This window comes from Rhodococcus sp. HNM0569 (genome assembly GCF_012726205.1).
GTDB lineage: Bacteria > Actinomycetota > Actinomycetes > Mycobacteriales > Mycobacteriaceae > Rhodococcus_F.
Window position 1 is genome coordinate 1 of sequence record NZ_JAASAE010000005.1, and the last position, 229,970, is coordinate 229,970.

Annotated in this window: 214 protein-coding genes, 3 tRNA genes, 1 other RNA gene, 1 pseudogene and 1 riboswitch (1 of these 220 running past the window's edge); of the genes and pseudogenes, 140 read left to right on the forward strand and 79 right to left on the reverse strand. The window is 69.5% G+C overall.

Annotation, left to right across the window (positions count from 1 at the left end):
- The coding region (locus tag HCA44_RS20965; protein WP_240945396.1) for a hypothetical protein at positions 1-193 on the reverse strand (193 nt) is incomplete at its 3' end.
- Between the two features lie 417 nt (positions 194-610).
- On the opposite strand from HCA44_RS20965, the gene HCA44_RS20970 reads away from it, so the two are divergent.
- Positions 611-1,138 carry a cytochrome P450 gene (locus HCA44_RS20970; RefSeq protein ID WP_240945397.1) on the forward strand — a complete coding sequence of 176 codons (528 nt, stop codon included), beginning with the start codon at positions 611-613 and terminating at the stop codon, positions 1,136-1,138.
- Here the strand turns inward: HCA44_RS20970 and HCA44_RS08485 are convergent.
- The 6 genes from HCA44_RS08485 to HCA44_RS08510 all read right to left on the reverse strand — a co-directional run bounded on the left by HCA44_RS08485 (position 1,061) and on the right by HCA44_RS08510 (position 7,963).
- Complete coding sequence (locus HCA44_RS08485) at positions 1,061-1,975, reverse strand: pentapeptide repeat-containing protein (RefSeq protein ID WP_169648122.1); 915 nt, start codon at positions 1,973-1,975, stop codon at positions 1,061-1,063. The genes HCA44_RS20970 and HCA44_RS08485 overlap by 78 nt on opposite strands.
- A 57-nt stretch (positions 1,976-2,032) precedes the next feature.
- Positions 2,033-2,722 carry a signal peptidase I gene (gene lepB / locus HCA44_RS08490; RefSeq protein ID WP_169648123.1) on the reverse strand — a complete coding sequence of 230 codons (690 nt, stop codon included), beginning with the start codon at positions 2,720-2,722 and terminating at the stop codon, positions 2,033-2,035.
- 75 nt (positions 2,723-2,797) lie between these two features.
- Complete coding sequence (locus HCA44_RS08495; RefSeq protein ID WP_169648124.1) at positions 2,798-4,384, reverse strand: NAD(P)/FAD-dependent oxidoreductase; 1,587 nt, start codon at positions 4,382-4,384, stop codon at positions 2,798-2,800.
- A 1-nt stretch (position 4,385) separates the two neighbouring features.
- Entirely contained in the window at positions 4,386-5,354 is a 969-nt protein-coding gene (locus HCA44_RS08500; RefSeq protein WP_169648125.1) for an alpha/beta hydrolase, read from the reverse strand.
- A gap of 8 nt (positions 5,355-5,362) precedes the next feature.
- Positions 5,363-6,784 carry an aldehyde dehydrogenase family protein gene (locus HCA44_RS08505; RefSeq protein ID WP_169648126.1) on the reverse strand — a complete coding sequence of 474 codons (1,422 nt, stop codon included), beginning with the start codon at positions 6,782-6,784 and terminating at the stop codon, positions 5,363-5,365.
- A gap of 51 nt (positions 6,785-6,835) precedes the next feature.
- Entirely contained in the window at positions 6,836-7,963 is a 1,128-nt protein-coding gene (locus HCA44_RS08510) for an NDMA-dependent alcohol dehydrogenase (protein ID WP_169648127.1), read from the reverse strand.
- Between the two features lie 198 nt (positions 7,964-8,161).
- Here HCA44_RS08510 and HCA44_RS08515 point away from each other — a divergent pair, with 198 nt between their 5' ends.
- From HCA44_RS08515 to HCA44_RS08525, 3 genes are all read left to right on the forward strand, one after another.
- Positions 8,162-9,247 (forward strand): AraC family transcriptional regulator, encoded by a 1,086-nt coding sequence (locus HCA44_RS08515; protein WP_169648128.1) that lies wholly within the window; start codon positions 8,162-8,164, stop codon positions 9,245-9,247.
- 66 nt (positions 9,248-9,313) lie between these two features.
- A tRNA-Ile gene (locus HCA44_RS08520) sits at positions 9,314-9,387 on the forward strand.
- Positions 9,388-9,485: 98 nt separating this feature from the next.
- Positions 9,486-10,571, forward strand: coding sequence for a DNA polymerase IV (locus HCA44_RS08525; protein WP_169648129.1), 1,086 nt, complete (start codon positions 9,486-9,488; stop codon positions 10,569-10,571).
- On the opposite strand, the gene HCA44_RS08530 is transcribed toward HCA44_RS08525, so the two are convergent.
- Complete coding sequence (locus tag HCA44_RS08530; RefSeq protein WP_169648130.1) at positions 10,498-11,739, reverse strand: cupin domain-containing protein; 1,242 nt, start codon at positions 11,737-11,739, stop codon at positions 10,498-10,500. The genes HCA44_RS08525 and HCA44_RS08530 overlap by 74 nt on opposite strands.
- Positions 11,740-11,744: 5 nt before the next feature.
- On the reverse strand, positions 11,745-12,002 hold the full coding sequence (locus HCA44_RS08535; RefSeq protein WP_169648131.1) for a BatC protein: 258 nt from the start codon (positions 12,000-12,002) through the stop codon (positions 11,745-11,747).
- A gap of 172 nt (positions 12,003-12,174) precedes the next feature.
- Between HCA44_RS08535 and HCA44_RS08540 the strand changes: the two genes are divergently transcribed.
- Positions 12,175-12,714: a DinB family protein gene (locus tag HCA44_RS08540; protein ID WP_169648132.1), complete on the forward strand. Its 540-nt coding sequence runs from the start codon at positions 12,175-12,177 to the stop codon at positions 12,712-12,714.
- Positions 12,715-12,727: 13 nt separating this feature from the next.
- On the opposite strand, the gene HCA44_RS08545 is transcribed toward HCA44_RS08540, so the two are convergent.
- On the reverse strand, positions 12,728-13,141 hold the full coding sequence (locus HCA44_RS08545; protein WP_169648133.1) for a CoA-binding protein: 414 nt from the start codon (positions 13,139-13,141) through the stop codon (positions 12,728-12,730).
- 154 nt (positions 13,142-13,295) lie between these two features.
- Here HCA44_RS08545 and HCA44_RS08550 point away from each other — a divergent pair, with 154 nt between their 5' ends.
- From HCA44_RS08550 to HCA44_RS08560, 3 genes are all read left to right on the forward strand, one after another.
- Positions 13,296-14,423, forward strand: a complete 1,128-nt coding sequence (locus HCA44_RS08550) for an NDMA-dependent alcohol dehydrogenase (RefSeq protein ID WP_169648134.1) — start codon at positions 13,296-13,298, stop codon at positions 14,421-14,423.
- A gap of 36 nt (positions 14,424-14,459) precedes the next feature.
- Positions 14,460-15,311: a serine hydrolase domain-containing protein gene (locus HCA44_RS08555; RefSeq protein ID WP_346764645.1), complete on the forward strand. Its 852-nt coding sequence runs from the start codon at positions 14,460-14,462 to the stop codon at positions 15,309-15,311.
- A gap of 130 nt (positions 15,312-15,441) precedes the next feature.
- On the forward strand, positions 15,442-15,954 hold the full coding sequence (locus HCA44_RS08560; RefSeq protein WP_169648135.1) for a DUF3145 domain-containing protein: 513 nt from the start codon (positions 15,442-15,444) through the stop codon (positions 15,952-15,954).
- Between the two features lie 24 nt (positions 15,955-15,978).
- Here HCA44_RS08560 and HCA44_RS08565 read toward each other — a convergent pair whose 3' ends face one another.
- The 6 genes from HCA44_RS08565 to aceE form a co-directional block, all read right to left on the reverse strand.
- Positions 15,979-17,412 carry a carboxyl transferase domain-containing protein gene (locus HCA44_RS08565; protein ID WP_169648136.1) on the reverse strand — a complete coding sequence of 478 codons (1,434 nt, stop codon included), beginning with the start codon at positions 17,410-17,412 and terminating at the stop codon, positions 15,979-15,981.
- A gap of 157 nt (positions 17,413-17,569) precedes the next feature.
- The gene (locus tag HCA44_RS08570) at positions 17,570-18,817 is read right to left on the reverse strand and encodes a KasA/KasB family beta-ketoacyl-ACP synthase (RefSeq protein ID WP_169648137.1); all 1,248 of its coding nucleotides are present in this window, start codon (positions 18,815-18,817) and stop codon (positions 17,570-17,572) included.
- 7 nt (positions 18,818-18,824) lie between these two features.
- Positions 18,825-19,136 carry a meromycolate extension acyl carrier protein AcpM gene (gene acpM / locus HCA44_RS08575; protein WP_169648138.1) on the reverse strand — a complete coding sequence of 104 codons (312 nt, stop codon included), beginning with the start codon at positions 19,134-19,136 and terminating at the stop codon, positions 18,825-18,827.
- A gap of 156 nt (positions 19,137-19,292) precedes the next feature.
- Positions 19,293-20,210, reverse strand: coding sequence for an ACP S-malonyltransferase (locus tag HCA44_RS08580; protein ID WP_169648139.1), 918 nt, complete (start codon positions 20,208-20,210; stop codon positions 19,293-19,295).
- A gap of 127 nt (positions 20,211-20,337) precedes the next feature.
- On the reverse strand, positions 20,338-21,618 hold the full coding sequence (locus HCA44_RS08585; RefSeq protein ID WP_169648140.1) for a helix-turn-helix domain-containing protein: 1,281 nt from the start codon (positions 21,616-21,618) through the stop codon (positions 20,338-20,340).
- Positions 21,619-21,681: 63 nt separating this feature from the next.
- Positions 21,682-24,546 (reverse strand): pyruvate dehydrogenase (acetyl-transferring), homodimeric type, encoded by a 2,865-nt coding sequence (gene aceE / locus HCA44_RS08590; RefSeq protein ID WP_169648141.1) that lies wholly within the window; start codon positions 24,544-24,546, stop codon positions 21,682-21,684.
- 504 nt (positions 24,547-25,050) lie between these two features.
- Between aceE and HCA44_RS08595 the strand changes: the two genes are divergently transcribed.
- The 4 genes from HCA44_RS08595 to HCA44_RS08610 all read left to right on the forward strand — a co-directional run bounded on the left by HCA44_RS08595 (position 25,051) and on the right by HCA44_RS08610 (position 27,203).
- On the forward strand, positions 25,051-25,476 hold the full coding sequence (locus HCA44_RS08595; protein WP_169648142.1) for a DUF3052 domain-containing protein: 426 nt from the start codon (positions 25,051-25,053) through the stop codon (positions 25,474-25,476).
- Between the two features lie 80 nt (positions 25,477-25,556).
- A complete protein-coding gene (locus HCA44_RS08600; RefSeq protein WP_169648143.1) occupies positions 25,557-26,021 on the forward strand; it encodes a peroxiredoxin in 465 nt (154 codons plus the stop codon).
- A gap of 34 nt (positions 26,022-26,055) precedes the next feature.
- A tRNA-Val gene (locus HCA44_RS08605) sits at positions 26,056-26,130 on the forward strand.
- A gap of 71 nt (positions 26,131-26,201) precedes the next feature.
- On the forward strand, positions 26,202-27,203 hold the full coding sequence (locus HCA44_RS08610; RefSeq protein WP_169648144.1) for a cobalamin biosynthesis protein: 1,002 nt from the start codon (positions 26,202-26,204) through the stop codon (positions 27,201-27,203).
- Here HCA44_RS08610 and HCA44_RS08615 read toward each other — a convergent pair.
- From HCA44_RS08615 to HCA44_RS08625, 3 genes are read right to left on the reverse strand one after another with little or no spacing between them, the layout of a single operon-like run.
- Positions 27,147-28,088, reverse strand: coding sequence for an SURF1 family protein (locus tag HCA44_RS08615; RefSeq protein ID WP_169648145.1), 942 nt, complete (start codon positions 28,086-28,088; stop codon positions 27,147-27,149). The genes HCA44_RS08610 and HCA44_RS08615 overlap by 57 nt on opposite strands.
- A gap of 28 nt (positions 28,089-28,116) precedes the next feature.
- Entirely contained in the window at positions 28,117-28,656 is a 540-nt protein-coding gene (locus tag HCA44_RS08620) for a low molecular weight protein-tyrosine-phosphatase (RefSeq protein WP_169648146.1), read from the reverse strand.
- Positions 28,640-29,314 (reverse strand): HAD hydrolase-like protein, encoded by a 675-nt coding sequence (locus HCA44_RS08625; protein WP_346764646.1) that lies wholly within the window; start codon positions 29,312-29,314, stop codon positions 28,640-28,642. Before HCA44_RS08625 ends, HCA44_RS08620 begins: the two co-directional genes overlap by 17 nt.
- Positions 29,315-29,392: 78 nt before the next feature.
- Here HCA44_RS08625 and cobC point away from each other — a divergent pair, with 78 nt between their 5' ends.
- From cobC to HCA44_RS08645, 4 genes are all read left to right on the forward strand, one after another.
- Complete coding sequence (cobC, locus tag HCA44_RS08630; protein WP_169648148.1) at positions 29,393-30,427, forward strand: Rv2231c family pyridoxal phosphate-dependent protein CobC; 1,035 nt, start codon at positions 29,393-29,395, stop codon at positions 30,425-30,427.
- A gap of 30 nt (positions 30,428-30,457) precedes the next feature.
- Entirely contained in the window at positions 30,458-31,612 is a 1,155-nt protein-coding gene (locus HCA44_RS08635; protein WP_169648149.1) for a Nif3-like dinuclear metal center hexameric protein, read from the forward strand.
- Positions 31,613-31,691: 79 nt separating this feature from the next.
- Positions 31,692-32,447 (forward strand): C4-type zinc ribbon domain-containing protein, encoded by a 756-nt coding sequence (locus HCA44_RS08640; protein WP_169648150.1) that lies wholly within the window; start codon positions 31,692-31,694, stop codon positions 32,445-32,447.
- Complete coding sequence (locus HCA44_RS08645; protein WP_169648151.1) at positions 32,444-33,538, forward strand: bifunctional RNase H/acid phosphatase; 1,095 nt, start codon at positions 32,444-32,446, stop codon at positions 33,536-33,538. Before HCA44_RS08640 ends, HCA44_RS08645 begins: the two co-directional genes overlap by 4 nt.
- 10 nt (positions 33,539-33,548) lie before the next feature.
- Here the strand turns inward: HCA44_RS08645 and HCA44_RS08650 are convergent, their stop codons facing one another.
- The gene (locus HCA44_RS08650) at positions 33,549-34,802 is read right to left on the reverse strand and encodes an SLC13 family permease (RefSeq protein WP_169648152.1); all 1,254 of its coding nucleotides are present in this window, start codon (positions 34,800-34,802) and stop codon (positions 33,549-33,551) included.
- The gene (locus HCA44_RS08655; protein ID WP_169648153.1) at positions 34,799-35,332 is read right to left on the reverse strand and encodes a DUF1697 domain-containing protein; all 534 of its coding nucleotides are present in this window, start codon (positions 35,330-35,332) and stop codon (positions 34,799-34,801) included. Before HCA44_RS08655 ends, HCA44_RS08650 begins: the two co-directional genes overlap by 4 nt.
- Before the next feature lie 66 nt (positions 35,333-35,398).
- Here HCA44_RS08655 and rnpB point away from each other — a divergent pair.
- Together rnpB and HCA44_RS08665 are read left to right on the forward strand one after the other, a co-directional pair.
- An RNA gene (gene rnpB / locus HCA44_RS08660) (RNase P RNA component class A) lies at positions 35,399-35,802 on the forward strand.
- 349 nt (positions 35,803-36,151) lie between these two features.
- Positions 36,152-36,334 (forward strand): hypothetical protein, encoded by a 183-nt coding sequence (locus HCA44_RS08665; RefSeq protein ID WP_169648154.1) that lies wholly within the window; start codon positions 36,152-36,154, stop codon positions 36,332-36,334.
- A gap of 15 nt (positions 36,335-36,349) precedes the next feature.
- On the opposite strand, the gene HCA44_RS08670 is transcribed toward HCA44_RS08665, so the two are convergent.
- The 4 genes from HCA44_RS08670 to panB are packed head-to-tail and all read right to left on the reverse strand — an operon-like array spanning position 36,350 to position 39,368.
- Positions 36,350-37,012, reverse strand: coding sequence for a DUF1345 domain-containing protein (locus HCA44_RS08670; protein ID WP_169648155.1), 663 nt, complete (start codon positions 37,010-37,012; stop codon positions 36,350-36,352).
- Positions 37,009-37,971 carry a prolyl aminopeptidase gene (pip, locus tag HCA44_RS08675; protein WP_169648156.1) on the reverse strand — a complete coding sequence of 321 codons (963 nt, stop codon included), beginning with the start codon at positions 37,969-37,971 and terminating at the stop codon, positions 37,009-37,011. Before pip ends, HCA44_RS08670 begins: the two co-directional genes overlap by 4 nt.
- Before the next feature lie 24 nt (positions 37,972-37,995).
- Positions 37,996-38,472: a hypothetical protein gene (locus HCA44_RS08680; protein ID WP_169648157.1), complete on the reverse strand. Its 477-nt coding sequence runs from the start codon at positions 38,470-38,472 to the stop codon at positions 37,996-37,998.
- Between the two features lie 29 nt (positions 38,473-38,501).
- On the reverse strand, positions 38,502-39,368 hold the full coding sequence (gene panB, locus HCA44_RS08685) for a 3-methyl-2-oxobutanoate hydroxymethyltransferase (RefSeq protein WP_169648158.1): 867 nt from the start codon (positions 39,366-39,368) through the stop codon (positions 38,502-38,504).
- A gap of 162 nt (positions 39,369-39,530) precedes the next feature.
- On the opposite strand from panB, the gene HCA44_RS08690 reads away from it, so the two are divergent.
- The 4 genes from HCA44_RS08690 (at position 39,531) to HCA44_RS08705 (ending at position 45,928) form a co-directional block, all read left to right on the forward strand.
- Positions 39,531-41,090, forward strand: coding sequence for an alpha/beta hydrolase (locus HCA44_RS08690; protein ID WP_169648159.1), 1,560 nt, complete (start codon positions 39,531-39,533; stop codon positions 41,088-41,090).
- A gap of 53 nt (positions 41,091-41,143) precedes the next feature.
- Positions 41,144-42,484 (forward strand): type I glutamate--ammonia ligase, encoded by a 1,341-nt coding sequence (gene glnA, locus HCA44_RS08695; RefSeq protein ID WP_169648160.1) that lies wholly within the window; start codon positions 41,144-41,146, stop codon positions 42,482-42,484.
- A gap of 23 nt (positions 42,485-42,507) precedes the next feature.
- A complete protein-coding gene (locus HCA44_RS08700; RefSeq protein ID WP_169648161.1) occupies positions 42,508-45,525 on the forward strand; it encodes a bifunctional [glutamine synthetase] adenylyltransferase/[glutamine synthetase]-adenylyl-L-tyrosine phosphorylase in 3,018 nt (1,005 codons plus the stop codon).
- A 124-nt stretch (positions 45,526-45,649) separates the two neighbouring features.
- A complete protein-coding gene (locus HCA44_RS08705; protein WP_169648162.1) occupies positions 45,650-45,928 on the forward strand; it encodes a hypothetical protein in 279 nt (92 codons plus the stop codon).
- Here HCA44_RS08705 and HCA44_RS08710 read toward each other — a convergent pair.
- The 6 genes from HCA44_RS08710 to glnA (HCA44_RS08735) form a co-directional block, all read right to left on the reverse strand.
- A complete protein-coding gene (locus tag HCA44_RS08710) occupies positions 45,847-46,848 on the reverse strand; it encodes a glycine betaine ABC transporter substrate-binding protein (protein WP_169648163.1) in 1,002 nt (333 codons plus the stop codon). The genes HCA44_RS08705 and HCA44_RS08710 overlap by 82 nt on opposite strands.
- Positions 46,845-47,576: an ABC transporter permease gene (locus HCA44_RS08715; protein WP_169648164.1), complete on the reverse strand. Its 732-nt coding sequence runs from the start codon at positions 47,574-47,576 to the stop codon at positions 46,845-46,847. Before HCA44_RS08715 ends, HCA44_RS08710 begins: the two co-directional genes overlap by 4 nt.
- On the reverse strand, positions 47,573-48,811 hold the full coding sequence (locus tag HCA44_RS08720; protein WP_169648165.1) for an ATP-binding cassette domain-containing protein: 1,239 nt from the start codon (positions 48,809-48,811) through the stop codon (positions 47,573-47,575). The genes HCA44_RS08715 and HCA44_RS08720 overlap by 4 nt, the downstream gene beginning before the upstream one ends.
- On the reverse strand, positions 48,804-49,460 hold the full coding sequence (locus HCA44_RS08725) for an ABC transporter permease (protein WP_169648166.1): 657 nt from the start codon (positions 49,458-49,460) through the stop codon (positions 48,804-48,806). The genes HCA44_RS08720 and HCA44_RS08725 overlap by 8 nt, the downstream gene beginning before the upstream one ends.
- 122 nt (positions 49,461-49,582) lie before the next feature.
- The gene (locus tag HCA44_RS08730) at positions 49,583-51,712 is read right to left on the reverse strand and encodes an FAD-dependent oxidoreductase (RefSeq protein WP_169648167.1); all 2,130 of its coding nucleotides are present in this window, start codon (positions 51,710-51,712) and stop codon (positions 49,583-49,585) included.
- Between the two features lie 170 nt (positions 51,713-51,882).
- Positions 51,883-53,319 carry a type I glutamate--ammonia ligase gene (gene glnA / locus HCA44_RS08735; protein ID WP_169648168.1) on the reverse strand — a complete coding sequence of 479 codons (1,437 nt, stop codon included), beginning with the start codon at positions 53,317-53,319 and terminating at the stop codon, positions 51,883-51,885.
- Between the two features lie 210 nt (positions 53,320-53,529).
- On the opposite strand from glnA (HCA44_RS08735), the gene HCA44_RS08740 reads away from it, so the two are divergent.
- Positions 53,530-54,009 carry an RDD family protein gene (locus HCA44_RS08740; RefSeq protein ID WP_169648169.1) on the forward strand — a complete coding sequence of 160 codons (480 nt, stop codon included), beginning with the start codon at positions 53,530-53,532 and terminating at the stop codon, positions 54,007-54,009.
- Positions 54,010-54,031: 22 nt separating this feature from the next.
- Here HCA44_RS08740 and HCA44_RS08745 read toward each other — a convergent pair whose 3' ends face one another.
- The 4 genes from HCA44_RS08745 to sucB form a co-directional block, all read right to left on the reverse strand.
- A complete protein-coding gene (locus HCA44_RS08745; RefSeq protein ID WP_169648170.1) occupies positions 54,032-54,802 on the reverse strand; it encodes a DUF4191 domain-containing protein in 771 nt (256 codons plus the stop codon).
- 64 nt (positions 54,803-54,866) lie between these two features.
- A complete protein-coding gene (gene lipA / locus HCA44_RS08750; RefSeq protein WP_169648171.1) occupies positions 54,867-55,877 on the reverse strand; it encodes a lipoyl synthase in 1,011 nt (336 codons plus the stop codon).
- Between the two features lie 88 nt (positions 55,878-55,965).
- The gene (lipB, locus tag HCA44_RS08755; RefSeq protein ID WP_169648172.1) at positions 55,966-56,733 is read right to left on the reverse strand and encodes a lipoyl(octanoyl) transferase LipB; all 768 of its coding nucleotides are present in this window, start codon (positions 56,731-56,733) and stop codon (positions 55,966-55,968) included.
- Between the two features lie 134 nt (positions 56,734-56,867).
- On the reverse strand, positions 56,868-58,673 hold the full coding sequence (gene sucB, locus HCA44_RS08760; RefSeq protein ID WP_169648173.1) for a 2-oxoglutarate dehydrogenase, E2 component, dihydrolipoamide succinyltransferase: 1,806 nt from the start codon (positions 58,671-58,673) through the stop codon (positions 56,868-56,870).
- Positions 58,674-58,983: 310 nt separating this feature from the next.
- Between sucB and HCA44_RS08765 the strand changes: the two genes are divergently transcribed.
- Positions 58,984-59,331 (forward strand): oxidoreductase, encoded by a 348-nt coding sequence (locus HCA44_RS08765; RefSeq protein ID WP_169648174.1) that lies wholly within the window; start codon positions 58,984-58,986, stop codon positions 59,329-59,331.
- 30 nt (positions 59,332-59,361) lie between these two features.
- On the opposite strand, the gene HCA44_RS08770 is transcribed toward HCA44_RS08765, so the two are convergent.
- The gene (locus HCA44_RS08770; RefSeq protein WP_169648175.1) at positions 59,362-60,879 is read right to left on the reverse strand and encodes a leucyl aminopeptidase; all 1,518 of its coding nucleotides are present in this window, start codon (positions 60,877-60,879) and stop codon (positions 59,362-59,364) included.
- A 66-nt stretch (positions 60,880-60,945) separates the two neighbouring features.
- Between HCA44_RS08770 and gcvT the strand changes: the two genes are divergently transcribed.
- Positions 60,946-62,061: a glycine cleavage system aminomethyltransferase GcvT gene (gcvT, locus tag HCA44_RS08775; RefSeq protein ID WP_169648176.1), complete on the forward strand. Its 1,116-nt coding sequence runs from the start codon at positions 60,946-60,948 to the stop codon at positions 62,059-62,061.
- Between the two features lie 31 nt (positions 62,062-62,092).
- The gene (locus tag HCA44_RS08780) at positions 62,093-63,214 is read left to right on the forward strand and encodes a branched-chain amino acid aminotransferase (protein ID WP_169648177.1); all 1,122 of its coding nucleotides are present in this window, start codon (positions 62,093-62,095) and stop codon (positions 63,212-63,214) included.
- 28 nt (positions 63,215-63,242) lie between these two features.
- Here HCA44_RS08780 and HCA44_RS08785 read toward each other — a convergent pair whose 3' ends face one another.
- The 3 genes from HCA44_RS08785 to HCA44_RS08795 all read right to left on the reverse strand — a co-directional run bounded on the left by HCA44_RS08785 (position 63,243) and on the right by HCA44_RS08795 (position 66,170).
- Positions 63,243-64,019: an adenosylcobinamide-GDP ribazoletransferase gene (locus HCA44_RS08785; RefSeq protein WP_169648178.1), complete on the reverse strand. Its 777-nt coding sequence runs from the start codon at positions 64,017-64,019 to the stop codon at positions 63,243-63,245.
- Between the two features lies 1 nt (position 64,020).
- Positions 64,021-65,148 carry a nicotinate-nucleotide--dimethylbenzimidazole phosphoribosyltransferase gene (gene cobT / locus HCA44_RS08790; RefSeq protein WP_169648179.1) on the reverse strand — a complete coding sequence of 376 codons (1,128 nt, stop codon included), beginning with the start codon at positions 65,146-65,148 and terminating at the stop codon, positions 64,021-64,023.
- Positions 65,149-65,504: 356 nt separating this feature from the next.
- Complete coding sequence (locus HCA44_RS08795) at positions 65,505-66,170, reverse strand: DUF3043 domain-containing protein (protein WP_169648180.1); 666 nt, start codon at positions 66,168-66,170, stop codon at positions 65,505-65,507.
- Positions 66,171-66,269: 99 nt separating this feature from the next.
- On the opposite strand from HCA44_RS08795, the gene HCA44_RS08800 reads away from it, so the two are divergent.
- The 3 genes from HCA44_RS08800 to HCA44_RS08810 all read left to right on the forward strand — a co-directional run bounded on the left by HCA44_RS08800 (position 66,270) and on the right by HCA44_RS08810 (position 68,986).
- Positions 66,270-67,340 carry a glycerate kinase gene (locus HCA44_RS08800; protein WP_169648181.1) on the forward strand — a complete coding sequence of 357 codons (1,071 nt, stop codon included), beginning with the start codon at positions 66,270-66,272 and terminating at the stop codon, positions 67,338-67,340.
- A 157-nt stretch (positions 67,341-67,497) separates the two neighbouring features.
- The gene (locus HCA44_RS08805) at positions 67,498-67,848 is read left to right on the forward strand and encodes an iron-sulfur cluster assembly accessory protein (RefSeq protein WP_169648182.1); all 351 of its coding nucleotides are present in this window, start codon (positions 67,498-67,500) and stop codon (positions 67,846-67,848) included.
- 166 nt (positions 67,849-68,014) lie between these two features.
- On the forward strand, positions 68,015-68,986 hold the full coding sequence (locus HCA44_RS08810; RefSeq protein WP_169648183.1) for a carbohydrate kinase family protein: 972 nt from the start codon (positions 68,015-68,017) through the stop codon (positions 68,984-68,986).
- Positions 68,987-69,055: 69 nt separating this feature from the next.
- Here HCA44_RS08810 and asnB read toward each other — a convergent pair whose 3' ends face one another.
- Positions 69,056-70,981 (reverse strand): asparagine synthase (glutamine-hydrolyzing), encoded by a 1,926-nt coding sequence (gene asnB / locus HCA44_RS08815; protein WP_169648184.1) that lies wholly within the window; start codon positions 70,979-70,981, stop codon positions 69,056-69,058.
- 230 nt (positions 70,982-71,211) lie between these two features.
- On the opposite strand from asnB, the gene HCA44_RS08820 reads away from it, so the two are divergent.
- The 3 genes and pseudogenes from HCA44_RS08820 (at position 71,212) to HCA44_RS08830 (ending at position 74,109) form a co-directional block, all read left to right on the forward strand.
- Positions 71,212-72,276, forward strand: coding sequence for a cytochrome c oxidase subunit II (locus HCA44_RS08820; RefSeq protein WP_169648185.1), 1,065 nt, complete (start codon positions 71,212-71,214; stop codon positions 72,274-72,276).
- Between the two features lie 34 nt (positions 72,277-72,310).
- The gene (locus tag HCA44_RS08825; RefSeq protein WP_169648186.1) at positions 72,311-72,727 is read left to right on the forward strand and encodes a cytochrome c oxidase subunit 4; all 417 of its coding nucleotides are present in this window, start codon (positions 72,311-72,313) and stop codon (positions 72,725-72,727) included.
- A 344-nt stretch (positions 72,728-73,071) separates the two neighbouring features.
- Positions 73,072-74,109: pseudogene (locus HCA44_RS08830) on the forward strand (IS481 family transposase).
- A 199-nt stretch (positions 74,110-74,308) separates the two neighbouring features.
- Here HCA44_RS08830 and HCA44_RS08835 read toward each other — a convergent pair.
- The 4 genes from HCA44_RS08835 to HCA44_RS08850 form a co-directional block, all read right to left on the reverse strand.
- Positions 74,309-75,916, reverse strand: a complete 1,608-nt coding sequence (locus tag HCA44_RS08835) for a cytochrome bc complex cytochrome b subunit (protein ID WP_169648365.1) — start codon at positions 75,914-75,916, stop codon at positions 74,309-74,311.
- 41 nt (positions 75,917-75,957) lie between these two features.
- A complete protein-coding gene (locus tag HCA44_RS08840) occupies positions 75,958-77,100 on the reverse strand; it encodes a ubiquinol-cytochrome c reductase iron-sulfur subunit (RefSeq protein ID WP_169648187.1) in 1,143 nt (380 codons plus the stop codon).
- Positions 77,097-77,948, reverse strand: coding sequence for a cytochrome c (locus HCA44_RS08845; protein WP_169648188.1), 852 nt, complete (start codon positions 77,946-77,948; stop codon positions 77,097-77,099). The genes HCA44_RS08840 and HCA44_RS08845 overlap by 4 nt, the downstream gene beginning before the upstream one ends.
- 63 nt (positions 77,949-78,011) lie before the next feature.
- Entirely contained in the window at positions 78,012-78,623 is a 612-nt protein-coding gene (locus tag HCA44_RS08850; RefSeq protein WP_169648189.1) for a heme-copper oxidase subunit III, read from the reverse strand.
- A 132-nt stretch (positions 78,624-78,755) separates the two neighbouring features.
- On the opposite strand from HCA44_RS08850, the gene HCA44_RS08855 reads away from it, so the two are divergent.
- A complete protein-coding gene (locus HCA44_RS08855) occupies positions 78,756-79,289 on the forward strand; it encodes a hypothetical protein (RefSeq protein ID WP_169648190.1) in 534 nt (177 codons plus the stop codon).
- 81 nt (positions 79,290-79,370) lie between these two features.
- A complete protein-coding gene (gene trpD, locus HCA44_RS08860) occupies positions 79,371-80,480 on the forward strand; it encodes an anthranilate phosphoribosyltransferase (protein ID WP_169648191.1) in 1,110 nt (369 codons plus the stop codon).
- Between the two features lie 36 nt (positions 80,481-80,516).
- On the opposite strand, the gene HCA44_RS08865 is transcribed toward trpD, so the two are convergent.
- Positions 80,517-80,792 carry an Lrp/AsnC ligand binding domain-containing protein gene (locus HCA44_RS08865; RefSeq protein ID WP_169648192.1) on the reverse strand — a complete coding sequence of 92 codons (276 nt, stop codon included), beginning with the start codon at positions 80,790-80,792 and terminating at the stop codon, positions 80,517-80,519.
- A gap of 88 nt (positions 80,793-80,880) precedes the next feature.
- Positions 80,881-82,599 carry a DEDD exonuclease domain-containing protein gene (locus HCA44_RS08870; protein ID WP_169648193.1) on the reverse strand — a complete coding sequence of 573 codons (1,719 nt, stop codon included), beginning with the start codon at positions 82,597-82,599 and terminating at the stop codon, positions 80,881-80,883.
- 419 nt (positions 82,600-83,018) lie between these two features.
- Positions 83,019-83,181, forward strand: a riboswitch (cyclic di-AMP (ydaO/yuaA leader).
- 17 nt (positions 83,182-83,198) lie between these two features.
- Here HCA44_RS08870 and HCA44_RS08875 point away from each other — a divergent pair.
- The 4 genes from HCA44_RS08875 (at position 83,199) to HCA44_RS08890 (ending at position 87,665) form a co-directional block, all read left to right on the forward strand.
- A complete protein-coding gene (locus tag HCA44_RS08875; RefSeq protein ID WP_169648194.1) occupies positions 83,199-83,747 on the forward strand; it encodes a C40 family peptidase in 549 nt (182 codons plus the stop codon).
- 332 nt (positions 83,748-84,079) lie between these two features.
- Positions 84,080-85,084 carry a C40 family peptidase gene (locus tag HCA44_RS08880; RefSeq protein ID WP_169648366.1) on the forward strand — a complete coding sequence of 335 codons (1,005 nt, stop codon included), beginning with the start codon at positions 84,080-84,082 and terminating at the stop codon, positions 85,082-85,084.
- 78 nt (positions 85,085-85,162) lie between these two features.
- Positions 85,163-86,491 (forward strand): hypothetical protein, encoded by a 1,329-nt coding sequence (locus HCA44_RS08885; RefSeq protein ID WP_346764647.1) that lies wholly within the window; start codon positions 85,163-85,165, stop codon positions 86,489-86,491.
- A gap of 43 nt (positions 86,492-86,534) precedes the next feature.
- Positions 86,535-87,665 carry a glycosyltransferase family 4 protein gene (locus tag HCA44_RS08890; protein ID WP_169648195.1) on the forward strand — a complete coding sequence of 377 codons (1,131 nt, stop codon included), beginning with the start codon at positions 86,535-86,537 and terminating at the stop codon, positions 87,663-87,665.
- 112 nt (positions 87,666-87,777) lie between these two features.
- Here HCA44_RS08890 and HCA44_RS08895 read toward each other — a convergent pair whose 3' ends face one another.
- On the reverse strand, positions 87,778-89,589 hold the full coding sequence (locus HCA44_RS08895) for a long-chain fatty acid--CoA ligase (RefSeq protein WP_169648196.1): 1,812 nt from the start codon (positions 89,587-89,589) through the stop codon (positions 87,778-87,780).
- Positions 89,590-89,796: 207 nt separating this feature from the next.
- Here HCA44_RS08895 and HCA44_RS08900 point away from each other — a divergent pair, with 207 nt between their 5' ends.
- From HCA44_RS08900 to HCA44_RS08925, 6 genes are all read left to right on the forward strand, one after another.
- Complete coding sequence (locus HCA44_RS08900) at positions 89,797-90,177, forward strand: polyketide cyclase / dehydrase and lipid transport (RefSeq protein ID WP_169648197.1); 381 nt, start codon at positions 89,797-89,799, stop codon at positions 90,175-90,177.
- A gap of 48 nt (positions 90,178-90,225) precedes the next feature.
- The gene (locus HCA44_RS08905) at positions 90,226-90,660 is read left to right on the forward strand and encodes an SRPBCC family protein (RefSeq protein ID WP_169648198.1); all 435 of its coding nucleotides are present in this window, start codon (positions 90,226-90,228) and stop codon (positions 90,658-90,660) included.
- A 29-nt stretch (positions 90,661-90,689) separates the two neighbouring features.
- Positions 90,690-91,868, forward strand: coding sequence for an ArsA-related P-loop ATPase (locus tag HCA44_RS08910; RefSeq protein ID WP_346764660.1), 1,179 nt, complete (start codon positions 90,690-90,692; stop codon positions 91,866-91,868).
- A complete protein-coding gene (locus HCA44_RS08915) occupies positions 91,865-92,308 on the forward strand; it encodes a hypothetical protein (RefSeq protein WP_169648199.1) in 444 nt (147 codons plus the stop codon). Before HCA44_RS08910 ends, HCA44_RS08915 begins: the two co-directional genes overlap by 4 nt.
- Positions 92,309-92,318: 10 nt before the next feature.
- A complete protein-coding gene (locus HCA44_RS08920) occupies positions 92,319-93,317 on the forward strand; it encodes an ROK family protein (RefSeq protein WP_169648200.1) in 999 nt (332 codons plus the stop codon).
- A gap of 101 nt (positions 93,318-93,418) precedes the next feature.
- Positions 93,419-94,192 (forward strand): lysophospholipid acyltransferase family protein, encoded by a 774-nt coding sequence (locus HCA44_RS08925; protein WP_169648201.1) that lies wholly within the window; start codon positions 93,419-93,421, stop codon positions 94,190-94,192.
- A gap of 6 nt (positions 94,193-94,198) precedes the next feature.
- On the opposite strand, the gene HCA44_RS08930 is transcribed toward HCA44_RS08925, so the two are convergent.
- On the reverse strand, positions 94,199-95,497 hold the full coding sequence (locus HCA44_RS08930) for a glycosyltransferase 87 family protein (RefSeq protein WP_169648202.1): 1,299 nt from the start codon (positions 95,495-95,497) through the stop codon (positions 94,199-94,201).
- A gap of 164 nt (positions 95,498-95,661) precedes the next feature.
- Between HCA44_RS08930 and HCA44_RS08935 the strand changes: the two genes are divergently transcribed.
- The gene (locus HCA44_RS08935) at positions 95,662-96,153 is read left to right on the forward strand and encodes a polyadenylate-specific 3'-exoribonuclease AS (RefSeq protein ID WP_169648203.1); all 492 of its coding nucleotides are present in this window, start codon (positions 95,662-95,664) and stop codon (positions 96,151-96,153) included.
- A gap of 78 nt (positions 96,154-96,231) precedes the next feature.
- A complete protein-coding gene (locus HCA44_RS08940) occupies positions 96,232-97,617 on the forward strand; it encodes a 3-deoxy-7-phosphoheptulonate synthase class II (RefSeq protein ID WP_169648204.1) in 1,386 nt (461 codons plus the stop codon).
- A 3-nt stretch (positions 97,618-97,620) separates the two neighbouring features.
- On the opposite strand, the gene pknB is transcribed toward HCA44_RS08940, so the two are convergent.
- Positions 97,621-99,663, reverse strand: coding sequence for a Stk1 family PASTA domain-containing Ser/Thr kinase (pknB, locus tag HCA44_RS08945; RefSeq protein ID WP_169648205.1), 2,043 nt, complete (start codon positions 99,661-99,663; stop codon positions 97,621-97,623).
- 124 nt (positions 99,664-99,787) lie between these two features.
- On the opposite strand from pknB, the gene HCA44_RS08950 reads away from it, so the two are divergent.
- On the forward strand, positions 99,788-100,156 hold the full coding sequence (locus HCA44_RS08950) for an Rv2175c family DNA-binding protein (protein ID WP_169648206.1): 369 nt from the start codon (positions 99,788-99,790) through the stop codon (positions 100,154-100,156).
- Here the strand turns inward: HCA44_RS08950 and HCA44_RS08955 are convergent.
- From HCA44_RS08955 to HCA44_RS08970, 4 genes are all read right to left on the reverse strand, one after another.
- Positions 100,128-101,090 carry a phytoene/squalene synthase family protein gene (locus HCA44_RS08955; protein ID WP_169648207.1) on the reverse strand — a complete coding sequence of 321 codons (963 nt, stop codon included), beginning with the start codon at positions 101,088-101,090 and terminating at the stop codon, positions 100,128-100,130. The genes HCA44_RS08950 and HCA44_RS08955 overlap by 29 nt on opposite strands.
- A complete protein-coding gene (locus HCA44_RS08960) occupies positions 101,087-102,772 on the reverse strand; it encodes an alpha-(1->6)-mannopyranosyltransferase A (RefSeq protein ID WP_169648208.1) in 1,686 nt (561 codons plus the stop codon). Before HCA44_RS08960 ends, HCA44_RS08955 begins: the two co-directional genes overlap by 4 nt.
- A gap of 86 nt (positions 102,773-102,858) precedes the next feature.
- Positions 102,859-104,475 (reverse strand): phytoene desaturase family protein, encoded by a 1,617-nt coding sequence (crtI, locus tag HCA44_RS08965; protein WP_169648209.1) that lies wholly within the window; start codon positions 104,473-104,475, stop codon positions 102,859-102,861.
- A gap of 1 nt (position 104,476) precedes the next feature.
- Positions 104,477-105,535, reverse strand: coding sequence for a polyprenyl synthetase family protein (locus tag HCA44_RS08970; RefSeq protein WP_169648210.1), 1,059 nt, complete (start codon positions 105,533-105,535; stop codon positions 104,477-104,479).
- A gap of 206 nt (positions 105,536-105,741) precedes the next feature.
- On the opposite strand from HCA44_RS08970, the gene metF reads away from it, so the two are divergent.
- On the forward strand, positions 105,742-106,740 hold the full coding sequence (gene metF / locus HCA44_RS08975; protein WP_169648211.1) for a methylenetetrahydrofolate reductase [NAD(P)H]: 999 nt from the start codon (positions 105,742-105,744) through the stop codon (positions 106,738-106,740).
- 97 nt (positions 106,741-106,837) lie between these two features.
- Here metF and HCA44_RS08980 read toward each other — a convergent pair whose 3' ends face one another.
- From HCA44_RS08980 to HCA44_RS08990, 3 genes are read right to left on the reverse strand one after another with little or no spacing between them, the layout of a single operon-like run.
- Positions 106,838-107,548: a DUF3153 domain-containing protein gene (locus HCA44_RS08980; RefSeq protein ID WP_169648212.1), complete on the reverse strand. Its 711-nt coding sequence runs from the start codon at positions 107,546-107,548 to the stop codon at positions 106,838-106,840.
- Positions 107,549-107,604: 56 nt separating this feature from the next.
- Positions 107,605-109,194 carry an NAD(P)/FAD-dependent oxidoreductase gene (locus HCA44_RS08985; protein ID WP_169648213.1) on the reverse strand — a complete coding sequence of 530 codons (1,590 nt, stop codon included), beginning with the start codon at positions 109,192-109,194 and terminating at the stop codon, positions 107,605-107,607.
- 4 nt (positions 109,195-109,198) lie between these two features.
- Positions 109,199-109,780 carry a GNAT family N-acetyltransferase gene (locus tag HCA44_RS08990; protein ID WP_346764648.1) on the reverse strand — a complete coding sequence of 194 codons (582 nt, stop codon included), beginning with the start codon at positions 109,778-109,780 and terminating at the stop codon, positions 109,199-109,201.
- A gap of 253 nt (positions 109,781-110,033) precedes the next feature.
- Between HCA44_RS08990 and HCA44_RS08995 the strand changes: the two genes are divergently transcribed.
- The 24 genes from HCA44_RS08995 to HCA44_RS09110 all read left to right on the forward strand — a co-directional run bounded on the left by HCA44_RS08995 (position 110,034) and on the right by HCA44_RS09110 (position 137,547).
- Positions 110,034-110,561, forward strand: coding sequence for an SAV_6107 family HEPN domain-containing protein (locus tag HCA44_RS08995; protein WP_169648214.1), 528 nt, complete (start codon positions 110,034-110,036; stop codon positions 110,559-110,561).
- 278 nt (positions 110,562-110,839) lie between these two features.
- Positions 110,840-111,268: a DUF3040 domain-containing protein gene (locus tag HCA44_RS09000; protein ID WP_169648215.1), complete on the forward strand. Its 429-nt coding sequence runs from the start codon at positions 110,840-110,842 to the stop codon at positions 111,266-111,268.
- 369 nt (positions 111,269-111,637) lie between these two features.
- Complete coding sequence (mraZ, locus tag HCA44_RS09005; protein ID WP_169648216.1) at positions 111,638-112,069, forward strand: division/cell wall cluster transcriptional repressor MraZ; 432 nt, start codon at positions 111,638-111,640, stop codon at positions 112,067-112,069.
- Positions 112,070-112,222: 153 nt separating this feature from the next.
- Complete coding sequence (rsmH, locus tag HCA44_RS09010; protein ID WP_169648217.1) at positions 112,223-113,272, forward strand: 16S rRNA (cytosine(1402)-N(4))-methyltransferase RsmH; 1,050 nt, start codon at positions 112,223-112,225, stop codon at positions 113,270-113,272.
- Positions 113,269-114,030 carry a hypothetical protein gene (locus tag HCA44_RS09015; RefSeq protein ID WP_169648218.1) on the forward strand — a complete coding sequence of 254 codons (762 nt, stop codon included), beginning with the start codon at positions 113,269-113,271 and terminating at the stop codon, positions 114,028-114,030. Before rsmH ends, HCA44_RS09015 begins: the two co-directional genes overlap by 4 nt.
- Before the next feature lie 4 nt (positions 114,031-114,034).
- Positions 114,035-115,954, forward strand: a complete 1,920-nt coding sequence (locus tag HCA44_RS09020; RefSeq protein WP_240945400.1) for a penicillin-binding protein 2 — start codon at positions 114,035-114,037, stop codon at positions 115,952-115,954.
- A 165-nt stretch (positions 115,955-116,119) separates the two neighbouring features.
- Positions 116,120-117,733 carry a UDP-N-acetylmuramoyl-L-alanyl-D-glutamate--2,6-diaminopimelate ligase gene (locus HCA44_RS09025; protein WP_169648219.1) on the forward strand — a complete coding sequence of 538 codons (1,614 nt, stop codon included), beginning with the start codon at positions 116,120-116,122 and terminating at the stop codon, positions 117,731-117,733.
- Positions 117,730-119,244 carry a UDP-N-acetylmuramoyl-tripeptide--D-alanyl-D-alanine ligase gene (gene murF, locus HCA44_RS09030; protein WP_169648220.1) on the forward strand — a complete coding sequence of 505 codons (1,515 nt, stop codon included), beginning with the start codon at positions 117,730-117,732 and terminating at the stop codon, positions 119,242-119,244. Before HCA44_RS09025 ends, murF begins: the two co-directional genes overlap by 4 nt.
- Positions 119,241-120,320, forward strand: a complete 1,080-nt coding sequence (gene mraY, locus HCA44_RS09035) for a phospho-N-acetylmuramoyl-pentapeptide-transferase (protein ID WP_169648221.1) — start codon at positions 119,241-119,243, stop codon at positions 120,318-120,320. The genes murF and mraY overlap by 4 nt, the downstream gene beginning before the upstream one ends.
- Before the next feature lie 3 nt (positions 120,321-120,323).
- Complete coding sequence (murD, locus tag HCA44_RS09040; protein WP_169648222.1) at positions 120,324-121,820, forward strand: UDP-N-acetylmuramoyl-L-alanine--D-glutamate ligase; 1,497 nt, start codon at positions 120,324-120,326, stop codon at positions 121,818-121,820.
- The gene (gene ftsW, locus HCA44_RS09045) at positions 121,820-123,394 is read left to right on the forward strand and encodes a putative lipid II flippase FtsW (protein ID WP_169648223.1); all 1,575 of its coding nucleotides are present in this window, start codon (positions 121,820-121,822) and stop codon (positions 123,392-123,394) included. The genes murD and ftsW overlap by 1 nt, the downstream gene beginning before the upstream one ends.
- Positions 123,391-124,524, forward strand: coding sequence for an undecaprenyldiphospho-muramoylpentapeptide beta-N-acetylglucosaminyltransferase (murG, locus tag HCA44_RS09050; RefSeq protein WP_169648224.1), 1,134 nt, complete (start codon positions 123,391-123,393; stop codon positions 124,522-124,524). Before ftsW ends, murG begins: the two co-directional genes overlap by 4 nt.
- The gene (gene murC / locus HCA44_RS09055; RefSeq protein ID WP_169648225.1) at positions 124,521-126,005 is read left to right on the forward strand and encodes a UDP-N-acetylmuramate--L-alanine ligase; all 1,485 of its coding nucleotides are present in this window, start codon (positions 124,521-124,523) and stop codon (positions 126,003-126,005) included. Before murG ends, murC begins: the two co-directional genes overlap by 4 nt.
- A gap of 22 nt (positions 126,006-126,027) precedes the next feature.
- Entirely contained in the window at positions 126,028-126,795 is a 768-nt protein-coding gene (locus tag HCA44_RS09060) for an FtsQ-type POTRA domain-containing protein (protein ID WP_346764649.1), read from the forward strand.
- A gap of 229 nt (positions 126,796-127,024) precedes the next feature.
- Entirely contained in the window at positions 127,025-128,281 is a 1,257-nt protein-coding gene (ftsZ, locus tag HCA44_RS09065; protein WP_169648227.1) for a cell division protein FtsZ, read from the forward strand.
- On the forward strand, positions 128,278-129,015 hold the full coding sequence (pgeF, locus tag HCA44_RS09070; RefSeq protein WP_169648228.1) for a peptidoglycan editing factor PgeF: 738 nt from the start codon (positions 128,278-128,280) through the stop codon (positions 129,013-129,015). Before ftsZ ends, pgeF begins: the two co-directional genes overlap by 4 nt.
- Complete coding sequence (locus HCA44_RS09075; RefSeq protein ID WP_169648370.1) at positions 129,002-129,766, forward strand: YggS family pyridoxal phosphate-dependent enzyme; 765 nt, start codon at positions 129,002-129,004, stop codon at positions 129,764-129,766. Before pgeF ends, HCA44_RS09075 begins: the two co-directional genes overlap by 14 nt.
- Before the next feature lie 64 nt (positions 129,767-129,830).
- The gene (sepF, locus tag HCA44_RS09080; protein ID WP_169648229.1) at positions 129,831-130,475 is read left to right on the forward strand and encodes a cell division protein SepF; all 645 of its coding nucleotides are present in this window, start codon (positions 129,831-129,833) and stop codon (positions 130,473-130,475) included.
- A 159-nt stretch (positions 130,476-130,634) separates the two neighbouring features.
- Positions 130,635-130,937 (forward strand): YggT family protein, encoded by a 303-nt coding sequence (locus HCA44_RS09085; RefSeq protein ID WP_169648230.1) that lies wholly within the window; start codon positions 130,635-130,637, stop codon positions 130,935-130,937.
- A gap of 97 nt (positions 130,938-131,034) precedes the next feature.
- Positions 131,035-131,847 carry a DivIVA domain-containing protein gene (locus HCA44_RS09090; RefSeq protein ID WP_169648231.1) on the forward strand — a complete coding sequence of 271 codons (813 nt, stop codon included), beginning with the start codon at positions 131,035-131,037 and terminating at the stop codon, positions 131,845-131,847.
- A gap of 87 nt (positions 131,848-131,934) precedes the next feature.
- Positions 131,935-132,147 carry a hypothetical protein gene (locus tag HCA44_RS09095; RefSeq protein ID WP_169648232.1) on the forward strand — a complete coding sequence of 71 codons (213 nt, stop codon included), beginning with the start codon at positions 131,935-131,937 and terminating at the stop codon, positions 132,145-132,147.
- A gap of 260 nt (positions 132,148-132,407) precedes the next feature.
- The gene (gene ileS, locus HCA44_RS09100; RefSeq protein ID WP_169648233.1) at positions 132,408-135,566 is read left to right on the forward strand and encodes an isoleucine--tRNA ligase; all 3,159 of its coding nucleotides are present in this window, start codon (positions 132,408-132,410) and stop codon (positions 135,564-135,566) included.
- Positions 135,567-135,592: 26 nt separating this feature from the next.
- On the forward strand, positions 135,593-136,909 hold the full coding sequence (locus HCA44_RS09105; RefSeq protein WP_169648371.1) for a DNA polymerase IV: 1,317 nt from the start codon (positions 135,593-135,595) through the stop codon (positions 136,907-136,909).
- Positions 136,910-137,028: 119 nt separating this feature from the next.
- On the forward strand, positions 137,029-137,547 hold the full coding sequence (locus tag HCA44_RS09110; RefSeq protein ID WP_169648234.1) for a hypothetical protein: 519 nt from the start codon (positions 137,029-137,031) through the stop codon (positions 137,545-137,547).
- A gap of 97 nt (positions 137,548-137,644) precedes the next feature.
- Here the strand turns inward: HCA44_RS09110 and HCA44_RS09115 are convergent, their stop codons facing one another.
- Complete coding sequence (locus tag HCA44_RS09115; protein ID WP_169648235.1) at positions 137,645-138,382, reverse strand: sensor domain-containing protein; 738 nt, start codon at positions 138,380-138,382, stop codon at positions 137,645-137,647.
- 14 nt (positions 138,383-138,396) lie between these two features.
- Positions 138,397-139,356: a hypothetical protein gene (locus HCA44_RS09120; RefSeq protein ID WP_169648236.1), complete on the reverse strand. Its 960-nt coding sequence runs from the start codon at positions 139,354-139,356 to the stop codon at positions 138,397-138,399.
- A gap of 97 nt (positions 139,357-139,453) precedes the next feature.
- Here HCA44_RS09120 and lspA point away from each other — a divergent pair, with 97 nt between their 5' ends.
- The 5 genes from lspA to dnaE are packed head-to-tail and all read left to right on the forward strand — an operon-like array spanning position 139,454 to position 146,182.
- Positions 139,454-140,062: a signal peptidase II gene (gene lspA / locus HCA44_RS09125; RefSeq protein WP_169648237.1), complete on the forward strand. Its 609-nt coding sequence runs from the start codon at positions 139,454-139,456 to the stop codon at positions 140,060-140,062.
- Complete coding sequence (locus HCA44_RS09130) at positions 140,059-140,985, forward strand: RluA family pseudouridine synthase (protein ID WP_169648238.1); 927 nt, start codon at positions 140,059-140,061, stop codon at positions 140,983-140,985. Before lspA ends, HCA44_RS09130 begins: the two co-directional genes overlap by 4 nt.
- Positions 140,978-141,640, forward strand: a complete 663-nt coding sequence (locus HCA44_RS20975) for a hypothetical protein (protein ID WP_240945401.1) — start codon at positions 140,978-140,980, stop codon at positions 141,638-141,640. Before HCA44_RS09130 ends, HCA44_RS20975 begins: the two co-directional genes overlap by 8 nt.
- Positions 141,637-142,602 (forward strand): EamA family transporter RarD, encoded by a 966-nt coding sequence (gene rarD / locus HCA44_RS20980; protein ID WP_346764650.1) that lies wholly within the window; start codon positions 141,637-141,639, stop codon positions 142,600-142,602. The genes HCA44_RS20975 and rarD overlap by 4 nt, the downstream gene beginning before the upstream one ends.
- A gap of 43 nt (positions 142,603-142,645) precedes the next feature.
- Positions 142,646-146,182 carry a DNA polymerase III subunit alpha gene (gene dnaE, locus HCA44_RS09140; RefSeq protein WP_169648240.1) on the forward strand — a complete coding sequence of 1,179 codons (3,537 nt, stop codon included), beginning with the start codon at positions 142,646-142,648 and terminating at the stop codon, positions 146,180-146,182.
- On the opposite strand, the gene HCA44_RS09145 is transcribed toward dnaE, so the two are convergent.
- Positions 146,153-146,422, reverse strand: coding sequence for a hypothetical protein (locus tag HCA44_RS09145; protein ID WP_169648241.1), 270 nt, complete (start codon positions 146,420-146,422; stop codon positions 146,153-146,155). The genes dnaE and HCA44_RS09145 overlap by 30 nt on opposite strands.
- 136 nt (positions 146,423-146,558) lie before the next feature.
- Between HCA44_RS09145 and HCA44_RS09150 the strand changes: the two genes are divergently transcribed.
- From HCA44_RS09150 to ilvA, 3 genes are all read left to right on the forward strand, one after another.
- Complete coding sequence (locus tag HCA44_RS09150) at positions 146,559-146,993, forward strand: nitroreductase family deazaflavin-dependent oxidoreductase (protein WP_169648242.1); 435 nt, start codon at positions 146,559-146,561, stop codon at positions 146,991-146,993.
- A gap of 70 nt (positions 146,994-147,063) precedes the next feature.
- The gene (locus HCA44_RS09155) at positions 147,064-148,842 is read left to right on the forward strand and encodes a pyruvate dehydrogenase (RefSeq protein ID WP_169648243.1); all 1,779 of its coding nucleotides are present in this window, start codon (positions 147,064-147,066) and stop codon (positions 148,840-148,842) included.
- Positions 148,843-148,937: 95 nt separating this feature from the next.
- Positions 148,938-150,281: a threonine ammonia-lyase IlvA gene (gene ilvA, locus HCA44_RS09160; RefSeq protein ID WP_169648244.1), complete on the forward strand. Its 1,344-nt coding sequence runs from the start codon at positions 148,938-148,940 to the stop codon at positions 150,279-150,281.
- Positions 150,282-150,334: 53 nt separating this feature from the next.
- Here ilvA and HCA44_RS09165 read toward each other — a convergent pair whose 3' ends face one another.
- Positions 150,335-150,865, reverse strand: a complete 531-nt coding sequence (locus tag HCA44_RS09165) for a TetR/AcrR family transcriptional regulator (RefSeq protein WP_169648245.1) — start codon at positions 150,863-150,865, stop codon at positions 150,335-150,337.
- Positions 150,866-150,985: 120 nt separating this feature from the next.
- On the opposite strand from HCA44_RS09165, the gene HCA44_RS09170 reads away from it, so the two are divergent.
- Positions 150,986-152,530 carry an MFS transporter gene (locus tag HCA44_RS09170; protein WP_169648246.1) on the forward strand — a complete coding sequence of 515 codons (1,545 nt, stop codon included), beginning with the start codon at positions 150,986-150,988 and terminating at the stop codon, positions 152,528-152,530.
- Here the strand turns inward: HCA44_RS09170 and treZ are convergent.
- Positions 152,488-154,230, reverse strand: coding sequence for a malto-oligosyltrehalose trehalohydrolase (gene treZ, locus HCA44_RS09175; RefSeq protein ID WP_169648247.1), 1,743 nt, complete (start codon positions 154,228-154,230; stop codon positions 152,488-152,490). The genes HCA44_RS09170 and treZ overlap by 43 nt on opposite strands.
- A gap of 139 nt (positions 154,231-154,369) precedes the next feature.
- Between treZ and HCA44_RS09180 the strand changes: the two genes are divergently transcribed.
- Complete coding sequence (locus tag HCA44_RS09180) at positions 154,370-154,558, forward strand: DUF1918 domain-containing protein (RefSeq protein WP_169648248.1); 189 nt, start codon at positions 154,370-154,372, stop codon at positions 154,556-154,558.
- 71 nt (positions 154,559-154,629) lie between these two features.
- On the forward strand, positions 154,630-155,292 hold the full coding sequence (locus HCA44_RS09185; protein ID WP_169648249.1) for a TetR/AcrR family transcriptional regulator: 663 nt from the start codon (positions 154,630-154,632) through the stop codon (positions 155,290-155,292).
- An 18-nt stretch (positions 155,293-155,310) separates the two neighbouring features.
- Here HCA44_RS09185 and HCA44_RS09190 read toward each other — a convergent pair whose 3' ends face one another.
- The 4 genes from HCA44_RS09190 to HCA44_RS09205 are packed head-to-tail and all read right to left on the reverse strand — an operon-like array spanning position 155,311 to position 162,310.
- The gene (locus HCA44_RS09190) at positions 155,311-156,246 is read right to left on the reverse strand and encodes an NADP-dependent oxidoreductase (protein WP_169648250.1); all 936 of its coding nucleotides are present in this window, start codon (positions 156,244-156,246) and stop codon (positions 155,311-155,313) included.
- Between the two features lie 46 nt (positions 156,247-156,292).
- Entirely contained in the window at positions 156,293-158,731 is a 2,439-nt protein-coding gene (treY, locus tag HCA44_RS09195) for a malto-oligosyltrehalose synthase (protein WP_346764651.1), read from the reverse strand.
- The gene (gene glgX / locus HCA44_RS09200; protein WP_169648251.1) at positions 158,728-160,977 is read right to left on the reverse strand and encodes a glycogen debranching protein GlgX; all 2,250 of its coding nucleotides are present in this window, start codon (positions 160,975-160,977) and stop codon (positions 158,728-158,730) included. Before glgX ends, treY begins: the two co-directional genes overlap by 4 nt.
- A gap of 10 nt (positions 160,978-160,987) precedes the next feature.
- Complete coding sequence (locus HCA44_RS09205; RefSeq protein ID WP_169648252.1) at positions 160,988-162,310, reverse strand: adenosylmethionine--8-amino-7-oxononanoate transaminase; 1,323 nt, start codon at positions 162,308-162,310, stop codon at positions 160,988-160,990.
- Between the two features lie 49 nt (positions 162,311-162,359).
- Between HCA44_RS09205 and HCA44_RS09210 the strand changes: the two genes are divergently transcribed.
- Entirely contained in the window at positions 162,360-163,502 is a 1,143-nt protein-coding gene (locus HCA44_RS09210; RefSeq protein WP_169648253.1) for an 8-amino-7-oxononanoate synthase, read from the forward strand.
- A complete protein-coding gene (gene bioD / locus HCA44_RS09215; protein WP_169648254.1) occupies positions 163,499-164,224 on the forward strand; it encodes a dethiobiotin synthase in 726 nt (241 codons plus the stop codon). Before HCA44_RS09210 ends, bioD begins: the two co-directional genes overlap by 4 nt.
- Here bioD and HCA44_RS09220 read toward each other — a convergent pair.
- On the reverse strand, positions 164,197-164,598 hold the full coding sequence (locus HCA44_RS09220) for a VOC family protein (protein ID WP_169648255.1): 402 nt from the start codon (positions 164,596-164,598) through the stop codon (positions 164,197-164,199). The genes bioD and HCA44_RS09220 overlap by 28 nt on opposite strands.
- A 467-nt stretch (positions 164,599-165,065) precedes the next feature.
- On the opposite strand from HCA44_RS09220, the gene HCA44_RS09230 reads away from it, so the two are divergent.
- On the forward strand, positions 165,066-165,902 hold the full coding sequence (locus tag HCA44_RS09230; protein ID WP_346764652.1) for a class I SAM-dependent methyltransferase: 837 nt from the start codon (positions 165,066-165,068) through the stop codon (positions 165,900-165,902).
- 332 nt (positions 165,903-166,234) lie between these two features.
- Entirely contained in the window at positions 166,235-166,909 is a 675-nt protein-coding gene (locus HCA44_RS09235; RefSeq protein WP_169648256.1) for a class I SAM-dependent methyltransferase, read from the forward strand.
- A 19-nt stretch (positions 166,910-166,928) separates the two neighbouring features.
- Here the strand turns inward: HCA44_RS09235 and HCA44_RS09240 are convergent, their stop codons facing one another.
- A complete protein-coding gene (locus tag HCA44_RS09240; RefSeq protein WP_169648257.1) occupies positions 166,929-167,576 on the reverse strand; it encodes a TetR/AcrR family transcriptional regulator C-terminal domain-containing protein in 648 nt (215 codons plus the stop codon).
- Between the two features lie 100 nt (positions 167,577-167,676).
- Here HCA44_RS09240 and bioB point away from each other — a divergent pair, with 100 nt between their 5' ends.
- From bioB to HCA44_RS09255, 3 genes are read left to right on the forward strand one after another with little or no spacing between them, the layout of a single operon-like run.
- Positions 167,677-168,702, forward strand: a complete 1,026-nt coding sequence (gene bioB, locus HCA44_RS09245) for a biotin synthase BioB (RefSeq protein ID WP_169648258.1) — start codon at positions 167,677-167,679, stop codon at positions 168,700-168,702.
- Positions 168,703-168,761: 59 nt separating this feature from the next.
- Positions 168,762-168,956 (forward strand): hypothetical protein, encoded by a 195-nt coding sequence (locus HCA44_RS09250; protein ID WP_169648374.1) that lies wholly within the window; start codon positions 168,762-168,764, stop codon positions 168,954-168,956.
- Between the two features lie 11 nt (positions 168,957-168,967).
- The gene (locus HCA44_RS09255; protein ID WP_169648259.1) at positions 168,968-169,543 is read left to right on the forward strand and encodes a DUF2567 domain-containing protein; all 576 of its coding nucleotides are present in this window, start codon (positions 168,968-168,970) and stop codon (positions 169,541-169,543) included.
- On the opposite strand, the gene HCA44_RS09260 is transcribed toward HCA44_RS09255, so the two are convergent.
- Positions 169,526-170,254 (reverse strand): NUDIX domain-containing protein, encoded by a 729-nt coding sequence (locus HCA44_RS09260; protein ID WP_169648260.1) that lies wholly within the window; start codon positions 170,252-170,254, stop codon positions 169,526-169,528. The two genes, HCA44_RS09255 and HCA44_RS09260, sit on opposite strands and share 18 nt — an antisense overlap.
- Positions 170,255-170,359: 105 nt before the next feature.
- Between HCA44_RS09260 and nadA the strand changes: the two genes are divergently transcribed.
- From nadA to nadC, 3 genes are read left to right on the forward strand one after another with little or no spacing between them, the layout of a single operon-like run.
- Positions 170,360-171,403: a quinolinate synthase NadA gene (gene nadA, locus HCA44_RS09265; protein ID WP_169648261.1), complete on the forward strand. Its 1,044-nt coding sequence runs from the start codon at positions 170,360-170,362 to the stop codon at positions 171,401-171,403.
- The gene (locus HCA44_RS09270; protein WP_169648262.1) at positions 171,400-172,998 is read left to right on the forward strand and encodes an L-aspartate oxidase; all 1,599 of its coding nucleotides are present in this window, start codon (positions 171,400-171,402) and stop codon (positions 172,996-172,998) included. The genes nadA and HCA44_RS09270 overlap by 4 nt, the downstream gene beginning before the upstream one ends.
- On the forward strand, positions 172,998-173,876 hold the full coding sequence (nadC, locus tag HCA44_RS09275) for a carboxylating nicotinate-nucleotide diphosphorylase (RefSeq protein WP_169648263.1): 879 nt from the start codon (positions 172,998-173,000) through the stop codon (positions 173,874-173,876). Before HCA44_RS09270 ends, nadC begins: the two co-directional genes overlap by 1 nt.
- 37 nt (positions 173,877-173,913) lie before the next feature.
- On the opposite strand, the gene HCA44_RS09280 is transcribed toward nadC, so the two are convergent.
- Positions 173,914-174,057, reverse strand: a complete 144-nt coding sequence (locus tag HCA44_RS09280; RefSeq protein ID WP_169648264.1) for a hypothetical protein — start codon at positions 174,055-174,057, stop codon at positions 173,914-173,916.
- A 362-nt stretch (positions 174,058-174,419) separates the two neighbouring features.
- On the opposite strand from HCA44_RS09280, the gene HCA44_RS09285 reads away from it, so the two are divergent.
- The 13 genes from HCA44_RS09285 (at position 174,420) to HCA44_RS09345 (ending at position 183,362) form a co-directional block, all read left to right on the forward strand.
- Entirely contained in the window at positions 174,420-174,899 is a 480-nt protein-coding gene (locus HCA44_RS09285) for a GNAT family N-acetyltransferase (protein WP_169648375.1), read from the forward strand.
- A 136-nt stretch (positions 174,900-175,035) separates the two neighbouring features.
- The gene (gene hisD, locus HCA44_RS09290) at positions 175,036-176,379 is read left to right on the forward strand and encodes a histidinol dehydrogenase (protein WP_169648265.1); all 1,344 of its coding nucleotides are present in this window, start codon (positions 175,036-175,038) and stop codon (positions 176,377-176,379) included.
- Positions 176,376-177,533, forward strand: coding sequence for a histidinol-phosphate transaminase (locus HCA44_RS09295; protein ID WP_169648266.1), 1,158 nt, complete (start codon positions 176,376-176,378; stop codon positions 177,531-177,533). Before hisD ends, HCA44_RS09295 begins: the two co-directional genes overlap by 4 nt.
- Positions 177,530-178,144: an imidazoleglycerol-phosphate dehydratase HisB gene (gene hisB / locus HCA44_RS09300; protein ID WP_169648267.1), complete on the forward strand. Its 615-nt coding sequence runs from the start codon at positions 177,530-177,532 to the stop codon at positions 178,142-178,144. Before HCA44_RS09295 ends, hisB begins: the two co-directional genes overlap by 4 nt.
- A 31-nt stretch (positions 178,145-178,175) precedes the next feature.
- Positions 178,176-178,331 (forward strand): hypothetical protein, encoded by a 156-nt coding sequence (locus HCA44_RS09305; protein WP_169648268.1) that lies wholly within the window; start codon positions 178,176-178,178, stop codon positions 178,329-178,331.
- Complete coding sequence (locus HCA44_RS09310; RefSeq protein WP_169648269.1) at positions 178,331-179,542, forward strand: MFS transporter; 1,212 nt, start codon at positions 178,331-178,333, stop codon at positions 179,540-179,542. The genes HCA44_RS09305 and HCA44_RS09310 overlap by 1 nt, the downstream gene beginning before the upstream one ends.
- Positions 179,539-180,168, forward strand: coding sequence for an imidazole glycerol phosphate synthase subunit HisH (hisH, locus tag HCA44_RS09315; RefSeq protein WP_169648270.1), 630 nt, complete (start codon positions 179,539-179,541; stop codon positions 180,166-180,168). Before HCA44_RS09310 ends, hisH begins: the two co-directional genes overlap by 4 nt.
- Positions 180,165-180,374 carry a hypothetical protein gene (locus HCA44_RS09320; protein ID WP_169648271.1) on the forward strand — a complete coding sequence of 70 codons (210 nt, stop codon included), beginning with the start codon at positions 180,165-180,167 and terminating at the stop codon, positions 180,372-180,374. Before hisH ends, HCA44_RS09320 begins: the two co-directional genes overlap by 4 nt.
- An 18-nt stretch (positions 180,375-180,392) precedes the next feature.
- Entirely contained in the window at positions 180,393-181,121 is a 729-nt protein-coding gene (gene priA, locus HCA44_RS09325) for a bifunctional 1-(5-phosphoribosyl)-5-((5-phosphoribosylamino)methylideneamino)imidazole-4-carboxamide isomerase/phosphoribosylanthranilate isomerase PriA (protein WP_169648272.1), read from the forward strand.
- 5 nt (positions 181,122-181,126) lie between these two features.
- On the forward strand, positions 181,127-181,948 hold the full coding sequence (locus HCA44_RS09330; protein ID WP_169648273.1) for an inositol monophosphatase family protein: 822 nt from the start codon (positions 181,127-181,129) through the stop codon (positions 181,946-181,948).
- Positions 181,949-182,010: 62 nt separating this feature from the next.
- Entirely contained in the window at positions 182,011-182,784 is a 774-nt protein-coding gene (hisF, locus tag HCA44_RS09335; RefSeq protein WP_169648274.1) for an imidazole glycerol phosphate synthase subunit HisF, read from the forward strand.
- Positions 182,781-183,128 carry a phosphoribosyl-AMP cyclohydrolase gene (gene hisI, locus HCA44_RS09340; protein WP_169648275.1) on the forward strand — a complete coding sequence of 116 codons (348 nt, stop codon included), beginning with the start codon at positions 182,781-182,783 and terminating at the stop codon, positions 183,126-183,128. The genes hisF and hisI overlap by 4 nt, the downstream gene beginning before the upstream one ends.
- 54 nt (positions 183,129-183,182) lie before the next feature.
- Entirely contained in the window at positions 183,183-183,362 is a 180-nt protein-coding gene (locus HCA44_RS09345) for a 4-oxalocrotonate tautomerase family protein (RefSeq protein ID WP_169648276.1), read from the forward strand.
- Positions 183,363-183,457: 95 nt separating this feature from the next.
- Here the strand turns inward: HCA44_RS09345 and HCA44_RS09350 are convergent, their stop codons facing one another.
- Positions 183,458-183,955, reverse strand: a complete 498-nt coding sequence (locus tag HCA44_RS09350; RefSeq protein ID WP_169648277.1) for a MarR family transcriptional regulator — start codon at positions 183,953-183,955, stop codon at positions 183,458-183,460.
- 133 nt (positions 183,956-184,088) lie between these two features.
- Here HCA44_RS09350 and HCA44_RS09355 point away from each other — a divergent pair, with 133 nt between their 5' ends.
- From HCA44_RS09355 to HCA44_RS20760, 18 genes are all read left to right on the forward strand, one after another.
- Positions 184,089-184,883, forward strand: coding sequence for a class III extradiol ring-cleavage dioxygenase (locus tag HCA44_RS09355; RefSeq protein ID WP_169648278.1), 795 nt, complete (start codon positions 184,089-184,091; stop codon positions 184,881-184,883).
- 67 nt (positions 184,884-184,950) lie between these two features.
- Positions 184,951-186,516 (forward strand): anthranilate synthase component I, encoded by a 1,566-nt coding sequence (locus tag HCA44_RS09360; RefSeq protein ID WP_169648279.1) that lies wholly within the window; start codon positions 184,951-184,953, stop codon positions 186,514-186,516.
- The gene (locus HCA44_RS09365) at positions 186,509-187,258 is read left to right on the forward strand and encodes a TIGR02234 family membrane protein (protein WP_169648280.1); all 750 of its coding nucleotides are present in this window, start codon (positions 186,509-186,511) and stop codon (positions 187,256-187,258) included. Before HCA44_RS09360 ends, HCA44_RS09365 begins: the two co-directional genes overlap by 8 nt.
- An 87-nt stretch (positions 187,259-187,345) precedes the next feature.
- Complete coding sequence (gene trpC, locus HCA44_RS09370; protein WP_169648281.1) at positions 187,346-188,155, forward strand: indole-3-glycerol phosphate synthase TrpC; 810 nt, start codon at positions 187,346-187,348, stop codon at positions 188,153-188,155.
- A gap of 154 nt (positions 188,156-188,309) precedes the next feature.
- Positions 188,310-189,590, forward strand: coding sequence for a tryptophan synthase subunit beta (trpB, locus tag HCA44_RS09375; protein WP_206037956.1), 1,281 nt, complete (start codon positions 188,310-188,312; stop codon positions 189,588-189,590).
- Positions 189,587-190,384: a tryptophan synthase subunit alpha gene (gene trpA / locus HCA44_RS09380; RefSeq protein WP_169648283.1), complete on the forward strand. Its 798-nt coding sequence runs from the start codon at positions 189,587-189,589 to the stop codon at positions 190,382-190,384. Before trpB ends, trpA begins: the two co-directional genes overlap by 4 nt.
- A gap of 11 nt (positions 190,385-190,395) precedes the next feature.
- The gene (gene lgt, locus HCA44_RS09385) at positions 190,396-191,430 is read left to right on the forward strand and encodes a prolipoprotein diacylglyceryl transferase (protein WP_169648284.1); all 1,035 of its coding nucleotides are present in this window, start codon (positions 190,396-190,398) and stop codon (positions 191,428-191,430) included.
- On the forward strand, positions 191,427-192,278 hold the full coding sequence (locus tag HCA44_RS09390) for an NINE protein (protein WP_169648285.1): 852 nt from the start codon (positions 191,427-191,429) through the stop codon (positions 192,276-192,278). Before lgt ends, HCA44_RS09390 begins: the two co-directional genes overlap by 4 nt.
- A gap of 145 nt (positions 192,279-192,423) precedes the next feature.
- Positions 192,424-193,842: a pyruvate kinase gene (pyk, locus tag HCA44_RS09395; protein ID WP_169648286.1), complete on the forward strand. Its 1,419-nt coding sequence runs from the start codon at positions 192,424-192,426 to the stop codon at positions 193,840-193,842.
- Between the two features lies 1 nt (position 193,843).
- Positions 193,844-194,755 (forward strand): acyl-CoA thioesterase II, encoded by a 912-nt coding sequence (locus tag HCA44_RS09400; protein ID WP_169648287.1) that lies wholly within the window; start codon positions 193,844-193,846, stop codon positions 194,753-194,755.
- A gap of 161 nt (positions 194,756-194,916) precedes the next feature.
- Entirely contained in the window at positions 194,917-195,501 is a 585-nt protein-coding gene (locus tag HCA44_RS09405; protein ID WP_169648288.1) for a TetR/AcrR family transcriptional regulator, read from the forward strand.
- Positions 195,502-195,538: 37 nt separating this feature from the next.
- Positions 195,539-196,924, forward strand: a complete 1,386-nt coding sequence (locus HCA44_RS09410; RefSeq protein ID WP_169648289.1) for a cytochrome P450 — start codon at positions 195,539-195,541, stop codon at positions 196,922-196,924.
- A gap of 89 nt (positions 196,925-197,013) precedes the next feature.
- Positions 197,014-197,556 carry a nuclear transport factor 2 family protein gene (locus HCA44_RS09415; protein WP_169648290.1) on the forward strand — a complete coding sequence of 181 codons (543 nt, stop codon included), beginning with the start codon at positions 197,014-197,016 and terminating at the stop codon, positions 197,554-197,556.
- A 4-nt stretch (positions 197,557-197,560) separates the two neighbouring features.
- Positions 197,561-198,793, forward strand: coding sequence for a hypothetical protein (locus HCA44_RS09420; protein ID WP_169648291.1), 1,233 nt, complete (start codon positions 197,561-197,563; stop codon positions 198,791-198,793).
- Between the two features lie 157 nt (positions 198,794-198,950).
- Positions 198,951-200,576, forward strand: a complete 1,626-nt coding sequence (locus tag HCA44_RS09425) for an NAD(P)/FAD-dependent oxidoreductase (protein WP_169648292.1) — start codon at positions 198,951-198,953, stop codon at positions 200,574-200,576.
- Positions 200,573-201,523, forward strand: coding sequence for an alpha/beta hydrolase (locus HCA44_RS09430; protein ID WP_169648293.1), 951 nt, complete (start codon positions 200,573-200,575; stop codon positions 201,521-201,523). The genes HCA44_RS09425 and HCA44_RS09430 overlap by 4 nt, the downstream gene beginning before the upstream one ends.
- Before the next feature lie 169 nt (positions 201,524-201,692).
- Positions 201,693-203,387, forward strand: a complete 1,695-nt coding sequence (locus HCA44_RS09435) for a 3-ketosteroid-delta-1-dehydrogenase (protein WP_169648294.1) — start codon at positions 201,693-201,695, stop codon at positions 203,385-203,387.
- A 261-nt stretch (positions 203,388-203,648) separates the two neighbouring features.
- Positions 203,649-204,134: a hypothetical protein gene (locus HCA44_RS20760; protein WP_206037907.1), complete on the forward strand. Its 486-nt coding sequence runs from the start codon at positions 203,649-203,651 to the stop codon at positions 204,132-204,134.
- Positions 204,135-204,156: 22 nt separating this feature from the next.
- Here HCA44_RS20760 and HCA44_RS09445 read toward each other — a convergent pair whose 3' ends face one another.
- The 7 genes from HCA44_RS09445 to HCA44_RS09475 form a co-directional block, all read right to left on the reverse strand.
- Positions 204,157-204,705, reverse strand: a complete 549-nt coding sequence (locus HCA44_RS09445; RefSeq protein WP_169648295.1) for a hypothetical protein — start codon at positions 204,703-204,705, stop codon at positions 204,157-204,159.
- Positions 204,706-204,779: 74 nt separating this feature from the next.
- Positions 204,780-208,409 carry a hypothetical protein gene (locus HCA44_RS09450; RefSeq protein ID WP_169648296.1) on the reverse strand — a complete coding sequence of 1,210 codons (3,630 nt, stop codon included), beginning with the start codon at positions 208,407-208,409 and terminating at the stop codon, positions 204,780-204,782.
- Between the two features lie 131 nt (positions 208,410-208,540).
- Entirely contained in the window at positions 208,541-208,897 is a 357-nt protein-coding gene (locus HCA44_RS09455; protein WP_169648297.1) for a sulfate permease, read from the reverse strand.
- 146 nt (positions 208,898-209,043) lie between these two features.
- A complete protein-coding gene (locus tag HCA44_RS20765) occupies positions 209,044-210,978 on the reverse strand; it encodes an AAA family ATPase (RefSeq protein ID WP_206037908.1) in 1,935 nt (644 codons plus the stop codon).
- Positions 210,978-212,594: a MobF family relaxase gene (gene mobF / locus HCA44_RS20770; RefSeq protein ID WP_206037909.1), complete on the reverse strand. Its 1,617-nt coding sequence runs from the start codon at positions 212,592-212,594 to the stop codon at positions 210,978-210,980. The genes HCA44_RS20765 and mobF overlap by 1 nt, the downstream gene beginning before the upstream one ends.
- A 1,035-nt stretch (positions 212,595-213,629) precedes the next feature.
- Positions 213,630-214,280 (reverse strand): hypothetical protein, encoded by a 651-nt coding sequence (locus HCA44_RS09470; protein WP_169648299.1) that lies wholly within the window; start codon positions 214,278-214,280, stop codon positions 213,630-213,632.
- Positions 214,277-214,915: a TetR/AcrR family transcriptional regulator gene (locus HCA44_RS09475; protein ID WP_169648300.1), complete on the reverse strand. Its 639-nt coding sequence runs from the start codon at positions 214,913-214,915 to the stop codon at positions 214,277-214,279. Before HCA44_RS09475 ends, HCA44_RS09470 begins: the two co-directional genes overlap by 4 nt.
- A 71-nt stretch (positions 214,916-214,986) precedes the next feature.
- Here HCA44_RS09475 and HCA44_RS09480 point away from each other — a divergent pair, with 71 nt between their 5' ends.
- The 15 genes from HCA44_RS09480 (at position 214,987) to HCA44_RS09550 (ending at position 227,543) form a co-directional block, all read left to right on the forward strand.
- A complete protein-coding gene (locus tag HCA44_RS09480) occupies positions 214,987-215,661 on the forward strand; it encodes a hypothetical protein (RefSeq protein WP_169648301.1) in 675 nt (224 codons plus the stop codon).
- A 462-nt stretch (positions 215,662-216,123) separates the two neighbouring features.
- Positions 216,124-216,951, forward strand: a complete 828-nt coding sequence (locus HCA44_RS09485) for a helix-turn-helix domain-containing protein (RefSeq protein ID WP_206037910.1) — start codon at positions 216,124-216,126, stop codon at positions 216,949-216,951.
- Positions 216,952-217,187: 236 nt separating this feature from the next.
- Entirely contained in the window at positions 217,188-218,306 is a 1,119-nt protein-coding gene (locus tag HCA44_RS09490) for an ArdC-like ssDNA-binding domain-containing protein (protein WP_169648302.1), read from the forward strand.
- Positions 218,306-219,211 (forward strand): bifunctional DNA primase/polymerase, encoded by a 906-nt coding sequence (locus HCA44_RS09495; RefSeq protein ID WP_206037961.1) that lies wholly within the window; start codon positions 218,306-218,308, stop codon positions 219,209-219,211. The genes HCA44_RS09490 and HCA44_RS09495 overlap by 1 nt, the downstream gene beginning before the upstream one ends.
- On the forward strand, positions 219,208-219,993 hold the full coding sequence (locus tag HCA44_RS09500) for a DUF2637 domain-containing protein (protein ID WP_169648304.1): 786 nt from the start codon (positions 219,208-219,210) through the stop codon (positions 219,991-219,993). Before HCA44_RS09495 ends, HCA44_RS09500 begins: the two co-directional genes overlap by 4 nt.
- Positions 219,990-220,460 (forward strand): hypothetical protein, encoded by a 471-nt coding sequence (locus HCA44_RS09505; protein WP_169648305.1) that lies wholly within the window; start codon positions 219,990-219,992, stop codon positions 220,458-220,460. Before HCA44_RS09500 ends, HCA44_RS09505 begins: the two co-directional genes overlap by 4 nt.
- Positions 220,461-220,546: 86 nt before the next feature.
- Complete coding sequence (locus tag HCA44_RS09510) at positions 220,547-221,473, forward strand: hypothetical protein (protein ID WP_169648306.1); 927 nt, start codon at positions 220,547-220,549, stop codon at positions 221,471-221,473.
- Entirely contained in the window at positions 221,470-222,480 is a 1,011-nt protein-coding gene (locus HCA44_RS09515) for a ParB N-terminal domain-containing protein (protein ID WP_169648307.1), read from the forward strand. The genes HCA44_RS09510 and HCA44_RS09515 overlap by 4 nt, the downstream gene beginning before the upstream one ends.
- 63 nt (positions 222,481-222,543) lie before the next feature.
- Complete coding sequence (locus tag HCA44_RS09520; protein ID WP_169648308.1) at positions 222,544-223,239, forward strand: hypothetical protein; 696 nt, start codon at positions 222,544-222,546, stop codon at positions 223,237-223,239.
- A gap of 14 nt (positions 223,240-223,253) precedes the next feature.
- Positions 223,254-224,921, forward strand: a complete 1,668-nt coding sequence (locus HCA44_RS09525) for a M23 family metallopeptidase (protein WP_169648309.1) — start codon at positions 223,254-223,256, stop codon at positions 224,919-224,921.
- A 6-nt stretch (positions 224,922-224,927) separates the two neighbouring features.
- Positions 224,928-225,194, forward strand: coding sequence for a DUF6112 family protein (locus HCA44_RS09530; RefSeq protein WP_169648310.1), 267 nt, complete (start codon positions 224,928-224,930; stop codon positions 225,192-225,194).
- Positions 225,195-225,372: 178 nt separating this feature from the next.
- Positions 225,373-225,645 carry a DUF6112 family protein gene (locus HCA44_RS09535; RefSeq protein ID WP_206037963.1) on the forward strand — a complete coding sequence of 91 codons (273 nt, stop codon included), beginning with the start codon at positions 225,373-225,375 and terminating at the stop codon, positions 225,643-225,645.
- A gap of 41 nt (positions 225,646-225,686) precedes the next feature.
- Entirely contained in the window at positions 225,687-226,694 is a 1,008-nt protein-coding gene (locus tag HCA44_RS09540; protein ID WP_206037911.1) for a hypothetical protein, read from the forward strand.
- Between the two features lie 28 nt (positions 226,695-226,722).
- On the forward strand, positions 226,723-227,337 hold the full coding sequence (locus HCA44_RS09545) for a hypothetical protein (RefSeq protein WP_206037912.1): 615 nt from the start codon (positions 226,723-226,725) through the stop codon (positions 227,335-227,337).
- The gene (locus tag HCA44_RS09550; protein ID WP_169648312.1) at positions 227,334-227,543 is read left to right on the forward strand and encodes a hypothetical protein; all 210 of its coding nucleotides are present in this window, start codon (positions 227,334-227,336) and stop codon (positions 227,541-227,543) included. The genes HCA44_RS09545 and HCA44_RS09550 overlap by 4 nt, the downstream gene beginning before the upstream one ends.
- A gap of 1,633 nt (positions 227,544-229,176) precedes the next feature.
- Here the strand turns inward: HCA44_RS09550 and HCA44_RS20985 are convergent.
- Both HCA44_RS20985 and HCA44_RS09560 read right to left on the reverse strand, forming a co-directional pair.
- A complete protein-coding gene (locus tag HCA44_RS20985; protein ID WP_240945402.1) occupies positions 229,177-229,347 on the reverse strand; it encodes a hypothetical protein in 171 nt (56 codons plus the stop codon).
- Positions 229,348-229,381: 34 nt separating this feature from the next.
- Positions 229,382-229,458 (reverse strand) — tRNA-Leu (locus tag HCA44_RS09560).
- Between the two features lie 125 nt (positions 229,459-229,583).
- On the opposite strand from HCA44_RS09560, the gene HCA44_RS09565 reads away from it, so the two are divergent.
- On the forward strand, positions 229,584-229,970 hold the 5' portion of the coding sequence (locus HCA44_RS09565; RefSeq protein WP_169648313.1) for a response regulator. It continues 237 nt past the right edge of the window; the window shows 387 of its 624 coding nt (coding positions 1-387); the start codon lies at positions 229,584-229,586; its stop codon lies off the right edge, out of view.

Here is a 229,970-nt window from a genome sequence, read left to right on the forward strand (position 1 = left end):
CACTGGCGATGAAAGCCGGGCCACGCACACTCGCCGTCGTGCTCTCGCCAGACGACGTCGACACCGTCCTCACCGGTGCCGACGACGCGTTCACCGCGGCGAATCGCGAAAAGGTGGCAGCACTGTCGCCGTTCCAGCCGCACGGCGTGCTGATCTCACGGGGCGAACTCCGCCACGCGCGGCGCTCGTTCAACGAAGCGATTCTCGACACCGGCTCGGCGCTGCACCGGCTCGCCGAACCGTTCGTCGACGTCGTCGAACGCGAAGCCGACGCACTCGTCGACACGGCCTGGCGCACCGGCACACTCGGCGCGGCCGCCTTCACCCGGGCCTGGTGGCGCGTCGTCCGACAGCTCGTGTTCGGACCGGCCGCGCGCGACGACGACACGCTCACCGACGAGTTGTGGAGGCTGCGGTCGGACGGCAACTGGTCGTACGTGCATCCCGTCCGCCACCGGCTGCGCGATCGGTTCACCGCTCGGCTGCACCGCGCTGCACAGGACGCGCCGGCAGAGTCGCTTGCGGGAGCCGTTGCCGCGACAGCGGCCCCGGGTGCTGTCGATGCGGTGGGGCAGATTCCGCACTGGCTTTCGCGTTCGACGCCGCGGGAATGGTCACCTTACGCACGCTCGCCGTCCTGTCGACCCACGACGAGCACCGCGACGCGGCGCTCGCCGAGTACGCCGCGGAGTCTGGACCGGCCCGCCCGCTGCGGCGATTGCGTGACTGCGTCCTCGACGCGACGCGTCTGTGGCCGACGACGCCCGTCATCCTGCGGGACTCGCTCGTGCCGACCGCGTGGTCCGACGACCGAGGCAGCCACACGATTCCCGCGGGTACCGGCTTCGCGGTCGTCGCGGCGGCATTCCACCGCGACGACGGGCTGCCGTTCGCGCACACCTTCACGCCGGAGATCTGGTCGGACGGGCGAGCCGACACCCACCCGGCGCTCGTGCCGTTCAGCGCCGGCCCGGCGCGCTGTCCCGGCGAAAACCTCGTGCTGCTCGTGACCAGTTCGATGCTGGGTGCGCTGCTTTCCCGCGGTGGGTTCGACGTGACCTCACGCGTGCGGCCCACCCCACACGCGCCGATGCCCGCGACCCTCGACCACTTCGGGCTGACGTTCGCGGTGCGCTGAGCGCCCGCTCCACGTAAGCGGCCGCCGGACGTCGGGAGGGAGTGCAGTGGCGTCGTTGCCGTGCGCGGACTGCAACTGCCCCTGGGTGACGAACAGTGCGTCCGCCAGGTCGGCACCGTCGAGTCGCGCACCGCGCAGATCGGCCCCCAGCAGGTCGACGGCGGTGAGATCGCTCCCGCGCAGATCACTGCCGATCAAGCAGGCTCCGCGCAGGTCCTCGCCGACCAGGTCGAGTCGGCGGAGGTCACGGCCGGCGAGATCAGCTCCGGACCCGCCGAGTCCACCGGCCTTCCGGTCGGTCGCACGGTAGGCCGCACGCACCTGTCGGCTCGTGTCGACGAGAACCGCACGGACCTCGTCCCGCAGGCTCTCGACGTCGAGACGAGCCAGATGGTGCGGTTCACGCCGGGTCAGCGCGGACAGGCCCTCGGAGAGGTCGTGGGCGGCGTCCACGGTCGTGCCCTCGTACGCGCGTCGGGTCGCTTCCGCGAGATGCCACAGCATCTCGTGCAGTTGGCGGACCACCGTGAAGACGTCGTGCACCAGCGCGGCATCTCGTGGCGACGTGCGCGCGGCGTCGTCCCCGAACGACCGAGTGACCCGCTGCCCGGCGCCGAAGCAGTCGAATGCGATGCAGCCGCGGTAGCCGCGCGCCTCGAGACGGTCGTGGATCGTGCACGAATGGTCCTGGTCGAGGTGATGGCACGGCGTGCCCGCGGACTTGTCTTCCGGGAAGTCGGCCGAGCGTGTGAAGGCGAACGCCGCGCAGCACAGCGCGACACAGTCCTCGCAGTGCGCGTGCAGCGCAGCGCGGTCGGGTACCGGCGGGGAGGCCATCGCCCGCAGCGTACTGCGCACCGACCGTGGGGCGCCTGCGAATTGTTCGACGCCGCCTCAGTGCACCGGACCGATGCGGCTCGGCGGCCAGAACTTGAAGACCGCGCGGCCACGCACGTTGTCGACGGGCACGGTGCCCTGCAACTCGTCGGTGACATGTGCGCGCGAGTCGGCGGAATGATTGCGGTTGTCGCCCATCACCCACACATTCCCGTCGGGCACCGTGATCGGGCCGAACATGCGGCCGGCCGGATAGGCCGCGTTGCCGCCCGCCGGATTCCACGGGAAGTCCGACTCGACGTACGGCTCGTCGAGCGCGAGTCCGTCGACCGTGACCCGGCCGGTGGGATCGCAGCACTGCACGGTCTGACCGCCGACCGCGATGACCCGCTTGACGAGGTCGTTCTCGTCGGGCGGCGCGAGACCGACGACGGACGCCGCGTTCTCGATCGCCCGAATCACCGAGTTGTCCGACCGGATCGACGTGTACGCGGTGTTCCACGACGGCGGCCCGACGAAGACGACGACATCACCGTTCTCCGGCTCGCTCACCTGGTACGTCAGCTTCTCCGCGATGATCCGGTCGCCGGTGCAGCCCGGGCAGCCGTGCAGTGTCGGTTCCATCGACTCGGACGGGATGAAATACGGCCGTGCGACCCAGGTCTGGAGCGCAAACGCGGCGACGACCACCACGACCACCAGCACCACCGTGTTCCGGATCGACCGGAGTGCTCGACGTCGCGCCACTCGTCCAGGCTAGAGAATTGCCGCGAACGCCGGGCCGTCTCCGCGGGATTCGCGTGAGAAGGCCCGACGCCGGGCTCACGCGAACTCGAAGCCGTGGTAGTGGGAGACGGCGACACCGTCGCAGATCTGCTTGTACGTGCCCACGCCGGCCACGAAGGGCAGGAAGACCCGTTTCTTGCCGGGGACGTTCGCGCCCATGTACCACGACGCGGCGTTCGGGAACAGCGTCAGGTCGGCGGTGTCGTTCGTCGTGTTCACCCAGTTGTCCTCGGCATCGACGTCCGCCTCGATGCGGGCGAATCCGCGTTCGCGCACGTGGGCGAGTGCCGACGCGATCCATTCGACGTGATACTCGATCGACGTCATCATGTTCGACAGCACAGACGGGCTCTGCGGGCCGGTGACGGTGAACAGATTCGGGAAACCCGCCGACATCAGTCCGAGGTACGTGCGCGGACCGTCCGCCCACTTGGCGCGCAGCGTGCGGTCGCCGTTGCGCACGTCGATCGCCTCGAGCGCGCCGGTCATCGCATCGAAACCGGTGGCGAACACGATGACATCGACCTCGTGCTCGGTTTCGCCCGCGACGACGCCGCGTGCGGTGATCCGCCGGATCGGGTCTTCGGTGAGATCGACGAGCGCGACGTTGTCGCGGTTGTAGACCTCGTAGTAGCCGGTGTCGACGCACATCCGTTTCGCGGCGATCGGGTACGAGCGGGGCGTGAGCTTCTCCGCGACCTCGGGGTCGTGCACGGTCTCGCGGATCCGGGTACGCACGTACTCGGCGGCGAGTTCGTTGGCCACCGGATCCTGCAGCAGGTCACGGAAGGTCTGCTGGTAGCACAAGCCGCCGTCCAGCCAGCGTCTGCCGAGTTCCGCGGACGCGTCGTCTGCGGCGAGGTCGTCGAAGAAGGGCGGCTCGTCGCCCGCGCACTGCGCGCCGCCTCGTGAGAGCCGGCTGAGCTCGCGGAACTCGGGGTAGTGGGCCTTGACCGCCGCGAGTTCGTCGGTGATGGTCCGATTGCGCGCGGGTACCGCGTAGGGCGGCGTGCGCTGGAACACCGTGAGCGCTGCGACATCGGGCGCGATGGCCGTGATCGTCTGCAGGCCCGACGATCCCGTTCCGATCACGGCGACCCGCTTGCCGGTGAGATCGACGCCGTCGTGGGGCCAGTTCCACGTCCGGTAGGTGGCACCCGTGAATTCGTCCTCCCCCTCGAACCGCGGATGCAGCGGCACCGACAGGCACCCGGTGGCCGCGACGACGAAGCGGGCCGTGCGACGCGCACCGTCGTCGGTCGTGACGGTCCACTCGTTCGCCGTGTCGTCGAAGTCGAGTGCGGTGACCCGTGTGTCGAACTCGATGTCGCGCCGTAGGTCGTGACGGTCGGCGACATGCCGCACGTAGGCGAGGATCTCGGGCTGCGCGGCGTACCGCTCGCTCCAGTCCCACTCCTGCTCGAGCTCGGGGTCGAACGAGTAGGAATACTCGATCGACTCGATGTCGCACCGGGCTCCGGGATACCGATTGTGGTACCACGTGCCACCCACGTCGGGCGCCGCCTCGAGCACCTTCGTGTCGAAACCGAGCTCCCGCAGCGCATACAGTTGATAGAGGCCCGCGAAGCCGGCCCCGATGACGACGACATCGTGATCTGCCATCTCATACCACCTTTCGCTGGACGGGTCCGTCAGCTCTGCCTGCGACGAAGGCCCCGATGTAGTCGGCGACGAGTGCGATGCCGGCGGCGTAGCCGGGCAGGATGTTCGCCATCTGGAAGTACGCGTGCATCTGACCCGCCGCCTCCTCGAGCGTGACGGGCACCCCCGCGTCGGCGAGCGCCTGCGCGTACGCGACGCCTTCGTCGTGCAGCGGGTCGTACTCGGCGACGTACACGAGGGCGGGCGGCAGACCGGACAGGTCGTCGGCACGCAAGGGCGACGCATCCGGGTGCCTGCGCGCGGAGTCGTCGGGCAGGTAGTGGTTCCAGAACCAGATCATGGTCTCGCGCCCGAGCAGCAGCTGGTTCTCGGGCGCGAGATAGGACGGCCGTTCGAAGTCGCAGTCGGTCACCGGGTAGACGAGCACCTGACAGTCGACCGTCGGCCCACCGCGGTCGCGTGCCCATCGGGCCATGACGGCGGCGAGGTTGCCGCCTGCGCTGTCGCCCGCCACGATCAGCGGCACGCCCGCGGGCGCGAAGTCCGCCGCATGTGATGCCGCCCAGGTCAACCCGACCCAGCTGTCGTCGAGCGCGGTGGGGAAGGGGTGTTCGGGTGCCTTGCGGTAGTTGACCAGCACGACCGTCGACCGGGTCAGCTGGGCGAGATGCCTGCCGACGTGGTCGTACTGCAGATCGATGTCGCCGATCACCCAGCCGCCGCCGTGGAAGTACACGACGACGGCCTGGGGTTCGCCTTCGGGAACGAGGACCCGGACGCGGACGCGGCCACCGTCCGCCGCGTCGAGCTTCAGGTCGTGCACCGACGCCATCTCGGGGCCGCGTCCGCTGAGGCCGGACATGATCGGGCCGCTCATCCGGGCGATCGCCGGCGTGCTCTCGTGGATCGGCGGGTCGCGCTGTTCCGCGAGCTGCGCCAGGAAGATCTGCGTGACGGGATCGAGCGGCATGGGTTCTCCTATCCTTGGATCGACTTGACCTCGAGGAACTCTTCGAGTCCGAACACCCCGGCCTCGCGGCCGTTGCCCGACTGCTTGTAGCCACCGAACGGGGCGTTGGGGTTGAACGCCCCGTCGTTGATCTGGATCTGGCCGGCCCGTATCCGGCGTGCGATCGCCTCGGCCCGCTCGCGCGAGGCCGACCACACCGCCCCGGCCAGCCCGTAGTCGGTCGCGTTCGCGAGCCGGACCGCCTCCTCCTCGCTGTCGTAGGGCTCGATCGAGAGCACCAGGCCGAAGATCTCTTCCCGGTGAATCGTCATGTCTTCGGTAACATCCGAGAACACCGTCGGCCGCACGAACGCGCCGGGCGCGTCGATGTTCGGCTCCCCTCCGGTCACCAGCCGGGCACCCTCGTCGATGCCCTTGCGGATGTAGCCGGCCACGCGCTGCTGCTGGGCACGCGAGGACAGCGGACCGACCGCGGTGCCGTCGTCGGTGGGATCGCCGACCGGCAGGGCGTCGGCGGTCGCCTTCGCGAGCGCCTCGACCTCGGCGAGCTTGCCGCGCGGCACGAGCATCCGGGTGAGCGCGGTGCACGTCTGGCCCGAGTTGAGCATCATCGCCTGCACGGACGTGGGCACGACCGCGCCGAGGTCCGCGTCGTCGAGGACGACATTGGGGCTCTTGCCGCCGAGCTCGAGCGAGACCTTCTTGACCGTACCGGCCGCGACCTCGGACACCCGCCGACCCGCACGCGTCGAACCGGTGAAGCTCACGATGTCGACGTCGGGATGCCCGGCGATCGCCTCGCCGACGTCGGAGCCCGTGCCGAACACGACGTTGAACACGCCTGGGGGAAGGCCGATCTCGTCGACGATGTCGACGAGGGCCAGCGCGCACAGCGGCGTCACCTCGCTGGGTTTGACGACGACGGTGTTGCCCGTCGCCAAGCCGTACGCGACTTTGAGTGCGATCTGGTGCAGCGGATAGTTCCACGGGGTGATCGCGCCGAGCACGCCGAACGGTTCGCGGACGATCGTCGAACCTCGGTGTTCGGTCTCGAAATCATAGCTGCGCACGATGTTCGCGGCTTCCGCGAAGCTGTTGAGTGGCAGCGGTACCTGGATGGCGCGGGCGACCGAGATCGGGCAACCCAGCTCCGACGAGATGGTGCGGGCGATGTCCTCACTGCGTTCGGACAGCTTGCCCGCAATTGCGGCGAGGTAGTCGGCACGCTGGTCGGGCGGCGTCTGCGACCACGCAGGGAAGGCGGCGCGCGCGGCGGCCACCGCGGTGTCGACGTCGGAAGCGGTGCTCGCAGTGACCTCGGCGATCACCTCGTCCGTCGCCGGATCGGTGACGGGGATGCGTGTCGTGCCGGTCGACGGCGTCCAGGCGCCGTCGATGTAATTCTTGTCGTGGATGGTGCTGTCGCTCATACGAATACGCTCCGGAAGTCGGCAGGTGGGAAGTCGGCGGTGGGCGGTCGGTCAGTAGTCGGCGTCGGAGTACACGACGAGGCCGCGCAGGTTCTTGCCGTCGAACATGTCCTGGTAGCCCTGGTTGATGTCTTCGAGGCGGTACCGCGTGGTGACGAGTTCGTCGAGCTTGAGCTGACCGGTGCGATACAGGTCGAGCAACTTCGGAATCTGGGTGCGCGGGCCGACGCCGCCGAAGATCGCGCCCTGCACACGCTTCTGCAGCAGCGTCAGCTCGAACAGGTTCAGGTCGACCGTCGACTGCGTGAAATCGCCCATGCCCGTGACGATCACCTGACCGCCCTTCGCGGTGAGGCTCAGTGCCTGCTGGATGTGCTCGCCGTGTATCTCGCCCACGGTGATGATCGTGACCTGCGCCATCTTGCCCCACGTGAACTCGGGGATCTCGGCGGCGGCGTCCTCGACCGACGCGTACGAGTGGGTCGCGCCGAACTCGAGGGCTTTCTTGCGTTTGAAGTCGACCGGATCGATCGCGACGACGTAGCGTGCGCCCGCGAAGGCTGCGCCCTGGATCGCGTTGATGCCGACACCGCCGATGCCCATGACGACCACCGTGTCGCCGGGGCGGGTGTCGCCGATCTCGGTGGCCGAACCCCAGCCCGTCGACACACCGCAGCCGAGCAGCGCCGCGGTCTCGAGCGGAATGTCGTCCTCGATCTTGACGACCGACGCCTGGTTGACCGTCACGTACGGCGCGAACGTGCCGAGCAGGCACATCTGGATCACCGGGTCGCCGTCGCGTGTGACCCGGTAGGTCTTGTCCGAGATCGCCTGTCCGGTGAGCAGTCCGGCCCCCTCGTCGCACAGGTTCTGCAGGCCCGACGCGCACGACGGGCACGTGCCGCACGCGGGGATGAACGCGAGCACCACGTGATCGCCCTCGGCGAGGCGTGAGACGCCCGGGCCGACCTTGGTGACGATGCCCGCGCCCTCGTGGCCGCCCAGGACGGGCATGAACGGGACCGGGCTGCCGCCGGAGACGACGTGCGCATCCGAATGGCACAGGCCCGATGCGGCGAGCCGCACCTGCACCTCGCCTTCCACCGGATCGCCCAGATCGACCTCGGAGATGCGCCAGGGCGCGCCGATTTCCTCGATGACCGCAGCCTTGACCTTCATGCGACGCCTCCTCGCGTGGGTGCCCCGGCGCGTGCTGTCCCGCCCGGGTGACTGAATGTGATGTAACTCACGTCTGCACGGTAGGCCTGTCCGGCCGGGACGCGACAGGACACGCGCGGCCACACCCCGACTTTTCCGGCCACTCTCGCGCTCGTCGACACCGTTGACGCTGTCGGCGTGGTCGGCGACACTGACCGCATGGAGCCCGAACCCGGTGGTCGAGGCGAGACGACCGGGCCCGGCTCGGCGCAGGCTCTGCACGCGTCGAACCGGATCCTCGCGGCCATCACCGACCTTTGGGACCATCCGCGCAGTCCGGTGTCGGTCGCGATCATGTGCCGATGGGCCGCCGAGCACGGACGCTCCCGCGACGCACTGTTGCGCGGATCGGGCATCGAGCCGGCGTCGCTGACGGACGTCGACGCACTCGTCGAAGCGCGTCAGGAACTGGCCGTCATCCGCAATCTCGTGGCATCCGCAGGCCGACGGCCCGGGCTCGGCGTCGACCTCGGCCGTCGCTACCACCTCACCGCCTACGGATACCTCGGCTACCTGCTCGCCGCGTCGGCCACGGTGCGCGAGACCGTGCAGCGGGGCCTGCACTACGCCTTGCTCACCTTCGCGTTCGCCACCATGACGGCGCGAGTGGACGACGGAAGATACGTGCTCACGCTCGAGGCCGACGACGTCCCCGCCGACATCCGGCACTTCGTCCTCGAACGCGACATGACTGCCGTCGTCCAGATCCATCGCGGGATCTTTCCCGGTGCCGACGATCCGCTCGTCGAGATCCGGCTCCCGCTCCCCGCACCCGCCGACTCCGCGGGGGAGACGGCCTACCGGGAGTACTTCGGTGTTCCGGTCCTCTTCGGATCGCCGCGAGCCGAAATCGTCTACGAAGGCACCTATCTCGATCGGGAACCGCCCATGGCGAACGAGCACGCGGTGCAACTGATGCTGGCCCACTGCGAACGCATCCGCGCCGAGCGGCTGCACAGCACGGGTGTGGCGGCGCAGGTGCGCGCACACCTGCTGGACCTGTCCTCGCTCGACCTCACCCTCGACGACGTCGCCGCGCGTCTGCACTACGCACCGCGCACGCTGCGCCGGCACCTCGAGCACGAGGGCACCACATTCCGCGAACTCGTCGACGAGGTGCGCCGCATCGTCGCCGACAACCTGCTGCGCGAGCAGTCCGTCCCGCGGTACGAGATCGCCCACCGTCTGGGCTACTCCGACTGGTCGAGTGTGGCGCGCGCCCGGCGGCGGTGGCAGAGCCGATGACCGCCGCCCGGCGCCGCTCGGCAGTGTGGGTAGGATTCTTCCCTGCCGAGGCGTACGTCTCGGCCTGGGGCGGTAGCTCAGTCGGTTAGAGCCGTGGACTCATAATCCATTGGTCGCGGGTTCGAGCCCCGCCCGCCCCACGTCGTGAGCACTCTGCGAGTCCCCGCACGCCGGTATCACTCACGAGGGGGAGTGCGAAAGCGCCCCGCGACGGGCTGTCCACCTGCAGACTCGGAGCATGACCGGCAGGTGGGTGCTGCACGTCGACCTCGACGAGTTCATCGCGGCCGTCGAGATCCTGCGCCGCCCCGAACTGCGCGGGAGACCGGTCGTGGTGGGCGGGCGCGGGGACCCCTCGGAACGTGCCGTGGTGTCGACCGCGTCGTACGCGGCCCGTGAGTACGGAGTCGGCTCGGGCATGCCGCTCAAGATCGCGGCCCGCAAGCTGAAGGATGTTCCCGACGCGGTGTTCCTCCCCGTCGACGCCGACGAGTATTCGGCGGCGTCGGCCGTCGTGATGGACACCCTGCGCGGGTTCGACGCCGTCGTCGAGGTGCTCGGGTGGGACGAGGCATTCCTCGGCGTCGTGACCGACGATCCGGAGGCGCTCGCCGAGCGGATCCGGGCCGCGATCCTCGACGCGACGGGATTGCACGCGTCGGTCGGCATCGGCGACAACAAGCTGCGCGCGAAGATCGCCACCGGATTCGGCAAGCCGCGTGGGGTCTTCCGGCTCACCGCGGCAACGTGGTTCGACGTGATGGGGGAGCGGCCGACGGACGCCTTGTGGGGCATCGGTAGCCGGACGGCGAAACGACTCGCCCGGCACGGCATCACGACGGTGCGCGAGCTTGCCGCAGCCGACGACCGGGTGCTGGCAGCGGAGTTCGGTCCGAAGATGGGGCCGTGGATCGGGACGATCGGCAGGGGATCCGACACCTCGCCGGTGACCGCTGATCCGTGGATCGCGCGTTCGCACAGCCGCGAGACCACCTTTCCCGAGGATCTCACCGACTGGTCGGAGGTCGCGGAGCACGCGCGACGGCTCGCGGCCGTCGTCACCGCCGACATCGTGGCCGAGGACCGCCCGGGCGTGCGAGTCGGCCTCAAGGTGCGGTACGCGCCCTTCGAAACCCACACGGTCAGTGCGCCGCTCGCCGATCCGACCCTCGACCCCTCGGTGGTCGCCGACGCGGCGGTGGCGCTCACCGACCGCCTCGACCACGCACGGGCCGTGCGGCTGCTCGGCGTCAGGGTCGAGATGGCACCACCACGCCCTCACGCAGCAGGCGGCGAAGTACCACCATCGCGTCGTCGGTTGTGAGGCCCGGCAACGTCTCCGCGGTCACCGGGCGGCCCGTCGCGATCTCGCGCAGCGCGGCGACGCACTGCGACGGAAACCGGATCGTCTTGTCCGGCAACCGTAGTGTGGTCCGCGACATGTGGCCCTCGTGATCGTCGCCGCCCGTGCGCTCCTCCTCGAGTGACACGACCAGTGCGTGCCTCAGGGCCACCGTGCTCGTCGCATCGAAACCGCCGAGCGCGGAGAGGGTTTCGAGCGGCCGGACGGGTGTGGGCCGCGTTCGCTGCAGGAACCGGTCGCGGACCGCGCCTGCGGTCTGCCCCGCCGCTTCGTCGGCATGACGTGTCAGCACCTCGACCACGGCGGCGAGTGCCTTACGCACCTCGGGTTCGACGGCGGACCGGTCCGTGAGGTCGAGGCCGAAGGGCAGGGGCCGCCGCAGGTCTTCGTCGCGTGCAAGCGCCGCGAGCGCGTCGCGCGCGAGATCGTAGCCGGTGAACGCCTCGACACCCACGGTCAGATGGATCGACGTCTCGCCGAGCGCGACTGCCGAATGGATCCAGCCGCGCGGCAGGTACAGCGCGTCGCCGGGTCCGAGTTCGACGTCGAGCACCGGTTCGTCCCGGGCACGCGCCGCGACTGCCTCGCGATGATCGGTCCACGGCTGGAAGGACAACGGATGCGCGAAGACCGGTGCATGTACGCGCCAATGCTTGTGCCCGTCGACCTGCAGCACGAACACGTCGTGCACGTCGTGATGCGGGTCGAAGCCGCGGCTGCCCGGCGGGGTGATGTAGGCGTTGACCTGTGTGGGATATCCGATGTCGTCGACGATCCCGCGGGCGAAGTGCACGAGCGGCGGCCACAGCCGGTGCAGTCCCTGCAGCACGATGCTCGCGCCCTGCGCGTACTCGGCCAGCACACCCGCCGAGTCGATCTGGTCCGGCATCTCGGCGCCGAATCCGCCCGAGCGAGTGAAGCACGCACGGTCGAGGACGGTGCCGTCGCGTGCCATCCGCAGGAAGGGCGTGCGGACGCCACGTTCGGCGATCAACTCGTCGACCGCATCCGCGGACAACAGGTCGGTGAACGGGCCGGGCAATTCCTGCGCGCGGCTCAACAGCGGGCCGCGGCCCCAGAAGTCGCGGCCGAACACCGAGGGTTCGACCGCGACACACCGTTCGAGCACGGGCGTCAGGCGCGTCCGTCGGCGCCGCCGTCGTGGCCCTCCGGATTGGAGCCGCCGTCCGCGGGGCCTTCGCCGGGGTCCGCCGGTCCGTCGGCGCCGCCGTCGTGGCCCTCCGGATTGGAGCCGCCGTCCGCGGGGCCTTCGCCGGGATCGGCCGGTCCGTCGGCGCCGCCGTCGTGGCCGCCGGGATTGGAGCCGCCGTCCGCGGGACCCTCGTCGGGGTTGGCGCCGGAGGTGGTGATGTCGTCGTCTTCGAGTGCCATGGGGGTCCTCTCTGGTCCTTCCACACGTCACCGCCGCCCGCGGTCGGGCGCGGTCGCCGACGGGGTGCCTCGCCGGGGGGTTCGTCAAACATCGGGCCGCGGCGCGCACAACGGACCTCGCCGTTGTGCCGGTCCCGCACGCCGCGGCCTTCGCGTCGCCTACGGTGCGAGCATGGCGATCACACCCGACGGCAAGGACTGGACCTGGGTACTGGATCGCCCGTGTCCCGAGTGCGGGTTCGACGCGAGCACCGTCGTGTACGACGAGGTGCCGACGTTGACGAGACGCGCGGCAGCGGTCTGGTCGGACGTGCTTCGCCGCACGGACGTCGCCACGCGGCCAGACCCGTCGGTGTGGTCGCCTCTCGAATACTCGGCCCACGTGCGTGACGTGTGCCGCATCTTCACGATCCGCCTCGCGCTCATGCTGTCCGACGACGAACCCGTGTTCGCGGACTGGGACCAGGACGCGACCGCGGTGCGGGCCCGCTACAACCACGAGGACCCCGCGGCGGTCGCGGTCGCGTTGACCGACGCCGCGGACGCGGTCGCCTCGGGATTCGCCGGCATCGACGTCGCGAGACGTGACCGGGTGGGGCTGCGTTCCGACGGGCACTCGTTCACCGTCGAGTCGCTCGCGCGGTACTTCGTGCACGACCCGATCCATCACCTGCACGACGTCGGCGTGCCGTGGCCGGGCCGGGCCGGCTGATCCGGCTGTCGGGTCAGCCCCGCTTGTCCCACTCGATCGCGGGGCACGTGTCCATCACCATGAGCACGCCCGCGTCGGTGGTGCGCGCGAACGCGTCCTCGTCGACGACACCGAGTTGGAACCACACGCCCTTCGCGCCCAGCGCGACGGCCTCGTCGGCGAACGTGCCCGCCGCCTCGGACCGGCGGAAGACGTCGACGACATCGACGGGGAAGGGGACCTCGGCCAGCGACGCGTAGCCCTGCTCGCCGAGCACGGTGGGTGCCGACGGGTGGATCGGCACGATCTTCTTGCCGCGCTGCTGCAGCAGCTTCGCTATGCGGTAGGCGGTCTTGCCCGGATCGCCGGAAAGTCCGACGACGGCCCAGGTCTGCAGCTCGTCGAGCATCGTGTCGACGGCTGTGCGGTCCTGCCACGAGGTGCTCATGCCCCCAACCTACCGCCGACGTCGACGGAAATTCATCCCTAGAACGTGTTCCAATTTTGGCCGAATGTGCCTACTGTCACATCAGCGGGTCGGCATGGGTACGAGTGCGATGCGGGCCCGACTGCAACTGGCGACAGAGAAGGGTTGAACAGACGTGAAGACCAAGGGCGCAATTCTGTGGGGCGTGAACGAACCGTGGTCGGTGGAAGAGATCGAGATCGGGGAACCTGTCGCCGGTGAGGTGTCCCTCCGCATGGAGGCGGCCGGCATGTGCCACTCCGACCACCACATGGTCACCGGTGCCACGCCGCTGCCGTCGTACCCCGCGATGGGCGGGCACGAAGGCGCGGGCGTCGTCACCAAGGTCGGTCCCGGGGTCACCGACCTCGAGGTGGGCGACCACGTCGTCCTGTCCTTCATCCCCGCCTGCGGCAAGTGTCCGTCCTGTTCCGCAGGCCACCAGAATCTGTGCGACCTGGGCGCCGGGCTGCTGAGCGGCCAGGCCATCAGCGACGGCACGTACCGCATCCAGGCACGCGGGCAGGACGTGATCCCGATGTGCCTGCTCGGCACGTTCTCGCCGTACATGACCGTGCACGAATCCTCGGTCATCAAGATCGACAAGGACATTCCGTTCGAGGTCGCGGCGCTCGTGGGGTGCGGCGTGCCCACCGGATGGGGGTCGGCCACCAACATCGCCGAGGTCAAGCCGGGTGAAGCCGTCGCGATCGTCGGTGTCGGTGGTGTCGGCATGAGCGCACTGCAGGCCGCGGTCGCGTCCGGTGCACGGCAGGTCTTCGCGATCGATCCGGTGCCGTGGAAGCGCGACCAGGCGATCAAGTTCGGTGCCACGCACGCGTTCGAGAGCATGGAAGCCGCGATCGTCCCGATCATGGAGCTCACCTACGGGCGGATGGCCGACAAGACCATCATCACGCTCGGCCACATGAAGGGCGAGTACATCGACCCGGCCCTGACGCTCACCGCGAAGTCCGGTCGTTGCGTCGTCACCGCGATGGGCGACATGGCCGACATGGACGTCAAGCTCAACCTGTTCCTCATGGCGATGCTGCAGAAGGACCTCAAGGGCAACGTCTTCGGCGGCTGCAGCTCGCGCGTCGAGGTACCCAACCTGCTCAACCTGTACAAGTCGGGCCAGCTCAACCTCGACGACATGATCACCAACTACTACTCGCTCGAAGAGATCAACCAGGGCTACCAGGACATGCTTGACGGCAAGAACATCCGCGGCGTCATCCGCTACACCGACGCCGATCGCTGATCGGGCGGTAACGGCACCGGTCGATAGGGTGGCCGGGTGAGCACTTCCGACAGCCACCTGGTCACCGTCGATCGCGTTCTGGGGCGTCTTGCCGACTGGCCCGTCGACCATGCCGCTGCCGTCGTCGTCGCCGACGACGGCAGCGTGCTGGGCCGGTACGGGGACACCACCCGGGTGTTCGACCTCGCCTCCGTCACGAAACTTCTCGCCGCGTACGGCGTCCTCGTCGCGGTCGAGGAGGGTGCCGTCGAACTCGATCAGCCTGCCGGGCCGCCCGGATCGACCGTCCGGCATCTGCTCGCACACGCGTCGGGGCTCGATTTCGCCGAGCATCGGGTGCGTGCCGAGCCCGCCACCAAGCGCATCTACTCGAGCGCGGGATACGAGGTGCTCGCGTCGTTCGTCGAGGCCGAATCGGGCATCGACTTCCCGGAGTACCTGCGCGACGGTGTCTTCGCACCGCTCGGGATGGCGTCGGCCGTGCTGGACGGGTCGGCCGGGCACGGTGCCCGAGCCTGCGTGGACGACCTCGCGGCCTTCGCGGCCGAACTGTTCGCGCCGCGACTGCTCGCCCCCGAGACACTGCGCGAGGCCACCACCCTCCAGTTCCCCGGACTGAACGGGATCCTGCCCGGCTACGGCATGCAGAAACCCAACGACTGGGGCCTCGGTTTCGAACTGCGTGCACACAAGACGCCGCACTGGACCGGCGAACACAACTCGCCCGGCACCTTCGGACACTTCGGCCAGTCCGGCACCTTCCTGTGGGTCGATCCGGACGCCCGTGTCGCGACCCTCGTGCTCACCGACCGCGCGTTCGGCGACTGGGCGAAACCGCTGTGGCGGGACGTGAGCGACGCCGTGCTCGCGACCGCACGCGACCGCTGACGCGGCGATTCTCCGATTCACTGGCGCAACATGGGCAACACAGGCACACTGTGACATCGAGCGTGTCGATCACCTGCACGTCGATCGAGGTCGTTGGGGAAGGCGTCCCTCGTCGAAGCAGGAGGTACTCGTGCGGGCATCCGAACAGTTCGCAGACACCACGACCGGAGTGGTCTACATCCACTCCGCCACGGCTGCGCTCTGCCCACATGTCGAGTGGGCGCTCGCTGCCGTACTGAACAGTCCCGCCAATCTCAAGTGGACGTCGCAACCGGCGTCCGCTGGCACCCTGCGCGCCACGACGTCGTGGGTGGGTCCGGTCGGCACCGCGGCGCGGCTCGTGAACGCACTCGAGGCGTGGCCTGTGCTGAGATTCGAGGTCACCGAGGACCCGAGCGACGGAGTCGACGGTGTGCGATACAGCTACGCCCCCGGCTTGGGACGGTGGCACGGCGTCGCGAGCGCGAGCGGCGACATAGTCCTGGGCGAATTGAGGTTGCGGGCGATCCTGGCTGCAGGCGGCGACATCGCCTCGGAGATCGACCACGCGCTCGGCACACCGTGGGACGCCGAACTCGAGCCGTTCCGCAGCGGCGGAGAGGGCGGAGCCGAAGTCACCTGGCTGCGCCGCGACGTCGGCTGACGCGCGCGGCGCAGACCTGCGCGATCAGAGCGGGATGTTCTTGTGCGCGCCCCGCCGCGCGGGTGCCGCCGCGAGCGCCGCACTGACGGTGCTGCGAGTCTTCGCGGGATCGATCTCGGCGTCGACCACACCGATCGACACCGCACGGTCGACGCCGCCCGCGATCTCGGCGTGTTCCGCTGCGAGCCGCTCGTGCAGCGCGTCGCGTTCGTCGTCGGGAGCGGCTGCGAGAGCGCGCTTGTGCAGGATGCCGACGGCCGCCTTGGCACCCATCACCGCGACCTCGGAATCGGGCCACGCGTACACCGCCGTGGCGCCGAGCGCGCGGGAGTTCATCGCGATGTAGGCCCCGCCGTAGATCTTGCGCGTGACGACGGTGACACGCGGGACGCTCGCCTCGGCGAACGCGTGCAGCAGTTTCGCGCCGCGTCGGACCACGCCCTCCCATTCCATGCTGACGCCCGGCAGGTAGCCGGGGACGTCGACGAGAACGACGAGCGGGACACCGAACGAATCGCACATCCGCACGAACTTCGCGGCCTTCTCGGCACTCTCGGAGTTGAGGCATCCGCCGAGCCGGAGCGGATTGTTCGCGATCACGCCGACCGTGCGGCCGCCGAGGCGGCCGAAACCGGTGACGATGCTGCGAGCGTACGCACCCTGCAGTTCCTCGAATGTCGACTCGCCCTCGACGTTGTCGAGGAACTCGTGCACGATCGGCCGGACGTCGTACGCGCGCCGTGCGGACGCAGGCATGAGCGCGCGTAGATCGGTGTCGCCGTGTTCGGCGGCAGCCTGGTCGAACTCGCCCTGATCGCACAGCATCGACACCAGTCGCCGGGCACGATGCAGCGCGTCGCTCTCGTCCTGGGCCGCGATGTGCGCGACACCGGATTTCTTGGTGTGCGTCTCGGGGCCGCCGAGCGACTCCATGTCGACCTGTTCGCCGGTCACGCTGCGCACGACGTCGGGCCCGGTGACGAACACGCGGCCTTCGGGAGCCATGATCACGACGTCGGTGAGGGCGGGGCCGTAGGCCGCACCGCCCGCGGCGAAGCCGAGGACCACGGAGATCTGGGGGACGACGCCGGACGCCCGGACCATCGCCGCGAACACCAAGCCCACTGCGTGCAGGGCCTCGACACCTTCGGCGAGGCGCGCACCGCCCGAGTGCCACAGCCCGACGACGGGCGCGCCTTCCTCGATCGCGGTGTCGATCGCGTGCACGATGTGCGTGCAGCCGTCGATACCCATCGCGCCGCCCATGACGGTCGCGTCGGACGCGTACGCGATGGTGCGCACGCCGTCGATGGTGCCCGACGCCGCGAGTACCCCCGACTTGTCGCGTGCGTGCAGCGGTGTCGTGGTGCCGGGGTCGAACAGACGCTCGAGCCGGGCGAGGGGATCGCGGGGATCGGTTGCTGCGGCGGATCTCGTCGCCGGTGCCAGGACTGTCATCGCGGGCCTCCTCGTGGGCTGGGCGTGCCGGTGCGCTGGGGTGACGGTCCCGCGGTGGGGGCCGATGCGGTACGCGACCGCTCGGCCCCCACCGGGACCTCGTTTGCCCTGCGCGAGGAGGACGGAACTCCCGGCAGGGTCATTCGTTCGCCTGGAATCAGGCGCGGCCGAAGGCGAGCGCGACATTGTGCCCGCCGAAACCGAACGAATTGTTGAGCGCGAAATCGAACGAGCCGGTGCGGGACGTGCCCGCCACGACATCGAGGTCGATTTCTGGATCCTGGTGCTCGAGGTTGAGCGTGGGCGGGATGATGCCGTCCCGCACCGCCAGGACCGTCAGGACCGATTCGAGGGCGCCGACGGCACCGATCGAATGGCCCAGCGCGGACTTCGGCGCGTACACCGCGGCGTGGTTGCCCACGGCCGCGTTGATCGCCTTCGCTTCCGCCGTGTCGCCGATGGGGGTGGCGGTGGCGTGGGCGTTGACGTGCTTGATGTCCTGCTTCGTGAGACCCGCGGTCTCGAGGGCGCGCGTCATGGCGCGCGCCGCACCGCTGCCCTCGGGATCGGGAGCGACGATGTGGTAGCCGTCGGACGTGATGCCTGCGCCGAGCAGCCGGGCGTGGATCGTGGCCCCGCGTGCCTTGGCGTGCTCCTCGGTCTCGAGGACCATGAGCGCACCGGCCTCGCCGAACACGAACCCGTCGCGATCGGTGTCGAACGGCCGCGACGCCCCCTTCGGGTCGTCGTTGCGGGTGCTCAGCGCCCGCATCATCGCGAAGCTCGCGATCGGCACGGGCCCGAGCTCGCCCTCGACACCGCCCGTGACGACCATGTCGGCGTCGCCGAGCGCGATCATCCGGTACGCATGCGCGATGGCCTCGGAGCCCGACGAGCACGCCGACACGGGCGTGATCACGCCTGCGCGGGCGCCGAGTTCGAGGCCGACGGTGGCCGACGGACCGTTCGGCATGACCATCTGCACCGCGAACGGCGACACCTTGCGGTAGCCGCCCGCGTTCATCTTGTCGACGGCGTCGATGAGTGCTTCGCCGCCGCCGAGACCGGTGCCGATGACGACGCCGAGACGGTCCTTGTCGACCTCGGGGCTGCCCGCGTTCGACCACACCTCACGGCCGAGCACGAGAGCGAGACGCTCGACGAAGCTCATCCGCCGGATCTCGACGCGGCTGAGCGTGTCGTCGGGCGAAACCTTGAGGTGCCCGGCGATCGTGACCGGAAGGTCGAACTCCGAGACGAAATCGTCGTGCAGAGTGTCGATTCCGCTCTCGCCGGCGAGCAGCCCCTTCCAGGTGCCATCCACATCGCCCGCGACCGACGTCGTGGCCGCGAGGCTGGTGACGACGACGTTGGGGAAAGTCCCGCTACGAGTAGTGGAAGTCACCGGTGGCTCACTCGCCGTCGTTCTTGTCGGCCTCGAGCTTCGCCTTCACGGCCTCGGCAGCGTCGCCGCCCTCGGCCTCGAGCTTCTGGATGTAGGTGACGGCGTCGCCGACGGTGCGCAGGCCCGCGAGGTCCTCGTCGGGGATCTTGACGCCGTACTTGTCCTCGGTCTGCACGGCGATCTCGACCATGGACAGGGAATCGATGTCGAGATCGTCGACGAACGACTTCTCGACGGTCACCTCGGAGGGTTCAATGCCGGTGACCTCCTCGATGATCTCGGCGAGTCCGGCGATGATGTCTTCCTGGGTGGCGGCCACGGGTGTGGCTCCCTTCTCATGTGTGGTGTTCCGATTCGATGAATCCGGCAGACAGCGCCCGCCGGACCTCCGGCACGGGCGAACCCCTGCCGGACGGACGCGCAGCGCGCGTCCGGTCCCTACGAGCCCGGGTGCGAAACCCGGGCGCGCAGCAAACTAGCCGAGACTACCGAGTTCGGCGAGTGCGGCGATGTCCGCCGGGGTCTTGAGCGCCAGCGTGGGCGTGCCACGCATCTCGCGCTTGGCGATGCCGACGAGTGTGCCGGCGGGGGGCAACTCGGCGAGTCCGTCGACGGCGGTCTCGCGGAGCGTGGCGGTGCACAGATCCCAGCGGACCGGCCTCGTGACCTGTGCGGCGAGCTTGTCGAGCGCGTCGGCGCCGGACGAGACGGGCTTGCCGTCGAAGTTCGACAGCAGGGTGCGGGTGGGCTCCTCGGGGGTGATCGCGGCGGCCGCGGCACTGACGGCGTCCTGCGCGGGCCTCATGAACCGTGTGTGGAACGCGCCTGCGACGGGCAGCGCACGGACACGGGCCTTCTCCGGCGGATTCGCGGCGAGTTCGTCCAGGGCCGACAGCAGGCCGGCCGCGACGATCTGGCCTGCGGCATTGCGGTTGGCCGGTTCGAGGCCCAGTTCGTCGAGACGCGCGAGGACGGTGGCCTCGTCGCCTCCGAGCACCGCGGACATGCCGGTGGGCTCGAGCGCGCACGCCTTGGCCATCTCGGCGCCACGCACCGCGGCGAGCGCGACAGCATCGTCGGCCGACAGCACGCCCGCGACGACGGCCGCGGCGAGTTCGCCCACCGAGTGACCCGCCGCGACGGCGTCGGCGGGGACGAGGTCGCGCGCCTGGGCGTCCTCGTACGCGAGGATGGCCGCGGCGACGACGAGTGGCTGCGTGACGGCGGTGTCGGTGATTTCCTCCGCAGTGGCGGTCGTGCCGAGCCGGACGAGGTCGAGGCCTGCGGCCTTGGACCACAGTTCGACGCGATCCTGGGCTCCGCGGACCTCGAGCCACGGAGCGAGCATGCCGGGAGTCTGGGAGCCCTGACCGGGCGCAAGCAACGCAATCACCACTCAAGGGAACACCCCGACGAGGCGCACTACTGATGTCGCGCGGGATGAACTATTTTGCGGACTTTTGTAGGAAACCTACAAAATCCCACGTGAGGACCAGCCATCGTTCGCCGCTGGAGATTCGTTACGGGCCACTTTGACCGAAAGCGATGCCTGTGACTGGTGTGGTTCCTGTGAGCTCGCTGTTACGGGACCGTGTCAAACGGCCCACCGTGACCGCGACACGCAGCACGTACGCGTCGCGTGACTGCGTCGGATCGCGGCCCGTGACGTCTGTGATCCGCTTGAGGCGATACCGCACGGTATTTGGATGAACATACAATTGCCTCGCGCACGCCTCGATCGCGCCGCCGGTGTCGAGATACGCGTCCAGCGTCTGGGTGAGTGCCGAGCCTGCCTTCTCGAGGGGTGCCACGATCGTGTCGTCGAGAGCAGTCACAGCGGCCTGATCGCCCAGCAGTGCGCGCTCGGGCAGCAACTCGGACGCGAATACCGGCCGCGGCGCGCCGTGCCAGCCCGCGACTGCCTCCATCGCGGTGAGCGCCTCGGTCGCGCTCGTATGCGCCGCGCCGAGCGTCGGCATCGTCGGACCGATCACGACCGGCTCGTCGGCGAACTCCTCGAGCAGATCCCGCATGAAGGGCGACTGCACACCCACACCGGCCGCGCGGGCCTCGAGGCTCCCGCTGACCACCATCACGAGTCGGGTGCCCTGCACGACCGCGAGCGCCGCGCGCCCGTGCTTCTGCGCGACCGAGTGCATCGTGCCGACGACACCGACGCGTTCGTCTTCCGGGGGAGTGCCCACGATCACCGTGGCGGGTGCCGTCGCGTCCCAGTTGAGCGTGGCGGCGCGTGAGAGCATGTCCGAGCCCGTGTCGCCGCGGACGACGGCATCGACGACGAGGGCCTCGAGCCGCGTGTCCCACGCACCGCGCGACTCGGCGGCACTCGCATACACCGACGCCGCCGCGAACCCGAGCTCGCGGCCGTACCGCAACACCGCCTCGGTGAGTGCGGTGAGCTGCTCGTCGTTGCGCGCGAGCGCAGGCAGCCACTGCTCGAAGAACTCCATCGCGACCCGCACCATGTCGACCGTCTGACGCAGCGTGAGCCGCCGGGCCAGGTCCTGCGGGATGACCTGGAAGGCGTCGAGGCTGTACCGGATGTCGCTGCGGGAGTCCTCGAGCCAGTCGAGGAAGTTGATGACCGCGGTCTGCACCACGAGTTGCACGTTCGCCCGCTGCGCCGCGTCCAGGTCGTCGAAGAAGGGCAGCTGGTTCTGCATCGATCCGACGGCCTCGGTCGCGAGCCGCCCCGAGTACTGCTTGACGCGGCGCAGCAGGGTGTCGGGAAGCGGAGTCCGTTCGGGGCGCCGGGGATGGCGCGGGCTCGGCTCGGGCATGAGACGAAACTACGCCCACCGGTGTGCGCTCGGTGCACACACCGGTGGGCGTGGCTCGTCAGATCACGCGACGCCGGGGTCGGACGTCTGCTCCGGCGCGGCGTCCACGTCGTCGATCGCGTAGCGTTCGGCCGCCGAGACCGCGGTGGCACGATCGATCGTGCCGTCCTTCGCGAGCGCCTGGAGCACCGCGACCGCGATCGACTCGGCGTCGACGTTGAAGTAGCGTCGCGCGGCCGGACGGGTGTCGGAGAATCCGAAACCGTCGGTGCCCAGGGTGGTCATCGGGCCGGGCACCCATTGCCGGATCTGGTCCGGCACGGCGCGCATCCAGTCGGAGGCCGCGACGAACGGTCCCGCCGCGCCCGACAGCGCGGACGTCACGTACGGCACCGGCGCGTCCTGTGCGGGATTGCGCAGTGCCGCCTTCTCGCATTCGATGCCGTCGCGGCGCAGCTCACCCCACGACGTCACCGACCACACGTCGGCCTGCACACCCCAGTCCTGCGCGAGCAGTTCCTGCGCGCGCAGCCCGTCGGGCACCGTGACCCCGGAGACCAGGATCTGCGCCTTCGGCCCGGACCCCTCGGCCTTCTTGAACAGGTGCAGGCCCTTGAGCACGCCCTCGACGTCGAGGTTCTCGGGCTCGGCCGGCTGATGGTACGGCTCGTTGTACATCGTGAGGTAGTAGATGACGTTCTCGCCGCCGAGGTCGCCGTCGGTGGCGCCCTCGCCGCCGTACATGCGGCGCAGACCGGCGAGCACGATGTGCGCGAGCTCGAACGAGAACGCCGGGTCGTACGCCGCGACCGCGGTGTTGGTCGACGCGAGCAGCAGCGAATGGCCGTCGGCGTGCTGCAGCCCCTCGCCCGTGAGTGTGGTCCGGCCCGCCGTGGCACCGAGGATGAATCCGCGCGCCATCTGGTCGGCCGCCGCCCACAGGTTGTCGCCCGTGCGCTGGAACCCGAACATCGAATAGAAGATGTAGATCGGGATCATCGGCTCGCCGTGCGTGGCATAGGACGTGCCGACCGAGATGAACGATGCGCTCGAGCCGTCCTCGTTGATGCCCTCGTGCAGGATCTGGCCCGCTTCGCTCTCCTTGTAGGCGAGCATCAGATCGGCGTCGACCGACGTGTAGAGCTGGCCGAGACGGTTGTAGATCTTGAGCGACGGGAACCACGAGTCCATGCCGAATGTGCGTGCCTCGTCCGGGATGATCGGCACGATGCGCTTGCCGAGTTCCTTGTCGCGCAGCAGCTCCTTGACGATGCGCACGAACGCCATCGTCGTGGCCACCTCCTGCTTGCCCGAGCCCTTGCGGACCACCGACAGCGCGGATTCCTCGGGAATCGCCAAGGGCTTGGCCTTGGTGCGCCTTTCCGGGACGAAACCGCCGAGCTGGCGACGACGGTCGAGCAGGTACTGGATCTCGGGCGACTCCGGCCCGGGGTGGTAGTACGGCGGCTGGTACGGATCCTTCTCGAGTTCCTCGTCCGAGATCGGGATGCGCTGCAGGTCGCGGAAGGACTTCAGGTCGTCGAGCGTGAGCTTCTTCATCTGGTGGGTCGCATTGCGGCCCTCGAAGTGTTTGCCCAGCGTGTAGCCCTTGATGGTGTGGGCGAGGATCACGGTCGGTTGACCCTTGTGCGCTGTCGCGGCCTTGTACGCGGCGTAGATCTTCCGGTAGTCGTGGCCGCCGCGCTTGAGGTTCCAGATGTCCTGGTCGCTCAGGTGCGCCACCAGCTCCTTCGTACGCGGGTCGCGTCCGAAGAAGTGCTCGCGCACGAACGCGCCGTCGTTGGCCTTGTACGTCTGGTAGTCGCCGTCCGGGGTCTCGTTCATGAGGTTGACGAGCGCGCCGTCCTTGTCGGCGTGCAGCAGCGCGTCCCACTCGCGGCCCCACACGACCTTGATGACGTTCCAGCCCGCGCCGCGGAAGAACGACTCCAGTTCCTGGATGATCTTGCCGTTGCCCCGCACGGGGCCGTCGAGGCGCTGCAGATTGCAGTTGATCACGAAGGTGAGGTTGTCGAGGCCCTCGGTAGCGGCCACGTGCAGCAGACCACGCGATTCGGGCTCGTCCATCTCGCCGTCGCCGAGGAAGGCCCATACGTGCTGGTCCGAGGTGTCCTTGAGGCCGCGGTCGTGCAGGTAGTGATTGAAGCGCGCCTGGTAGATGGCGTTCATGGGACCGAGACCCATCGACACCGTCGGGAACTCCCAGAACTCGGGGAGCAGCCGCGGGTGCGGGTAGGACGGCAGACCGCCACCCTTGCTCTTGTGGCTCTGCTCCTGCCGGAAGCCGTCGAGCTGTGCCTCGGTGAGCCGGCCCTCGAGGAAGGCGCGGGCGTAGATGCCGGGGGAGGCGTGCCCCTGGATGAAGACCTGATCGCCGCCACCCGCGTGATCCTTGCCGCGGAAGAAGTGGTTGAAACCGACCTCGTAGAGCGCAGCCGACGACGCGTACGTCGAGATGTGACCGCCGACGCCGATGCCCGGTCGCTGTGCGCGGTGCACCATCATCGCGGCGTTCCAGCGGATGTAGGCGCGGTAGCGGCGCTCGACCTCCTCGTCACCGGGGAACCACGGCTCGTTCTCGGTGGGGATGGTGTTGACGTAGTCGGTGGACGTCAGCGCGGGCAGCGCGACGTGCTTCTCCCCTGCTCGCTCGAGCATGCGCAGCATGAGATAGCGCGCGCGGGCAGGTCCGGACCGGTCGAGCAGCCCGTCGAACGACTCGAGCCATTCGTCGGTCTCGTCGGGGTCGATGTCGGGGAGGTACGACGCGACGCCCTCCCGGATGACGCGTACGCGGCCCTCGGATCGGGACGGGCCCGCGTTTCGGGAATCACCCGACTGCTGCGAGCCGGCGGCATTCGAGTTCTCTGCGGAATTCGATCCGGATCCCTGGATCAGGTCTGACAACGTTGCTCCTCGTGGTGGTGGAACGCAGTGGGTGGAACGCGGGTGTCGCGTTCTGCCTGGTGACCGGGCTTTGTCGGCCGGGTCATTCCTATTCGCGAATAGGGGCGCATCCCTCATCTTTCACCATTCGGTGGTGTGCGGGACAGTCCCCTCGGGTTACCAACGAGTAGCGTTTTCTGTTGGCACGGAACGCAACTCTTCCTTCGCGCCGGAAATCGGGGTGCCGCGTCGGGGCGACTCGACGCGCCGCATCCCGTCGCTCGGATCGGGCGACACCACGCGCCCGGTCGCGATCGGTCGTAGGCTCGTGCACACGGTGGAGACGGGCATCGACGGACAATTGGCACGCGCTTTTCGGCGTGGTCGGCTTGCGCCGACGCGTTCGAGCATGTTCGCTTTCACTACCGAGGTCGCTCCAGTGCGCTGGTAGTCGTCCTTTCCAGAGGTACGAATGATCGGAAGGGTGTTCGAAGTCGGGCACCACGACAGGAGGAGGAACGCACCGTGGTCGCCGCGGCGGACGCCCAAAGCTTTGTTCAGAAACTCGGAATCGATTCCGACATGGTGGTTCAGGAACTCGGCTGGGACGATGACACCGACGACGACCTGCGGGCTGCTGTCGAGGAGCTCATCGGCGACGAGATGTACGAGGAGGACACCGACGAGGTCGTCGACGTCGTCCTGTTGTGGTGGCGCGACGGCGACGGGGATCTCGTCGACGCGCTGATGGATGCGATCGGTCCACTCGCCGACGAAGGCTTCGTGTGGGTGCTCACCCCGAAGACCGGCACGCCCGGCCACGTCGAGCCCAGCGAGATCGCCGAATCCGCGCCCACCGCCGGTCTCACGCAGACGTCGGCGGCGAACCTCGGCGACTGGGTCGGTAGCCGCCTGGTGCAGCCCAAGTCGAAGCCGAACAGCAAGCGCTGATCTACTGGGAGGCGCCGCGCCATTGATCGGCGCCGAACCGCGCGGCATCGGTTCGCGCACGTTCGAGCAAAGGAACCCGCATGCCACTCGAGGTCGGCGCGACGGCGCCCGATTTCACCCTGAAGGACCAGAACAACCAGGAAGTCACGTTGTCCGACTTCCGCGGCAAGAAGAATGTGCTGCTGGTGTTCTTCCCGCTCGCATTCACCGGCACGTGCCAGGGCGAGCTGTGCAGGGTCCGCGACGAGCTTCCCAAGTTCGAGAACGACGACACCGCGATCCTCGCGGTGTCGGTCGGTGCATCGCCCACGCACAAGATCTGGTCCGCCGAGCAGGGCTACACGTTCCCGCTCCTGGCCGACTTCTGGCCGCACGGCGCGGTGGCACAGGCCTACGGCGTGTTCAACGACACACTGGGCTTCGCGAACCGCGGAACCTTCGTCGTCGACAAGGACGGAATCATCCGGTTCGCCGAGATGAACGGCCCCGGAGAGGCCCGTGACCAGGGCGCTTGGGAGAAGGCGCTGGCCGCGCTAGAGTCCTGATGCGCATTCCCGGCAGCACCGCTGCCGGGAGTTCGGGCGTGTAGCTCAGTGGTAGAGCTCTGGTTTTACACACCAGCGGTCGGGGGTTCGAAACCCTCCGCGCCCACCATCACTGCCGTGCGTGAAACAGGAGTACCCACACTCGCCAAGTGCTCACGGCGGGTGGGGTAGAACTTCCTGGTGTCTTCGGTCAAGGCTTTTTCCCGCGTAGCCTGCTCTCGCGCGCTCGGTCTCGCGCTCGGCTACGGTGCCGACCTCGTGTTCGCGGATCCGCGGCGAGGCCATCCCGTCGCAGGCTTCGGCACGGCGGCCGCGCGTATCGAGAGGGCCACCTACCGCGACCGCCGCGCAGCGGGAGCCGCGCACGTCGCGGTCCTCGTGGGCGGAATCGTCGCGGCCGGCGCATTCGTCGAGCGCCGCGCGGCCGCCGCGGGCCCGGTCGGCCACGTCTGCGTCACCGCGCTGGCCACGTGGGCAGTCCTCGGCGGCACGTCGCTGGCCCGGGTCGGCGAACACATGGCCGATGCGCTCGACTCCGCACCGGCCGGGCCCGACCTCGATACCGCCCGCGCCCTGCTGCCGTCGCTGTGCGGACGCGACCCGCACTCCCTCGACCCCGACGGCCTCGCGCGGGCCGCACTCGAGTCGATAGCAGAGAACACGTCCGACGCGACCGTGGGCCCACTCGTGTGGGGTGCGGTCGCGGGCGTCCCGGGCCTGCTCGGGTACCGCGCGATCAACACGCTCGACGCGATGATCGGGTACCGATCGCCGCGTCACCTGCGGTTCGGCTGGGCCGCCGCGCGGCTCGACGACCTCGTGAACCTCGTCCCCGCCCGGGTCGCGGGCGTGCTCACCGTGGCGGCCGCCCCGGTCGTCGGGGGGCGCCCGGGCGACGCGTGGCGAGTGTGGCGTCGCGACGCAGGCGCCCACCCGAGCCCCAACGCGGGCGTCGCGGAAGCCAGCGCTGCCGGGGCATTGGGCGTCACCCTCGGTGGGCGGACCGAGTACGCGTACGGCATCGAGGAACGGCCCCGGCTGGGGGACGGGCCGCCGCCGGGTACACGGGATCTGCGCCGGGCCGTGTCGCTGTCGCGTGCGGTGCAGGCCGCGGCCACAGGAGCCTCAGCGGTGGTTGCCGTAGCGGTCGGCGAGCTTGGTCGACGACGCGGGCGCCGTTGACGCCTGCTTGCGGCGCCGGAACGGTCCGCGCGGAATCTCGATGTCGTCGAACTCGTCGGTCGTGCGCTCGTCGCCCCCGTGTGTGGCCGCGGGCCGCGGTTCGTGGGTGTGTGGATCGGCGGCGTCGTCCGAGCCCGCGGCGGCCGCGCGGGTCTTGCGTCGTTCGCGTAGCTCGGCGCGGACGAAGTACGCGAGCCCGAGCGGCGCCATGATGCCGAACGCAAGCCACTGCAGCCCGTACGACAGGTAGGGGCCTGCGTCGAGCTGTGGGAGCGCGATGGTGCCGAGACCGCCCGGTTGGCCGTCGTCGAGCTGGAGGTAGCCGTCGAGCAGGTCGGTGCCCGTGAATTGCGCGATCTGGCCGGCGTCGATGGTGTAGACCTGCCGCACGCCGTTCTCGTCGAGCGGATCCTTGCCGGGCGCGACGCCCTCCGATGCACGAACACGGCCGTCCAGGCTCACATGGCCCGTGGGTGCGGGCTCGAGGGGAGGCGGCTGCGTGCCCTCGACGGGCCGCACGTAACCGCGGTTGACCAGCAGCGTGCCGCCGTCGTCGAGCGCGAACGCGGTGAGCACCTCGTAGGCGGGCTGCCCGTCGATCGAGCGCAACCGCACGAGCAGATCGCTGCCGGGCACGTAGGTGCCCTCCGCGACCACGGGATGCCACTCGGTCGACGGGTCGAGGGTGCCGCCTGCCAGCAGCTCGCCGACCGGTACCGGTTCCTGATCGATCGAATCGGCGATCTGCTGGTTGCGCCGCTCGGTGTCGGTGTTCTTGCCGAGCTGCCAGGGCGCCAGCACGTAGAAGCATGCGAAGGCGAACGCCGCCACCACGGCCGCGAGCACGAGCCACCCGGGGCGGAACAGAAACCTCAGCCTTCGCACGCTTCCACGGTAGCCGGTTCCGGCGCCGTCACCGATGCTCGGGTGTGCGGTCCTCGACACGGGCGCGGATCCATTCGACCAGGCCCGGCAGCGCTGCTTCGACTTCGCGACGCACGGTCTCGAAGTCGTCGAGGTCGCCGTAGTACGGATCGGCCACCGAATCGGTGTCGGCATCGGGGTCGAAACTGCGCAGCAGTCGGCGCCGTTCGTTCGGAACGCCGAGGTGCGCGAGCTGTCGGTCGTGCCCGATGGCGAGCGGAACCAGCAGGTCGGCGGCGAGATGTTCGGCCGCGACGCGGGCGGCGCGATGGTCGGTGGGATACCCGTGCCGCGCGAGCACGGCGGCCGCGCGCTCGTCGGCGGGTTCGCCGACATGCCATCCGTCGGTGCCCGCGCTGGTGACCCGCACCGCGTCGGCGAGACCTTCGTCACGCAGCGCGTGCGCGACGATGTTCGCCGCCATCGGCGAGCGGCAGATGTTGCCGGTGCACACGAAGCTCACGTGGATCGGCCCGTCCGGGTGGTCGTGCACGGCGATCCCGTTGTCGTCGTCAGCAGCGGTAGTCATCGAGCACCTCCCACAGTTCGGCGGGTGATGCGACCGCGCGGTACGCGCCGTCGGCTTCCTCCGGCCTGCCGTAGCCCCACTCGACGAGCACCGTCGGGATGCCCCACCGCGCTGCGCCGTCGACGTCGTGGTGGCGATCGCCGATCATGAGCGCACCGCGCGTCGCCTCCGGTGCGACCTCGACGCCCAGCGCCCGCAGCGAGTGGGCGACGACATCGGACTTCGCGCGTCGGGTGCCGTCCTCGGACGAGCCGCCGATGAACTCGAATCGCTCCGCGAGCGCGAAGTGGTCGAGGATGCGGTGCGCGAAGCGTTCCGACTTCGACGTCGCGACGGCGGCGCGGAAGCCGGCCGCGTCGACCTTGTCGAGCAGCTCGGCCATGCCGGGGAAGACCGAGTTCTCGGCCCATCCCGTGGAGTCGTAGTACGCGAGGTAGGCGTCGAGCGCGGCGTGCGCCGTGTCGTCGTCGAGCGGCAGGCCGCGCAGGGTGTCGAGCATCGGAGGCCCGACGACCGTCGCGAGCTGCTCGGCAGTGGGGCCTGCGTGCCCGACGGCAGCGAGGGCGTGGCGGAAACCGGCGTGGATGCCGGGCGCCGAGTCCGTGATCGTGCCGTCGAGATCGAACAGGAGGACGGGACGGGTGCTGGGCGAGGTCACCCCTCCAGTGTTCCATCGCATGCCACCGGGGCACTGCCGAGCCCTGACGCCCCGCGGGCCCCCGTAGGCTCGCCGCACGTGGGCATCTCACCGATCGACCGCGCCGCGCTGCGGCACCACGGCGACGTCGACGTCGCTCCGGACGTCGCCGACTTCGCGGTCAACGTGCAGGGCGCCGGCCCGCCGGGATGGTTGCGTGACCGGCTCGCCGCGGCGCTCGACTCGCTGGGGCGCTACCCGGCCACGGCGCACGACGCGGCAGCACGCGCCGCGGTCGCCCGACGGCACGGCCGCGACCCCGACGACGTGCTCCTGCTGTCGGGTGGCGCGGAAGGATTCTCGTTGCTGCCGAACCTGCGGCCGACGCTCGCCGCGGTCGTGCACCCGTCGTTCACCGAGCCCGAGTTCGCACTCCGCGAGGCGGGAGTCCCCACCGTGCGGGTCGTGCTCGACGCACCGTGGTCACTCGCCGCGGCGGACGTTCCCGAGCAGGCCGACCTCGTGGTGCTGGGCAACCCCACCAACCCGACCTCGGTACTGCATCACGTCCGCGACATCGACGCGCTGCGCAGACCGGGCCGCCTCGTCGTCGTCGACGAGGCGTTCATGGACGCGGTACCCGGCGAGCCGGAGTCGTTCGCGCACGCCCCGGCGCCCGACGTGCTCGTGCTGCGCAGCCTCACCAAGACCTGGGCGCTCGCGGGCCTACGGTGCGGCTACGCGCTCGGCGACTCCGCGGTGCTCGCGCGTCTGTCCCACGGCCGCCCGCACTGGCCACTCGGCACCCTGCAGTTGGAGGCGATCGCGGCGTGCAGCGAGCCGGACGCCGTGGCACGTGCCCGGCGCCAGGCCGACACGCTGGCCGCATCCCGGGTGTCGATGACGGCGCGACTGCGCGGTCTCGGACTCACGGTGCACGAGCCTGCTGCCGCCCCGTTCGTCCTGGTGCACGTGCCGGGCGGCGACCGCGTGCGCGGTGCCCTGGCCGGACGCGACGTCGTGGTGCGCAGGTGCGACACCTTCCCCGGGCTCGGCCCGGACTTCCTCCGGATGGCCGTGCGTCCCGCACGCGACGTCGACACACTGATCGAAGCTCTCGCGCATGTGCTCTGATCGTTCCGACACGATGTGAAGGAGAAACCGGTGAGCCCTGCATCTCCCGCCGCGCCTGCCCGTCTCGCCGACGTGATCGCGCGCCTCGACCGCAGCTATCCGCCCGCGCTCGCCGAGCCGTGGGACTCGGTCGGCCTCGTCGTGGGCGACCCGGAGGATCCGGTGTCACGCGTCGTGGTCGCGGTCGACGTGACCGCGGCCGTCGTGGACGAGGCGCTCGCGCGCGGCGCGGACCTGATCGTCGCGCATCACCCGCTGCTGTTGCGGGGTGTCGACACCGTCGCGGCGAGCACGCCGAAAGGCGCACTCGTGCACCGGCTGATCAAGGGCGGGTGTGCGCTGTTCACGGCCCACACGAATGCGGACTCCGCCGATCCCGGCGTGTCCGACGCGCTTGCCGCGGCCCTCGGCGTCGAGGTCACCGGCCCGATCGATGCGAAGGATGACGAGCCGCTCGACAAGTGGGTCGTCCCGGTCCCGGTCGAGGACGCCGACCGCGTGCGGCGCGGGTTGTTCGATGCGGGTGCCGGTGCGATCGGGAACTACCGCGACTGCAGCTGGGAGGTGACCGGCACCGGGCAGTTCCTGCCCTCCGACGGGGCGGACCCCGCAATCGGCGAGGTCGGGGCCCTCGAACGACTCGACGAGACCCGCATCGAGGTGATCGCGCCGAGACGCCTGCGCGACCACGTGCGCGCCGGGCTGCGCCACGCGCACCCCTACGAGGAGGTCGCGTACGACATCCTCGAGCTCGCCGCTGCGCCGGGACCGACCGGGCTCGGCAGGGTGGGCACGCTCGCGGCACCCACGACACTGCGGGAGTTCACCGCGGTCGTCGCGCGGGCATTGCCTGCGACGACGTGGGGCGTGCGCGCCGCGGGGGACCCCGACGTGGTCGTCTCGACGGTCGCGGTGTGCGGCGGCGCGGGCGACTCGCTGCTCGGTGCGGTCGGCAGGCGCGGCGTCGATGTCTACGTGACGGCGGATCTGCGGCACCATCCGGTCGACGAGCATCTGCGCTCGGGCGGGCCCGCGGTGGTCGACGTCGCACACTGGGCGAGCGAGTGGCCGTGGTGCGCGCAGGCGAAGGGCGTGCTCGACAGCGAGTTCGGGCACGCCGACGGGTGGGATTGCCACGTGTCGACGCTGCGCACCGACCCGTGGTCGACGAGTGCGGAGGCGTGACGGGCGTACAGGTACGGTTGCACGTACGTCGCCCGCCCGGGCCCGGCCGGGCTACAGCAGAAAGCAGGAGTGAGCACGCGTGAACGTCGAACCGCAGGTGCAGGCCAAGCTTCTCGAGCTCGCCGGCGTCGATGCCGAGCTCGCGCGCATCGCGCACAAGCGGACCACGATGCCGGAGCAGCAGGAAGTCGACCGGCTCGAGGGGGAGCGCACGGCCCGCAAGGATGCTGCCGTCGCCGTCGAGATCAAGATCGACGACCTCGACCGGGACATCCGGAAGCTCGAGGGTGAAGTCGACGCCGTCCGCAAGCGCGAGGAACGCAACCGGCAGCTGCTGCAGGGCGGCACGGTCGCCGCGAAGCAGCTCACCGAACTCGAACACGAACTCGGCAGCCTCGAACGCAGGCAGGGTCTGCTCGAGGACGAGCTGCTCGAGATCATGGAACGCCGTGAGGCGCTGCAGAGCGACCACGAGCATGCGGGTGCTCAGCTGACACGGGCAGAGGAGGAACTGGTCGACGCGAACCGGCGACGCGACGAGGCCCGTGCCGACCTCGACGGTGCCGAGCGGACGCGTGCGGCCGATCGCGACGCGCTCGCTGCCCAGTTCCCCGAGCCGTTGCTCGCGGCATACGAAAAGCAGCGTGCCGCACGTGGAATCGGTGCCGCGCTGCTGCAGGCCCGGCGCTGCGGTGCGTGCCGCATCGAACTCGACCGCGGCGAGATCGCCCGGATCACCGGCACACCCGCCGAGGAGGTCGTGCGCTGCCCCGAGTGCAATGCGATCCTCGTGCGGACCAACGAATCGGGGCTGCGCGGAAGCGCCGGCCAGTGAGCAAGGTGATCGTCGAGGCCGACGGCGGTTCGCGCGGCAATCCCGGTCCGGCAGGATACGGCGCGGTCGTGTTCGACGTCGCCCGCACCGCCGTGCTCGCCGAACGCAAGGAGTTCCTCGGTACCGCGACGAACAATGTCGCCGAGTACCGCGGGCTCGTCGCCGGACTGTCGGCCGCCGCCGAACTCGGCGCCACCGACGTCGCGGTGCGCATGGATTCCAAGCTCGTCGTCGAACAGATGAACGGGCGCTGGAAGGTCAAGCACCCCGACATGATTCCGCTCCACCGGCAGGCGGCGAAGCTCGCCGAGCAGTTCGACTCGGTCACCTACACGTGGATCGCCCGCGGGGACAACGCACATGCCGACCGGCTCGCGAACGAGGCGATGGACGGCCTCGGCGCGGGCGGCGAGGACCCCGACCCCGAGCCGCTTCCGAAGCCGCAGTCGCCGGGCTGGATGGCCACCACGGGCGATCCCACGCGGCTGCTCCTGTTGCGCCACGGGCAGACTCCGCTGTCGATCGAGCGGCGGTACTCGGGCCGGGGCAATCCCGAACTCACCGAACTCGGCAGGCGTCAGGCCGGCGAGGCCGCGCGCAGGCTCGGTGTCCGCGGCGGTATCTCGGCGGTCGTCACGTCGCCGCTCGGCCGCGCCCGCGACACCGCTCAGGCGGCTGCCGATGCACTCGGACTGCCCGTTTCGGTGCACGAGGGTCTCACCGAAACCGACTTCGGCGAGTGGGAAGGACTCACGTTCGCCGAAGCCGCGCAGCGTGATCCCGACCTGCATCGCGCGTGGCTCGGCGACACGTCGATCGCGCCGCCCGCGGGCGAGAGTTTCGACAGTGTCCGCCAACGTGTCCTGCGCGTGCGCGACGACCTGGTCGCCCGGTACGCGGGGCACAATGTGCTCGTCGTCTCGCACGTCACACCGATCAAGACGTTCCTGCAACTCGCTCTCGAATCCGGGCCCGGTCTGCTGTACCGACTGCACCTGGACCTCGCGTCGCTCAGCATCGCCGAGTTCTACGGCGACGGCGGCGCGTCCGTGCGGCTGGTCAACGACACGTCACATCTGACGGTGTCCTGACGGGGCAGCCTCACACGACGAGCCACAGCGCACCGACCGCCGCGACGAGGGCGGCGGGCGTGGTGGCGAGACCGAGTGCGGTGAATGTCCGCAGCGACGCGGGCTCGCGGGCGCGAGCAGTGACCCTGCGCCACAACATGACTGCGAGCGAGCCCACGTACGTGAGGTTCGGCCCCAGGTTCACGCCGAGGACCATCGCGAGCACCAGACCGGTCGGTGCCCCCGGACCCAGTGCCGCGAGCAGCAACAGCGTCGCGGGCAGATTGTTGAGCAGGTTCGCAGCGAGCGCTGCGAGTGTGGCGACCCACAGCAGTTCGACGAACGACGTGCCACTCGGAAGGAGCATTGCGAGCCACGTCCCGACAGGACCGTCGGCGACCGGTGCCACGACGACGCCGAGGAGCAGGACGAAGCCGCAGAACCACACGTCGATTGCATACAGAATCTTGCGCGGCGTCGTCGTGCCCCTGCGGAGCGCGACGCCGCCCAGCAGGAGGGCTGCCGCCAGCGCGACCCAGGCAGGGTCGACGCCCACGAAACCCGACACGGCGAATCCGGCGAGTGTGCACGCGAGGACTCCGAGGGCGAGCCTCGGCGTTGCGACCGAGGCCGAACTGCGCACGGCCACAGATTGTTCCGGTGAAGCGGCGTTCTCGCGCGGCGCGAGATCGCGACGAAAGAACATCCGGAACACGACGAACTCGACGACGATCGCGGCGAGCCACGGCCCGGCCGTGAGCGTGGTGAAGTGTACGAAGGACAGGCCGGTGGCCGAGAACGCCATGAGGTTGGTCAGATTCGACACCGGCAGCAGAGTGGACGCCGAATTGGCCAGGTGCGCCGTCGCATACGAGTGTGGACGCGCGTGCACGCCGAGTGAGCGCGCCGCACGGACGACGACCGGGGTGAGCAGTACGACCGTCGCGTCGAGACTCAGCACGGCCGTGACCGTCGCCGCTGCCACGAACACGAGTGCGAGCAGCCGTATCGGGCTCCCGCGCGACCCGCGTTGCAGCACCGAGGCCGTCCATCGGAACACGCCGAGTGCGTCGGCGAGGTGACCCACCGCGAGAACGGCGGCGAGGAAACCGACGGTGGGTGCCAGCGCGAGGATCTCGTCGAGTGCGCGGTCGCCGTCGACGAGGCCGAGCAGGAGCACGAGTGCGGCGGCGGGTGCGGCGGCGACGATCTCGGGCAGCCCACGCGGCCGGACGATCGCGAAGACGAGCACGGCCGCGACGAGTGCGACGGCCAGCACGCTCACACGAGCAACTTGTCGAGCGTACGCAGGTTGCGAGTGGTGACGACCGGCGCGAGCTTCCGTGCTGCCAGTGCTTTGCCGAATCGGCTCGACGTGGTGGAGCCCTTCGTGACCTCCCAGTACACGACGCCTTCGCCTGCCGCGACGCGCTCGACGGTGGGATCGAGCGAGGCCGCCGTCGCGGCGAGCGAGTCGAGTGCGTCGGCGTCGTCGACGAGCACGACGTACGGGTTGCGGTCGGCCGCCGCGGGGTCGTCGAACGGGTAGCCCGCACGGATGCGGGACAGGACGTCGTGGGGGAGCACGAACACCCGCGCGTCGTAGCCGAACTCGCGTCGCAGCGCGTCCTCGATCGCCCGTCGCAGCGCCGCCGCATCGCCTGCCTCGGCGTCGAACACGACATTGCCCGACGCGAGCACGGTGCGCACCGAGCCGAAGCCGAGGCCGGACTCGAAAACCTCGCGCAGCGGGGCCATCCTGACGGTGACGCCGCCGACGTTGACACCCCGTAGCAGCGCGACGAACCGGCTCATGGTCTCACTGTAGGACGTGGCACCGACAAGACCGGTCGGCCCGCTGACGTAGAGTGGGCGCTGCGACGAGTCGGCCGGGCGGCCGCGTCTCGCGGAACCGGCATCGGGCGATGCCAGGCCGTGGGTCGAGGAAAGTCCGGACTCCACAGAGCAGGGCGGTTGCTAACGGCAACCCGAGGTGACTCGCGGGACAGTGCCACAGAAAACAGACCGCCGGCCCAGGTCGGTAAGGGTGAAACGGTGCGGTAAGAGCGCACCAGCGTCCCGGGTGACCGGGACGGCTTGGTAAACCCCGCCCGGAGCAAGGTTGAAGGTCGCACCGCGAGGTGCGGCTGCGCAGGTGTTCGAGGGCTGCTCGCCCGAGCCTGCGGGTGAACCGCTCGAGGTACCCGGCGACGGTGTGCCCAGATGGATGGTCGCCACCCGGCTTCGGCCGGGGACAGGATCCGGCTTACACGCCGACTCGTCCGCACGGACGCCGCGGGCCCGCAAGCACAGTGCTTGCGGGCCCGCGGCGTCGGCGCAGGACGTCAGATCGGCCTGACTGCGAACAGTGTCGCCCAGTACGCCGCGGCGTCGGTGCCGAGGTAGGGGACGAGGTGGTCGAACAGGATCGTGGACATGCGTGCTCCGTTTCGTCGTTCGGTGGCGTCCGTGAGATGCATCGTCGACTTGGACGGCTGCGACCTCGCCGGATGCCCGGTCATGGGAGTCGCGCTCGGAGTTCTCGCGTGACGTGCGATTCCCGATGCGCACCGAGACTAGCAGCAACTGCCGAGACCGCCAGCGCTACGCGGAGCGGGGTGGGACACTGTCGCTATGACGGACCCGGAAGAACTCTGGTACTACAACGTCGAGGACGGCACGGTCGCGCAAGGCCTGCAGGCGCCTGCCCGCTCGCGTATGGGCCCGTACCCGGATCGCGATTCGGCGCAGCGCGCGCTCGACATCGCGAAGGAACGCAACAAGGCCGCCGATCGCGAGGACGAGGAGTGGCAGTGACGCGGGTGCGCCCGCTCAGGACGCGAGCGTGACGAACAGGTTGACCGACGCTGCGAGCACGAACGTGCCGAACAGGTAGGACAGCAGGCTCTGTCGCAGCATGGCCATGCGGATGCGGTGCGAGCCGACATTCGTGTCGGACACCTGGTACGTCATGCCGAGGACGAATGCCACGTACGCGAAGTCTCCGTACGACGGGTCCTCACGCTGGTTGAAGTCGATCCCGCCGACGGGATCGGTGTAGTAGAGCCGCGCGTAGTCCAGCGCGAACACGGTGTGCACCACGAACCACGACAGCACGATCGTCGCCAGACCGAGCACGATCGTCCAGATCTTGTCGGCGCCGTCCATCGACGCGGCGCGCACGAGCAGCAACAGCACGCTCAGCAGCGACGCGATGCTCGCCGTGGCGAGCAGCAGATCGGTCGTGTGGCGTGTCGAATCCTCCTGCGTCGCATGCCGTCGCGTCGTCTCGGAATCCATCGGCCCCACCCGCAGCCACGTGAGTGCGAGCAGGGTCGCCGCCGCGACGTCCCAGCCGAACGCCGCGGCGTAACGCCCTCCGCCTGCCGCGAGTGTCGCGCCCGCTACGACGACGCCTGCCCCGAAGGCGACGGAGACACGGACCGAGGAGTTGTGGAACTCGCGGGAGCTGGGGGACTCGCGGGGCTCGCTCACCGGAAGTGGTCCGTTGCGGCGACGAGATGGTGCACGGTGCCGGGCTCGAGCGCCGCGTGGCCCGCGTCGTCGACGATGTGCAGCTCCGATCCCGGCCACGCGCGGTGCAGTTCCCACGCGCTCGTCGCGGGACACACGATGTCGTAGCGCCCCTGCACGAGGACACCGGGGATGCCCGCGAGCAGGTGGGCGTCGCGTAGCAGTTGGCCTTCGTCGAGGAAGCCCCGGTGGCGGAAGTAGTGGTTCTCGATGCGGGCGAACGCGGTGGCGAAGCGCGGCTCCGAGGTCTCCGCGACTCGGCCGGGGGAGGGGAGCAGCGTGCTCGTCGCGCCTTCCCACGAGGACCACGCGATCGCGGCCGCCTCCGCGATCGCGGGGTCCTCGTCGTGCAGCAGTCGGTGGTAGTCGGCGACGAAGTCGCCGGAGCGGGTGTGCTCGGGGACGGCGGCCTCGAACTGTGCCCAGCGTTCCGGGAAGACGTGCCCCGCGCCGCCGTTGTAGTACCAGTCGATCTCGCTGCGTCGCAACAGGAATATCCCGCGCAGGACGAGTTCGGTGACGCGGCCGGGGTGTGTCTGCGCGTAGGCGAGGGCGAGCGTCGAGCCCCACGAGCCACCGAACACCTGCCAGCGTTCGATGCCGAGTGCCCGGCGCAGCGCCTCGAGGTCGTCGACGAGATGCCAGGTCGTGTTGACCGTGAGGTCGGCGCCGTCGGCGACGTGCGGAGTCGAACGGCCGCAGCCGCGTTGATCGAACAACACGATGCGGTATGCGGCGGGATCGAAGAAGCGGCGCTGCTCGGGATCTGTGCCTCCGCCGGGCCCGCCGTGCACGAACACGACCGGTTTGCCCTCGGGGCTACCGCTCGTCTCCCAGTACAGCGACTGGCCGTCGCCGACGTCGAGACGGCCGCTGTCGTACGGCTCGATCGGCGGATACAGCGTGCGCGGTTCGCTCATGCCGCGACGGTACCCGGCAGGAGGTCAGAACCCGACGAGGCCGGACGCGAGATCGGGGATCTCGAGCGCGGTGAGTGCGTCGGCCCGGACCTGCGGGCACGCGGCCGACGTGATGGTGTCGATGCGTCCTCGGTCGGTGGCGAAGTCGATCGCACCCAGGTTGTGGTGCGCGAGCCATGTGCCGACGACGATGTTGAGCCCGCCCTTACCGATGGTGGGCGTGTACGTGCGCCAGTTCTGCAGCTGGCCTTCGAGATCGGAACACAGGCTCTGCGCCTGTGCCGCGGTGACGTCCCCCGGGGCCGGTTCGGTACCCGGGGGAGCCGCTGCGGACGGGGAGTCGGGAGCCGACGGGGACCCGGGAGCGGAGGACGGCGCGCCTGCGGTACCACACGCGACCGCGGCGAACGCGGCGCCCACGCACAGCGCGACCGCGGTGAGTCGGCTGTGGGTACGTCCGCTGGTGATGCGGCCGCGGTCTCGACACCCACTGGGCGCCATCGTGCCTCCCTGGCTTGCCGTCGACGTGCTCAGAAGCTGTGCTCGGGTCCGGGGAAGGTGCCCCGGCGCACCTCGTCGGCGTAGGCCGCGGCTGCGGCGCGCAGCTCGTCGCCGACGGTGCCGAACCGCTTGACGAACTTCGCGGTGCGTCCGCTCGTGTATCCGGCCATGTCCTGCCATACGAGGACCTGGGCGTCGCATTCCGGGCCGGCGCCGATGCCGACGGTCGGGATCTGCAGCTTGCGCGTGACCTGGCCGGCGATGTCGGCGGGCACCATCTCCATCACGACGGAGAACGCGCCCGCCTCCTGCACCGCGATGGCGTCGGCGACCAGCCGTTCGGCGGCGTCGCCGCGGCCCTGTACGCGGAAGCCGCCGAGGCCGTTGACGCTCTGCGGTGTGAAACCGATGTGTGCCATCACGGGGATGCCTGCGGCCGTGAGCGCCGCGATCTGCGGTGCGACGCGCTCGCCGCCCTCGAGCTTGACCGCGTGCGCGAGGCCTTCCTTCATGAACCGGGTGGCGGTGGCGAGGGCCTGCTCGGGCGACGCCTCGTAGCTGCCGAAGGGCAGGTCGGCGACGACGAGTGCGTGCGGCGCGCCGCGCACGACGCCCCGGACGAGCGGGAGAAGTTCGTCGACGGTCACCGGAACCGTGGTGTCGTAGCCGTAGACGACGTTCGCGGCGGAGTCGCCGATCAGCAGGACCGGAATGCCTGCTTCTTCGAAGAGTCGTGCGCTCGAGTAGTCGTACGCGGTGAGCATCGCCCAGCGCTCGCCGTGCGACTTCATCTCCTGCAGGTGATGGATGCGCGTCTTACGCGTCGGCGCGGTGGACCCGCCGTAGAGAGGTGCCTCGCCGGGCGAGTTCGTGGCAGCCGTGTTCGTCTCGGACATGGTGTCCCTTTCGTGCCTCGAGGCCCGCGAGCGGGTCCCCGGGTGTATGGGTCATGACTTCCTCATTGTGCACCACGCTGCGACGGTCGGTCTGTGTGGTGTGTCACCGCCCCGCGAGCGGTCGTGGACCTGTCCGGTCCCGGCACCTGGCACGATCAGGGTATGCGAATCGTCGACGGCGGCCGGGCACGATCGATCGCGGTGGTCGCGGTCCTCGCCGCGTGCGGGCTGACCGCGGCCTGCGCGCCGCCCGAGCCGGGTCGGGCCGAACCCGAGCAGGGCGCGGCGTCCGAGGGGGCGCCCGCGGCGCTCGAGCGCTTCTACACGCAGACCCTCGACTGGGGGCCGTGCGACTCCTACGACACCGACGGCACGCTCGCGGGCACGTCCCTCGAGTGTGCGCGCGTCGACGTGCCGGTCGACTACGACGATCCGGCGGGTGCCTCGGCGGAGATCGCGATCTCGCGGTCGGCGGCCTCGGGTGACCGGCTCGGATCGTTGCTCGTCAATCCCGGCGGGCCGGGCGCGTCGGGGCTCTCGCTCGCGTCGGTCGCCGACGGCACCGAGATCGGCGCACGATTCGACGTCGTCGGCTTCGACCCGCGGGGCGTCGGCGCGTCGACCCCCGCGATCGAGTGCCTCACCGATCGGGAGAACGACGAACGGCGAGCCCGCAGCGAGATCGACATGTCGCCGGACGGGATCGCGGAGACCGAGAAGCACCGCCGCGAGTATGCGCAGGCCTGTGCCGAACGCACGGGCTCCGACGTCCTCGCCCACGTCGGGACACGAGACGTCGTGCAGGACATGGACGTGATCCGCGCGGTGCTCGGCGACACGCGGCTGAACTACCTCGGCTACTCGTACGGCACCCGGCTCGGCAGCGCCTATGCGGAACAGTTCCCCGACCGTGTGCGCGCGATGATCCTCGACGGCGCGGTCGACCCCGGACAGGATCCCGTCGACGAGGTCGTCGAGCAGGCCGCGGGCTTCCAGCAGGCGTTCGACGCCTTCGCCGCCGACTGCATGCGCACGAGCGCATGCCCCCTCGGGGACGATCCGGCCCAGGCGAATGCGCGCTTCCAGCAACTCGTCGAGCCGCTCGTGACGCGTCCGGCCGCGACGACCGATCCCCGTGGCCTCGGGTACGGCGACGCGATCACCGGGGTGCAGCAGGCGTTGTACTCGCCGACCCTGTGGGGCCCGCTGCGCGGTGGACTCACGAGCCTCGCTCGCGGCACCGGCGACGCGCTGCTGAGCCTCGCCGACCTGTACGAGGGCCGTGCCGACGACGGCACCTACAGCAACATCAACGACGCGTTCAACGCGGTGCGCTGCGTCGACGACCCGCCCGTCACCGACCGTGCCGTCGCGGGGGAGTCCGACATGCGGTACCGGGAGGCGGCGCCCTTCCTCGACGACGGGCGCGGAACTGGCCAGGCGCCGCTCGACGTGTGTGCCTTCTGGAGCGTGCCGCCGACGGGGGAGCCGCACGAGATCGCGGTGGACGGGCTGCCCCCCGTGATGGTCGTGTCGACGACCGGTGATCCGGCGACGCCGTACCAGGCCGGTGTCGACCTGGCGCGGCAGCTCGGTGGCACACTGCTGACGTACGACGGCACGCAGCACACGGTCGTGCTCGACGGCGTCGCATGCGTCGACGAGGCCGCGGCGCGCTATCTCGAGGACCCCGCGGCCTCGCCGCCCGAGTTGCGGTGCTGACCGTTACCAGCGAAGTAACACGGATTTAACGAACTGTGCATAGTCTCGCGCACATGGACCGGCAAAAGGAATTCGTGCTGCGCACCCTCGAAGAGCGCGACATCCGCTTCGTGCGGTTGTGGTTCACGGACGTGCTCGGATACCTCAAGTCGGTGGCCATCGCCCCGGCGGAACTCGAGGGCGCGTTCGAAGAGGGGATCGGGTTCGACGGGTCGTCGATCGAGGGCTTCTCGCGGGTGTCCGAGGCCGACACGGTCGCCAAGCCCGATGCGTCGACATTCCAGATCCTGCCGTGGGCGTCGAGCAAGGGCCACCAGCACTCGGCCCGCATGTTCTGCGACATCGCGATGCCCGACGGGTCGCCGTCGTGGGCCGATTCCCGCCACGTCCTGCGCCGCCAACTCAACAAGGCGGGCGATCTCGGGTTCAGCTGCTATGTGCACCCCGAGATCGAGTTCTTCCTGCTCAAAGACCTCCCGAACGACGGCACGCCGCCCGAGCCCGCCGACTACGGCGGATACTTCGACCAGGCAGTGCACGAAGCCGCCCCGAACTTCCGCAGGCATGCGATCGACGCGCTCGAATCGATGGGCATCTCGGTCGAGTTCAGTCACCACGAAGGCGCGCCCGGCCAGCAGGAGATCGATCTGCGCTATGCCGACGCGCTGTCGATGGCCGACAACGTCATGACCTTCCGGTACGTCGTCAAGGAGGTGGCGATCGGCGAGGGCGTGCGGGCGAGCTTCATGCCCAAGCCGTTCAGCGATCAGCCGGGCTCGGCGATGCACACGCACATGAGCCTGTTCGAGGGCGATACCAATGCCTTCCACAATCCCGACGATCCGATGCAGTTGTCGGCCACCGGCAAGGCGTTCATCGCGGGGATTCTCGAGCACGCGAGTGAGATCAGCGCGGTCACCAACCAGTGGGTCAACTCGTACAAGCGACTCGTGCACGGCGGCGAGGCGCCCACTGCGGCGTCGTGGGGCCCGTCCAACCGATCCGCGCTCGTGCGCGTGCCGATGTACACGCCCAACAAGGCGTCGTCGCGCCGGGTCGAGATCCGTAGCCCCGACTCGGCGTGCAATCCGTACCTCACGTTCGCGGTGCTCGTCGCTGCCGGACTGCGGGGCATCGAGAAGAACTACGAGCTGCCGCCCGAGGCCGAGGACGACGTGTGGTCGCTCACGCCCGCCGAGCGGCGCGCGATGGGCTACCGCGAGCTGCCGCAGAATCTCGACGACGCGCTGCGCGAGATGGAACGCTCCGAGCTCGTCGCGGAGGCGCTCGGCGAGCACGTGTTCGACTACTTCCTGCGCAACAAGCGCAAGGAGTGGGAGGACTACCGCGGCCTCGTCACGCCGTTCGAGCTGAAGTCGTACCTGGGTTTGTGAACACGAGGGTTGTGAACGCGAGAATGGTGAAGCCGCCGACAGCACGATCCGTCGTCCCGGGCCCGGGCCGGCTGGGCCTCGTCGAACCCACGGCGCCCACCGACTTGGCGGAGCTCGGGTGGCAGGGGCTCGAGAGCATCGAGCTGCTGTGGTCACTCTCGCGCGCACCCGATGCCGATCTCGCGTTGCGCTCGGTCGTGCGGCTGCGCGAGGCGCTGGGCGACGACTGGCCCGAGCTCGACGCCGCCCTGCGCACCGAGAAAGGCTTTCGGGGCCGCCTGCTCGCGTTGTTCGGCTCGTCCACCGCGCTCGCGGACCACGTCGTGGCGCACCCGTCGACGTGGCGGTTGCTGCGCGGCGACGACATCGAGCTCCCGACGCGCGACGAGCTGATCTCCTCGTTCCTCGACGTCGTCGGCGCCGAACCCGAAGAGGGCATTCCGTCGGATTCGCTGGTGTATCGGGCCGCGGTCACCGGCCCGGACGCAGTCGCCGTGCTGCGCGACGCCTACCGTGACCGCCTGGTCGTACTCGCGGCGGTCGACCTCGCCGCCACGGTCGAGGACGAGCCGGTCCTGCCGTATCCCGTCGTGGGACACCATCTGTCCGACCTCGCCGACGCCGCGCTCACCGCTGCCCTGTCGGTCGCGGTCGCCACCGTGTGTACCGACGCGCCGTGCCCGCTTCGGCTCGCCGTCATCGCGATGGGCAAGTGCGGTGCCCGCGAACTCAACTACGTCTCGGACGTCGACGTCGTGTTCGTCGCCGAGCCGGCCGACGCGCTCGCGAGCCGTGTCGCGGGCGAGATGATGCGCATCGGTTCGTCGGCCTTCTTCGACGTCGATGCGGCGCTGCGGCCGGAGGGAAAGTCGGGCGAGCTCGTCCGCACCCTCGAATCACATGTCGCGTACTACACGCGTTGGGCCAAGACGTGGGAGTTCCAGGCGCTGCTCAAGGCGCGTCCGATGACGGGCGACCTCGCGCTCGGCCGAGACTACGTCGACGCCGTCACCCCGATGGTGTGGACCGCGTCCGAACGCGAGGACTTCGTGCCCGAGGTGCAGGCGATGCGCCGACGCGTCGAGGCGACGGTGCCCACGGAGCTGCGTGAGCGCGAACTCAAACTCGGCCGCGGCAGCCTGCGCGACGTCGAGTTCGCGGTGCAGTTGCTGCAACTGGTGCACGGCCGCGCCGACGAGAACTTGCGCGTCGCGAGCACCGTCGACGCGCTCACCGCGCTCGCCGCGGGCGGCTATGTCGGTCGCGACGACGCTGCGAACCTCACCGCGTCGTACGAGTTCCTCCGCTTGCTCGAGCACCGACTGCAGCTGCAGCGGCTCAAGCGCACCCACACCCTGCCTCCCGACAACGACGAGGAGTCGCTGCGGTGGCTCGCGCGCGCGGCCCACATGCGCCCCGACGGCACGCGCGACTCGCTCGGCGTGCTGCGCGGCGAGATCAAACGCAATGCGCACCGTGTCCGCCGCTTGCACGCGAAGCTGTTCTACCGCCCCCTCCTCGAGTCGGTCGCGCGGATGGACAAGGACGCGATCGTCCTCACCCCGGATGCGGCGAAGCGTCAGCTCGCCGCCCTCGGCTACACCGCGCCCGACAACGCGCTCGGTCACCTCACCGCGCTCACGAAGGGCGCGTCACGCAAGGGCCGGATCCAGGCGTTGCTGCTGCCGAACCTGCTCGAGGCCCTCGCCGACACCCCCGACCCCGACGCCGGCCTGCTGGCCTATCGCCGGCTGTCGGAGGCGATGAACGACCAGACGTGGTTCCTGCGGCTGCTGCGCGACGAGGCGTCGGTCGCCGAGCGCCTGATGACGATTCTCGGCGCGTCGGCCTACCTGCCCGACCTGCTGATCAAGGCACCCGAGGTCATCCGTCTGCTCGGCGACTCGCCGTCGGGTCCGCGCCTGCTCGAGGCGGCGCCCGAGGACGTCGCGAAGGGCATTCTCACCGCGTCGGGGCGCTACGACGACCCCAAGCGGGCCGTTGCCGCGGCGCGCGCGTTGCGCAGGCACGAACTCGCGCGTGTGGCGTCGGCAGACGTGCTCGGCATGGTCGACGTGCCGCAGGTGTGCAAGGCACTCTCCTCGGTGTGGGCGGCAGTGCTCGGGTCGGCTCTCGCCGCCGTGGTCAACGCCGACGTCGCCCGACGCGGCGGCTCCGCGCCCGCCACATTCGCGGTCATCGGGATGGGCCGGCTCGGCGGTTTCGAGCTGGGATACGGGTCGGACGCCGACGTGCTGTTCGTGTGCGAACCGGTCGACGGCGCCGACGAGACACAGGCGGTCAAGTGGGCGAACACGATCGCCGACCGGGTGCGCACCCTGCTGGGTGCACCCAGCACCGACCCGCCGCTCGAGGTCGACACCGGGCTGCGTCCCGAGGGCCGCAACGGTCCGGTCGTGCGCACCCTCGGGTCGTACCGCGCGTACTACGAGCAGTGGGCGCAGACGTGGGAGATCCAGGCGCTCCTGCGGGCCACTGTGGTGGCGGGCAACCAGGACCTGGGGCTGCGTTTCCTGCACATGATCGACGAGTTCCGGTATCCCGAGGGCGGCGTGTCCGACAGCGCGGTCCGTGAGATCCGGCGGATCAAGGCGCGGGTCGACTCCGAACGGCTGCCCCGCGGTGCCGACCCGGCGACGCACACCAAGCTCGGCCGCGGCGGCCTCGCCGACATCGAGTGGACGGTGCAGCTGCTGCAGCTGTGTCACGCCAACGACATTCCGGCGCTGCACAACACGTCCACTCTCGAGTCGCTCGACGCGATCGAGAAGGCGGGTCTGCTCGACTCCGAGGACGTGTCGTTGCTGCGCGACAGCTGGATCACCGCCACCAAGACCCGCAACTGCCTCGTGCTGGTGCGTGGCAAGCCGACCGACCAGCTGCCCGGCTCGGGCAAGGTACTCGCGGCGGTCGCGCAGATGTCCGGCTGGAACAGTGAGGACGCGGGCGAATTCCTCGACCACTACCTGCGGGTCACGCGGCGCGCGCGCGGTGTCGTCGAACGCGTCTTCGGAGCCTGATTTCCGGACGGACCGTGCTCGTCACGCCGCGGAGGCCGGTTCGACACCTCCGCGTGACCAGTTCGTGCGCCAGGAGAAACCGGATCGCCGGTTCGTGGGCGGAGACGCGACTAGGAATGAGGGCATGGGCCTCGCACTCGTCGCAGTTCTCCTGTTCCCCGTCGCGCTGATGTTCGGCGCGCTGTTCCTCGAGGCGATCGAGACGAGCCTGTCGGGCTCGCAGGACGACTTCGCACTGCCCTACGTCGAGTCGGAAAGTCCTGGGACATACCGGGATCCGCTGCGTTACGGGGCCGACGACGGCGTCGATGCGGACATCGCTCAAGGCGTCGACACGAAGCCCTCGGCGACGAGCCAGTCGCGTGCCACCGCCGCAGGTTCCCTGCCCTCGACGTCGACCTGACGGTTGAGCTCGCTCGCGACGTCGTTGGTGAGTTTCGCGGAGATCGGCGCCATGACCTCGGCGACCTGGGGGTGCGCCTCCGCGAATTCCTGTCGCATCACGATGGCCGCGTTGTACTTCGGGAAGAACGACTTGTCGTCGTCGAGCAACACGAGATCGAGTGCGATGATGCGGCCGTCGGTGGTGAAGACCTCGCCGAATCGGCACTGTGCGCCGTCCGCCGTCGCCTGATAGATGATGCCGGTCTGCAGGATCCGCCGCTCGACGGCGTTCGCGTCGAAACCGTAGTGCGCGGCCATGCCCGGGAAGCCGTCCTGGCGCACGTTGAACTCGGTCTCGACGCAGGTCGTCGCGGCCGCGGGGTCGGTGCGCACCAGTTCGGCGTAGTCGGACAGGGTGCGCACACCGGTTTCCTCGGCGGTCCGCCGGTTCATCGCGAGTGCGTAGGTGTTGTTCATCGGTGCGGGGTCGGTCCACACCATGCCGTTGCGTTCGAGATCGGCGTCGCGCACAGCCTCGAACTGCTGCTGCGGGTCGGGGATCGGCTGCTCGTTGCCGAGGTAATTGATCCAGCCGGTGCCGGTGTACTCGTACGTGATGTCGATCTGGCCGGCGAGCTGGGCCTCGCGCGTGGAGTTCGAACCCTGGATGTTGGTGAGGTCGCGGACGTCCGCGCCTGCCGCTTCGAGCGCGAACTCGATGATGTAGCCGAGGACCACCTGCTCGGTGAAGTCCTTCGAGCCGACGGTGACGGCGACGCCGTCGAGTTCCGGGACCGGCTGGATGCTGCCGGGGCCCACCTCGAGCGGCACCGAACTGCCGGACTCGAGCCCGCACGACGCGCTCGACACGAGAGTGATCGCCGCGGCGCACGCGCACAGCGCGGTGCGCAGCCGGTGCCTCGCTGTCCTTCGGGTCATCGCAGCCCCTTCGGTCCGAGGAATTGCTCGGCGAGTGCCCCCAGCCAGTCGACGAACAGTGCCAGCGCGATCGCGAGCACAGCGCCGACGACGAGGGTGACATTGTCGCGAAGCTTGTATCCGGTGTCGATGAGGATGCCGAGACCACCCGCGCTGACCAGGAAGCTCAGCGTCGCGGTGCCGACCGCAAGCACCAGCGACGTGCGCAGGCCCGCCAGCACGTAGGGGATCGCGAGCGGGATCTCGACGGTGCGCAGCACCTTGAGTGCCGACATGCCTTGCCCGCGCCCCGCGTCGATCAGCGACGGATCGACCTGTTGCAGGCCCAGCATCGTGTTACGCAGCACAGGAAGCAACGAATAGAACGCGATGGGCAGCACACCGATCCAGAAGCCGGTGGTGCCTGTCCAGAGGAACAGCAGAACGAGCAGGCCGATCGCGGGTGCGGCCTGACCGATGTTGGCGATACCGATGAAGATCGGGGCGAGCTTGTCGAATCCTGGTCGGGTGAGCAGGATTCCGAGCGGCACCGCGATGATCACGACGAGCAGCACGATCACCACGGTGAGCAGGATGTGCTGCCACGTGAGGGTGGCGATGTTCGACGCGTTGAGGCTCGCCTTCTGCGTCGTCGTGAGATCACGCGTGAACGCCCAGATCAGGATGCCGGCCACGAGCACCACGATGACGCTGGGCTGGACGAGGAGCCGTATCCGGTCGACGGTCACGGGGCGGCCTCCCCGTTCTCGGGTGACCGGCCGGTGTCGCCCACCCTCGGCACCTCACCGGTGTCGTCCTCGTCCGCGTATTCGGCCCGCATCGCCGCGAGATGACGCACGAGCGTGTCGATCGTGACGACACCCTCGTACTCACCGCGGCGGCCGGTGACGACGGCGGTGGCGGATCCTTCTTCGAGCAGCGCCTCGAGCGCGTCCTGCAGGGTCGACTGCCGCGACACGACCTCGCCGATCGGAACGCCGACGCCGCGCAACGAGGACGCGTGCGCGAGATCGCGCGTGGACACCCAGGACACGGGGCGTCGCCGCTCGTCGAGCACGATGACCCAGGGGTTCTTGCGGCCGGCCAGCAGTGTGCGCACCGACTCGACGCTGTCGGTGATCGCGACGGTGGGGCGGGTGCCGAGTTTGACGTCGCGCACGCGGTCGAGCGTGAGCTGCTTGAGCGCGGCACCCGACCCGACGAATCCTTCGACCGTCTCGTTGGCGGGCGCGGCGAGGATCGCACTGGGCGTGTCGTACTGCATGATCGTCGACCGCGGGCCGAGTACCGCGATGCGGTCGCCGAGTTTGACGGCCTCGTTGAAGTCGTGCGTGACGAACACGATGGTCTTGCGCAGCTCCTCCTGCAGGTGCATCAGCTCGTCCTGCAGCAGGCCGCGCGTGATGGGATCGACCGCACCGAACGGCTCGTCCATCAGCAACACCGGGGGGTCGGCCGCGAGTGCGCGTGCGACGCCGACGCGCTGTTGCTCACCGCCGGACAGCTGCCGCGGGTAGCGGCCGGCGTACACGCCCGGATCGAGTCCGACGAGATCGAGCATTTCCTCGGTGCGGGCACGGATCCGTGCTTTGTCCCAGCCGAGCAGGCCCGGCACGGGCGCGATGTTCTTCGCCACCGTCATGTGCGGGAACAGTCCGGCTTGCTGGATCGAGTAGCCGATGCCTCGGCGGAGCTTGTCCGGGTCGATCGACAGCGCGTCGCGCCCGCCGATCGTGATGGTGCCCGACGTGGGCTCGATGAGCCGGTTGATCATCCGCATCGTGGTGGTCTTGCCGCCGCCGGACGGCCCGACGAGCACCACGAGCTCGCCTGCGGGGATCTCGAGCGAGACGTCGTCCACAGCAGGGGTCTTCGAACCGGGGTACGTCTTGGTGACGTTCTCGAGCACGATGTCGACGCCGGAGATCTGCGGCTTGTCGTCGGTCGTCGCGGTGTCAGTCACGGAGCCCCCTCGAGGTCGTCAGCTTTCCGATGAGCACATAGATGCCGTCCAGGACGAGCGCGAGAACGACGATGAGCACCGTGCCGGTGAGCGCTTGGGGCACCGCGGTGGGGCTGCCGACGCGGGACAGGCCCGAGAAGATCAGGTTGCCGAGGCCGGGGCCCTTCGCGTAGGCGGCGATCGCGAGGATGCCCATCAGCATCTGCGTCGCGACGCGCATGCCCGCGAGGATCGACGGCCACGCGATGGGCAGCTCGATGCGGCCGAGCACACCGAGCCTGCTCATCCCGACGCCACGCGCGGCGTCGGTGACGGCGGGGTCGACGGATGCGAGCCCGATGATCGTGTTGCGGATGATCGGCAACAACGCGTACAGCACGAGCGCGGTGACCGTCGGCCGGACACCGAGCCCGAGAATCGGGATCAGCAGACCCAGCAGTGCGAACGACGGGACGGTGAGGATCGCGCTCGCGAGCGCGGTCGCGACCGCCGACCCGGCCGGACTGCGATACACCGCGATGCCGATGGCGACCGCCACGATCGTGGCGAGGACCACGGATTGGATGACCGCGCTGACATGCAGATACGAGTCCGTCAGCAGCTGTAACTTGCGTGCGGATACGAAATCCCACAGTTGTCCGAAGTCCAAATGTCCGCCTGCCTCACCGTGTAACCTTGCCCGGCCTTCCGGTTCGAATGCCCTCCCAACTTAGCCCCGCGAAGAGGATCGGGTGGGACAACGACCGGAGTTGCCAGGCGGGGGAGGTGCCGTCACAGGGCTGTGGCGACCTTCCACGCCGAGTGCATCGCACCCTCGATGTAGTCGACCGATCCCGCGTCGCCGACCACCCGGACATCGAGATCGGCACCGGTCAGCCGGTCCGCGAGCGGCGCCGCGGCCGAGACGCCGGATGCGACGATCACCATGCGCGCGGGCGCCGACATCGACGTGCTGTCGACGGTGAATTCGACGGTGTTGCGGGTGATCCGGTCCACGGTGACATTGCGGTGCACCGTCAGTCCCAGCTCCTTGGCGTGTTTGGCGGCCGTCCACCGGCGCGGCATCGCCATCGGCACACCGAGCTGTTGCCCGTCGGCGAGCAGGGTGACGCGGCTTCCGCGCTCGGCCATGAACTCGGCGAGCTCGAGGCCGACGAGCGAGCCGCCGATCACGACGACATCCTTCGCCATCGGAAGGTAGCGCAGGAAGCGGGTGCTCAGGGCGCGGATGCGTTCGGCGCTCGAGGTCACGCCCGCCAGCTTCCCGAGCTTGCTCGCCGCGCGGAGGAGCAGCGTCTGGTCCGACACGTCGCCGGTGCCGGTCATCAGCGCCCGCATGCTGTCGCCGGTGTGCACATGCGGCAGGTCGCCGCCGGGTACCGTCGGCCGCTCACGCACAGCGCCGGTCGCGACGACCACGACGTCCGGGTTCAGCGCCCGGATCGACTCCGGGGTTGCCTCGGTGCGGAGCCGCACGTCGATGCCGAGGCGGTCCACTTCTTCGGTCAGCCAACGCAACAGGCGTCCGTTGTCCGGTGTGGTCAGCGACGAGAACCACAGGGTGCCGCCCAGTCGGTCGGCCTTGTCGAGGATCGTGACCTGGTGGCCGCGTTCGGTGGCGACGCGGGCGGTTTCCAGGCCGCCCGGCCCGGCACCCACGACCACGACGCGTTTGGGCTTGGAGCCGCGCACGAACGGAACCAGGCCCTCGTTGCCCAATGCGGGATTCACGGCGCAGATCGGTGTGCCGTCCCAGAAGTTCTCCTGCACACATACGTAACAGTTGATGCACGGCCGAACCTGTGCGGCGCGCCCCGATTTCAGCTTGCCGACCAGCTCCGGGTCGGCAAGCAGCTGGCGGCCCATCGCCACGAAATCGGTGTCGCCGTCCGCGATCATCTTCTCGCCGACCTCGGGCAGCATGCGGCCGACGGTGATGACCGGAATCGACACGGCGCGCTTGATGATCGCGGCGTTGTGGGTGTAGAAGCCGACCTTGTCGGGCAGCGGGCCGTCGGTGAAGTTCGCGAACGCGTTCAGCGCGGTGCCCGAGACGTGGATCGCGTCGGCCCCGGCGTCCTCGAACATCTTCGCCGAGGCGGCGGCCTCCTCGACGGTGATCCCGTCTGTCTCCCCGTATTCCTGGCCGGCGACACGCACGATCACGGCGAGCCCGTCGCCGACCGTGTCCTTGACGGCGCGGACGACCTCGCACGTGAGGCGGGCACGGTTCTCGAGCGTGCCGCCGTACTCGTCGGTGCGCTGGTTGGTGTAGCGGCTCAGGAAGGCGCCGAGCACGTAGTTGTGCGCGACGTGGATCTCGACGGCATCGCCGCCTGCGGCGAGTACGCGGCCCGCTGCCTCCGCGAACATGCGGATCAGCCATGCGATGTCGTCCTCGTCGGCGACGTGGAAGGTGGGCTTCTTGCCGCTGTTGACGGCGGCCATCTTCTGCAGTTCCTCCGGCGTGCAGTCGATCATCGCGCTCATGTCGCCGGGTGGTTTCGGCAGGGTCGGCACCAGCTGCGGGCGGTCCTGGAGGGTGTCGATACGTGCGACCTTGCCGTGGTGGGTCATCTGGACGCACAGCTTGCTGCCCGCGTCGTGCACGGCGTCGGCGAGCGCTGCGAGGCCGGGGATGAACCGGTCCTCGGACAGGCCCGGTTCCTTCTCGCTCGCGCAGCCCACGGGATAGGCGACGGCGCAGCATCCGGTGATGATCAGGCCGGTACCGCCCGCCGCGCGCGCGGCGAAATGGTCGATGTCGCCCTGCTCGATCTCGCCGTCCTCGCACAGGTTCATGTCCATCGCGGGCATCACGACCCGGTTGTCGAGGGACATCGGCCCGATGCGGCCGGGGGAGAGGAGGTGCGGATATGCCGTGCGCTCGTCGGTCTTCACGGGCCGCAACGGTATTGCGCGCCGCGCGCGCGGTCTGCGTCGCTCTCGGTCTGCGGGACCGGTGGGACCCGAAGACCGGTGCCTCGGGAACGCGAACGGGCCCACCCGCGGAAGCGGATGGGCCCGTTCGGAACAGCCGGTGTCCGTCGGCTGCGCCGACTCGTGCCGACTCAGACGTCGTAGTAGAGCTGGAACTCGTAGGGGTGCGGGCGCAGGTTGACCGGCGCGATCTCGTTCTCACGCTTGAAGGAGATCCAGTTCTCGATCAGGTCCTCGGTGAACACGCCACCCTCGGTGAGGTACTCGTGGTCCTGCTCGAGGCGGTCGATGACGGCGGGCAGGCTGGTGGGAGCCTGCGGGATGCCCTTGGCTTCCTCGGGCGGAAGCTCGTAGAGGTCCTTGTCGACCGGCGCCATCGGCTCGATCTTGTTCTTGATGCCGTCGAGGCCTGCGAGCATCTGCGCCGCGAACGACAGGTACGGGTTGCCCGACGAGTCGGGGGCGCGGAACTCGAGGCGCTTGGCCTTGGGGTTGTTGCCCGTGATCGGGATGCGCACGGCGGCCGAGCGGTTGCGCTGGCTGTAGACGAGGTTGATGGGGGCCTCGTAGCCGGGAACCAGGCGATGGTACGAGTTGATCGTCGGGTTGGTGAACGCGAGCAGCGACGGCGCGTGGTGCAGGATGCCGCCGATGTAGTGGCGCGCGAGATCCGACAGGCCCGCGTAGCCGGCCTCGTCGTGGAACAGCGGCTTGCCGTCCTTCCACAGCGACTGGTGCACGTGCATGCCCGAGCCGTTGTCGCCGAACAGGGGCTTCGGCATGAAGGTGACGGACTTGCCCGCCGCCCACGCCGTGTTCTTGACGATGTACTTGAACAGCTGCAGGTCGTCGGCCGCGTGGAGCAGCGTGTTGAACTTGTAGTTGATCTCGGCCTGGCCGGCGGTGCCGACCTCGTGGTGGCCACGTTCGATCTCGAAACCGGCGTTCTGCAGGTTGGTGGTGATCTCGTCGCGCAGGTCGACGTAGTGGTCGTACGGGGCGACAGGGAAGTAGCCGCCCTTCGCGCGCACCTTGTAGCCGAGGTTCGGCGAGCCGTCGGGGTTGCGGTCGGAGCCGGTGTTCCACGCGCCCGAGACCGAGTCGATCTTGTAGAAGGCGCCGTTCATCTGCGAGTCGTACGAGATCGAGTCGAAGATGTAGAACTCGGCTTCGGCACCGAAGAATGCGGTGTCGGCGATGCCGGTGCTCTTGAGGTATTCCTCCGCCTTGCGTGCGACATTGCGGGGGTCGCGGCTGTACGCCTCACGCGTGAACGGATCGTGCACGAAGAAGTCGACGTTGAGCGTCTTGGCTGCGCGGAACGGGTCGACGCGCGCCGTCGTGACATCCGGCAGCAGCATCATGTCGGACTCGTGGATCGACTGGAAACCACGCACCGACGAGCCGTCGAACGCGAGACCGTCGTCGAAGACGTCCTGGTTGAACGCCGCGGCGGGAATCGAGAAGTGCTGCTGGGTGCCCGGAAGATCGGTGAACCGGACGTCGACGTACTCGATGTTCTCGTCCGCGATGAACTTGATGACCTCTTCGGCCGTGGTGAACGCCACGCTTGTGCTCCTTAATTCGTTTCAGCCAAGTGGTGATGGCGAATCCGTCGACCGAGAGGGTATGGAGACGGTGTTGCCCGCGAGTCAACCACTTGTTTCGCCCATGTTACGCATCGCGTTGTGCTGCACGGACGCACTCGTGTGACCCTGTCCACACCGGTCGACGGTCGCCGCAGCCGCGTCCCTGGCCGGACGCCTATCCTGGTACACATGGCACGCATAACCGGCAGCTGGCTCTCCGGACCCTCGGCCGCTCTCCCGAAAGATGCCGACGGCAGCGCGCAGGCGTACCGCGGCGAACGGCTCGGTCTCCCTGCCGACGGCCCCGGTGCGCTCTCCGGCAACGGTCGCCGGTTGTGGGCACTGCTCGTCGACTGGTTGCTGTCGATGGGCGTCGCGATGCTCATCGTGCGCGGCGAGCAGGCGTTCGAAGGGCCCGTCTCGACGGTCACGCTGCTCGTGTGGTTCGTGATGGGCGTCGTGTGCGTGTCGCTGTTCTCGTTCACGCCCGGTCAACTGCTGTTCGGCATCCAGGTGGCACGCGTCGACGCACCCGCGAAGGTCGGCTTCGTGCGCGCGCTCGGCCGGCAGCTGCTGTTGTCGTTCGTGGTGCCCGCGCTCGTCGCGGACATCGACGCACGCGGTATGCAGGACCGCGCGACCGGCACGGGATTGGTCCGGTCGCGCTGACGCGGCCCGATCCGCGCGCTGGTCAGCGCCTGCGAATCGTGCGCTGGACGCCACGCATCTTGGCGCCACCGGGGATCGGCCCCTTGGGGAGTGCGGCACCGCCACCGCCTCGGCTGCTGAGCGCCGACAGCCGGCTCTCGATCGTGTCCATGCGCTTGGTGTCGATGTTGCGGGGCAGCTTCGTGAGGCGCTTCTGCAGCTGCGACAGCGGAACCTGGCCCTCGTCGTTGCCGATCACGAGGTCGTAGATCGGGGTGTCGCCCACGAGGCGCGCGATGCGCTTCTTCTCCTGCGCGACGAGCGAACGGACTCGCTGCGGACTGCCCTCCGCGACCAGGACGATTCCGGGCCGGCCGATCACACGATGCACCGCGTCGAGCTGCGTCGTGCCTGCCACCGCGGTCTTGACGCGCCATTGGCCCTGCAGATTGTCGAGTGCCCACGCGGCGGCGCCCGCCTGGCCCTCGGCCTTGGCGTAGACGGACTTCTGCACGCGGCGGCCGAACACGATGAACGCGCCGAGTAGACCCAGCAGAATGCCGATCGGCAGCAGGAACCATTCGAGATCCCACACGAGGCCGATCAGGAAGAACACGACGGCCGCCGCCACGACGATGCCGATCATGATCGGCAGCAGCGCCTTGTCTTCCTTGCGCTGCATCTGGAACGCCTGCCACAGCTGTGTCCTGCGTTCCTTGGAAGCCTGTTTGCGCGCGGCCTTGGCCGCCGCCTTCGCTTCCTTCGTGGGCTTGCCGCCCTTGCCCTTGCCGCCCTGGGTCCTGCCGTTCGCCATGCTCACCAGGATACGTGCCCGGCGCCGAGCGCTCGCCCTCCGGTGCCGGTCGGCGTGCGCGCGTTCAGCGCGAGAGGCGTGCCATCAGGGCGCCCGCCTCCTGCGAGGCGTCGCCGCCCTCGGCGAGGTGCTGCTGGCCGGCAGGCAGGGGCCGCCCGTGACGCTCCATGGCCTGTGCGTACAGCCGGCCCGCGCGGTACGACGACCGCACGAGCGGGCCCGCCATGACGCCGGCGAATCCGATCTCCTCGGCGGCCTTCGAATGCTCGACGAACTCCTCGGGCTTGACCCAGCGTTCGACGGGATGATGCCGAGGGGACGGGCGCAGGTACTGCGTGATGGTGAGGATGTCGCATCCGGCCTCGTGCAGGTCGATCATCGCCTGGTGCACCTCGTCGGGCGTCTCGCCCATGCCGAGGATCAGGTTGGACTTGGTGACCAGACCGAACTCGCGTGCCGCGGTGAGCACGCCGAGCGAGCGCTCGTAGCGGAATGCGGGCCGGATGCGCTTGAAGATGCGGGGCACCGTCTCGACATTGTGTGCGAGCACCTCGGGCCGGGATTCGAAGACCTCGGCGAGCAGATCCGGCTTGCCGTTGAAGTCGGGGATCAGGTTCTCGACGCCCGTGCCCGGGTTGAGCTGATGGATCCGGCGGACCGTCTCGGCGTAGAGCCACGCACCGCCGTCGGGGAGGTCGTCGCGCGCGACACCGGTGATCGTGGAATAACGCAGGCCCATCGCCTGCACGCTCTCGGCGACGCGGCGCGGCTCGTCGCGGTCCAACGCGGCGGGCTTGCCGGTGTCGATCTGGCAGAAGTCGCAGCGACGCGTGCACTGCTCGCCACCGATCAGGAAGGTGGCTTCGCGGTCTTCCCAGCACTCGTAGATGTTGGGGCAGCCGGCCTCTTCGCACACCGTGTGCAGGCCTTCGCGCTTGACCAAGCCCTTGAGCTCCGAGTATTCGGGACCCATCTTGGCGCGGGTCTTGATCCAACTCGGCTTGCGTTCGATGGGGGTCTCCGCATTTCGGATCTCGAGGCGGAGCAGCTTGCGTCCTTCTGGGGCCACAGTCACGGGTCCGATCGTACGCCCGGAGTGCGCGTCGTCGGGGCCGGGGTGACGATGCGGAAAGCGCTGTGAGAGCTACCGGAGAGTAGCGTCGTCAGCCGTATCGGACGGTGGTGAACTGTGGCGCCGCGGTGGGCTCGGGAAGGTCGGGCGAGACCCGCGCGATGTCGTGTTCGGTGACCGGGAGTTCACCGTCCAGAGCGGCGAGAACCGCCGCGGTGACGGCCGGGCGGATGTCGTCGATGGTGACGTCGCGGCCGAGTTCGTTCGAGAGCGTCGTGACGCCTGCGTCGCGGATTCCGCACGGCACGATTGCATCGAAACCGGTGAGCTCCGCATTGCAGTTGAGTGAGAAGCCGTGCATCGTGACGCCGCGCTGAACCCGCACGCCGATCGCCGCGACCTTGCGTTCGGGCAGCCACACCCCGTCGCGCGTCGTGGCGGCGAGCCACACACCCGACCGGCCCTCGACTCGCCCGCAGTCGATGCCGAGGCCGGTGACGACCGTGATGAGCGCTTCTTCGAGGCGGCGTACGTAACGCACGACGTCGATCGGCTCGGCGAGCTTGATGATCGGATAGCCGACGAGCTGACCGGGACCGTGCCACGTGATCTTGCCGCCGCGGTCGACGTCGACGACGGCGGTGCCGTCGGTGGGCCGGTCCTCCGGCTCGGTGCGGCGCCCCGCGGTGTACACCGCCGGATGCTCGAGCAACAGCAGCGTGTCGGTGCCGTCGCCGTCGGCCCGCTGCTCGGCCAGCGCACGCTGGCGCTCCCACGCCGCCATGTAGTCGATGAGGCCGAGGTCGAGAACGGACACCGGGCTCGCGGCCGCGCGAGCCGAGATCGGAGCTGTCGTCATGAACTGCCACGCTACGCCGCCCTGCGGACGCGGTGCGCGGCGGTGACCCGATCCGGGGGAGCGCTGCGCAGACGCGCCGCGGGGCGCTGCCGGAGATCCGGCAGCGCCCCGCGGAGAGCCGTGCAGCGAGTTCGTCAGAGGCCGAGATCGGCTTCGAACGCGCCGTCCTCGAGCCGCTGCTTGATCGTGGTGAGGAAACGACCGGCGTCGGCGCCGTCGACCAGGCGATGGTCGTAGGTGAGCGGAAGGAAGCACATCGACCGCACACCGATCGACTCGTTGCCCGCCTCGTCGGCGACCACGACCGGACGCTTGACGATCGCGCCGGTGCCGAGCATCGCCGCTTGCGGCGGCACCAGGATCGGGGTGTCGAACAGGGCGCCCTGGCTGCCGATGTTGGTGACCGTGAACGTGCCACCGGACAGTTCGTCGGGCTTGAGGCCGCCCGTGCGTGCGCGGTTCGCGATGTCGGCGATCGCGCGGGCCACGCCGCCGAGCGACAGATCGCCGGCATTGTGGACGACGGGGGAGAGCAGACCCTGCTCGGTGTCGACCGCGATGCCGAGGTTGACGGCGTCGTGGTACGTGATCTCCTTGCTGTCCGAGTCGTAGCTCGCGTTGACGTTCGGGTGCACCTTGAGTGCCTCGACCACGGCCTTCGCGAAGAACGGCAGGAACGTCAGCTTGACGCCCTCGCGTTCGAGGAAGGTGTTCTTCGCGCGGGCGCGCAGCGCCGCGATGCGCGTGACGTCGACCTCGAACACCTGCGTGAGCTGCGCGGTGGTCTGCAGCGACTCGAGCGTCTTGGCCGCCGTGATCTGGCGGATGCGGTTCGCCTTCTGCGTGGTGCCGCGCAGGTGCTGCAGTTCGGGGCGGACACCCGCGGGCGCGGACGACGCCGGAGCCGATGCGGCCGGTGCCGGCTGAGCCGGTGCGGCAGGTGCCTTCTGGGCTTCCGCGGCCGCGAGCACGTCCTGCTTGCGGATGCGGCCACCGACCCCGGTGCCGGTGACGGTCGACAGGTCGACGCCGTTGTCGGCCGCGAGCTTGCGCACGAGCGGAGTGACGTAGGGCGTGGCGTCGCCCGCGGCGGGAGCGGCGGGCTCGGCCGCAGGAGCGGGGGCAGGGGCAGTCTTCGCCGCGGGCTCCTGCGCGGGTGCGGGTGTCGGCGCGGGTGCCGCCTTCGGTGCGGGCTCGGGTTCGGGCTCCGGTTCCGGCTTCGCGGCGGGTGCGGACTGGGCGGCGGGTGCGGACTGGGCGGCGGGTGCGGACTGCGCGGCGGGTGCGGACTGCGCGGCGGGTGCGGACTGCGCGGCGGGTGCACCGGAGCCGATGACCGCGAGCTGTCCGCCGACGTCCACGGTGTCGTCTTCCTGGGCCGTGATCTCGAGGAGGGTGCCGGCCACCGGGGACGGGATCTCGGTGTCGACCTTGTCGGTGGAGACCTCGAGCAGCGGCTCGTCGACCTCGACGCTGTCGCCGACCGACTTGAGCCACCGGGTGACGGTGCCCTCGGTGACGGACTCGCCGAGCTCCGGCATCGAGACGGGGGTGCCCTCCGATGCGGAGTCCGAGCCGGTGGGGGCCGACGCGGCGGGTGCGCTCGCGGGTGCCTCGGGCTCGGCTGCCTGCTGCTCCTGCTGGGGAGCCGGTGCCGCCGCTTCCTCGGCGGCGGGTGCGGGGGCGCTCTCGGCCTGCTCGCCCGCGTCGCCGATGACGGCCAACTCGCCGCCGATCTCGACGGTGTCGTCCTCCTGCGCGACGATCTTCGTCAGCACGCCTGCCGCGGGGGACGGGATCTCGGTGTCGACCTTGTCGGTGGACACTTCGAGCAGCGGCTCGTCCACTTCGACCGTGTCCCCCTCCTGCTTGAGCCACCGCGTGACAGTTCCCTCGGTGACGCTCTCACCAAGAGCTGGCATCTGGACGGAGAAGGCCATGTCTTTTGACTCCTCGACGGTTGTGTTCGGGTTCTGAAATTCTGTCGACTTGTGGTCGTGACCATTGTGCGCGTGCCACGTGCGCGCCGCGGTCGGCTGCCTGAAATCCTTCAGCGCTCGAGTCGGTCGCGGTGTCGGCCGACACTCATCTTTCCACTCGCGCAACGAACGTGCCCACGGAGGTGCCCTTCCTGCAGCGCGTCGCGTTGCTACTGGTCAGTAGGGCTCCGGTGCCTGTTTCGGCACCGCTGGCAGAATGGAGGGCGAGCACGCGTCGGCGTGCGCGACGCCCGAACCCAGGAGGTGTGCGGTGGGTCTGTTCGACCGAATCGCCGGCCGGAAGCCACGTGCTGCGTCGCTGTCGTCGGGCGACGCCGATCACCTCGCGCGGTGGGCGCGCGAACACCGCGGCGTCGAGGCATACATCGAACCCGCGACCGTGGTCACCGAGGTGACCGCGGTCCTCGTCGCGCACGACGGCGAGTGGACGCGCCGGAAGGTCGGTGGCGAGAAGGGTGCTCGCAAACTCGGCCGCGACCTGCACATCCCGGTGTACGACGTGCGCAAGACCGGCTATCCGCAGCGGATGCGGGACTACGACGCGCGCCGCCGCATCGAACGCAAGCGCGCGCAGCTCGAACGCGACAGCGAACCCTGATCCGCGCGCGGATCAGGGTTCGCCGGTCGGTCAGCCGTTCGCGGCGATGTCCTCGAGTACCGAGATCATGGTGCGCACCGGCACTCCGGTGCCGCCCTTGCCGGTGTATCCCCACGCTCCGCCGGTGTTGTACGCGGGGCCCGCGACGTCGATGTGCGCCCACTGCACGCCGTCGGCCACGAACTCCTTCAGGAACAGTGCGGCCGCGAGCATGCCGCCCCACCGGTTGTTCGTGACGTTCGCGAGGTCGGCGACCTTCGAGGACAGGTCGCCGCGGATCTCGGCGGGCATCGGCATCGGCCAGCCGTTCTCGCCGATGCCCTGCGAGATGCGCGCGACGCGGTCGCGGAACTCGTCGGTGCCCATCACCCCCGGGGTGCGATTGCCGAGCGCGACCATCTGTGCGCCGGTGAGCGTCGCGGTGTCGATCAGGTAGTCCGGGTCGTCCTCGCACGCACGGACGATCGCGTCGGCGAGGATCAGGCGACCCTCGGCATCGGTGTTGATCACCTCGACCGTGGTGCCGCCGTACTGCGTGAGGACGTCGCCGGGGCGCTGCGCCGTGGCGGACGGCATGTTCTCCGCCATCGGCACCGTCGCGGTCACGTTCACCTTCAGATTCAGTTCCGCCGCGAGCGCGACGGTCGCGACGACCGCGGCCGCGCCGCCCATGTCGGACGTCATGTTCTCCATGCCCGCCGCGGGCTTGATCGAGATGCCGCCGGTGTCGAACGTGACGCCCTTGCCGACGAGCGCAACCGACGCCGCGCCGCGCTTGCCGCCCGAGTACGCGAGGCGCACGAGCCGCGGCGGACGGGACGAGCCCTTGCCGACACCCACGATGCCGCCGTAGCCGCTCTTCTCGAGTGCCTTCTCGTCGAGTACCTCGACCTTCAGCCCGGCATCCGAGCCGAGCTGCCGTGCGCGGTCGGCGAACTCGGCGGGGGAGAGGATGTTGGGCGGGGTGTTGACGAGTTCGCGGGCCGTTGCGACGGCGCGGGCGATCGCCGTCGAGCGGGCGACCGTCGCCTTCGTCTCGCGCGCTTTGGGGGCGGCGACCAGCAGTTCGACGGTGCGCACCGGCGCCGCGTCGTCGGCGGGTGCCGTCTTGGCCGAGCGGAACGCGGTGAACGTGTACGCGCCGAGTGCGAAGCCCTCCGCCGCCGCGCCGAGGTCGAGTGCCGACAGTGTGGTCGCGGCCGTGCCGACGCCCTTCAGCGTGCGGGCGGCCGCACCCGCGGCGCGTCGGATGCCGTCGGCGTCGAGCGACTGGGCGTCGCCCAGACCGACCGCGACGACGCTCGCGACCGACAGCCCCGACGGCGCCGGAACACGCACCGTCTCCTCCGCGGCACCCGTGGCGCCCACCGCGATCAGGTCGTCGAGCAGTTCGGCGAGGACGGCCTCGTCGACCACGCCGTCGGCGAGCGCGAGTTCGGGTCCGTCGCCGCCCGCGGTCGTCCCGACGACGAGGACCTCGGCAGCCTTGCCGGGCGCGGACGCCGGAACCAGTTCGGGAAGCTCGGGCCGGATGGAATGAGTGCTCACGTTCTCTCCTGATCGCAGGTTCGGGATGGTGCGATGCTAATCCCGCTCGCACGATAGGTTGGCCGCATGAGCGAGCAGTCCCCCGAACAGCAGCATCTCCAGCAGGGTCCCGTCCACGCACTCCACGTCGAACTCGGTGCCACCTTCGCGCCGTTCGGTGGATGGGAGATGCCGGTGTCGTACGCCGGAGTCGTCGCCGAGCACACCGCCGTGCGTGAGGCAGTCGGGTTGTTCGACGTCAGCCACCTCGGCAAGGCGCTCGTGTCCGGCCCCGGCGCCGCCGACTTCGTCGACCGCTGTCTCACCAACGACCTCGCGAAGGTCGCGCCCGGCAAAGCGCAGTACACGCTGTGCTGCACCGACAACGGCGGCGTGATCGACGACCTCATCGCGTACTGGGTGTCGCCCGACGAGGTGTTCCTCGTCCCGAACGCCGCCAACACGGCCGACGTCGTGGCCGCACTCGCCGCGGTCGCCCCCGAGGGCGTCACGGTCACCGACCGCCATCGCGACTTCGGCGTGCTCGCGGTGCAGGGCCCGCGCTCGGTCGAGGTACTCGACGAGCTCGGCCTGCCTACCGATCTCGAATACATGTCGTTCGTGGACGCCGACTGGAACGGCGTCCCCGTCCGGGTGTGCCGCTCCGGCTACACCGGCGAGATCGGCTTCGAGCTCGTCCCGCGCTGGGAGGACAGCGAGGCACTGTTCCGGGCTCTGCTCGATCCCGTCCGCAGCCGCGGCGGTCAGGTCGCCGGTCTCGGTGCCCGCGACACGCTGCGCACCGAGATGGGCTACCCGCTGCACGGACACGAACTGAGCCGCGACATCTCGCCCCTCGAGGCCCGCACGGGATGGGCCGTCGGCTGGAAGAAGCCCGAGTTCTTCGGGCGAGACGCGCTCGTCGCTCAGCGCGAAGCCGGTGCACCGCGCAAACTGTGGGGCCTGAAGGCGCTCGGTCGCGGTGTGCTGCGTCCCGAGCTCACCGTGCTGCGCGACGGCGAGCGCGTGGGTGTCACCACGTCCGGCACGTTCTCGCCCACGCTCAAGGCCGGTATCGCGCTCGCGCTGCTCGACAGCGCGGCGGAACTCGCCGTGGGCGACGAGGTGGACGTCGACGTTCGGGGACGGGCGCTGCGCTGCGCCGTCGTGACACCGCCGTTCGTGCAGACCAGCACCAGGTAAGCGGTATTTCGGCGTCGGATACCATCGGTGCATGACCGGTGTCTCCGAATTCGTCCGTGTTCCGCATCCTTCCCCCGCATCCGAGCAGATGCGGCGTGAGGTACTCGCGGCACCCGGTTTCGGCAGGCACTTCACCGACCACATGGTGTCCATCACCTACACCGCGGGCCGCGGTTGGCACGACGCCCGCGTGGAACCGTACGGGCCGTTTCCGCTCGATCCCGCAGCGATGGTCCTGCACTACGGGCAGGCCATCTTCGAAGGGCTCAAGGCGTACCGGCAGACCGACGACTCGATCGCGACCTTCCGCATCGAGGCCAACGCCGAGCGGCTCGCGACGTCCGCCCGCCGGCTCGCGATGCCCGAGCTGCCCACCGACCTGTTCGTCCGCTCGATCCACGAGCTGATCGACGTCGACAACGAATGGGTCCCCGCGGCGGGCGGCGAGGATGCGCTCTACCTGCGTCCGTTCATGTTCGCGACCGAGCCGGGCCTCGGCGTGCGGCCGGCCGACGAATACCGGTACCTGCTCATCGCCTCGCCCGCGGGCGCGTACTTCCCGCGCGGCGTCAAGCCCGTCAGCGTGTGGTTGTCCACCGAGTTCGTGCGCGCCGCACCCGGCGGCACGGGCGCCGCGAAGTTCGCCGGCAACTACGCCGCGTCGTTGCTCGCGCAGGCACAGGCGTCGGAGCAGGGCTGCGACCAGGTCGTGTGGCTCGACGCGCACGAACGGGCGTACGTCGAGGAGATGGGTGGCATGAACCTGTTCTTCGTATTCGGCTCGGGTGCCGACGCCCGCATCGTCACGCCGTCGCTGTCCGGCTCGCTGCTGCCCGGCATCACGCGCGACTCGCTGCTCACCCTCGCGGCCGACTCCGGCTTCGCGGTCGAGGAGCGTCGCATCAGCACCGACGAGTGGCAGACGAAGGCAGAGTCCGGCGAGATCACCGAGGTGTTCGCGTGCGGCACGGCCGCCGTCATCACCCCGGTCGGCCGGGTCAAGTCGACCGACGGCGAGTTCGTGGTCGCCGACGGTGAGCCCGGCGAGGTCACGATGGCACTGCGGGACACACTCACCGGCATCCAGCGCGGCACCTTCGCCGACACGCACAACTGGATGAGCACGCTGCGCGCGGCACCCACGCCCGCGTAACCCGCTCGCCGGACCACGCGGACGACTGTCAGAGCACGAGTACGACGGCCGCCACGGCCACGGTGAGTTCGGTCGCGGCGCCCAGCACGTCGCCCACCAGGCCGCCGAACCTGCGAGTGCAGTGCCGCGCCCCGAGGACGACGAGAACGAGCGCGGCAGCGGCGGCCACCGGCCCCCGCCACCACTCGGGTGCGACGAACACGCCCGCCACGACGAGCAAGGCCGTCCACGTGAGCAGCACGCCCCAGGCCTGGGTGCCTGCCACGAGCGCACCGAACCCGCTCGTCGTGGCGGCGCGCGTGCCCCGCGCACACAGGACGACCACCGCGACCCGCCCCGCAGCGACCGCGAACAAGACCGCGGCCCAGTCGCCGCGCGCCGCCAGCTCGCCCAGGGCGGCAGCCTGCAACCCGAGCACCACGAAGAGCGTCGCGACGCCGAAGGGGCCTGCGCCGCCGTCCTTCATGACCGCGCGTGCGCGATCGGGCGGGCCGTAACACCCGAGGCCGTCGGCGGTGTCGGACAGTCCGTCGACGTGCATGCCGCGTGTCGCGAGCGCGAGCACGCCGACCACGACGAGACCCGTGACCAGTGGGGGAGCGGCCGTGTGTGCGACGAGCGTCGCGACGGCGGCGGCGAGGGCCCCCAACAGGATGCCGACGACGGGTGCCGCGGCGATCGCGCCGCGCGCCACCCGGCGGTCGACGTGCACGGGTCCGTGCACCGGCAGGACCGTCAGCCACGAGAACGCGGTGATCACACCGCGCGATACCGAGGCGACGGCACCCCGCAGCGTCGCGGGCATCTCAGGCGTCCGGGGCAGGAACGGACTCCGGGGCCGCAGCCGGCCCGAGGTCGTCCGCGGGGGTGGTGCCTGTGCTGACGCCCGCCTCGGTGAACGTCGACATCTCCGCGAGGGCCGCGACGGCGCCGCGCACGATCGGCAGCGCCGCGAGGGCTCCCGATCCCTCGCCCAACCGCATGTCGAGTTCGAGCAGCGGCTCGAGGCCCAGCCGGCTCAGCGCGATCGAGTGGGCCGGTTCGGTCGAGCGGTGTCCCGCGACCCACCAGTGCTTCGCGCCGAACGCGAGTTCTTCCGCGACGAGCGCCGCCGCGGTGACCACGAGTCCGTCGAGCACGACCGGAGTGCGTCGTAGCGACGCCTGTGCCAGAAAGCCCGCGGTGGCGGCGAAATCGGCTCCGCCCGCGGTGCGCAGCAGGCCCACCGCGTCACGCATGAACGGGCGTGCACGGCGCATCGCGTCTCTGATCGCGGCGGTCTTGCGCATCCAGCCCGCGTCGTCGACGCCCGTGCCACGGCCGACCGCTGCGACCGGTTCGGTGTCGGTGAGCGTCGCGACGAGCGCCGTGGCAGGCGTCGTGTTACCGATTCCCATGTCGCCGGCGATGAGAAGGTCTGCGCCCGAATCGATCTCGGCATCCGCGATCGCGCGCCCCGCGCCCAGGGCCGCGAGGGTCTCGTCGTGGGTCATCGCGTCCTCGCGGTCGATGGCGCCCGACGAGCGTCGCACCTTGTACTGCGACACCGACGGGTCGGTGTCGGACGCGACGCTCATGTCGACGACGCGCACGCCCGCGCCCGCGACCGCGGCGAGCGCATTGACGGCCGCGCCGCCCGCGACGAAGTTCGCGACCATCTGCGCGGTGACCTCGGCCGGATATGCCGACACCCCGGCCTGCGCGACCCCGTGGTCGCCCGCGAACACGACGACCCGTGGGCGCGCGAACTGTGCGGGCGGGCACGCCCCCTGGCACGCGCTGATCCATTCGCCGAGTTCTTCGAGGCGGCCGAGCGAGCCGGCGGGCTTGGTGAGCGAGAGCTGACGCTCGTGGGCCGCGGCCCGTGCATGCGGATCGGGCGGGGTGATCGGATCGAACCACGCGGCGTCGGTGTGCACAGACTCGTCGGTCACGTGTTGCCTTTCGAGACGGAACCAGGCGGTTCGATCGCCGGGATGTGGGCGTCCGCCGCGACGAGATTATCAACCGGCACGCCGCGCCGACCGCGCGCCGGTTGTGGCAGAAATACGACGGTGAACGGCAAAGCTGCCACTGTCGGGCGCGGCGGGGACCGAGGACGCTCGAGACATGAGCGAATTCGTCGTCTTCGTGGTCCTCGCCGGGGCCCTCGTCGTCCTGCAGCTGGGCATCCTCCGGCTCGGTCGCCGAACCGACGGGGTGCCGCGCGCCCTACGCCGTGCCTACGCGCGGGACATGTTCCGGCCCGACGACGCGCACCACGTCGCCGCGGTCGCCACGACGCGGGGCGTCAGATGGCGTCGCCCGGGCCGACGCGCGGCTTGGGGGCACGCAGCTTACGCAGCTGCGACGCGCGGACGAAGGCGTACCACCCGAGTTTCAGCCCGCCGTCCGTGGTGTCCGGATAGCGGGCACGCACCCGGTTGTTGACCATGCGGCCGAGGAAGATGCCCTCGACGACCATGAACAGCATCATCACCAGCATCACGAGCGTGACGATGGCCTGCACGCCGGGACTCACGAACATCGCCATGATGAGCACGAGAGCGAGCGGCATGAACATGCCCACGAGATTGCGGCGCGCATCGACGATGTCGCGGGCGTACGCGCGCACCGGGCCCTTGTCGCGCGGCAACAGGTACTTGTCCTCGCCCGCGAGCATGCGGGCGCGTCGGTCCGCAGCGGTGGCGCGACGCTCGGCCGCAGCCGCCTTGCGGTCCTGCTTGGAACCGCGCGTGGCCTTGCGACGCGCGCGCGCTTCCTTCGCGGTCATCGGCGCGGGAGCGACCGGACCACGGCGACGCCCTTCGGCGTCGCGGCGCTTGGGTGTGGGACGGCCCTTGCCGACCTGAGCGGAGTCCTGCGCTTCCGGGGATTCCGCCGCAGGCGACGAGTCGGCGGCATCCGCCCGGGTGTTGTCGGGATTGTCGGAGTCTCCGCGGCGCAGCAATTTCACACCTCCAGGGTAATGGGAACGGCGCGCGGGCGTCGAAAGCGGTCCGGACCAGCATCTCCGTCACCTGCGGGTGGGCGCAACCGCTCGTAGACTGCTGCGATGCGAGTGATGATCGCGCCCGACTCGTTCGGCGACACCCTGACGGCCGTCGACGCGTGCGACGCGATGACCGAAGGCTGGCTCACGTCGCGGCCGTCCGATTCGGTGCTCGCCGCCCCGCGCTCGGACGGCGGCCCGGGCTTCGTCGACGTCCTCGCCGAGTCGAGCGGCCTCGCGAGTGCGTCGCCGTCCGTGCGGTCGGCGACGGTGCGCGGGCCGCTGGACGACGACGTCGAGGCCCGATGGCTGTGTGCGGACGGCGTCGCCTACGTCGAATCCGCGCAGGCGTGCGGTCTCGCGCTGCTCGGCAGGCCCGTCTCGCCCGACACCGCGCGACGCGCCCACAGCCGCGGCGTCGGTGAACTCGTCGCGCATGCTCTCGACGCGGGCGCCACCACGATCGTCGTCGGGCTCGGCGGCAGCGCCTGCACCGACGGCGGCCGAGGGCTCGTCGACGCGCTCGGCGGGCTCGACGCCGCCCGCGAGCGGCTCGCCGCCGTCGAGCTGGTCGCCGCGACCGACGTCGAACACGCGCTGCTCGGCCGCGAGGGTGCAGCGCATGTCTTCGGACCGCAGAAGGGTGCCGACGACGAGACGATCGCGTGGCTCGAGGACCGCAATGTCGCATGGGCCCGCGATCTGGAGGAGCGCGCTCCCGATGTCACGCGCGCACCGGGCGCAGGCGCTGCCGGTGGGCTCGGTGCTGCACTGCTCGCGCTCGGAGCCCGCAGACGGTCCGGGGCGGGCGTCGTCGCGGACAGCACCGAGCAGGCCGCCTCGCTGCGGCGCGTCGACCTCGTCCTGACGGGGGAGGGGCGACTCGACGAACAGTCGCTGCGTGGCAAGGTCGTGGCGGCGCTCGCCGCCGCGGCAGCGGAAGTGGGAGTACCCACCGTGTGTCTCGCGGGCCAGGTCGACGTCCCGGCCGAGCGGCTCGCGGCGCACGGCATCTCGTCGGCCTTCTCGCTCACCGACTTCGCAGGCTCGACCGCGCGCGCCATGAGCGAGGCACGTGACCAACTCGTCGCGCTCACCGCCGCGGTGGCGCGTGACTGGACGGCCGGTGAGTGACACACTGGTGCCCAGGGAGCGGATCCGGGAACAGACCGGCCGGGAGTACGGTTGAAGCGTTCACGGGCCCGAACTGAGCGAGACCCACGAGCCCGAGCGCGCCGGACGCAGAAGCCGAGCGCAGCGGATACTTGGTACGACACATGAGGGAGAGCCCATGACTGTGCAGAACGAGACTGCAACCCACGGCGTCACGATGACCGAGGCCGCGTCCTCGAAGGCGAAGGCGCTGCTCGATCAGGAGGGTCGCGACGACCTCGCGCTGCGCATCGCAGTCCAGCCCGGCGGTTGCGCGGGCCTGCGTTACCAGCTGTTCTTCGACGATCGCACGCTCGACGGCGACCTGGTCGTCGACTTCGGTGGCGTCTCGCTCGCGGTCGACCGCATGAGTGCGCCGTACGTGGAGGGTGCGTCGATCGATTTCGTCGACACGATCGAGAAGCAGGGCTTCACCATCGACAATCCCAATGCCACCGGCTCGTGCGCATGCGGAGACTCGTTCAACTGAGCCTCACGCACCACCGGCACGGCCGCACCGGCGCGGAACCTCCTGCGAGGTTCCGCGCCGGTGTCGTCTGTGCGGCCTCGTCCGGAGGGTGGTCGACCGTGCGTGACGAGCGAGTACGGTGAGTGCGCTCACCGATTGCACCCCCCCCGTCGAAAGGCTCTCCACCGTGAGAATTGCGGTTACCGGCTCGATCGCCACCGACCACCTGATGCGCTTTCCCGGCAAGTTCGCCGAGCAGCTCGTCGCCGACCAGCTGAAGCACATCTCGCTGAGCTTCCTGGTGGACGACCTGGTGGTGCGCCGCGGCGGCGTCGGCGGCAACATCGCGTACGCGATGGGCGTGCTCGGTGGCACACCGCTGCTCGTCGGTGCGGTGGGCGCCGACTTCGCCGAGTACCGGGCATGGCTCGAAAGCAACGGTGTCGACTGCTCGGCCGTCGCGGTCTCGGACACCGCGCACACCGCGCGGTTCGTCTGCACCACCGACGAGGACATGGCGCAGATCGCGTCGTTCTACCCGGGAGCGATGAGCGAAGCGCGCGACATCTCGCTCGCCGCCGTCGCGGAGCAGGCGGGAACGCTCGACCTCGTCCTGATCGGTGCGAACGATCCGGCCGCGATGGCGCGGCACACCGACGAATGCCGCGAGCTGGGCATTCCGTTCGCGGCCGATCCCTCGCAGCAGCTCGCGCGTCTGTCGGGTGACGAGGCCCGTGCGCTGGTCACCGGCGCGAAATACCTGTTCACCAACGAGTACGAGTGGAGCCTGCTGTTGCAGAAGACCGGTCTCACCGAGGCCGAGGTCGCGGCGCAGGTGGGCGTGCGCGTCACGACGCTCGGCGCCGGGGGCGTCGAGATCGTGGAGAGCGGGCAGCGCGTGCACGTCGGTGTCGTCCCGGAGAAGGGGAAGGTCGATCCGACGGGCGTGGGCGATGCATTCCGCGCGGGCTTCCTGCTCGGCCGGAGTGCGGGCCTGGGCCACGAGCGTGCAGCGCAGCTCGGTTCCCTCGTCGCGGTGTACGTGCTCGAGACGGTCGGCACGCAGGAATGGCGCTTCGACCGCGACGACGCGCTCGCACGACTCGGCGACGCATACGGGCTGGCGGCCGCCGACGAGATCGCCGCGACACTCGCCTGACGGGCGGACGAGCTGACGACAGTGGGGCCCGAGGCGTGCGCCTCGGGCCCCACTCGTGTCTCGCCGGCTCTACAGATCGACGGGGTACACGGGCTCCTTGATGTCGGGGACGATGCGGCCCTCGACGAAGATGCCGTGCCAGATCATGAACGTCAGGACGGTCCAGAGCCTTCGGCTGTGATCACTCGTGCCCGCGCGGTGCTCGTCGAGCATGCGCAGCACGGCGGCCTTGTCGACGAGGTGATCGGTCTGCGACGCCGTGATGTTCTCGCGCGCCCAGTCGAACAGTTCGGGACCGGCGAGCCAGTGCCGGATCGGCACCGGGAAACCGAGCTTCGCCCGATGCAGAACGTGCGCGGGCACGATGCCCTCGAGTGCCTTGCGCAGCGCGTACTTCGTGGTCGACTTCGTGATCTTCTGGTCGAGCGGGATACGTGAGGCGACGGCGAACACCTCGGGATCGAGAAAGGGCACGCGCAGCTCGAGCGAGTTCGCCATCGTCGTCTTGTCGGCCTTGACCAGGATGTCCCCGCGCAGCCACGTGAACAGATCGAGATGCTGCATGCGTGCCACGGGATCCCACCCGCGAGACTGCGCGTAGATCGGCGCCGTGACGTCCTGGTGCGTCCACTCCGGGCGGAAGTCGCGCAGCACCGCACGGAGCTGCGCGTCGTTGAAGCTGCGGGCGTTGCCGTAGTACCGCTCTTCGAGGGGCATCGAGCCGCGGTGCAGCAGGCTCTTGCCCCGCGTGCCGTCCGGGATGCGTTCGGACAGCGCGCCCGCGGCGCGGCGCAGCGGGGCGGGCAGCTTCTCGAAGGGCGCGAGTGAGAGCGGTTCGCGGTAGATCGTGTAGCCCCCGAAAAGCTCGTCGGCGCCCTCGCCCGACAGCACGACCTTGACGTGCTTGCGGGCTTCACGCGCGACGAACCACAACGGCACGAGCGCGGGATCGGCGACGGGATCGTCGAGATACCACACGATCTCCGGGATCGCGGCCGCGAACTCTTCCGGAGAGACCACCTTGACGACATGCCGCGCGCCGATCGCCTCTGCGGACTCGGCTGCGACGTCGACCTCGGAATAGCCTTCGCGCTGGAAGCCCGTGGTGAACGTGATGAGCTTCGGATTGTGTCGCATCGCGAGCGCAGCGATCGCCGTCGAGTCGATGCCGCCGGACAGGAACGATCCGACCGTGACGTCGGCGCGCATGTGCTTGGCGACCGAGTCCTCGAGGACCTCGGCGATCTCCTGGTAGCGCGCCTGCTCGCTGCCGGCAGTGAACGGACGCACCGGGAAGGACGGCCGGAAGTACCGGGTGACGACGGGATCGGAGCCCGGACGCACCCGGGCGAAGCTGCCGGACTCGAGCCGGCGGATGCGCCGATGCAGGGTCTCCGGTTCAGGCACGTACTGCAGCACCGTGTAGTGCTCGAGCGCACGGTTGTCGAGTTCGGTGTCGATGCCCACGACGTCTGCGATCTCGAGCAGGCTCTTCTTCTCGCTCGCGAACGCCGTGCCGTGTCCGCCCGTCGCGAGGAACAGCGGTTTGATGCCGAACGGGTCGCGCGCGACGAACAGTTCGCCCTGCTCGGTGTCCCAGATCGCGAACGCGAACATGCCGCGCAGGCGCCGCACCGCGTCCTCGCCCCAGTAGTGGAAGGCCGCGACGATGGCCTCGCTGTCGCCCTCGGTGCGGAACTGTGCGCCGAACTCGTCCGCGAGCTGGGCCCGCAACTCGACGTAGTTGTAGATCTCACCGTTGAAGGTGAGCGCGTAACGCTCCGGATTGTCCGGCGGGCCCCAGCGCAAGGGCTGGTGCGAGTGCGCGATGTCGATGATCGACAGACGATTGAACCCGAACACCACCTGGCCGTCGTTCCACGTGCCGTGCTCGTCCGGCCCGCGATGGCGCATGCAGTGCATCGCCTGGTCGACGCGGGAAACGGTGTCGTCGGTGGTGCCGTCAGAAGTCAAGAACCCGAGCAGTCCGCACACAGCGACCGGTACCTCAATTCAGATTCGGGGAAACCACTCCACATCCGTGGAGATGTCTGAAACTCTAGTGAGGAAGTATGCCGCAGATCGTCCATCGACCCCGGCGCGCACCGGACGGCGACACGTTCCGACCCTGGGAGTGGTACGTCGCGGGCTTTGGTCTACGCTGCGTAGTAATTGGGCCTTCCCCTGTGGGTGAGCCCTCGTGTATTTGCGGCGATCAGGAAGGCGTGAACGTGGCGCAAGGTCGGATCCTTCGGCGGGCAGGGCTGGCAGTATCACTGGGCATCGCTGCCGTGCTGCTGTCGGGTTGTTCCATCGACAACTCGGTGCTCCGTTTCGGGTGGCCTTCGGGTATCACTCCGCAGGCGCACCGGATGCGTGAACTGTGGACCTGGTCGGTCATCGCGGCGCTCGTCATGGGCGTCATCGTGTGGGGCCTCGTGTTCTGGACCGTCATGTTCCACCGCAAGAAGAAGAACTCGCCCGAGTTCCCGCGGCAGACGGCGTACAACGTTCCCCTCGAACTCGCGTACACGGCAATCCCGTTCGTGATCATCGCGGTGCTCTTCTACTTCACGGTCGTGGTCCAGAACCAGGTCCTGGACAAGGAAGGCGACCCCGACGTCACGGTCGACGTCACCGCCTACCAGTGGAACTGGAAGTTCGGCTACCGCGACATCGCTCTCGGCAACGGCACGACGTACGACGCGGTGGACCACGAAACCGAGACGCGTCTGCAGGAGAACGCCGAGGTCTCCGAGATCGACGAGCACGGCAAGGAAGTTCCGGGCCCGATCCACGGCAAGAACCCGCAGGACGTCTCCTACCTGCACTACAGCAAGATCGAGACCGTCGGTACGAGCCAGGAGATTCCGATCCTGGTGCTGCCCACCGGCAAGCGCATCCAGTTCGAACTCGCGTCGGCCGACGTCATCCACGCCTTCTGGGTCCCCGAGTTCCTGTTCAAGCGGGACGTCAACCCGAACCCGGAGGAGAACCACTCGGACAACGTCTTCCAGATCAGCGAGATCGAGAAGGAAGGCGCGTTCGTCGGCCGCTGCGCCGAGATGTGCGGCACGTTCCACGCGATGATGAACTTCGAGGTCCGCGCGGTGTCGCCGGAGAAGTTCGACCGCTACATCGAGCTGCGCAAGCCGAAGGCCGAGGGTGGCCAGGAGCTGTCCACGGCAGACGCTCTCGCGCAGATCGGCGAGTCGCCGGTCGCGACGTCGACCACGCCGTTCGACACCGACCGCACCTACCGCCAGGCGACGGTTGCCGAGGGCAACTGAGCACATCGACCTCTGATCAAGGACAAATGCTGATATGAAGATCGAAGCGAAGCTCTTCGAGATCCTGACGGTGTTCTTCATTCTCGTCGCGGTCGTGTACGGAGTCTTCACGGGCCTGTCGCGCACGGGCATCGAGTGGGCGGGACTCACGGCCATCTGCCTCTCGGCGGGCCTGACGCTCATCGCCGGCACCTACTTCCGGTTCGTCGCGCGTCGTCTCGACACGCGCCCCGAGGACTACGACGACGCGGAGATCGCCGACGGCGCAGGCGACCTCGGCTTCTTCAGCCCCGGCAGTTTCTGGCCCATTCTGGTCGCAGGCGCGGCGGCCCTCGCGGCCATCTCGCTCGCATTCTTCCAGTGGTGGATGATCGTGCCGTCGGCGATCGCGGTCATCGCCGCGGCCGCGGGCCTCGTCTTCGAGTACTACGTCGGTCCCGAGAAGCACTGAGGCTTCGCCGGAGAAACAGCGACTGGGGCTTCGCCGCAGGAGCATCGATACATGCGCCAGAGGGCCGGTAACCGACACGGTTACCGGCCCTCTGGCGTATCGGTGTGCCGTACGGACCTGACGAAGCCCCGTGGACAGCACCGGCAGGACGCCGCCGCGGCAACGGCGAGCGGGCAGTATCGACACCATCGTTCGAGTGGCATCCTGCGATATCGCCCGTTCGGTTGGTCGAGCAGACCCGTCTCGCGGAACGGGGGGAGCGGGCTCGACGAGTGCCTGAATACGAAGGCCTCCGGTAGTGAAGTGGAGCTGTCAAGGAACCGCTTCACAGGCCGGAGGCCCTCATGTCCCACGCTAATGCAGCACTGATCCCACGCGCCTGCCTACGACTGGCCCAACTCGTCATCGATGACGGATGGAGCCGCGTTGCGGCAGCGAAACTGTTCATGGTCTCCCCGCGCACCGCGAGCACATGGGCGCAACGCTACCTCGCCGAAGGCCCGGCCGGGATGCGCGACCGCAGCTCACGCCCGAGATCGTCTCCGAACAAGACCAGCGACGAGAAGGTCCGCGAGATCGTGCGACTGCGGTGGCGCCACCGCCTCGGCCCGATCCAGATCGCCAGCCGGCTCGGCATGGCGGCCTCGACCGTGCACGCCGTCCTCGTCCGCTGCCGGATCAACCGGCTCGGGCGCATCGACCGCGTCACCGGCGAGCGGCTGCGACGGTACGAGCACGAGTATCCCGGCTCGCTCATCGACGTCGACGTCACCAAGTTCGCCAATATCCCCGACGGGGAGGCTGGCGCTATGTCGGGCCGGCGAAGGGACACCGCAACAGGCAGGCCACCGCCCGGCGCACCGGCACACGAGGTGCGGCCTATCGGCCGAAGATCGGAAAAGCGTTCGTGCACACCGCGATCGATGATCATTCCCGTGTTTCTTATGCCGGGATGTGCAGTGACGAGACTTCGGTCACCGCGCGATCGGTGTCCTGCGCAGAGCGGTTGCGTGGTTCGCCGACTACGGTGTGCGCGTCGAGCGGGTGCTCTCCGATAACGGGGCGGCCTACAAGTCCTCTGCGTGGCGTCATGCCTGCGCCGATCTCGGCATCGTCCATCAGCGGACTCGGCCGTACCGGCCCCGAACCAACGGGAAGATCGAACGGTTCCACCGCACCCTCGCCGACGGCTGGGCCTCCCGGCGCATGTACACCTCCACCGGTGAACGCAACGCCGCGCTACCGGCTTGGCTTCACTTCTACAATCACCACCGAGCCCACTCCGCCATCGGAGCCAACCACCGATCGCCAGGCTGACCAACGTCCCTGGACATCACAGCTACGTGCCGCGGTCCGTCGTGGACGAGGCGCGCGGCGGGTGAGTATTCCGCAGCCGTGTCCTGTTGCAGTGGGACGACGACGTGCAGTGCGACGACGACGGCAACGACGGCCTGCTTTCGCTCGGCCTTCGTAGCCGACAGCCGGACCGTCTTCATCGCTTCGGGTACGGAGAGCGGGCGCACACACGAGAGCGGCCCCGAACCACATGGTTCGGGGCCGCTCTCGTCGAACTGGCTGGGCCTAGTGCTCGTCTCCGCTGTCGGAGTCCGAACCCTTGCCGTGCGCGCGGTCCTGGTACTCGGTGAGGATCTGCAGTTGCTTGTGCTCGCCCTCGTGATGGGCGCGCTCGAGCGCTTCGCTCTCCTCGGTCGGGTCGGCCTTGAGCAGGCTGCCCGAGCCGGGCTTGCCGGCCGAGCCGAGCTTGTTCATCTTCTTCGGGATCGCCGCACCCTGGTACTCGAGCGGGATCGGGTGGCCGTGGTCGTCGACCGGGCCGAGCGGCTGGTGGACCTCGATGAACTCGCCGTTCGGCAGCCGCTTGACGATGCCCGTCTCGATGCCGTGTTCGAGCACCGCGCGGTCGCTGCGCTGCAAGCCGATGCAGAACCGGTAGGTGACGAAGTACGCGATCGGGGGCAGCAACACCATGCCGATGCGGCCGATCCAGGTCATCGCGTTGAGCGAGATGTCCAGGTGGTACGCGATGATGTCGTTGATGCAGGAGATGGTGAGGACGGCGTAGAAGGAGATCGCCATCGCACCGATCGCCGTGCGCACCGGCACGTCACGCGGACGCTGGAGCAGGTTGTGGTGCGCGTCGTCCTTCGTGAGCTTCTTCTCGATCCACGGGTAGACGATGAGCAGCATGAACACCAGGCCCATGATGACCGCGACCCAGAACACCGCGGGGATCGTGTACCTGTCGACCAGATAGATCTCCCACGCGGGCCACAGGCGGGCCAAACCGTCGGTCCACATCATGTAGATGTCGGGCTGCGAACCTGCCGACACCTGCGCCGGGTTGTAGGGGCCGATCGTCCAGACCGGGTTGATCTGCAGCAGACCACCCATCAGGGCGAGGACACCGAACGTCATCGCGAAGAACGCGCCGGACTTGACCGCGAACACCGGGAGGATGCGGACACCCACGACGTTGTTCTCGGTGCGGGCCGGGCCGGGGAACTGCGTGTGCTTCTGGTACCACACGAGCGCCAGGTGGCCGGCGATGAGCGCGAGGATGATCGCCGGGAACAGCAGGACGTGCGCGACGTACAGGCGCGGGATGATCAGCATTCCCGGGAAGTCGCCGTCGAAGATCATCCAGTGCAGCCACGTGCCGATGACCGGCACCGACATGGTGATGCCGCCGAATGCGGCGCGAAGGCCCGTGCCCGAGAGCAGGTCGTCGGGGATGGTGTAACCGAAGAAGCCCTCGAACATCGCCAGGATCAGCAACAGGCAGCCGATGACCCAGTTCGCTTCGCGCGGCCTGCGGAACGCACCGGTGAAGAAGATGCGCGCGAGGTGCACGATGATCGACGCCGCGAACATGAGCGCGGCCCAGTGGTGGATCTGTCGGACGAACAGACCGCCTCGCACCTCGAACGAGATGTTGAGGGTGGTCTCGTACGCACGCGACATCGTGACGCCACGCAGCGGCTGGTATGCGCCGTCGTACACGACGTGTGCGAGCGACGGGTCGAAGAACAGCGTGAGGTACACGCCCGAGATCAGCAGGATGATGAAGCTGTAGAGCGCGATCTCGCCCAGGAGGAACGACCAGTGGGTGGGGAAGACCTTGTTGATCTGCCGCCGGATGCCCGGAGCGAGGTGGTATCGCGAATCCATCGCCTCCGCCTGCTCGGCGGCGCGGGTCTGAAGGGTGGTACTCACGGGCGACGCTCCCAAAAGGCCGGGCCGAGGGCTTCGATGAAGTCGCCCGCGGCGACCAGGTAGCCCTCTTCGTTCACTGTAATGGGCAACTGCGGAAGGGCGCGGGCTGCAGGCCCGAAGATCGGCTTGCCGTACGTGAGCGCATCGAACTGCGACTGGTGGCACGGGCACAGGATGCGGTGCGTCTGCTGCTCGTAGAGCGACGTGGGGCAACCGAGGTGCGTGCAGATCTTCGAGTACGCGAAGTAGTCGCCGTAGTTGAAGCTCTCCTGACCCTTGCGCTTGGTCACCTTGGCGGTGTCCTCGGGACGCAGGCGGATCAGCATGACCGCGTTACGGATGCCGCGCAGGCCTTCGAGAAGCGCGTCGTGGTCGTCGCGGTCGGACTCACGGAACGGGAACACCGTCTCCATGCCGCCGGCGTCGAGATCCTCCGCGCGGACGAGGACGACGTCCTCGACGCGGCCGGTGTCGCGACGCAGGTAGATCGTCTCGCCCTCGAAACGGGGGGTCCAGCCCGACACCCACAGGTCCGACTCGTCGCCCTTCGCCCACGGGTTCTTGACGAGACCACCGAGCGGCATGATCGCCATGACGCCCAGCGCGCCGCCGCCGAACAGCAGGCTGCGCTTGATCATCTTGCGGCGACCGAGCGTGGACGTCTGGAACGAGTCGCCGAGCTCGGCGACGATCGTCTTGCGGTCCACCTCCGCGGACTTCCCGTCGTGGCGGTCCTGGATGGACACCTCTTCGGGGATGAACTTCTTGGTGAACTGCACGGCGCCGACACCGAGGCCGAGGATCGCGAGACCCATCGTGAGGCCGATGAGCGGCGTGTACAGCGTGTAGGCGCCGTACTGGTCGTCGCCCGGGCCCGCGTACTGCCAAGGCCAGAACAGATAGATCAGGATGAACGCGACGGCCGCGACACCCGAGAGGGCGAACCAGAATGCGACATTGCGCTCGGCGCGCTTCTCCGCCTTGGTGCCCGGCACCTCCCAGCGGTTACGGCGGTACGCGATGTCGACACCGTCGAGGTTGGTGCCGAGTTCGACGAGTTCTTCCTGGCTCATCCGGTCGAGCTCGTCGTCCGTGTACTTCTTGGGCGCATCGCCGCCCGGCAGGCCAGCGTCGCTCATTGCCTTGCTCCGATCCACAGCGCTGCACCGACGACAGCGACAATTCCGACAACCCACATCGTGGGGCCTTCCGCAGCCGGCCCGAGACCACCGAGCCCGTAGCCACCGGGGTTCTTCGTCTCCGCGTAGTGCTTGATGTAGGCGATGATGTCCTGCTTCTCCTCCATCGACAGCTGACGATCGGAGAACTTGGGCATGTTCTGCGGGCCCGTCGCCATCGCGGCGTAGATCTGCTGCTCGTTGGCAGGATCGAGGACCGGCGCGTACTTACCGGACGACAGCGCGCCGCCGCGGCCGGTGAAGTTGTGGCACGACGCGCAGTTCATGCGGAACAGTTCGCTGCCGCGGGCGATGTCGTCGCCGCGCAGCGACTCCTGGGCGATCTCGCCGTTCTCGTCACGCACGACGCTCGGGCCGCCACCGTTGGCCTGGATGTACGCACCGATCGCGTCGGTCTGCGCGGCATCGAACTTGGCGGGCTTGCGCGAGGCCTGGGCCTCGTTACGCGCCGCAGGCATGCGGCCCGACGAGACCTGGAAGTACACCGCGGCCTCGCCGACGCCGATCAGGCTGGGGCCACGATCCTGCACACCCTGCAGATTCGCGCCGTGACACGTGATGCACGACGTGTCGTAGAGCTGCTTGCCTTCGCGGATCAGTGCGGCCTGATCGTCGTTGGCGGTCGCCACTTGCGGGCTCGGAGTGAGTGCCGACGCGAGGAAGCCGGCGCTCACCAGTCCCATCATCAGGACCAGTGCGCCGGTGACACGTCGCCGAATCTTTCGCTGGCGACGTGTTCTCGCGGCAGACGCCGTGGACTCGGATGCGGGCGGGGGGGATGAACTCATCTGTATCCCTTTGGTATGTCGGGACGGACTGGACGTCAGGGGGCTGCCTGGGCGTTCAGCTGGCTAACGGATGAAATAGATCGTGGCGAACAAGCCGATCCAGACGATGTCGACGAAGTGCCAGTAGTAGGACACGACGATCGCCGCGGTGGCCTGGGCCGGGGTGAACTTGCTGACCCGGGTACGGGCAATGAGGAAGATGAAGGCGACGAGACCACCGATCACGTGAAGACCGTGGAAGCCGGTGGTGATGTAGAAGACCGAGCCGTAGACGCTGCTCGAGATCGACGTGCCGTGCTCGACGAGGTGGTAGTACTCGTAGCCCTGGCCGAGCACGAAGAATGTGCCCATGAGCAGGGTGATCGTGTACCACCGGCGGAGGCCGAAGACGTCGCCCTTCTCGGCGGCGAAAACACCCATCTGACACGTGAAGGACGACGCGATCAGCACGAGCGTGACCGGCACCGCGAGCGTCAGGTTCAGCTCGGTCGGCTCCGGCGGCCAGTTCCCGTTCGACTGGGCTCTCGCCACGAAGTACATGGCGAAGAGGCCGGCGAAGAACATGAGCTCGCTCGACAGCCAGACAATGGTGCCCACGCTGACCATGTTCGGACGGTTCAGCGAGTGCACGCGTTGGGTGATTGCGGATCCTGAAGTCCCTACTGCGCTCGTCACAGAAGGAAGTATGACGCCTTGTCGTACAGCCTGACTACCGGGGGTCGAATATCGGCGAGTCTCGTGCGCGCGCACGAGGCGCGATTCGGGCGAATAACCTGGGGATCCTGCGAGGACAACGAAAGGGTTTCGGTGCAAAGGACTGTCGACCGCTGGTGGAAACGGCTGATCGGACGCGGCCGTCGGCGCCCGCTCGACCCCACGCGACGTGATCTCGTGGTGGTGGCGGAGAGCTTCGACGACGCGGAAGCGTGTTCCACCGTACTCGCGCGAGCCGAGGACGCGGGGTGGGTGGCGGCCGGGGACGCGCTGCTGCGCCACCATCTGGTGTTGCCCGCGGCGGCGGTCGACGCCGCCGTCGCACTCGCGGCCCAGGACGGTTACGTCCTCGGGGATGCGGCCGGTTACGTACTCGGGGATGCGGCCGGTTACGTACTCGGGGATGCGGACGGTGACGTCACGGGGGACGCGGCCAGGGAGGCCGCGCCCTCGGCGGTGGCACCGAATGTGCGTGCGGTGGTGCTGCAGCGAGTCCAGGTGCTCGACGCGTTGCACTGCGCCCAGGAGAAGTCGCGCATGGCGGGTCTGGCGCAGCGCCACGGCGGCACCGCGCGCGGCTGGGACGCGCTGCAGGTGCCCGCCGAGCCGGGCCCGACCACTGACTAGGCTGCACCTACCCCAACCGGGCAGCGGCGCGGACGGATTCCGCGTACGCGACTACATCACGTGAGAACACAGGGGACATCCATGTCGATCCCGTCGCACGACGATCCGAGCCAGCGCGCCCACGCGGCGGGCGCCGACGGTGTGGTCGAGGCGACGTGGTCCTGGCGCGAGATTCTCGGCGTGCTCACCGATCGACGTGATCTCACGCCGGACCAAGCGCGCTGGGCGATGAACGAGGTGATGTCGGACAACGCGACGCCTGCGCAGATCGCGGCGTTCGGTGTCGGTCTCAAGATGAAGGGCGAGACGCCCGACGAGGTGGGTGCGCTCGCCGACGAGATGCTCGCACACGCGCGTCTCGTGCCGTTCGACGGCGACGCGGTCGACATCGTCGGTACCGGCGGCGATCGGTCGAACACGGTGAACATCTCGACGATGGCGTCGGTCGTGGTCGCCGCGGCGGGCGTCCCCGTCGTCAAGCACGGTGGCCGCGCCGCGTCGTCGAAGAGCGGCGGCGCCGACGTCCTCGAGGCGCTGGGTGTCGTCATCTCGCTCGATCCCGACCAGATCGCGGCGTGCGTGGACGAGGTCGGTATCGCGTTCTGTTTCGCTCCCGTGTTCCATCCGGCGTTGCGCTTCGCCGGCCCCACACGCAAGGAGATCGCGATCCCGACGGTCTTCAACGTGCTCGGTCCGCTCACCAATCCCGCGGCGCCGCGTGCGGGGCTCATCGGCTGCGCCTTCGAGAGTCTGCTCCCCGTCGTCGCGGGGGTGCTCGCGTCGCGTGGCAATTCGGCGCTCGTGGTGCGTGGCGACGACGGGCTCGACGAGATGACGACGTCCACCACGTCACGGGTGCTCGTGGTGTCGGGCGGGGTCGTGCGCGAGGACGTGGTCGACCCGCGTGAGCTCGGCGTCGCACGCGTGTCCCTCGACGAGCTGCGAGGTGGCGACGCCCGGTTCAATGCCGAGGTCGCCCATCGCGTCTTCGCGGGCGAGAAGGGGGCCGTGCGCGACGCGGTGCTGCTCAACGCGGCGGGTGCGCTCGCCGCGCACCGCGGTCTGGACGACGTGACTCTGCTCGACGGCCTGGCCCGCGGGCTGGAGGCGGCGGCCGAGGCGATCGACAGTGGCGCTGCAGCCGCGTTGCTCGATCGGTGGGTGGCCGCGACGACCCGGCTGGCCGGCTGACCGGCAGGGCACGCCTGCCGGACGTGCGGGGGACGGCTATTCGCCCAGCGAGAAGCCGGCCTCGACGTCGGCGCTCGAGTACGACTGGAACGCGATGTTCGTGGTGGTCTTGACGACGCCCTCGACCTTGTTGATGCGCTGCGTGACGACCTCGGCGACGGCCTCGTGGTCGCGCACCCGCACGATCGCGATGAGGTCGACGTCGCCCGCGCACGAATAGACCTGGTCGACTCCCGGGATGTCCGCGATGGCCTGGGCGGTCTCCGGGATGCGGTGGGACTCGGCGTGGATCAGGACGATCGCGTTGATCATGGTTTCCTCTTCGTCGTCACGTGGTGCTCTACGTGGGTGCGCGGGCCGGTGCGCCTGCGGGCGCCACGGGATCGAGCTTAGGCGTCGCTCACCCGTCTCCGGGATACCCGGGCGCGGCGAGGCTGTCGCGGCCGTTCACGGCGCGCTCGCACCACCGCAGCCACGAACCGGATCCGCGTGCGGGGGAACAGTACCCGGTGGACGCGTCGACGATGCGTGCGTCGTCCGCCTCGATCCACCGCAACACGAGCGCTGCCTCCTCGGGGGACGCGCCACGCAGCGGGGTGTCGTCGGGCAGCGCGGTCTCGGCGGAGCGCACCAGGGCGTCGACGACGGGCATGGGTGCGGTGCCCCGCGGCGCAGTCCCCGCGGCGGCGAGTCGGCCCGCGCGCACGACGGCGAACTCCCAGCCGCGGGCACCGTCGGGCCGGGCGACGACCAGCTGGTCGAGTGCGGTGAGCGCCGCGAGCCGGTGCAGGCGGCCGAGCGTGCGCGCGACGTCGACGGTGCGATCGCGCAGCCGTGCGGCGTTCTCGAACAGTTCGGCGGCCGCGAGTTCGTCGATGCGCTCGCGCATGCGACGCAAGGCGTCGTCCGAGTGGCCGCGCAGCAGTGCGCGCGCGTTCTCGACGGTCGCGGCGTAGTCGTCGGAGGACAGTGCGGGCGGCGCCGGGCAGCCGCCGACGTCGCGGACGGGGCATGCGCTGCCGTGCAGCGCGTCGCGGGGGAGGCGGGCGGTACACGTCCGCAGCCCGGTGTACTCGGCGACGGTGCTCGCGACGTCGGCGGCGAGGTTTCGGGTGCGGAACGGCCCGAGAGCGCCCGGGGCCGGGGCACGCACCACCGACAGTCGGGGGAACGCTTCCTTCGTGAACGTGATCCACCACCCGCGGCGGGGATATTTGGACCGCCGGTTGTAGGGCGGTGTGTGGGCGGCGAGCAGGCGCAGTTCACGCACCCCGGCCTCGAGGGCGTTCGCGCACTCGACGTGGTCGACGCGCTCGGCGAGCGCGACCATCTCCTTCATCCGCCCTCGCGTCTCGGAGCCCGTGAAGTAGGTGCGCACACGCCTGCGTAGATCCACCGCGGTGCCGATGTAGAGGACCTCGTCGCGCGGGCCCCGGAAGAGGTACACCCCGGGGGACCGGGGAAGATCCGAGGCCAGATGGCGTTTCGCGCGTTGCTGCGGCGAGACGTCCGGCAGGTAGTCGAGCAACTCCGGCAGGCTGTGCACACCGAGATTGCCGACGCGCTCGAGGAGTGCGTGCAGCACCTCCACCGTCGCGCGGGCGTCGTCGAGCGCGCGGTGGGTGGGTGTGGTGGGGACGGCGAACAGGCGCGCGAGATTCGACAGTTTGACCGACGGCGCCTCGTCGCGGGTGAGGACCCGCCGCGCGAGCTTGACTGTGCAGAGCACGGTGAACGACGGCCAGTCGTGCCCGCAGCGCGCGGCGGCCGCGCGCAGGAATCCGGTGTCGAAGCGTGCGTTGTGCGCGACGAGTACCGCACCACGTGCGAACTCGAGGAACGAGGGCAGTACTCGCTCGATGCGGGGCGCGCCGACGATCATCGCGGACGTGATGCCGGTGATCTCGACGATGTACGGGGGTATCGCGCGGCCGGGATCGACGAGAGTGGCCATCTCGCCGATGATCTCGCCGCCGCGGATCTTGACCGCGCCGATCTCGGTGATCGCGTCCTCGCCGGGCTTGCCGCCGGTGGTCTCGAGGTCGACGACGACGAAGGTGGTGTCGCGCAACGGGGTGTCGAGTTCGTCGAAGGTCAGTTGCCGGGGGGTCGCGCTCACGGGACGTGACGCTAGGACCGGCCACCGACACGCCCGCGGCCGACGGTGGTGACGAGCATCACAGCACTGTCTCGCGTCGGCGGACGGTGTGCCTCGCCCCCGTGCGTCGTCACGGATGCGGCCCCGGTTCGATTGCGCTGCGTCGCACCCGGACCGGCATCGTGAGCGCTCGTCTCACCTGCGAGGACGGCTGCGGGTTGTGATCGGCAGTGGGTACGCGAGGCGGCGCCGCGTGCTCGCGGCTGGGTCCGGGAGGCCGGTCGTTATCGGCCTGTGATGAAAGGGCGAGTGCGCAAGCCATCGGCTGGATTTCGTGCGGAATCGGACCGATTTTCCGCCCCGGGTCGACACGACGCTATGCCGTTTCGTAATCTTTTCGAGACCTTGCGGAGTCGAGTCGCTCATCCCCGAGCGGCGTCGCGAGGTCACCGCCTAATCGGAACGCCGCACGCGGCGCTCCGAGCCGGGAACCCAGTTTCCACCGGGGTGAATCCCGAAGGCGCCGCACAGGCGCCCGAGGGTAGGGCTGATCTTCCCAGCCCGAACCCGTCAGCTAACTCGGTCGGCGGAACGACAGGAAGAAACGGAGTACCTCTTTCGTGGCGTCAACACACACCAAGCGGTCCGTGCGGCGAGTCCTCGCCGTCGGTGCCCTCGCCGCGGGCGCATTCACCGCGACTGCCGTCCCCGCGTCGGCGGACCCCATCACGATTCCCGGTGTCGGAACGTTCGAACTCCCCGGTGTCGCCGTTCCCCCGGAGATCCAGAACATGCTCACCCCGCAGGGCGGCCAGGGTGCCCCCTCGAGCGCGGGTGAAACCGCTCTTCGCGCCGCGGAATCCAAGCTCGGGGCACCTTACGTGTACGGCGCCTCCGGTCCCGACTCGTTCGACTGCTCGGGCCTCGTCCAGTGGGCGTACAAGCAGGCAGGGCTCAACCTGCCGCGCACGAGCTACGACCAGGCAGGCGCCGGTGCTCCGGTGTCGACGTCGGATCTGAAGCTCGGCGACGTCGTCACCTTCTACGGCGGTTCGCACTCGGGCATCTACGCGGGCGACGGCAACATCATCCATGCGTCGACGTCGGGTCAGCCGGTCAAGCTGGCCCCCATCGCGTCGATGCCGATGGACGGCGCTCGCCGCTTCTGAGTGGACACGTGCGGTGACGGGCGGGTTCGGGCTTCGGTCCGGCCCGCCCGTTCGCATCTCCGGGTGCCGCACGTGCACCGCGCCACGAAGCGCGCGACCGCGTCACAGCACCATTCTGCTCGACCAGTACCCTTGCTCGACTCGCTGTACCCGCCGGAGCGCGGCAGGCGCACGGGCGTATGCCCGGCGACACCGGCCGCCGCACCGGAATCGATGATCGGAGAAGTACTCCAGTGGCCGCACCGTTTCCTCGTCACCGTCCGCGGCGCCGCGGCGCCCGCGCAGTTGTGGGCGCGAGCATCGCCGGCGTGACGCTCGCGGCACTCGTCTGCATGCCCGCGGCCGCCGATCCCGCACGGACGGCGCCGCCCGCGCGCACCGATCCGGTCGTCCTCGACGGCGCGACCGACGCGATGAACCGGCTCGCCGACCTCGGCCGCAAGTCGGAACAGACCAACGAGGCACTGCACAATGCGCAGATCGAACTCGATGCGAAACAGGCTGCGCAGGCCGTCGCCGACGAGCGGGTCGCCCAGGCGCAGGTGGCGCTCGACGAGGCCGAGGGGCTGGTCGCGCAGTACCGTCCCACCGTCGACAAGCTCGCGCTCGCCAACTATCAAGGCGCGCGGACCAACCGGCTGTTCGCGGTCATGGTCAGCGACTCGCCGCAGCAGCTCCTCGACCAGATGTCGGCGCTCGACGTCATCGCGCAGCAGACGTCGGACGACGTGGGTCAGTTCGCCGACGCCCGGATCCGCGCGCAGCAGGCGGCGGACGAGGCCCGCAGCGCGGCCGATGCGGCCCGCGCGGCATCGGACGCCGCACGCGTGGTGCAGGACGAGCTCGGCCGCACGAAGGCGGACCTCGAACGTCAGATCGGCGACGTCACCGACGCCTTCGACTCGCTCACCGACGAGGAGCGTCTGAAGCTGGCCGGCAGCCCGTTCCCGCCCGGCATCGACGCCGACGCGATCCTCGCCGAACTGCTGCCCGGTTCGGGTTCGGGTGCTCTGCAGGCCGCGATGACACGCATCGGCAGCCCGTACGTGTGGGGCGCCACCGGCCCCGACTCGTTCGACTGCTCGGGTCTCGTCGTGTGGGCCTACCAGCAGGTCGGCAAGACGCTGCCGCGGTCGAGTCAGGCCCAGGCCGCGGGCGGTACGCCGATCTCGCGCGACCAGTTGCAGCCCGGCGACGTCGTGATCATCTACGACGACGCGTCGCATGTGGGCCTGTACGCCGGTAACGGAAACCTCCTGCATGCGTCGACCTTCGGGGTTCCGGTCAAGGTCGAGTCGCTGGACGGGATGGACTACGCGGGGGCTCGCCGCTACTGAGTCCTCCGGCCCGGCCCCGGCCCGTGTGGCGGGCAGCCGGGCACACCGCCGCGCGGCGAGCCACTTACACTCTGCGGCGTGCCACGCTCGGATCCCGCTGCCCGTCGCCGCGTGCGACCGTGGGAACGGCTCGGGCTGGCGGGCCTGGTCGTGGCGGTGCTCGTGTCCGCGGGCGTCGCGATGTTCGCGCGGGGCAACGGCGACGCGCCCGCGCGGGCCGAATCCGCACCCCTGTCCGGCGCCACGCGCGACGACGTGCAGTCGGTGCTCGACCGGTGGGCAGGCGCGGTGCGATCGGGCGACACGAACGCGCTCGCCGCGCTCGTGGACCGCTCCGCGGCTCCGGGCTTCCTCGACGCCGAGCAGTCGCGGGCCCGCAATGCTGCGGGCGTGCCGTTCGAGGCGTTCGGCTATGCGCTCACCGATGCCGGCGGAACACCCGTGCCCGACGATCTCGTCGCGGCCCTCGGCGCCGACGAGGTGATCGCGCCGGGCGTCGAACTGCGCTATTCGTTCGCGGGCGCCGACCCGGTGCCGGCGACCGCGCCGGTGTCGGTCGTTCTCGCGCGTCGTGGTGACGTGTGGACGCTGGTCACGGACGCTCCCGTCGCGGGGCGCGACGTGCAGACGTGGCGCGGGCCGTGGGATTTCGGCCCGGTCGTCGCGGCGCGTGCCGAGGACGGCGAGTCTCTCGTGCTGGGCCATCCGGGCGACCGGGCGACCGTCGAGCAGATCGCACGCGGAGTGGACGATGCCATTGCCCGCGTGACGGACCTGTGGGGGAGTGGCTGGTCGCGTCGCGCCGTGGTCGTCGTGGCGGCGTCACAGGCCGAGTTCACGTCCCTCGTCGGGTCCGAGCACGACGGCGCCAACATCGCAGCGGTCGCCGTCGCGGGCGCGGTGGACCGCGAGTCACGGTCCGCCTCCGGCCAGCGCATCGTGTTCAGCCCGGCATCGCGCCAGCGCCTCGACGCAGGAGGCAGGCTCGTCGTGCTGCGGCACGAACTGATGCACGCCGCGGCGCGTGTCGACACGGTCGACGGGTCTCCGCTGTGGATGCTCGAGGGCTACGCCGAGTACGCCGCGCACCGCGGCGACGACACCCAGGCGCGGCAGATCGCGCCGGATCTCGCGTCGCGCGTCGCCGACGGCATGGTGCCCGACCGGTTCCCGCGCGACGACGACTTCAGCGGATCCGGATCCGCCGCGTACGAGGCGTCGTGGTCGCTGTGCGCCTTCGTCGCCGACACGTGGGGAGACGCCCGCCTGACCGACCTGTACCGCGCGCTCGCAGGCGGCCCGCGCTCGGACGACGACGTCGAAGCCGTCGTCGAACGTGAATTGGATACCGACGTGGAGACCTTCCTCGGGCAGTGGCGCGACTGGCTCGCCCGCGAGCTGGGCTGACCCGCCGCGGCGTCGCCACCGGCACCGATCTACGGTGGTGTCCATGCCACGGACCCTGCTGGTGACGAACGACTTTCCGCCCAGGCCCGGCGGCATCCAGTCCTATCTGTACGCGTTCGCGCGGCAGTTGCCTGCCGACGAGCTCACCGTCTACGCGCCGCGCTGGCGCGGCGACTCGCACGAGAAGTTCGACGCTGCCCAGGATTTCGAGGTCGTGCGGCATCCGACGACGCTCATGCTTCCGACGCCTCTCGTCGCGCGGCGGGCCGCGCGGATCGTCGCCGAGCGCGACATCGACACCGTGTGGTTCGGTGCTGCGGCGCCGCTGGCCCTGCTCGCCCCCGCGATGCGCCGTGCGGGCGCGAGAAAGATCGTCGCGAGCACGCACGGCCACGAGGTCGGGTGGTCGATGCTGCCCGTCGCGCGCGGTGCACTGCGCCGCATCGGCGACGCCACGGACGTCGTGACGTACGTCAGCAAGTACACGCGGGGCCGTTTCGCCGCGGCGCTCGGACCTCGTGCGGCGCTCGAGCACCTGCCACCCGGCATCGACACGCAGGTCTTCCGTCCGGACCCGGACGCGCGCGCCGAACTGCGGGCACGCTACGGGCTCGGCGACCGTCCGACCGTGCTGTGCCTGTCCCGGCTCGTACCGCGCAAGGGTCAGGACATGCTGATCCGTGCGCTGCCGTCGATCCGTGCCCGCGTCGACGGTGCGGTCCTGGTGATCGTCGGCGGCGGTCCGTACGACGACCGGCTGCGCCGCCTCGCCCGCGAGACCGGTGTCGAGGACGACGTCGTGTTCACCGGCGGCGTGCCCGCCGACGAACTCGCGGCCCACCACACGATCGCGGACCTGTTCGCGATGCCCGCGCGAACGCGGGGCGGTGGGCTCGACGTGGAGGGGCTCGGAATCGTCTATCTCGAGGCCTCCGCCACCGCGGTACCGGTCGTCGCCGGGCGTTCGGGCGGGGCACCCGAGACGGTGCGCGAGGGCACGACGGGGCTCGTCGTGGACGGACGCTCACCGGCCGCGGTCGCCGAGGCCGTCGTGGATGTGCTGGCCGATCCCGCGCGCGCACGGGCGATGGGCGAGGCGGGCCGGGCCTGGATCGAATCCGACTGGCGCTGGGACGTTCTCGGCGCACGCCTGCGCATGTTGCTCACACCGTAGCCCGCCACACCGGGCCGATCTCGGCCACGGCGCCCGTGCAGGCGGCCGAAATGCGGACGGCCGCAAGGGTGCAGCGCATGTGCTGCACCCTTGCGGCCGTGGCCGGGGAGATCTACTTGGCGTAGATCTTCTCGATGTCCTCGGCGAAGCTCTTGTGGACGACATTGCGCTTGAGCTTCATCGTGGGCGTGAGTTCGCCTGTCTCCTCGGAGAAGTCGACCGGCAGGACGCGGTACTTCTTGATCGACTCGGCGTGCGAGACGAGGGTGTTGGCTTCCGCGATCGCGGCGTCGATCTCGGCCGTCAGGTCGGGATCGCTCAGCAGGTCGGCGACGGACGTGTCCTTGGCCTTGCCGTGCGCCTCGTTCCACCCGGGCAGTGCCTCGGCGTCGATCGTGATCAGTGCCGCGATGAACGGCTTCTGGTCGCCGACGACGATGGCCTGGCTGATGAGCGGGTGCGCGCGCAGCGAGTCCTCGAGCTGCGACGGCGACACGTTCTTGCCGCCCGCGGTGACGATGATCTCCTTCTTGCGGCCGGTGATGGTGATGAAGCCGTCGCGGTCGAGCGAGCCGAGGTCGCCGGTGTGGAACCAGCCGTCCTCGATCGCGTCCTTCGTCGCCTCCGGGTTGTTCCAGTAGCCGCCGAACACCACCGGGCCGGACAGCAGGATCTCGCCGTCGTCGGCGATGCGGACCTTGTTGCCCGCGAGGGGCTTTCCGACGGTGCCGACCTTCTGCTCGCCCGGCGTGTTGACCGCGAACGCCGCGGTGGTCTCGGTGAGTCCGTAGCCCTCGTAGACCGGGACGCCGACCCCGCGGAAGAAGTGGCCGAGGCGGGCGCCGAGAGGCGCGCCACCCGAGATCGCGAGCTGGCACTTGCCGCCGAGGGCGGTCTTGAGCTTGGCGTAGACGAGCTTGTCGAACACGAAGTGCTTCGCCTTGAGCAGCAGGCTCGGGCTGCCGTTCTGCAGGGCCTCGCTGTAGGCGATCGCGGTTTCGGCGGCGGCGTCGAAGATCTTGCCCTTGCCGCCCGCGACGGCGGACTGGCGAGCCGAGTTGTAGACCTTCTCGAACACGCGCGGCACCGACAGGATGAAGTCGGGGCGGAACGTGCCGAAGGTGGGCACCAGGTTCGGGATGTCGGACGTGTGGCCGAGAGCCGCGCCTGCATCGAAGGCGGCGACCGCGACCGCACGGGCGAGCACGTGGGCCATCGGCAGGAACATCAGCGTCGCGACGCCGTCCTGACGCAGCAGGTCGCCCAGCTGCGAGGCGCGGATGCCCTCGGACTCGGCGAGGAAGTTCGAGTGGGTGAGCGCGCAGCCCTTGGGCCTGCCGGTGGTGCCGGACGTGTAGATGAGCGTCGCGGGATCGGACGCCTTGAGTGCGGCGACGCGGGCGTCGACGTCGCCGTCGGTGACGGACGCGCCGAGTGCGGTGAGCTCGTCGATCACGCCGTTGCCCTCGGCAGGCTTCTCGATCTGGAAGAGCTTGCGCAGTTGCGGCGCCTGCTCGGCGACGTCGGCGACGAGTTCGGCGTGCTTCGTGTTCTCGACGACGAGGGCGACGGCCCCGGAATCTTCGAGGATCCAGCGGACCTGATCGGCCGACGACGTCTCGTAGATCGGGACGGTGACGCCGCCTGCGGCCCAGACGGCGTAGTCGATCAGCGGCCACTCGTAGCGCGTGGCCGACATCAACGCGATGCGGTCGCCCTGTTCGATGCCGAGAGCGATCAGGCCCTTTGCAACCCCCACGACCTGGTCACGGAACTCGCTCGCCGTGACGTCGGTCCAGTCGCTGCCCACCTGGCGCTTGAAGACGATGCCCCGCGGCTCGTCCTGCGCACGTCGGAACACGGAGTCGACCGCGGACGCGTCCTCCGGGATCGTGAACGAACTGGGGGAGCTGAACTCGGGCACGAAAACCTCCGGCACTGAAAATACTGACTAGTAGGTGTCTGATTTCAACTCTAGACCTTCGACTCCGCGTATCTGTTATCGACGGTTCACCGAACATGTCTAGCGGGCTGTCTGTGCTGTTCACCGCGTCGGATCGCGGCACCGCCGTGCGTCACTACCGGTACGCCGCCGTGAGGGGGCGGGCAGCGTTGTGTGAAGCTATCGACCATGAGCAGCATCCAGGTGGCCGATCAGGCTTTCGTCGCGTCCCCACCCGAGCGGGTCGCGGCCGTCGTGAGCCCGCGCGCCCGCTGGCGCCGGTGGTGGCCCGACCTGCGGATCGACGTGCGCGAGGACCGCGGCGACAAGGGCATCCGCTGGGTGGTCGACGGGCCGCTGACCGGCACCATGGAGGTGTGGCTCGAGCCCGTGCTCGACGGCACCGTGATCCACTACTTCCTGCACGCCGAGCCCGGCGCGGGCGCGCCGAGCGATCCGGATACGCTGGCCGCCGTCACGCGCACGCGCCGGGTGCAGGGCAAGACGATGTCGTTCGACGTCAAGCGCGAGCTCGAGGGTGGGCGCGCGGCAGGCGAAGCGCCCGCCTGAGCCGCGAGCACGGCCACCGAGTACGAGTCGAAAGGACGCCTTTCCGCCATGGCAGAGAGGACGAAGAAGTCGATCACGATCGACGCGCCCGCCGACGACATCATGGCGGTGATCGCGGACTTCGACGCCTATCCCGAGTGGGTCGCCGCGGCGCGCTCGGTCGAGGTGCTCGAGCGACGCGACGGCCGCGCCTATCTCGTGCGGTTCGTCCTCGACGCGGGGATCGTCAAGGACACCTACGTGCTGCGCTACGACTGGGCGGCCGACGGACGGTCGGTCGCGTGGGATCTCGTCGAGGGCGAGATCCAGAACGCTCAGCACGGCTCCTACCTGCTCACCCCCGAGCCGTCCGGAGCCACCACCGTCACCTACGAGTTGTCTGTCGATCTCACGATCCCGATGATCGGCCTGTTCAAACGCAAGGCGGAGAAGGTCGTCACCGACACGGCCCTCGACGAGCTCAAGAAGCGGGTGGAGGGCTGAGCGCGCGCGAGCCCGGCACACGCGTTCTGCTGTTCGTCGGCAAGGGCGGGGCCGGGAAGACGACGCTCGCGGCAGCCACCGCGTTGCGCGCCGCGATGCGCGGCAGGCGCACACTGCTGGTCGCGCTCGACCAGACCCGTTCGCTCGGCGACGTACTGGGCCGCGGCACCGACGAGTTCCCCGTGGGCGAGCTCGTCGAGCTTCCGTTCGGCGGCGATACCGGAGCGGGGGAAGAGTCCGTGTCCGGCCGCCTCGCCGCACTCGACATCGACACGCTCGCGCTGCTCGAAGAGCGCTACGCGTCGGTCGCGCCGATGCTCACCTCCGCAGTCGGCGGCGGGCCCGTGTGGACCGCACTCGCGCCGGGCGAGCTCACCGGTGTGCCGGGCGTGCAGGAGGTCCTCGGCCTTGCACAGATCGCGGAGCACGCGGCATCCGGTGAGTTCGACGCGATCGTCGTCGACTGCCCTGCGACCGCCGACGCGCTGCGCACGCTCTCGGCGCCGAAGACCTTCGCCGACTACCTCGAACGCGTCTGGCCCCGGCACGACCGGGCCGTTGCGCTGTCCGGCAACGACCCCCGTCAGCTGCTGTTGGTGTCGGTGGTCGAGCGGGTCGCGTCGGCGGTCGCGTCCGTCGAGGCGTTGCTGGCGGACCCGGGACGCACGTCGACCCGGATCGTCACGACGGGCGAGCGCGTCGCGCTCGCGCACACGCGCCGGCTGCTGACGGTCGCGTCGCTGGCGGGTCTGCGCGTCGATCTCGTGGTGCTCAACCGCGTCCGCGGAACGGGGCAGGCCGTCGGCGACCTCGCCGACCTCGCCGGAAGCGTCGAGGTGCGCACGGTCGGCGCGAGCGACCACGAGCCGATAGGGTGGGCCGGCCTCGCGCGGATCGGCGACGAACTCTACGACGACGTCGACCCGGTCGCCCTGCAGAGCGAACCGGTGCCTGCCTTCCGCGTCGCACACGAATCCGGGAGTGGGCTCGACTCGGTGTACACACTGCGCATGCCTCTGCCGCTCGCCGACGCGTCGACCCTCACGCTCGGCCGCGTCGACGACGATCTCGTCGTGGGCGCCGAGGGCGTCCGGCGCAGGCTCACCCTTCCGTCGGTGCTGCGGCGGTGCACCGTCTCCGCTGCCGAGCTGGACACGGACGCGCTCGTCGTGCGATTCCGTCCGAACCCCGAGGTGTGGCCCGCGTGACCGGAGATCGACACGAGAACGGGGCCGACCGCGCCCGGATCGCGGCGGAGATCCGGGCGCTCGCGGATGCGTTGTCCGAGCGGCTCGAACCGTTCGCGGCGCGCGTGGCGGCGGCCGCGGAAGCCGCGGCCGAGGGGGACTCGCCGCGGCACCCGGATGCTCCCGAGTTCACCGGCTGCCGATGGTGCCCGGTGTGCGCATTCGCGGCGTTCGTGCGCGGCGAACACCATGACTTCGCCGCCACCGTGTCGCAGCACTCGGCGGCGCTGCTCGCCGTGCTCGGCGAGATCCTCGGCGACGCTCGGGGCGGAACGTGCACGTGCGGCGCGGACGAGCCGGGCCCGGCCGCCGGGACGCCCGATCCGCCCGGTGCCGACAGCGCCTTCGTCCGGATCCCCGTGACGACCGTGCGCCCGCCCAGTCGGCACCAGCTCGACTAGCGTGATGGGGATGGAACGCGTCGACGGGGCAGGCGGTGGGCCTGGACCGGCCGCGCTGCTCGGGCCGACCGTGGGTGTCGACGTCGGCGGCACGAGTATCCGCGGCGCCGTGGTCACGCCCTCCGGAGACGTCGTCGACACCGTCACGGCACCCACGCCGCACTCCGCGCCCGCACTCGAGGACGGCATCGCGCGGGTAGTCGCAGAACTGCGCGAGCGGCACGAGGTGCACGCCGTCGGACTCGCGCTCGCCGGATTCCTCGACGAGCATCGGCGCACCGTACGGTTCGCGCCGCACCTGCCGTGGCGCGACGTCGCGGTGGGCGGACTCATGCAGGACCGGATCGGGCTGCCCGTCGTCCTCGAGCACGACGCGAATGCCGCGGCCCTCGCGGAACACCGCTTCGGCGCGGCATCGGGTGCCCGCAATGCCGTCGTCGTCGCGATCGGCACCGGGATCGGTGCGGCACTCGTGCAGCACGGCGAGCTGTACCGCGGAAGTTTCGGTGTGGCACCAGAGCTGGGGCATCTGCAGGTCGTCCCGGACGGACGGCCGTGCGCGTGTGGCAAGCGCGGGTGCTGGGAAAGGTCTTGCAGTGGAACCGCTCTCGTGGAGACCGCGCTCGAGTTCCTGGCGAGCGAGGCACACCCGGAATCGTCGCTCGCGCGGGACGTCCGGAGTGACCGCGGCGCGCTCACCGGCCGCCGGATCGCCGCCGCGGCGCACGACGGCGACCCGCTCGCGCGCGCCGTCGTCGACGACTTCGCGCAGTGGCTCGGCGTCGGCCTCGCGTTCGTCGCGGACGTGTTCGATCCCGACGTGGTCGTCGTCTCGGGTGGGGTTGCCGGGTCGGCGCCGCTGTTCCTCGACGCAGCACGGGAGATCTGCGCCGCGCACGCGACCGGTGCAGGCCATCGCCCGCTCGCGCGGATCCGCAGTACGCAGCTCGGCGACTACGCGGGGCTGATCGGTGCAGCCGTCGCGGCGCACGAGCAGGCGGGCACGTGAGCGCCGCCGTCGGTGTGGCTGCCGCCATAGCGGGGCGGTAGAGTTCAGGCGAGTCCTGCGGCCGTGGTTGCCCGGTCTTCGCTGTCGGATGAAAGGTCGCCATGTTCTATTGGCTTGTCAAGTTCGTGTTCGTCGGGCCTTTCATCAAGCTCTACAACCGGCCCAAGGTCGAGGGCCTCGAACACGTACCCACCGACGGCCCCGTTCTGCTCGCAGGCAATCACCTCTCCATCGCCGACTGGCTCTTCACGCCGCTCGCGATCCCGCGCCGCGTCACCTACCTCGCGAAGAGCGACTACTTCACCACGCCCGGTCTACGCGGCATGCTGCAGAAGTTCTTCTACACCCAGACCGGCCAGGTACCCCTCGACCGCCGCGGCGCCGACGCCGCCGAGAGCGCGCTGCTCACCGCACGCGGTCTGCTCGAGGACGGAAAGATCGTCGGACTGTTCCCGGAAGGAACGCGCTCGCCCGACGGCCGGCTCTACAAGGGCAAGACCGGTATCGCGCGCATCGCACTCGAGACCGGCGTGCCGGTCGTTCCGGTCGGGGTCGTCGGTACCGACGAGGTGAGTCCGCCCGGGCCGTTCCGCTGGCGCCGTCGCCGGGTGCGGGTCACGTTCGGTGCGCCGCTGGACTTCTCGCGCTACGAGGGCATGGTCAACAACCGGTTCGTCGAGCGCGCGGTCACCGACGAGATCATGTACCGGCTCATGCAGCTCACCGGGCAGGAATACGTCGACGTGTACGCGGCGACGCTCAAGAAGGACAAGAGCAGCGACAAGGGGAAGACCGGCGACACGGGCGAGGACGCGGACCCGGCCGCCTCCGCCGTCCCCGACGCCGATCGTATGCCGGACTCGCAGGCCAGCTGACGCGCGTCACACCGGGGCGGTCTGCGGAGCGGCGCGCGCAGGCACCCGCCGCAGCAGCAGCCACGTCGCCACGAGTACGGCGACGGCCCACCACACGTAGGCCGACGCGACGATCTGGTCGAGCGCAGGCCACCCCACTCCGTCCCACCGGCCGCCGCCGAGCAGCCAGTGCGGAGGCCACCGCGTCGCGACCAGGCCGGCGAGGGTGAGGGCCGCGAAGACCGCGCCGCGCGTGCGTCGCGGCGCAGCGCCGCCGAGACCTCGCCACGCCAGGACGCCGAGCGTGAGCAGCAACGGCACCGTCCACACCCAGTGATGAGACCACGACACCGGCGACACCAGCAGGCCCGCGAGTGCGTTCACGCACAGCGCCAGAGCCTTCTCGCCGGCCCGCAGTGCCGCCGACATCGCAGCGATCGCGAGGCAGCAGACCACCGCCGACGCCACGAGCCACGGCGCACTCTCGTCCCATGACGCACGTGCGAGGACACCGGTGATGCTCTGGTTCGGCGGGTAGGCCGACGTCCCGATCCGCCCGGCGTCGAAGAGCACGCCGGTCCAGTACGCGACGCTGTCGCGCCACGTCGCCGCGAACCCCACGAGGGTGAACGCCACGAAACCGCCCGCCGTGCCCGCCACCGCGCGCCAGTCCCGGCGCAGCAGGAAGAACAACACGAACACCGCGGGCGTGAGTTTCACGGCGGCCGCGAGACCGACCAGCATTCCGCGCGGCCACGGCGTCCGTTCGGCGAGGCAGTCGACCACCACGAGCGCCATCAGCACGATGTTGATCTGCCCGTAGTCGAACGTCGACGACACGGGCTCGAGCGCGAACGCGACGGCGAGCGCACCGAGCGTGCCCCACATCAGGATCGAGCGGTCCGCGAAGCCGAGCGAGCGCAGCGTCACCACGATCACGACTGCGAGCAGCGCGATCGACGCGACCGTCAGCACGACCCCGGCGACGGGCAGGGGCACGAACGCCAAGGGCGCGAACACCACCGCGGCCAGCGGGGGATAGGTGAACGGGAGCGGCACGCCCGACCGGGTGAGCGGCAGTTCGCCGTACAGCGGAGTGCCGTCCACCAAGGCGGATCCGCCGATGCGATAGACGTCGAGGTCGAGGCGATACCACACGCCGAAGTCCCGCAACGGTGGCAGGCCGGCAAGATGGTAGAGCAGTCCGACCGAGAGCGCGGCGAGGGTCACCACGTGCCCGGCGGCCACGAGGCGGCGACGCGCGCGACTCCCCGTCGCGGCAGCGGGCGTGGTCGAACACTCGCGTGCACCGCCAGACGAAAACATGCGTGCACCGCACGACGAAGACCTGCGTGCACCGCACGACATCGAACACTCCTTCTGGAGCCGCTCACGGACGGCTCGTCGAGCCGCCGTCTGCACGGCCTGGCTCACTCTGCACCGTACGGCCCACATTCTGCCCCGAGCGGCCCAGCGCATAGTCTTCCGCTGTGCGTTATTTCTACGACTGCGAGTTCATCGAGGACGGCCACACGATCGATCTCGTGTCGATCGGCGTCGTCGCCGAGGACGGCAGGGAGTACTACGCGGTGTCGACCGAGTTCGATCCCGCGCGGGCAGGCACGTGGGTGCGGCGCAATGTGCTCCCGAAACTGCCGTCGCCCGCCGCAGCCGAATGGAAATCGCGCGCACGCATCCGCGACGAGCTCCATGCGTTCCTCGTTCCGCGCCCCACGATCGCCCCGGAGCTGTGGGCGTGGGTGGGGGCGTACGACCACGTCGTGCTGTGTCAGCTGTGGGGCGCGATGACCGAACTGCCGCAGGGGATGCCCCGGTTCACCCGCGAGCTCAAGCAACGCTGGGAGGACGCGGGCCGCCCGGCGCTGCCCCCGGCGCCGGACGACGCGCACAGTGCGCTCGCCGACGCACGGCACAACCTCGCGAAGTTCGAAGCGATCGAAGCGTCCCGGCGCCTGCGCTGACCGGGCCCGCCGCGTCGACGGCGTGCGTGGCCCGGGGTGGTGGCGGGCACACTCGGCGATCCCGATACCCTGGATGTCGTGAACTGGACAGTCGACGTGCCGATCGACCGCTTGCCCGAACTCCCGCCGCTGCCGACCGCGCTGCGTGAGCAACTCGACGCCGCGCTCGCCAAGCCGGCGGCGCAGCAGCCGCAGTGGCCGGTCGACCAGGCTGCCGCCATGCGGACGGTGCTCGAGAGTGTCCCACCGATCACCGTGCCCCGCGAGGTCGAGGCCCTCAAGGCCCAGCTCGCGTCCGTCGCACGTGGCGAGGCGTTCCTGCTGCAGGGCGGCGACTGCGCCGAAACGTTCGCCGACAACACCGAGCCGCACATCAAGGGCAACATCCGCACGCTGCTGCAGATGGCCGTCGTGCTCACCTACGGCGCGAGCCTGCCGGTGGTCAAGGTCGCCCGTATCGCAGGCCAGTACGCCAAGCCCCGGTCGTCGAATGTCGACGCGCTCGGCCTGCCGTCGTACCGCGGCGACATGGTCAACTCGATCGTTCCCGACGAGTCGGTGCGTGCACACGACCCGTCGCGTCTGGTGCGGGCCTACGCCAACGCGAGCGCCGCGATGAACCTCGTCCGGGCGCTCACCGGCGCAGGCATGGCCGACCTGCACAAGGTGCACGACTGGAATCGCGAATTCGTCGCCGCGTCGCCTGCGGGCGCCCGCTACGAAGCGCTCGCCGCCGAGATCGACCGCGGTCTGCAGTTCATGAATGCATGCGGCGTCACCGACCCCAGCCTGCAGCAGGCCACGATCTTCGCGAGCCACGAAGCGCTCGTCCTCGACTACGAGCGCGCGATGTTGCGCCTCGACAACGACGACGACCACCCCAAGCTGTACGACCTGTCGGCGCACTTCCTGTGGATCGGCGATCGCACCCGGCAGCTCGACGGCGCGCACGTCGCGTTCGCCGAACTCGTGTCCAACCCGATCGGCCTGAAGATCGGTCCCACCACGACGCCCGAGATGGCCGTCGAGTACGTGGAGCGGCTCGATCCCACCAACATGCCGGGGCGGCTCACGCTGATCTCGCGGATGGGCAACGGCAAGGTACGTGAGCTGTTGCCCGCGATCGTGGAGAAGGTGCAGGCGACGGGCCACCAGGTCATCTGGCAGTGCGATCCGATGCACGGCAACACGCACGAGTCGAGCACCGGCTACAAGACCCGCCACTTCGACCGTGTCGTCGACGAGGTGCAGGGCTTCTTCGAGGTTCACCGCGAGCTGGGCAGCCACCCGGGCGGCATCCACGTAGAACTCACGGGCGAAGACGTCACCGAGTGCCTCGGCGGCGCCCAGGACATCTCGGATCTCGACCTGTCGGGCCGCTACGAGACCGCATGCGACCCGCGACTCAACACCCAACAGTCGCTCGAGCTGGCATTCCTCGTCGCGGAGATGCTGCGCGGCTGACCACTACGGCAGCGACGTGAGCGTGACGGTGCTGCCCGGCCGGACGAGATCCCCCGATCCGGGTGTCTGCCGGATGACGAGCGACTTGTCGGACGACGCGAGTCGGCGCACTTCGACGTCCAGGCCCAGCCGGGTCAGTTCGTCCCGCGCCGACCCGACCGTGCGGCCCAGCATCGACGGCACCGACACCGCGTCGGACACCGTGAGGGTGACGGTGCTGCCGGAGTCGACGGTACGGCCGGTTTTCGGTGACGTGCCGACGGCGTGCCCGCCCTCGATCTTCGCGTCGAAACGGGATTCCACGTCGCCGACGACCAGACCTGCGTCCTCGAGCGCGGCGCGTGCCTTGCCCTCCGGCATGCCGCTCACGTCCGGGATCTCGACCGGTGCCGCGCCCTTGCTGTAGATCAGCCGCACCTGCGAGCCCACCGGGAGCGCGACTCCCGATGCAGGCTCGAACGCCGCGACCGCACCGACCGGGATCGTGGAACTGAACGCCTCACCGCCCTCGACGGGCACGAAAGTGCGTTCGCGCAGCGCGGATTCGCTGGCCGTTCGGTCGCCGCCCGCGGGCAGCGTCGGCACCGTCGGCTTGCCGAGCGACACCCGCAGTGCGACCGTGCCGGAGCGTTCGACGCGCCCGCCCGATTCGGGATCCGTGCCCAGCAGCACATCCGGTTCCGCGGAGTCGGAGTACTCGCCGCGCACGACGTAGCTCAGCCCTGCCGCCTCGACGGCTTCGACCGCTGCACCCCTGTCGAGGCCGTCGAGCGGCGGCACCGCGGTGTACCGACCCGATCCGAGCCACCATCCGCCCGCCGCGAGTGCCACCGCGAGCACGAGGATCGCCAGCAGCCACACGGCGAGCGAGCGGCGAGAGCGTTGCCGCTCGGCCGCGAAATCGGGGAACGGATAGTCGCCGCGGGGACGCACCCGGGTGCCGGCGTCGGCGAACGTAGCCGGCTGTTCGGCGGCGTCGACCGGGGCGTCCGGCCGTGGCGTGACACCCGTGACGACCTTGGTGTGCTGAAGGGGGGTGTGCTGGACGGGGGTGTGCTGGACGGGGGTGTGTTGGGTGGGGGTGTGCAGATCGGATGTCGGCGGCTGTTGCCGTGCCACATGCGCCGTGGGCGCCGCCGAATCGGCAGCGGTCGCGTCGCGCGGCACGGCGTGCGACAGGTGCTCGGCGGAGCGCCGCGGCGCGGGCACGCGGTAGTCGGGCAGATCGAGTTCGTCGGCGACCGACTGCAGCGCGTCGGCCATCGCGCCGGCGTCGCGGAACCGGTGCGCCGGTTCGCGGTGGGTGGCCTCGGCAACCAGGTCGTCGAACTGCGGCGGCACGCCCACGATGTACGACCCGGGGCGCGGCACGTCCTGGTTGACCCGCTGATACGCGACCGACAGCGACGTGTCGCCGGTGAACGGGGGGTGGCCCGTGAGCAATTCGAACATCAGGATGCCCATCGAGTACACGTCGCTACGCGTGTCGGCGATCCCCGACGTGACCTGCTCGGGGGACAGGTACGCGGCCGTACCCAGGATGACGCTGTTCGACGTCGTCGTGGATGCCGCCGCGGCGCGGACGAGACCGAAGTCGGCGATCTTGACCTCGCCGGTGTCGGAGATGAGCACGTTCTCCGGTTTGACGTCGCGGTGCACCAGTCCGGCGCGGTGCGCGACCGCGAGCGCCGACAGCACCGGCCCCGCGACGGCGGCGACCGCGTGCGGGGGCATCGGGCCACGTTCGCGCAGCAGCTCACGCAGGGTGCCGCCCTCGACGAGTTCCATCACGAGGAAGGCATGACCCTGGTCGTGTCCCTGGTCGTACACCGCGACCAGCGACGGGTGCTTGAGCCGGGCGACGGCACGTGCCTCGAACTCGAAACGCGACACGAATGCCGGATCGGACGCGAACTGCGGATCCATCACCTTGATCGCTACCGGCCGGTCCAGCCGCAGGTCGAGCCCGCGATACACAGTGGACATCCCGCCGCGCGCGATGGGCGAATCCACCCGATAGCGCCGGTCGAGCAACTGGCCGATCAATGGATTCCTCCCGCGGTTCGCACATCGACAATCGGGTGTCCACCACACGCGGCGAACACCCAATCGTAGCCACCGGGACCGACCGGAAGCGGCACGCGCGCGGGCGACCCGATACCGTGAAGACGTGAGCGCGATTCCTTACACCGACGACGTCCTCGATTCCGATGTCGGACTCCTGCAACTCCCGGATGTCGCCAAGAACGTCGGCCTCGCCGTCACCCGTGTGCACCAGATGTTGCGGGAGCGCAAACTCGTCGCGGTCAAGCGCGACGGCGTGATCGGTGTTCCCGAGGCATTCTTCGACGACGACGGCCAGGTGCTCAAGTTCCTGCCGGGACTGCTGTCCGTGATGCACGACGGCGGCTACTCCGACACCGAGATCCTGCGGTGGATCTTCACCCCGGACGACACGCTGCCCGGTCGCCCGGTCGACGCGCTGCGCGGCGACCTCGCACGCGAGGTGATCAGGCGGGCGCAGGCGATGGCGTTCTGACGGCAGGGCGCGCCGCGAGACGTGGCATCTCGCGGGCAACGAGCGCGAGTCGTCTCGTCCGGGTCACCGTCACACGCCGATGCAGCACCGCGTACTCGTGCGCCTCGATCTCGTCGAGAATGCCCTCGTAGAGGCGCAGGGCGGTGGCGATGGCCGGGCGGGCGCGGGGATCGAGCATCGCGATGCCCGGTGCCGCCGTCCGGTACAGCGACCGCGTTACGGCGATCAGGTGGGCGAGCGCGCGGGCCACCCGACGGTCGACGGAGCGTCGCTCGCGGCACCAGCGCAGCAGGTCGTCGTCGACGCCGAATGCCGCGAGTTCGTCCTGCGGCAGGTAGACACGCCCGCGATCGAGGTCCTCGCCCACATCGCGCAGGAAGTTCGTGAGCTGGAACGCCTCGCCGAGAGCGGCCGCATGTGGCTCGGCACCGTCCGCCGCACCCAGTACGGGCAGCAACTGCAAGCCGATCACGACCGCCGAACCGTACATGTACTCGCCGAGTGCCGCCCACGACGCGTACCGACTGCGGAAGTTCGGTGTGCCGGGCACGTCCATCCGCATCGAGTCGAGAAAGGCACCGAAGTACTCGTGCGGGATCCCGAAGCGCCGCGCGGTGTCGGTGAAGGCCGCGAACACCGGATCGGTCCGGGCAGGAGCGTCCGAGCCGAGAGAGTCGACGACTGCTGCGGCGTCGTCGAGGGCTCGGGCGGCCCGAATCGGGTCCGCCGGGGCGACCCCCTCGACTCCCTCGACCCCGTCGACGATGTCGTCGATGGTGCGTGCGAAGGCGTAGAGCGCATGTACCGCACGCCTGCGCTCGGGTGGTAGCAGCCGGGCCGCGAGATAGTAACTGCGCCCGTGGCGGGCCGTGATCGCCCGGCAGTGCTCGTACTCGTCGGCGAGGAGCGTGCAGCCCCCGCGTTCCGGGGTCATGACGTGGCCGGTACCCGTGACGGGTCGTCCGCTCCGGAACCGTCGGTGTCGTCGCGCGTCTCGCCGGTGTCCGGCACGTCGACAGCGGCGGACTCGGCGTCGTGGCCGGCCGTGGCCGACGACTGGGGGTGCGGGCGCCCCCGCAGGCGCAGCGGGTCGACGCTGCGGAGCGAGTACGCCGCGACGAACGCCGCGAACACCGCGAGCGCGACGTGCGGGAAGGTGTACAGGCCGATCGAGCCGTCGGGCTGGAAGACCAACATGAGCCACGTGGACAGCCCGACCAGGACCATCAGCGTGCGCTGCGACAGCGCGAAGCCCGCGGCGATTGCGAGCGGCCACGAGTAGTACCACGGCAGCGCGGCAGGGGAGAGTACGACGATCGCGACGAGCACCACGAGGATGCCGAGCACGGCATCGCGTTCGGTCTTGCGGAAACGCCACCACGCCGCCACGACGATGACGACGAGTGCGATGCCGCAGATCATGCGGGTGACGTCGAGGACGCTGCCGAGGGTGAGGTCGGCGAACCAGGACGTACCGACGGTGACGATGTGCGCGAGGATCGTGGGCAGCGACAGCCAGTTGATGATCTTCGCCGAGCCCGACAGTGCGGTCATCCAGCCGAGCCCGACACCCGCCGCGAGCGACGAGCCCGCGAAGACGGCGACGAACATCGCGAAGCCCGCTCCGGCAGTCTTGGCGAACAGGACGAACGGCGACGCGGGCTCGCGGCCCTCCGCGGCAGCGCGTTCGCGTTCGTGGATCATCCAGATCCACACCATGAACGGCAGCGCGGCACCCGCCGTCGCCTTGATCGCGACGGCGACCGACACGAGCGCGAAGCCACCGAGGTGACGCCGGTCGAGGACGAGTACGACACCCGCGCTCATCAGCCCGACCATGAGCACTTCGTTGTGGACACCGCCGATCAGATGGATCAGAACCAGCGGGTTGAGCACGGCGAGCCACAGCGAGATCGCGGGGTTGCCGCCCAGATGACGCGCGAGGCGGGGGACGGCCCACATCGTGAGCGCGAGGCCCGGGAGCATCGTGAGGCGCAGCAGCATCGTGCCGACGACGATGCTGTCGCCGACCAAGGCCGTGATGCCCTGGCCGAGGAGCAGGAACAGCGGACCGTACGGCGCGGTGGTGGTGGTCCACACATTGCTCACGTTGTCGAGCAGGATGCCGGGATTCGCGACCGGCCCCACCGCATAGGGATCGAACCCGTCGCGCAGCAGCGCACCCTGCGCGAGATACGAGTACGCGTCGCGGCTGAACATCGGCACCGCGACCAGCAGCGGCGCCGTCCATGCCGGGACGATCAGCATCAACTGCCGCACGCTGACGCGCCCGGCCAGGGTTGCGCGACCGAGCCGCACCCACGCCGCGATCATCGCGACCACACCGACCCACACGATCACGGTCGAGATGATCTGGCCGTGCCCGAAGCGCAGCCACGACAGGAACATCGCCTCGAGCAGCGGGTCCTCGCGTCGGACGCTGCCCGCCCCGAAACCACCGAAGGTGATCATCGCGGCGCCGACGATGCCGAGCAGCGCCGCGTGGCCCTCGGGGCTACGCAGGAAGTCCGCCCACGCGCGCCTGCGTCCAGCGGTCGTCGCGGGCAGATCGGTCGTGTCGCCGGTGTAGGGGGCCTCGCGGGTAGAGGACGCCATGTGTGAAGTTTCCTCCCCCGGGATCCAGGAACAGGCACGGCGCCGTGCCGGCGCGCGCACGAATTGTCGTCGGTCGGTGCCCCAGCTTAGTTGTTCGCGGCCCCGGCCACCTCGCCGCCTCGACGCGACGCGCCGGGAACCGCACGTCGTCGGCTCTGTGGGCGCGTCGCGGAGACCGGTCCGACGACCCGTTCGGCGGCGAGCCTGCCGGACAGCACCACGGTCGGTACTCCCACGCCGGGGGTGGTGCTCGAGCCGGCCAGCACCACGTTGTCGAGCCCCGCGATCAGGTTGCGCCGCCGGAACGGCCCCGTCTGGCGGAAGACGTGCGCACCCGCGAACGGGCTGCCGGCGGCCATCCCGCGCTCGAGCCACGTCTGCGGGGTGTCGAGGTGTTCGACGTCGAAGTGCACGTCGATGCCGCGGTACCCACGGTCAGCCAGCGTGGTGAGGATCTCGCGCGCGTAGGCGGGACCGAGCTCGCGCCACGCGAGCGGCGCGGTGTCGAGATTGGGGCACGGCGCGAGTACCGAGAACGGTTCACGATCGCCGATGCGCAATGCGGGGTCGGACAGCGCGGGCCGCGTGATCAGGAAAGACGGATCGCTCATGAGCCGGCCTCGTCGGCCCGTGATCTCCCGGAAGGTGCGCTCCCACGCGCTGCCGAACTCGATCGTGTGGTGCCGGTGCACGGGCCACGACGCGGCGAGCTCGCTCGGCACGGTGCCGTGCAGCACCACCGCCGACGGCGCCATCCGGCTGCGCCTGCGCGGTGCGGCACCGTGCGGCGCGAGGAGGGCGTCGGTCACCTGCTCGTCCGGAGTCAGGACGACGATGTCGCACTCGTAGGAGTCCGCGCCCGAGCGCACCGCGACGACGCGTCGTTGCGCGACGGTGAGGGCGTCCACCGCCGTGCCCGTGACGACGCGCCCGCCCGCCCGGACGACGGCGTCGGCCATCGCCTCGGCGATCGTGTGCATGCCGCCGCGCGGGAAGTACACACCGAGGCCGGTGTCCATGTGCGCGATCGCGCCGTACACCGCGAGCGCGCGTTCGGGTGCGACGCCCGCATACAGCGCCTGGAAGGTGAACACCCGCCGCAACCGCGGGTCGGTGAGCCGCCGCGCGACCCCGCGGCCGAGGCTGCCGAACCCGCCGAGTGTCACCAGACGCGTGAGGTCGCGGAGTGCACCGCGCGACGACACCAGATCGAGAGGCGAGTCGAAGTTCGCGTCCATGAACCGTGCGAACTCCGCGTCGAAGATCTTCGCGAGCCACGTGCGCAGGGCGAGATAGCGCCGAGCCTCGTCCGTACCCGCGAAGCGCGTGACCTCGTCGACCATCGCGTCGGAGTCCGAATGCACGTCGAGCGCGCTGCCGTCGGCGAAGCGCGCGTGATAGGCGGGCGAGAGGCGGTCGAACCGCAGTGGCGGAGTCGTGTCTCCCGGCGTGAGGCCTACTGCGCCGAGCGCGTCGGACACGACCGACGGCAGCGTCATGACAGTCGCGCCCGAGTCGATGCGGCGACCGTGGCCGAGTGCGTACGAGCCGACCCGGCCACCGACCGCGGCGTCGGATTCGAGCACCGTGACCTCGCGTCCGGCGCCGAGCAGGTGCAGGGCCGCCGAGAGGCCTGCGAGTCCGCCGCCGACTACGACGACGCGGTCGGTGGGGCCCGTCACCGTCCGGACTGCGTGTGCCACGTCACGACGTCCGCTGCGTGAGCGACTCGGCGAGCGCGGCGAGATCGCGCTTCGCGTCGTCCGTCGCGGTGCACGCGTCGAGAGTGCGCGACGCGCGTGCGGTGAGCGCGTCGATCCGGTCCTCGACGTCGGCGACCGCGCCGAGTTCGCGGATCACGACCCGCAGGCGTTCGACGTCGGCGACCGACAGGTCGGTGCCGATCCCGGCGCGCAGTTCGGCCGACGCCGCGGCGTCCGTGCGATCCCCGTGGTCCAGTGCGGTCGCGAGCAGCACGGTGCGCTTGCCCGAGCGCAGGTCGTCACCCGACGGCTTGCCCGTCACCTGCGGGTCGCCGAACACCCCGAGCAGATCGTCGCGCAGCTGGTAGGCGACGCCGAGGTCGGCGCCGATGCTCCGGTACGCGGCGACGAGGGCGTCGTCCGCCCCCGCGAGCACGGCGCCCAGGTGCAGTGGCCGCTCGACGGTGTACGCGGCGGTCTTGAACCGGTCGATGCGCAGTGCGGCGTCGACGGACTCGTCGGCGGTCGCCTCGGTCGTGATGTCGAGGAACTGCCCACCGAGCATCTCGGTGCGCATCGCCGACCACACCGGGGCGACGCGGCCGGCGGCCTCGGGAGGCACGCCGGAGCCGTGGAACATGTCGTCGGCCCACGCGAGCGCGAGGTCGCCGAGCAGGATGGCGGCCGACTCGCCGAATCGGGTGCCGTCGCCGCGCCAGCCCTCCCGACGATGCCGCTGCGCGAACTCGACGTGCACGGTGGGGAAGCCGCGGCGGGTGGTGGACGCGTCGATGATGTCGTCGTGCACGAGGGCACACGCCTGCACGAGTTCGAGCGCGGACAACGCGCGCAGGACCGCGGGTGCGTCGGGGCCGTCGGGGTCGCCGCCCGCGCCCTGCCACGCGATCCACGCGAAATGCGGCCGCAGCCGCTTGCCTCCGCGGAAGACGTAGTCCTCGAGCAGGGCCACCGCGTCCGGGAAGGCCCCGCCGATCGCGCGGGCCTCGTCGGCACGAGACCGGAAGAACTCGCCGAGTGCGGATTCGACCTGACCGGACATCTCGAATCGTGCGGCTGATGCGGACAGGACATCCTCCAACGTCTGGGTGCGTGCGCGAGTGCGCGGGTCCGTACGCTCACCGAGCTTAGTCGGCGTGCGCCGGGCCCTGCCGTGAGCGTTCCCGGAGTGCCCGCACTCGCGGAGCGCTCACGAGAGGGTGATGAGTGGGGTGATGGCGTGCGCTCACGGTTTCCTATGCTGGACTCGTGACTTCCGAATCCGTCAGGGGACGTGCGAGCGAAGGGTGGCGCACCCGCACGCCGTCGATCGTCGACCGACTGCACGGCGACGACGACCGCATCCCGTTCTCGGTGGAGTTCTCGCCGCCGCGCGACGAGGCCGCCGAGGACCGGTTGTGGCGCGCGGTGCGCGTGTTCGAGCGGCTCGGGCCCGCATTCGTGTCGATGACCTACGGCGCGGGTGGGTCGACCCGCGACCGTACGGTGCGCGTCACGGGTCAGCTAGCCGAAGAGACGACGCTGCTTCCGGTGGCCCACCTGACGGCCGTCGGGCACTCGGTCGACGAGCTGCGGTCGATGGTCGGTGCGTACGCCGATCGCGGCATCAGCAATGTGCTCGTGCTGCGCGGTGACCCGCCCGGCGACCCGCTCGGCGAGTGGCGCAAGCACCCGGAAGGTGTCGAGTACGCCGAGGAACTCGTGCGGCTCGTCCGCGACCTGGGCGACTTCCACGTGGGCGTCGCGTCGTTCCCCGAGGGGCACCACCGGGCGCCCGATCTCGATCACGACACGCGGTACCTCGCGGCGAAGCTCCGTGCCGGAGCCGAGTACTCGATCACGCAGATGTTCTTCGACGTCGACGACTACCTGCGGCTGCGCGATCGCATCGCGGCCTTCGACCCCGAGCAGGGCGAGAAGCCGGTGATCCCCGAGATCATGCCGATCACGTCGCTCCGCTCGGTGCGACGCATCATGGAGCTGTCGGATTCCCGGTTGCCCGCCGCGCTCGAAACGCGGCTCGCGGCGGCTGCGGGCGACGGTCCCGAGGAGAACCGCGCCGCGGTGCGGGAAGTCGGAATCGACGTCGCGACGGAGATGTGCGAGCGCCTCATCTCGGAGGGGGCACCGGGCCTGCACTTCATCACCCTCAACTTCGCGCGGGCGACCGGCGAGGTGCTCGAGCGGCTCGGCAGCCGCATCCGCACGGTCGGCGACGACGCCGCGCCCATCCGTTCCGTCAGCTGAGCGCGTCCGAGTCCACCTCGTTCGTGCGTCCCGTCCGCGCGAGTGCGTCGACGAGATCCCGAATCCGCACCCGGCCGCGCTCCGCAGCGCGCGCGGGTCACACGCGGGCGTCGTCGTTCGGCGGCGCCGACGAGTCGCGGCGGCCGCTGCCGATCGGCGCCTCACGGTTGCGGGCCAGCCACGCGAGCGCACCCACGACGACGGCGACACCGAGCGCGACGCCCGCCGCGATACCGGCCCACCCGGCGAAGCTGCGCGTGCTCGGGTCGGGATAACGGACCTCGGCCTCGAGTCGGCTCGCGTCGCCCGGGGCGAGCTTCCACGACACGATCGAATCGCCTTCGCGGGTGCCGTTGGTGGTGGCGACACGCGTGGGGAAGGCGACGGTGAACTGCACGTCGGTGCCCTGCGTGGGGACATCGCTGAGGTCGATCTTGCCGTCGAGCGTCACGATGTCGCCGCTGCGCCGCAATTCGAGCTGGAACTGGCCGGCGGCCTGCTCGTTCATCGCACCGAGTTGCTGGACGTCGCCGAAGCTGAGATCGGTGAAATACGCCTGCGATCCGACATACCCGTCGCGCTTGTACGGCTCGACCCGCACCTTGCCCGCAAGCGATTCGGGCGGCGTCAACTGCGGGCCGCCGTCGTTCTCGTCGGTGGGCACGGTCGCCGCGACGATCTGGCCGGAGACCCGGTCGTCGGCCGAGATGCCCATCGACACCTGCACGCGGAGGCAACCCGCGAGGAATGGGACGAGCACGAGCAGCAGGGCGACAGGCGCGACGCGGCGCAGAGACGTTCGATGCACGTCGTCATCGTGCCAGGAGGCTCATGCGCTGTCAGGCAGCGCTCGGTGTGTCGCGGTCACCGCTCGGTCCGGACCCCGCGGCGCCGTGCGGTCAGTCTGCGCAGCGGGCCCCGCGCGTCGCGCAGCACCAGCCGGGCGGCGCTGCGCCCGCTCGCACCGCTGACACCGCCGCCGGGGTGGGTCGACGCGCCCGTCAGATACAGCCCGGGCGCGTCGGGAACTCGATGCTGCGCGAGCTCGGGCACCGGTCGCCACAACATCATCTGGTCGAGCGACATCTCGACGTGCATGACGTTGCCGCCGATCATGCCGAGTTCGCGCTCGATGTCCTCGGGCGACTGCACGTGCGCGTGCAGGATCGAGTCGGCGAAACCGGGTGCGAAACGCTCCATCTCGTCGACGACGCGGTCGCCCTCGCGGGCCGCGAGATCCGGCCACGACCGGCGCCCCGCGAGATGCCGCGGATGCCACTGCGACCACAACGTCACGAGGTGCTCGCCCTCGGGTGCGACCGATGCGTCGATCGACGAGAAGCTCATCCCGAGCACGGCCGGCCGCGGGGGAAGTTCACCCGCGAGCGCGGCGCCGTGCGCGAGACGGAGCTGCGCGCGCTCGGTCACGAGCAGCTGCAGGCCGGTCGCCGATTCGGCGTCGGTTGCACCCGCGAACCGAGGAAGGGCGTCGGTGCCCACCCGCACGACGAAGCCGAGGCCCGGGCCCACGCGGATGCGTCGGCGCCACCGGGCGAGCGACGCGGCGTCGTAGCCGCCGTGCTCCAACAGGTCCAATGTGGTGAGGACGTGGCACCCGGCGACGACGGTGCGCGCGGCGATCTCGCGGCCCGAGACCGTGGTGGCGCGCCAGCCCGACCCGGTCCGCGCGAGTGCCGTGACGGCGTCGCCGGGTGTGACACGGCCGCCGGACGCCTCGAGTCGCGCGACGAGGGCGTCGGTGAGTGCGCCGCTGCCGCCGATCGCGCGACCGGGCGGCACGGTGTGCATCAGCGCCGCGAAGCCGACCATCGGCGCGGTGCCCGGCTCCGACATCGGCGGGCCCGACTGGGCGCCGAACCACGCGAGCGCCGCTTTGAGGCGTTCGTCGTCGAAGTACTCGTCGAGCAGTGCGTCGCCCGTCGTGAGGTACTGGCGGCTCAGGTCCACCGGGCCGTCGGCGCCGGTGAGGTCGGCGAACGACGCGGCGAGGTGGGTCGTGGTCGGCGGTTCGGCGAATGCCCGCATCACGCGGGCACTGCGCGGGCCCCACACGCGGACGAACCTGCGGTACGCGTCGGCGTCGCGCTCGCCGCACGCGCGGGCGATGGACGTGCAGGTCGCGTCGAGGCTGCGGTGGAACACGATGGGCGGGCGGTCGTGCGCGGCGGGAGCGAACGCCCACGGGTCGCAGTCGACGTACCGCAGGCCGTGCTCGGCGAGCGACAGTTCCTCGACGATGCCGGTGTGGCGGATCATCAGGTGTGCGGAGGATCCGCGGTCCACGCGGTAACCGGGAAAGCGTTCGACGGTCGACACGGCGCCGCCCAGGACCGTGTCCCGTTCGAGCACTTCGACCGACCGGTCGGCGTCGGCCAGGTAGCACGCGGCGACGAGGGCGTTGTGCCCCGATCCGACGACGAGGGTGTCGATCATGCGCTCAGGCTAGCGGCGACACCCGGTCGGGCACGGGCAGGCTGCGCCCGAGCACCGCGAACGGCCGGCTGTCGCCGGTGAACCGGAACCGCCGGAGGACGTCGTCGAAGCCCAGGCGCCGGTAGAGATGCCAGGCCCGGTTGTCCTCGTCCGCGACTTCGGGAGTCGACAGCAACACTCGCCGTTCGGTGCGTCCGCGCAGGAGACGGCGGAGCAAGGCCTCGCCGAGCCCGTGGCCCTGCGCGGTCGGCAGCACGTGGAGTTCGGTCAGTTCGAAGTAGTCGCCGAGTACCGCGTCGATGTCGTCGTGGTGCCACCCGGAGTGACGCATCCCGGTGCGCACCTGCTGGTGCCACCACTGCCGCGCCGACCCGGTGTACCCGTATGCCACACCCACGAGCCGGCCCGGCGAGTCGTTCGTGGTCTCGAGCGCGCCGACCGCACGCCACCCGGGCCGTGTCATGTGCTCGGTCCACATCGGTGCACGGTGGTATTCGGTGCCGCGCGGATAGCCCATCGCCGTGACGTACACGGCCAGTGCGTCGTCGAGCCGCGCGCGGAACTGCGTGGGCTCGAGATCGACCACTCGGGGTGCGGTGTCGGTGTCTACGGGATTCCCCTCTCTCCGGGTGTCGTCCGCTCGGGTCCGTCGCTGCTTCCGGGCCTCGTCGCACCCGGGCTGCTCTTGACGACATGTCGGTGGGTCCGGCTATATTGAATAGGTCGAACAGGTGTTCGATGTCCGGAGATCCGGTGGGCCCGAGGGAAGCGGGCTCACCGGATCGCCGATCCTCACCCATGATCGCCTGCCCGGCCGGGGCGGGCCAGGGAGGTACGCGATGAAGTACGTGCCACAGCTGCCCGGCGATCCGCGTGTGCCGGGCGAGCCCGATGTCCGGTCGTCGCTGGAGTTTCCGCCGCCGCCGTCGCCGCTTGCCCCGCCGAGATCCTCCGGGGCCCCCGAGTCGGCGTTGCGGGCGCCGGGCAGCCCGCAGGCCTCCCTGCTGTTGTCTCGGGCCGACGCATTGCTCGCACGGTCGGCCGCGGCGGAATCGGCGAGCGACATCTTTCTGGAGGCCTATCTCGCAGCACTGCGTGGTGCGGGCGCGGTCGGCGCGCTCGCGTCCGCGACGCGGTCGCGCTCGCGCAACGCGTGGGTGTTGCTGGCGAGCGCCGATCCCGCGTTCACGGCATGGGCCGAGTACTTCGCGGGCCACTCGTCGACGCGCGCTGCGCTCGAGTCGGGTGCCGCGCGCACCGTCACGTACGCGCATGCCGACGAGTTCCACGGTCAGGTGGCCCGATTCCTGGGTGCCGTGCGGCTGCGGGTCGACAACGCACGGGCCGTCGAGCGGTACGCGTGCTGAGCGTCTGGGCGGTACGCGTGCTGAGTGTCTGAGCGGTACGCGTGCTGAGTGTCTGAGCGATATGCGTCCTGAGGTGCTGGTCGGTGCGCGTCGTAGGCCGGATCCGGGCAAGTGCCGCATACCGGTTACGATCGGTGCCGTAACTCGTACTCCGAGTAGGTGGTACGGGGGAGGATGTCCTCGTATCATCGACATCAGGTAGCCGCCAAAGTCGGCTACCCACCGCTCGCACCCCCGGTGAGTGCGGTGGACACCCTTCAAGTGCCGGGGGAGGTACCGTGCCACTCTCCGAGCACGAGCAGCGCATGCTCGATCAGATCGAGAGCGCTCTCTATGCCGAGGACCCCAAATTTGCTTCGCACGTGCGAGGTGGCCGCCTGCGTGCGGCCTCGAGTAGACGCAGGCTGCAGTCCATCGCCCTGTTCGTGCTCGGGTTGGTGTTGCTGATCGCCGGCGTGGCGCTTCCGTTCAAGCCGGGTGGTTTCCCGATCATCAGTCTGGTCGGCTTCCTGGTCATGTTCGGTGCCGGTGTGCTTCTCCTGTGGGGAGGTGGGCGACTCAAGTCCGTCCCCTCCGCATCCGACGCGCCGCCCGGCGACAGCGGGACGCCGAGCAGTGGCCGCGGCAAGCGCGCCGGCCCGCGCAAGAGCGGCGGCGGGTTCTCCGCGCGCATGGAGGATCGCTTCCGCAAACGCTTCGAGCAGTAGTTCTCCGCGTAGCGCCGGCGGTACGACGACGAGTCGTGCCGCCGGCGTTTTTTCGTGTCCCCACTGGGCTCCACCTGGCGGCCCCACCTGTCCCCACTGCGTCCTCGCGCACCGTCCGGTTGCGGGTGATCGTCGCGGGGGCTGCGTGTTTTCCTGCGGATTCCCGTGTGGCAGCCGTGCTGGTGGGTGCGCGTGGCGACGGTCACCGCGCCCGCGCCCCACCGGTCCCCACGCGATGTACCTGCGTAGATCACGAATTCCTTCGAGACTGCAGCCGAAACTTCCACCGGCCGTGGGGGAAAGTGGGGTAATGTGGGGCCCGGCGGGGACGGAGACGTCGCCCCCGGCGAGCAGGCGGGAGGTGTCGGGATGTTTCTCGGTACCTACACGCCACGGCTCGACGACAAGGGGCGGCTCACGTTGCCCAAGAAGTTCCGCGGGATTCTCGACAAGGGGTTGATGGTGACCAAAGGTCAGGACCACAGCCTCGCCGTGTATCCCCGGGAAGAGTTCGTCGCACTCGCGCGGCGGGCTGCCGCTGCCTCACGGAGCGATCCCGAGGCACGCGCGTTCGTGCGCAACCTCGCGGCAGGTACCGAAGAGCAGGAACCGGACGCGCAAGGCCGGATCGTGCTCTCCGCGGAGCATCGCCGGTACGCGAATCTCGACAAGGAATGCGTCGTGATCGGCTCGGTGGACTTCGTGGAGGTGTGGGACAAGGCGGCGTGGGAACGCTACGTCGCCGCGAACGAGGAGAGCTACTCGCAAGCCGCGGGTGCCGCTCTCGGAGACATCGTCTGAGCGGGCGTCGTCCGGCGAGGCGGAGCGCTTCGTGGCCTCTGTCCGAGCGAACCCTGACGCACTTCCCCAGCGCCAGGTCGAGATCGGGCAGGGACCACGGAGCACTCCGCAGCCGCCGGACCCGGTGGAGCGGGCAGGACGCCCCCGGGAGGAATGGGACGGCAACACACGATCGACCGCACGAACCGGAGGCATGAGGTGGACGACGAGGTCAGCCGGCAGGCCGACGGCTTCGGGCACGTCCCGGTCATGCTCGAGCGCGCCGTCGAACTCCTCGGGCCCGCCGTCACGGCGGTGTCGCCGGACGGCACCGGTGCGGTCATGGTCGATGCGACACTCGGACTCGGAGGTCACTCCGAGCATTTCCTGCGCACCTTTCCGGGGCTGCGGCTCATCGGTCTCGACCGCGATCCCGACGCCCTCGCCACGGCCCGACGACGGCTCGAGCCCTACCGCGAGCGCACCACGTTCGTCCGCACGCGTTACGACGGCATCGCCGACGCACTCGTCGAGGCGGGACTGGAGCCGGTCGAGTCGGTCCACGCGATCCTGTTCGACCTCGGCGTGTCGTCGATGCAACTCGACGAGGCCGACCGTGGGTTCGCGTACTCGGTGGACGCGCCGCTCGACATGCGCATGGATCCCACGTCGGGCATCACGGCCGCCGACGTCCTCAACACGTACAGCCACGGCGACCTCGCGCGCGTGCTGAGCACGTACGGCGAGGAGCGGTTCGCGGGCCGCATCGCCTCCGAGATCGTGCGCACGCGCGAGCACACCCCGTTCACCACGAGCGCACCGCTCGTCGAACTCCTGTACCGGGCGATTCCGGCGGCCACCCGCCGCACGGGTGGGCATCCGGCCAAGCGGACCTTCCAGGCGCTTCGGGTCGAGGTCAACAGCGAGCTCGAGTCGTTGCGTTCCGCGGTGCCTGCGGGGCTGGACGCGCTCGCGGTCGGCGGACGGGTGGTCTTCATGTCGTACCAGTCGCTCGAGGACCGCGTCGTCAAGCAGGAGCTCGCGCCGCGTGCGCGCTCGCGCAGCCCCGAGGGCCTGCCGGTCGAGTTGCCCGGCACCGGCCCCGAGTTCCGCATTCTCACCCGGGGCGCCGAGCGGGCGTCCGAGCAGGAAATCGACGAGAACCCACGATCGGCCCCGGTGCGCCTGCGTGCAGCGGAACGAATTGCGAGGAGGGCTTCATGACTGTCCAGCTGAGCGCCACGACCGGTGCCCGTCCCGCCCGCACGAGCCGCACTCGTTCGACGCGCACGGGTGCGGCGGCACGTGCATACGATCGCCGCACCGCACGGGCGGCGGCTGCGCGCGGCGCAGGCTCGCACACGCGCAGCGCCCGTTCGGTCGCGCTTGCGGCGCGCGTGCCGTTCGTCGCCCTCGTCATCGGGCTGCTGTCGGTCGGCCTCGTCGTCACCCTCCTGCTCACCACCAAGGCGGCCGAGGGCTCGTACCAGTTGAGCGACGCGCGCGAGTACAACCAGTCGCTCACCGAGCAGAAGGCGGCGCTCGAACGCGACGTCGCGGCCGCCAACTCGGCGCCGCAGCTCGCGCAGGAGGCGGCGGCGCTCGGCATGGTGCCTGCGGTCGATCCCGCGCGTCTCGTCGTGCACGACGACGGCAGCGTGGAGGTCGTCGGCACGCCGAAGCCGGCGGAAGGGGCACCGGTCGCACCGCTCGATCGTCCGGCTGCTGTCAGCAGCGGCGCGAACGTCGGCACCGCGACGTCGCGGTCGGCCCCGGTCGCTCCGTCGACACGGGGCGACGACCGCCGCGGCGGCACCGAGAATTCGCGCGCAGCCACGGACACGCGGGCCGCGGACACGCGGGCGGCCAATGACACGGACGTCGCGGCGCGGGAGGGACAATTGGTGCCCGTGAGCCCCGCCGCACCGCAGTCCGCCGACCCTCGGTCCGCAGAGCGTCCCGCCGAGTCCGCGAGCAGGTAGCCCGTTGGGACGCACGACCCCCTCCGGACGGCCTCGTGGTGCCGCCGCGCGTACTCGCGGCGGCACCGCGTCGTTCGCGCTCCGCAACAAGTGGGGCCGTATCGCGATGTGCGCGGTGCTCGTGATCGCGGCGGCGCAGCTCGTCAAGATCCAGATCATCGACGCACCGGCACTGTCCGCGGAAGCCGCGGAACAGCGCACCACCACGATGGTCGACAAGGCGCTGCGCGGTGCGGTCACCGACCGCAGCGGCAAACCCATCGCATTCACGATGGAGGCGCGCGCGCTCACCTTCCAGCCGGTGCGCGTGCGCAAGGAACTCGAGGAAGCGAAGCAGCAGGATCCCGCCGCGCCGTCCGTCGAGGACCGCCTCGACGCCATCGCGGCCGCCGTGCACGATCGGCTCGCCGACGCTGCGGCGTCGGCGCAGAAGAATCCGCGCGACGCGGCCGCGGCGGTCGCGAGCGACGTACCGGACGAGAAGGATCTGCTGAAGCAACTGCGGAGCGACGAGACGTTCGTGTATCTCGCACGCAATGTCGATCCCGCGGTCGCGGAGGCGATCAGCGACGAGTACCAGGAGGTCGGCACCGAGCGGCAGGACGTGCGCGAGTATCCCGGCGGATCGCTCGCCGCGAATATCGTGGGAGCCACCGGGTGGGACGGGCACGGCCTGCTCGGGCTCGAGGACTCGCTCGACGCGACCCTTGCGGGCACCGACGGCTCGCAGACCTACGATCGCGGCTCCGACGGTGCGATCATCCCCGGCAGTTGGCGCGACAAACATCCCGCCGTCGACGGCTCCGACGTCGAGCTCACGTTGGACTCCGACCTGCAGTACTACGTGCAGCAGCAGGTGCAGAGCGCGAAGGACAAGTCGGGTGCGAAGAATGCCTCCGCGGTCGTGCTCGACGCGAAGACCGGCGAAGTGATGGCGATGTCGAACGACAACACGTTCAACCCGGGGATCGGTGTCGGCAACAATCCGCCGACGGTTCAGATGGGCAATCTGCCGGTCAGCACGCCGTTCGAACCGGGCTCGGTCAACAAGATCGTCACGGCCGCGGCAGCCATCGAGTACGGCCTCACGACGCCCGCCGAGGTGCTGCAGGTGCCGGGGTCGATCGAGATGTCGGGCGTGTCGGTCAAGGACGCGTGGGACCACGGCACCGTGCCGTTCACGACGACGGGTGTGTTCGGCAAGTCGTCGAACGTCGGCACCCTCATGCTCGCGCAGCGTGTCGGCGAGGAACGCTATGCTGACATGCTCGATCGATTCGGCCTGGGCAGACGCACCGGGGTGGGCCTGCCCGGCGAGAGCGGTGGCAACGTCCCGAGCAGCGACCAATGGTCGGGCGGCACGTTCGCGAACCTGCCGATCGGCCAGGGCCTGTCGATGACGTTGCTGCAGATGACGAGCATCTACCAGGCGATCGCGAACGACGGTGTGCGCGTGCCCCCGCGCATCGTGAAATCGACGGTCGGGCCCGACGGCGAACGCACGGACGAGGAGCGGCCCGACGGCGTGCGGGTCGTCGGGGAGCAGACCGCGCGCACGGTCCGCGACATGTTCCGTGCCGTGGTCCAGAGCGATCCGCAGGGCTACCAGCAGGGCACGGGCGCTGCGGCGGCTGTCGACGGCTACCAGATCAGCGGCAAGACCGGCACCGCGCAGCAGGTGGACCCGGCGTGCGGGTGCTACTCGAACTCGAACTACTGGATCACATTCGCCGGCATCGCGCCGTCGGACGACCCGCGTTATGTCGTCGGGCTCATGCTCGACGCCCCCACCCGCAGCTCGGACGGTTCGGGCGGCCAGTCGGCGGCGCCGCTGTTCCACAGCATCGCGTCGTGGCTGCTGCAACGCGACAGCATTCCGATGTCTCCGGATCCCGGTCGAAGGTTGGTGCTGGAAGCGGATTGATCGCCTGAGCACGGCGATCGCGCGCGTGGCGCACCGCGCGTACCGCCGAGAGCGTGCGCGGTAACCTGAGTCCCCGGATCGGGTGCCGTGTGCGGCGCCCGTGGCCGCAGATCGGCCGCTGCAACACCGCAACACCAGTCACACCGTCACCAGAGAGGAGCGAGGTTGCCCGTGCGGTCCGACAACCACCCGTCGCCGGGAGCGACGCCGTCGTCGCTGCGCCCGGAGCGCACGGTCTCGACACCGCTCACCGAACTCGCGGAGTTGATCGGTGCCCGCCTCGAGTGGGTCGGCAGCACGGCCGCTGCCGGTCCCGTGGCGGTCACGGGTGTCGACCTGCGCGCGCAGGCGGTGCGGCCCGGCGACCTGTTCGCTGCCCTGCCCGGCGCCCGGGCACACGGTGCCCAGTTCGCGGGCGACGCGTTCGCGGCCGGCGCGGTCGCTGTCCTCACCGACGACGAGGGGCTCGCGCTGATCGAGGGACTGGCGCCGACGCAGCCGGTTCCGGTCGTCGTGCACCCCGCGCCGCGGTCGGTCCTCGGCGACGTGTCGTCGACCGTCTACGGCCACCCGTCCGAGAAGATGCAGGTGCTGGGCATCACCGGCACCTCGGGGAAGACGACCACGTCGTATCTCGTCGAGGCGGCCCTCGACGCGGCCGGACGGGCACCGGCACTCGTCGGCACGATCGAGACCCGCATGCGCGGAGTCCGCGTGCCCAGCGCGCTGACCACACCGGAGGCGCCGCAACTGCACGCGTTGTTCGCAGTCATGGTCGAACGCGGCATCGACACCGTGGTGATGGAGGTGTCGAGTCACGCGCTCGCACTCGGCCGGGTCGACGGCGTGCGCTTCGACGTCGGCGCGTTCACCAATCTGTCGCAGGACCACCTCGACTTCCACGCCGGATTCGAGGACTACTTCGAGGCCAAGGCGCGGCTGTTCTCGCCCGGCTCCGGCGTGCGGGCCGCGCGGGCGATCGTGTGCGTCGACGACCGCTGGGGTGAACGGATGGCCGAGCGTGCCGCTGCCGAGGGTGGCGTCGTCGAGACCGTCTCGACCCGGAATCGGGAGGCCGGCTGGTCGACGTCGGCGGCCGTGTCGGCGCCGTCGGGTGCGCAGGGCTTCGATCTCACCGATCCCGAGGGCGTCGTGCGACCGGTCGTGATTCGGCTGCCCGGTCACTACAACGTCGCCAATGCAGCAGTCGCGGTTGCCGCGTCCACGGCGCTCGGCGTCGACGCGGGGGTCGCGATCGACGGAATCGCCGACGTCGACGTGCCGGGCCGGGTGCAGCGTATCGAGCGGGGCCAGGACTTCCTGGTCGTCGTCGACTACGCGCACAAGCCCGCCGCGCTCGAAGCGGTCATGTCGACCTTGCGCGCGCAGACCGACGGCCGGGTCGCGGTCGTCGTCGGTGCGGGCGGCGACCGCGACGCAGGCAAACGTCCGCTCATGGGCGAGGTGGGCGCGCGAGGCGCCGACCTGCTCGTCGTCACCGACGACAACCCGCGCAGTGAGGATCCCGCGGTCATCCGCGCCGAGATCCTGCGCGGCGCGCATCGGGTGGCGGAGAACGAACGAGGAGAGATACGCGAGTCGGGGGACCGCGCACAGGCCATCGCCGACGCGGTGCGATGGGCAAGAACCGGCGACGTCGTCCTCGTCGCCGGTAAGGGACACGAGATCGGTCAGGAGATTGACGGGGTGAAGCACCCATTCGACGATCGGGACGTCGCGAGCGCCGCGATCGACCGTGTGCTGGGAGCGCGCGGATGATTCCGATGACCTTGGCGGAGATCGCCGAGACGGTCGGCGGCACGCTGCACGACGTGGAGGATCCGTCGGCGAGCGTCACCGGCACCGTCGAGTTCGACTCACGCAAGGTGACCCCGAACGGGTTGTTCCTGGCGCTGCCGGGCGCACGAGCCGACGGTCACGACCACGCTGCCGCGGCGGTCGCTGCGGGCGCGGTCGCGGTGCTCGCGGCCCGCCCCGTCGGCGTGCCCGCAATCGTGGTGCCGCCCGCGCACACCGCACCGTCGCGGGCGATGGCACTCGAACACGACACCGACGGGTCCGGCGCCGCCGTGCTCGCCGCCCTCGCGGCGCTCGCGCACGCGTCGGTCACCGCCCTCACCGAACGCGGGCTCACCGTGGTCGGCGTGACCGGCTCCGCGGGCAAGACGTCCACGAAGGATCTGTTGGCGGCGGTGCTGTCGCCGCTCGGACCGGTCGTCGCGCCGCCCGGCTCGTTCAACAACGAACTCGGCCACCCGTGGACGGTGCTGCGCGCCGACGAGACGACCCGGTTCCTCGTGCTCGAGCTCTCCGCTCGGGGAGTCGGACACATCGCACACCTCGCCGCGATCGCCCCGCCGCGCATCGGCGTCGTCCTCAACGTCGGCACCGCCCACCTCGGAGAGTTCGGTTCGCGCGAGAACATCGCGAAAGCCAAGGGCGAACTGGTCGAGGCGCTCCCGGCGGCGGCGGACGGCGGTGTCGCCGTGCTCAACGGCGACGATTCGTTCGTGGTCCCCATGGCGCTGCGCACCGACGCCCGCGTCGTGTACGTCGGCCACAAGGACTCGGCACAGGTCCGTGCGACGGACGTCGTGCTCGGGCCGGACGCACGCGCGTCCTTCGTGCTCCACGCGCGTGGCGAGTCGGTGCCGGTGCGTCTCGCGGTGCACGGTGAACACCAGGTCGGCAACGCGCTGTCGGCGTCGGCCGTCGCCCTCGAATGCGGTGCGACGGTGGCGCAGGTGGCCGACGCACTCTCCGGCGCGACGGCGGCGTCGACGCGGCGCATGCAGGTGCACGAGCGCGCCGACGGCGTCACGATCGTCGACGACTCGTACAACGCGAACCCCGACTCCATGCGGGCCGGGCTCAAGGCGCTCGTCACGATGGCGAAGGGCGACCGGCACTCCGAGCGGCGCAGCTGGGCGATCGTCGGGGAGATGGCCGAGCTCGGTCCCGACACGATCGTGCAGCACGACGCGATCGGGCGGCTCGCGGTGCGTCTCGACGTGTCGCAACTCGTCGTCGTCGGCGACGACCGCCCCGCGCGCGCGATGCATCAGGGTGCCGTCATGGAGGGGTCGTGGGGCGACGAAGCAGTGCTCGTACCCGACACCGACGCCGCGATCGCCTTCGTGCGCGCTCGACTCGAACCCGGTGACATCGTGATGGTCAAGGCGTCGCAGGCGGCCGGTCTCGGCCGGGTCGCCGACGCGCTCGTGGCAGGCGACACGCGGGACACGGACACGACGGAGGCCGGCCAGTGAGACAGATCCTCTTCGCGGCCGGCATCGCGCTGGCCGTCTCGATCCTGCTCACCCCGGTCCTCATCAAGGCGTTCTCGCGTCAGGGCTTCGGCCAGGAGATCCGCGTCGAGGGGCCCAAGAGCCACCAGTCCAAGCGCGGCACCCCCACGATGGGTGGCGTCGCGATCCTCGTCGGCCTGTGGGCCGGCTACTGGGGTTCGCACCTGATCGGCATCGGGTACGACGCGGACGGGCCGTCGGCGTCCGGGCTGCTCGTCCTCGGGCTCGCGACATCCCTCGGCGTCGTCGGCTTCCTGGACGACTTCATCAAGATCCGCAAGCAGCGCAATCTCGGACTCAACGCCACCGGGAAGTACGTCGGCCAGGTGGTCAGCGCGGTCATCTTCGGCATCCTCGCGCTGCAGTTCCGTGGCGGCAGCGGGCTCACGCCCGGCAGCACCAACCTGTCCTACGTACGCGACATCACGACGGTCACGCTCGGTGCGGTCGTGTTCGTGCTGCTGTGCTGTTTCCTCGTCATCGCCTGGTCCAATGCGGTCAACCTCACCGACGGCCTCGACGGACTCGCGGCAGGCTCGATGAGCCTCGTGCTCGGGTCGTACGTCATCATCACGTTCTGGCAGTACCGCAATGCCTGCGAGACCGTCCCCGGCAAGGGCTGTTACGACGTGCGTGACCCGCTCGATCTCGCCCTCATCTGCGCCGCGGGCGCGGGCGCGTGCATCGGCTTCCTGTGGTGGAATGCCGCCCCCGCCAAGATCTTCATGGGCGACACCGGGTCGCTCGCGCTCGGCGGTCTGCTCGCGGGCCTGTCGATCACGACGCGTACCGAGTTGCTCATGGTCGTCATCGGCGCACTCTTCGTCGCGGAGGCCGCGTCGGTCGTGATCCAGGTCGCGGTGTTCCGCTCGACCAGACGCAGGGTGTTCCGTATGGCGCCGTTCCACCACCACTTCGAACTCGCGGGGTGGGCGGAAACCACGGTCATCATCAGATTCTGGCTGCTCGCCGCGATTGCGTCGGCGATCGGTCTCGCGCTGTTCTACAGCGAGTATCTCGGCGCGATCGGGGACTGACCTGTGTCGGAGGACTTGAGCAGGTTACGCGGCGAGTCGGTGCTCGTGACCGGCGCGGGCGTCTCCGGCCGCGCGGTCGTGGAACCGCTCCGCCGACTCGGGGCGCAGGTCACGGTCACCGACGCGCGTGCCGAGTCGCTTGCTCCGTACGCCGGCCTCGGTGCCGACACGATCGTGCTCGACGACCTCGTGACGGACCCGGCCGCCGTCGGGCGGTTCGCGCTCGTCGTCACGAGCCCCGGCTTCCGGCCGGACTCCCCGGTGCTCGCGGCGGCAACAGCCGCGGGCGTGCCCGTGTGGGGCGACATCGAGTTCACCTGGCACGTCGACCGCTCGGGTCTGTACGGGCTGCCGCATACGTGGCTCGTCGTGACCGGCACCAACGGCAAGACCACCACGACGTCGATGCTCGCGTCGATCCTCGATGCGGCGGGCCTGCGCGCCGCGGCGTGCGGCAACATCGGGCTCCCGGTGCTCGACGCGATCGCGGCGGAGCCCCGCGTCGACGTGCTCGCGGTCGAGCTGTCCTCGTTCCAGTTGTACTGGGCGCCGTCGCTGCGGCCGGACGCGGGCGCGGTGCTCAACATCGCCGAGGACCACCTCGACTGGCACGGCGGCATGCAGGCGTACGTCGACGCCAAGGCGCGGGCGCTCACCGGACGCGTCGCGGTGGTCGGGCTCGACGACCCGGTCGCGGCGGGGCTCGCGCGAACGGCGACGGCGCCGAGCGTCGTGGGTTTCCGGCTCGATGCGCCGGTCACCGGCGAGGTCGGTGTCGCCGACGGCGCACTCGTCGACGCGGCCTTCGCGGACCATGCCGTGCTCACCACGGTCGACGGCATCGAACCACCCGGCGCCGCGGGACTGCTCGACGCGCTCGCCGCGGCGACGCTCGCGCGTGCGGCGGGTGTCGACGCCGACGCGGTGCACCGCGGTCTGCACGCGCATCGGGTCGGCCCGCACCGCGGCGGGGTGGTCGCCGAGCGTGGGGGAGTGCGTTACGTCGACGACTCGAAGGCGACCAATCCGCATGCCGCGCGGCCGTCGATCCTCGCCCACGACCGGGTCGTGTGGGTCGCGGGCGGTCAGCTCAAGGGGGCCGCGGTCGACGAGCTCGTGACGGACGTCGCCGAGCGGCTGGCCGGGGTGGTGCTGCTGGGTGTCGATGCGGCGCAGATCGCGGCGGCTCTTGCGCGACACGCCCCCCGGGTTCCCGTCGTCGTGGTCGAAACGGGAGACGATGACGGGGTGAGTCGACAGCTGCCCGGTACCTCCCGGGTCCTGGCACCTCGCGGTGCCACGGCGGACGACGTCATGGCGCGCGCAGTCGGTGCGGCGGCGTCGCTCGCGCGCCCGGGCGACACCGTGCTGCTCGCGCCCGCGGCCGCATCCCTCGACATGTTCACGAGCTACGGCCACCGCGGCGACAGCTTCGCCGACGCTGCTCGCCGTGAGCGGCCCGGCCCGGCGGAACAGACGGACGGTCCCGGTACGTGCTGATGGCAGGCACCCCGCCCTCGCCCAGGACGCGCGCCGGCGCGCCCGCTGCGCGCAACGGCTCGACTCGGACGCGCGCGCCGAAGGCACGCGGCCGGTCGCCGAAGGCCGCCGCGGAGGGGGCGAAGACACGGTCCGGTTCGGCCGCGTCGTCGCCGCGGAGCCGGATCGGTGCATGGCTCGCGCATCCGCTCGCGTCGTTCCACCTGATCGTCACCGTTGCGTTCCTGTTGACCGGCCTGGGCCTGGTGATGGTGCTGTCGGCGTCGAGCGTCGAGCAGTACGCGGCGGGCGGCTCGGCGTACTCGCTGTTCGTCACGCAGGCGATCTTCGCGGTCGTCGGCGCCGTGCTGTTCTACCTCGCTCTCCGGATGCCGGTGCGCGTGTGGCGGCAGTGGTCGTTCCCGTTGTTCGCGGTCTGCATGGTCATGCTCGTCCTGGTCCTGGTGCCGGGCATCGGCACCGAGGTCCAGGGCTCGCAGCGCTGGTTCCAGTTCGGCGGGTTCTCGCTGCAGCCGTCGGAGTTGACGAAGGTCGCGCTCGCGTTGTGGGGCGCGCACCTGCTCGCGTCGCGCAGGCCGGAAACCCGCACGCTCAAGTCGCTGCTCGTCCCGTTGGTGCCGGCAGGCCTCATCGCCTGCGTCCTGGTCGTGCTGCAGCCCAACTTGTCGACCACGATCGCGCTCGGCATCATCCTCGGCGCGTTGCTGTGGTTCGGCGGGTTGCCGGTGCGACTGTTCGCCGCGATCGGCATCGGTGGCGTCGTCGCGGCCGGTGTCCTGGCGGTCACGGCGGGCTACCGCTCCAATCGCGTCAAGGCGTTCTTCAATCCCGGCGCGGATCCGCAGGGCATCGGCTACCAGTCGCGGCAGGCGAGTTTCTCGCTCGCCGACGGCGGGTGGTTCGGACGCGGCCTGGGACAGAGCCGCGCCAAGTGGAGCTACCTGCCGAACTCGCACAACGACTTCATCTTCGCGATCATCGGCGAAGAACTCGGCCTCGTCGGTTGCCTCGCGGTGCTGGGGTTGTTCGGCCTGTTCGTGTACACGGGTCTGCGGATAGCGGCGCGTTCCGTCGATCCGTTCCTGCGACTGCTCACCGCGACGGCCACCACGTGGATTCTCGCGCAGGGCATGATCAACATCGGCTACGTGATCGGTCTGCTCCCCGTGACCGGTCTGCAGTTGCCGCTCGTGTCGGCGGGCGGTTCGTCCCTCGCGATCACGCTCGTCATGGTCGGCATCATCGCAAGTGCCGCGCGTCACGAACCCGAGGCGATCGCCGCGCTGCGCGCCGGTCAGGACGGACGGTTCAGTAAACTGCTGAGGTTGCCGAAACCGGAGCCCTACGTGCCGGTGCGGCCGTCGGTGGCGCGCGCGGAGGCGGTGCGTCGCGCCGAAGACCGCCGCAGCTCGGGCCGTGCAGCCCGGGCGTCCGCACCCCGTGCCGCGACGTACGGTGGACCGAAGGAACAGCAGGCCGTGCGGGACGGCCGCGGCCGGCCCGCGCGAGGCGGGCGCCCCGGGCAGGGGCGGGCGCGCACAAGTCGAACGGGAGAGCGAGGGTATCGCAGGTGAGGGACGGAAAGTCCAGGCTGTCGGTGATCGTGGCGGGCGGAGGCACCGCGGGGCACATCGAGCCGGCCATGGCCGTCGCCGACGCGGTGCGTGAGGTCGATCCGACAGCCACGGTCACAGCGCTCGGCACCGAGCGCGGCCTGGAGACCACCCTGGTACCCGAACGCGGTTACCCGCTCGAGCTCATTCCGCCGGTGCCTCTGCCGCGCAAGCTCACCGCCGACCTGCTGCGGCTGCCCGGCAGGCTGCGCGCGTCCGTCCGGCGCACGCGCGAGGTGCTCGACGCGACCGACGCGGACGTCGTCGTCGGCTTCGGCGGTTACGTGGCGGTGCCCGCCTACCTCGCCGCAGGGCGTGGTCTGCTCCGGCGCAGGCGTCGCGTGCCGATCGTGGTGCACGAGGCGAACGCGAGCGCGGGTATCGCGAACAAGATCGGGGCGCGGTTCGCCGAACGCGTCCTGGCTGCGGTGCCCGGCTCGGGCGTCGCGCCCGACGCGGAGATCGTCGGGATCCCGGTGCGGTCGTCGATCACGTCGCTCGACCGCGGCGCGCTGCGTGCCGAAGCGCGCGCGCATTTCGGACTGCCGGCCGAGGGGCCGGTGCTCCTCGTGTTCGGTGGGTCTCAGGGGGCGCGGTCGCTCAACGACGCGGTCTCGGGTGCCGCGCGCGAGCTCGCCGCCGCCGGCATCTCGGTGCTGCACGCGCACGGCCCGAAGAATCAGCTCGATCTGCCCGAGCCTGCCGAGAACGCCACCGCGCCGTACGTCGCGGTGCCCTACCTCAATCGCATGGACCTGGCATACGCGGCGGCCGACGCGGTCGTGTGTCGTTCGGGCGCGATGACCGTCGCCGAGGTGTCCGCCGTCGGGCTGCCCGCGGTGTACGTACCGCTCCCGCACGGCAACGGCGAACAGGAGCTCAACGCGAAGCCCGTGGTTGCGGCGGGCGGTGGCATGATCGTGGCCGACCGCGATCTCACGCCCGCGTTCGTCGTGTCGACCGTCGTCCCACTGCTCACCGATCCGGAGCGGTTGACCGCGACCGGACATGCGGCGGCGGGTGCGGGGCATCGCACGGCCGCGACCGAGGTCGCGCGGATCGCACTGGATGTAGCAAGGGGATCGAGATGACATCGGCGACCGGGGGTACCCAGGCCGCGCAGCTGCCGCAGCACCTCGAACGGGTGCACATGGTCGGTATCGGCGGTGCAGGCATGTCCGGCATCGCCCGGATCCTGCTCGCGCGGGGCGGACTCGTCTCGGGATCGGATGCGAAGGAGAGCCGTGCGGTGCTCGCGCTGCGTGCGCGTGGCGCCGAGGTGCGCGTCGGCCACGACGCGTCGGCACTCGACATCCTGCCCGGCGGGCCCACCGCGGTCGTCACCACTCTCGCGGCGATTCCCCAGGACAATCCCGAGCTCGTCGAGGCACGCAGGCGCGGTATCCCGGTGTTGCTGCGCCCTTCGGTGCTCGCGTCGCTCATGGCGACCCACCGCACCGCGCTCGTGTCGGGCACGCACGGCAAGACGTCCACCACGTCGATGCTCGTGGTCGCGCTGCAGCACTGCGGCATCGACCCGTCGTTCGCGGTGGGCGGCGAACTGAACGAGTCGGGCACCAACGCGCACCACGGGTCGGGCGACGTGTTCGTCGCCGAGGCCGACGAGAGCGACGGCTCGCTGCTGCAGTACGAGCCGGACATCGTGGTGGTCACCAACATCGAGGCCGATCATCTCGACTTCTTCGGCACCACCGAGGCGTACGTCCAAGTCTTCGACGACTTCGTGGCGCGGATCCGGCCCGGGGGAGTGCTCGTCGTCTGTCTCGACGACACCGGATCGGCGGCGCTCGCGCAACGAGTCGTCGCGCGCGGCGACGTGCGGGTCGTCGGCTACGGCTCGGCCGGCGCGCGGGCGAGCTTCCCGGCCGAGGTCGAGGTCGGGGCGGTGCTCGACGAGTTCGAGCCGCGCGACGTCGGCGGTGTGATGCGCATGACGCTCACCGGCGAGGACGCGTCCCGCACGGTGCGCATGGGAGTGCCCGGCAGGCATATGGCACTCAACGCGCTCGCCGCGATCCTCGCGGCCCGTGCGCTCGGGCCCGACGCCGACGAGGTGGTCGAGGGCATCTCCGGTTTCGGCGGCGTGCACCGCCGCTTCCAGTTCCCCGGTCGCGAGCGTGGCGTGCGCGTCTTCGACGACTACGCCCATCACCCGACGGAGGTGCGGGCGGTACTCGAGGCGGCGGCGGAGCTCGTGCACGAGTCGGTCGGAGCTACGGGCGAGCGCGGGCGGGTGATCGTGGTGTTCCAACCGCACTTGTACTCGCGCACCGCGAAGTTCGCGAGCGAGTTCGGCGCTGCGCTCGACCTCGCGGACGAGGTCGTCGTCCTCGACGTGTACGGCGCGCGCGAGGAGCCGATGCCGGGTGTGACGGGCGCGCTCGTCGCGCATGCCGTCACGAAACCCGTGCACTACCAGCCGGATCTGTCGCAGGCGCCCCGTCAGGTGGCGTCGCTCGCACGACCCGGCGACGTCGTCATCACGATGGGTGCGGGCGATGTCACGATGCTCGGCAACCAGATCCTCGGCGCGCTGGGCGCGGGTCGATGACGCGGGCCGGGTGGATCGCTTCGTGACGCGCCGCACCGCCGCGCAGGAGAGGGGCCCGGCCCGGCCGCGTCCGGATTCCCGACGCGGCCGGGCCGCCGCGTCGCGGCAGCCGAGCCGCGCACGCAGGCGCCTGCCGCGCCGCGCCGCGATCGCCCTCGCTGTGGTGGTGATCGTCGTGGTCGGAGGCGGTCTCGCGGCATGGTTCACGCCGCTGCTCGGGGTGCGCTCGGTCGAGGTCGCGGGGCTGAGGTCGCTCTCGGAGGCGGAGGTACGCGATCGTGCAGACGTTCCCGACGGGCTTCCCCTGCCGCGCGTCGACACGGGTGCGGCGGCCGCACGGGTGGCAACTGCGCCGAGCGTCGCGTCCGCGCGCGTACAGCGGGTCTACCCGTGGACCGTGCGCGTCACGGTCACCGAACGTGAGCCGCTGGTGTTCGTCGAGTCGCCGGACGGGAGCCACCTGCTCGACGGCGAGGGTGTCGACTTCGCGACAGTCCCCGCGCCGCCCGCGCTTCCCAAGCTCGTCACCGCGCAGCCCGGGTACGGCGATCCGGCCACCACGACGGCCCTCGCCGTGTACGGCTCGCTGCCACAGCAATTGCGCGAGCAGGTGGTCGAGGTGCGTGCGGCGTCGGAGTCGAACGTCGAGTTCGGGCTGCGCGACGATCGTGTGCTCGCGTGGGGTGGTGACGAGGCCGCCGAGCGCAAGGCCGCGGTGGCGCTCGCCCTGTTGACCCAGCCGGGCACGACCTACGACGTGTCGAGTCCCGACCTGCCGACGGTGAAATGACGACGGGTCGCATCCGGGTACGCGAAATATGCTCGACACGCGGCGCGCCTAATGGCGAATCGCAGCGCGGGAACCTAGCGTTCGGACACGTCGAGCACTTGACATAACCATAACCCTATGGTTGAGGTTTAGGGTTTCGGTCGAGGGTTCGGATCCGCGAAAGGCAAGATTTGAGCACTCCGAGCATGCAGATCAGTACGCGAAACACACTCACGGAAGGCGAGAGCCGATGACGCCCCCGCACAACTACCTCGCCGTAATAAAGGTCGTCGGCATCGGCGGCGGCGGAGTGAATGCTGTCAACCGGATGATCGAGCAAGGCCTCAAGGGGGTCGAGTTCATCGCGGTGAACACCGATGCCCAGGCCCTGCTGATGAGTGATGCCGACGTCAAGCTCGACGTCGGCCGCGAACTCACGCGCGGTCTCGGCGCAGGCGCCGACCCCGAGGTCGGGCGCAAGGCCGCGGAAGACCACAAGGACGAGATCGAAGAAGTCCTCAAGGGCGCCGACATGGTGTTCGTCACCGCGGGTGAAGGTGGCGGCACCGGTACGGGCGGCGCGCCCGTCGTCGCGAGCATCGCACGCAAGCTCGGGGCGCTCACGGTCGGCGTCGTCACGCGCCCGTTCTCGTTCGAGGGCAAGCGTCGTGGCGGCCAGGCCGACACGGGCATCCAGGCGCTGCGCGAATCGTGCGACACCCTCATCGTCATCCCGAACGATCGCCTGCTGCAGCTGGGCGACGCCGCGGTCAGCCTGATGGACGCCTTCCGGTCCGCCGACGAGGTACTCCTCAACGGTGTCCAGGGCATCACCGATCTCATCACCACGCCCGGACTGATCAACGTCGACTTCGCCGACGTCAAGGGAGTCATGTCGGGTGCGGGCAGCGCGCTCATGGGCATCGGCTCGTCGCGAGGCGAAGGCCGTGCGATGAAAGCGGCGGAGGCCGCGATCAATTCGCCGCTTCTCGAAGCGTCGATGGAAGGTGCGCGCGGCGTGCTGCTGTCGATCGCGGGTGGCAGCGACCTCGGTCTGTTCGAGATCAACGAGGCCGCGTCGCTCGTCCAGGAGGCGGCGCACATCGACGCCAACATCATCTTCGGCACCGTGATCGACGATTCGCTCGGCGACGAGGTGCGCGTCACCGTCATCGCCGCCGGATTCGACGGCGGCACGCCCACGCGGCGCCAGGTCGAGGCGGAGAAGCCCGGCCGCAGCGCGATCGGCGTCGGGCGTGCCGGCGAGGTCGGCCGCGCCGCCGACGAGGCTGCCGAGCACGAACGTCGCGAAGAGCAGCCGGTCTCCGTCACGCGCGAGACGATCGGTTCCCAGCCCCGGATGTCGGACGGTCAGCCGCGTCCGGCCGAGGGGCAATCGCGTGGTGCCGAGCAGTTCCCGCAGCGCGGGTCGGGTGTGCGTCCGGTCGACGACGAGGACGACGACGGCGAGGACGAGATCAACGTCCCGGCGTTCATGCAGCGGTGAGCGGAAGACCGGCACACCGGGTTCGACGCGTCGTCACCACCCGTGAGGGCGGCGTGTCGAAACCCCCGTACGACTCGTTCAACCTCGGCGATCACGTGGGCGACGATCCGGCGGCCGTCGATGCCAACCGCAGGCGACTCGCCGAGCAGATCGGCGTTCCGTTCGAGCGGTTGGTGTGGATGGAGCAGATCCACAGCCGAAATGTCGCCGTGGTCGACGGCCCGCAGTCCGGACCCGTCGAGGCCACCGACGCACTCGTCACCACCGAACCCGGGCTCGCGCTCGTCACGCTCAGCGCCGACTGTGTGCCGTTGCTGCTGTCGGACGACGACGCCGGGGTGATCGCGGCCGTGCACGCGGGCCGGGTCGGCGCGCGGATCGGCATCGTGCCGCGTGTGCTCGACGTCATGGTCGAGCAGGGCGCGCAGATCGAGCGCATCGGAGCGCTGCTCGGTCCGGCCGCGAGCGGCGAGAGCTACGAGGTGCCCGCGGACATGCAGACGGACGTCGAACGGCATCTGCCGGGCAGCGCGTCGCGCACGGCGAAGGGCACGCCCGGCCTCGATCTACGGGCAGGTCTGCGTAGGCAGTTGCTCGAGGCGGGTGTCGGGGGAGTCGCACAGGACCCGCGTGGCACGATCGAGGACCCGACATTGTTCAGCCACCGCCGCAGCGCGCCCACCGGGCGTCTGGCCGCGGTCATCTGGATGGAGCCCGACGATCGACACGAGTGACACCTCGGCGCCCCCTCCGGGCGAGCGTGCGGCCGAGATCGCGGCAGCCCTTGCGGCGGTGCGCCTGCGCCTCGCCGAGGCGTGCGCCGCCGCGGGCCGGGCTCCCGACGAGGTCGCATTGCTCCCGGTCACGAAGTTCTTCCCGGAATCGGACGTGCGGATCCTGTACGCACTCGGGTGTCGGGAGTTCGGCGAGTCACGCGATCAGGAGGCGTCCGCGAAGGTCGCCGAGTTCGGCCGCGACATGGGCGACGGTGCGCGAGACGTGCACTGGCACATGATCGGTCGGCTCCAGCGCAACAAGGCACGGTCGGTCGCCGGGTGGGCGCACACGATCCACTCCGTCGACAGTGCCCGGCTCGCGTCCGCGCTCGATCGTGCGAGTGCCGAGGCGTTCGACGCGGGCCGCCGTCGTGCACCACTGCGGGTGCTGCTCCAGGTCAGCTTGGACGACGATCCGGGACGGGGCGGTGTACCGATCGGCGATCTCGAATCTCTCGGCGAGAGCATCGAATCCGCGCGTGGGCTCGCGCTCGCCGGGCTGATGGCGGTACCGCCGTTGGGTTCGGATTCCGACGCCGAATTCGCCCGGCTCGAGGACATCCACTCCCGGTTCGTCGCGTCCTTTCCCGGGGCGACGGAGCTGTCGGCGGGGATGACGGGCGATCTCGAGGCCGCGGTGCGGCACGGATCGACGTGCGTGCGTGTCGGAACCGCAATCCTCGGGCGGCGGCCGATAATCTCGACGTGATCATCGGTTCGCCACTCTGGTCGATCGATGTGAGTTCCGCAGCCGCGCCAGGGAAGGTCGTTCGATGAGCAGTCTGCACAAGTTCAAGGCGTACTTCGGCATGGTTCCGCTCGACGACTACGAGGACGACTACATCGACGAGCCGGACGGCAGGCGTCCTCCGCGGGCACCGCGCGACCCGTATCTCGAACGCGACGACCGTGACTACGCCGAGCCCGGCTTCGGCGGGTACGCCCCGCGGCGCGACGAGATGGCCGACGACTACGACCGCTACGAGCCGCGTCGTCCCCGCCCCGAGCCGGTCCCGGTGCGCTCGGCACGCCCGGTGTCGAGCGTCGCGAGCCGGCCTCCCCGTACTGCGCTCGGAGTCGATCCGCGGCCGGAACGCGGCGACGGAAGGCGCGCCCCGTTGTTCGACGAGGGTGGTCCGTTGTCGAAGATCACCACCCTGCGTCCGCGCGACTACTCGGAGGCGCGCACGATCGGCGAGCGGTTCCGCGACGGCACTCCGGTGATCATGGATCTCGTCGAGATGAGCAACGCCGACGCGAAGCGGTTGGTCGATTTCGCCGCGGGCCTCGCGTTCGCACTGCGCGGTTCGTTCGACAAGGTGGCGACGAAGGTGTTCCTGTTGTCGCCTGCCGACATCGACGTCTCGGCGGAGGACCGCAGGCGGATCGCGGAGAACGGCTACTACAGCCAGAAGTGAGTGATCGTCGGGCGGAAATGATCGTGACACCGGAGGAGATCCGGGTCGGCCGCGAGGCCGGGTCGAACGACGCCGCACCGAGGCAGCGCCGCTGCACGGTGCCGGGCCGTCCGGTCGATCTGCTTTGATCGACCGGACGTCCTCAGGCAAAGTGAAGGTGTGGCCTTGTTCTCGGTGCTCTATCTGATTCTCTTCATCTTCTGGCTGCTGCTCATCGGCAGAATCGTGGTCGAGTTCGTGCGCACGTTCGCGCGCGACTGGCGACCCACCGGCATCGTGGTGGTGATACTCGAGGCGATTTTCACGGTCACCGACCCGCCGGTGAAACTCCTGCGCAAGATCATCCCGCCGATCAATCTCGGCGGGGTACGGCTGGACCTGTCGATCATGGTCCTGCTCTTCATCGTCTTCATCCTGATGACTGTCGTTCAGGGACAGGCACGTGCCTCCGGGCTCGTGTGACACAATGGTGACATTGACCGGGTATGGCGCTCCCGCGGGAGCGCCTGCCGCTTGCAAGGCTGCTCGACCGCCTAGAACCGCGTGAAGGGATCCTTCCATGCCGCTGACTCCAGCTGATGTGCACAACGTCGCGTTCAGCAAGCCGCCGATCGGGAAGCGTGGCTACAACGAAGACGAGGTCGACGCATTCCTCGACCTCGTCGAGCAGGAACTGTCGCACCTGATCGAGGAGAACGCCGACCTGCGCCAGCGCGTGTCCGAGCTGGACAAGGAACTGGGCGACGCGAAGAAGGCGCCGCGTCCGGCCGCGGCGGAGGCTCCCGCGCCTGCCCCCAAGCCGGAGCGTGCTCCCGAGCCGCAGAAGCCGGCGCCGGCGCCGGCCGCTGCGCCCGCAGCTGCCGAGAAGGAGCCCCAGGGTGCCGACGCGCACATGCAGGCCGCCAAGGTGCTCGGCCTCGCGCAGGAGATGGCGGACCGCCTGACGAGCGACGCGAAGGCGGAGTCGGAGCAGCTGCTCGGCAGCGCCCGCACCAACTCCGAGCAGCTCGTGAGCGACGCGCGCAGCCGCTCGGAGACGATGGTCGCCGAGGCGCGGCAGAAGTCGGAGTCGCTGCTCGCCGATGCGCAGTCGCGCTCCGAGACGCAGCTTCGCCAGGCGAAGGAGAAGGCGGACGCGCTGCAGGCCGACGCCGAGAAGAAGCACACCGAGATCATGGCGACCATCAACCAGCAGCGTTCGGTGCTCGAAGGCCGGATCGACCGGCTCAAGACGTTCGAGCGCGAGTACCGCGTGCGGCTCAAGTCCTACCTCGAGTCGCAGCTCGAAGAGCTCGAGCAGCGGGGGTCGGCCGTGCCCGTCGACGGCGACCAGGAGTCGTTCAGTCAGTCCTACGCGAAGGGCGGCAACTGACCTGACGGTCGGCGGCCCCCGACCCGAGGTCAGGGGCCGACCGGCCGAGGCGCCTCCCGCGTTCGGCATCGGATCGGAGGTTCGTCTGTGCTGGTCGTGACCCTCGCGCTCGCCGCGATCGGCTTCGTACTTCTCGTCGTGGCCCTCACCACCGGATCGGTCGTGTGGGCGTGGGGGTGCATCGGCGTGTGCATCGTGGGCGCGCTGATCCTGCTCGCGAGCGCACTGAGCGGCAAGCGTGCACCGCAGGACGACGCAGGCGGCGGCACGAGCGCGCGTCCACCGCACGACAAGCCGTGACCCTGCACACGGGAATGCCCGGTGCGCCGCACCGGTTAGAATGAGCACGTGCCTGTCGGACGACGGGCGACGGCGATGATCCGGCCATCACCGGGGAGCCTTCGGAAGAACGGCCACGGTGCCTCGCAGCGCGGCTCAGTAGAACCGAACGGGTGGACCCGTCACAGTCCGACAGTGAGAGGCGCCTTCACGGGCGCAAGCGGGGTGGTACCGCGGTGACGGCACAGAATGTGCCGACGTCGTCCCCGTGCCGAGTACACATGGCACAGGAGACCACCGTGAGCCCAGACAAGTACCCGCGCGTCGAGTACGACGTTCCGCAGGAATCCGCCGCGAAGTTCCCCGAGCTCGAGGAGAAGGTCCTCGCCGACTGGGCTGCCGACGGCACCTTCCGCGCGTCGATCGACCAGCGCGACGGCTCCGACGAGTTCGTGTTCTACGACGGGCCACCGTTCGCGAACGGGCTGCCCCACTACGGTCACCTGCTGACGGGCTACGTCAAGGATCTGGTGCCGCGTTTCCAGACGATGCGCGGCAAGAAGGTCGAGCGCCGATTCGGTTGGGACACGCACGGTCTCCCCGCAGAACTCGAAGCCGAGCGGCAACTCGGCATCAAGACCGGCGACATCGGCGAGATGGGCATCGCACGGTTCAACGACTACTGCCGTCAGTCGGTGCTGCGGTACACGAACGAGTGGCGCGACTACGTCACCCGCCAGGCCCGGTGGGTCGACTTCGACAACGACTACAAGACGCTCGACCTGGACTTCATGGAGTCGGTCATGTGGGCGTTCAAGTCGCTGTACGACAAGGGCCTCGTCTACCAGGGCTTCCGCGTGCTGCCGTACTCCTGGTACGAGCAGACCCCGCTGTCGAATCAGGAGACCCGGCTCGACGACGCGTACAAGATGCGTCAGGATCCCGCGGTCACGGTCACGATGCCGCTGCATGCCCCCGGCTCCTCTCTCGACGGTGCACACGCCTTGATCTGGACGACGACGCCGTGGACGCTGCCGTCCAACCTGGCGATCGCGGTGCATCCCGACGTCACGTACGTGCAGGTCGAGGTCGCGGGCGAGGGCGACGCGCAGGCCACGCGGTACGTGCTCGCGAAGGAACGGCTCGCGCACTACGCGCGCGAGCTCGGGGCCGAGCCCACGGTGCTGTCGGAGCATCCCGGCACCGAGTTGGTCGGCGTGGCCTACGACCCGCCGTTCGACTTCTTCGTCGGGCATCCGAACGCGCACCGCGTGCTGTCGGCCGACTACGTCACCACCGATTCGGGTACGGGCGTCGTGCATCTCGCGCCCGCCTTCGGTGAGGAGGACATGGACGTCGCGTCGGCCAACGGCATCGAGATCGTGCAGCCACTCGATCCCGCGGGCACGTTCACGTCGATGGTGCCGCCCTACGAGGGCCTGCAGGTGTTCGACGCGAACCCGGTGATCATCAAGGACCTCAAGGCGAGCGGACGGCTGCTGCGCCACGAGACGATCGAGCACTCGTACCCGCACTCGTGGCGGTCCGGCCAGCCGCTCATCTACATGGCGGTGCCGTCGTGGTTCGTGGCGGTCACGAAGTTCCGCGACCGGATGGTCGAGTTGAATCAGGACATCACGTGGGTGCCCGAGCACATCCGCGACGGTCAGTTCGGCAAGTGGCTCGAAGGCGCGCGCGACTGGAACATCAGCCGGAACCGCTACTGGGGCAGCCCGATTCCCGTGTGGGTGTCGGACGATCCCGCGTACCCGCGTGTCGACGTGTACGGCTCGCTCGACGAGCTCGAGCGTGACTTCGGGGTGCGGCCCACGGACCTGCACCGGCCCGCCATCGACGAGTTGACCCGCCCGAACCCCGACGACCCGACGGGGGCGTCGACGATGCGGCGCGTTCCCGAGGTGCTCGACTGCTGGTTCGAGTCGGGCTCGATGCCGTTCGCGCAGGTGCACTACCCGTTCGAGAACCAGGACTGGTTCGAGACGCACTATCCCGGCGATTTCATCGTCGAGTACAACGGGCAGACCCGCGGGTGGTTCTACACGCTGCACGTGCTGGCCACGGCGCTGTTCGATCGTCCGGCATTCCAGTGCGTCGCGGCGCACGGCATCGTCCTCGGCGACGACGGGCTCAAGATGAGCAAGTCGAAGGGGAACTACCCCGACGTCAACGAGGTGTTCGACCGCGACGGTTCGGACGCGATGAGATGGTTCCTGATGTCGTCGCCCATCCTGCGTGGCGGCAACCTCGTGGTCACCGAGCAGGGCATCCGCGACGGCGTGCGGCAGGCGATCCTGCCGTTGTGGAATGCGTGGAGCTTCCTGCAGCTGTACGCGCCGAAGCCCGGTGTGTGGCGCACGGATTCGCCGCACGTACTCGATCGCTACATCCTCGCGAAGCTCGCGCAGACGCGCGACACGCTCACGGATGCGCTCGAACACATCGACATCTCGGGCGCGTGCGACGAGCTACGGACCTTCTGCGACGCGCTCACCAACTGGTACGTACGCCGTTCGCGTAACCGCTTCTGGGACGAGGACCAGGACGCGATCGACACCCTGCACACGGTCCTCGAGGCGACGACGCGGCTCGCCGCGCCCCTGCTGCCGATGGTGAGCGAGGTGATCTGGCGGGGCCTGACGGGCGGGCGCTCGGTGCATCTCACCGACTGGCCGACCGCCGACGAGCTGCCGGCAGATCCGGAACTCGTCTCGTCGATGGACGACGTCCGGGCCGTGTGCTCGACCGTCCTCGGTCTGCGCAAGGCACAGCAGCTGCGGGTGCGGCTGCCGCTGCCCGAGGTTACCGTGGCGGCCGAGAACGCCGAGCGGCTCGCGCCGTTCGCCGGACTCATCGCCGACGAGGTCAACGTCAAGAAGGTCGATCTCACCGACGACGTCGCGTCGCACGGCCGATTCGAACTCGTGGTCAATGCGCGCGCGGCCGGGCCGCGTCTCGGCAAGGACGTCCAGACCGTGATCAAGGCCGTCAAGGCGGGTGAGTGGTCGGAGAACCAGGACGGGCAGGTCGTCGCGGCCGGCATCGAGCTGCTGCCCAGCGAGTACACGCGCAAGCTCGTCGCGGCCGAGCCCGAGTCGACCGCGGCGTTGCCCTCGGGCGGCGGCCTTGTGGTCCTCGACTCGCAGGTCACCGAGGAACTCGAGGCCGAGGGCTGGGCGAAGGACCGCATCCGCGAGCTGCAGGACGCGCGTCGCGGCGCGGGCCTCGAGGTGTCCGACCGCATCGACCTGGTGCTCGACGTGCCGCAGGCGCGGGCCGAGTGGGCGAACGCGTTCCGCGAGCTCGTCGCGGGCGAGGTCCTCGCGGCCTCGCTCGTGTTCGACACCGTCGGCGATGCCGGCGTCGACCTCGGCGAGGGCGTGCGGGCGCGGATCACGAAGGCGGGCCGCTCCGACGCGTGAGCACACCGACGGCCGGCGCGCGCTGGGTGCTGCATCTCGACATGGACGCGTTCTTCGCGTCGGTCGAGCAGCTCACGCGGCCCACGCTACGGGGCAGGCCCGTGCTGGTCGGCGGTCTCGGCGGGCGCGGCGTCGTCGCCGGGGCGAGCTACGAGGCCAGGGTGTTCGGCGCGCGTTCGGCGATGCCGATGCATCAGGCGCGGCGACTGGTAGGTCCCGGCGCGGTCGTGCTGCCGCCGCGTGGTGCGCTCTACGGTGCGCTCAGTCGCACGGTGTTCGACGCGCTGCGCGCGGAAGTGCCGGTGCTCGAACAGTTGTCGGTCGACGAGGCGTTCGCGGAACCGGCCGACCTCGTCGGTGCCGCACCCGACGAGGTCGAACGGTTCTGCGAACATCTGCGCACCGTCGTGGTGCGGGCGAGTGGGCTCGTCGCCTCTCTCGGCGCCGGACCGGGTAAGCAGGTCGCCAAGATCGCGTCGGGCCTCGCGAAACCCGACGGCGTCGTCGTGATCGGGTCCGACCGGCAACACGAGGTCCTCGACGGTCTGCCGGTGCGCAAGCTGTGGGGGATCGGTCCGGTCGCGGGCCACAAGCTGGAGAAGCTCGGTATCGAGACCATCGGCGCATTCGCGCGTACCCCCGAAGCCGAGGTGGCGTCGATCCTCGGCGCCACGACCGGGCCCGCGCTGCACCGCATCGCGCGGGGCCTGGACGATCGTCCGGTCGCCGAGCGCGCCGAGGCGAAACAGGTCAGCGCCGAGACGACGTACGCGACGGACATCGTGTCGTTGCCGCAGTTGCGGCGCGCCGTCGACGCGAGTGCGGCGGCGGCGTTCGCGCGGTTGGAGAAGGACGGCCGCGCGGCCCGGACCGTCGTGCTCAAACTCAAGAAGTCCGACATGAGCATCCTGACGCGATCGGCGACGCTGCCGTACGCGACGGTCGACGCGCACGTGCTGGCGGCGACGGCGCAGCGCCAGGCGCTCGACCCGATCGAGATCGGGCCGGTGCGTCTCGTGGGGGTGGGCTATGCAGGACTGTCGACGGTGCACCAGGATTCACTGTTCCCCGAGCTGGACGGCCCTCCGGCGACGGACGAGAATTCCGACCGCGCGGAGCCGGAGGCGGCCGTCCCGGAGTCGGCGCGTACGCCGCACGGGCGGTGGTATCCGGGTCTCGACGTCGCACACCCCGAGTTCGGGCACGGTTGGGTGCAGGGCGCCGGTCACGGCGTCGTGACCGTGCGTTTCGAAACCCGCACGAGTGGGCCGGGTTTCGCGCGGACCTTCCGTGACGGCGATCCGATGCTGCAGCCCGCGGCGCCCGACGCAAGCCTGGCGTGAAGGTTCTCAGGACAGCCTCAGAGTCGGTCCACTTACCGTTCGGTACTGTGACCGAGAGCGCCGTCGAGCCTCGGTGCTCGACTCGTGTGTACCGAACCCGAGACGAAGAGGATATCGAGTTGAAGCTTCGCAAGATGACCGTCGCCACCGTTGCCGTGGCCGCAGCACTCACCATGTCGGCGTGCAGCTCGGACGACGGCGACAGCACCGAATCGACGAGCGCCGAGGCGACCACCAGCGCCGCCGAGGAGAGCACCGCCGCGGAGGGCGAGATCGCCGAGCTTCCCACGGCTGCCGAACTCAACGGCCTCCTCGCACAGGGCCTCGACCCCAACGTGCCGCTCGAGGAGAAGACCTCGATGGTCGAGGGCTCCGAGGAGGACCCCGAGCTGATCAACCAGGTCGCACAGGCCGCGCGTGACGCGAACGTCCAGGTCGAGGTCATCGACCCGGTCATCGACAACGGCGACGGCACCGCCAGCGGCCAGCTGCAGTTGAGCGTCAACGGCGAGCCCCAGCAGGGCGGCCCGGCTGCCACGTTCGTGCCGGGCGAGAACGGCGAGTGGAAGCTGTCGAAGGTCACCGCGTGCCAGATCGTGAGCCTCGCGGGCCTCACCTCGGCGGCGTGCCCTGCCTGATCGCGGGTAACCAGCACACACGAGCGCCCGGCACCGCACAGCGGTGCCGGGCGCTCGTGTGGTTCCGGGTGCCGCCCTCACGTGGGCGAGACGACCGTCACGCGGTCAGTTTGTCGACCGCCGCCTGTCCGAGGGTGCGCAGTGTCGCCTCGTCGGCGGCGTCCTGTCCGCTCACGACGACCTGGGTGAGAGTGGGTCCCACGGCGATCAGCAGCGCGTCGGAGTAGAGTGTCACGCCTTCGCTCGTCGCGGTGACCCGCAGCGACACCGTGCCGTCGCCGAGGTCGATCGTGGGGCCCGCGCCCACCTGATAGGTCACCTCGAAGCCGTCCGCATCGGTGCCGCGGTAGTTGCCGCACGACGCGAGCGGCGCCTGGAGCCGGGTGAACGCGTCGACCGTCTGTGCGGCGTCCGGGTAACTCGCGGCGTCCTGGTCGATGCTCGCGAAGTCCGGACCGGTGAAGTGCGCGACCGCCGTGGCCTGGGCTCCCTCCGTCTGGTCGCCGATCGGGGCGAGGACGTCCGCGCACTCCTGCGGTTCGGTGTGCGACTGATCGGGTTCGTCCGACTCGGGGATCGGTTCGAGGCCGAGATCCTCGACCGGGTCGGGCTGTTCGACGAATCCGGCGGGCAACTCGCCCGTCGTGAGCAGTGCCCCGGCCAGCGCGTCGGCGTCGGAGAAGGGTGCGGCCTCGCTCCCGGGGCGCACCGTCACTCCGGTGGGCGCCGGCGCGGCGGGCGCGGACGACGGCTCGGGATCATCCGACCCGCACGCGGCGAGTGCGAGCGCCGACGCGGCGGCCAGCGCGACGGCGAGCGATCGCCTCGCGGTCACCGTTCTGCATGCGTTCACTGCCCCTCCCTGTCCGGTCGTGCCTCGAGGGCCACCTTGTTGTCGGTCGTCTGCCGGAGGTGCGTCGTGCCGTCCGGGTCGCTGTAGGCCTGTTCGCCGCCGATGGACACGGTCAGCGACGTCGGCAGCGCCTGCGCGAGATCGATCCTCGCGGTACCGGTGCCCTGCATGACGTACTGGTCGACGGTGAGGTCGCCCGCGTCGCCCGGCAGCGCCCACACCGACGACTGGGGTGTCTGTTCGACGGTGAAGTCGAGGGTGACGCCGTCGCCGTCGCGGCCGGTGAGCGTGACGGTCGTGACCTGGTCGAGTGCGATACCACTCATCACCTCCTGGCGCACCGCCCAGCGTGCGCCGACGCCGATCGGCTCGGTGGGAAATGCGATCGTGCGGTAGACCGCCTGGTAGAAAGCCTGCTCGATCGCCGAGCGCGCGATGTCCTGAGAGGAATCGGTCGGGGAGAGCCGCAATGCGGTGATCGACCCGTTCGGCGCGAACGTCAGGCCGGCACCCGACCCGGCACTGGCCTGCACAGCTCCGTCGAGGGTCGGATCGGGGCTCGTCGGTTCCCCGATCGTGAGGTCGACCTCGGTGCCGTCGGCGTCGGCGCGATCGACCGTCGCGTCGAGCGGCAGCGTCAGTTCGGGAGTCGAGAAGTCCTGCGCGGTCTGGTCGTCGATCTGCTGGAACACCGTCGCCGACGTCGTGAGCTGTGCGGTCTGCGTCGCGCCCGCGGTGGGGGCGGGTCTGAGCACGTCGCGCGGCTCGGCGCCGGGGTCGAGGAGTTCCGTACCGACCGCCGAGACGGGGACGGTGACGGCGTTGCCGGTGGTGGGCGCGGAGGCGGCGTCGCCGCCGTCCCCGCCGCCGCTGCAGCCGGCGAGCAGTCCGATCGACGAGACGGTTGCGGCAAGAGAGATCAGTCGCCCGCGAACGGGCTTCGACAGCAGTGGCACCAGACCAGGTTACGTATCCGGCGCGCGGCGGCCACGTCGGTACGGGGCGCCCGGGTCGAGACCTGGTGAGCGTCCGCATAGTGGATGATGGAACGTCGTGGATGATGGAACGGTGAGTCACGATGCTTCCTCGGCCGACGGTGCGCGCGGCGACGAGGACCGCGACGGCAGCCCGGCAGGCGAGACCCGACTGCCCGAGCAGGCCGCGAGCCCCGGGCGCACGCGCATGCCTGCGCTCGTCGTGACCGCGGCGCTCATCCTCGTCGCCGACCTGCTGACGAAGATCGTGGTGGTCGCGACCATCGAGCCGGGCAATCCCGTGTACCTGATCGGCGACTGGCTCCGGCTCACCCTGGTCCGCAATCCCGGGGCTGCCTTCTCGATGGCCACCGGCATGACGTGGCTGCTCACGCTTGTCGCCGTCGGCGTCGTCGTCGCCGTCGTGCGCATGGGCCGCAGGCTGCGCTCGGGCTGGTGGGCGCTCGGTCTCGGGCTCGTCCTCGGCGGCGCGCTCGGCAATCTCGTCGATCGGTTCTTCCGCGCTCCCGGAGTCATGCAGGGCCACGTCGTCGACTTCGTGGCGGTCGGCTGGTGGCCGGTGTTCAACGTCGCGGATTCGGCCATCGTGTGCGGCGCGGTCCTACTCGTGGCCCTCACCCTGTTCGGTGTCGAGCCGAACGCAGCTCACCGGAAGGCGGACGCATGAGAGAGACCCGTTCGATGCCGGTACCCGACGGCCTGGACGAGATGCGGGTCGATGCGGGGCTGGCGCGTCTGTTGGGGCTGTCCCGCACGGTCGTCGCAGCGCTCACCGAGGAGGGGGCAGTGCTGATCGACGGTGCGCCTGCGGGCAAGTCCGACCGATTGGCCGCCGGGTCGTGGCTCGAAGTGCAACTCCCGGAACCGCCGCGCCCACTGACCGTCGAGCCGGAGCCCGTCGAGGGCATGGACATCCTGTACGCCGACGACGACATCGTCGCCGTCGACAAGCCGGTCGGCGTCGCGGCACACGCGAGCGTCGGGTGGACGGGGCCCACGGTCGTGGGTGGCCTCGCCGCGGCGGGCTTCCGCATCTCGACGTCGGGCGCACACGAACGACAGGGCATCGTGCACCGCCTCGACGTCGGCACGTCAGGAGTGATGGTGGTCGCGACGTCCGAGCGCGCGTACACGGTGCTCAAGCGCGCCTTCAAGGAGCGCACGATCGACAAGCGCTATCACGCACTCGTACAGGGCCACCCCGATCCGAGCAGCGGCACGATCGACGCGCCGATCGGCCGCCATCGCAGCAGCGACTGGAAGTTCACCGTCGCATCCGACGGAAAGCCGAGCGTCACGCACTACGACACGATCGAGGCGTTCCAGGCGGCGAGCCTGCTCGACATCCACCTCGAGACGGGGCGCACCCATCAGATCCGCGTGCACTTCTCGGCGCTGCGTCACCCGTGCTGCGGCGACCTCACCTACGGCGCCGACCCGAGGCTCGCCGAGCGGCTCGGCCTCGAACGCCAGTGGCTGCACGCACGCATGCTGGGCTTCGCCCATCCGGCGGACGGCCGATGGATCGAGATCACCAGCGAATACCCGAAGGATCTCGAGCACGCACTCGCCGTGTTGCGTGATGCGTAGGTCCGCCGCAAGTGCATGGATCCCGGCCGCGGTCGTGATCGCGGTCGTCGTCGGGGTCGGGATGATCACCCCCGCCGCGCAGACGCATGTCGCGTCCGCGGCCTCGCTCGGGCCGGACAACGGCGACGCCGTCACGGAGTACGTCACGCGCGCCGCGAGTTCGTTCGACGGCGCGAGCGGCACGAGGTGGGCGCTCATGACGCCCGACACGCCGGTCGACGTCGCGGGCCTCGCGCAACTCGTGGGCGATGTGCGGGTGTCGGAGGTGCTGTTGCGCGCGTCCGTCGACCGCGTGCAGATGCCGGTGATCGTGCAACCCGTCGCGGCGGGTTCTGCGGCGCTCGCACGTGTGCCCGCCCTCGCGCAGGGGCGCGCGCAGACGATGGTCGGCAGCGACGACCGGCAGCAGGCGGCGCTCGACTACACCTCCGCGCAACTCGGCGCCGGGTGCGCGTGCGTCGTGGGTGCGGTACTGCACGGCGAGGTCGAGGCGCTGTCCACGGTCGCCCGGACCCCGGGGGTGCGGGCCGTCGAGATCGCACCGGACGGCGTCGACGTCGGCAGGCTCGCGGTGCGGCCGCTGCTGCCCGAGCACACCACCGTCGTCGAGCCGGGTCCCGACGACGGCGCGGTGCCCCCGGCCGGTGCACCGTGACGGGGACCGACACCGACGCACACACGACCGCCACGCGCGCCGCCACGCGGCGTCCGGTCGCGGCCGGTGCTCTCGGCAGCGCCGCCGCGGCGGGCGCGTACGCGATCTGGGGCGCGTTCCCCGCGTTCTTCGGGCTGCTCCGCGACGCGGGCGCGGTCGAGGTGCTCGCGCACCGGGTGCTGTGGACGCTCGTGCTGATGCTGGTGTTGGGGGCGGCGACGCGTCGGCTCGGCCTGTTGCGTGGCCTGAGCATGCGGACGTGGCTGCTGGTGGCCGGGGCGTCCGCGGCGATCTCGATCAACTGGGGCGTGTACATCTACGCGGTCACGTCGGGGCATGTCGTCGAAGCCGCTCTCGGGTACTACGTCAACCCGCTCGTGAGCGTCCTGTTCGGTGTCGTCTTCTTCCGGGAACGGATCAGCGTCGCCACCGCGGCCGCGCTCGTGATCGCTGCGGCCGCGGTGGCCGTCATCACCGTCGGGTACGGCAGCCCGCCGTACATCTCGTTGCTGCTCGCGGGCTCGTTCGCGACGTACGGGGTCGTGAAGAAGGTCGTGCCGCTCGATCCGCGCACGAGCCTGACCGCGGAAGGCATCGTCGGCGTGCCGTTCGCGTCGGGATACCTCGTGTTCCTCGCCGCGACCGGCACCGGCACGTTCACCAGCGAGGGGCCCGCCCATACCGCGCTGCTCGTCGTGGCGGGCGTCGTCACGGCGGTCCCGCTGTTGCTGTTCGGTTTCGCGGCGCAGCGTGTCCCGCTCACGACGATGGGCATGCTGCAGTACCTGACGCCGACCCTGCAGATGCTGTGGGGCGTGCTCGTCGCGCACGAGGTGATGCAGACCTCACGCTGGATCGGATTCGCCCTGATCTGGGTCGCTCTCGTGGTGTTCACCACGGACACGGTGCTGCGGTTGCGTCGACGGCGCGGCGCCGTCGAAGGTGTCGGCCCGAAGACATAGACTCGGTGCGCCGCTCACCCGAGACGATGCGAAAGAGGCGTTCGTGGCTGATTCGTTCGTGCACCTGCACAACCACACCGAGTACTCGATGCTCGACGGTGCGGCGAAGGTGGGCCCGCTGTTCCAGGAGGCCGAACGACTCGGGATGACGGCCGTCGGCATGACCGACCACGGCAACATGTACGGCGCGAGCGAGTTCTACAACACCGCGAAGAAGCAGGGCATCAAGCCCATCATCGGGATCGAGGCGTACGTCGCGCCCGAGTCGCGCTTTTCCACCAAGCGCGTCAAGTGGGGCGACCCGAGCCAGAAGTCCGACGACGTGTCCGGCAGCGGTGCCTACACGCACATGACGATGGTCGCCGAGAACGCGACCGGCCTGCGCAATCTGTTCAAGCTGTCGTCGCTCGCGTCCATCGAGGGCCAGCTCGGCAAGTGGGCACGCATGGACGAAGAGCTCATCGCGCACCACCACGAGGGCATCATCGCCACCACCGGGTGCCCGTCGGGGGAGATCCAGACCCGGCTTCGGCTCGGCCACGACCGCGAGGCGCTCGAGGCCGCCGCGAAGTGGCAGGAGATCTGGGGCAAGGACAACTTCTTCCTCGAACTGATGGATCACGGGCTGTCGATCGAACGCCGCGTGCGCGAGGGGCTCCTGAACATCGGCAAGCAGCTCGGCATCCCACCGCTCGCCACCAACGACTGCCACTACGTCACGAAGGCAGCGGCGCAGAATCACGAAGCGCTGCTGTGCATCCAGACCGGTAAGACGCTGTCCGATCCCACGCGGTTCAAGTTCGACGGCGACGGCTACTACCTCAAGCCGGCGAACGAGATGCGCGCGATGTGGGACTCGGAGGTACCCGGGGCGTGCGACAACACGCTGCTCATCGCCGAGCGCGTGCAGTCCTACGACGAGGTGTGGGAGCACCGCGATCGCATGCCGATCTTCCCGGTGCCCGAGGGCGAGACGCAGGCGTCGTGGCTGCGCAAGGAGGTCGGCAAGGGCCTCGAGTGGCGGTTCCCGTCCGGCGTGCCGCAGGAATACCTCGACCGCGCCGAGTACGAGATCGGCGTCATCCTCGAAATGGGCTTTCCGGCATACTTTCTCGTGGTCGGCGACCTCATCAGCCATGCGCGTGAGGTCGGCATCCGCGTCGGTCCGGGTCGTGGCTCCGCGGCCGGCTCTCTCGTCGCGTTCGCGATGGGCATCACCAACATCGACCCCATCCCGCACGGCCTGCTGTTCGAGCGCTTCCTCAATCCCGAACGCGTGTCGATGCCCGATATCGACATCGACTTCGACGATCGCCGTCGCGGCGAGATGGTCCGCTACGCCACCGACAAGTGGGGCAGCGACAAGGTCGCACAGGTCATCACGTTCGGCACCATCAAGACCAAAGCCGCGATCAAGGACTCCGCGCGCGTGCAGTTCGGTCAGCCCGGATTCGCGATCGCCGACCAGATCACCAAGGCCCTCCCGCCGCCCATCATGGCGAAGGACATCTCGGTGTCGGGCATCACCGACCCGGAACACGAGCGGTACAAGGAAGCGGTCGAGGTCCGTTCGCTCATCGAGTCGAACCCCGACATCGCGAAGATCTACGAGACCGCCAAGGGGCTCGAGGGCCTGATCCGCAATGCGGGCGTGCATGCATGTGCGGTCATCATGTCGTCCGAGCCGCTCACCGACGCGATCCCGGTGTGGAAGCGCGCGCAGGACGGCGCGATCATCACGGGCTGGGACTACCCGTCGTGCGAGGCCATCGGCCTGCTGAAGATGGATTTCCTGGGCCTGCGCAATCTCACGGTCATCGGCGACGCGATCGACAACATCAAGTCCAACCGTGGCGTCGACATCGATCTCGACACCCTCGAACTCGACGACGAGGAGACCTACAAACTTCTCGCGCGCGGCGACACACTCGGCGTGTTCCAGCTCGACGGCAGCGCGATGCGCGACCTGCTGCGCCGCATGCAGCCCACGGGCTTCGAGGACATCGTCGCGGTGCTCGCGCTGTATCGGCCGGGCCCGATGGGCATGAACGCCCACAACGACTACGCCGACCGCAAGAACGGGCGGCAAGAGGTCAAACCGATCCACCCCGAGCTCGCCGAGCCCCTGAAGGACATCCTGGCCGACACCTACGGCCTGATCGTCTACCAGGAGCAGATCATGCAGATCGCGCAGAAGGTGGCCGGCTACTCGCTCGGCCGAGCCGACATCCTGCGCCGCGCGATGGGCAAGAAGAAGGCCGAGGTCCTCGCCGCCGAGTTCGAGGGCTTCGAAGCCGGCATGAAGGACAACGGCTATTCGTCGGCCGCGATCAAGGCACTGTGGGACACGATCCTCCCGTTCGCCGGGTACGCGTTCAACAAGTCGCACGCCGCCGGATACGGTCTCGTGTCCTACTGGACCGCCTACCTCAAGGCGAACTATCCCGCCGAGTACATGGCGGGCCTGCTCACCTCCGTCGGCGACGACAAGGACAAGGCGGCGGTCTATCTGGCCGACTGCCGCAAGCTCGGCATCACGGTGCTGCCCCCGGACGTCAACGAGTCCGACGTCAACTTCGCGTCGGTCGGCAGCGACATCCGGTTCGGCATGGGCGCGGTGCGCAATGTCGGCGCGAATGTGGTCGCGTCGATCATCAAGGCGCGTCGGGAGAAGGGCAAGTACACCGACTTCTCCGACTATCTCGCCAAGATCGACACCACGGCGTGCTCGAAGAAGGTCACCGAATCGCTGATCAAGGCGGGCGGCTTCGACTCGCTCGACCACCCGCGCAAGGGGCTCATGCTCGTGCACGCCGACGCCATCGACGCCGTCATGAGCACCAAGAAGGCCGAGGCGATCGGCCAGTTCGATCTGTTCGGCGGCGCGGACGCCGACGAATCGGTCACGTCGGTGTTCAACGTCAAGATTCCCGACGAGGAATGGGACACCAAACATCGGCTCGCCCTCGAGCGCGAGATGCTGGGCCTGTACGTGTCAGGTCACCCGCTCAACGGCATCGAACATGTTCTCACCGCGCAGTCCGACACGGCGATACCCACGATCCTCGAGGGCGACGTCAAGGACGGCACTCAGGTCACCGTCGGCGGCATCCTCGCCTCGGTCAACCGGCGGATCAACAAGAACGGCCTGACGTGGGCGTCAGCGCAGCTCGAGGACCTCAGCGGCGGTATCGAGGTGTTGTTCTTTCCGCAGGCATACTCCGTGTACGGCATGGACGTCACCGAGGACACCGTGGTGCTGGTCAAGGCACGGGTGTCCGTGCGCGACGATCGGATCTCGCTCATCGCCAACGATCTCGCGGTGCCCGACCTGTCCGCGATCGGAGTCGCGAAACCCGTCGCGGTCACCTTGCCGACCCGGCTGTGCACCCCGGACAAGGTGGGTGCGCTCAGGCAGGTCCTCGGCCGTCATCCCGGCACGTCCGACGTGCATCTGCGGCTCGTGAGCGGCGACCGCATCACGATGTTCAAGGTCGACGACAGCCTGCGGGTCGAGCCGTCGTCCGCGCTGATGGGCGACCTGAAGGCGCTACTCGGACCGAGCTGCCTCGCGGGCTGAGTCCCGCGGGGCCGAGCGCGGCCGGCGCGCGCACCAGACCAGCACCGCAACGGCGGCAGCGGTCAGTACCGCGGGCTGCATCGCTGTGGTGAGTGCCGCCACGAGCACGAATGTGAGGAATGCGGCGGCGACGGCCTCGAGTTTGTAGATCGGCCACGCGGTGCCCGCGAGGTCGATCGTGGCCGTACGCGCATGCTCGCCGCGGGTGGGCGAGGTGCGAGCGTCGCGCGAGTACACCATGTGTTCAGGATAATCACATCCATGAGTTCGGGTATCCGAAATGTGGTGTTCGTCATTACCGGGTAGGGAGGGCCTGGTCGTCGGCGCCGCGCCGGATTCGCGGGCACGCGAAGCCGGCGGGTGCCAGACTGGGCGCATGCCATTGCAAGGAGAGTACGAACCGAGCCCGTCGTCCTGGGCGGCCGATCAGGTCCGCGAGATCGAGGAGTCGGGCGGCACGAAAGGCACCACGCTGCGCGGCATGCCCGTCGTGGTACTCACGACGGTCGGCGCCAAGACCGGCAAGCTGCGCAAGACCCCGCTCATGCGGGTCGAGCACGACGGCCGGTACGCGGTGGTCGCGTCGCTCGGCGGCGCACCGAAGAATCCGGTCTGGTACTACAACGTGAAAGCCGACCCGAAGGTCGAATTGCGCGACGGTACACAGACTTTCGACATGCGTGCGCGCGAGCTCACCGGTGCCGAACGGGACGAGTGGTGGCAGCGTGCGGTCGAGGCGTATCCCGACTATGCCGACTACCAGACGAAGACCGACCGCGTGATCCCGCTGTTCGTTCTCGAACAGGCCTGAACCCGACCGGCCCGGTGCCCCGCGCACCGGGCCGGTGTTCTCTACCGGCTTCCTTCGAAGGAGTTGTCCGATGGCGTCGAAAACGGTGGCCGATCAACTCGTCGCCCAGTTGGTGTCGGCGGGGGTTCGTCGCATCTACGGGATCGTGGGCGACAGCCTCAATCCTGTCGTCGACGCCGTGCGGCGCACCGGTGGCTCCGCGAAGGGCGGAATCGACTGGGTGCACGTACGGCACGAGGAGGCGGCCGCGTTCGCGGCATCCGCCGAGGCACAGACCACGGGTCGGCTGGCGGTGTGCGCCGGTTCGTGCGGCCCCGGCAATCTGCATCTAATCAACGGGCTCTACGACGCGAATCGGTCGGGTGCACGGGTACTCGCGATCGCGTCGCACATTCCGAGCAAGCAGATCGGCATGGGCTATTTCCAGGAAACCCATCCGGATCGGCTGTTCGTCGAGTGTTCCGAGTACTGCGAACTCGTGAGCTCGCCCGGACAGGCGCCGCGCGTGTTCGCGTCCGCGATCACGCACGCCGTGGCACGCGAGGGCGTCGCGGTCGTGACGTTGCCGGGCGACGTCGCGGAGGAAGCCGCGGTGTCGGACGAAGGCGCGCCGGTCCGGTTCGGCCGTCCGACGCTCGTGCCGGACCCGCACGACGTGCAGGCCCTCGCGGATCTGGTGAACAACGCCCGCACGGTTGCGGTGTTCGCGGGGGACGGAGTCCGCGACGCACGTGAGCAGGTTCTGCGTTTCGCCGAGCGGGTCGGCGCGCCGATCGGGCACTCCCTGCGCGGCAAGCAGTGGATCCAGTACGACAATCCGTTCGATGTCGGAATGACGGGTCTGCTCGGCTACGGCGCGGCGCACGACGGCATGCACGGCGCCGATCTGTTGCTGCTCGTCGGTACCGACTTTCCGTACGATCAGTTCCTGCCGCAGCGCGACGTGCGCGTCGCGCAGATCGACACCGCCGCCGAGAAGATCGGCCGACGCACCGGCGTCGACCTCGCGGTGCACGCTGACGCGGCCGCGACCTTCGACGCGGTGTTGCCGAGGATCGACGAGAAGACCGACAAGTCGTTCCTGCGCGACACCCTCGAGCGGCACGAGAAGCTCATGACGAAGGTCGTCGGCGCGTACACCGAACCCGCGCGGCAGCGCGTCCCGATCCATCCCGAGTACGCGGCGTCGATTCTCGACGATCTCGCCGCCGACGACGCCGTGTTCACGGCGGACACCGGGATGTGCAATGTGTGGACCGCGCGCTATGTCAACCCGAACGGTCGGCGCCGGCTCGTCGAGTCGGCGCTGCACGGTTCGATGGCGAATGCCCTGCCGCACGCACTCGGCGTGCAGTTCGCATATCCCGACCGGCAGGTGATCTCGGTGTCCGGCGACGGCGGCCTGTCGATGCTCATGGGTGAGCTGGTGACGGTCGCCATGTACCGGCTGCCGGTCAAGATCGTCGTGTTCGACAACTCGACGCTCGGGATGGTCAAGCTCGAGATGCTGGTCGACGGGCTGCCCGATTTCGGGGTCGACGTGCCGATGGTGAACTACGCGGCGGTCGCGGAGGCGTTGGGTCTGTTCGCGCGGCGTATCGAGCAGCCGGGCGACCTCGAATCGGGACTGCGTGCGGTGCTCGATCACGACGGTCCCGCACTCGCCGACATCGTGACCGACCCCCGTGCGTTGTCGCTGCCGCCCACGATCACCGGCGAGCAGGTCAGCGGCTTCGCGCTCGCGATGTCGAAGCTCGTGATGAACGGGGGTGTGGGCGAGGCGGTGCAGATGGCCAAGTCGAACCTGCGCAACGTCCCGCGGCCGTCGCAGTTCGATCCGCGGGGCTGAGCTGCTCACCCGCATGTCAGGGCCCCGCCGCGGCAGTGGCCCCGTGTGACCGGGGCAGTGGCGCGACGTCGCGGTCGCGGTGGCACCATGTATTGGTGACCACGACACTCGACACCGCAGCTCTGCTCGCCGACTCCGCGCTCGACGCGGCGTCGATCGACGCGGCGGCCGAGCGAATTTCCGGCGTCGTCGGTCACACCCCGGTCCAGTACTGCGAGCGGCTGTCGGCGAAGACCGGCGCGTCGATCTACCTCAAACGCGAGGATCTCACCGCGGTGCGCTCGTACAAGCTGCGCGGTGCCTACAACCTGATCGCCCAACTCGACGACCTCGATCGCGCGGCGGGTGTCGTCACGGCGAGCGCGGGCAATCACGCGCAGGGCGTCGCCTACGCGTGCCGCACGATGCAGATCCAGGGCCGCATCTACGTGCCGACCAACACGCCGAAGCAGAAGCGTGACCGGATCCGCGCGCACGGCGGCGACTTCGTCGAGCTCATCCTCGCCGGCACGACCTTCGATGCGGCTGCCGATGCCGCCGCCGAGGACGTCGCGCGCACCGGTGCCACGATGGTGCCGCCGTTCGACGACGCCCGCACGATCGCGGGTCAGGGCACCATCGCGGCCGAACTCGTCGAGCAGTTGGCTCCCGATGTGGTGATCGTGCCGATCGGCGGCGGCGGCTGCATCGCCGGAATCGCCGACTACCTGCGCGAACGCAGCCCGCGCACCGCGATCCTCGGTGTCGAGCCCACGGGAGCCGCATCGATGACGGCGGCGCTGGTCGCGGGAGAGCCGGTCACGCTCGGCGAGGTCGACCCGTTCGTCGACGGCGCCGCGGTGCGGCGCATCGGCCGGTTGCCCTTCGCGGTCGTGTCCGAACTCGGCGCTCAGGTGGCAGGGTCGGTGGCGGTGCCGCGTGGGCAGGCCGACCCGGTGCGGGTCGCGGAGGAGTCGTTCGTGGTCACGCATGTCGACGAGGGCGCGATCTGCACGGCGATGCTCGACCTCTACCAGAACGAGGGAGTCATCGCCGAGCCTGCGGGTGCCCTCTCGGTCGCTGCGCTCGAGACGGCGACTTTCGAGCCCGGTTCGACGGTCGTGTGCCTCGTGTCGGGCGGCAACAACGACGTGTCGCGCTACGGCGAGGTGCTCGAGCGCTCGCTCGTGCACCTCGGCCTCAAGCACTACTTCCTCGTCGACTTCCCGCAGGAGCCCGGCGCGCTGCGCCGGTTCCTCGACGAGGTCCTCGGTCCCGAGGACGACATCACGTTGTTCGAGTACGTCAAGCGCAACAACCGCGAGACCGGTGCGGCGCTCGTCGGCATCGAACTGGGTACGGCGGACGGCTTGTCGGCGCTGCTCGAACGGATGGAGCAGGCTCCGATGCAGGTGGAGCGGCTCGAGCCGGGCAGCCCTGCGTACCGCTACCTCACCTGACGCGCGTCACCCGTCCGTCCCGGGGCGGGGGCACGAGTCCACCCGCGTCGGGGTCACGTGTCACCGTGCAGGAGTCGGCGTACGACGCGGCGATGCAGGTCGGGGTCGGGGAGCGGCAGACCGAGCAGGGCCGCGAGGTAGATACCGTCGCCTACGAGGCGGACGATCTCGGCCCGGACCGGGTCGTCGATCTCGGCTCGAAGACCCTCGTCCCACAACCGCATGACGTCGACGACGGCGCCCTGCACGTCGTCGTGCGTGCCGTCGACGGAGCGGAGCGCCGCGATCGTCGAGCGGTAGAGCGCGAGTTCGGCGTCCGTGCCGGATTCGGGGACCTGCAGGTACCACTCGGCGAGCGACGTGCCGGCCGCGCTGGCCTGCGTGCGTTGTGCGTCGGTGCGCTCTCCGAGCCGGCGCACCATGCCCGCGAGCAGGGCTTCCTTGCTGGGGAAGTGATACAGCAGGCCGCCCTTCGACACGCCTGCTTCCGCGGCGACCGCCTCGATGGTGACCTGTGCGAGGCCGACGTCGAGCAGCAGACGCTCGAGTGCGTCGAGGATGCGGTCGCGGGTGTCGGTGGGCATGCAGGGGACTGTACCGGCAGCGCTGACCGGCGCCTGACTGCACCGGCCGGACGGTTTGCGCTAGCATGGTCCGGTCCGGCTGTACCGGCTGGACGGTTCATCTGAACCTACGAGGTGCACATGACTTTCGATATGCGCGAAGCCCCGCAGGCGACGCGTAGGGACTGGGTGGCGCTCGCCGTACTCGCCTTCGCGGTGCTGCTCGTCGCGGTCGACGCGACCGTGCTCGACCTCGCGCTGCCCTACATCAGCGCCGATCTCGAGCCCAGCAGCACGCAGCTGTTGTGGATCATCGACGTCTACTCGTTCGTGCTCGCAGGCCTGCTCGTCACGATGGGCACACTCGGCGACCGCATCGGTCGCCGTCGCCTGCTGCTGATCGGCGCAGCGGGCTTCGGCCTCGCATCGCTGCTCGCCGCCTGGGCAGGCTCGCCTGCGATCCTCGTGGCCGCCCGCGCACTGCAGGGCGTCGCGGGCGCGACCCTCATGCCGGCCACGCTCGGACTGATCCGGGCGATCTTCGTCGACCCGCGCACGCGCACCGTCGCGATCGGGGTGTGGGGAGCGATGGCAGGCGGTGGTGCCGCCGCCGGGCCGCTCGTGGGCGGCTGGCTGCTCGAGCACTTCTGGTGGGGCTCGGTGTTCCTGATCAACATTCCGGTGATGGCCGTGCTCGTCGTGCTCGGTCCGTGGGTGATCCCCGAATCGAAGGATCCGAACCCCGGCCGGTTCGACCTGGCGAGCGCGGCGCTGTCGATGGCCGCCGTGGTACCGCTCGTGTACGCGGTCAAGGAGGCAGTCGTGCACGGCCTCGACCCGATTCTCGCCGCGGTCGGCGCGGCCGGTGTCGTCGCGGGGATCGTGTTCGTCCGTCGCCAGCGCATGCTCGACGACCCGATGCTCGACATCGCCTTGTTCCGGGTGCCCGCGTTCTCGACGGCCGTGCTCACCAACCTGCTGTCGATCTTCGCGATGGCCGGTGTGTTGTTCTTCGGGTCGCAGTATCTGCAGCTCGTGCTCGGCTACGGCGCGCTGCACGCAGGTCTGTTGATGTTGCCCGGCACCGTGGTCAACGCCGCCGCGGCGCTCGGTGCGGCGTGGCTGGTGCGGCGGTGGTCTCCTGGCGCCGTGCTGTCGACCGGTCTCGCGGTCGCGGGTGTGGGGACTGCCTCACTCGTCGCGCTCGGCGTCGACACCGGTCCGGCCGCGTTCGTCGCCGGATTCGTCCTCGCCGGTGCAGGCGTGGGTGTCGCGCTGACCCTGACGTCGGACCTCGTGGTCGGCGCGGTGCCCGCCGAGCGTGCGGGATCCGCATCGGCGGTGTCCGAGACGGCCTACGAACTCGGTGTCGCGCTGGGGGTCGCGGTGCTCGGCAGCGTCGTCATGGCCGTGTTCCGGCGCGGGCTTGCCGACGCGACCGGCACCGCGGGCGTCGAACTCGGTCCCGACGGCACCCTCGGCGCGGTCGTGGCGCACGCCGAGGCGCTGCCCGACCATCTGGGCGCGCCGTTGCTCGACGCCGCGCGGAACGCGTTCGTCGACGGCGTGCACGTCGCGTCGATCGGGACCGCGCTGATCCTGTTCGTCACCGCGGTGCTGGTCGCGCGGCGGCTCGGTGGGCGTCACCACGTGCCGGCGGGTGACTCGAGTACCACGAACGAGTGACCGGCAACGGTCGTCGCGGACGCGGTCTCGTCGGGAGTCGCGGCATCCCACGACAGGACCGGTGTGCCACCGAACGGGACAGTAGCCTCGGACGCGCCGAGGTTGCACACGAGCCGCAGCGGGCCGCGCGTGACCGCCACCCAGCGCGCGTCCTCGTCGTACTCGACCCGCACCCGCGGCAGCCACGGATCGCTGACCTCGGGGCGCGCGCGGCGGAGCGCGAGCAGCGCGCGGTAGCACGCGAGCAGACGCGCGTGGCGCGGGTCGTCGAGCTCGCTCCAGTCGAGCTTCGACCGCGCGAACGTCGCGGGATCCTGTGGGTCCGGTATCTCGGTGTCGGGCCACCCGTGCTCCGCGAACTCCTTGCGGCGACCCTCCGCGGTCGCGCGCGCGAGTTCCGGTTCGGGATGCGACGTGAAGAACTGGAAAGGCGTGCGTGCGCCCCACTCCTCGCCCATGAAGATCATCGGTGTGTAGGGCGACAGCAGCACCAGCGCGGCCTTGGCGGCAAGCTGCCCGTCGTCGAGATAGGCCGACGGGCGGTCTCCCGTCGCGCGATTGCCCACCTGGTCGTGGGTCGCCGGATACGCGACGAGGGCGCTGGCGGGCACCGTACGCGTGTCCAGCGGGCGCCCGTGCACGCGCCCGCGGAACGACGAGAACGTGCCCGCGTGGAAGAACCCCTGCCGCAGCGTCGTCGCGAGCGCTTCGAGGCTGCCGAAATCGCCGTAGTAGCCCTGGCGCTCGCCCGACACCGCCGCATGCACCGCGTGGTGGATGTCGTCGTCCCACTGGGCGTCGAGGCCGTAACCGCCTGCCGCGCGGGGTGTGACGAGCGTCGGGTCGTTGAGATCGCTCTCGGCGATCAACGTGAGCGGACGGCCCACGTGCGCCGCGAGCGCCTCGGTCTCCACTGCGAGTTGCTCGAGCACGTGCAGGGCGGTGTGGTCGACGAGGGCGTGCACCGCGTCCAGGCGCAGCGCGTCGACGTGGAACTCGTCGAACCAGCGCAGCGCGTTGTCGACGACCAGCCTGCGCACCTCGCCACTGTGCGGTCCGTCGAGATTGAGGCCCTGACCCCATGTGTTGGCGGACGGCGCGAAGTACGGGCCGAAGCGGTCCAAGTAGTTGCCGGACGGCCCGAGATGGTTGTAGACGACGTCGAGCACCACCGCGAGACCGCGCGCGTGGCATGCGTCGATCAGCCGGACCAGCCCGTCCGGCCCGCCGTACGGCTCGTGCACCGCGAACCAGGCGACGCCGTCGTAGCCCCAGTTGTGGACACCGTTGACGCCGTGGACGGGCATGAGCTCGACGAAGGTCACGCCGAGGTCGACGAGGTGGTCGAGCTTGCCGATCGCGGCGTCGAATGTGCCCTCGGGCGTGAAGGTGCCGACGTGCAGTTCGTAGATCACTCCGCCCGCGAGCGGGCGCCCGGTCCATGCCCTGTCGGTCCAGCTCGACGCGTCGACCGTGTACAACTGGGACCGTTCGTGCACGCCGTCGGGCTGACGCGGCGAGCGTGGGTCGGGTAGCACCTGCGGGTCGTCGTCGAGGACGAACCCGTAGCGCGCCGTGGGCGGCGCGTCGACGTCGGCGCGCCACCAGCCGTCGTCGGATCGCGCCATCGAGTGGAGGGTGCCGTCGACGTCGAGACGGACGGACGACGGTCCCGGGGCCCAGACCTCGAAGGTGTGCACGGCTTCCAGCATGACGGGCCGCGGTCGTCGGCGCGCGTCGTCCGCGTCACGATTCCGGCGAAATGCGCCCTCGCCGGGGCGGGAGTCGCGCAAGCTGGAGGAAACCGACCGATTACCCGAACTGCGTCGAGGAGAGGCCATGCGTGTTGCGGTGGGCGACACGATCCACGTCCAGGGGCGAGTCGTCGGCGCGCCCGACCAGGCCGCCGAGGTGCTCGAGGTCCACGGTGAGGACGGTGGACCGCCGTACCTCGTCCGGTACGAGGACGGGCACGAGGCACTCGTGTTCCCGGGCACCGATGCGTGGGTGGAACACCCCGAGCAGTAGCGGGCACGCGGGCCGAAGCCCGCTGCAACCCATGCAGCAGGTGCGTATTCGATGCAGCTATAGTGCTGCGAATGAGCGACGCCGCAGGTCGGGAAGTGAAAAGACGGTACTCGTCGCCACTGCGGCAGGAAGCCGCGGCGCGCACCCGCGCACTGGTCGCGCGCGCGGCGGCGGACCTGTTCGTCGAACACGGGTACGTCGGCACCACCGTCGGGCAGATCGCCGAACGCGCGGGCGTCGCGGTCCGCACGGTCCACTCGGCGTTCCGAGGCGGCAAACCCGAACTGTTCGACCACGCGGTCTCCGCGGCACTCGACGCCGAACCGGATGCCACCCTCGCAGCCGACGGTGCGGTGTCGCCGGATGCGGTGGACACGACCACCGCGATCGTCGACCGGCTCGTCGGCTACAGCGTCGAGGTTCTCGAACGCACCGGCGCGCTCGTGCTGGCGGCGATCTCGTCGTCGGGCGCCGACGAGCACATGCGTGCGTTCGCCGCAGACACCCTGCGCGACACGAGGTCCAACGCCGCGACGCTCGCCGAGGGGCTTGCAGCGAGTGACCTGCTGCGCCGCGACATCTCGGTGCAGTACGCCGCCGACGTCCTGTTCGTGGTCGTGTCGCCGCAAGTGCACGATCTGCTGCGCCGCCAGTGCGGCTGGACCGTCGAGGAGTACCGGCGGCTCGTCACCGACACGGTGCGGCGCGGGCTGCTGCGCACCGACGCCGGGTGAGCAGGCCGGAACCGGAAGTCAGGGCAGGAGCACGAACTTGCCCGGAGGATGGGAGCCGGCGAGATCACGATGCGCGCGCGCCGCGTCCTCGAGTGGGTACGTGCCGGCGATCCGCACTGTGAGGACGCCATCGCCCGCGAGCTCGAGCAGCGGCAGTCGCGCCGCGTCGCGCGCCGGCCGCGACTCGGGGCCACCGACGCGGCGGATACCGAGTTCCTCGGCGTGCGGGCCTGCGGCGATCGTGACGATGCGCCCGCGCTCGGGTACCAACTGGGCCGACACGTCGAGCGCTTCGTCGGTGCCCGCCGCGTCGATCGCGGCGCTCACGCCGTCGGGCGCGAGGGCGCGGACACGGTCGACGAGCCCGGGCCCGTACCCGACCGGGATCGCGCCCAACTCCCGCACGTACTCCTGGTTCTCCGCGCTCGCAGTGCCGACGACCGTCGCGCCGCGGCCCACCGCGAGCTGGATCGCCGCCGACCCGACCGCGCCGGATGCGCCGTGCAACAGGAGCGTGTCGCCGGGACCGACGCCGACGGTGTCGAGAGTGTCGAAGGCCGTCGCGCCCGCGAGCAGCAGACCCGCGGCGACCTCCCACGCGACACCGGACGGTTTCGCCAGTACCGACGACACCGGCACCGTCACCTGATCCGCGTACAGGCCGCGACCGGGGAACACGACGACCTCGTCGCCCACCGCGACGAGCCCGGTCGGCGAATTCGCTTCCGTACCGACGGCGCTGACGACGCCCGCGGCCTCGCCGCCGAGCAGCACCGGCAGATTGCCCGGGTCGGTGCCGAACGCACCGCTGTAGCTCTTGAGGTCGAACGGGTTCACGCCGATCGCGCGCAGGTCGACGCGTACCTCGCCGGGGCCGGGGTCGGGTGCGTCGTACTCGACGAGGGCGAGTTGGTCGGGGCCGCCGTATCCCTGCGCCACTACGCGTCGTGCCATGGGAGTTCGTCTCCTGCCGGTTGCGTTCGGGTCTCGACCCATCCAATCACCGGGCGGGTGGTCGCGTCAGCAGTGCGACCGGATACCTCGCGAACAATTCGGCAGGCGCGATCGCGCCCGAGTACTCGGCGCCGGTGAACACGTCGTGCCATGCGCCGTCCGGGAGAGTGAGGGTCGCGTCAGCCCAGCCGGTCTCGGCGAGTCGTAGCGACAGCCGTGTCGCCAACGCGACGACCTCGCTCGGCGCGTCTGCCGGCCCCCGTGCGAACCCCAGGACGTGTCCGGCGGGATCGTTGCTCGCCCGCATCGGCGTGTAGTGGCCCCCGACGAAGCTCTCGGGCCGGGCGCGTCGCACCCGCAGGGCGTTCCGCACGACGTGCAGTTTCGCGGCGCCGGTGACGTCCAGCGGCGGCGGGGTGCCGGTCGGCAGCGTGGTGGCATCGGGCGGCAACGCGGTGGCATCGGGCGGCAACGCCGCGGCGAGTGTGCGTATCCGATCGAAGTCGACGAGCCGCCGGTTGTCCGGGTCGACGAGCGAGTCCTCCCACACCTCGGTGCCCTGGTACACGTCCGGGACTCCCGGACCGCACAGGTGCAGCACCGTGCGGCCGAGCGAATCGGACCAGCCGTGCGGCGCGAGCTGCGCGACGAGACGGCCGAGTGCGCGGCCGACCGGACCGTCGATCACCGTGTCGATCCAGGCGTGCACCGACTGCTCGAACGGCTCGTCCACGGCAGTCCACGCGGTGTGCACGCCTGCCTCGCGCATCGCCTTCTCCGCGTAGGCGTGCAGGCGCGCCCGCAGCGTGGCATCGGGGGCGGCGCCGTCGGCCGGCCACACCCCGAAGAGGTTCTGCCACAGGAACGCCCCGAACGCCGCGTCCGGGCTCGGTGTGTGGTCCTCCCACTCGGCGACGCACCGCGCCCACAGCGCAGGCACCTGTGACAGCACACCGATGCGGGCACGCACATCGGTGCCGCGCTTCGTGTCGTGAGTCGACAGCGTCGTCATCGCGGCGGGCCACCGCGCCGCGGCCTGCGCGTTGTCGGCGTGGAACCGCGCGGGCGACCACCCAAGCGCGCCGGGATCGCCACCGACTTCCTGCAGCGACACCAGCCGCGCGGTGCGGTAGAAGAGGCAGTCCTCGACGGACTTCGCCGTCACGGCACCGGCGACCTGCTGGAAGCGCGTCGCGGCCTCGCCGCCCCGGGCGAGTGCGTCGGCGAGGCGGTCGACGGCGCTCGCATGCTCCGGCGACGCTGCGCGCGCGTGGTCGAGAACCCGCCCGGTCAGCCCTTCGAGACCGCGGTAGTCGCTGCGGTACACCGGCAACCGGGCCACGACGTCGACGATCGCCTCGACGAGTGCGGCACGCGAGTGCCCGGGATCGTGCGCCGCCTCGGTGTCGCGTTCGACGGCACGCGCAAGGCGGCGCACCTCGGGGGCGAGGAGGCCGCGCGCGGTCGCACGTTTGAGCTCGTGCTCGTGGCGGTCGAGTGAGTCCGCATCGCCGCGGTCTCCCGTGCGTGCGAGCGACAGCGCGGTGAGCGCGGGCGCGCCCGCGGCGTCGACGAACACCCCGTCGAGGCGTGCGAGCGCGTCGTAGCCGGTGGTGCCGTCGACGGGAAGAGTCGGATCGAGTGCTTCGCTGCGCCCGAGGATCTTCTCGACGACGAGCCATCGTCCGGGCCCGACGAGGGCGCGGACGCGCGCGAGATAGCCCGCCGGGTCCGCGAGGCCGTCGGGGTGGTCGACCCGCAGCCCGTCGACGAGTCCGTCGTCGATCCAGGACCGGACCTGAGCATGGGATGCGTCGAACACGGCCGGATCCTCCTGGCGCAGCGCCGCGAGTTCGTTCACCGCGAAGAACCGCCGGTAGCCGACGACGCCTGCATTCCACGGCACGAGCCGGTAGTGCTGGCGCTCGTGTACGGCCCGCGCGTCCGGTCCGTCGGTGCCGGGCGCGATCGGGAACCGGTGCTCGTGGAAGGCCAGCAACGGTGCGCCGCGTGAGCGGTCGATCGCCAGCGCGGCGGCGTCGTCAGCGGTGCCGAGCACGGGAAGCGCGAGGGCTCCGTCGGCGCCGTTGTCGGCACGCCAGTCGATGTCGAAGAACTGCGCGTACTGCGAGTCCCGCCCGTGCGTGAGCACGTCCCACCACCACGCGTTCTCGCCGGGTTTCGCGATGCCGACGTGGTTGGGGACGATGTCGACGACGATGCCGAGGCCTCGTGCGCGCGCCGCGCGCACGACACGCTCGAAGCCGTCGCGTCCGCCGAGCCCCGCGGACACCGTGGTCGGGTCCGTGACGTCGTAGCCGTGCGTCGAGCCGCTCGTCGCGGTGAGGATCGGCGACAGGTAGACGTGCGTGACGCCCAGATCGCCCAGGTGATCGAGGACGGCTTCGGCATCGGCGAAGGTGAATGCGTCGGGCCGCAGCTGCAGACGGTAGGTCGCGCCGATCCCGGCGCCCGCCGACGTCACGGTGCCCCGGTGGTGTCGGTGGCCCGCAGGACGACGAGGGTGCGGGCGGCGACGTCGAGCGATCCCCCCGGAGGCACGACCGCGTCGTTCTCGCGTGCACCGACCGCGGCGCCGGTGTCGAGCACCGACGTCCACTCGTAGCCGTACGGCATCGCGAACTCGAGCGTGTCGTCGTGGGCGTTGAAGCACAGCAGGAACGAATCGCCGGAGATACGTTCGCCGCGCTGACCCGGCTCGGGGATCCCGTCGCCGTTGAGGAACACCGCGAGCGATTTGCCGAATCCGCTGTCCCAGTCCTCGGTCGTCATCTCGTCGCCCGCGGGCGTGAGCCACGCGATGTCGCGCATCTGGGCGCCGCTGCGGATCGGTCCGCCCTCGAAGAACCGGCGCCTGCGGAAGACCGGATTGTCGGTGCGCAGTGCGACGGCCCGTCGCGTGAATTCGACGAGATCGGCCTGGGTGTCGCGCAGCGACCAGTCCATCCACGACAGCGGCGAATCCTGGCAGTAGACATTGTTGTTTCCCTGCTGGGTGCGCCCCATCTCGTCGCCGTGCGCGAGCATCGGGGTGCCTTGGCTGAGCAGGAGGGTCGCCAGAATGTTGCGGGTCTGCCGGTCGCGGAGCGAGTTGACGTCGGGATCGTCGGTGGGCCCCTCGACGCCGCAGTTCCACGACCGGTTGTGGCTCTCGCCGTCCATGTTGTTCTCGCCGTTGGCGTCGTTGTGTTTCTCGTTGTACGACACGAGGTCCCGAAGCGTGAACCCGTCGTGTGCGACGACGAAGTTGATACTCGCGCCCGGCCTGCGGCCCGTCGCCTCGTACAGGTCGGACGAACCGGTCAGACGCGACGCGAACTCGCCGAGCGTCGACGGCTCGCCGCGCCAGTAGTCGCGCACGGTGTCGCGGTACTTGCCGTTCCACTCGGTCCACAGGCCGGGGAAGTTGCCGACCTGGTAGCCGCCCTCGCCGACGTCCCACGGCTCGGCGATGAGCTTCACCTGACTGACCACCGGATCCTGTTGTACGAGATCGAAGAACGCCGAGAGCCGGTCCACGTCGTGCAACTCGCGGGCGAGGGTCGACGCGAGGTCGAATCGGAATCCGTCGACGTGCATCTCGGTGACCCAGTACCGCAGCGAATCCATGATGAGCTGCAGAGTGTGCGGGTGCCGCGCGTTGAGGCTGTTGCCGGTGCCCGTGTAATCCATGTAGTGCGCGCGGTCGCCGTCGACGAGACGGTAGTAGGCGACGTTGTCGATGCCGCGGAAGGCGATCGTGGGGCCCAGGTGGTTGCCTTCGGCGGTGTGGTTGTAGACGACGTCGAGGATCACCTCGATGCCCGCCTCGTGGAACGCACGCACCATCGCCTTGAACTCGCTGACCGCGCCGCCGGGCTTGGGTGCCGACGCGTACTCGGTGTGCGGGGCGAAGAAGCCGAACGTGTTGTAGCCCCAGTAGTTTCGCAGCCCACGGTCGAGCAGCGTCTGATCGTGCATGAACTGGTGGACGGGCATGAGTTCGACCGCCGTGACGCCGAGCCCGGTCAGGTGGTCGACGACCGCCGGATGCGCGAGGCCGGCGTACGTGCCGCGCAGTTCCTCGGGTACGTCGGGGTGCGCTGCCGTCATGCCCTTGACGTGCATCTCGTAGATGACCGTCTCGTGGTACGGCGTGCGTGGTGCGCGGTCGGACTGCCAGTCGAAATAGGGGTTGATGACGACCGTCGTCATGGTGTGGCCGAGCGAGTCGTGCCCGGCGAGTGGGGGAGCGCCCTGATCCCCGCCGTCCTGGTCCGCGCTCTCCTGCTTCTCGTCGGGCTCGTCGGCCGGTGGGTCGGCCTCGCCGTCGGGCGTCGCCGCGCCGTCGGATCCGTCCAGTGGGTACGAGAACAGTGAGCGGTCGCCGTCGAAGGCGCCGTCGTACGCCTTGCCGTAGGGGTCGAGGAGCAGCTTGCTCGGATCGCATCGCAATCCGCGCTCGGGGTCCCAGGGGCCGTGCACCCGGAAGCCGTAACGCTGGCCGGGGCCCACCGTCGGCAGGTAGGCGTGCCACACGTACCCGTCGACCTCGTCGAGAGGCACCCGGGTCTCGACACCGTCGCGGTCGACGAGGCACAACTCCACCGCGTCGGCGACCTCGGAGAACAACGCGAAGTTGGTGCCCGCTCCGTCGTACGTGGCGCCCAGCGGGTACGCGCTGCCGGGCCACACCGCAGGCGCAGCGGCCTTTCCCTCGGTCGCCGTCATAACCGCGACCCTAGTACGCCGCGGACACCGTCACTCGACGAGCGACCGCGCGCATCGCGGACGTGATCGAGTCCACGTCGTCGTCGGTGCACACGAACGGCGGCATCGTGTAGACGAGAGTGCGGAACGGCCGCAGCCACACCCCGTGCGCGACGGCGGTCTCGGTCGCCGCGCGCATGTCGACCGGCCGGTCGAGTTCGACCACACCGATCGCACCGAGCACGCGGACGTCGCGCACACCCTCCTCGCCGCGTAGCGGTGCGAGGCCGGCGTGCAGACGTGATTCGATCGCCGCCACTTCCGAGCGCCAGTCCCGGGAGAGCAGCAACTCGATGGAGGCGACGGCGACCGCACACGCGAGCGGATTGGCCATGAACGTCGGCCCGTGCATGACCGCGCCCGCCTCGCCCGCGCTGATCGTCTCGGCGACCACGCGTGAGCACAAGGTCGCCGCGAGAGTGAGATAACCGCCGGTGAGCGCCTTTCCGACGCACAGGACGTCGGGGCAGACGCCGGCGTGGTCGGCCGCGAACAGCTCGCCGGTGCGGCCGAAACCGGTCGCGATCTCGTCGAACACGAGCAGGACGTCGAATCGGTCGCACAGCGCCCGCAGTTCGGCGAGCAGACGCGGCGAGTGGAAGCGCATGCCGCCCGCGCCCTGCACGATCGGTTCGACGACGACGGCGGCGATCTCGTCGTGGTGGGTCGCCAGCAGACGTTCGATCTCGTCGACATACGTCGGGTCGAACTCGGCGGGCGGTGCGGGCGCGAAGAACTGCGACGTCAGCAGATCCGACCACAGGCTGTGCATCCCGCCGTCCGGGTCGCAGACGCTCATCGGCGCGAACGTGTCGCCGTGATAGCCGCCTCGCCATGTGAGCAGGCGGCGTTTGGCCGGCCGCCCGAGGCTGCGCCAGTACTGCACGCACATCTTGACCGCGACCTCGATCGACACCGAACCCGAGTCCGCGAAGAACACCGTGTCGAGTCCGTGCGGGGTGATGTCGACGAGCAGTTCCGCGAGCCGGACCGCCGGCTCGTGGGTGAGCCCGCCGAACATCACGTGGCTCATGTTCGCGAGCTGACGAGTCGCCGCGTCGTCGAGGACCGGATGGCAGTAGCCGTGGATCGCGGCCCACCACGAGCTCATGCCGTCGACGAGGGTGCGTCCGTCGTCGAGATGCAGCCGGACGCCCTCGGCGCGCTGCACGGCGAGTGCGGGTTCCGCCGCGGGGAACGGTGCGTACGGATGCCACAGCACCTGCGCGTCACGCGCGGCGAGGCCGTCCGTGCGTGGGGAGCGCTGCGCGGCCGGTGCGGGGAGGGAGGTCATTCCGGCACGATAACTGGGCACTTGAACGGTGTTCAAGTATGGTCACGGCGTGACTCTTCCTCCCGTCTATCGCACGTGGCTCGGTGACGTCGAACGGTCTCGCCGTGCGTCCGGGCTGCGCCGCACACTCGTGTCGCGGTCGTCCGACTCGCCGCTGCTCGACCTCGCCTCGAACGACTATCTCGGCCTCACGGGTCATCCGGAGGTCGTCGAGGGGGCGGTCGCGGCAACGCGCGAGTGGGGTGCGGGCGCGACCGGTTCGCGGCTCGTGACCGGGACGACGGACGCGCACGCGTGCCTCGAACGCGAGCTTGCCGATTTCGTCGGTGCCGAATCGGCCCTCGTGTTCTCGTCCGGATACACCGCGAACCTCGGGGTCGTCACCGCACTCACCGGCCGCGACGCGCTCGTCGTCTCGGACGCGGCCGTCCACGCGTCGCTGGTCGACGCGTGCCGGCTCTCACGGGCGCGCGTGCAGGTCACGCCGCACGGCGACGTCGACGCCGTCGCCGCCGCGCTGCGCACTCGCACCGAGGAACGTGCGATCGTACTGACCGACTCGGTGTTCAGTACCGACGGCGACCTCGCGCCGCTGCGCGCGCTGCACGACGTCACGTCGCGGCACCGTGCGCTGCTCGTCGTCGACGAGGCTCACGGGCTCGGGGTGCGCGGCGACGGTGGTCGCGGGTGGGTGCACGAGAGCGGCCTCGCCGGGTCGGGCGATGTCGTCGTGACGGCGACCCTGTCGAAATCCCTTGCAGCGCAAGGGGGAGTGGTGCTGGCGCCGGAAGCGGTGCGGGCTCATCTCGTCGACTCGGCACGGTCGTTCATCTTCGACACCGCCCTCGCGCCTGCTGCGGTGGGCGCCGCCCGCGCCGCACTGGGCGTGCTCCGACGAGAGTCCGACCTCCCGAGTCGTGTTCTCCGCCGAGCGGCGCAGCTGGCCGCGGCGGCAGGCGTGCCTGGGCCGCGGTCGGCGGTCGTGTCGGTCGTGCTCGGCGACGCCGACCGTGCGACCGACGCCGCGGCACGATGCCGCGATGCCGGACTGCACGTCGGCTGTTTCCGGCCGCCGTCCGTGCCGGACGGCACGTCGCGGCTGCGGCTCACGGCGCGCGCGTCGCTGACCGACGCCGAAACCGACTACGCGTGTGCGGTGCTCGCGGACGTGCGAGCGGAGGCTGCGGCATGAACGTGCTCGTGGTGACCGGCACCTCGACAGACGTGGGGAAGACCGTCGTGACTGCCGCGCTGGCCGCCGCGCTGTCGGCACGCGGCCTCCGCGTCGCGGTGTGCAAACCCGCGCAGACCGGTGTGCAGCCGGGGGAGCCGGGTGATCTCGCCGAGATCGACCGGCTCAGCGGCGTCGGCAGCGGAATCGAACTCGCGCGGTACCCCGATCCACTCGCACCGGACACAGCTGCCCGCCGCAGTGGACACCCCCTGCTCGCGCTGGGGGAGGTGACCGACGCGGTGCAGGCCGCGACCCACGAACACGACGTCGTGCTCGTCGAGGGCGCGGGCGGTCTCCTCGTCCGCCTCGGCGCGGGCGGCTTCACGCTGGCCGAGGTCGCCCGCGATGTGGAAGCACCGGTCCTCGTGGTCACGGCCGCGGGACTCGGGACCCTCAACCACACCGCGTTGACCACCGAGGCCCTTGCGCACCGCGGCGTCCCGTGTGCCGGGTTGGTCATCGGATCATGGCCGGGCACACCGGATCTCGCGTCGGCCTGCAATCGCGACGAACTCGCGGGTGTGGCGGGTGCGCCGCTCGTCGGGGCCGTGCCCGCGGGCAGCGGCGAGCTCGCGCCGGGCGAGTTCGCGCGCCGGGCCTCGTCGTGGTTCGCGCGCCCGTGGCTCGACGGGTGGGCGGGCGCCGAGCCGGGTCAGCCCTCCATCTCTGCTCGCGCCTGATCACTCAGCTGGATCAACTGGATGTAGTTCCCGTCCGGGTCGATCGCGGTGCCGAACAGGCTGCCGTCGCGGTTCTCGAGTGGCGCGAGCCAGCGGCCGCCTGCGGCGTCCACGGCACGGGCCGTCGCCTCGGCGTCGTCGACCTCGATGTTCAGCAGGAACCGCCCCGGCTCGGGATTGGCGTCGCCGACGTCGTCGCGCGAGTCGATCATGACCCAGAAACGATGCGCCGGGTCGGATCCGAATCCGAGCACGTCGTACGCGTCGTCCGGGGTGCGTTCGGCGTGCACCTCGAATACTGCGACGTACCAGTCGCGCAGCCGTCGCGGTTTCGTGCTGCTCAAAAGCAGGCTTCCCAGTGTGGGCATCGGCATCCTCCGTCGTGTGGTGTGGACGGCGACCGGCGGGTGCGGGTCGTCACAGATACCGACTGCCGGGCGTGCGGGAACTCATCGATTCCCTTATGCGCCGACGGGTTCGCGGCCGTGGGCGGGTATCGGTTGGCTGGCGCCCAGTGGTGTGGGTGGGTCACGCCTCCTGACCGCTCTCCGCCCCATCGACGACCACGCCTCGCGCCGTCAACGGTGGGAACACGCCGCGCGATCACCATCGAGGACAACGTATGGTTGGGCGGGGGTGTCATCGTCTGCGCGGTCGCTCGGGGCGGACGCATTGAAACGCTCCAGCAGCTCTCGCGCGCGGAGGCGTTCGGCAACGAGTTCGGGGTTCGTCGTCTCGGTAGAGTTCGCCTACGAGCATGCGTTCCTTGTGCGTTCGTATGCCCGCCACGATGCCGGTCGGTGGTAGGCGGTCGTTGTCGGAGACCTGGGAAGGGGCAGGCGTGGACCACGCGGAAGCCGTTGCGAGCAACAGGGTCAACTGGGACGAGCGCGCCGAGATCCACGTTCGTTCACAGATGTACGACGTCGAGGGCTTTCTGGCCGACCCGACAAGGGTCTCCGACGTCGTTCGCAACGACCTGGCGGTGCTGGCGCCGCACCTACCCGACTCCGGCGTCCGCGATCATTCGTTGCTGCACTTGCAGTGTCACATCGGCATCGACACCGTCTCCTGGGCGCGCCTCGGCGCGGTCGATGTGCACGGCCTCGACTTCTCACCCAACTCGCTGCGCCATGCTCGGCGGATTGCCGCGGCCGACGGTCACCACATCACGTGGGTGGAGGGGGATGCTCGTCGCGCGTCGTCGCTGATCGATCGCCGGTTCGACATCGTCGTCACCAGTGCGGGAACGATTGTGTGGCTCCCGGACCTGGGGGAGTGGGCGCAGTCGATCCACGACCTTCTCGAGCCGGGCGGAGTGTTCGCCATCCGTGACGACCACCCGGTCCTCGGCGCAATGGCGTTCGAGCCGTGGACGATCACGGACGACTACCTCGGTGGTGGTGGAACCCGCACCTACGACGACTCGGGCACCTACACCGACGGGCCCGAGGCGGTCGAGCAGGTCATCAACCACGAGTGGCGGCACGATCTGGGTGAGGTCGTCGGCTCGCTGCTCGACGCGGGACTCGCGATCGAGGCGGTAGCCGAGTTGCCGTACATGGATTGGCCCGCCTTCGCCGAGCTCACACCCTGTCCGGAAGGGTGGACGCTTCCTCCGACGTCGCCCCGCATCCCCCTGAACTTCGCCGTGGTGGCGAGGCGTCCACCCGCCTGACCCGCACCAACGCCCACCAGCCGAGGGTCTCGAGAATGCCGAGCGCCTCGAGAATGTAGTCGGTGCGGTCCTCGGCCGCGGTCCTGGGCAACACGACGGTGGCGTAACCCAGAGTGCAAGCTCGAGGCAGCGGCGCGAGAAGGCCGCAGGATCGGCCCACGGTAAGGTGCCGCCTCCGCCGCCCGAGCAGCCGGCGAGGACAACGAACCGGTTCATGCGGGTCACAACGGGTGGATCCGCCGGCCCGCGCTGGTGCGCGATCACCCTGAGTGACGAGACCTCGAGTTCGACGGGCGTTCGAGTGCCTCGACTCGTGCGACATACTCGGCATCATGCGGATCACGGGTGCCGGGCCGGTCGCATGGCTGGCAGCGGCACTCGGGCGCTTCAACGGTCGCCATCCGTGGAACCACAACGACCTGTACGCACCGTGGATCGCGTCTCGTCTCCGCGAGGTAGGCGCACGCGAGGTTCTCGACATCGGCTGCGGAACGGGAAATCTCATTGCGCGCCTGCGTCGTGACGTCGCGGTAACGCACGGTGTCGAACCGGACCCCGCCGCAGCGCGTGCAGCGACAGAGCGGTTTGTCGCCGATCCGCGAGTCACCGTGGTGAACGAGCCGTTCACCGGGCGGAAAACGCCACGCTGCGACGCGATCACCGCCGTCGCGGTCCTGCATCATCTTCCACTTGTGTGGGCTGTGCGTGAGATGCGCGAGAGCCTGGCACCTGGTGGCCGGCTCGTGATCGTCGGCTGCTACCGCGACGAGTCGGTCGGCGACGCCGTGGCCGGCATCGCCTCGGCGCTGCTCAACCCGGTCATCGGTATGCTCATGCACCCGCGTCGCGCGGCGAGTCTCCCGTCCTCGATGAGGGTGCCGACCGTGTCGCCGCGCGAGACGCTCGCCGAGATCCGCGCTGCCGTGGCGGCCGAACTTCCGGGCGCGCGGGTGCGGCGCAGGCTCTTCTGGCGTTACACGGTGGTCTACGACGCGCCGCCGCGCTGAAAACGACGTCGGCGTCGACTCACCTGTGCGAAGTGCTCGCCAGCCGGTGACGAATACCGTCGACGAACGTCTCGAGCCCGAACTCGAACCGGGTGTCCGGGTCGCCGTCGCCGAGATCTTCGTCGCGCGCAGGATCGGTGACGGGGGCGTCCGGGGAGATGCCGCTGCGGGTGAGCGCGCCCGCCTGTTCGAGTTGGAGACGCGACTGCTCGTCCAGGGTTTGGCCGAGAACGAAGTGCAACAACGCGTACGACGCGAGCTCGGCGTGCTCGCGCGAGAGCCCGCCGCCGCGTAGTGCGACCGAGAAGGACTCGCGCGCACGCGAATTGGTGAGGCGCGACGCGTACGTGGCGGACACCAGTTCGGCGCCGTCCCGGTGCGCCAGGAGCGCCGCCCGCATCCGGCGCGCGAGCGTGAGCGTCTGCTCGTCCCATCGCTGTGCGGTCCAGTCGGACTCGGCGCCGCCGGTGGCCGGTGAATCGACGTCCTCGAGGATGCGGTCGGCGATCGCGCCGAGCAGCGTCTGTTTGTTGGGGAAGTGCCAGTAGAGCGCGCCGGGCTGCACGCCGAGCGCGGTGGCGAGGCGGCGCATCGTGAGGTCGGCGAGGCCGAACTCGTCCAGGATCGCCGTCGCGGCGTCGAGGATGTCGGAGCGACGTAACTGCACGTGTTGACACTACTCGACCGACTTCCTACATTGAACGCCGTTCAATTGAACGGTGTTCAAGTCGACGCTCACCCGTGGTGGGCGACAGTCAGGAGACGGTGTGACGGAAACGACGGCAGGCGCGAGCGACTCGCGCGACATCCTCGACATCGCCCGCACGCAGGTGCTCGAGCACGGCGTCGGCCTCACCGAGGAACAGGTGCTCGCGGTGCTCGCACTGCCGGAGGATCGCCTCGACGAGTTGCTCCAGCTCGCGCACGAGGTGCGCCTCGCGTGGTGTGGCCCGGAGATCGAGGTCGAGGGGATCATCAGCCTCAAGACCGGCGGGTGCCCCGAGGACTGCCATTTCTGTTCGCAGTCCGGGCTGTTCGAGTCGCCTGTCCGTTCGGCGTGGCTCGACATCCCGAGCCTCGTCGAAGCCGCGAAGCAGACGGCCAAGACCGGCGCGACGGAGTTCTGCATCGTCGCAGCCGTCCGTGGCCCCGACGACCGGCTGCTCGCGCAGGTCGCCGCCGGCATCGAGGCGATCCGGAACGAGGTCGACATCCAGGTGGCGTGCTCGCTCGGGATGCTCACCGGGGATCAGGTGGAGCGGCTCGCCGAGATGGGCGTCCACCGCTACAACCACAACCTCGAGACCTCGCGATCGTTCTTTCCGAATGTCGTCACGACGCACACGTGGGAGGAGCGCTGGGAGACCCTCACGATGGTCCGTGACGCCGGCATGGAGGTGTGCTGTGGCGGCATCCTCGGCATGGGCGAGACGCTCGCCCAGCGCGCCGAGTTCGCGGCGAATCTCGCGGCGTTGGGGCCCGACGAGGTGCCGCTCAACTTCCTCAATCCGCGTCCCGGCACCCCGTTCGGCGATCTCCCGGTCCTGCCCGTCGCAGAAGCGCTCACCGCGGTCGGGGCGTTCCGGCTCGCGCTGCCCCGCGCGATGCTGCGCTACGCGGGCGGCCGGGAGATCACCCTCGGCGATCTCGGTGCGCGCCAGGGGATCCTCGGTGGCATCAACGCGGTCATCGTCGGCAACTACCTCACGACGCTCGGCCGTCCCGCCGAACAGGATCTCGACCTGCTCGTGGACCTCCAGATGCCGCTCAAAGCGCTGAACGCGACGCTGTGACACCCACCGAATCCCGGGCGACCACGGCGTCTGCGGCGCCCGACACGGCCGCGCCGGATCTGTACGACCCGTTCACGGGCGCGCTGCTCGCGGCGGCGTCGCCGCGCACGGCGGCGGTCGAACTCGGGCTCGAGCCGCCGCGGTTCTGTGCACGGTGCGGCAGGCGCATGGTCGTGCAGATCGCACCGGACGGATGGTGGGCGCGCTGCTCCCGTCACGGCGTCCGTGACTCGCGGGACGGTTCGCGGCGGTAGCGTCGGATCCCGTGACGAGTCTTCGCGAGTTCGGCAAGCACGGGATGCGTGCGCTGTTCGGTGGCGTCCTGATCGCGTCGGCGGTCGTCGGTGTGGCGTGGGGTCTGCTCGCGCCCGCCGAACAGGTCGTGGTGGTGGCCGACGGGTCCGGCGTCGCGCTCACCGGTGAGAGCCTGCACCGCTTCGACGCGGTGGCGATGCTGGCGTGTGCGGGCGTCGCGGTCGGTGTCGTGTCCGCGGTGGCGGCGTGGGGGTTGCGCCGCGCGCGGGGTGTGCGACTCGTGGCCGTCGTGTTCGTGGCGTCGGTGCTCGGCGCGATGCTCAGCGCGAGCGTCGGCGACCTCGTCGGGTCGCTGCGCCACCAGGGCGCGGGCACGGCCGAGACGGGCGAGATGGTGAGTGTCGCACCGAGTGTCGAGACTCTCCTCGTCCTGGTGTTCCAGCCGCTCGCGGCGTGCCTCGTCCTCGCGGTGCTCGCGCTGCTCAATCCGCGAGACGATCTCGGTGCCGTCGACGAGGATCCGCACGCGCCTCTCCGTCCCGGCGACGACGTCGCGTCGGGGGAGTCGTCAGTTCGGGGGGCGTAGCGCGGCGAACTCGTCGGTGACGCGCAGCGCGTGATCGATGAACCGGTGCACCGCGGCCGGTCGTCCGCCACCGGGGCCCGAGCGCGCCGTCTCGCCGGTCGACCCGATCACGCCGCGGCGGGTCAGGACGCGCTGGAGGTTGGTGGTGTCGACCTGGTAGCCGAGCGCGGCGCAGTAGATGTCGCGCAGCTCGGACATCGTGAACCCGTCGGGTGCGAGGGCGAACGCGATGTTGGTGTACGAGAGTTTCGCCGCGAGGCGGGCTCGAGCGTGCTCGATCATCACGCGGTGGTCGAACGCCATGTCCGGTAGCTCGGCGACGGGGTGCCACGCGGTGTCGTCGGGGATCCGCGGATCGGACGTGACGGGCACGAGACCGAGATAGGTCGACGCGATCGTGCGCGTGCCGGGCACACGGACGGGGTCGCTGAACACGGACAGCTGCTCGAGGTGGTGCAGTTCGCGCACGTCGACCTTCTCTGCGAGCTGTCGCCGAGCCGACGTCGTGAGGTCTTCGGTGGGTCCGAGCGCGCCGCCGGGGAGCGACCACGCGCCGCGTTGCGGATCGAGCGCACGTTGCCACAGCAGCACCGCGAGTTCGGGTGCCGAGTGACCCGCATCACTGCGACGACCTGCGCGTTCGTGTTCGTCGAAGTGGCGAACCTGGAACACGACGGTGAGCACTTCGTGAGCAGTGTTACTATCGGGCATGTTTTCGATTGTAAGTCGAAAACCCCCGTCGGTCGAAACTGCACCCCAGTCGGTCGACACCGCAACGGAAAACCGGGCACCGTGCCCGCATCGAAGGAGCGTGCCATGACGAGTGCGTTGTGGACCAACACCGGATCCGCCCTCGCGGGCGTCCACGACGGCCCGGGCGGATACACGGGCGTCGAGGCGACCCCCGAATGGGCAGCCGAGATCAAGCGCCTCGCGCGCGAACGCGGCGCGACGCTGCTCGCGCACAACTACCAGTTGCCCGCGATCCAGGACGTCGCCGACCACGTCGGCGACTCGCTCGCGCTCTCGCGGATCGCGGCCGAAGCACCCGAGGACACGATCGTGTTCTGCGGCGTGCACTTCATGGCCGAGACCGCGAAGATCCTCAGCCCCGACAAGACCGTCCTGATCCCCGACGAGCGTGCGGGCTGTTCTCTCGCCGACTCGATCACCGCGGACGAACTGCGGGCGTGGAAGGCCGAGTTCCCGGACGCCCTCGTCGTGTCGTACGTCAACACGACCGCCGAGGTGAAGGGGCTCACCGACATCTGCTGCACGTCGTCCAATGCCGTCGACGTGGTCGCCTCGATCGACCCGGACCGCGACGTGCTGTTCCTCCCCGACCAGTTCCTCGGTGCGCACGTCAAGCGCGTCACCGGACGCAGCAACATGCACATCTGGGCAGGCGAATGCCACGTGCACGCGGGCATCAACGGCGACGAGCTCACCGCGAAGTCCCGCTCGCACCCGGACGCCGAGCTGTTCGTCCACCCCGAATGCGGCTGCGCCACGTCCGCGCTCTACCTCGCGGGAGAGGGCATCGTGCCCGACGATCGGGTCAAGATCCTCTCCACCGGCGGCATGCTCGACGCGGCCCGCGCGACCGGCGCGCGCGAGGTTCTCGTCGCGACCGAGGTCGGCATGCTGCACCAGTTGCGCAAGGCCGCACCCGACGTCGACTTCCAGGCCGTCAACGACCGCGCGTCGTGCCCCTACATGAAGATGATCACGCCCGCCGCGCTGCTGCGGTGCCTCACCGAGAACAAGGACGAGGTGCACGTCGACCGCGCGACCGCCGAGCGCGCTCGCGCGTCGGTACAGCGCATGATCGAGATCGGTAACCCCGGCGGCGGGGAGTGACCACGTCCCCCACCACGTCGGGCGTGCGGGACGAGCGCGTCGATATCGTCGTGGTCGGCGGGGGAGCCGCGGGGCTCAGCGCCGCGCGGGTCGCGGCACGGGCGGGTCTGCGGGTCGTCGTACTCGTCAAGTCGGCCGACACCGCGACGCGCTACGCGCAGGGCGGTATCGCCTACGTCGCCACCGGCGGCGCAGACTCCGTCGACGCGCACGTGGAGGACACGGTGGTCGCGGGCGCCGGGTTGTGCGACGTCGACGCGGCACGCTCGATCGTGTCGTCCGGCGCCGATGTCGTGGAATCGCTCGTCGCACGCAGCGGACGCTTCGATCGCGCCGTGGACGGCGCGCTCGCACGCACCAGGGAGGGCGGGCACCACGCGCGGCGCATCGTGCATGCAGGCGGCGACGCGACCGGCGCCGAAGTGCAACGCACCCTCACCGCCGACGCGCAGGTGGCCGGCCTCGACATCCGTTCCGGCGTCACGGTGCTGCGCGTGCCTGCCGGACCGTACGGCGTGCACGGCGTCCTCGCGACCGACGGCACCGACACGCTCGTGTTCCACGCGCGCGCCGTCGTCCTCGCGACCGGTGGCCTCGGCCAGCTCTACACGTGCAGCACGAACCCGTCCGGCGCGACGGCCGACGGCATCGCGCTCGCGCTCGACGCGGGCGCCGACGTCGCGGACCTCGAATTCGTGCAGTTCCATCCCACCGCGCTGTACTCGCCCGAGGTGCCGGTGGACGGCCGCAGGCCGCTCGTGAGCGAGGCGGTACGCGGCGAGGGCGCCGTCCTGATCGACATGCACGGCGAATCGGTCACGGCAGGCGTGCACCCGCTCGGCGATCTCGCGCCGCGCGACGTCGTCGCCCGGGCGGTCACGGCGCGCATGCATGCGCTCGGCGTCGACCATGTGCTGCTCGACGCGACCGGCGTCGAGCGGGTCGGCGAACGGTTCCCCACCGTCACGGCGTCGTGCCGCGAGCTGGGGCTCGATCCGGCGCGCGACCCGATTCCCGTCGCTCCGGCCGCGCATTACGCGTGTGGCGGCGTGGTCACCGACGCGCACGGTCGCACCTGCGTGCCCGGCCTGTACGCGGTCGGCGAACTCGCGCGGACCGGTCTGCACGGCGGCAACCGGCTCGCCTCGAACAGCCTCCTCGAGGGTCTGGTGACGGGCGAGAGGGCAGGCCGCGCCGCCGCCGAGTTCGCGGCCGCGGCCAGCCGCGCGGTGCCGGGCGGCGACGAGATCGCATTCGCGACCGCGCGCGTGCTGCCCCGCCCCGTGCTGCAGGCGCTCACGACGGCCTACGCATCGGTACTGCGGGACGGGTCCGGCCTCGACGAACTCGTGGCGGTGCTGTCGTCCGCCGACACCGTCACGGTCGACGGCGCGCGCATCGCCGAGGACGCCGCGCTCACCGTGGCCGCGGAAGCGCTCGCACGCGCCGCGTCCGCCCGCACCGAGAGCCGCGGCGCGCACACCCGCACCGACCATCCCGACCGCGACGACGAACTGTGTGTGCCGATCACCGTGCGCCGCAGCGAGTCCGGAGAACTCGACGTGACCGTTCCCCGACTGACAGGAGTCGACTGATGTCCGCCACCACCGTCCGCGTGCTGCCCGACGGCCTGGGCCGCGACGAGATTCTCGGCGTCGTGCACGTCGCACTCGACGAAGACCTGCGTTACGGGCCGGACGTGACGACCGAGGCCACCGTGCCCGCCGACGCGCGCACCCGCGCCTCGGTCGTGTCGCGCGCGCCGGGCACCGTCGCGGGCCTCGATGTGGGATTGCTCGTCCTCGACGAGGTCGTCGGATCGAACGGCTACGAGATCGTCCAGCGGGTCGCGGACGGCACGCGCGTCGCGCCCGGCGATGCCGTCCTCACCGTCGACGCTCCCACGCGTGGCCTGCTCACTGCCGAGCGCACGCTGCTCAACATCCTGTGCCACCTGTCGGGCATCGCCACCGCGACGACGGAGTGGGTCGACGCCGTGCAGGGTACGCACTGCCGTATCCGCGACAGCCGCAAGACGCTGCCCGGCCTGCGGGCTCTGCAGAAGTACGCGGTGCGCGTCGGAGGCGGCGTGAACCACCGGATGGGTCTCGGCGACGCCGCGCTCGTGAAGGACAATCACGTCGCGGCGGCCGGATCGATCGTGGCGGCGCTGCGCGCCGTGCGGGCTGCCGCGCCGGACTTGCAGTGCGAGGTGGAGGTCGACACGCTCGAGCAACTGGACTCCGTGCTCGCCGAAGGCGTCGAACTCGTGCTGCTCGACAACTTCCCGGTGTGGCAGACGCAGATCGCGGTGCAGCGCAGGGACAAGATGTCGCCGGACACGAAGCTCGAATCGTCGGGCGGTCTGACCCTCGACGTCGCGGCGGACTACGCGCGCACGGGCGTCGACTACCTCGCGGTGGGTGCCCTGACGCACTCGGTGACCGTGCTCGACCTCGGCCTCGACATGTGACGCCGGCTCGACACGTGACGCCGGGCGGGGACGGTGCCTAGGCTTCGCGACGCTCGACGTCCCGCTCGTCCGGGCGATCGTGCTCGGCGGTCTTCGCGCGGGAATCGACCACCTGCTGCCACCACGTGTCGAGCGGACTCGGATCGGGCCAGACCACGGCGTCGTCGATCGGTGCGTTCATACGTGTCGGTTCTCCCGAGTCTGCAGAAGCTGCCGGGTGCGAACGCGCTTATCGCGCTGCATTTCTCGGCATCCTGTGCGGGGATGGTAACACCGTCGAGGCTGTGGTGTGTGGCTTTCGATCGCGAACACGCTGTGCGGCAACGTCATCGACGCGCGCCACCCACTGTGCGTACTTCGCGAGTCCCGGCACGCCTTTTTCGCGCACAGGGGGTTCGCGTCCGTGGGGTGCCGATGCGTGCCGCGGGCGAGTCGGCGGCACTAGGCTCGGGATCCGTGAGCGAGCCGCGACCACCTGTATCCGATCGTTTTCCGCCGGCAACACCGTTCGTGTTGCCGACGATCACGCTGCCCGGTGGCGCCGTGCTTCGCGCCGCGCGGCCGGGTGACGAGCCGGGGATCCTCGCGTGCATCCGTGGCCTCGCCGAGTACGAACGCGAACCCGATGCCGTGGAGGCCACCGAGGCCGACCTGACGGCGGCGCTGTTCGGGCCGTCACCCGCGGTGTTCGCGCACGTCGTCGAGCGCCCCGAAGGCATCGTGGGCATCGCGGTGTGGTTCGTGAACTTCTCGACGTGGACCGGGCGGCACGGCATCTACCTCGAAGATCTGTTCGTGGACTCCGCGCTTCGTGGGGCCGGCTACGGCAAGGCGCTGCTGCATTCGCTCGCGCAGGTCGCGGTCGGGCGCGGTTACACGCGCGTCGACTGGTCAGTGCTCGACTGGAACACGCCGTCGATCGACTTCTACCGTGCACTCGGGGCGGTCCCGATGGACGGCTGGAGTGGATTCCGTCTCAGCGGCGACGCCCTCGAGACGTTCGGCGGCCGACCCGTGCCGTGAGCGACCGTGGCGGCGCACATGTCGCCGGTACGCCTATCCTGGATAATCGGTGTCGTCGCCGGTCGTGACCGTCCGGCTACACCTGTCAGCCCTACGCCTACCAGCTCCGTCACACGGACATCGGGAGAGGACGCCCATGCTTGCCCGCACCGACCTTCGCGGTCGAACCCCATCCACGGCCGAACTGCGTGCCGCGCTGCCACGAGGTGGAGTGGATGTGGACGCGGTGCTGCATCGGGTCCGTCCCGTGGTCGAGGCCATCCGCGAGCGTGGCGCCGAGGCTGCCCTCGAGTACAGCGAGCAGTTCGACGGCGTGCGCCCCGACACGGTGCGGGTGCCGCGGGCCGCGCTGGACCGCGCGCTCGCCGAGCTCGACCCCGAGGTGCGCACCGCACTCGAGGTCGCGATCGAGCGCACCCGCCTCGTGCACGCCGACCAGCGGCGCATCGACTCCGTCACCGAGGTCGTGCCGGGCGGCACGGTCACCGAGCGGTGGGTGCCCGTCGAGCGGGTCGGCCTGTACGTGCCGGGTGGCAATGCCGTCTACCCGTCGTCGGTCGTGATGAACGTCGTGCCCGCCCAGACCGCGGGTGTCGGTTCGCTCGTCGTCGCGTCTCCGCCGCAAGCCGCGTTCGGTGGTCTGCCGCACCCCACCATCCTCGCGGCGTGTGCGCTGCTCGGGGTCGACGAGGTGTGGGCCGTCGGCGGCGCACAGGCCGTCGCACTGCTCACCTACGGCGGCACCGACACGTCGACGGGTGGCGCCGCCGAACTGGCCCCGGTGGACATGATCACGGGCCCCGGCAACATCTACGTCACCGCGGCCAAACGGTTGTGCCGCGGTCTCGTCGGCATCGACGCCGAAGCAGGCCCCACCGAGATCGCGATCCTCGCCGACCGCACCGCCGACCCCGTGCACGTCGCGGCCGACCTGATCAGCCAGGCCGAGCACGACGTCATGGCCGCGAGTGTGCTGGTCACCGATTCCCTCGAACTCGCGGACGCGGTCGACGCCGCCCTCGACGCCCAGCTCGAGCTCACCAAGCACCGCGAACGTGTCACCACGGCGCTGTCGGGCAGCCAGTCCGGCATCGTGCTCGTGTCGACGGTCGCCGACGGCCTGCGCGTGGTCAACGCCTACGCCGCCGAGCACCTCGAGATCCAGACCGAGGACGCGAGCACGGTCGCGCAGGGAGTCACCAGCGCCGGTGCCGTCTTCGTCGGTCCGTGGGCGCCGGTCAGCCTCGGCGACTACTGCGCGGGCTCGAACCACGTCCTGCCCACCGCGGGCTGCGCCCGGCACTCGTCCGGGCTCAGTGTGCAGACCTTCCTGCGTGGCATCCACGTCGTCGACTACTCGGAAACGGCGCTCAAAGACGTGGCACAGCACGTGATCGCACTCGCCGACGCCGAGGACCTGCCCGCGCACGGCGAAGCGGTGCGCCTGCGCTTCGAATCCTTGCGGGGAGGCACGCAGTGAGCGCCGTGCCCGGCGCCGCTGCGACGCTCGACGACCTGCCGCTGCGCGGAAACCTGCGCGGCAAGTCGCCCTACGGCGCGCCGCAGCTGTCGGTGCCGGTGCAGCTCAACACCAACGAGAACCCGCACCCGCCGACGCAGGCGCTCGTCGACGACGTCGCCGAGGCGGTGCGTGAGGCCGCGCGCGAGTTGCACCGGTATCCCGATCGCAATGCGGTGGCCCTGCGCACCGAGCTCGCCGCCTACCTCGCGCGGCAGACCGGCGTGCCTGTCACGGTCGACAACGTGTGGGCCGCCAACGGGTCGAACGAGATCCTGCAGCAACTTCTGCAGGCGTTCGCGGGCCCGGGCCGCAGCGCGATGGGCTTCGTGCCGTCGTACTCGATGCACCCGATCATCGCGGACGGCACGGACACCACGTGGCTGCCCGTCCTGCGCGGAACCGACTTCGCGCTCGACGTCGACGCCGCCGTCGCCGCGATCACCGCCCAGCGTCCGGATGTCGTGTTCGTCACGAGCCCGAACAATCCCACCGGGCACAGCGTCGGCATCGCGGAGTTGCGTCGGATCCTCGACGCGGCGCCGGGCATCGTGATCGTCGACGAGGCGTACGCCGAGTTCTCGAGCGCACCGAGCGCGATGACGCTTCTCGACGAGTACCCCGCGACGCTCGTCGTGAGCCGCACGATGAGCAAGGCGTTCGCGTTCGCGGGCGGCCGGCTCGGTTACCTCGCGGCGGCTCCGGCCGTCGTCGAGGCGCTGCTGCTCGTGCGGCTCCCGTACCACCTGTCGGTCGTCACCCAGGCTGCCGCGCGCGCGGCGCTGCGGCACGCCGACGAGACCCTCGCGAGTGTGCACCTGCTCGCGCAGGAACGGGTCCGCGTGTCGAAGTCACTCGAGGACAGCGGATTCCACGTCGTGCCGAGTGACGCGAACTTCATCCTGTTCGGCGAGTTCGCCGACTCCGCCCGCGCCTGGCAGGCGTATCTCGACCGAGGCGTCCTGATCCGCGACGTGGGCATCCCCGGCCACCTGCGGGCCACGATCGGCCTCGCCGACGAGAACGACGCGCTGATCGCCGCGAGCGACGCACTCGCGGGCACCGAACTGGCCGACACCGAGACGGGCGCCACCGACGCGAAAGGCATGTCATGACCGCACGCACCGCGCGCATCGAACGCACCACCAAGGAATCGAGCATCGTGGTCGAGCTGAACCTCGACGGTTCCGGCACGGTCGACATCTCGACGGGTGTCCCGTTCTTCGACCACATGCTCACCGCGCTCGGCACGCACGCGAGCTTCGATCTCACCGTGCACGCGAAGGGCGACGTCGAGATCGAAGCGCACCACACCGTCGAGGACACCTCGATCGTGCTGGGGCAGGCTCTCGCGCAGGCCCTGGGAGACAAGAAGGGCATCCGCCGGTTCGGCGACGCCTTCATCCCGATGGACGAGACACTCGCGCACGCGGCCGTCGACGTGTCCGGCCGCCCGTACTGCGTGCACACCGGCGAGCCCGAGCACATGCTCGGCGCCGTCATCGGCGGCTACCCGGGCGTGCCGTACTCGACGATCATCAACCGGCACGTGTTCGAGTCGATCGCGCTCAACGCGCGCATCGCACTGCACGTGCGCGTGCTGTACGGGCGCGATCAGCATCACATCACCGAGGCCGAGTTCAAGGCCGTCGCGCGCGCACTGCGTGAGGCCGTCGAACCCGACCCGCGCGTGTCGGGCGTGCCGTCCACGAAGGGGACGCTGTGAGCAGCGGGCAGCGTGTGACCGGGGGCGCGCGGTGAGCACGTTGCTGATCTACGCGTTGTTCGTCGTCGCAGGCATCGCGGCGGGCGGCGCGTACTCGATGTACAAGGTCAACAAGATCTTCGCGGGCGTCCTGGCCGCTATCGCGGTGCTCGCCGTGGCCGGGGGCATCCTGCGGCTGATCGGCTGATGCGCTCGGTGGCCGGCGTCGCGCGCGGCCCCGGGCTTCTCCGCACGCCAGGACTGCTCACCGCGATGGTGATGGCGGCCGCGGCGTTCGGCGGCTTCGCACTTCTGCTGCCCGTCGTACCCCTCACCGTGTCCGACGCGGGCGGCGGGGACGCCGTTGCGGGCGCTGTCACCGCGACGTTCATGGCCGCGACGGTCGCGACCCAGCTCGGCACGCCCGCGCTGCTGCGCCGCTGCGGCCACCGGGTCGTCCTCGCAGCGGGGTGCATCGCACTCGGGCTGCCGTCGCTCGTGCTCGTGTGGTCGGCGCTCACGCCCGTCGTCCTCGCGGTGTCGGCCGTGCGCGGCGTCGGCTTCGGGCTGCTCACCGTCGCGTCCTCGGCGCTCGTCGCCGAACTCGTCGCGCCCGAACGGCTGGGCCGGGCGAGTGGCCTGCAGGGCATCGCGATCGCCGCGACGCAGATGGCCGGGCTGCCTGCAGGTCTCGCGCTGTACCACCGGTTCGGTGCGGTGCCTGCCATCGTCGTCGGCGCGGTCGTCCCGGTCCTCGCCCTCGCGGCGATCGCCCGGCTGCCGACGCTGCACCCGAGGCACCGGCCACGCGGGGGAGCGCGGCTGCCGTTCGCTGCCCTCGCATATCCGCTGACGGCTCTCGGGGCGGCGGCGGTCGCGTACGGAGCGGTCGCGAGCCTGCTGCCGATCGCGGTGTCGCAGCGTGCGACGCTCGCCGGTGCGCTGCTCGCCGTGGTGAGCGGTGCGATGCTCGTCGGCCGGTACTCCGCGGGCACGGTGTCGGATCGGTTCGGGCCCGGCCGCGTCGTCGCACCCGCTGCGGCGTGCGCGACCGTCGGTCTCGCGCTGCTCGCACTCGCGGTCGCGGTCGACCCGGTCGCCGCCGTGTACGTCCTCGGGGCCGTGGCCTTCGGCCTCGGTTTCGGTGCAGTGCAGAACGACTCGCTCGTCATGGTCTTCGCGCTCGCCGGCCCCGGACGCACCGCGCCCGCATCCGCCGCGTGGAACATCGGGTTCGACGCGGGCACCGGTCTCGGGTCGCTCTCCCTCGGTGTCGTCGCCGCGGTCGCCGGCTACCCGTGGATGCTCGTCGTCGCGGCGTGCGTCGTGGCCCTGGCACCGACGGTCGTCGCACTCGCCACCCTCGGGGCGAGGCGCGACGCGACGGCCCTGCGCGGCGTCGATAGAGTGGAGTCATGACCAGCATCGCCCTGCTCGACTACGGATCGGGCAACCTGCACTCGGCCGCCAGGGCCCTCGCGCGCACCGGCGCCGACGTCACCGTGACGTCGGACCATCGCGTCGCGCTCGGCGCCGACGGTCTCGTGGTTCCGGGCGTCGGCGCGTTCTCGGCCTGCATGGAGGGCCTGCGCGCGGTCAAGGGCGATCGCATCATCGGCCAGCGCCTCGCGGGCGGCAGGCCGGTTCTCGGTATCTGCGTGGGCATGCAGATCCTCTTCGAGCGTGGCGTCGAGTTCGGGGTCGAGGCGCAGGGCTGCGGCGAATGGCCCGGCACGGTCGACCGTCTGCAGGCCGAGGTACTTCCGCACATGGGGTGGAACACGGTCACCGCGCCCCAGGACACGGTGCTGTTCAAGGGCATCGACCCGGGCACCCGCTTCTACTTCGTGCACTCGTACGCGGCGCAGACGTGGGAGATGCCCGAATCCGACCACTTCGCGCCGCCGTTGCTCACCTGGGCGGACCACGGCGGCCCGTTCCTCGCGGCCGTCGAGAACGGCCCGCTGTCGGCCACCCAGTTCCACCCGGAGAAGTCCGGCGATGCGGGTGCGGAACTGTTGTCCAACTGGGTTCGCAGCCTGTGAGTGCGGGCGACCGTCGCGATTCCGGCTCCCAGCCGGACGACGACCGGCGCCCGCTCTCCTACGCGCTCGTCGCGCTGTCCTCGCTCGGCGCGGTGCTCTCGATCACCGCCATGGGCGTGGTGTCGACGCGGCTCACGCGGCGCGCCTACGGGCCACCCGGCGAGCAGACATCCCGCAGGCACCCGGGGCCGGGTTCGCGCCCCTGACCGACTAGGGTTGGCGCAGTGAGCCTGGTCCTGTTGCCCGCGGTCGATGTCGTCAACGGTGAAGCTGTCCGTCTCGTCCAGGGCGAGGCCGGGAGCGAAACCTCCTACGGGTCGCCCCGCGACGCCGCCCTGCAGTGGCAGGAGGCGGGTGCCGAATGGGTGCACGTCGTCGACCTCGACGCCGCATTCGGCCGCGGCTCCAACTACGCACTCCTGGCCGACGTCGTCGGCGAACTCGACGTCGCCGTCGAACTGTCCGGCGGTATCCGCGACGACGCGTCCCTCGACGCCGCTCTCGCCACCGGATGCGCGCGCGTCAACATCGGCACCGCCGCCATCGAGAACCCCGAGTGGTGCGCCCGCGCCATCGCGAAGCACGGCGACCGCATCGCGGTCGGCCTCGACGTGCGTCGCGACGGCGAAGCGTACCGCCTGCGCGGTCGCGGCTGGGTCAGCGAGGGAGGTGACTTGTTCGACACGCTCGCCCGCCTCGACCGCGACGGGTGCGCGCGCTATGTCGTCACCGACATCTCGAAGGACGGCACGCTCACCGGGCCCAATCTCGAGCTCCTCCGCCAGGTGTGCGACGCCACCGACGCTCCCGTCGTCGCGTCCGGCGGCATCTCCGCGCTGGACGATCTGCGTGCCATCGCCGCGCTCACCGAGCACGGCGTCGAGGGCGCGATCGTCGGGAAAGCCCTCTACGCCGGGCGATTCACGCTGCCCGAGGCGCTGGCCGCGGTCTGAACCCGATGGCCCTCGACCGAGATCCACGCGATCTACTCGCCGTCGCGGGGCAGATCCTCGACGGCGTCGCCGACAGATTCGTCGACGGAGTCGGCGCGCCCGGCTCGGTGCCGAAGGGGCCCGACGACTTCGCCACCGACGTCGACCTCGAACTCGAACGGCGGTTGACCCGAGAACTCGAGGAACGCACCGGCATCGCCGTGCACGGCGAGGAATTCGGTGGCCCGGACCTGCGCTCGGGCACCGCGTGGGTCGTCGATCCCATCGACGGCACCCTCAACTATTCGGCAGGCCTGCCCACGTGCGGCATCCTGCTCGCACTCGTCGACGACGGAGTTCCGATCCTCGGCCTCACCTGGCTACCGCTGCTGGGCATGCGCTTCGCCGCGGCCGCAGGCGGACCGCTGCTGCGCAACGGCGACCCCCTACCGGCCCTGACGCATCGCAGTCTCGACTCGGCGATCGTCGCGACCGGCCCACTCAACCCCGACAGCCGCGGACGCATTCCCGGCCCGTTCCGCGTCGAACTGTTCACCGAGCTCACGCGCGCGTCGTCGCGGGTGCGGATGCACGGTTCGACCGGCTTCGACCTCGCCCTCACCGCGGCGGGGGTGCTCGGCGGTGCCGTCGTGTTCGGGCGCAACGCGTGGGACAACGCTCCCGGCGTCGCGCTCGTCCGCGCGAGCGGCGGCGTCGTCACCGACCTGTCCGGTGCGCCGTGGACGATCGCCTCCGACTCGGTGCTCGCCGCCGCGCCGGGAGTACACCAGGAGATACTCGATATCCTGGACGGAGTGCGGCAGCGCGAGCGCCGCGACGCGCAGTGACGCGACAGACACGAGACGAGACAGTCACAAGCAATGACGAGATGTGTGAGGACGGTGGCACGATGACCCTCGCGGTGCGCGTCATTCCCTGCCTGGACGTCGACGCGGGCCGCGTCGTCAAGGGCGTCAACTTCCAGAACCTGCGCGACGCGGGCGATCCCGTCGAGCTCGCCGCCGCCTACGACGCGCAGGGCGCCGACGAGCTCACCTTCCTCGACGTCACCGCCTCCACATCCGACCGCGGCACGATGCTCGACGTCGTGAGCCGCACGGCCGAGCAGGTCTTCATTCCGCTCACCGTCGGAGGTGGCGTGCGCACCGTCGAAGACGTCGACAGGCTGTTACGCGCCGGCGCCGACAAGGTGAGCGTCAACACCGCAGCAATCGCACGTCCCGAACTGCTGCGCGAACTCAGCGAGCGATTCGGATCGCAGTGCATCGTGCTGTCGGTCGATGCGCGCACCGTGCCCGAAGGCGCCGCCCCCACGCCGTCCGGCTGGGAGGTCACCACCCACGGCGGCAAGCGGGGCACCGGCATCGACGCCGTCGAATGGGCCGTACGCGGCGCCGAACTCGGCGTCGGCGAGATCCTGCTCAACTCGATGGACGCCGACGGCACCAAAGCCGGATTCGATCTCGCGATGATCGAAGCCGCGCGCGGCGCAGTGCACGTTCCGGTCATCGCGAGCGGTGGAGCCGGCGCCGTCGAACATTTCGCACCCGCAGTGGCGGCAGGTGCCGACGCGGTCCTGGCCGCGAGTGTGTTCCATTTCGGCGACATGACGATCGACGAGGTCAAGACATCCATGCGCTCGGAAGGGATCACCGTTCGATGACCACCCTCGCACCCGCTATCGCGGCGCGACTCAAGCGCAACGACGCCGGCCTGATCGCCGCTGTCGCACAGGAGAAGTCGACCGGCGACGTCCTGATGGTCGCGTGGATGGACGACGAAGCGCTCGCCCGCACCCTCGCCACCCGCAAGGCCACGTACTACTCCCGCTCACGCCGCGCATACTGGGTCAAGGGCGAGACGTCGGGGCACACGCAGCACGTGCACGAGGTGCGGCTCGACTGCGACGGCGACACCGTCCTCCTCGTCGTCGACCAGGAAGGCGCCGCGTGCCACACCGGCACCCACACGTGCTTCGACACCGACATCCTGCTCGCATCCGACTGACGATCCCGATGCGCTGACGGCCCCGGCACTCTGCGCTGCTGGCACAATCGCCGCATGCCGCTCATCCAGATCAGCCAGACACCCGGCCTGTCCACCGAACAGAAGCGCGACGTGATCGCGGCCGTCACCAAGGCATACGCCGAGGCCACCGGCAAGAACGAGTCGAGCGTCTGGGTCACGCTCACCGACGTGCCCCGCGAGAACTGGGGCGTCGGCGGGGCACCCCTCGGCTGAATCCGCTACGCCCGCACCGTCACATCACCCACCCGCTACGCCCGCACCGTCACATCACCCACCCGCTACGCCCGCACCGTCACATCACCCACCCGCTACGCCCTCCCGACACCCGAGGCGATGGCCTTGTCCAGTTGGGTGAGCATCGCGCTGCCGAGTTTGTGGAGCTGCCGCACCTGCGCGGGCCGCAGGCCGTCGAACACCAGTGCCCGCACGGCCGCGACGTGACACGGGGCCGCTTCCGCGATGCGGGCGCGCCCCGAGTCGGTGAGCACCGCGTACGACGCCCGCGAGCCCGGCACCGCTTCGCGCTCGACCCATCCGGCCTTCTCCATCTTGGTGACGACATGGGACAGGCGCGAGAGCGAGGCATTGGCCTGGCTTGCGAGAACCGCGAGCTGGAGGCGGTTCTCGGGTGCGAGGGACAGCTGCGCGAGCACCGAGTAGTCGAAATGCGTCATGTCCGCGTCCCGCTGGGTCTGGGTGTCGAGAGCCGACGGCAGCCTCATCAACAGGGCCACGAGGGTCTGCCACGCCTGCTGCTCGTCGTCGTCGAGCCAGTTCACCTGTTCCGTGCCGTCCACCGGTTCCATGCCGTCCAACCTAGCGGGCGCGCGTCGGCACTCGCGTACAGTGGGAGAGGCCAGAGCTTGAAGCTTCAAGTTGTGTCTTCGCGTCGGCGGGCCCCGTCCTCCCGGCGACTCGCCGAGTGGAGGTAGGAGAACCATGACCGCCGACGCACCGGGCAGCGCTTTGCCCGCGCTGTATCTGAGTCACGGCGCACCGCCGTTGGTCGACGACGCGCGCTGGGTCGCCGAACTCCGCGCGTGGGCGCGCGCACTGCCGCGCCCCGACGCGATCCTCGTGGTGTCGGCGCACTGGGAATCGGCGCCCGTCGCGATCGGGTCGACACACGACGCGACACCGCTGGTGTACGACTTCGGCGGCTTCCCCGAACGCTTCTACCGCGCGCGGTACCCGTCGCCGGGCGCGCCGGAACTCGCCCGCATGCTCGCCGCGCTGCTGCCCGCCGACGAGCCGGTCGTCCAACTTCCCGAACGCGGACTCGACCACGGTGCCTACGTGCCGCTCAGCGTGATGTACCCGGACGCCGACATCCCCGTGCTGCAGATGTCGCTGCCGACCCTCGACCCCGAACGGCTGCTCGAACTGGGCAGGCGCCTGCGCGCACTGCGTGAGCACGGTGTGCTCGTCGTCGGCTCGGGGTTCACCACGCACGGACTGCCTTTCCTCACCGATCCGTCGCCCGACGCGCCCGCGCCCACGTGGTCGCGTGAGTTCGACCACTGGACGCGGGAGGCACTCGACGCGGGCGACGTCGACGCGCTCGCCGACTTCCGCCGCCGCGCGCCGGGCATGCCGTACGCGCACCCCACCGTCGAGCATTTCGCCCCGATGTTCGTGACGCTCGGTGCCGCGGCCGACCCGTCCGCGCCGCCCGAGCAGGTGATCGACGGCTTCTGGATGGGCCTCGCGAAGCGCTCGTTCGCCGTGGCCTGAATGGGTTCCCGCGCGAGTGACGGCGCCGGGACGCTGCCGCCCGGACGCGCCTGGGAGACTGGAGGGTATGCACGGCGACCCCACCGCTCCCGACACGACGACCTCACGCGCACAGTTCCGCCATCTCGCGGCCGAGCATCGCGTCGTACCCGTCACCCGCAAGCTGCTCGCCGACGCCGAGACTCCGTTGTCGGCGTACGCCAAGCTCGCGGCGGACCGGCCCGGCACCTTCCTGTTCGAGTCCGCGGAGAACGGCAGTTCGTGGTCGCGCTGGTCGTTCGTCGGTGCCGGGAGCGCCGCCGCGCTCACCGTCGTCGACGGCGAGGCCGCATGGTTCGGCAATGTGCCCGCCGGGGCACCGTCGGGCGGCGACCCGATCGAAGCGCTCGGCCGTACTCTCGAACTGTTGCACACCGAGCGTCTGGCCGGCCTTCCCCCGCTCACCGGCGGCATGGTCGGGTTTCTCGGCTACGACGCGGTGCGTCGGCTCGAACGCATCGGCGAGCACACCGAGGACGATCTGGGTCTGCCCGAGATGGTGATGATGCTCGCCACCGACCTCGCGGCACTCGATCACCACGAAGGCGCGATCTGGCTCATCGCGAACGCCGTCAACTGGGACGGCACCGACGAGCGGGTCGACGAGGCCTACGACGACGCGCTCGCGCGGCTCGACGCGATGGAGGCCGCGCTGTCGGCGCCCACCCCGTCGACGGTGTCGCGTTACGCGCGGCCCGCCCCGCAGTTCACCCGGCAGCGCACCGAAGCGGACTTCGGCGAAGACGTGCACAGGCTCGTCGGCGAGATCGAGGCGGGCGAGGCATTCCAGGTCGTACTGTCGCAGCGCTTCGAGATGCCGTGCACGGCCCCGCCGCGCGACGTGTACCGGATGCTGCGTGCGTCGAACCCGAGCCCGTACATGTACCTCGTGCACGTCCCCGACGGAGACGGCGGCACCGCATTCTCGATCGTCGGCTCGAGCCCCGAAGCTCTCGTCACCGTCCACGACGGCGTCGCGACGACGCACCCGATCGCGGGCACCCGCTGGCGCGGCGCGAGCGAGGAGGAGGACATCGTGCTCGAGAAGGACCTCCTGAACGACGAGAAGGAGAATTCCGAGCACCTGATGCTCGTCGACCTCGGCCGCAACGACCTCGGCCGCGTGTGCGAGCCCGGCACGGTCAAGGTGCACGACTACTGCCACATCGAGCGCTACAGCCACGTGATGCACCTGGTGTCGACCGTCACGGGGCATCTGGCGGACGGCAAGCACGCGCTCGACGCCGTCACGGCGTGCTTCCCGGCGGGCACACTCTCGGGCGCGCCGAAGGTGCGCGCGATGCAGCTGATCGAAGAACTCGAGCCCACCCGACGCGGCGTGTACGGGGGCGTGGTCGGCTATCTCGACTTCGCGGGCGACGCGGACACCGCGATCGCGATCCGCACCGCGCTGATCAAGAACGGTGTCGCGTACGTGCAGGCGGGTGCCGGCGTCGTCGCCGATTCGCAGGCCGAATACGAGGACGCCGAGTCGCGCAACAAGGCGATGGCCGTGCTCGGCGCGGTCGCCGCAGCCGAGACGCTCAGCGAAGCCGGAAAGGTGGCGGCAGACGAGGAGGCAACCGATGAGTGACGTGTCCGGTGCGGCCACGGACGAGCCGACTGCGCGCCGGGGCCCGAGCGCGGCGCTCGCGGTCGTCCTGCTCGCAGTCGCCGCGCTGTGCCTGTGGAGTTCGTCGCGCATGACGTGGGTCGACGTCACCTCGGCCGACGGGCTGGGTGAGGAACGCGCGACCGCCGTCGAGGGAGGCACGTGGGTCGCCGCGCTCACTCCGCTCGCGCTCGCGCTGCTCGCCGCGGTCGCCGCGTCGTTCGCGGTGCGGGGGTGGGCGCTCAAGGTCGTCGCGCTGCTCGTCGCGCTGGTCGCGGTCGCGGCGGCGATACCGTCGATCGATCTCGTCGTCTCCGGTACCACCGACGAGCGCGCAGGCTCGCTCGCCGAGCTTCCTGCGCGCGCCGAGGTGACCGGCACCGTCGTGCACATCGGCCCCGCGGTCCTGGCGATCGTGGGCGCCGTCGCGGCCCTGGCTGCCGCCGTTGCACTCGCGCTGCGGCCCCGCGCGAAATCCGGCCTGTCGTCGAAGTACGCGGCGCCCGCAGCGCGCAAGGACGCCGCGACCGAACAGGTGCGCGCCGGTGGCGACGAACCCGTGACGCAGCGCATGCTGTGGGATGCGCTCGACGCGGGCGAGGATCCGACGACGGACGCGTCGACGGCGTCCGCCTCGCCGGAAGCGCGGGCCGCGGAGGCCGACGAGCAGGACGACAATCCAGGATCCGGTGGCTCGGCGGGGGAGTCGGGCACCCGGTCGTAACCGAAGGCAGACGGGTCGATACCCTGTCAATGTCTCGATGAGCTTTCTCACATCGGACTTCCGTCCAGAAAGGACTCGGGCCAGAAGATGACTGTTCTCGACTCGATTCTCGACGGCGTGCGTGCCGACGTCGCTGCTCGTGAAGCTGTCACCGACTTCGCCGCGGTCAAGGCCGCGGCTGCCGCCGCGCCGGCTCCGCGTGACGCCACGGCCGCGTTGCTCGGTTCGGGAATCGGGGTCATCGCGGAGGTCAAGCGAGCCAGCCCGTCGAAGGGTGCGCTCGCCGACATCCCCGACCCGGCGGTCCTCGCCGCAGCGTACGAGGCCGGTGGCGCGCGCGTCATCAGCGTGCTCACCGAACAGCGCCGCTTCCAGGGCTCGCTCGCCGACCTCGACGCCGTCCGCAGGGTCGTCGACATCCCGATCCTGCGCAAGGACTTCGTGGTCGGCCCGTACCAGATCCACGAGGCGCGTGCCCACGGTGCCGACGTCGTGCTGCTGATCGTCGCGGCACTCGAGCAGTCGGCGCTCACGTCGCTCATCGACCGCACCGAGTCGCTCGGCATGACGGCGCTCGTCGAGGTGCACACCGAAGCGGAGGCGGACCGCGCGCTCGAAGCGGGCGCCAAGGTCATCGGTGTCAACGCGCGCGACCTCAAGACACTCGAGGTCCACCCGGAGACCTTCGGCCAGATCGCGCCGGGGCTACCGACCGAGGTCGTCAAGATCGCCGAGTCGGGTGTGCGGGGCACGGCCGACCTCCTCGCGTACGCCGGCGCCGGTGCGGACGCCGTGCTCGTCGGCGAGGGACTCGTCACGAGCGGCGACCCCCGCAAGGCCGTCGCCGATCTGGTCAACGCGGGCGCACATCCGTCGTGCCCCAAGCCTGCGCGCTGACCCGCACGAAGGCCTGCGCGTGCGGCCGTCGAGCCGCAGACCCGCGCGGCGAGACGCGACCGTGTTGGGGCAGACTGGAAGCGTGACTGCAGCCGATTCGAACCCCGTATCCAGCCCCCCGAACTCGGGCGCCTCGAACTTCAAGGGCGGCGCGTTGCCGACGTCGAGCGCGGGCATCGTCGAACGCACCGGGCACGACCCCGATGCGACGGGGCACTTCGGCGTCTACGGCGGCAGGCACGTTCCGGAAGCGCTGATGGCCGTCATCGAGGAGGTCACCGCCGAGTACGGCAAGGCGCGCGCCGACGAGAGCTTCCTGCACGAACTCGACCGGCTGCAGCGCGACTACACGGGCCGTCCGTCGCCGCTGTTCGAAGCCACCCGCATGAGCGAATACGCGGGCGGCGCACGACTGTTCCTCAAACGCGAGGATCTCAACCACACCGGCTCGCACAAGATCAACAACGTGCTCGGCCAGGCGCTGCTGGCGAAGCGGATGGGCAAGCAGCGCATCATCGCCGAGACCGGCGCGGGGCAGCACGGTGTCGCCACCGCGACGGCGTGCGCATTGCTGGGGCTGGACTGTGTGATCTACATGGGCGCGGTCGACACCGAACGTCAGGCGCTCAACGTCGCGCGCATGCGGTTGCTCGGCGCCGAGGTCGTGTCCGTCGAATCGGGTTCGCGCACCCTCAAGGACGCGATCAACGAGGCGCTGCGCGACTGGGTCACCAATGCGCACGACACCTACTACGCATTCGGCACGGCAGCAGGCCCGCATCCGTTCCCGATGCTCGTCCGCGACTTCCAACGCGTCGTCGGGCTCGAAGCCCGCGAACAGATCAAGGCGGTGACCGGCCGCCTGCCCGACGCGGTCACGGCGTGCGTCGGCGGCGGTTCGAACGCCATCGGCATCTTCCACGCGTTCCTCGACGATCCGTCGGTGCGGCTCGTCGGCTACGAGGCGGGCGGCGACGGCGTCGGCACCGGCCGCACCGCCGCGACGTTCACGGCAGGCACCCCTGGCGCCTTCCAGGGCGCGTACTCGTATCTGCTGCAGGACGAGGACGGGCAGACCATCGAGTCGCACTCGATCTCGGCGGGCCTCGACTACCCGGGAGTCGGCCCCGAGCACGCGCTGCTGCGCGAGACCGGCCGCGCAACCTACGAACCGGTCGACGACGCCGACGCGATGGACGCGCTGCGACTGCTGTCGCGGCGCGAAGGGATCATCCCCGCCGTCGAATCCGCACACGCCGTCGCCGGTTCGCTGCGGCTGGGCCGCGAACTCGGCGAAGGCGCGATCATCGTCGTGAGCCTGTCCGGCCGCGGCGACAAGGACATGGACACCGCCGCCACGTGGTTCGGACTGTTCGACGACGCACCCGCCGCCGAGACGCTTCCGAACTCCGACCAGAAGGATCCGCACCAGTGAGTACTTCGCGCCTGCAGCCCGTATTCGACCGGTGCAAGGCCGAGCGCCGCGCCGCGCTCGTCGGCTACCTGCCCGCCGGTTTCCCGACCGTTCCCGACTCGATCGACGTGTTCAAGGCGATGGTCGACTCCGGGTGCGACATCGTCGAGGTCGGCGTCGCGTACTCCGACCCCGTGATGGACGGTCCCACGATCCAGGCGGCCGCCGAGACCGCGCTCACCAACGGTGTCCGTGTCCGAGACCTGTTCCCGGTGGTCGAGGCGATCTCCGCGGCAGGTGGCAGCCCCGTCGTGATGACCTATTGGAATCCCGTCCTGCAGTACGGCGTCGATGCATTCGCGCGCGATCTCGCGAACGCGGGCGGACTCGGCATGATCACGCCGAATCTCATCCCCGAGGAAGCGGGGGAGTGGATCACCGCGTCCGAGGAACACGAGCTCGATCGCATCTTCCTCGTCGCGCCGTCGTCGACCGAGGAACGGCTCGCGATGACGCTCGAGGCGAGCAGCGGCTTCATCTACGCCGCGTCCACCATGGGCGTCACCGGCGCACGGGACGCCGTCGACTCGGTCGCGCCCCAACTCGCCGCGCGCATCCGCGCCCATTCGGACATCCCGATCGGCGTCGGCCTCGGTGTCCGGTCGGGCGCGCAGGCCGCCGAAATCGCTGCGTACGCGGACGCCGTCATCGTGGGCTCGGCGCTCGTGTCGGCGGCAGGCGAAGGTCTCGACGAGGTGCGCAGGCTCACCGCCGAGCTCGCCGACGGTGTCCGGTCGGCTACCGTGGCGTCGTGACACCCGGTGACGTGACTTCGCACACGCAACTGCTCGCCTACATCCCCAGCCCGCCGCAGGGGGTGTGGTATCTCGGCCCGGTGGCTCTGCGCGCGTACGCGCTGTGCATCATCGTCGGCATCGTCGTCGCCATCGTGTGGGGCGACCGGCGGTGGGTCGCGCGCGGTGGCGACAAGGGCACCGTGCTCGACATCGCCATCTGGGCGGTGCCGTTCGGTCTCGTCGGCGGCCGGCTGTACCACGTCATGACCGACTGGCCCACGTACTTCGGCGAGGGCGGGCATCCGCTCGACGCGCTGAAGGTGTGGCAGGGCGGCCTCGGTATCTGGGGTGCCGTGGCCCTCGGCGGTGTCGGGGCGTGGATCGGCTGCAGGCGCCGTGGCATCCCGCTGCCGGCATTCGGCGACGCAGTTGCACCGCCCATCCTGCTCGCGCAGGCGATCGGCCGGGTCGGCAACTACTTCAACCAGGAGCTGTACGGCCGCGAGACCACAGTGCCGTGGGGGCTCGAGATCTTCGACCGCCGCAACGACGCGGGGCAGGTCGGCCCAAACCTGGTCGACGGCACGTCCACCGGCGACGTCGTCGCGGTCGTGCATCCCACCTTCCTGTACGAAGCGTTGTGGGCGGTCGTGGTCGTCGTCGCGCTGGTGGTGATCGACCGCCGCTTCCGCATCGGCCACGGTCGGCTGTTCGCGCTGTACGTCGCGGCCTACTGCGTCGGTCGGTTCGTCATCGAGCTGATGCGTACGGATCACGCGAGTCACATCGCGGGTATCCGGGTCAATTCCTTCACGTCGGCGATCGTGTGTGTCGCGGCGATCGTGTATGTGGTGGTAGCCAGGAAGGGGCGGGAAGATCCCGCCGAGTTGGCGTCGAAGCGGCCGGCCGGCCCTGCACCCGAGGGACAGGCATCCGGCGGGACGGCCGACACGGAGTCGGACGACGCCGGTGCCGCGGTGCCTGCGGGCGACCGTGCCGGTGAAGACGCCGCACGAGAATCGGACGGCCCCCACGACGGTGGCCGGAAGGACGACGGATCATGAGCGAGTCCGACAAAACCGATCCCGGGAAATCACCCCGGGACGAGCAGAACTCCGAGGCCGGAGCGTCCGGCGGCGACGCGGCGCCCGATTTCGGCGAACCGTTCGACTACGACGCCACCGCCGAGGCGTCGCTGTCGCAGGCGCCGACCGAGCCGGACGCGACGCCTGCTCCCGGCTCGACGGGTACCGGACCTGGCTGGGACACGTACGCGGGCGTGGGCAACGGGCCGGGCTGGGGCAACACCCCGACCTATCCAGCACCGAGCGAGTCCGCGGGGCAACTGCCGCCGCCCGCGGCCGACGGCCCCACCTACGGCACCCCCGATCCCGACTACAGCTCGGACTACCGGGAGGGCACGCAGGCCGGGTGGAGCGGTGGCGCATCGGGGGCGCCCGACGCGCGGCAGCCAGAGCAGCCTTACCCGCAGACTTCCTATCCACAGCAGCCGTACCCGGGACAACAGTCGTACGCACAGCAGCCGTACACGGGGCCGCAGGCGTACCCCGCAGGGGCTTATCAGGGGGGTGGCTGGTCCACCGATCCGTCGGCGCCGTACGGCCGCGACCCGATGACGGGCGAGCCGCTGTCCGACAAGAGCAAGAGCGCGGCCGGACTGCTGCAACTGTTGCCGAGTTTCGTCGGCGTCTGCGGTGTCGGCCGGCTGTATCTCGGCCACACGGGCACCGGCCTCGCGCAGTTGCTGTTGATGTTCCTCGGTTACGCGCTGATGCTCCTGCTCGTGGGATTCGTCGTGGTGCCCGTCATCTGGATCTGGAATCTCGTCGACGCGATCATGATGTTCTCGGGCAGCGTCCGCGACAGCTCCGGGCGGCCGCTGCGGGGCTGACCGGACTCGTGCGCGAAACCGGCGTACCCGGACTCGTCGAGTGCTCACAGGGGTGAGCGGAGGTGCTGCGATCGACGGCCGAGCACCGAACCGCCCTACCGTCCGGTAAATGGAGTTGGCACGGCCGGACGACTAGTCTCGACGTGTGAATCGACGGACGAAGATCGTATGTACGCTCGGCCCTGCGACCGCGACAGGGGACCGCATCCGAGAACTCGTCGACAGCGGAATGGACGTCGCCCGGCTCAACTTCAGCCACGGCGAACACAAGGATCACGAAGAGAATTACACGCGGGTGCGCGCCGCGTCCGATGCCGCGGGTAAGGCCGTCGGCATCCTCGCCGATCTTCAGGGCCCGAAGATCCGGCTCGGCCGGTTCGTCGAGGGCAAGACGACGTGGGCGGCGGGCGAGGTCGTGCGCATCACCACCGACGACGTCGAGGGCACACACGACCGTGTGTCCACCACGTACCAGCACCTCGCGCAAGACGCGAGCCCGGGCGACCGGCTGCTCGTCGACGACGGCAAGGTCGGTCTGGTCGTCACCGAGATCGAGGGCAACGACGTCGTGTGCCGAGTCACCGAGGGCGGCCCGGTCAGCAACAACAAAGGGCTTTCGCTGCCCGGCATGAACGTGTCGGTGCCCGCGCTCTCCGAGAAGGACCTCGTCGATCTCGAGTTCGCATTGCGCCTCGGTGTCGACTTCATCGCATTGTCGTTCGTGCGCTCGCCCGCCGACGTGGAACTCGTGCACGAGGTCATGGACCGCGTCGACCGCCGTGTCCCGATCATCGCAAAGCTCGAAAAGCCCGAAGCCGTAGACAATCTGGAGGCCATCGTCCTTGCCTTCGACGCGGTGATGGTCGCGCGTGGCGATCTCGGTGTCGAGCTTCCGCTCGAGCAGGTTCCGCTCGTGCAGAAGCGAGCGATCCAGATCGCCCGCGAGAATGCGAAGCCCGTCATCGTCGCGACGCAGATGCTCGAGTCGATGATCGAGAACTCACGGCCCACCCGCGCCGAGGCGTCGGACGTCGCGAACGCGGTGCTCGACGGCGCGGATGCGGTCATGCTGTCGGGGGAGACGTCGGTCGGCAAGTATCCGATGGAGACGGTCCGCACCATGGCCCGCATCGTCGAGGCCGTCGAGACCGATTCCACACGCGTGCCGCCCCTCACGCACGTGCCGCGCACCAAGCGGGGCGTCATCTCGTATGCGGCGCGCGACATCGGCGAGCGGCTCGACGCGAAGGCGCTCGTCGCGTTCACACAGTCGGGCGACACGGTGCGCAGGCTCGCGCGCCTGCACACCCCGCTGCCGTTGCTGGCGTTCACGCCGCTCCCCGAGGTGCGCAGTCAGCTCGCGCTGACGTGGGGTACCGAGACCTTCCTGGTGTCACCGGTCGGTTCGACCGACGAGATGGTCCGCCAGGTCGACCACGCGCTGCTGACCCTCGGCCGGTACACGCGCGGCGACCTCGTCGTGATCGTCGCGGGTTCGCCTCCGGGCACGGTCGGGTCCACGAACCTGATCCACGTGCACCGGATCGGCGAAGAGGACCACTGACGTGGGCGGGGCGTCCACGGACGAGACCGTCGACCACGGGGCCGGTGGTCGCACGAGCGATCTCGACACGCTGCTTCGGCTGTTGGACCTCGACGAGCGGCAGCCCGACGTGTTCGTCGGCGAGCATCCGGAGCAGGTCGGCAGCCGCACGTTCGGCGGCCAACTGGTGTCGCAGGGGCTGATCGCAGCCGGCCGCACGGTGGGCGACGGCCGCCCGGTGCACGCGCTCAACGCGCACTTCGTGCGGGGCGGCGACGTCAAGGCTCCCGTCGAGTACCACGTCGACCGGCATCGCGACGGCCGAGCGTTCGCGAATCGCCAGGTCACCGCCATGCAGGGCGGCGCGGAGCTGTGCGTGATGCTGGTGGCGTTCCAGGACTTCGGCAAGGGTCTCGAGCACTCGGTCACGCCGCCGGACGTCCCGGAAGCGGAGTCGTTGCCGCGCATCGGCGACCATCTCGCGGGCTACGAGGACAAGCTCGAGATGTTCAGCAAGGCGCTCAAGCCGATCGACATGCGCTATGCGAACGACCCGGCGTGGATCCTCAAGCAGTCCGGCGGCACGCTCGAACACAATCGAGTGTGGATGAAGGCCGACGGTGCGCTGCCCGACGACCCGCTGGTGCACGCCGCGACGCTCGCGTATTCGTCCGACACCACGGTCCTGGACTCGATCATCACGACGCACGGCTTGTCCTGGGGCTTCGATCGCATCGTGGCGGCCACGGTCAACCATTCGCTGTGGTTCCACCGCCCGTTCCGGTTCGACGACTGGGCGCTGTACTCGACCGAGTCGCCCGTCGCGGCAGGCTCGCGAGGGCTCGCGACGGGCCGGTACTTCTCCACCGACGGTCGGTTGCTCGCGAGCGTCGTCCAGGAAGGTGTCATCCGGCACTTCCCGGCACGTCGCTGACGGCCCGTACCTCACTACTGCGCAGCTGGTCGCACGAATGCGCCGGTTTCGCTCGTCGAAACCGGCGCATTCGCGTCGGTAGGTGCGCCCGCCCACCTGGCTGCACCGTCGACTGGACACCTGTCTGGACGTGAGTACAGTCATGCGCTATGGTCGTCGCCATGTCCAGCCCCGTGTTCGAAGAAGCAACCCGCCGCAGGCTCACTCCGCAGCAGGCCGAGACCGTCGGCAAGCTGACGGCCGCGGCCGCGGAGGTGCTCGACGAGTCGGGCTTCGACGGCCTCACGGTCCGGCTCGTCGCCAAGCGGGCCGGCGTCGCGCCTGCGACGGCCTACACCTACTTCAGCTCCAAGAGTCATCTCGTCGCGGAGCTGTTCTGGCGCAAGCTCGTCGACGGCGTGCACGAACCCGATCCGGAGGCCGACCGGCTCACCCGGGTCACGACGGTCCTGCGTCAACTCGCGTTGCTCGTCGAGGACGAGGGGCAGCTCGCCGGTGCCGTCACCTCAGCCTTGCTGGGAGCCGATCCCGACGTCGCACATCTGCGGCTGCGGGTCGGCGGGTTCATCCGCTCGCGTGTCGTACAGGCGCTGGGCACATCTCCGTCCGAGAGCGACGACGAACTCGTCGAAGCCCTCGAAATGCTCTATTCGGGCGCCCTCGTGCGTGCCGGGATGGGCTACGAAACGTACGCCCACATCGCGGATCGGCTCGTGGCCGCCGCGACCCGGTTGCTCGACGGCTGACGCGCCCGACCCGACCGTGTTCGAGAGGAGTCGATCGATGACAGCGGTGAACGACGCGGCGACCACGCCGCGCAGAGTGTCCGGTGGTGAAGGCGAGCACGGTCATCTCGACGAGATGGCGACCGACCCCATCGGCTTGTTCCGGCGCGTACGCGCGGAATGCGGCGACGCGGGCATCTTCCAGTTGGCCGACCGCGAGGTGGTGCTGGTGTCCGGCGCGTCGGCCAACGAGGAGTTCTTCCGAGCTCCCGAGGACGATCTCGACCAGGCCGCGGCGTACCCGTTCATGACGCCCGTGTTCGGCGAGGGCGTCGTGTTCGACGCGAGTCCCGAACGGCGCGCCGAGATGCTGCACAACCAAGCACTCAAGGGCGCGCACATGAAGCAGCACGCGGTCACGATTCCGAACGAGGTCGAGCGCATCATCGCGAACTGGGGCGACGAGGGCGAGATCGATCTGCTCGAGTTCTTCGCCGAGCTCACCCTCTACACGTCGTCCGCGTGCCTCATCGGCCCGCGTTTCCGGGAAGAGCTCGACGCGCACATCGCGCACCTGTACCACGAACTGGAGAAGGGCACCGACCCGCTCGCGTACGTCGACGCGCACGCCGACATCGAGAGTTTCCGACGTCGCGACTCCGCGCGCGCCGAACTCGTCGAGTTCATCAGCGGGGTCATGGACCGTCGCGTCGCGTCGCCGCCCACCGACGACAGTCAACGCGACCTGCTCGACGTCCTCGTGTCGATCCGCGACGACGACGGCAACCTGCGATTCTCGCCCGACACGGTGACCGGCATCTTCATCTCGATGATGTTCGCGGGTCATCACACGACGTCCGGCACCGCGGCGTGGAATCTGATCGAGCTGTTGCGCCATCCCGACTACATGAAGCAGGTCTACGACGAGCTCGACGAGCTCTACACCGACAAGGGCGACGGCAGGCCCGAGTACAGCTTCGCCGCGATGCGGCAGATTCCGAAGCTCGAGTCGTCGCTCAAGGAGACCCTGCGGATGCATCCGCCGCTGATCATTCTGATGCGGGTCGTACAGAACGACTTCACGATCGGCGACGTCGATATTCGGGCGGGGCAGTCCGTCGCGGTGTCGCCCGCGGTCTCCAATCGCTTGCCCGAGGATTTTCCCGAGCCCGACACCTTCGACCCCGACCGGTATTTCGAGCCGCGTCAGGAGGATCTGGCGAACCGCTGGACGTGGATTCCGTTCGGCGCGGGCAGGCATCGTTGCGTCGGCGCCCAGTTCGCCATGATGCAGCTCAAAGCCATCTTCTCGGTGCTCTTCCAGAACTACGACTTCGAGATGGCGCAGCCCGCCGACTCGTATCGCAACGACCACTCGAAGATGGTCGTCCAGCTCCAGCAGCCGTGCCGCGTCCGCTATCGCAGGCGTGCGTCCGCGCGCTGATGGCTGCCCAGTAGCTGTTTCGCCCAGCAGATTCTCGACAGTTTCACCCAGATGGTAGGTCTCACTCGACGGAAGGCCGGTGCAACACGATGTCGTTCGACAGAAGTGAACTCGAAGAGATGAAGGAACGTTGGGTCGCCGCCAACGTGGAGTGCGAGAAGGCAGGTGACTGGAAGCCGCTCGCCGACTTCTACACGCCCGACGCGACGTACGGCTGGAACTACGGTCCACAACAGGATTTCATGGCAGTGGGGCGCGACGAGATCCGCGAACTCGCGCTCGGGCAGGAGATGCAGGGCCTCGAAGGCTGGACGTATCCGTACCAGGCGTGGGTCATCGACGACACCACGGGCGACATGATCGGACTGTGGAAGCAGATCAACGAACGCAGCCGCGCCGACGGCTCGCGGTACGGCGTACACGGCATCGGCGGCAGCTGGTTCAAGTATGCGGGCGACTTCCAATTCGGTTGGCAGCGCGACTTCTTCGACTTCGGGAATGTGTCCGCGCTGTTCCTCGAGATGATCACCGACGACGCGCTCTCGGACGGCATGCAGGCACGCATCGCCAAGTCGGGTGCGGAGCTGCCCGGGTGGTACAAGGTCGGCACCGCCCCCGTGGAACTGTGGTGACGCCGTGAGCTATCGGCAACTCGAGCGAGCGCAGCTCGCCGCCCTCGTGCCCGAACTGCTGCTCGCGGGTCAGCTGATCGATCGAAGCGGCATGGCCCATGTGATCGGCGCGTTCGGCCGCGAGACCATGACAGAGGTCGCGATCGAAGAGTGGATGGCCGCGAGTCCGGTCTACACGTCGCGTATGCGGTCGATGCTCGGCGTGGACGGCGACGGCGTGGAGGACATGTTCAAATGCCTGCAGTTCGACATCGGCGCGCCCCCGCAGTTCATGGACTTCCGCTACTCGATCGACGACAAATACCACGGCTCGTTCCACCTGGACCATTGCGGCGCGCTGATCGACGTCGAGCCGATGGGCGAGGAGTACGTGCAGGCGATGTGCCACGACATCGAGGATCCGACCTTCGATGCGACCGCGATCGCGACGAATCGCCGCGCCCGGATCCGTCCGGTGCACCGGCCGCCGCGTACTCCGGCGGACCGGCATCCGCACTGTGAATGGACCGTCACGATCGAACCCGACCGTGACGAGCTTCCGTTACCCGCCGCGGCCGAACGGATGCAGACGACGCGCGCAGCGAAAACCGTTCTCTCGGAGGTCGATCCGTCCGACGAAGGGCGCAGCGACTACTCCGGTCCGCTGCTCGCCGACGTCCGATGGGACGAGTGGTCGCACTCGGCGCTCGTGCGCATCGCGGAGGAGACTGCGCTGCAACATCACCTCCTGGCGCTCGGTTTCGTGTGGTCGGTCCGCGAACGGTCCGCCGAACTGGTGTCGGGCGTCGTCGTCAAACAGATGACGGGCATCGCGGGGCTGACGTCCGAACGTCTGCGCCACGCACTGGATCTCGGCGGCGACGCGGCCGCCCTCGAACAGGTACTGCGACTGCACCCGCTGCTCACGCCCACGCAGTACACCGGGGTGCGCGTCGACCGTGACGGCGAGCGCGTCACCGTCACGGTCCCGCTGGGCGGCGACGCGGTCCAGGACGGGGAGTGGCTCGCCTTCCTGGGGGTCGACGAACTGGCACCGCTGCGTGCCGCATTCGTCGGCGTCGATCCCACCTGGTCGGACGTGTCCGCGCGCGAGCACGACGGCGAGCTGGTCGTGACGGTCGGGCGCGGTGCGCCCGCGGACGAGCCGGGTGAGGTCGCGGTCGCGCGCTTCTCCACGGGTGCCGGCTTCCAGTTCGAGAATCGCGGTATCCCGCTCTCGATCACTCCGGTGCACTGACGCCGGCCCAGCCCTCACCGGCCTCTCCCGGACAGCGGGAGGGGCCGGTGACGTGCATGGTGCCCAGTTGACAGCCTTGTTGTGCCCGGTTCTTCGGGCTGTTCGCGGCACTCCCCGGCGGGGATGGTGCCGCTCGCTCGAGGTGAGGATGTGAACAGTGAGCACGTGTGACTACGACGTCGTCGTCGTCGGGGCCGGGGTGGCAGGACTGTATGCGGTGCACAGGCTGCGTGCGCGCGGCATGCGGGTGCACGGCTACGAGTCGGCGTCCGGCGTCGGCGGCACCTGGTTCCACAACCGGTACCCCGGCGCTCGGTGCGATGTCGAGAGCGTCGACTACTCGTACTCGTTCTCCGACGAATTGCAGCAGGAGTGGACGTGGAGCGAGCGCTTCGCGACGCAGCCCGAGATCCTGCGGTACCTCGAGCACGTCGCAGAGCGGTTCGACCTCGCGTCGGCCTTCGAGTTCGACACGCGGGTCACGGCGGCGGTATTCGACGAGGACGGCGCGCTCTGGACGGTCACCACCGACCGCGGGGTGTCGGTCACCGCGCGCTTCTGCGTCTTCGCGACCGGGTGCCTGTCCGCGACGAATGTTCCGGACATCCCCGGCCGCGACGACTTCCGTGGCGAGTCGTACCACACGGGTGCGTGGCCGCACGGCGGTGTGTCCTTCGAGGGCAAGCGGGTTGCCGTGATCGGGACGGGTTCGTCGGGAATCCAGTCGACTCCCCTCATCGCGGAGCAGGCCGAGCACGTGCACGTGTTGCAGCGCAGCGCCAACTACTCGATCCCTGCAGGCAATCGGCCGCTCACCGCCGACGAGATCGCCCGTACGAAGGCGGAGTACGCAGAACGCAGGCGGCTTTCGCGGCTCAGCGGTGGAGGGTCGCCGTTCACGCCGTACCCGAAGGGCGCTCTCGAGGTCGACGCGGCCGAGCGCACCCGTGTGTACGACGAGTGGTGGCAGCGCGGGGGAGTGCTGTTCGGCAAGGCGTTCCCGGACCAGACGGCGAATCGTGGCGCCAACGACACCGCCCGCGAGTACGCGGAGGCGAAGATCCGCGCGCTGGTGGACGATCCGGTGGTCGCGGACACGCTGATCCCGAAAGATCACCCGATCGGCACCAAGCGCATCGTCACCGACTCCGGCTACTACGAGTCGTTCAACCGCGACAATGTCTCGCTCGTCGACCTGCCTGCGACTCCGATCGTGCAGATCGACGCCGCAGGCATCGAGACCACCGCCGGGCATCTCGATCTCGACGTGATCGTCTTCGCCACGGGTTTCGACGCGATGACGGGTGCCCTCGCGCGCATCGACATCCGCGGGCGTCGCGGCGAACAGCTCGCCGATGCCTGGTCGGCGGGCCCGCGCACCTACCTCGGGCTCGGCGTGCACGGCTTCCCGAACATGTTCGTCCTCACCGGTCCCGGCAGTCCGAGCGTGCTCGCGAACATGGTGCTCGCCGCCGAACAGCATGTCGACTGGGTCGCCGGTGTGCTCGACCACATGGATGCGCTGGGTGCGCAGACCATCGAGGCGACCGAGGATGCGGTCGACGCCTGGGTCGACGAGTGCAACGAGCGTGCGTCGGCAACGCTGTTTCCACAAGCGAACTCGTGGTACATGGGCGCGAATGTGCCAGGCAAGCCACGTGTGTTCATGCCGTACATCGGCGGCTTCGGCAACTACTCCCGCATGTGCGACGAGATCGCCGACGCGGGGTACAAGGGATTCGAGTTCGCCGGCATCGACCCGGCGGGGCGGGAGAGGGCATGAGCACATCGCACTCCGGTAGCCGACGCGTCGACCTCGACCCCGAGGTCGAGAACATGCTCGCGGCGCTCGAGGCGGGCTTTCCCGACGTCACGGCGTTCGAGCCGGCAGCGCTGCGCGAGATGATCCGGTCCCGTCGCGGCGGCGTCGGCAGCGAGCCCGCGATGCGCTCGGTGGAAGACTTCACGATCGACGGGCCGGGAGGCGCCGTCCCGGTCCGCATCTACCGCCCGCACAGCGAGCGCGAGCGGATGCCGGTCGTCGTGTTCGCGCACGGCGGCGGCTTCGTGTTCTGCGATCTCGACAGCCACGACGAGACGTGCCGGTCGATCGCCGACCAGGTCGATGCCGTCGTCGTGTCGGTGGACTACCGGCTCGCGCCCGAGCACCGTGGTCCGGCCGCGATGGAGGACGTGTACGCGGCCCTCGTGTGGGTGCACGAGAACGTCGACGCGCTCGGCGGCCGCGCGGACCGCGTCGCCGTCGCGGGGGACAGCGCGGGCGGCAATCTCGCCGCCACCGTGTCGCTCGCCGCACGCGACCGCGGCGGACCGGCCGTGGCTGCCCAGTTCCTGCTCTACCCGGTGATCGACGACGACTTCGACACCGGCTCGTACCGCGAGTACGGCACCGGCTACTACAACACCGAGGCCGCGATGCGGTGGTACTGGAGCCACTACGCGCCGGGAGGCAGTGACGACCCGTATGTGGTCCCGACCAAGGCCGCCGACCTCGGCGGCCTGCCGCGTGCCGTCGTCGTCACCGCCGAGCTCGACCCGCTGCGCGACGGTGGCGAACGCTACGCCGCGCTGCTTTCGGACGCGGGCGGGGACGTGCGGGTGCACCGCTGCGACGGCCTGTTCCACGGATTCCTCGCGTTTCCCGTGCTCGCGGCAGCCGTGCCTGCGCGCGAGAAGATCTGGCAGATGATGCGTGACGCGCTCGCGTGACGTGCGCCGAGCCGGGGCGCGACGGTCCCGTTGTCCCGGTGAGCGGGCACGACGCGACGCGCGCGGCCCGGTTCGGTCGATCATCGACGCGAGCGTCGCACCGGTCTGCCGTGCGGCGACCGAACGAGTACCGCTGCGGATGCAGTGACACGAGAAATGAGGTGTGGACATGACCGAGTCGAACGGGGCGACGTCACCCGACGTGGTGGTCGATCTACTGGTGATCGGGTCGGGCACCGGGCTGTCGGCCGCGCTCGCCGCGCACGACGCCGGTCTGAGCGTGCTCGTCGTCGAGAAGGCCGAGCATGTGGGCGGGTCGACCGCGCGTTCCGGTGGTGCATTCTGGGTGCCGTCGAATCCGGTGCTGCGCAAGTCGGTTCCGGACGACACCGAGGACGAGGCGCGCCTGTACCTGCAGTCGGTCGTCGGCGACAGCGCGCCTGCCGAGCGCCGTGAGGCGTACGTCGACCACGGTGCGGCGACGGTCGAGATGCTCGCCCGCAAGACGCCCGCGAAATTCTTCTGGGCCTCCGGCTACTCGGACTATCACCCCGAACTGCCCGGCGGTTCCGCTGTCGGCCGCTCGTGCGAGTGCAAGCCGTTCGACGTGTCGGTGCTCGGCGCCGAGCGGGCACGACTGCGTCCCGGGCTCATGAAGGCGTCGCTGCCCATGCCGGTCACCGGCGCCGACTACAAGTGGTTCAATCTCATCGCGCGTACACCGCTGCGCTCGTTCCCGCGTGCGCTCAAGGCGCTCGCGACCGGCCTCGGTGGGCTCGCGTTCAAGCGTGAGTACGTCGCGGGCGGCCAGGCGCTCGCCGCGGCGCTGTTCGCCGGGGCGGTGCGCGCGGGCATCCCGATCTGGACCGAGAGCCCGCTGGTGTCGCTCGTCGACGAGGGCGGACGTGTCGCCGGCGCCGTCGTGCGGCACGAGGGCAAGGAGAAGCGGATCGAGGCCCGCAAGGGTGTCGTGCTCGCGGCAGGTGGCTTCGACCACGACATGGAGATGCGGCGCAAGTTCCAGTCGGAGCGGCTCGGCGAACACGCCAGCCTCGGCGCGAACCACAACACCGGCGACGCGATCAAGCTCGGCCAGGACCTCGGGGCCGCGCTCGTGTCGATGGACCAGGCGTGGTGGTTCCCGGCCGTCGCGGCGCCCGAGGGCGGTCAGCCCGCGGTCCTGCTCGCCGAGCGTGCGTTGCCCGGATCGTTCGTCGTCGACCAGTCGGGCCGTCGCTTCGTCAACGAAGCCACCGACTACATGACCTTCGGTCAGACGATCCTGCAGCGTGAACGCAACGGCGACCCGGTCGACGAGATGTGGCTCGTGTTCGACCAGCGCTACCGCAACAGCTACCTGTTCGGCGGCGGCATCTTCCCCCGTCAGGAACTGCCCGGCCGGTGGTACCGCGACGGGATCGCGCACAAGGCGACCGACGTCGCGAGCCTCGCGCGCGCGATCGGCGTTCCGGAGGATGCCTTCGTCGAGACGGTCGAGCGCTTCGACTCGATGGCCGAACTGGGCAACGACCACGACTTCGGCCGCGGACGCAGCGCGTACGACCGCTACTACGGCGATCCGACGATCACCCCGAACCCGAACCTGCGTCCGCTCGAAAAGGGCACGCTCTACGCCGTCAAGATGGTGCTGAGCGACCTCGGCACGTGCGGCGGCCTGCGGGCCGACGACCGCGCCCGCGTCCTGCGGGAGGACGGTTCGGCGATCGACGGCCTCTACGCGATCGGCAACACCGCGGGCAACGCCTTCGGCAACCGGTACCCGGGTGCGGGCGCGACGATCGGGCAGGGCCTCGTCTACGGCTACATCGCGGCCCAGCACGCGGCGGGACGGCTGCCTGCCTGACGACTCCGTACGCTGACGGCGGCGAGGGACTGGCACTCACCCGTGCCAGTCCCTCGCGCCGCCGTACTGTAGGTCCTCACGCTGGTGCGCGGCAGGACTCGTCCCACGGCTGACCGGATGCGCATTCGTCACTGGTAGGGCGGCGGCCGTGCGGTGCCACGCCGGTCGAATCTTCGGGCACGATGATCGCCGCCCGGCAGCCTGGAGACGCATGGCGTCCGACACACAGGTCGCGGCGCGAATCCGGCGCAGAAAAGCGCTGTGAACTGGGATGTGCTGGTGCACCTCGCTGGGTGGTTCTCAAACCCGCGCAAGCCCCTCATGACGCTGATTCGCCGGGTTCTGCGGGGAACGCGGCGCTCGGTGTCGCGTCCTGAGCGTGAGCCTATCGAGGATGTACGCGGCCCGGTCGCGGAGAATTCGCCTCGTCCTCAAACCCGTTTGAGTGTCCCGAATCGCGCCGCGCTGGCCGAGGAGTATGCCAAGGGAGTGCCGGTCGATGAGCTGGTGCGGCGGTTCGGGGTACATCGCACGACTGTGCATCGGCTCGCTGCACAGGCAGGTGTCGCGGTGCGTCGTCGTGGTCTGGATGAACGTGGGCGTCGAGAAGCTGCGCGGCTGTACGAGAAGGGCATGACGCTCGAAGAGGTCGCTGCCAAGTTGGGTGTCGGTGACGAGACGGTGCGCTCTGCGGTCGTCACTTCTGGCGGGACGATTCGCCAACGTGGCCGCCGTCCGTCTCTCTAGTCAAGTTCGGAGAGGGACGATGTCATCCACGTTGGCGACCAACCCAAGCCAGATGCCTGTTGGCGACGAGCTTTCCTTGCCGCTGACGACCGCGCAGGATGCCGACGCGAGTGCGTCCTTCCACAAGTTGAACGCCGCTCGATGCGGGGTGAAGCAGCGCCTGATCTATGACGATCGGCCAACGCTTCCAAGTGCCGTGAACCTCCCAGGCGAGTCCCACGCCCAGGTGCTGGCCTTGGTTACGCACGGAGATCCAATGATCCGGATCGTCCGCGACGACCTCAATAACATTCCGGTCCGATGGTCCAGTTTGCATTGTCATGAACGTGTCAACTGGCAGCGCTTCAACCTGCCAGCCGACCTGTGCGAGATCGACGTTCTCATAATCTCGGAGGAAGGAAGCATTGCCTGCGTGGTCGTAGATCCACTGCTCGATGACATCGGCCGGCCAACGCAGGTCGGCGACCATGTCTTGTCGTTGGAACTCTGTGAGGCCGTAACCGCTCTCGCGGCATCGTTGCGCCAGGTCAGTGAAATCAACAAGGCGAATACCGATATCCTTCTCAACCATCTGGCATCATCGAGGTCTCTAGCCAAGCAAGCTACCCGGGTCTATCTAAGCTGCGGTCAAAATGCCTGTCATTGTCAGTGCCGCATGTTGACTCGGATTCCGCCGAGTAGTTTTGCTGGACCGAAGGAACTGACTCTGTTGCGACTCTGCAACGCTTTGAGCAGTTCCTCAGTTCCGTCGCGGTCCTTCAAGCGCGGACGATGGTGTCCGGTTCTGGTCAGAGGCTCATAGTCGTCGCCCAATCCGAGCAGGATTTCATCTAGTAGCCCGAGTTCTATGTCGGGGAGATGCGGCTCTAGCAGACCCAGAACGTGCTCGGCCGGCGCACCAGCCTCGGCAAGCTTGACTAGTAGTTCAACAGAGACGTTGTTGCCTTTGCTTGCCCACTGGCAAAACGCGATCACGCTCTGCCGGGACAGACGATCAGTGACGAACTCTACGTCGTCGGCGATCGCGCGCTTCACAGTTGGTGTCAGACGTCCACTCCGCATCACTTGAGCTAGATCGTCGCTCGACAACTCCAACTCGCATACGTACGACGCCAGTTGCTTGGACGCTGCGAAGTACTCCTCGCGGAATGCGAACGGGCGGTCACTCACGAGGGCGTACGTGTCGGCGGTATCAGGCACCAGGTCCTTCTCTAGCAGCGTTGGAAGGAGGGCGAGGCCGACATCGGACAAGTGTTCGGGGTCCAAGCCGTCGGCAAGGTCGAGCTGCCCGAGTAGGCGGACGGCTGCTGTCGACTCCAACGCACCGGAGTTGGCCAGTGCATATGCAAGCCCCAGCCTGGGCTCTTCTTCCACTTCCTCGGCCTTGGTGAGGTTGACCGTGCCGAGGTTCTCGATCAGTTCTTCGTTGACTCCGAACTTGCTGACGAACTGGCTCACGTTCCAGACAGTCGGCGCGAACCGACCTGCCGACACCACTTGTCCCCATGCTCCGTCGTCGAGGTCCGTAAGGTCGGCAACTTCGCAGGAGTCCGCCGCACGTGCCGCGACGAGGCGCACGGCAAACTCGGCTGCATCTGCGACGTCACCGAGCACAGCAACGAATGCGTCTGGGCTCTCGACGGTCACCTCGTCGTCTTGGAGGATGTCAAGGTAGTCGTCCAGGTTCGCGAGCACATGCCTGTAGACCGAGTCATCGGCAGCGTTCATGACGTCAAGCGCTAGACCGGTGCTTTCGCCGAGAGCGACCGACAGGTTCATCCGCGTGACCGGGTATAGGCCTGCGGCCACCGCCGCCTTGCGCTGTGTCTCTCCGAGCAAACTGAGATCGCTTATCTGCGCGCCGAGACGACGCAGAAGAGCAATCAGGTCGGTCGCCTTCACCGCGTCCGTCTCGCCAACAAATGCCTGCATCTGGGCGTAGTGCTCCGACACGAACTCCGCGACCTGGTCAGAAGCTTCGTAGTCTGTGTCCGTCGCGGCGCTCGTGATAGCCGCATCAAAGAGGGCCACGACTACTTCGAGTTCTAGCGGTGCCTTCTCGACCAGATGAATGAAAACACCGTCCCAGCGCGGAGCCAATCGACTGATGAGCCCATCGCGATATTCGCCGTCTATCAGATAGGCGTCGAGGAAAGAGGAGTCATCCCCCGAACGCACGGCGAGCTTATCGATGGCCTTGTCGAGGTGTTCGGGACGTGCAGGCAAGTAGTAGTCAAAAACTTCGACGTTGAAGACACTTTCGCCGTCGAGGAAGCGGGAACCCATCTCCTTCTCAACTGCTTCGATCGAGCTAGCCTCATCGAAGTGAAAGTGGGGAGCTGCGCGATCGGCTTGGACGCAGTGAAGGATGAAGTTCATCGCACTCACGCTGATCGCGATGTCATGGTAGTCCGAGCAGTACAGAGTGAAGTTCTCGTCGATGTAGCCCTTAGCCAGCAGATCGCGTCCCAAAGGAGATACGAGTTCGCTGATGATGGAGTCCAAATTGCGTTCGTCGCCATCCTCGGTTGGCATGACGAGGTCCGTCCTGGCCATTAGCTCCGCGATAGTGGCCTTCATGACGAAGTCTTTAGTCTCCAGTGCAACCCGGGAATCGCGCTGAAGGCGAGCAACATCAGCGTCCACGGCGTCGTCCAGCCCATCCGTTCGATTCCCTACCAACGCGATCAACTCGTCGAACGACAGCTTCAAGCCGCCCTGCCCAGGTCGGAGGAGTTGCACGTCATCGCGGTTCTCGTACAACGACCTCCAGAAGTCACCCGATGTCAGGCCCGTCAGCTCGTAGTCGCCTGACTGGTGTCGAAGGACCGACTTGCCGCCGAGACCTGTCGCCCGGGAGACGATCGGCAGTACCTCTTGCAGCCGCTCACCGGCTGCCTGAGCATGCTTGTCCCAGAGGGCTTTCGTCCTCACCCGGTTCTGCGCCGTCTTGCTGCGCACTGCCTGATGCCGAGTTTGATACTCGACCATCTTGTGGAAGGCCCGGTGCGCCTCGTCGATCTTACTTGTGCCGAGCCGGATGGCCTCGAAGTCTTCTAGGTGGAGATTCTTGTAAACCATCATCGCGAAAAGACGATCCGCGGTCAGCCCCTTAAGCCCATTCTCGCCGAGCACAGATGCGCGATAGATCTCGTACTCGTTTCGGATGTTGCGGATTACGCGCATGTCGGTCAGATGGGCGCCGACAAGATTCACCAATGCGGTGGACGGCTGGTGGTCCACTTCGGCGAACTCGGCCGCGAGCAGGTCCCGTGCCGAACGATGGGTGAGGAACGGAACCATCGGCACTACCAAGTCGAAAAACTTCGTCCTGTTCGCAGAAGGCGCAGACTCCAACGCCGACGCATGAAGGGCCGAAGTCTTGGCATCCTCACCGTCAGATTCCGCGTCTACTTGCAGTTCCTCGAAGATGCTGTCCCGGACCGCGTAGACGAACTGAATCGGCCGTGACTTAATCTGCTCGGAGTTGTTCAAGACGGTGTTCAGCTCACGCAGGGTCTCGAAGATGTGCGGGTCCTTGAACCGGTCTAAATCCTCAAATATCGCGACCTTGGTCTTAGTCCGCTGAAAGAAGTAGACAATCTCGTCCAGGTATTCGTCGAAGTACGAATTTTCTTTTGCGCTCAGCTTGACCGCTGCTCCGCCGGCGGAGACGCTCTCAACTCGTATCCGGCTCTGAAGGACACGGAGGCCCAAGAACCACACCCCGCCCACGAACACGCCAAGGGCGCCGACAGCGGCCCAAGCCACCCACGCATGACCTTCGACCACGCTCTCAGGTGCCACGTCCTCGATGCGATTGACCAGTCCAAGAAGAACGGCAACTACGAAGAATCCGACTGCTACGACACCGCCCCACATCAAGGCTGGCCAAGGTTTGAACGAGTCGATGCGAAAGTACCTCGACCCCGGCATGTCCGAAGGCGGCTTCCGATAGAGGAGCTGCTTGACGATCTCCTTCTGTATCAGGTTCGTCAAGGGCGCAAGCGATCCGTCTTGCTGGATGCGTGCCCGCTTCGTGTCATCGATCCCCAGGCTCGACAACGACAAGTTGACCCACCTGATCGTGCGTTCGTCTAGACCCTCCTGGACACCAAGGATGACGCTGCTCTTGCCACTGCCGTAGTGACCCGCAAGAGCGATGTTCTTCGCGGCCGTTGCAGACTTGTCGGTCAGGACGTCGAGGAGGACCGAAGCGTTGCGCCCATGGAGGTCCTCTTCGTACGCGGGTCCCAGACTCCGAAGAACGGGCACGGCAGAACTCGGTGCTGGCTGCCGTGCCGGTCGATCAGATGACATAGGTGAAATTCTATGGCAGGTGCCCGACATGACTGCGGTTCTCGAGCACCTGAGCAACGCGGCGTCGAGTCCTCGGGTTCGCCTGGCTAGACAGTCGAGCCTGAACTCAGCGCGGCGGCGCGTCGCTGCCGTCGACGTGCACCGGCCTCGCGGAGGCGGGCTCGGGTGAGCCAAGCGACGCTGGCAGGCCCGAGCCAGAGCATCTTGAACCCGTTCCAGATAGTCAGCAGGACGAGCAGGTGCAGCCAGCCTGGCGCACCCTGATCGATGAGGCCGGCGAGCCAGACGGCGGCGGCGAAGTACGGGACGGCCAGCAGCATCACTGCCGGTCCCAACTTCATGCCGCGTCTGGCCCGTATCGCGTCAGCGAGGATGTTGGTGGGCATGTAGCGGCGCAGGAAGTTCCGGACTCGGATGCTGACCACTATCAGGAGGCGGAACATGTTCGGCTCCTCTCAATCGCACGTTTGATCTGAGGAGGCAGTGCGTTGAGAAGGGCCCGAAGTCGGGCCGACCGCGTTCGGCCGAGTGGTGAGGAGAAACCTGCCTCGCCTCTACGATACGCCTGAGCTCTGACATCTTGAAGGGCTCACAGGCGCGGGCCGATGGAGTCATGTCCGATCGGACGCCGTACCGGTTCAGCCTGCTGGGCCTTGGTGATGGTCCGTGCGCGGATGAGAGCGGCATCGGCGCGGGCATGGTCGATCCTCTGCGCCGCGCTCTCTGGTGCGGGGCCCAGAGGTCGGCTGCTGGTGATCTGATAGCGGTCGCGGTAGGCCGCCACCACTCTGGCATTGCGCCGCCACGCCTTCGCTACCTTCTCGACCTCGGGTTCGGGGCCGAGCGCAGCAGTCCAGGGCTCTTGGTCGGTGAGGGCGCTATCCAGGACGTTGGTGGTGCGGTGCTCGATGAGCTGGCGACGTTCATCGAGAGCGTGGCGCATGTCGCCGGTCATAGGCCCGTCGGCGGACGGGATGAGTCCTGCGATCAGTCGTGGTGCCTTGCGGGTGCGGCCGGACTTGGAGGGGCGTGCGGTGGCGCGGGCGACGCGGTGGTGAAGGACGGAGGTGATGTCGTCGGCGTCATCGAATGCTCGCGCGGCGACCAGGCGCGGGAACAAGGTGTCGAGGTCGTGGTGGTTGGCCTCGGCGCGGCGGAGTTCGGCGGTGAGCGCTCCGAACGCGTCGGACTCGATCGCGGTGTCGGATTGCTCAGAGGTGAGTCCGGAGGATCGGATGAGGGTGGCCCAGCGGTCGTGCTGGGCTGCGGCGGCGATGGTCTCGTACTCGGCGGCGAGTTGGGCGATCGAGCCCCAGTGCTCCTGTTCGGCGGTGATGGTCTCGTGTGCGGACAGCTCCGCACCGACGTGCTGGAGCACCCCGAACAGGGCGGACCGGCCGGTGGCGTCGGGGTTGTCGCCAGGATGCGGGCGGGCGTGGTCGTCGGCCCGGTCGAGGATCACATAGGCGCGGTTGGCGTGCTTGCCGCGGGTCATCGCGACGTAGAAGTTCTCCCGCGTGCTCGTCGGCTCGACCAGGACGTGGGAGGTGTCGACGGTGACGCCTTGCGCCCTGTGGGCGGTGATCGCATAGCCCAGATCAACATGGTTGGTCACGTAGGCGGCGGGAAGGACGATGGCGCCGCCGAACCGGCGGCCGGTCTTTCGGATGGTGACTGAGCCGTCGTCGCGGACGCCGGTGATGGTCCAGGTGTCGCCGTTGCGGACCCAGTCCTTGCCGTTGCGCAGGCGGCGGTCGTTTCGGCGGGTGATGATCGTGTCCCCGACCCCAGCAGTGGTGCCGTCGTTCAGTTCGACCTCCCGGCCTGGTGTCAGGGTGCCGTCGAGGATCAGGTCCGCACGGGCGCGGGTGTTGAGGGCTGTCACGTCGTCGCGGGTCTCGGCGACCAGCACTGACACCAGCCCTCGCTCCCGGTCCGCGCGCCACGCGGCGTATGCGGCATCGGTCATCGCATCCCCGTCCCCCTCGCGGATGCGGTCGTGGTCGAGGTAGGTGTCGATCACTTCGGCGCGTCCGTGGCGCAGGGCGAGGGATGCGGTCTTCTCCCAGGCGTTGGTGAAGCGGTGGACGTCGACCAGCTCTGGGGCATCGTGCCGGTCGCCCACGAGCAGGTTGAACGCGCCGCCGGCGTCCACGGATTGGAGCTGGGCGAAGTCACCGACCAGCAGCACCTTCGCCCCAGCGCGTTCGGCGAGGTAGGTGATGCGGTCCAGGGACAGGGTGCCAGCCAGGGATGCCTCGTCGATGATGAGGAGCTGCCCGGCCTTGAAAGTCGTGCCATGGACGAGGTGGTTCTGCCACCACTTCGCGGTGTTCTCTGTAGCGATGCCGAGGTCGTCGGCGAGGACCTGCGCGGCCACCGCTGAGGGTGCGAGCCCGACGACGGACCCGGCGCCGTGCTCGGTCTCCCATGCGCGGCGAAGCGCTGACATCGCCGTGGTCTTCCCCGCGCCCGCCGGACCCACGAGCACATCGAGTATCCGGCCGGAGACCGCGATCTTCATCAGCGCGTCAGCTTGGTCCTCCCCGAGCATCCTGTCCTCGGCATCGGGTGGGCAGTGATTCTCTCGACGGTCGCCACGGGCACGGTGGGGGCGGTCAGCGTGCGGGAGCGGTCGAGCAGCCGGTCTTCGGCGGCCAGCAGCAGTTCCGAGGAGAACACGGTCGAGTGCTTCGGGCGGAACACGCTCGTGCCATCCACCCGCCGGAACGTGACCGGCGACGTGGCGAAGTCGGGCGGCGTCAACCGCAGCGACACGGACTCGGCGGCGTCGGCGATCATTCCCTCGACGGCCTCGCGGTCTTGCATGGTGGCGAAGCGCCAGCCCATCGTCTGCCGGGACGCTTCGGCCATCAGATTCCACCGCCGCCACGTGGAGCGCTTCTCACCCACCACCTCGACCACGCTCTGCCCGAGTTCAGCGACAGCCTCCAGCGGCACGTCATCGGCCCGCAGTAACAACGCCCTATCGTTGTTAGTGACGGCGCGCGCCCAGCCGGTTGCGTCCTGCCCGAGCACCCCGATGGCGCGAGTACGCCACTGATGGGTCAGGTCGGCCAGCGAATGGACCTCCTTCTCCGGCCGAGTGCTGAGAGTGGCTTGGGCGCGCAGCTTCATGATCGTCGCCGGGGACGGCCGCCGGCCATGCTTGCTCGCAAAGTCGGCGATGAGGCGGTCGGTCTCGGTGTCGATGTGCCGGGCACGAGTGGAGAACTCGGCCACCAGCTCCTCCGGCACGCTGCTGATCGCCCAGGCGGGGTTGCGGTCTCGTCCCATGTCGCGGGCCTCCCATTCGACGCCGAAGGTGCGGGTCATGTGGTCGGCGAACACCGCCTCGTGCAACTCCGAGAGCGCGACAACGGCGGCGTGCATCGGCCGCCCATCCAGCGACCTCCACTTGCCGTCGAGGACGGTCTGGACCTTGTTGGAGATGACAACGTGGGTATGCAAGTGGGGGTCGCCCGCGCGGGAGTCGAAGTGATCGAACGCCGTCGCCACCAGCCCAGTGACATCGACCTGTGCAACCGCACCGTCGCCGGCGGTCGCGCCCGTTCGGGTGGTTGCAACCTCGCGCTCCATGAACGCAACCACTTCCGCAACCGCCGCATGATGCGCCTCACCAATGAGCGCCTGTGTGCCGGCATCGGCGACCGCCCACAACGCCGATGCGGACTTCGGGACACTGAACGTGAAGTCGAACCCCGCCACCGCCCGCCGCATCCCACGCTCGGTCTCCTCAGCCTCAATCTGCGCCACCGCCTCGCCCTTGGCCCCCGGACTCATGTCGGGGTCGAGGCCGGCGATCCGTGCCTCGATCCGCTCCGTCACCGACTTGTAGGCGGGGAACGCATGACCGAGCGGGTCACCGGTGACCGGGTCGCGGCCCATGCCCATCAGGAGCTGGAGCTGGGCCTCCGAAACTTGGTCACCAACGGCGAGCTGGCCCTTGCCGAGCGCGGCGACACCAGAGCCGAGCCATTGGCCCGGTGGTGTTCCCGCCTCCAAGTAGTACCTCGTCAAAGGCGTGGACAGCGACCGATCGCCATCGCCGGCCGCAACGGTGCGCAGCAGGTACTTGTAGCCGTCCCCTGCCGACATCACGCGCATCGAAACCGTCACCGCGTTCACCGCCCTTCGGCGGTCAGGTGAGCAGGCCTCGACCGCGCGAAGCGCCGTCAACCTTGGTTGACAAACCTCGACCTGCAAGAGGCGTGGCACCTCTGGGGGTGGCGCAGATCGAAGGTGGCCGGCGAGTCATCGCGGGGCGGTCTCTTGGCCCGACTCGCGGTGTAGCCGGACTGCTGAGATTCGGTCGACTGCATATCAGGTGCGACTGAGCCGTCATCGTCGTGCACCTGGCAGGTGTTCTACCCGGCGAAGGGCCCCGTTGCGGGGTCTGACGCCGGGTTCCACTGAACTGACGGAGTTCTCATGCCTCACACCGCTACGCCATCCCGCCGGTTGAAGATCGGTTCACTGTTCAGCGGGTACGGCGGTCTCGACCTCGCCGTCGAGCTCCACTTTGATGCTGAGCCGGTCTGGTTGTCCGAGTTCACCGCTCCCGTCGCCCGCGTGTTCACCCAGCACTGGCCGGCCCTGCCGAACCTCGGCGATATCTCCACCGTCAGCTGCGGGGAGGTCGTGCCGGTGGACATCCTCGCGGGGGCTTTCCGTGTGCGGACGTGTCGACGGTCGGGTAAGCAGGCCGTGCTCGCACCGGGCACGCGTTCGGGGTTGTGGTCGTTCATGGCTCAGGCGATCGGGGCACTGCAACCCCGATACGTGGTGATCGCGAACGTGCGCGGATTGCTCTCCGCCCGCGCTGTCCGTCCCGAGACGCAAGGAGCAACCCTGATGAACGCAACGCCCAGTCCGGAGCCGATGCACCCGCGACCCTTGCAATCTGGAACCCGACCGATGGGGTCTGGGAGACCAGCCAGCTCGACTCCTTCGGGCACTCGGCGCGATACTCGGCGATCCGTCCGACCTTGGGCTCCACGCGCGATGGATCGGCCTACCGGCTTCCGCATCGGCGCTCCCCACTACCGCATCCGCATCTTCATCCTGGGTGCGCGTCGCGCGTGGTGAGTTACGTCGCCGCTCGTCAACGACCGCGTTGGCATCGCGGGTGCGATGCCGGTGATCGATCCTGCCTCAGATGTTGATGAGCGTGATGCTGAGGACGACGATCCAGATGATCCATCCGAGCCACCCGATGAGGCCGATCAGTCCAATCCGGCTGTTTCCTTGGGTGTTGTAGGGACTAGCTGAGGAGCTTACGAACAGCAGGGCGGCGCTTCCATATCCGAGCGCTGTCTGCCATGCCGGGATGAGATCGATGCCTGCTGTGGTGAATCCCAGCAGCGCGGTGGCCAGGAACACTTGGTTGAAACCGAAGAGCACATTACTCATCGTCCAGAGACCAGCCACCGTGGCAGGAGCGCGGGTAGCCGCTTCTGCGATGGCGAATCGCAACGCTTCGACGGCCGCGAATGTTGCGTTCTGTAGGAGTACGCCGCCCATGCCGACCAGCGCCCATGCGTTCGGCCCGGAGTCGGCGTTCCACGTTTCTGTGAGCATGCCCGCGGCGAAACCTGTGAGGAAGAGCCATGATGCTGGAGCGAGCACCGATGGCGCGCGAAGTGCGATCCTGGCAGCCGCGAAGTCGGCCACCGTATCGTCGAGGTTCTTTGTCGATGACGAGCCCGGTATGGGCAATCGGCCGCGTATGTAAATGACGTTGACGACAACCGCGACAATTACGAAGCCGAGGCCACCTGCGCCAGCCAAAGCGCTGAAGGTCATGAAGCGCTCCGTGACGTGTCAAAAAGTGTGCGTACCACGGTTCGCGCGTATGAGTGGCCCGGGTCGTTGCCGTCGACGAGAGCATCGGTGAGATTCATCGGGGAGAGAAGCTCTAGGTACACGTATTGCATACATGCCCCGATGAGCATCGTCGCGCAGGCTGCCCACGCCTGACGGCTCGGCAGGCGCCCCAGTTCATGTTCGCATTCCAGATAATCACGGAGCTCGTTTACTCCGGTCAGTGGTGTCAACGGCTGCCCGTCGGGGTCTGACACCTTCCCCTCGGTGAACCAGCCCCGCAACTCCGGGTCTCCGATAACGGACCCGACGACAGGGGCGATCTCGCGGAAGAACCCGATGATCGACTCCATCAGACTGACCAGATTGTCCTCCACCGTCCTCGTACCGACAAGGCGGCTAAGTCCGGTGGCGTGCTCCCGAATCCCCCGCGTCGCCAAACCAAACGCTTCCACGACAAGCTCAGAGCGGTTGGCGAAGTGGTTGTAAATACTGCCCTCAGAGACGCCAGCGCGGCGCGCGACGAGCTTCGTCGTAGTCCCCCGCACTCCATGCTCCCGCATGCACTCCAACGCTGACTGCACGATGCGCTCCCGCATGGTTATTCCTGGTTCCATACGACCAGTGTAGCTGAGTGGGTGCTCACTCAGCTACACTGAGTGAGCACCCACTCAATGCTAGGAGGATCATGAGTACCCGCGCCCCACTCCCGCTCACTGATGCAGAACCCCATGGCTTCATCTACCTCGGATTCCACGCCGACAAGCCTCAGAAGGCCCCCATATACCATCAGACTGCGCCCCGGCGTGAGGCGGCAGATCGTCTGACAGAGGCAGCAAAGGAGTTTGAACAGCGTCCCGATGTGCACTCGGTGCGTGTCTTTCGCGCTCGTCTCATCCCTCCTTTGCGCGGGGCGCCGCGGCACGACCTGGCCATGCTGATTCGCACAACCCGACCCGACGACCTGGACCGAGTCCGCAACAGCAGTGCCGTCAAAGCCCTCGCCGGAACCGAGATCCTTATCGGAACAAATGCAGCACGCATTGGCGAGACCGAAGCGAATCGGGATGCGATCTTCCTGTTCAATCACTTCACCGCATCCGGTGGCACCGACCCCGTCGACACCTGGCTGGGCCTGACCGACTGGTACACGTCCACGATTGACGTGGACAACTCCACAGCCCTGCGTCCAGTCGACAACAGCGCAGAGTTCGCGATCATCAACTACGTGCGATTACCTTCCGGGCCGCTACGGCTTCTGTTGAACCAACTCTTGCGCCCGAGTTTCCACCGAGTCGTACGCGGAACACTGAAGCGCAATCAGATGCGCTCACTTCCTGGCTTCTATCGGATGATCACTTAGCCACCCGCCACGCTCCGCGAATCGTGATTCGAATCCCAGCGTGGACAGAGCCGTCACGCTCATCACCCCTGCGGTTACCTCCGGCGCCGTACGGAGCTACAGCCCCAGTGGTGGGGTACCCCACAGCCTGGATGCCCATCGAGTTACTGGCCGGATACATGACAGGAGCAGTCGGTGGTCAACCGAACCTTCGCGAGTCATCGCACACGGCATACGGCACGAACGACCGGTGGCACTTCGTGCACGGCACCACCTGCTTTGCATCTCGGCCAGGACACCCGCCCTTGTTCGTGAGGTACCCGGGCCATGACAGGCGCCACGCGCGCTATCGCCTCTCCTCATGTAGATGGTCTATCCGGGCCTGCTGACGCGGTCCTGGACGGCGAGTGCGCTGAGTTTCCTCCAATCATGGCGAGAACCCGCACAATCCACCGCCCTTTCGTGCCAATGGCGTATGACTGCGTGAAACTGCTCTTTGTCCGGCACGGCTCAGCGATCATGCTCAGCGAGTTCGGTGAGAGGCCCGTCTCCGTCGGTGACGTCATCGCTCTTGCCGCCAATACTCTCTGCGGAAGCGAGCCCGAGGGCGCGATCACCGTCACGACGCTGTACTTGGACCGCGACTACGTGATCGACCAAGTTTTTTGGCAGCACGCCGCGCTACTGGTCGACAGGCTAGACGCGCGAGACTTTGCCGACGAGCTGTATTCCGAACCGGCCCAGATACTCCGGCTCGGAGAGGATCGCGCTGGCATGCTCATGCCCTGGCTGGACGAACTCGTCGCGCTCAGCTTTGACGGACCACCGCCGGAGAAGTTCTACCGCTTGCAGGCCCGCCTATTCGCTGTCCTCGACGTGATAGTGCCCTACGTGAGGACCACCCCGGTACGTCGGTCACAAACCCAGCGCAAGGCTTCCCGCCCTGGTCCTCCATGGCTTCGCAAGTTCGCACCCTTGCGTGTTGAGGCACGGCAAGCCGTCGACCTTCTCCGCGATGCACCCGAACAGCGGTGGACGCTCCAGCGTCTTTCAGCCGCCGTGCATCTGTCGCCGTCCCAGCTCGGCCGGGTCTTCGCCGATGCCTACGGGAAGACGCCGATGACGTACCTGGCAACGTTGCGTGCTGAGCGGCTGGCGCGGCTGCTGCGGGAGACCGATCTGCCGATCGAGGCAGCGATGCGTCGGGTCGGCTGGCACAGCCGCGGCCACGCAGCCCGGACGTTCCGCCAGGCTGTCGGCGTCACACCGACGCGCTACCGCGAACTCGCCAGGCAAAAAGCTGCCGCCTGAAGCCGTGATACGGATCGCCGCAGTCGCGGTACATACATCCGCATCCTCGCCCGCTCTCGGCCCTGAGGAGTCTTGCGCCTAGTAGTCCGGTAGGGACTCGTTGGGTTCACCACCGCGCCTGACGGTCACATCGTCTGTTCCGTTGTCCGTCTCTCGCCGCTGGTGGTCCCGGCGTACCTGGCGAGCACCGAGCCCGATCGGCCCGGTGCTCAGGGTATCGGGAGGAGACCGGCACGATGGCGAAGGCACGGGAGCAAACTCAAGCCGCGAGGGAAGCCAAGCTCGACGAGCTGCATGAGCACCTGACCGGCGCAGTGGAGAAGCTCGTCTCCGGTGACGACTGGGCGCGGGCGCTCGCGTTCGCCGCGCGGTTCAGAGCGCGATCGTTCTCCAACACGCTACTGATCTGGGCACAGCATGACGCCGCCTACGAGGCTGGCCGGGTGCCGGAGCCGATGCCGTCCTACGTGGCGGGGTATCGGCAGTGGCAGGGCTTGGGGCGGCAGGTGGAGAAGGGGCAAGCGGGATATATGATCTTCGCCCCGGTCACCGGGCGCTTCGCTACCGCGACGCCACAGGCTGCGGAGTCCTGGCGGCGGCTCGGCAAGGGCGAGAAGTCCAGGCCAGGCGAGATCGTGCGGTCGAAGATGATCGCCGCCCGTCCCGCTTACGTCTGGGACGCCTCTCAGACGTCAGGCGATTCGATTCCGGAGCCGCCGACACCGAAGCTCCTGGAAGGCGAGGCTCCCGCCGGGTTGTGGGACGGGCTGGCAGCGCTGGTCGAGGAGCGCGGCTTCGCGGTGGTTCGGGTGCCTCACGAAGGGATGATTCACGATGCCAACGGGGTGACTGACTACACCGCGAAGACGGTCGCGGTGCGGGAAAACATGGCCCCGGCCGCCCAGGTCAAGACTCTCGCACACGAACTTGGGCACGTCCTTCTGCACGGCCCCGATGCTGAGGATGCCCGTCAGCATCGCGGGGTCGGTGAGGTCGAGGCTGAGTCGGTGGCGCTGATGGTCGGCGCCGCTCACGGCATGGACACCTCCGGTTACACGATTCCGTACGTGTCGACCTGGGCCGCTCGGGTGGATGGCAAGGAGCCGGTCGAGGTGGTCAAGGCCACCGGTGAGCGGGTCCGCAAGACCGCCCTGACGATCCTGGACCAGCTCGACACCGCCCAGATCGCCGACGGCACCCCGCCCGGTCTGGACCGTGAGGCACCCCAGCGAAGCCAGCAGCGCAGTGAGCCGGCGCACGAACGCACCGCGTCCACGCGGCCCGCGGCATCTGTACCTGAACCGGCAACACGACTCGCCACCGCACCGGTGGCGCCGGTGGAGCGGGGGCTGTGATGGTCGCCGTGGATGTCCTGACCGGCGTGCTGGCGCAGGTCTCGGATGGATGGCCGCTCTCGGTAGCGGCGCGGGAGTTCGCCGTGGCTGGGGTGCCGGTGTTCCCGTGCGTGCCGGGCGGCAAGCGGCCGTTGACCGAGCACGGCTTCCACGACGCCACCACCGACACCGACCAGGTCGCGGCGTGGTGGGGCCGGTACTCGGCAGCGAACATCGGAATGCCCACGGGAGCTGTTTCGGGGGTCGTGGTGGTCGATGTCCACGGCCCGGTCAACGGCTTCGATGCCTTCGATCGTGCGCATGAGGCGGGGCTGGTGGACGGTTGGCAGCTCCTGGTCTCCACGCCCTCGGGTGGGATGCACGCCTACCACCCAGCCACACCGGATGGCGGGCAGCGCTCCTGGCAGGCGCCCCGTGCTGGGGTCGACTTCCGTGGCGACGGCGGCTACATCATCGTCCCACCCTCAGCCGTGGCCGGTGAGCGAGGCCGCGGGTGCTATCGGGTGCGCCAGATCAACACCGGCCACGTGACAACAGTGACCTCAGATCGGTTGCGGGACTTCCTCGGCCCCCGCCCCACACCGGCAATGCGTCCGGCCGGCCAGGTGCGCGACGTCAGCGCCGAACGACTGGCCGCCTGGGTCGCTGAACGACCTGAGGGCGAGCGGAACCGCGGCCTGTTCTGGGCGGCGTGCCGCCTGGCCGAGAACAACACCCCACCAACAGACGCCTACGCGGCTCTCGCGCCTGCCGCCGAGCATGCGGGGCTCACCATGCGCGAGGTTTCGGCGACGATCCGTTCGGCCTACCGCACCGCTCAACCCGCACCGCACCCATCCGCCGACCAACATGGCGAGGAGCCGCGCAGGGTGCCACAGCGCGCGACGGAGCGAGTGCTGTCATGAGCCCGCCGAGCAGTCTGGTGGTGCGGCGTCGCGGTGGACGCCTCGCCGTCATCACGGCCGTGGCCGGGACGGTGCTGATCGCCCTCGGCGCGTTCTGGCTCTCCTTCACCGCGCTGGCCGACCTCGCGCGCCGCTCGGGCGTCAACGAAGGGCAGGCGTGGGCGTGGCCCCTAATCGTGGACGGCATCATCGTCGTGGCCACCGTCTCCGTCGTCGCCCTCGCCGGCCAGCGTGGTTCCTGGTACCCCTGGGTGCTGCTGGCGGCCGGGGCGATCGTGTCGGTGACGGCGAATGCCCTGCACGCGGTGGTCGCCGCGGACGCCGATGTGCCGGGTGTGCTGGCCGCGTCGGTGGCGGCGGTGCCGCCGTTGGTGTTGCTGGCGATCAGCCACCTGACCGTCATCCTCACCCGACCCCTCCCGGCCACCGAAGCCATTACGAGCGCGGTTCGCGGGGAAACCACGCATGTGGAGCATCCGGTAGGCGAAGCCGTCGCACTTCGGCTCGCGGAGCCGAGCCGGCTCCAGCCGACGCCGACACCGGATGAGGCACCCGAGGAACCGCCGCAGCGCGGCGAATCCGCCCCCGGCCCGCTGGCGGGTAACGCGGGCGGGGGTCGGCGCGAGGTCGCCAGCGAGCTGCGCGGTCAGGGGTGGTCCAACAAGCGCATCGCCCGCCACCTCGGGGTCCACCCCTCCACCGTGGGCCGCTGGTTCACCAGCGCGCACCTTCCCGAAGACACCATCGACCACCAGAACGCCAAGGAGACGAGGACACCATGAGCGCGACCACCGACCACGCCCACGACCACGACCAGCACGATCGCCAGTATCCGCGCGACCGTGAGCGCCAGGTGGCCGATCAGGACACCGGCCGCACCCCCGAACCGGCGGCCGAGACGACGCCGGAGGCGGTGCAGGCAGCCAAGACCGCCCACCGCAACCGCACCGGCAGGACGACGACGGCGGACAGTGGGCGGCGGGTGCAGGGTGTGGAGTGGGTGCGACCCACCGACCTGCTCGCCCGCCAGTCCGCAACGGTCGCGGGGCGGGGTATCGACTTCGAGGTCGAACTCGCCCGCCGCACCCGCAACCTCACCAGCCACGTCGCCCAGGCCAGCAGTCGCGGCGTCGGAAGGGTCGGAAAGACGATCGGCGAGCGGACGCGGCGACTGCCGGACGTCTCGGAGTTCGGACGCGGCAGCCGACATCAGTCGTGGGTGTCCCGTTCGGGGATCGGACTGGGGTGACCACCGATGCGCATCCCCACCACGCCTTCGTCGCTGCCGGTGCTATGGGGACGCGCGTGCACCTACCTGCCAGGAGGTGCCCGACCATGACCACGACCACCAACGTGCACGACCGCCAGGCCCCCGACGGCACGACCGGGGAGGACTTCACCACCAGCGACGGACTGCGCGCCCTGCTGCACCGGCTCCACGCCGCTGGGTCCGGAGCGTGGAGCCACGATCCGACGGCCGCAGAACTGATGACTCACACCGCCGAGAAGTACGAGCCGCTGGCCCGCAAACACGGCTTGGACCCGTGGGAGGCCGCCAGCGCGGCATTCAAGGTGATGATCACCCGCGCCGCCCGCGAAGCACGCGACCCGTGGGCCGTCATCACGCACGCGGTGCGGATCACCTGCATCTTCGAAGAACGCGCCCAAGGACTCTTGTGCTCGGTCCACCAAGCCCGCCGCCCACACGTCTCGGCATTCCACGACCCCGAGCGGTTCTCCGACCGAGAGAACCCCCTGACCGACTACCACCCCGCCTTCCACATCACCGGCTCCCACAACCACAACGACGATGTCGAGACGGACGCCGCCGGTGTGGGCTCCGACTACGGCGGTGGTCGCGGGTCGGATCAGGCGTGCATGTCCGCCGGGTCAGCGGCCGAGGACGCCATCGCCCTGTTCACGCTGCTGGGCTGGAACCCGGCCACCGCCCGGGCCGGGGTCGAGCACGTCTGCGGGGCACTGACCAAGACCGGCACCCGCCAAGCCGCCTACGAGAGCCTGCGGCGCGACAAGCACGCCCGCGCCCTGCTCGACATCCCACGCTCCTCGTGGACTGCGCTGCTGCGGGCACTGTTGGGCAACCCTCACCCGGCGTATGCCGCCACCAGCACCGGGCGGGGTGTGCTGCTACGGCTGCTGATCGGCGAGACCCTGTCGATGCTGCTGCGCGACGACGACCTCATCCTGACCATCTCCCTCGCCGCCCCCGGCTACCACGAGCCTGGTGGTGATCGGTCGTGACCGCACCGGCCGGGTACATCGAGCTGGAGCGCACCGTCGACTCGATCCGGGTCGGGCGCCGGCACCGGACCGCGTTCGGCAACATCGATGAACTCGCCGCCTCCATCGACCGCGACGGCCTGTTGCAGCCCATCACCATCACCCCCGACGGGGCGCTCGTCTGTGGCGCACGCCGGTTGGCGGCGATCAAGAAGCTCGGCTGGCGCAAGGTCAACATCTGGGTCCGCTCCGGCGTCTCCGACCGCCTCGGCCACCTGCTCGCCGAGCAGGACGACAACGTGCTCCACAAGCCCCTCACCCAGACCGAAGCCGCCGCCCTGTATCGAGAACTGAAGACCCTCATGGCCGAGGACGCCGCCCGCCGCGAACAGGCCACCCGGTTCAGTAGCGAACATCAGCCGAGGTGGAACGGGTCCGCAAGATTTGCGGACCCGTTGGACAGCCCTCGCGGGGACGCGCGCAAGCAAGCTGCGACCATGATTCCCGGCGGTGCCTCACACGCGACGTTGGAGAAGATCGGCTACCTCGAACAGATCGCCCAGGACCCCGCCCAACCCACCGCACTCCGGGCACAGGTGGTCGCGGAACTGGAGCGGATCGACTCCGGTGCACCGGTCGATCCGATCTACCGTCACGTCCGCGGCCTCGCCAAGACCGCCCAGGAGCAGCGGGAAACCGACCTGCATCAGCTCGCCGCCGACGCCCTCGCCCGCGCCAAGCAGACGAAGACCGGCAAGCGAGCAGCACGACCCCGGCCGGTGACCGACGACGACGAGCCAGCGCGGTATCCGGTGCGGGCATTCGTGCTCACCTGGGGCGAGCTGGAGCAGTGGTGGACCCACTACGACGCCGAACACCTCGCCACCGAGCTGACCGATGAGCAGATCGAGTCGTTCCTGACCACTGCCGAGGGCACCAGCAGATTCGCCGACGAACTCCGCGCCGCGCACGACCGCGATGACGGCGACGAGCAGGTGGCCGCTCGCGGCCACCTGCGCGCCCTCTAACGGCCACCTTCGCCCTTCCCGTTCGTCCTGCGTCGGTTGGGTGCGGGAACGCACCTGGTGGGCATGAAGACTCCCGACCTCTCCGAGCCCCGTATCCGCCGCCGACTCATCGCCTCCCTCGCCGCGGCGGTCGTCGTGTTCGTGCTCTCCGGTGTGGGCGTCTACGGCCTCCTCGTCGGCCCACCCGACCAGAGCCGCGGTGATGACGACAGCGAGACTCCTGGCCCGGTAGTGACCGCGCCATCAGATCCGGCCCCCACCACCACGACACCGCGGCTGCCGACCATCGCGGCGTCGGATAAACCGGAGACCTTCGCCCGCAACGTCGCCACCGCGCTGTTCGAGTGGGACACCGCGTCGGGGTTCATGCCCCTGGACTACACCAGCGTGGTCCTCGACGTCGGCGACCCCACCGGCCAAGAGCAAGCGGGGCTGGCTTCGGACATCGCCGCCTACCTCCCGTCTCGGGATGCCTGGCTGGAGTTGCGGCAGTACGCCACCGCCCAGCACCTCACCATCGACGACGCCTATATCCCTGACGCGTGGGCGAGCGCGGTCGAGCAGGCGCAGCCGGGTCAGCTCGCCGAGGACACGGCCGCGGTCACGGTCGAGGGCACCCGCCACCGATCCGGGCAGTGGAACGACGAGCAGGTGACCTCCGAGCACTCGGTGGCGTTCACGGTGTTCGTGGTCTGCGGCCCGACCTACGAGACCTGTCATCTGCTGCGGCTGTCCCAGCTCGACAACCCCCTCCAGTAGGTCGGTGACGCGTTGTGTTGAAGAAGCTGCTCGTCGCCGCCCTCGCCCTGGTCTTCCTCGCCCCGTCGCTGGTGTTGATCGGGATCGGCGTGGTGATGAACCCGGCCCTGAGCGCCACCGGCTCCTGCACCATCCCCGGCAGCTCGAACGTCACGGTCGGCGACGTCCCCGACGAACTGGAGGTCACTACCGCGAGTGGTGAGACGTTCACGCTGAACCGGACCCAGATCACCCATGCCGCGACGATCATCGAGACCGGCAGCAGCATCGACGGGATCAACCGCGACGGCCTTCAGATCGCGTTGATGGCGGCGCTGACCGAGTCCACGCTGCGGATGCTCGCCAACACCAGCGCCTACCCGGAGTCCGCGGACTACCCAAATGACGGCGACGGCTCCGACCACGACTCCCTGGGCCTGTTTCAAATGCGGCCCCAATTGGGCTGGGGCACGGTCGCCGAGCTGATGGACCCCGTCCACCAGGCGCAGGCGTTCTTCGGCGGACCCACCGGACCCAACCACCCCTCACCACGGGGACTCTTGGACATTCCCGGATGGGAACAGATGGACAAGGGCGAAGCCGCCCAAGCCGTTGAGGTCAGCGCGTATCCGGACCGGTACCGGAACTACGAGCCCGTCGCCGAATCCATCCTGATCACCCTCACCACTACAACAACGGCCGGCACGGACGCGTCTGGTGGCGATGCTGTGGTCCCGGCTGCGCAGACGACAACGGCGGGCACGTCGCGGGTGGTGTTCCCGATGCCCGAGGGCACCTGGGTGCTCACCAGCGAGTACGGGCCGCGGGTGCATCCGATCACCGGGGAGGACTCCTTCCACACCGGCACCGACTTCGCCGCCCCCGACGGCACACCCCTCTTGGCTGCCGCGGACGGGACCGTGACGGTCGCGGAGTTCTCCGGCGGCTACGGCGGCCTCATCGTCATCAAGCATCAGATCGATGGCGCCACGATGGCCACGGCGTATGCGCACATGTGGGAGCACGGCATCCACGTCCAGGTCGGCGACCAGGTGACGGCCGGGCAGCACATCGGCGACACCGGCAGCTCCGGCAACAGCACGGGGCCGCATCTGCATTTCGAGGTCCGCCTCGGCGGCACCGACGGTGAGCACACCGACCCCGCCGCCTGGCTCAACGCCCACGACGCCGCGGACCTCCCCGAGCCCGAGACCGGCGCACCCGACGGCGACTGCGATCCCAGCAACGGCACACCGGGTGGTGAGCCAGACCCCTTTGACGGCGACCCCGACAGGATGGTGGACGATCCGACCTCGGATGGGCAGATCACCGCGCGGATGCTGCACCTCTACACCCAGACCGTCGCCGCGTTCCCCGACACGAGCTGGTCCTGCTACTCACCCCGCCCCGGCACCGTCTCCGAACACCCACTCGGCCGGGCCTGTGATGGGACGTTCGGCAACGCCATCGGCGAGCGCCCGACGCCGGAGCAGCGCGACCTCGGGTGGGAGGTGACGAACTGGATGAAGGACCACGCCGAGACGCTGGGGGTGGAGTATCTGATCTGGGACGGCCTCATCTGGTCGGCCGCCCGCGACGCTGAGGGCTGGCGACCCTACGACGGCGGCGGCATGCACGATCCCGACAGCATCACGGGCTCGCACGCCGACCACCTCCATGTCACCGTCCGGGCCGGGAGCTGATCGGGCATGGATGTGTTCCCCGACTTCGAGGGCCTGGAAGGGATCGGTGACCTGCGGGAGGTCATCGGCGCGCTGCTGACCTTCGTGCTCATCATCGCGGTGCTGATGCTGATCGTCTGCGCGATCGTGTGGGCGCTGTCGACCGCGAACGGCCACCACGCCGCCGCTACCAAAGCAAGGATCGGCGCCTGGACCGCCCTGGGCGCCGCGGTCCTGGCCGGCGGCGGGGTGGCGTGGCTGAACTGGCTGATCGACCTCGGCCAGCAACTCTGAATCACGCCCCACCAGCCGACCCCTCATCGGCTCCGCCCGTGTGGGGCGGGCGGTGCACCTGATCGACGAGAACGCTCATCTCGCCGACGCCCCGAAGGAGCACCCCGCTATGACCGTCCTGAGCCTGATCACCGAAACCACCGCCGCTGCCGCCACCACGTTGCCGGCCGTGCTGCCGATGGACATCAACATCGACCCCAACGACTCCGGCCTGCCCGGCATCAGCCAGCTCCGCACCATCGTCGGCGCGGTCATGACGGTCGGCCTCATCCTCTCCGTCCTGGCCTTGATCATCTCGGCGATCGTGTGGGGCTTCGGCGCCAACTCCTCCAACCCTCACCTGGCGGGCAGGGGGAAGATCGGCGTCCTCGTGAGCTGCGGCGCCGCCGTGATCTGCGGGGCGTCGGTGACGCTCATCAACTTCTTCTGGGACGTCGGCCAACAGGTCTGACCCCACCCACTCGACTCTGCTCGTTGAAGGAGTGATCTGCCGTGGGTGTGTGCGATATCCCCCTCGTCTCGACCGTCTGCGACACCGCCGGCGAAGCCGCCGCCAGCCTGGTCTCCGCCCCGTTCGACTGGCTCGCCGGCGCGATGGGCGCCGCCGCGGGCTGGTTGTTCGAGGCCGTGTGGTCGGTGTTCGACACCACCACCCTCGTTGACGTCACCAGCGACGAGTACGTGGCGGTCTACAACATCCTGTTCGGCATCGCCGTGTTCGTGATGCTGCTGTTCTTCTGCCTCCAGCTCATCACCGGCCTCATCAGACGCGACCCCACCGCCCTCAGTCGTGCCGCCCTCGGGTTGGCGAAATCGGTGCTCAGGAGCTTCGTGGTCATCACCCTCACCGCGTTGCTGTTGGAGATCGTCGACCAGCTCTGCATCGGCATCATCCAGGCCGCCGGGGAGACCACCGAGTCGATGGGCGACAAGATCACCCTCCTCGCTGCCGGCCTCGTCGGGATCAACATCGCCGCACCCGGGGTCGGGGCGATCATCACGATCTTCCTCGCCGGTCTCGCGATCAGCGCAGCCACGATCGTCTGGCTCAGCCTTCTGGTGCGGAAGGCGCTGCTGCTGGTCGCGATCGTGCTCGCGCCGCTGGCGTTCTCTGGGGCGTCGTGGGATGCGACGAAGGGGTGGATCAGCAAGTGGGCGATGTTCGTCATCGCCCTGATCGTTTCCAAGCTCGTCCTGGTCGTGATGTTCCTGGTCGCCATCACCCAAGTCTCCGCACCCATAGACGGGGACCTGGCATCAGTGGCTGACCCGGTCGCGGGGATCGTGCTCATGGCGATGGCCGCCTTCGCCCCCTACATGACCTACAAGTTCCTGAACTTCGTGGGCTTCGACATGTACCACGCGATTGGCTCGGAGCAGGACGCCAAGAACGCCCTCAACCGGCCCATCCCGACTCCGGCAAAGCCGCAGGGCGGTGCGGAGCCATCGAACAGGCCCTGCGGCGAGCACCGCAGTCCCAGCACGCCACGCCACACATAGGCCTGTGACCGCAGGAGGAGACACGAGCATGAACGACGACACTCCGAACGAGCACACGTCCGGCGAGGACTTCCACGACATCGAGAACTGGGCGGACGCTGACGAGACGCCGGACACCGATGACGTGGACAGCTTCGACGATGCCGACACGCCATCGGCGCCGCATCCGGTGAACTGGAACCTGCTGAGCGCCGACGACCTGGAAGCCGAGTGGCTCGCACTCAACGATTGGGTCGCGTGGCTGCGCCGCACCTACGGGCTGCCCGTCAGCGTGCTGCCGCCGTTCTGGCACCGCCATCCCGAGCTGGTGTGGGAGCTGTCAGCGCTGCATCTGCACTGGCTGGGTGCCTACGACCCCGAGCAGAACGCCTCGGCTGCGATCGGCTGGCACCGTGACTTCGCCGACGCTCGTGCTCGGCTGCGTGACTGGGTGGCCGCCTCGGGCACTCGACTGGATCATGACCGGCCCACCCGGCAGGCGGTCTGGCCTGGCGAGGAACCAGCCCCCGCGATCGAGGACATCACGATCGCCGACCGCGGTGAGGATTTCGTGCAGCACGTGTTCGAGCAGGTTCAGGCCCGCCGTGAAGCCGAGGACGCGTTCTTCGCCGGACTCGACCTCGGCACCGGAGAGCTGCCATGACCACCGGGGCCGAAAGCCCGAGCGTCCCCCCGGAGCGGATGCGCGACTACCGCGTCGAGGCCGAGTTGCGTCCCAGCCCCGACCTGCACAAGCTCGCCCAGGTGTTCATCGGGATGGCCCAGACCCGCGCCCGACAAGAACAACGGGAGAACGCCGGGCAGGAGATTCCTCCTGAGCCCACTGGTGGCCAGGGCGTAGAATCGTAAGCGTACGCATGCCAGCGGCCACCCAGGTGGTCGTGGTGTGGCGTCTTGTTCATTAGCCCTTCGTGGCCTACCCAGCCCGTCCACAAGCGGACGGCACGGGTCGTGTCTGTTTCCTACGTCGCACCGCACGAGCAGCCCCGCGCTCTCGTGTTGGCCCCACCTGTTGGGGAAGGAAACACGACCCATGAGCACCACACACCCTCCGCTGGCGACGGCGCCCGATCAGATCGGTGCGACCACGACGCTGGCGGTGACCTACCTGCGCGTCTCGACCAAGGAGCAGGCATCCAAGGGCGGCCAGGACGAAGGCTTCTCCATCCCGGCTCAACGTCAGGCGAACTTGCGCAAGGCCCAGGAGGTCAACGCGGTCATTGTCGAGGAGTTCGTCGACGCCGGCGAGTCCGCCCGCCAGGCCGACCGGCCCGCGCTGATGCAGATGATCGAGTACGTCAAGACCCACCCGGTGGCCTACTGCATCGTCCACAAGGTCGACCGGCTCGCGCGCAACCGCGCCGACGACGTCGCCATCCACCTCGCCCTCAAAGAAGCAGGCGTCCTGCTGGTCTCGGCGACCGAGAACATCGACGAGACCCAGAGCGGGATGCTGCTGCACGGGATCATGTCCACCATCGCGGAGTTCTACTCCCGCAACCTCGCCAACGAGGTCTCCAAGGGCATGAACCAGAAGGCAGTCACCGGCGGCACCAACGGCAAGGCCCCGATGGGCTACCTCAACGTCACCCGCCGCGACGAACTCGGTCGCGAGGTCCGCACCATCGACATCGACCCGCACCGCGGCCCGATCATCCGGTGGGCCTTCGAGGCCTACGCCACCGGGAACTACTCGGTGGCGACGCTGCGCGATGAACTCATCGACCGCGGTCTGACCACCGTGGCGACACCGAAGCGGCCCGCCAAGTCCCCAGCGCTGTCCTCGATCCACCGGATGCTGGCCAGCCCGTACTACAAGGGTGACGTGCAGTTCAAAGGCGCGACCTACGACGGCCTGCACGAACCCCTGGTTGCCTCCGAGGTCTGGTACCGGGTGCAGACCGTGCTCGCCGCCCACCAGGCCTCCGGCGAGAAGACCCAAGCCCACGAGCACTACCTCAAAGGCACCGTGTTCTGCGGCACCTGCGGCTCCCGCCTGATTCTCTCCAACGCCCGCAGCCGCAGCGGAGTGATCTACCCCTACTTCATCTGCGCCGGCAGACACTCCAAGCGCACCAACTGCGACCGCAAGTCCATGTTCGTGCCCGACGTCGAGGCCGCGGTCGAGGACCACTACCGCCGTGTGCAGATACCCGCCCACATCGTCACCGCGCTGCGCGAGCTGATCACCAGCGAGTTCGACCGGCTCTTCGCCACCGCCAAGACCGAACGCAAAGCACAGGTCGCCGAACGCGACCGCCTCGACGACGAGCGCACCAAGCTACTCCAGGCCCACTACGCCGGAGCCGTGCCACTGGACCTGCTCAAGACCGAACAGGACCGAATCGCCCGACAGATCGCGTTCCTCGACTCCCGCATCGAGGCCAGCGAGATCGAGTACGACCAAGCCCGCGCCCACCTGGATGACTGCCTGGCCCTGGCAGGCAACGCCCACGCGATCTACATGAGCATCGACGACTCGCTACGCCGCATCGCCAACCAGGCCTTCTTCGAACGCCTCACCGTCACCGACGACGACGCCATCGACGCCATCGACGCCGAACCAGGCGTGCCCTTCGACACCCTGCTCAACCCCGAAGTCCAGGCCACCGCCCTCGCCCGCCAGACAACAGGCGGAAACGGGACGGATCAAACCGGGAACGTCGCTGGTTTGAACAACGACGCTCTGGTGCCCTCGGTGAGACTCGAACTCACACTGTACGGGTTTTGAATCCGTTTCCTCTGCCAATTGGGATACGAGGGCGCGCGGTGGTGCGTCGCCTACTGTAGAAGATCGGCTCGCGGAGTCAACCACCGGTACCCTCCAACCATCGCTCGTCGGGCAGGCCCGCCCGGGCGGAGCGTGGCCGACCGTCGTCGCAGAGGAGAATGGTGACCATGAACGCTCCGCAGCCGCAGCAGGTGACGCCCCCCACCCGAGTTCTGGTCGCCGAGGACGAAGCGCTCATCCGTCTCGATCTCGTGGAGATGCTGCGGGACGAGGGCTACGACGTCGTCGGCGAGGCCGCGGACGGTCAGGAGGCCGTCGAACTGGCGACATCGCTGTCGCCGGATCTGGTCATCATGGACATCAAGATGCCGCGCCGCGACGGCATCGACGCCGCGCAGGAGATCGCGGCCGAGCGCATCGCGCCCGTCGTGATTCTCACGGCGTTCAGCCAGCGCGAGCTCGTCGAGCGGGCCCGCGATGCGGGGGCGATGGCCTATCTCGTCAAGCCGTTCTCGATCGCCGACCTCGTGCCCGCGGTCGAGCTC

Bases quoted from the DNA above. Each gene is read 5' to 3' on its own strand.
- HCA44_RS20970 (WP_240945397.1), top strand. From the start codon at position 611: ATGGTCACCTTACGCACGCTCGCCGTCCTGTCGACCCACGACGAGCAC.
- HCA44_RS08485 (WP_169648122.1), bottom strand. From the start codon at position 1,975: ATGGCCTCCCCGCCGGTACCCGACCGCGCTGCGCTGCACGCGCACTGC.
- HCA44_RS08495 (WP_169648124.1), bottom strand. From the start codon at position 4,384: ATGGCAGATCACGATGTCGTCGTCATCGGGGCCGGCTTCGCGGGCCTC.
- HCA44_RS08500 (WP_169648125.1), bottom strand. From the start codon at position 5,354: ATGCCGCTCGATCCCGTCACGCAGATCTTCCTGGCGCAGCTCGCGGAA.
- HCA44_RS08505 (WP_169648126.1), bottom strand. From the start codon at position 6,784: ATGAGCGACAGCACCATCCACGACAAGAATTACATCGACGGCGCCTGG.
- HCA44_RS08510 (WP_169648127.1), bottom strand. From the start codon at position 7,963: ATGAAGGTCAAGGCTGCGGTCATCGAGGAAATCGGCGCGCCCTGGCGC.
- HCA44_RS08515 (WP_169648128.1), top strand. From the start codon at position 8,162: ATGGAGCCCGAACCCGGTGGTCGAGGCGAGACGACCGGGCCCGGCTCG.
- HCA44_RS08525 (WP_169648129.1), top strand. From the start codon at position 9,486: ATGACCGGCAGGTGGGTGCTGCACGTCGACCTCGACGAGTTCATCGCG.
- HCA44_RS08535 (WP_169648131.1), bottom strand. From the start codon at position 12,002: ATGGCACTCGAAGACGACGACATCACCACCTCCGGCGCCAACCCCGAC.
- HCA44_RS08540 (WP_169648132.1), top strand. From the start codon at position 12,175: ATGGCGATCACACCCGACGGCAAGGACTGGACCTGGGTACTGGATCGC.
- HCA44_RS08545 (WP_169648133.1), bottom strand. From the start codon at position 13,141: ATGAGCACCTCGTGGCAGGACCGCACAGCCGTCGACACGATGCTCGAC.
- HCA44_RS08565 (WP_169648136.1), bottom strand. From the start codon at position 17,412: ATGACAGTCCTGGCACCGGCGACGAGATCCGCCGCAGCAACCGATCCC.
- HCA44_RS08585 (WP_169648140.1), bottom strand. From the start codon at position 21,618: ATGCCCGAGCCGAGCCCGCGCCATCCCCGGCGCCCCGAACGGACTCCG.
- HCA44_RS08600 (WP_169648143.1), top strand. From the start codon at position 25,557: ATGCCACTCGAGGTCGGCGCGACGGCGCCCGATTTCACCCTGAAGGAC.
- HCA44_RS08620 (WP_169648146.1), bottom strand. From the start codon at position 28,656: ATGACTACCGCTGCTGACGACGACAACGGGATCGCCGTGCACGACCAC.
- HCA44_RS08655 (WP_169648153.1), bottom strand. From the start codon at position 35,332: ATGAGCCGGTTCGTCGCGCTGCTACGGGGTGTCAACGTCGGCGGCGTC.
- HCA44_RS08665 (WP_169648154.1), top strand. From the start codon at position 36,152: ATGACGGACCCGGAAGAACTCTGGTACTACAACGTCGAGGACGGCACG.
- pip (WP_169648156.1), bottom strand. From the start codon at position 37,971: ATGAGCGAACCGCGCACGCTGTATCCGCCGATCGAGCCGTACGACAGC.
- HCA44_RS08680 (WP_169648157.1), bottom strand. From the start codon at position 38,472: ATGGCGCCCAGTGGGTGTCGAGACCGCGGCCGCATCACCAGCGGACGT.
- panB (WP_169648158.1), bottom strand. From the start codon at position 39,368: ATGTCCGAGACGAACACGGCTGCCACGAACTCGCCCGGCGAGGCACCT.
- HCA44_RS08690 (WP_169648159.1), top strand. From the start codon at position 39,531: ATGCGAATCGTCGACGGCGGCCGGGCACGATCGATCGCGGTGGTCGCG.
- glnA (WP_169648160.1), top strand. From the start codon at position 41,144: ATGGACCGGCAAAAGGAATTCGTGCTGCGCACCCTCGAAGAGCGCGAC.
- HCA44_RS08700 (WP_169648161.1), top strand. From the start codon at position 42,508: ATGGTGAAGCCGCCGACAGCACGATCCGTCGTCCCGGGCCCGGGCCGG.
- HCA44_RS08705 (WP_169648162.1), top strand. From the start codon at position 45,650: ATGGGCCTCGCACTCGTCGCAGTTCTCCTGTTCCCCGTCGCGCTGATG.
- HCA44_RS08710 (WP_169648163.1), bottom strand. From the start codon at position 46,848: ATGACCCGAAGGACAGCGAGGCACCGGCTGCGCACCGCGCTGTGCGCG.
- HCA44_RS08740 (WP_169648169.1), top strand. From the start codon at position 53,530: ATGGCACGCATAACCGGCAGCTGGCTCTCCGGACCCTCGGCCGCTCTC.
- HCA44_RS08745 (WP_169648170.1), bottom strand. From the start codon at position 54,802: ATGGCGAACGGCAGGACCCAGGGCGGCAAGGGCAAGGGCGGCAAGCCC.
- lipB (WP_169648172.1), bottom strand. From the start codon at position 56,733: ATGACGACAGCTCCGATCTCGGCTCGCGCGGCCGCGAGCCCGGTGTCC.
- sucB (WP_169648173.1), bottom strand. From the start codon at position 58,673: ATGGCCTTCTCCGTCCAGATGCCAGCTCTTGGTGAGAGCGTCACCGAG.
- gcvT (WP_169648176.1), top strand. From the start codon at position 60,946: ATGAGCGAGCAGTCCCCCGAACAGCAGCATCTCCAGCAGGGTCCCGTC.
- HCA44_RS08780 (WP_169648177.1), top strand. From the start codon at position 62,093: ATGACCGGTGTCTCCGAATTCGTCCGTGTTCCGCATCCTTCCCCCGCA.
- HCA44_RS08785 (WP_169648178.1), bottom strand. From the start codon at position 64,019: ATGCCCGCGACGCTGCGGGGTGCCGTCGCCTCGGTATCGCGCGGTGTG.
- HCA44_RS08800 (WP_169648181.1), top strand. From the start codon at position 66,270: ATGCGAGTGATGATCGCGCCCGACTCGTTCGGCGACACCCTGACGGCC.
- HCA44_RS08805 (WP_169648182.1), top strand. From the start codon at position 67,498: ATGACTGTGCAGAACGAGACTGCAACCCACGGCGTCACGATGACCGAG.
- HCA44_RS08825 (WP_169648186.1), top strand. From the start codon at position 72,311: ATGAAGATCGAAGCGAAGCTCTTCGAGATCCTGACGGTGTTCTTCATT.
- HCA44_RS08835 (WP_169648365.1), bottom strand. From the start codon at position 75,916: ATGGATTCGCGATACCACCTCGCTCCGGGCATCCGGCGGCAGATCAAC.
- HCA44_RS08840 (WP_169648187.1), bottom strand. From the start codon at position 77,100: ATGAGCGACGCTGGCCTGCCGGGCGGCGATGCGCCCAAGAAGTACACG.
- HCA44_RS08845 (WP_169648188.1), bottom strand. From the start codon at position 77,948: ATGAGTTCATCCCCCCCGCCCGCATCCGAGTCCACGGCGTCTGCCGCG.
- trpD (WP_169648191.1), top strand. From the start codon at position 79,371: ATGTCGATCCCGTCGCACGACGATCCGAGCCAGCGCGCCCACGCGGCG.
- HCA44_RS08865 (WP_169648192.1), bottom strand. From the start codon at position 80,792: ATGATCAACGCGATCGTCCTGATCCACGCCGAGTCCCACCGCATCCCG.
- HCA44_RS08880 (WP_169648366.1), top strand. From the start codon at position 84,080: ATGCCCGCGGCCGCCGATCCCGCACGGACGGCGCCGCCCGCGCGCACC.
- HCA44_RS08890 (WP_169648195.1), top strand. From the start codon at position 86,535: ATGCCACGGACCCTGCTGGTGACGAACGACTTTCCGCCCAGGCCCGGC.
- HCA44_RS08900 (WP_169648197.1), top strand. From the start codon at position 89,797: ATGAGCAGCATCCAGGTGGCCGATCAGGCTTTCGTCGCGTCCCCACCC.
- HCA44_RS08905 (WP_169648198.1), top strand. From the start codon at position 90,226: ATGGCAGAGAGGACGAAGAAGTCGATCACGATCGACGCGCCCGCCGAC.
- HCA44_RS08920 (WP_169648200.1), top strand. From the start codon at position 92,319: ATGGAACGCGTCGACGGGGCAGGCGGTGGGCCTGGACCGGCCGCGCTG.
- HCA44_RS08925 (WP_169648201.1), top strand. From the start codon at position 93,419: ATGTTCTATTGGCTTGTCAAGTTCGTGTTCGTCGGGCCTTTCATCAAG.
- HCA44_RS08930 (WP_169648202.1), bottom strand. From the start codon at position 95,497: ATGTTTTCGTCTGGCGGTGCACGCGAGTGTTCGACCACGCCCGCTGCC.
- HCA44_RS08955 (WP_169648207.1), bottom strand. From the start codon at position 101,090: ATGACCCCGGAACGCGGGGGCTGCACGCTCCTCGCCGACGAGTACGAG.
- HCA44_RS08960 (WP_169648208.1), bottom strand. From the start codon at position 102,772: ATGGCGTCCTCTACCCGCGAGGCCCCCTACACCGGCGACACGACCGAT.
- HCA44_RS08970 (WP_169648210.1), bottom strand. From the start codon at position 105,535: ATGTCCGGTCAGGTCGAATCCGCACTCGGCGAGTTCTTCCGGTCTCGT.
- HCA44_RS08985 (WP_169648213.1), bottom strand. From the start codon at position 109,194: ATGATCGACACCCTCGTCGTCGGATCGGGGCACAACGCCCTCGTCGCC.
- HCA44_RS08995 (WP_169648214.1), top strand. From the start codon at position 110,034: ATGAAGTACGTGCCACAGCTGCCCGGCGATCCGCGTGTGCCGGGCGAG.
- mraZ (WP_169648216.1), top strand. From the start codon at position 111,638: ATGTTTCTCGGTACCTACACGCCACGGCTCGACGACAAGGGGCGGCTC.
- rsmH (WP_169648217.1), top strand. From the start codon at position 112,223: ATGGGACGGCAACACACGATCGACCGCACGAACCGGAGGCATGAGGTG.
- HCA44_RS09015 (WP_169648218.1), top strand. From the start codon at position 113,269: ATGACTGTCCAGCTGAGCGCCACGACCGGTGCCCGTCCCGCCCGCACG.
- murF (WP_169648220.1), top strand. From the start codon at position 117,730: ATGATTCCGATGACCTTGGCGGAGATCGCCGAGACGGTCGGCGGCACG.
- ftsW (WP_169648223.1), top strand. From the start codon at position 121,820: ATGGCAGGCACCCCGCCCTCGCCCAGGACGCGCGCCGGCGCGCCCGCT.
- murC (WP_169648225.1), top strand. From the start codon at position 124,521: ATGACATCGGCGACCGGGGGTACCCAGGCCGCGCAGCTGCCGCAGCAC.
- ftsZ (WP_169648227.1), top strand. From the start codon at position 127,025: ATGACGCCCCCGCACAACTACCTCGCCGTAATAAAGGTCGTCGGCATC.
- sepF (WP_169648229.1), top strand. From the start codon at position 129,831: ATGAGCAGTCTGCACAAGTTCAAGGCGTACTTCGGCATGGTTCCGCTC.
- HCA44_RS09090 (WP_169648231.1), top strand. From the start codon at position 131,035: ATGCCGCTGACTCCAGCTGATGTGCACAACGTCGCGTTCAGCAAGCCG.
- ileS (WP_169648233.1), top strand. From the start codon at position 132,408: ATGGCACAGGAGACCACCGTGAGCCCAGACAAGTACCCGCGCGTCGAG.
- HCA44_RS09130 (WP_169648238.1), top strand. From the start codon at position 140,059: ATGAGAGAGACCCGTTCGATGCCGGTACCCGACGGCCTGGACGAGATG.
- HCA44_RS20975 (WP_240945401.1), top strand. From the start codon at position 140,978: ATGCGTAGGTCCGCCGCAAGTGCATGGATCCCGGCCGCGGTCGTGATC.
- HCA44_RS09145 (WP_169648241.1), bottom strand. From the start codon at position 146,422: ATGGTGTACTCGCGCGACGCTCGCACCTCGCCCACCCGCGGCGAGCAT.
- HCA44_RS09150 (WP_169648242.1), top strand. From the start codon at position 146,559: ATGCCATTGCAAGGAGAGTACGAACCGAGCCCGTCGTCCTGGGCGGCC.
- HCA44_RS09155 (WP_169648243.1), top strand. From the start codon at position 147,064: ATGGCGTCGAAAACGGTGGCCGATCAACTCGTCGCCCAGTTGGTGTCG.
- HCA44_RS09165 (WP_169648245.1), bottom strand. From the start codon at position 150,865: ATGCCCACCGACACCCGCGACCGCATCCTCGACGCACTCGAGCGTCTG.
- HCA44_RS09170 (WP_169648246.1), top strand. From the start codon at position 150,986: ATGACTTTCGATATGCGCGAAGCCCCGCAGGCGACGCGTAGGGACTGG.
- HCA44_RS09180 (WP_169648248.1), top strand. From the start codon at position 154,370: ATGCGTGTTGCGGTGGGCGACACGATCCACGTCCAGGGGCGAGTCGTC.
- HCA44_RS09185 (WP_169648249.1), top strand. From the start codon at position 154,630: ATGAGCGACGCCGCAGGTCGGGAAGTGAAAAGACGGTACTCGTCGCCA.
- HCA44_RS09190 (WP_169648250.1), bottom strand. From the start codon at position 156,246: ATGGCACGACGCGTAGTGGCGCAGGGATACGGCGGCCCCGACCAACTC.
- glgX (WP_169648251.1), bottom strand. From the start codon at position 160,977: ATGACGGCGACCGAGGGAAAGGCCGCTGCGCCTGCGGTGTGGCCCGGC.
- HCA44_RS09205 (WP_169648252.1), bottom strand. From the start codon at position 162,310: ATGACCTCCCTCCCCGCACCGGCCGCGCAGCGCTCCCCACGCACGGAC.
- bioD (WP_169648254.1), top strand. From the start codon at position 163,499: ATGAACGTGCTCGTGGTGACCGGCACCTCGACAGACGTGGGGAAGACC.
- HCA44_RS09220 (WP_169648255.1), bottom strand. From the start codon at position 164,598: ATGCCGATGCCCACACTGGGAAGCCTGCTTTTGAGCAGCACGAAACCG.
- HCA44_RS09235 (WP_169648256.1), top strand. From the start codon at position 166,235: ATGCGGATCACGGGTGCCGGGCCGGTCGCATGGCTGGCAGCGGCACTC.
- HCA44_RS09260 (WP_169648260.1), bottom strand. From the start codon at position 170,254: ATGCCCGATAGTAACACTGCTCACGAAGTGCTCACCGTCGTGTTCCAG.
- nadA (WP_169648261.1), top strand. From the start codon at position 170,360: ATGACGAGTGCGTTGTGGACCAACACCGGATCCGCCCTCGCGGGCGTC.
- nadC (WP_169648263.1), top strand. From the start codon at position 172,998: ATGTCCGCCACCACCGTCCGCGTGCTGCCCGACGGCCTGGGCCGCGAC.
- HCA44_RS09280 (WP_169648264.1), bottom strand. From the start codon at position 174,057: ATGAACGCACCGATCGACGACGCCGTGGTCTGGCCCGATCCGAGTCCG.
- hisD (WP_169648265.1), top strand. From the start codon at position 175,036: ATGCTTGCCCGCACCGACCTTCGCGGTCGAACCCCATCCACGGCCGAA.
- hisB (WP_169648267.1), top strand. From the start codon at position 177,530: ATGACCGCACGCACCGCGCGCATCGAACGCACCACCAAGGAATCGAGC.
- HCA44_RS09310 (WP_169648269.1), top strand. From the start codon at position 178,331: ATGCGCTCGGTGGCCGGCGTCGCGCGCGGCCCCGGGCTTCTCCGCACG.
- hisH (WP_169648270.1), top strand. From the start codon at position 179,539: ATGACCAGCATCGCCCTGCTCGACTACGGATCGGGCAACCTGCACTCG.
- HCA44_RS09330 (WP_169648273.1), top strand. From the start codon at position 181,127: ATGGCCCTCGACCGAGATCCACGCGATCTACTCGCCGTCGCGGGGCAG.
- hisF (WP_169648274.1), top strand. From the start codon at position 182,011: ATGACCCTCGCGGTGCGCGTCATTCCCTGCCTGGACGTCGACGCGGGC.
- hisI (WP_169648275.1), top strand. From the start codon at position 182,781: ATGACCACCCTCGCACCCGCTATCGCGGCGCGACTCAAGCGCAACGAC.
- HCA44_RS09345 (WP_169648276.1), top strand. From the start codon at position 183,183: ATGCCGCTCATCCAGATCAGCCAGACACCCGGCCTGTCCACCGAACAG.
- HCA44_RS09350 (WP_169648277.1), bottom strand. From the start codon at position 183,955: ATGGAACCGGTGGACGGCACGGAACAGGTGAACTGGCTCGACGACGAC.
- HCA44_RS09355 (WP_169648278.1), top strand. From the start codon at position 184,089: ATGACCGCCGACGCACCGGGCAGCGCTTTGCCCGCGCTGTATCTGAGT.
- HCA44_RS09360 (WP_169648279.1), top strand. From the start codon at position 184,951: ATGCACGGCGACCCCACCGCTCCCGACACGACGACCTCACGCGCACAG.
- HCA44_RS09365 (WP_169648280.1), top strand. From the start codon at position 186,509: ATGAGTGACGTGTCCGGTGCGGCCACGGACGAGCCGACTGCGCGCCGG.
- trpC (WP_169648281.1), top strand. From the start codon at position 187,346: ATGACTGTTCTCGACTCGATTCTCGACGGCGTGCGTGCCGACGTCGCT.
- HCA44_RS09390 (WP_169648285.1), top strand. From the start codon at position 191,427: ATGAGCGAGTCCGACAAAACCGATCCCGGGAAATCACCCCGGGACGAG.
- HCA44_RS09405 (WP_169648288.1), top strand. From the start codon at position 194,917: ATGTCCAGCCCCGTGTTCGAAGAAGCAACCCGCCGCAGGCTCACTCCG.
- HCA44_RS09410 (WP_169648289.1), top strand. From the start codon at position 195,539: ATGACAGCGGTGAACGACGCGGCGACCACGCCGCGCAGAGTGTCCGGT.
- HCA44_RS09415 (WP_169648290.1), top strand. From the start codon at position 197,014: ATGTCGTTCGACAGAAGTGAACTCGAAGAGATGAAGGAACGTTGGGTC.
- HCA44_RS09430 (WP_169648293.1), top strand. From the start codon at position 200,573: ATGAGCACATCGCACTCCGGTAGCCGACGCGTCGACCTCGACCCCGAG.
- HCA44_RS09435 (WP_169648294.1), top strand. From the start codon at position 201,693: ATGACCGAGTCGAACGGGGCGACGTCACCCGACGTGGTGGTCGATCTA.
- HCA44_RS09445 (WP_169648295.1), bottom strand. From the start codon at position 204,705: ATGGTTGAGAAGGATATCGGTATTCGCCTTGTTGATTTCACTGACCTG.
- HCA44_RS09455 (WP_169648297.1), bottom strand. From the start codon at position 208,897: ATGTTCCGCCTCCTGATAGTGGTCAGCATCCGAGTCCGGAACTTCCTG.
- HCA44_RS20765 (WP_206037908.1), bottom strand. From the start codon at position 210,978: ATGAAGATCGCGGTCTCCGGCCGGATACTCGATGTGCTCGTGGGTCCG.
- HCA44_RS09470 (WP_169648299.1), bottom strand. From the start codon at position 214,280: ATGACCTTCAGCGCTTTGGCTGGCGCAGGTGGCCTCGGCTTCGTAATT.
- HCA44_RS09475 (WP_169648300.1), bottom strand. From the start codon at position 214,915: ATGGAACCAGGAATAACCATGCGGGAGCGCATCGTGCAGTCAGCGTTG.
- HCA44_RS09480 (WP_169648301.1), top strand. From the start codon at position 214,987: ATGAGTACCCGCGCCCCACTCCCGCTCACTGATGCAGAACCCCATGGC.
- HCA44_RS09490 (WP_169648302.1), top strand. From the start codon at position 217,188: ATGGCGAAGGCACGGGAGCAAACTCAAGCCGCGAGGGAAGCCAAGCTC.
- HCA44_RS09495 (WP_206037961.1), top strand. From the start codon at position 218,306: ATGGTCGCCGTGGATGTCCTGACCGGCGTGCTGGCGCAGGTCTCGGAT.
- HCA44_RS09500 (WP_169648304.1), top strand. From the start codon at position 219,208: ATGAGCCCGCCGAGCAGTCTGGTGGTGCGGCGTCGCGGTGGACGCCTC.
- HCA44_RS09505 (WP_169648305.1), top strand. From the start codon at position 219,990: ATGAGCGCGACCACCGACCACGCCCACGACCACGACCAGCACGATCGC.
- HCA44_RS09510 (WP_169648306.1), top strand. From the start codon at position 220,547: ATGACCACGACCACCAACGTGCACGACCGCCAGGCCCCCGACGGCACG.
- HCA44_RS09520 (WP_169648308.1), top strand. From the start codon at position 222,544: ATGAAGACTCCCGACCTCTCCGAGCCCCGTATCCGCCGCCGACTCATC.
- HCA44_RS09530 (WP_169648310.1), top strand. From the start codon at position 224,928: ATGGATGTGTTCCCCGACTTCGAGGGCCTGGAAGGGATCGGTGACCTG.
- HCA44_RS09535 (WP_206037963.1), top strand. From the start codon at position 225,373: ATGGACATCAACATCGACCCCAACGACTCCGGCCTGCCCGGCATCAGC.
- HCA44_RS09545 (WP_206037912.1), top strand. From the start codon at position 226,723: ATGAACGACGACACTCCGAACGAGCACACGTCCGGCGAGGACTTCCAC.
- HCA44_RS09550 (WP_169648312.1), top strand. From the start codon at position 227,334: ATGACCACCGGGGCCGAAAGCCCGAGCGTCCCCCCGGAGCGGATGCGC.